This window comes from Brucella sp. GW823-FHT04E01 (assembly GCF_058796175.1).
This window is the reverse complement of sequence record NZ_JBXAIK010000004.1, coordinates 57,672-284,717: the sequence shown is the minus strand read 5'-3', so window position 1 is coordinate 284,717 and position 227,046 is coordinate 57,672. Positions and strand designations below refer to the sequence as shown.

The window sequence follows — 227,046 nt, the reverse complement described above, 5'->3', positions numbered from 1 at the left end:
TCCGAGGTGGATCACCCTAAATTGATCAATATGGTGTATATGACACTCTGTCCAAATTGGAAGTTCGGTAATTTATTTGCCGCAAATCCTCTCTAAAACGCTTAATGTCCGCAATTAAATCGATTTGATTCGGGAGTAGCATCATGGCAAGAGACGCGACGAAGCTTGAAGCAACGGTCGCAAAGCTTAAAAAGCACTGGGCAGATTCGGCCCCGCACGATATGCGCGCGGCGTTCAAATCAGACCCGGGCCGGTTCGAGCGGTATTCGCTATCCCTGGATGACCTTCTGTTCGACTGGTCAAAATGCCGGGTCAATGACGAGACGATCGGGCTCCTCAAGGAACTCGCTATTGCTGCCGATGTCGAAGGTCGTCGTGCGGCGATGTTTGCGGGTGAGCACATCAACAACACGGAGGACCGTGCCGTTCTCCATGTCGCGCTGCGCGACACGTCCTCGAAGGAAGTGCTTGTTGACGGACACAATGTGCTGCCGGATGTAAAGGAAGTGCTCGACCGTATGGCGGCATTTGCGGATGGCATTCGGTCGGGCGCGATCAAGGGAGCGACCGGAAAGAAGATCACCGATATCGTCAATATTGGCATTGGCGGGTCCGACCTCGGACCGGTCATGGCAACTCTGGCTCTTTCCCCATATCATGATGGCCCGCGTGCGCATTTCGTCTCCAATATCGACGGCGCTCATATTGCGGATACGCTTGGCATTCTCGATCCTGCGACGACGCTTGTCATCATCGCTTCCAAGACGTTCACGACCATCGAAACAATGACCAACGCGCAGACCGCGCGTAAATGGGTAGCAGATGCACTTGGAGAAGCGGCTGTGGGCGCCCATTTCGCTGCTGTCTCAACCGCATTGGACAAGGTTGCCGCCTTCGGCATTGCTGAAGACCGGGTCTTTGGTTTCTGGGACTGGGTCGGTGGACGTTATTCCGTATGGTCGGCCATCGGCCTGCCTGTGATGATTGCGATTGGACCGGAGGATTTCCGCAAGTTTCTGGCAGGTGCGCATTCAATGGATGTGCATTTCCGAGATGCGCCGCTGGAAAAGAACTTAGCCGTCTGGCTGGGTCTCATCGGTTACTGGCATCGTGCGATCTGTGGTTATGGCAGCCGTGCGATCATTCCATACGACCAGCGTCTCGCCCGTCTTCCAGCCTATCTGCAGCAGCTGGACATGGAGTCGAATGGCAAGAGCGTCACGGTCGATGGCAAGCCGGTTTCCGGTCCGACAGGCCCGGTTGTTTGGGGTGAACCTGGCACGAACGGCCAGCACGCTTTCTTCCAGCTTCTGCATCAGGGCACCGACACCATTCCGCTCGAGTTCATCGTTGCAGCAAAGGGCCATGAAAAGCACCTCGACCATCAACATGAAATGTTGCTGGCGAATTGCCTTGCACAGTCCGAGGCCTTGATGAAGGGGCGTACCCTTGATGAAGCGCGAGCGCAGTTGAAGGCGAAGAACCTGCCAGAGAGCGAAGTTGAACGCATTGCTCCGCATCGCGTTTTCTCAGGCAATCGCCCTTCGTTGACGCTGGTTCATGACAAGCTTGATCCGTTTGCTCTCGGACGTCTGGTAGCGCTGTATGAACACCGCGTGTTCGTCGAAGCACAGATTTTCGGCATCAATGCTTTCGATCAATGGGGCGTGGAGCTTGGCAAGGAACTTGCCACCGAACTTCTGCCGGTGGTTTCGGGTGAGGAGAGCAGCGACGGTCGCGACGCTTCCACACAAGGGCTTGTCGCGCATCTGCATGCGCGAAGGAAAGCTTGACGGTATTCTCTGCACAGCTAGAAATAAAGGAGAGCCGGGTTTGTAACCCGGCTCTCTTCATGAGAAATAAATGGGAAATGAAATGAAAACCGAGATCGTAAAATTTGCCGGCGATGTACCGGGAAATGCCATCGAGTTGCGCGTGCTGCGCTTTGCAGGCAAGGACAGCGATGCGCCTTCCGCCTATTTGCAATCTTCGCTTCACGGTGCGGAACTTCCGGGGCAGGCGGCTCTTCATTTCCTGGTTCCGATGTTGAAGAAGGCCGCCGATGAAGGGCGCATTCTTGGTAATATTACCGTTGTTCCGCAAGCCAATCCGATCGGCTCCAATCAGTGGCAGGCACATCAGCATCTCGGTCGTTTCGAGACGTTTTCGCTGACCAATTTCAATCGCGCTTTCCCGCTACTGCCGGATTTTGACACCTCTGAACTGCCGGAGCCGGATGCGCCGATCTCACTGGCTCAGCGCCTGAAGGCGACGCTTTTGAAGCTGGCCCTGCCGAACGACATCGTGCTCGACTTGCATTGCGACGACGAGAGCGAGAATTACGTTTATATCGCGGAGGAATTCGCCGAAGACATGAAGGATCTGGCCATCGCGCTCAATTCGACGGCAATCCTCGCATGGGACACGACGGCCGACGCAGCTTTTGAAGAAGCCTGTGCGCATCCGGTTCTGCAATTGCCGGCGGACAAGCGCAACATGAAGCGCCGGGCTGTTACAACGGTTGAATTCCGTGGCTTGAGCGATGTTTATGCCGATATGGGCAAAGGCGATGCCGAAGGTCTGTATAAATTCCTCGTGCATCGGGGCGTTGTTCGCGACGACAATGTGAAGCTAGAGACGGAATATAAGGGTCTTGTCACGCCGCTCTCACATGTTGAAATGTTGCGCGCGCCGGAAGGCGGTATGGTGCTCTTTCATGTAGCGCCGGGCGATGAAGTAAAGGCGGGAACGAAGCTGGTTACAGTGGTTACGAAGCCGGGTGAACCAGAGGGCGATATCACGCTGACCGCACCGCAGGATGGACGTATTCTGACGCGTCGCTCGCTGCGCTATGTGCGTCGTGGGGATGATCTTCTCAAGCTGCTTGGAGCACAGCCTTCAACCGTCAAGAAGCGTGCCGGTGCGCTGGAAGCATGAGCGACAAGCTTTCCGCAGAGCGTATGAAATCAATCCGTGCCGTCCTGTTCGACAAGGACGGCACCCTGATCGATTTCGACCGCACCTGGTTTTCAATCTCGTGGCAACTGGCGCAGCGTGCAGCAAAAGGCGACGAGGTGCGGGCTCGCGCGTTGCTCGATGCGGGAGGTTATGACTGGCTGACCGAGCGTTTCCGGGCCAATTCGGTCATCGCGGCAGGTACAGTCGAAGATATCGTTTCACTTTGGCATCCAGACGTCGCATCCGAGCAGGTGCGCAAACTGGTCGAAGAATATGACGCTTACTGCGTCACCGAAGGTGCGCGTTCGGCGGTTGCGATCGAAGCCGTTCGCGAAACGCTGGAAACGCTGCGGGAGATGGGGCTTCGCCTTGGTATCGCCACCAACGATTCCGAGGCTGGTGCCCACGCTACCGCCAAAGCTCTGGGTATCCACGGGCTCTTCGAAGTCGTGATTGGCTACAACACGGCGGCGCGCCCAAAACCTTATCCCGACCCGCTGCTCTATTTTGCAGAAAAGCTGGGATTGGCACCCCACGAGATCGCCATGGTCGGCGACAATCTGCATGATCTGGAAACAGCCCATGCTGCCGGGGCAGGGCTTGCGGTCGGTGTTCTATCGGGCAACTCTCCTCGTGAGGCGCTGGAGCCTCATGCCGATGTGGTGCTGGATAGCGTTGCTGGATTGCCTGAATTATTGAAGTGATGAGTGCTGGCTTCCATTCAATTCGTTGAATGGAAGCATCATGACAATTCATCCTCAATGCTCTTGCGGTGTGATCGGTGTGGAGTAGCATGACGGAACGTTCAACGTTCCCGAGCTATGTCCATGATCCTGATCGGCCAGTATGATTCCCCTTTTGTGCGGCGTGTCGCTATCGCCATGCGGCTTTACGGCCTGCCATTCGAGCATGAACCATGGTCGACATTCGGTGACCGGGACAGGATTGCGGAGTTCAATCCGCTGAGCCGCGTGCCGACGCTTGTCCTCGACGATGGCGACGTCGTGATCGAAAGCGCGGCGATACTCGATTATCTCGATGAGATCGCGGTCGGCAAGCCTCCGTTGGTGGCGCAAAAAGGTATCGAGCGCCGTCAGGCTTTGAAGATATGTGCGCTTTCTACCGGTCTTGCCGATAAGGCCGTGAGCCTTCTCTATGAAGGTTTGCTGCGAAGCGAAAAATCAAGCGTTTGGGTGGAACGCTGCGAGACACAGATCGCGCGGGTGCTGGATGTTCTGGAAAGTGATCTTGCGGAACGGAAATCATCATACTGGTTTGGAGATGATATCGGACATACCGATATCGCGGCGGCTTGTGCGCTTCGCTTTCTGCGCGAGGCGCATCCAAGCCTCTTTGATGAGCAGAAACATCCGGCATTGGCTGGTCTGGCAGCTCGATGCGAAGCGCTGGCACCTTTCCAGGAGATCGTTCAGCCTCTGGTGCCGCCCTCAGCATGATTCAGTCTGAAACAAATACGGCCGGATGAAATGTCCGGCCGTATTTGTTTGTAAACTTCAACGTTCTCAGTCGCGAAGTTCGCGACGCAAAATCTTACCGACATTGCTCTTTGGCAGGCTTTCGCGGAACTCGACTTCGCGCGGACGCTTGTAGTTGGTGAGACGTTCGGCACAATAGGCTTTGACTTCGTCTTCGGTCAGGTTGAGGTCGCTACGGACAACGAACAATTTGACGACTTCGCCCGAATGTTCGTTCGGTATGCCAACGGCAGCCGTTTCCACGATGCCGGGGTGACCGGCGGCAACTTCTTCAATTTCGTTTGGATAGACATTGAAGCCGGAAACCAGGATCATGTCCTTCTTGCGGTCGACGATCTTGGTGTAACCGCGTTCGTCCATGAAGCCCATGTCGCCCGTGCGGAAGAAACCATCCGGCATGATCGCGCGTTTGGTTTCATCGGGACGTTCCCAATAGCCCGACATCACCTGTGGTCCGCGCACGCAGATTTCCCCGACCTCTCCGAGTGCCAGGTCATTTCCGTCATCGTCACGGATTGCCACATCAGTCGATGGCATGGGCAGGCCGATAGTGCCGGAGAACTCGGTCGCATCAAGCGCGTTGGCGCAGGCGACGGGCGAGGTCTCCGAAAGGCCATACCCTTCAGTGACGTGGCAACCAGTCATTTTCTGCCAGCGTTCGGCAACAGGACGTTGCACAGCCATTCCGCCGCCGAGAGTGAGAATAAGAGGTTTGAAATCCAGCGTCTGGAAATCAGGGTTGTTCATGAGGCCGTTGAACAAGGTGTTGAGGCCCGGGAAGATATGGAACGGGTATTTCTTCAGCTCTTTGACGAAGCCGGAAATATCGCGTGGATTGGGAATGAGGATATTTCGTGCACCAAGCTTAATGCCGATCATCGCATTCACCGTGAGCGCGAAAATATGGTAAAGCGGCAGGGCGCATACGAAATTCAGGGCCTTGGGCTTGCCTTTGTTGCGGAAAGCAACCTCCATCCAGACATGCATCTGCTCCACATTCGCAAGAATATTGCTATGGGTGAGCATGGCGCCTTTCGAGACGCCCGTCGTACCGCCTGTATATTGCAGGAAAGCAAGGTCAGAACCTTGAACCGGAATGGGGTTGAAGGATTGGGCACGGCCTTGAGCCAATGCATCCTTGAAACGGATATGGCCCGGGATGTTCCACACAGGGACCATTTTCTTCACGCGGCGCACGACGAAATTGATGATGTGGCCCTTGAAGCCATGCATGTCGCCCATTGAAGCGACAATGATATTGGGAACATTGACGGAGTTAAGGGTCTTCTCCACCGTCGATGCGAAGTTCTCCAGAACAATCAATGCTTTGGCGCCGGAGTCGTTCAGCTGGTGTTCCAGCTCGCGCGGCGTATAAAGCGGATTGACGTTCACCACCACGAAACCGGCGCGGAGAATAGCCGTAAACGCAATTGGATAATGCAGGATGTTTGGCATCATCACTGCGACGCGATCACCTTTGACGAGGCCACGCGATTGGAGAAATGCTGCGAGGGCGCGAGAGTATTCGTCCAGCTTCTTGAAAGAGAGATCCTTACCCATGCAGGTAAAGGCGGGATTGTCGGGGAACTGCCGACAGGACGCCAGAATCATATCGCCAATAGACGAGGTATTGCTCAGATCGATTTCGTGCGGAACGCCGACCGGATACGATTTGAGCCAGATTTTTTCCTGCTTCAACGCGCCTTTCTTGGCTGTATCTGCTGCGACGGATTCAACTACGGATGCACTTTGCCCAGTCGTTTTTTTCGCCATGTCTTCTCCCCGGATTGCTCCGTCCTAAGTTGGGCAGCCTGTGCGCCCGCCGTCTCCCAAGCTGCCCGCCCGGACAGCCTCCTCACCATAAATGTGGTCGAGTTTTACTCTCTTCGCAAGAGTTACATTGACGTAAGCGTAAATTATAAAGGAGTCGAGCGTCTTCCCCAATTTTTAAGTTCAGCAATCACAATAGGTTGAAAGAAACCACGGGAGAAAATAGCAGGTCCGATGGGCGGGGCATATCGCAATTATGTGTAATCTTGCGTCTGATGAGCTTCGAATTCCTGATTTCGCAGAGATCGAATGAGTATCGAGATTGCCTTGCCGCCATAGGTGACGAGATCGTAGTTTCGGTCGCCGCGCAACCATTCATTGAGGAGCCCGCTCAACATGGAAAGCAGGATCAGTGCTGCCGTATCAGCAGTCCATTCCTTTGAAAGCTCCCCGCGTCTTGCCGCCACGTCGAGCAATCCTGCGAGCAATGAGAGGACATTAGATCGCGCTTCCCTGAGTCTGTCTTCCAGTGGGGCCATCTCGCCGACGAATTCGCATCGCTGGTTGATGATAATGAAAATGTTCTGCTGGCGTACATCGTTCGAAAAAAGATGCAGCGCCTGGATAATCGATTGTTCCAGAACATGCATTGGATTGGGGTGATTAACGGCCGCTGCCTGCAACATGATTTCTTCTTGCGGGAAGCGGACATTACCTATGATTGTGCGCGCGATTTCAAGCTTGTCGTGGAAGTGGAAATAAATCGCACCACGCGTTACTCCGGCATGACATGCGATTTCCATCAGTGTAGATTGGTTGACACCACGTTCGAGGAAAACCTGCTCGGCGGCCACCAGAATGGCTTCCCGGGTCTCGGCTGCCTCGGCTTTCGTTCTTCGCATGACTTCTCTCAGGTAGATGCAGGCTAGTGGCCCAGTTTGCCACTGAATCTGGATAACTCATTCGTGATCTGTAATATTAGGTGATTGACTATAACACGGTAGTCCGTATTTACAAACACTCGTGTATGTTAAATTGGCAGCACCGCGCGACAGCAAGGGCACTCCCATCATGACTTTGAACCGTTCCATTCGGCTTTTTGCGGCAGGGGCCGCATTTCTTGTCTTTGCGGGGCAACCCGTTCTGGCGCAGGCACCCGGGGGGGCTACACCGCCTCCGCCACAGGTATCCGTTACGGTGGTCAAGCCGCATGATGTACCTGTTACCTATGAATATGCGGCGCGTATCAGCGCCTATCGCGATGTTCAGGTCCGAGCGCGCGTGGGCGGAATATTGCTTCACCGCAATTTCATCGAAGGTACGGAAGTCAAAGCGGGCGACGTGTTGTTCGAAATAGACCCTGCACCGTATGAGGCCGAGCTTGAAAAGGCTCAGGCTCAGGTAGCGCAGGCCGAAGCGCAGTATCAGCAATCCATTCGGGATGCCGAGCGCGCAGAACAACTCGTCCAGCAGAAGGTGCAGAGCACGGCAGTTCGTGATTCCGCTTTTGCGACGCGCGACCTGAACAAGGCGGCGGTTGCTGCAGCCAAGGCACAGCTTCGCACCGCAGAACTCAATCTGAGCTATACGAAGGTCACCGCGCCCATCAGCGGCATTACCAGTCAGGAACAGGTCAATGAGGGCAGCCTCATCGGTACTGATGCATCCTCCAGTCTTCTGACTTCGATTACCCAGCTCGATCCGGTGTACGTGAATTTCTCCTTCACCGATACGGAAGCTGCCGAAATCGACCGTTTGCGCGCAGAACGCGGTGCAACGGGTGAAGATGCCGATCGCCTCAAGATCAAGGTCCTGTTTGGTGACGGACAGGCTTATGATCATGAAGGTACGATCGACTTCACCTCATCGTCGCTCGATACGGAAACAGGCACTCTTGGCGCCCGTGCAGTCGTTGAGAACCCTAATCGCCGCCTGATCCCTGGTCAGTTCGTCCGTGCGGTGATCCTCGGTATTCAGGTCAAGGATGCAATCACGATCCCGAAGGCCGCATTGCTCCAGGGTCCGCAAACGCAGTTTGTGTACGTGGTCAACAAGGACAATGTTGTCGAAGTGCGACCGATCACGGTGTCGCGTGAACTGAGTGACGCGTGGCTTGTTTCCGAAGGTCTCAATGCAGGCGAACGGGTTATAAGCGAAGGTCTCGTCAAGGCAGCCCCGGGTAAGCCCGTGAATCCGGTCGACGCAGCTACTGAAGCAAGCAATCAGACATCGCCTGACAAGGCGGGTGCTGAAGCTGGCAAAGAACAGGCGGCAGACAAGCAATGAATAGATTTTTCGTCGACCGCCCCGTTTTCGCGGCGGTCATTTCCATTGTGCTCGTGCTGGCTGGCCTGATCTGCATCCGGATCCTGCCGATTGCGCAGTACCCCGAACTGACGCCGCCACAGGTGGTCGTCAGTGCAACCTATCCCGGCGCAAGTGCCGAAACGGTGGCGCAGACTGTTGCTGCGCCATTGGAACAGCAGATCAATGGCGTCGAGAACATGCTCTATATGCAGTCCTCGAGCCTTGGTAGCGGTACGATGCAGTTGACCGTGACCTTCGCTCTGGGCACCGACCCCGATCAGGCCACCATCAACGTCAACAACCGCGTACAGCGTGCAACCTCGTCGCTTCCGCAGGAGGTTCAGCGTCTCGGCGTCACGGTGGACAAGCGTTCCACCACGATTCTGGGCATGGTCGCCATGTTCTCCGACAGCGATCGTTATGACCGCACCTACGTCGGTAACTACGCGCTGCTGAACGTGGTCGACGATCTCAAGCGTCTGTCGGGCGTGGGCGACGTGCAGCTGCTCGGCAATATTGACTATTCGATGCGTATCTGGCTGCGTCCAGACAAGCTGGCGCAGTATAATCTGACCCCTAGCGATGTCTCGACGGCTATCCAGGAACAGAACGCACAGTTCGCAGCCGGTCGTTTCGGCGATCAGCCCGATCCGCAGGCCGGGCCGTTCACCTATACGGCGACCACGCAGGGGCGTCTGCCGGATGCCGCTGCATTCGAGAACATTATCCTTCGTTCCAGCTCTAACGCCGCAACGCTGCGTCTGAAGGACGTTGCGCGCGTCGAGCTAGGCACGGAAAGTTATCTCGTCGACAGTAATCTTAATGGTACGTCTGCAGTTCCGATTGCAATCTATCTGCAGCCGGGCGCGAATGCGCTCAACACGATGGAACTCATTCAGAACCGTATGAACGAGTTGAAGGCGAGCTTCCCGGCGGGTATCGATTACTCGATCCCGTTCGATACGACGAAGTTCATCAAGGTCTCCATCGAGGAAGTGATACACACCTTCATCGAGGCGATCATTCTCGTCGTGCTGGTGGTGTTCATCTTCCTGCAGAACTGGCGCGCGACGCTCATTCCAATCATCGCAGTGCCGATCTCGATCATTGGCACTTTTGCGGGCATGTATGTGCTCGGCTTCTCCATCAACCTCCTGACGCTGTTCGGTCTGGTGCTGGCAATCGGTATCGTGGTCGACGACGCTATCGTGGTTCTGGAAAACGTCGAACGTATCATGACGACCGATAAGCTGTCGCCGCGCAAGGCCGCCATCAAGGCCATGGGTGAAGTGACGGGGCCGGTTGTTGCGATTGTTCTCGTGCTTTGCGCCGTGTTCATTCCGGTTGCCTTCATGGGCGGTCTTGTCGGTGAAATGTACAAGCAGTTCGCCGTCACTATCGCGATTTCGGTGACGTTGTCTGGTCTTGTGGCATTGACACTGACACCGGCGCTCTGCGCGTTGATCCTCAAGCCGGGTCATCACGAGCCGATGCTGCCGTTCCGCATCTTCAACCGCTTCTTCGAGCGGGTGACGGACGGTTACTCTCGTGGCGTTCGCTTCTTTTTGAAGCGCGCTGCAATCGGTCTGATCATTTTTGCAGGCCTTCTTGGTGCTACATACTATCTTTTTGAACGGGTTCCGGGATCGCTGTTACCTGACGAAGATCAGGGCTACCTGTTCAGCGTTGCTGTCCTGCCTCCTGCGGCCTCGTTGGAGCGCACAACGGCGGTTCTTGATCAGGCGAGCGCGAATATCCGGAAAAGCCCGGCTGTGGAAAGCGTCTTCGCGGTATCCGGCTTCGATCTTCTGTCGGGCGGTCTGAAAACCAGTGCGGGCACGATGTTCATCATGCTCAAGGACTGGAAGGAACGCACGACACCTGAAACCGATGCCCGCAATCTTCCCGGTGCCATCATGGCCATGAATTCGGGCATCAAGGACGGGCTTGTGCTGGCATTCAACCCGCCTCCGATCATGGGCCTCAGCACGACCGGTGGCTTTGAACTCTATGTTCAGGATCGTACCGGAGGTGGTGTCGAATCGCTGACGCGTGCGACCAAACTCATCACCGAGGCTGCGGCCAAGCGACCGGAACTGCAGGGCGTGCGCACGACGTTCGATCCGAACGTTCCGCAATATGACATCCAGCTTGATCGCGAAAAGGCGAAGGCTATGGGTGTGCCGATCAACTCTGTATTCACTGCAATGCAGGCAACGTTCGGCAGTCTCTACGTCAACGACTTTACGCTGTTTGGCCGCAACTATCAGGTCAACCTGCAGTCGGAGGCTGAGTTCCGTCGTGATCCAAGCGATCTCAAGCATGTCTTCGTGCGGGCCAATTCCGGCAGCATGATCCCGCTTGATGCTCTTGTGACCGTCAAACGTATTGTTGGCCCGGATCAGCTTGAACGCTTCAACGCCTTCAATGCAGCGAAGATCACCGGTAATCCGGCACCAGGTTTCACCTCTGGCGATTCCATCAAGGCAATGCAGGAAGTGGCTGCGGAGGTTCTTCCGCAGGGCTACCAGATTGCATGGACGGGCTCGGCCTATCAGGAAGTAACCACAAGCGGCACAGGCACGCAGGCGATGATCTTCGGTCTCGTCATGGTGTTCCTGATCCTTGCGGCGCAATACGAGCGCTGGAGCCTGCCGCTTGCCGTTATTACCGCAGTGCCGTTTGCTATCTTCGGTGCGCTGCTGGCGACCGATCTGCGCGGGTTGACCAATGACGTGTATTTCCAGATTGGTCTGGTGACACTCATAGGTCTGGCGGCGAAGAACGCGATTCTGATCGTGGAATTCGCGGTACTCGAGCGAGAGACAGGCAAGTCCGCGATAGAGGCGGCAGCGTCGGCGGCCCGCCTGCGCTTCCGTCCGATCGTGATGACTTCGCTGGCCTTCATTCTCGGTGTAGTGCCGCTCGCGATCAGTACGGGTGCCGGTTCGGCAAGCCGTCACTCGATCGGTACGGGTGTCATCGGCGGTATGCTGGCTGCAACGTTCATCGCAACGTTCTTCATTCCGATGTTCTATAGTCTGATAGCGCGCAAGCCGCCGAAGCGGCCAGAGGATGAAGATGTGAATGAAACGACTGGCCCGAATGGGCAGACAGATATCTAGTCCGTTTCGAACTTCACACAAAAGCCCCGCCGATAGGCGGGGCTTTTTTACATCAGTTAATGCTCATGCTTATCAGACTGTATTCGCATTTCGTTGCGACATATCCCTCGAACCAAAGGGTGTGCGTGTTCTAAAACAGCGATGCGATACTCTGAACGATTGCCCAGCCCAGAAAAGTCGCTGGTACGCTAAGCGCTGCAAGCATGATACCGAGAAACACATAGGCGGCCTCATTGGGCGAGCGCTTTGTTTGTTCCGGAGTCTTGTGCCATTGGGCAGGAACGCCATCGAACATTGTATAAATCCTCCTTCTCCCTCAACTTGATTATTGATGAGAGGGTGATTTGTTCAAGTCAAAATAAATGCATGTATTTATTGATCTTATTCTGCTATAAGCGGCGCAATTCGCGGTGCAAGTTGTATAGTTATCACGCTTCGGACGCGATTTTGTTGAGCTATATATTTGATATGAAATATTTTTACTTTTTTACTGTAAGTATCGTTATATCGGAAATTTCAAGAATATCTGAAAATTCGTTTAGTGACGGCCCTTCTCTGCGTCAAAATGGCACGCAAAGGGCATCCCAGTTTTATCGATTCCATCCGTCTTGAGTTAGGCTCAATAAAAGCTGTTGGGGAAATAGCGCAGATAAAGCTCCGTTAGCGTGCCTTTCTGCTGCAAGGCCTGAAGAGCATTGTTGAAGGCACTGGCAAGGGGAGCGTTCTTCTGTGCGACCGCAATGCTGAGACCGGAGCCAAGATATTGCGGTGCGAGGTAAGCGCCGGCTGTAAAGCTGCAGCAAGCATGGCCTTCAGGACTATTCAGCCACACTGAAAGTGACATGCCGTCGTGGAACACCGCGCTGACCTTACCGCTCTTGAGGTCAGCGAGCATGATGGATGCGTCAGGGTACGGTTTGGCGACCGCTTGAGGAAAATAGCTTTTTAGCAGTTGCTCGTGGGCCGATCCCGCAATAACGCCAACGCTTTTACCTTTTGTGGCCGTAATTGCATCGTCATTAAATGCGCCTGCGTTGGTCGTCGCAAATCGCGCAGGCAATCGCATATAGGACCGCGAGAAAGCAAATTGACCACGATTCTCATCGGTTGGTTTCCATCCGGCTATGATGGCTTCTGCTTGTCCGCTAAGCAGTCGTTCCTCAAGCTCATTCCACGGCACAGCTTCAATCTGACAGACGTCGTCAACACCCAATTGACGACAAAGGGCTTTGGCTAGGTCGACATTGTAGCCGGACAGCTGTCCCTGATCGCCAAGCATGTTGAACGGGGGAAAGTCAACGGTTGTGATGAACCTCAACCGATTGAGCGCCTGCAAGGACGGTAACGGCAGGCGTTCTTTCTGGTTGATGAAAGATGGAGCCTCTGGCTGTGCGTCTGAGGCCCAGGCACCATGGGCGCCACACGTGAATGCCAACGCGACGAGCAGTCTTGGAAGGTAGCGTTTCATGACCCGCTTTTGCCTTTTTCTCTATAATTTCGCGTTAACTGAGTTATCGAGTGACGAGCAATATTCAACGAAGGTTCAATAAAAATAAAGGTTGCAATTCATTTTCAGTATATTACCTTCCGATTGCAAATTTTACCGAAATAAATACCTAATGAAGTAAATGGTAAAATAGTAAAGAATTGAATTATTAAAGCATAAAATAAATAAATATAGGTATTCAGTAGTGCGGGGGTGCTATGAGTAATGGATCGATTGCGTTCGATCTGGAGATATGCAGTGCCATATCAGCCAGATTGGAACAATGTGGCGTGTCTAGATATGCGTTGTTGGGGGCGTATAGTACGGCTACTCACCATGGAACATCTTTTTGTGTGGAATTGATTCAGCGAGGAGATGTTGCGGAATCGGCCATTTATGCAGCTATCGCTGATCTTCTGGGATTGGAATTCACAAACGAGGCTTTACCGTCGCGCATTTTCGTATCGGGGGAGGAAAAGCCATCGGCTTTCATCGATGTCGGACAGGTTATGGTGCTCGGCGCAGACGGAAATAGTTATCTCTACATTGCTCCGTCCGAAAATCGTATCCGAAAACTTCGAGATCATATTCTTGCGACACCGCAATTGAAGAGCCGAATTCGGATCTGTACGCCGACACTTTTGAAACAGATCATGCGGCAACGACATCAGAAGGATCTGATTGCGCGGGCTCATGAAATGACGCCGCAGTCGTTTTCAGCAGCGCGCGTTCTGGATACGCCACAGGCATTTATCATTGCCATGGCAATCTATGCGTTCTTTGCCTGCGTGTTTAACTGGCCGACGATGACGCTTCTGGTGCTTCATGTGGCGTTGTCGGTATTCTTCTTCGGATGCGTGATGATCCGTTTGTTCGCGGCTGTTTCGGGACGCCGGTTGAAGTTTCTCGAAATCAGGAAATGCAATCCGCGTGACTTACCGAACTATTCAGTCCTGGTCCCGTTATATCGGGAGCAGGAAGTGATCGGTCAGCTCATTACGAGCTTGAAACGGCTGAATTGGCCCGCCAGCAAACTCGATATCAAGCTTGTTTGCGAGAAGGATGATTTCGATACAGTATCGGCGATACGCCGTGAACGGCTGCCGTTGAATTTCGAATTGGTTCTCGTGCCGTCTGGCGGACCCAAGACGAAGCCGAAGGCACTGAATTATGCATTGCAATTTGCGCGAGGCGAGATTGTAGCGGTCTTCGATGCTGAAGACCGTCCACACCCTGACCAGCTGCTGGAAGCATGGCAGACTTTTCAGGCTGAAGGCGACAAGCTGGCCTGTGTGCAGGCACCGCTGATTATCGGGAACTTCCGCCACAACCTGCTGACACGAATGTTTGCATTTGAATATGCAGCGCTTTTCCGCGGTTTGTTGCCTTGGCTCGCTTCGCGGGGGCTTGTCATTCCTCTCGGCGGTACTTCCAATCATTTTCGGCGATCTTGTCTGGAAGAAGTTGGCGGCTGGGATGCCTACAATGTCACGGAGGATGCCGATCTCGGGGTGAGGCTCGCCCGGTTCGGTTATCACATCGGCGTCATCACGCGCGGAACGATTGAGGGCGCACCCGTAAACTATGATATCTGGCGCAAACAGCGAACACGCTGGCTCAAAGGCTGGATGCAGACATGGCTCGTTCATGGACGCCAGCCGCACAACACATGGCGTGAACTTGGCTGGTTCCGGTTTTCTGTCAATCAGATCTACACGCTAGGTATAATCAGTTCAGCGCTTCTGCATCCGCTCATGTTGGCCATGTTCGCGATCTTGCTGACCAGCATGTTATTCGGGCCTTTGACAACCCATGGCGTCTGGCTGTTGGGGATTGATGTAACGAATATTCTGCTGGCCTATCTTAGCTTCTATCTTCTGGGTGCAAGAACAATGGAGCCAACGGAACTGGGAGGATATGCTTATCTGTTTTCAATCCCGGTATACTGGGTGTTGATTTCAATCTCCGCGTGGCGCGCCTTATGGCAGCTGATGCGTGTGCCTCATCTGTGGGAAAAGACACCGCACCAGCCAAGCCTGTTCTACATTTCCGCAGAAGACGAGGTGAGGAATGTAGAGCCGCGTCCGATGATCGATTGATCCTCGGCTCCAATTGCCTGAAGGTCTCTTCCTTCATAGGGCAGCGTCAAAAGGATGCGCCGGATTGCAGCTAATCTGGCGCGTCGCTTGTCATTCGACCGAATGATCGTCCAGGATGCGTAACCTGTATCGGTCCGTTCAAGCATGGTGTGTAGTGCGTCGGAGTAATCATTCCAGCGGGAGATTCCCGCCACATCCATCGGCGAGAACTTCCAGTTCTTGAGCGGACTATGGCGACGTTCATGAAAGCGCTTGAGCTGCATTTCCTGACCGATATCCAGCCAGAATTTGAAGAGATGAATACCGTCCGTAACGATCATGCGCTCGAAATCGGGTGTTTCAGTCAGGAAGGTTTCAAGCTGCGCCGGGGTACAAAAACCCATCACCCGTTCCACACCAGCCCGGTTGTACCATGATCGGTCAAACGTAACGAACTCGCCGGCAGTTGGAAAATGCGCGACATAACGCTGGAAATACCATTGACCCTGTTCGGTTTCGGTGGGCTTCGGCAAAGCAACGTTCCGCGCGGTTCTGGGGTTCATGAACTCACGGATAGTAAAGATTGTCCCGCCTTTACCAGCCGCGTCGCGGCCTTCGAAAACACTGATGACTCGACCGCCTGTATCCTGAAGCCAGTATTGAAGTTTGACGAGTTCGATCTGAAGCCGCTCCAGCGTTTCTTCATATTCGTCCGACTTCATCTTGGATGGGTAGGGATATCCACCTGACTGCAGCGCATTATCGTCGATCCATTTCGGCAGTTTCGGATCATTTATGTCAAACGAACGCCCTACACCGTCAATTTTCAGCTTGATTGGCTTGTCGATCGGCTTCGCTTCGTCTTTTTTGTCTTTCTTTTTGTTAGCTGTCTTCGAACTGTCACCCACGGCAATTCCCTTTCGTTTATATCAAAGCATGATATGGGCTGTTTGGAAGCCGCGTAAAGGACGTTCGAGCATTTCCGGATAAGTCTATGCCCCAACCGCAGAAGGAAGCAGCATGAGCGAGGCAGGCAACCGCACCGATCCAGAACCACAGGCGGAGAAGTCGATTTTCGAACCGCTTCTTCGGGTCAAGGGTGTCTTGATTGCCAGCATGGTTCTCGCGGTCTGCGTGCTGGCTCTTGATCTCCCCTTCTGGTTTCGAGCTGGCCTCCTGGCCGTTGTCGTACTCGGCGCTGTGTGGCTCGCAAGCGAAGTTGCGAGCAGCGAGCCAGACGAAGAGCCGGTGAAGACAGCGGCACCCAACGAAATGGCGGGAGTGTCCGGCGAGCGTCTGGCCGATCTTCTGACCGATCCGATGGTCGTCTTCGATCATAGCGGAACCGTTCTATTCAACAATTCTGCGGCTCTGGAGGCGTTCCAGTCGCTGGAAACCGGCACAGCGCTCTACTTGCGGTTTCGAGCGCCGGAAATGCATGCTCTCATTCAAGGCGTGATTGCAGACGGCGAAGCGCGAAGTATTGAATATTTCGAACGCGTCCCGATTGATCGCTGGTTCAAGGCGATGGTCAAGGCCTTGCCGGGTAAGGATGGCAGGCCTGAACTTTTCGTCCTGCTGTTCCGCGATCAGAGCGAAACGCGTCGCATTGATCGTATGCGTTCAGACTTCATTGCGAATGCAAGTCACGAACTGCGCACGCCGCTCGCCTCGCTTCGCGGGTTCATCGAGACGCTGCAAGGGCCAGCTCGAAACGACGCAGCTGCGCGCGACCGCTTTCTGGATATCATGCAGAAACAGGCCGAACGCATGTCGCGCCTGATCGACGATCTTTTGTCCCTGTCTCGCCTTGAAATGCGGGCACATCTGGCGGTCAATGAATGTGTGGACATGACGTCCATCCTCAATCACGTTGCCGACACACTGACGCCCTTGGCAGCCGGTCTCGATATCCGTATCGAGCGTCAACTGCCGGATCATCCCGTTACAGTCACTGGCGCGCGTGACGAGCTTATCCAGGTGTTCCAGAACCTCGTCGAAAATGCCTGCAAATACGGGCAGGCAGGCAAGCGCGTCATCGTAAAACTGGACGAAGATAACAGCGGCAGTTCTGCTGAGGTGGTGACATCAGTTCAGGATTTTGGTCCGGGCATTGCAGCTGAGCATTTGCCGCGCCTGACGGAACGTTTCTATCGGATTGACGTCGAAACAAGCCGGGCTCAAAAGGGGACGGGCCTTGGGCTTGCCATCGTCAAACATATCCTTGCGCGCCATCGCGGTCGTCTGGTTGTTCGCTCGCAATTGGGCGAAGGATCAACTTTCACGGTGCGGATGCCGAAACGTACTGTGTAGGCTTTCTAACCAAACTTGCGCAGCACCCGCCATTTCAACGGGCGCAGCTTTTTGTAAAGCAAGGTTGAACGTATCCATTCCAGTGAACGGGCAAGAATGAGTGAGGTGCGTCCCCGAAGAGTGGCGGGGCGAATATAGTCGCGCAGGGGTATTGTCCGGTCGCACAAGCCGATTTTCCACCCCTCGTCGCCAAAGCCAAGATCGAAGCAGGCGTAGCCATCTGCTTTCAGCCTGTGCAAAAGGCGTAGAATTATCACTTTGCCGGGTGAAAATTTGCTCCATGTTCCGGCCTCGAAGGTTGTGATCATCGCACAGTAATGGTCATTGCGAACGACGCTCCACATGGTGGCCAATATTGTTTCCCCAACGGCAAGCGCTGAAAGATGCAGGCCATTGTGTTGAGCTAGTTGCTCGGTTGCCTCTTCAAAGAAGCGGCGCTTTTCAGGATGCGCATCGAAGCCAGGGACTTTTGTTTCTTCAAAGCGGCGCTGTTTCTGGCGTAGCATGACCTGCAGAACAGATCGTCGTTCCGCTTGGGTTTGCGCTATAAGGAACCGACATCCTTCCATCTTCTGAAGCATCCGATCACGCTTCTTGATATTGCTGATACTCTGTATGGATCGCTCTATCTCATCCATCGGGCGCATCAGAGAAATCGCATGTGTCGATGCGTTAGAAAGTTTGTTTGTCAGTTGCCACAGTGGATTTGTGAGATCTTCCACTCGCTCCGGCATTTTGCAGAATGCAATCACATCATGGGAGGGAGCGGCCGCGATAACAGCTGCGAGAATGCGTGCGGTAGTGTCAGGGGAAAGTTTCGCCGCAGCTGGAAACACGATAGGCACGTTGTAGTCGCTCACACCGTCATCGATGAATCCCAGCACACGGGATCCGTAAATACGTGTGATTGAGAGCGGCAGAAAAAGAAGTGGGGTGCCGTCGTGCTGGCGAACCTCGGTCAAACATAGCTGCGTGCCGGGTCTGCGCCCGTAAGTTGCGTCCCATGCTCTTACGAAAGATTTGGTCTGGAACACAAAAAATGCGCTGCCGGTTTTGTCATCGGCATCTGGCCAGTCGCTGGATAGCTGTTCCGTGCTGCTATAGACCCGAATGTCAAAATCTTTGGTCAGCATAAATGTCTTTCAGGACTTCCTAAATTAGGAAACCTCAATTATTTGAGTAGGTCGAATCTCATTTTATAGTTGAAGTGTTTAGTGGATTTGAAACCAAAGGAAACTATGAAATGCTAGCTTGATTGGTTCTGCCAATAGATTGCTAGGCGCGTGCTTTCTCCCAACTAGGTCAACGATGTCTGTTTCGATTATCATCAAAACTTTGAACGAAGAAAAGCGCATCGCCGAGGCTGTAGAGAGCGCTCTGAAGGCTTTGCCTGGCGGAAAAGTGGAAGTAATCGTAGCAGATAGCGGGTCCACGGATCGCACAATAGAGATAGCACAGTCTTATCCGATCAAGATTGTGCAGATCGAGCCTCCCGCGCGGGCCTGCTGCGGTCTCGGTCCACAACTGGGCTTTCAGTATTCGACGCAGCCTTATATCTGCCTGATCGATGGCGACATGACAATCGAGCCAGATTTTCTGCCGGCAGCTCTTGATTATCTCGACAAGCACCCGGATGTCGGTGGCGTGACCGGCCATGTCGTGGACCAGATTCTGGAAAGCCTGGAGTTCCAGCGTCGTGCGAAGCGGCATTCGCCGGAAGCGCGAACAGGTGACATCGACCGTATGAATGGCGGTGGACTTTACAGGCGCAGCGCGATCGAGCAGGCGGGATATTTTTCCGATCGCAATCTTCATGGCCATGAAGAGTTTGATGCGGGTGTTCGGCTGCGTAGTAAAGGCTGGAAACTCTATCGTCTGGATCGCCCTTTTGTGCAGCATTTTGGCTATACCATGAATGCCTATAAGCTTCTGGTTCGCCGGTGGAAAAGCAAATATCTGCGTGGAACCGGCGAGGTTTTGCGTGCTGCAATGGGGCAGGCACACCAGAAGAATTTGTTCCGTGAACTGCCGGAATTACGGCTTTGGGGCGCGGTTTATCTATGGTGGCTGGTGATCTTGGCGGCTCTCGTTTTCGTGCCGGGATGGCCGCTGGCAATTCTGGCGGCAGCCGTGATTGCGGCGATCCCGTTCGCGGCAATGTCCATTCGTTCGCGTAGTATCGAGCTTGGCGTCTACGCGGTGGTAGCATGGATATTTCATGCAGCTGCACTACCGCTTGGCTTTTTTCAGCCGCGCCGCAAACCAACCGACTGGATCGAAAGTAAGGTTATAAGGGAGCCTTGATGAAAATCCTGCGACTGGCCATATCCGTTTCACTTATAGGCCTCGCGATGTCCAACGCTGGTGCTGAGGAATGGCTTCCGGTCACAGAAAACAATCTCGAAATTTCCGATGGAAGTCCGCTCGATTTTTCGGGGTTTCTGACAAACATCCCGATTGAAGAGAAAAATCGTTTGATCGCAAATGCCGCCGGGCGTTTCGCAAAAGCCGACGAGCCTGACCAAACGATGCGGCTGCAGTGTGCCGCGATTGCCTGGGGGCCACCCTCATCTGGCGTGGTAGATCATGCCTTCATTGATCGATATGTGCGACAGCTTCGCCTGCACGGCTACAATATAGCTCGACTTCATTTTGTTGATGCCGACTTGATGCTTGGACAGGAGCGCGATTTCGATTTTCGTCCGGAAGCTCTCGACCGGATGCGTTACCTGATGGCGGCGCTCAAACGCGAAGGCATTTACTGGATCATTGACGGACTTACCTCCGAAAGCGGCGCCTTGGGCGGGAAGGACACTGATCGTTGGGGACTTGAAGGCAATCTGAAACGCCGAACCTATGTGGACGATGCAGCATTCGATCACTGGCTGCGCTTCCAGAAAGAAGTCTACGCCACGATCAATCCTTATACAGGCCTCACACCTCTAGAAGACCCCGCACTCGCCCTGATCATTCCGTTCAATGAAAATGGTATCGAATTCACAAGCTTTGTGCACGAGCATGACGACGGGACCACATTTTGGCCCGGCTATCGTCCCGCGTTCAATGCATTTCTGAAAAAGCGCTATGCGAATACCGCTGCCTTGTCACGAGCATGGGGTGGTTTGGCTCCCAACGAAAATCTGGAGCAACAAACCATCCAATTGCCTGAAAGCCGTAGCGGCGGCGGGAGACGGCTTCGGGATTTTCAGGCTTTCCTCGTTGAAAGTGAACGTTTACTGGCGCAACGGATGGAACAGGGCCTACGCGGTCTTGGCTATCGCGGTCTTGTCGCCCCCTATAACAACTGGTTCACCGTCCAGACGGCTCTTTCAAGACAGAGCCAGAAAGCGTTGGTTGCCAATACCTATCATGACTGGATCGGAACCCTCAGCCCAGGAACGGAAATCAAGCATACGAGTTCGATTGCCGACGCTGCTTCCTATGTCAGTGAAATCGCTGTCGGGCGCTGGCTCGGGCGGCCTTTTCTTGTGACCGAGTACGAGCATCTGTTCTGGAACCGCTATCGATATGAAGCGGGTTTGGTGTTTCCGGCCTATGCCGCATTGCAGGGCTGGGACGGTATCTGTCGCCATGGGCAGGGGCCGCTAACGCTTGCATTTGATGAGGCAGCACCATTCCGCCAACGTATCGTTCCCTACACTTTTGCCGTCGATCCTGTCGCGCGTGCGGGCGAAACGCTGGCGTCACTCCTGTTTCGTCGAGGCGACATCGAAACTGCAGATTTCAATCTACCGTTCATGATGCAGGGTGAGGCGAGCCTTGGTGAATCGCTTGAGTTTCGAGAATCGGCGCGACTGAAACCGCTGGCACTTGTTGGCGGGATCGGTCTTGCCACGAAAGAACTGGCCTGGCCGCAAGGCCTACAAAAAAAAGTCGCGGTCGATTATCGAAATGTATCACTCGATAACGTGTTGCAGCGTCTGAAAACGGCGGGTCTCCTTGCAGATGACAACGCGACCAATCCCTCGCAAGGCCTGTTTGAAAGCGCCACTGGTCAAATCCGGCTCGACCGTAACAAGCTGCGGATGCAGGTTGTCACGCCTAAGACCGAGGCCATTGCCTTTGCTGAACTGAAAGACCGCCTGACTTTGCGTGAGCTATCCCTCGGCAATGCCGAGGAGAGGGGCTTGTTTGCTGTTTCGGCTATTGATGAGAAGCCATTGAAGGACAGTGAAAAGCTGCTGATAATTTTCGCCAGTGATGCCCGTAATACCGACATGCGCTTCCGCGACAAGGCGGAGAAAATCATAGAGGATTGGGGACGGTTGCCAGTCACTCTGCTGCGTAACCGGGTGGATGTGACACTGGCAGGAAATACTGTTTCATGGACACTCTCGCCAGTCGGTCTTGATGGGAAGATTCATGACAAGATAGCTGTCGGGTCTGGCCCCATTGCCTTCCGGCTGGACAATGGAGCTGGCAAAGCAGGGCCGACGACGTTCTTCTTGCTGGAACGGAAGCTTGCAGCTCAATAGAAATCCGTCGACAGCCTGCTCCAGCTTTCGCCAGCGAGCCCGCCAATAAAGATATCATTACGCTGAACGGCGTTCAGCATATCCGCGTTTGCTGTGGCTACACAAACGTTGGCTTTCAGACGAAAGAACATGATCGACTGTTGTGAGAGCGCATTGAGATAACGCGGATCGACCCGGCCTTGCGCTGCGACATGCCCTTCATCCTGCAGATGGAGCAGCATCGCATCGACGGCATGTTTTTCCATTCCGGCCTTGGCGAGGATGTTCAGAACTTCTGCAATGCCATTGGAGCGGACGTAGTAACAAAAAAAGCCGCTCGGACTGCCGGTGCGGTCGTTGATCGCACAAAAACGCAAGGTACCGGCAGCCTGATTGTCGGACGCCATCAGGAACAGCCAGTTGATGTCGCTTTCTGTCCAGGCTGGATGTGCCAAATAGCTTTGCAGGTAACCTGGAACAAGAGATATGGCTTCGTCTTGCGCAATTTCCTTCACATTCGCCCGGGGCTTGGCAGCTCTCATGATCGCAGGAATCGGAAAAAGCGGGTTGAGCATTCTGCCTACTGAGCTTGTTGCCCATCCGCCGAGGATTGGACGCCGTTCTGCAACGTAACTGGCCACATAGCTGGCAGCCCGGAATATGCGTGTCCATCCGAGTCCATGTGTGCCGAGTGTAATCCCCCCAATTGCTTCGGAATGTTTGAGGCTTACTGGCGCAGCACTGTCGGTGAAGTTGAGTATCTTTTCACTTGGACGCAAAGTGAGTGTCAATTCGGCGGCGCCGCGTGGCGACATTTCCGGTTTCATCATGAAAGCGCAAAGCAATCGCCCCATGATCGATTGACCATTGACCCTATAGGGAATGGGCAGAACCGAGATCGCGCTATCGATCTCACCGTGCTCGTCCTCATGGACCACGCTGCCAATTGCAGGGTCGTAGTAGGGGCTTTCAAAAAAGAACTTCTGAAAATACTGATCGAAAGTCTTGTTGCATGACTTTGAGTGTGGACGAAAAACTCGCTGGAACAGCGTGCGGACGGCAGGAATATCATCAATATGCATCGCGCGAACACGTCGCGACTTGATGTCATTTGCTGGTGTAGAGATGCGCGTCATCTAAGCCCCCGCCTGCTTGAAACCGCCTTTTTTCTCTTCTGCGTCACGACTCCGGCGAACGAGGTAGATAACGCATCCCCACGATGCCAACACAATACTGATTTCGATTACGTAAATAGCTGCGAAAGTTCCTGTGATTGGCGCATACCAGGTGGCCAGTGCCAGAAGCGGTGCACCAAGAATGTTGCCTGTGTTCAGGACCGCCGTGCGATAGCTGTGCTGGCTGGCTGCACCCAGAAGATCCACCGCTATCGACCATAGAGCAACAAACACCGTGATCCAGCAAAGCGTGCGGCAGAAGGAAACCAGCGTGTCGTATTCGCTGCCGAAGAGATAGGGCAGATAGGGCGCAATGATAAAGACGGCCAGCGATGTGAATATGCCGATTGCAATCGCGGCGCCGAGCAGGCGCATTGTAATCGGTAGCGCATGATGGATGCCGTTTGCGCTGGCGCGGGCCAGATGCGGGTAGACGAGACGGTTCATCGCCTCGACGGTCAATGTGCTGCTGTCGATGATGCGACGAGTGACGCCGTAGCTGCCTACAATGCTGGGAGTTACCAATGTTCCGAGAAGCAGAAGGTCGGCATTCTGGCGGACCGCCTTGAAGATGAACTGTGATGCGAACATCACTCCGAGCCGCAGTTCATCGCGCACGATTGTGTATTGCGGAAGACCGAGTCTGCGCAGGAACAAGGCATAAACCACGGCGACCAGCACATGAACCCCGAACTGCCAATAAGCCCATCCGACAACAGTGGATACGCCAAACACAAGGCAGGCGATTGTCGCGCCAATGGTGCGGGCAATGGCAAATCCGACGACGGAGAGATTGGCCGATACGAAGTCAGTATGCGCAATGTAAATTTGCTCGACCAGCAGGATAAGGCGCACCAACACAATATTGGTGACAAGTAGCAGAAAAAGCCCAAACAGGTTGTTTGTAAATTCTGGAGAGCCACTCAGCCAGAACGGCAATATCACCATTCCGGCGGCGACGAGGACAACGCCTGTAACTGCGATCAAAATGAGATTGTGGCCAAGCATTGCCGGATAGATCGCTCGATCCTGCGCCACGCGACGTACGAGGCATTCCGCTCCGCCCAGGCCGCAAATGAAGGTGGCGATGCTGGTAACGGCCATCACCGTCACGAACAAACCGAACTCGTGAGAGCCAAGATAGCGTGCCAGAATAGCGAATGTAAAAAGCTGTGCGATGTTTGCCGCAAAAAGGCTGCCGCTAGAAGCTGCGTAGGACAGTAATGTCGACCAATGGCGTTTCAAATTTTCATACCGAGTTTTCGGGCCGCTATGGCTCAGCGTGCTTCTGGAGGATCAAAGGCGCGCTTGGAACTTCAAGATAAGGTTATGACAGCGAAGAGGCTTCTTTTTCGTAAAGCTTCTGATGATGAGGCATATGCACTGTTTTCTCTTAGTCCCGAAGAACATGAGGTGCCAAGCATGTCGACCGAAATTTATCACAAACTGCAGGACTAAATGACCGTCATTTGCATTTTGGTGACACTCGTGCAGATGATTGCCTTTCATTAACCGAATTTTTTAATCTTTAAGTCTAAGGAAAATAGTAGCGCCATGTTTGCGCTATTGAGTGAACCTTAGGGACGACTAATGTACACCTTGCGCGACCTCGCTTCGAAAGCACGGGTAACAGAGACTGCCAGTGAAAATCTGGCATCCGTCGATGACCGGCTGCGTGCAGTCAGACGCGAGACGTATGTTGTCCGTGAAGAAGAAAAGGTTACTGAAACCATTGCGCCTGCAAACAAGGGACTGATGCTGCCGGAACTCGACCTGTTCGAGGCGCTCGCCTGGATGCGTGCCCGGTGGATTTTGATCGCAGCGCTCGCAATAATAGGTGGTTTGGCGGGTCTCGCCTACGGCATGACGGCAAAGCCTCGTTATACAGCCTATACGGATTTGCTGGTTCCGCCGTCTGGACTCCAGTTGTTGCCCAACGATGTTTATGCCCAGAGCCTGCAGGCTGACAGCCAGATTCTCGACATCGAAAGCAAAATGCGCATCTTGACTTCCGGCAACGTACTCCGGCGGGTCGTGACGGACTTGAAGCTGAATGAGGATGAGGAGTTTGTGCCTCCTCCGCCAGCGTTCGATGTTAGGGCTATGCTTGGCCTCAGCAAACCGGCGGGTCCGAAAGATGATACACTGACTGCTGTACGTGCACTGTCGCAGCGGATCAACGTTACGCGTCCTGAACGATCCTATCTGGTTACGATTGCGGTCTGGACGGAAAATCCCGAAAAATCGGTAAAGGTCGCAGATTCTCTGGCGAACGCCTTCCAGGAGGAAGTTGCGCAAGCAGATGCTGATGGCGCAGGACGTGCTGCCGCTGCCCTATCCGAACGTCTGTCCTCTCTGCAGAAGGCGGCAACTGAGGCGGAAGAAAAAGTCTCGGCGTTTCGCCGGGCGCACGGCCTGCAAACATCAGGTGGCGAACTCGTCAGCACCCAGTCGATGACGCAGATCAATTCTAAATTGGTCGATGCCAAAGCGCGCGTTGCCGACGCAAGCACGCGCTATCAGGAGCTGACAAAGGATACCGGCAGCGCCGTTAGTCCGGCAAGCACCTTGCAATCGCCCACGATGACGAACCTGCGTGGACAATATGCATCGCTGAAACAGCGCTACGATGCTCTCGCCATGACCTACGGTCCGCGATATCCGGAACTGATGAATACGGAACGCCAGCTTGCCGGTCTGGAACAGCAGCTGGCGCAGGAACGGGCGCGTATCCTGCAATCGGCCAAGGTTGACCTCGATCAGGCAAATGCCGTTGTAGCGGCTCTCAACGCACAGGCAGCTTCAGCACGTTCGGCTGTTGCGCTCGACAATGACGCGCAAGTCCAGCTGTCGGACCTCGAACGCGACATGGCCGCCAAGGTCTCTATCTACAACACGTTCCTGACCCGCTCATCGGAGACGAGCCAGCGCCAGCAACTCGATGCGACCAATATCCGGATCATTTCGACTGCCATTCCTCCGATTGGTCGCAGCTGGCCACCCAAGACCGTCGTGCTTGGTGCTGGGGGTGGCATTGCCGGGATGGGCCTTGGTGTGGTTCTCGCGCTCAGTTTGGGCTATCTTGGTGCATGGCGTCGAAACCGTGAGGGTCTGGTCTGACTTGGCTGAACTATCGGTTCATTACCGTGAGGAGATACAACCGCGAGTCTCGTCAGCTATCGGGGCCGCTCTCTTTCTCTGCATGTTCTTATTCATCTGGATAGGCACCAATCCCTATCCGGATCTTGGTGCCGTGACCGGCGTCACAGCCAAAGCTGCAGATTCCAGCTCGCTCAACCAGCTGGTCACCTTGTTTCTGACGGGCAGCTTTCTGGTTTGCGCGCTGAGCAGCTCCATGCGCAGTGCCATTCTGCAACCGCGCGTTCTGATTGGCCTGGTTTTCTTCTGGCTCTTTATGACGGCCCTTTTGTCGGCTCACCCGATGATCGCCAGCAAGAAAGTGGTCTTGTCTATCCTGACCGCGTTGAATGCGAGCATCTTTCTCATGTTGCCGCAATCCGAACGCCAGATGGCACGGTTGCTGGCAGCCGGTTCATTGATAACACTGGCGTTTGCCTATTTCGGCGTAATCTTTATGCCGCAACGGGCTATTCATCAGGGTACTGAAGTTATTGAACCTATGCTGGCCGGTGCATGGCGCGGCCACTATCCACACAAGAATGCCGCCGCCGCCTCTCTGGTGCTGATGAGCTTTTTCGGCCTCTATATCTGGAAAACCGGCTTGCCGAAGACGGGTATGCTTATCGTCGCCCTTTGCGTGTTCTTTGTTCTTAACACGGGCGGCAAGACATCGACGGCCATGTTGCCGTTTATCGTCGTGATGTCGCTGGTGTTTGTGCGACTGAAATGGACACGTGTTTTCATTGCTATCGGCGGGATCGCTGCTTTCAATATTATTGCTGTCGGGGCGGCCGTTTTCGATCCCTTGCGCGAGCTTGTTCAAAGCCTGGGCGTTGACGCCAGCTTTACAAATCGATCTGACATCTGGAAACTCGCATTCGCCGCAATCTCGGCAAAGCCGATTTTCGGCTACGGTCTGGACTCGTTCTGGAAAACGCCGGAAATGGTCTATGCAGGTGGCGGTGGCGCAAGCTGGGCGGTTGCAGCCTTCAATGCACATAATTCTTTTCTGGATATGATGATCAATGCTGGGATTATTGGTTTAATTCTGACGCTTATCTGGATAATGGTCTTACCGCTTCGGTATATTAAGGAAGCGGAAAGCACAGATAACGACCCTATATTAACGCTCCTCTATATTCGCCTTTGGCTTTACGGATTATATATGTCTTGTATGGAGAGCACGTTCTTTCAGAACGGTGGGGCGGTGTGGTTCTGCATTATGGTTGCTGTCTTCGGATTGCGCTTGCAGGCAAAGGCAAAGCTCGTCTGAAACAGCTTTTGGGGGCTGGGGCAATGATGGAAATGGATAGTCTCGACAAGGCGCGCAGCCGCCTGGAATGGTATGCTATACGGCTGAACGACAGCATCAGCCGTCGGTTTCCATTGCGCCCATTCTGCCTGCCGAAGAATGAACGGATCATCACTTTCACATTTGACGATGTGCCTGATACGGCCGAAAGCGCCGGGGCTGCCATTCTCGACAAGCATGGGGTTCATGGCACTTTCTATATTGCAGGCAACCTGGTTGGTACGAAAGAAGCCAAAAGGAACCTGATCACACAGGAAGGCTGCCGGAAACTGGTCGAGCGCGGACATGAATTGGGTTGCCATACCTATGATCATCTCAAGGTTCCTTATGTCGGGGCGCAGAACATAGTGGCCGATTTAGATCGCAACACCGCCTATCTCGATGTGTTCGAGCCTGATCGTGTCGAGGCGCGCAATTTCGCTTATCCCTACTGCGCATCTTCCATGATGTCGCGGCGGCTCTTTGCTGATCGTTTCTCTACATGCCGCGGAGGTGGCAACCGCATCAATCGCGGCATGATCGACCTTGCCTTTCTGCAGGCGGTGGAGATCAGGCAGCCTGACGATGACGCTGCGCGCCAGACTCGCTGGATCGATGATCTGAATGCAAATCCCGGCTGGCTTGTCTTCTATACGCATGATGTCAGCGATACGCCGACCGAGTTCGGGTGCAAGCCTGAAACCTTTGAGCGCCTCGTATCTCATGCGGTGAAAAGTGGGGCGGCTGTTCTTTCTGTCCGCGAAGCATTGGCGCGCCTTGGTGCTCAACGAGGTGCTGCTTGACGCATTTAAATGATAAAGAACATCGCCTGTTGGCGATCAACAATTACTTTTATCGGCGCGGTGGCGCCGAAACTGTTTTTCTCGACCACATCAAACTATTTTCTGAAATCGGCTGGCAAACGGCACCTTTTGCCATGCAGCATCCGGATAATTTCCCATCCGACTGGTCTTCCTATTTCGTCTCGGAAATTGAGTATGGCCGGGAAAGCAGCCCGCTCACAAAGTTCGTGCAAGCGGGCAAGATCATCTATTCATGGGAAGCGCGCGACCGGATCAAGGCGCTGATCGAACGTTTTCGTCCGAATGTCGCGCATGCACATAATATCTATCATCATTTGTCACCGTCGATTTTCCCGGTTCTGAAGGACGCGGGTATCCCGACGGTCATGACAGCCCACGACCTGAAGCTGGCCTGTCCGGCCTATAAAATGCTGTCACACAACCAGATTTGCGAGCGCTGCAAGGGCGGGCGCATTTATAATGTGGCGCTTCATAAATGCATCAAGGATTCCACGGCGCTGAGCGGGCTGGTTTTCGTTGAAACAGCCATTCATCGCATGCTTGGTCTTTACCGCAATACGCTTGACCGCATCGTTGTGCCGAGCCGCTTCTATATTGCCAAGCTTGCCGAATGGGGCTGGCCTGAAGAAAAGCTGGTCTATATTCCCAACTTCGCCCATACGGACGATCTGAAACCTTACGCAGATGAGAGCGATTACTTCGCCTATGTCGGAAGACTGGCGCCGGAAAAGGGGATCGGTACCCTCATTCGTGCAGCGGCGATTGCGAGGCAGAAACTTGTTATTGCAGGCACCGGGCCTGAAGAACAATCACTGAAAGCGATTGCCACTGAGGCGGGCGGCGATGTCACATTCGCAGGCTATGTCTCGGGTGAACGACTGCATAGGCTGATCGGAGAAGCAAAGGCGCTCGTTCTTCCGTCTGAATGGTATGAAAATGCCCCGATCAGTATTCTGGAAGCCTATGCGCTTGGGGTGCCGGTGATTGGCGCAGACATTGGTGGAATTCCCGAAATGATCATCGAAGGTGAGACCGGAATGGTTTCCCGTGCAGGCGATATAGATGATCTCGCCCGGGTTCTTGGCGAGTTTGCGGGATTATCTCCGCAGGCGCGGCGCAAGATGGGGAATGTAGGCCGGGTCTGGGCCGGTAATGAATTCTCGCCACAGGCATACAGAAACCGCACGCTGGAACTTTATGCCGAGTTAGGGGCGCTTTGATGGTCCGAAACGACAAACGACCTCGCGTCATGATGCTGGGTCTACGCGGTGTTCCAAACGTACAAGGCGGAGTGGAAAAACATGTCGAGGAGCTCGCCCGGCTCTATGTGACAAAGGACTGGGATGTCGAGGTCATCGGACGTCGCCCATACCTTGAAAAGAAACAGCCTTATGTATGGGAGGGTGTGCGGGTAACGCCGATCTGGGCACCGACTTCCATGAAATTCGAGGCGATTGTCCATACGGTTCTGGGCGTGCTGCGGGCAGGGTTCAAACGTCCGGATGTTCTGCACATTCACGCAATCGGTCCGGCTCTGGCTGTTCCGCTGGCGCGTCTGCTGGGGGTGCGCACGGTCGTGACGCACCACGGATTTGACTATAATCGTCAGAAGTGGGGGCGTCTTGCGCGCACGATGCTGAAGCTTGGCGAATGGTGCGGGATGCGTTTTGCAAATGCACGTATCGCTGTGTCCAACGACATCGCGCAAACCATGCAACAGCATTTCCATGTGCCGATCACATTTATCCCGAACGGCGTCACGCTGCGTCCTGCCTGCCGAGACAAGACGTGGTTGGAGAAGCACGGCCTGTTACCGGAGCGGTATATCGCTCTTGTGGCACGGATTGTTCCAGAGAAACGTCAACTCGATCTCATCGAGGCTTTTGCAAAACTTTCCGATTCTTCTTTGAAACTGGCTCTGATCGGTTCGGCGGAATATACCGCTGAATATGCCGGAGCCGTCCGCGCAAGGGCTGATGCTGTGCCAGGTGTCGTGCTGACGGGCGCACTTCAGGGAGAAGAGCTGTCAGCCTTGTTCAGTCAGGCGGCATTGTTCGTTCTGCCATCCAGCCACGAGGGCATGCCGATCGCTCTGCTGGAGGCGATGGGGTATGGCTTGAACGTACTCGCAAGCGATATTACTGCCAATGTCGAAGTGGGGCTTTCAGAGGAGAGTTACTTTCCGCTTGGCAATGTCGATGCATTGAAGGATGCGCTGCGGCAGAAGATCGATAGCCCGTTGACCAGCAAGCAGTCGCAAGAAATGATCGACTGGATCGCGCGGGATTACAGCTGGAGCGGGATCGCTGACCGCACGCTGGAAGTTTACAAGTCCACTTTGAAATAGAACGCGCCCCGAAAATTGTGGGGTGGCTTTCGGGACAAGGCGTGTGTGGACCAAAATAAAGGCCCCGGAAGCTTTCGCTTCGGGGCCCGATAATCTCATTCTCGTATTCGTCTTAACGAGCCCGACGGCGTTCCGCAGTCGGCTGGAAAGCCAGACGCGAATGATAGCTGCAATATGGGCTCGATTCACCGGATTCATGGCCGCAGAAATGAAAGTCTTCGTTCAGCGGGTCGCCAATCGGCCACTTGCAGGTACGTTCGCTCAGCTGCAGCAGTGAGAGACGGCGCGAAATAGGCACCACTACATCTGAAGCCGGCTTGACCACTCTTTCCGCAACGACGTCTACGGCGTAGTCCATCTGAAGTGCAGTAGCACCAACCGTCTTGGTGACCGTAGCCGTGCGCATCGTCGTCGTATGCACGCCGGTTGAATGTTGTGCTGCAGGACGTGGCGCTGCGGCAACCGTGTTGACCTTCTTGCTGCGTGGAGCAGCGGTCGTGGTTTTGCCACGGCCCGAAAGCTTCAAACGGTGCACTTTGCCGATCACTGCATTACGGCTCACGCCGCCAAGCTGTGCTGCGATCTGGCTTGCGCTCAAGCCTTCGCTCCACAGTTTCTTCAGTAGTTCGACGCGTTCGTCTGTCCAGTTCATCGCCCTGGGCTCCAATCATTTTCGTTATCCGGAATCCGCCAGTGTTCTCGGATTGCTCCAAGCGCAAACACCATATCTATCCGGGTGACTAGGTCCGCCGCACGAAATGTAGCTTTAATCTCTAAAAAGAAACTACAATATCCAACGACTCCATGACAAGGGATAGCCCTGTCAGGCAGATTCCATTTTTATGGTTTTCCCCAACTTGGGTGCCAAAGACGGTTTTTCTTTGATCCAGCGCCGAAATTTTGCACGCAATTGGTTCTGAACTGAAAACCCGGATTGTTTCAGGATGGAACATCGCGAACTTGCGAAGCGGATATGCCGTCTGGCAGCCTCAGCCGAGGAGAGGCCTTTCTCTATAGAGTGTGGATGCTCGCGTAAAGTCACCTTCGACCGGCGAATGTTACAAGAACGAGAAAATGCATGAACTCATGCCGAAAGATGGCCTGCAAACCTTGCTTGCTTTGATTGACATTTTTTTTGTGAACGCCAATATACGCGCGAGATAAATATGCCGCCCTGAGGGCGGTTTTTTATTTCTGCCGGAAGCTCAGGCGAGGAGCATGAGCTATCTGGGCCATTCCCTCATGTCTCATTATATTTTCGCGGCAGCTGGGATGGAATATTGGGCGCTTTTCGAAAGGTGGGAACCGTTTCGAGTGCCTGAGGACTGTTTATGGGAAACACAGCTTTGCCGGTGCGACCGTGCAAGCTGCAAAAAAGGCTTTGGAGGCCTGACGCTATGACCGACGCTACGACCGTGCAACCGCTTTACGACACCTATAATCGTGCGGCGCTGCGCTTCGAGCGAGGTGAGGGCATCTGGCTGATTACCGAAAGCGGCGAACGTTACCTCGACTTTGCTGCCGGCATTGCTGTGAACTCGCTTGGCCATTCGCATCCACATCTGGTGGAAACGCTGAAGACCCAGGCGGAAAAGCTGTGGCATCTGTCGAATGTCTACGAAATTCCGGCGCAGGAGAAGCTAGGACGGCGTCTTGTCGAGAGCACTTTCGCCGACAAGGTCTTCTTCACCAACTCCGGCGCTGAAGCCCTTGAATGCGCGATCAAGACCGCGCGCCGCTATCAATATGTAAGCGGTCACCCGGAACGCTACCGCATTGTGACCTTTGAAGGCGCCTTCCATGGCCGCACACTGGCCACGATTGCCGCTGGCGGTCAGGCCAAATATCTCGAAGGCTTTGGCCCGAAGGTCGACGGTTTTGATCAGGTTCCGTTCGGTGATGAAGCGGCATTGCGTGCCGCTATCACCGATGAGACTGCAGGGATCCTGCTTGAACCCGTGCAGGGCGAAGGCGGTTTGCGCGGTTTCCCTGAAGAATTCATGCGCATGCTGCGCCAGATCTGTGATGAAAAGGGTCTTCTGCTGATCCTCGACGAAGTGCAGACCGGCGTTGGCCGCACGGGCAAGCTGTTTGCGCATGAGTGGGCTGGTATCAAGCCGGACATCATGGCTGTGGCCAAGGGCATCGGCGGCGGTTTCCCGATGGGTGCTTGTCTCGCGACCGCAGAAGCGGCCAAGGGCATGACGGCTGGTGTTCACGGCACGACCTATGGCGGCAACCCGCTGGCCATGGCCGTCGGCAATGCCGTGCTCGATGTTGTTCTGGCTGACGGTTTCCTCGAAAATGTTCAGGCAACCGCTCTGGTCATGAAACAGGGGCTTGCTTCCATCGTTGACCGCTACCCAAGTGTTGTTTCCGAAATCCGTGGCCGCGGCCTGCTGATCGGCATCAAGTGCGTTGTGCCGAATACCAGTCTCATTCAGGCCCTTCGTGACGAGCATTTCCTGAGCGTCGGCGCTGGCGACAATGTCGTTCGTCTACTTCCGCCGCTGGTTACGACGCCGGAAGAAGCGCGTGAAGCGCTGAAGCGCATTGAAACGGCGGTCGAACGGCTCGCAACTGCAAATCCGATCAGCAAGACGGCGTGATATCATGGCTAGCGATAACGGGATCAAACACTTTATCGACCTCTCTGCTGTTCCGGCATCGGAACTTCGCGCTATCATGGAAGACGCCAAGGCGCGCAAGGCGCGCCTGAAGGCGGGAGAAATCGAACGACCGTTCGCAGGCAAGGTGCTTGCGATGATCTTCGAAAAGCCTTCCACGCGCACGCGTGTGTCGTTCGATGTCGGCATGCGCCAGCTTGGCGGCGAGACGATCATGCTGACCGGTTCGGAAATGCAGCTCGGGCGCAGTGAAACCATCGCCGATACGGCGAAAGTTCTGTCGCGCTATGTTGATGCGATCATGATCCGCACCACATCGCATGAACGCATGCTGGAACTTGCCGAATATGCAACTGTTCCGGTTATCAATGCACTGACGGACGATACGCACCCTTGTCAAATCATGGCTGACGTTCTTACATATGAGGAACATCGCGGCCCGATCAAAGGCAAGACTTTTGCCTGGATGGGGGACGGTAACAACGTCCTCCACTCGCTGGTTGAAGCTGCGGCGCGTTTTGATTTCAACGTCAATATCGCAACGCCGGAAGGCAGTGAACCCAAGTCGCAATATGTCGATTGGGCGAAAGCGAATGGCGCGAGCATCATGTCTACCATCGATCCGGAAAGAGCGGCGAACGGCGCAGATTGCATCGTGACCGATACGTGGGTTTCGATGGGGCAGGAAGATCATGCCCGCGGCCACAACGTTTTCATGCCCTATCAGGTCAATGCGCGACTGATGGCAAAAGCTGATCCGAAGGCGCTTTTCATGCACTGCCTGCCTGCACATCGCGGCGAGGAAGTGACGGATGAAGTGATCGATGGACCACAATCGGTCGTATTCGATGAAGCGGAAAACAGGCTCCATGCCCAGAAAGCCATTCTGGCCTGGTGTCTGCAAAGCCGCGATCTGGGAGCATAATTTGGCTGACAAGACCAGCAATGAGCATACCGAAGTCGAGAACATCCAGGTCAATCTGGGCGATTTCGACTTCGCAGGCGATGACGCCGTTGTGCCCTTTCAGGTGGAAGGACTCGACGTGCGTGGTCGCGCGGTTCAGCTTGGCGCGAGTATCGACGGCATTCTGAAACGCCATAACTATCCGGAAGAAGTGGCCCGCCTGCTGGCGGAAGCGACGGTGCTGACCGTATTGCTTGGCACGTCGCTCAAATTTGAAGGCAAGTTCATCTTCCAGACGCAGTCCGACGGTCCCGTCGACATGCTGGTGGTCGACTTCCGCACGCCGCGTTCGGTGCGCGCCTATGCACGTTTCGACGAGGAACGGTTAAAGGAGGCGGTTGCCGCCCACAAGACGAAGCCCGAGGAACTGCTTGGACGGGGCACACTCGCCTTCACGGTGGATCAGGGCGCTTATACTCAGCGCTATCAGGGCATTGTTGCGCTTGATGGTTCGACGCTGGAAGAAATCGCCACGACCTATTTCCGTCAGTCGGAACAGATTCCGACTGATCTGAAACTGAGCGTTGCCAAGCTTGTCGAACGCGGTGCTGATGGTAAGCCAGTGGAACAGTGGCGTGCTGGCGGGCTGATCATTCAGTTCCTGCCGGAATCCGAACTGCGTGCACGCATCCCCGACCTGCCAGGCGGTGATGAGGATGAAGCCGAAGTCGCCTTTCATCCCGAAGACGACGCATGGGACGAAGCCCGTTCGCTGGTTGGAACGATCGAAAGTTCTGAACTGACGGACCCGCAGGTCGGCTCCGAGCGGCTGCTTTATCGTCTGTTCCATGAACGCGGCGTGCGCGTCTTCGACTCTGTGCCTGTGCTGGACGAGTGTTCGTGCTCGCGGGACAAAATTTCCGGTGTGCTGTCAGGTTTTACAGCCGAGGAAATTGCAGAGAGTGCGGACAACGGCAAGATTTCCGTGACCTGTGAGTTCTGCTCGAAACGCTATGAGTTCGATCCGGCGGAATTCGCGCCAAAGTCCTAGGCTTTATTACAGCTGAGAAAATGGCTTGTTACCACTGGTGGCGAGCCATTTTTTATGACCAACCTAATTTAAAGTTCGCCTTTGTTCCGGAATATCCAGCGAGAAAGCGGGTATATCGACTTCGAACAAACTGCCGCCGTTGCCCTGCATCTGATAGCGCCCGACCATGACGCCCGATGTAGTGGTCAACGGGCAGCCCGATGAGTATTGAAAAGAGTCGCCTGGTTCGAGTGTTGGTTGTTCGCCGACCACGCCCGGCCCGCGCACTTCCTCGACATACCCGTTCGCATCGGTAATCTGCCAGTAACGCGAACGAAGCTGTACGGTTTCCGTGGAGTTGTTGGCAATCGTTATACGATAGCCCCAGACATAACGGTTTTCTTCGGGCTCGGACTGGTCTTCCAAATAGAAAGGTTCGACCGAAACTTCGATCCCCCGCGTTACCGCTCTGTACATGCGCACCCGCCCTACATTCACATCGGCCTTGGCACCTTGAGATCAGATAAAACCGGATCGCAATGATGCTTTGCATTGAACGGTTTGCCGATTCTGTTCATGGGCACCGTTGTTCGCCCCACCTATCGCTAAAGTTGCGGGGGAGGTCAACAATTCGGCACGTCAAATGAACGGCATTTGCCGAAATGTTCCGGCAAATGCTCAGTTTTAGCCTTTGTTTGCAGCCTAAATGCCACAATATAGCTATGTGTTTGCTTAGCGCGCGGCCTTCAGCGCTTCTTCTACATCCTCGACGAGATCATCCGTATCTTCGAGGCCAACCGAGATACGCAGGAGGCCGTCCGAGATAGCGAGTTCAGCTTTCGCCTCGTCGCTGAGGTTCTTGTGCGTCGTGGTTGCCGGGTGAGTAATCAGGCTTTTTGCGTCACCCAGATTGTTGGAGATGCTGAAAACCTGCAACGCGTTCTGGAACTTGAAGGCTGCTTCCTTGCCGCCGTCAAGTTCCAAAGCAATGAGGGTCGAGCCGCCGGTCATCTGCTTGGCGATGATGTCGGCCTGCGGATGGTCTGCCCGTCCCGGATAGATCACGCGCTTCACGCCCGGTTTGTTTGCGAGGAAGTCGGCAACCGCAGTCGCCGATAGCGTCTGCTGGCGCACGCGCACGGCCAGTGTTTCAAGACCCTTCAGCATGATCCACGCGTTGAATGGGCTGAGCCCCGGACCGGTGTGACGGAAATAATCCTGCAGGGTGTTTTCAATCCATTCGCGGTCGGAGAGGACTACACCACCAAGGCAGCGTCCCTGACCGTCGATATGCTTGGTCGCAGAGTAAACGACGATATGCGCGCCCAGCTCCAGAGGCTTCTGGAAAAGTGGTGTGGCAAAAACGTTGTCGACGATCAGTTTGGCGCCCGCTTCATTGGCGACCTGTGCAACGGCAGCAATGTCGATGATTTCGAGCGTCGGATTGGACGGGCTTTCAAGGAACATGACCTTGGTGTTCGGGCGAACAGCCGCTTTCCAGTTTTCAATATCGGAGCCGTCGATAATCGAGATTTCGACGCCATATTTCGGCAAGATAGTCTCTACGATGTAGCGACAGGAGCCGAAAACGGCGCGGGCAGAAATCACGTGATCGCCCGCCTGCACCTGACACAGGATCGCAGCTGCGACCGCCGCCATGCCGGATGCGGTTGCACGGGCTTCTTCGGCGCCTTCCAGCGCGCACATGCGTTTTTCGAACATGTCGGTGGTCGGGTTGGCATAACGCGAATAGATGAAACCCGGATCCTCGCCCTTGAAGCGCGCTTCGGCGGCTTCGGCATTCGGATAGAGGAAGCCCTGTGTCAGGAACATTGCTTCTGACATTTCGGCAAATCCGGAACGCAACGATCCGGCATGCACGAGCTCAGTTGCAGGGCGAAACTTGCGGGTATTCTCAGTCGTCATTTTTCCAACCTGTCGAAAGCTGGTCGGCCGGGGCAGGATAGTCGAGCCTCGGCGGCCAATAAAAAACCGGCCTTGCGAACACGCAAAAGGCCGGTAACGAACCGCGGCCTTTTTTAGCGAATTCTTTAACGTGGCTGCAAGCCGGCCGGCCAAATCACCACGGAACACATTTTCATTATGCCTGTTGAGTAGAGCCGTCAATGCCGAAACCGCCCCTTTTCGGGAAAAGCGCATCCCGCATGCCGTGATAATGCTTGGATTCCTGCGGAAAACCCGGTTTCTAGCTGCTGGAAGGGTTGGCATTGACGCCGCGAGCAGTCAATGGTCTTTGTCAAGCAATGCTTACAGCATGTCTCCCGAAAGTGGGAACCGGTTTCGGGATAAAGACATGCGTGAAAACAAGAGATTAAAGCATGTCGCTTGAACACGATAAAGCACGACGTGCTTTAGGCTACGGAGTATCGGGGTAATGATGCAGAAAGATGCTGGAATTCTGGCGGATGCGGATATTTCCGCGCTGTTTGAAAGCGGTTTGCTGGCGTCTCCACGCCCTCTTGATCCCGATCAGATACAGCCTGCAAGCCTCGATCTGAGGCTTGGCGCAAAGGCCTATCGTGTCCGCGCCTCCTTCATGCCGGGGCCAGGCACACCGGTCCTGGAAAAGCTGGAACGACTGAAACTGCACGAGATCGACCTGACCGCAGGGGCAGTTCTTGAGACCGGCTGCGTTTATATCGTTCCGCTCCTCGAAGGGCTGGCGCTGTCGGCGGACCTGTCGGCATCGGCAAACCCGAAAAGTTCAACGGGACGCCTCGATATCTTCACCCGCGTTATCGCGGACGGAGCGCAGGAATTCGACAAGGTGCCTGCGGGATATAATGGCCCGCTTTATCTGGAAGTCAGCCCACGCACATTCCCGATCGTCGTGCGCACGGGATCGCGCCTGTCGCAGATACGCTTCCGCAAGGGGCGGGCCCAGCTCGACGAAGCTGAACTCGCCGCACTGCATCATGCCGAAACACTGGTTGCTGCGGAAATGCCGAATATCTCCGGCGGCGGCATCGCCCTTTCGGTCGATCTTTCGGGCGGTCCTGACCGGCTGATCGGCTATCGCGGCAAGCACCATACGGCTGTGGTCGATGTGGACAAGCGCGCAGCGCACGACGTTCTCGACTTTTGGGAACCGATCTATGATCGCGGCGCGCGCGAACTCGTGTTGGATCCGGATGAATTCTATATTCTCGTCTCACGCGAGGCCGTGCATGTTCCCCCGCTTTATGCGGCGGAAATGACGCCGTTTGATCCGCTGGTTGGCGAATTCCGAGTTCACTATGCAGGCTTCTTCGATCCGGGTTTCGGGCACAGCGCTGCGGGTGGAACCGGCAGCCGCGCCGTTCTGGAAGTTCGCAGCCATGAGGTTCCGTTCATTCTGGAGCACGGGCAGATCGTCGGGCGTCTGGTTTACGAACACATGCTGCACCGCCCATCTGCGCTTTACGGTGTCGACCTCGGCTCCAACTATCAGGCGCAGCAGTTGAAGCTTTCCAAGCATTTTCGTTGACTGTATTAGCCTCCTCCGAGCAGATATAGTTCTGGGTGGAGGAGACCGACCTAAGTGACAACTGGAATCGAACGGGATCAGGACGGGAAGCTTCAAGCGACAACGGATGCCCCGCAGCGCAGGCTATCGGTCGGCATTGTTGCGCTACCGGGCTTTACGCTGAGTGCGCTCAGCCTTTTCCTCGATCCTTTTCGCCTTGCTGCCGATGATCGCGACAAGAGCCGTCAGATACGCTGCGCATGGAAAATCTGCGCGCTATCAGGAGACCCCGTAACCTCCAGCTCCGGCATGGTGATCGAGCCGACGGCCCCCATGGGAGAACTCGACGATTGTGATTATGTTGCCGTTGTCGGCGGGCTGCTTGCACAGTATCGGCCGAGGCAGCAGGCACTGATCGATATCATCAAGCGTGCGGACCGGCGCGGCAAGACCGTAGTCGGTCTTTGTACTGCCGCCTTTCTGCTGGCGGAGGCCGATCTTCTGCCGGACCGCAATTGCTGCGTCAGCTGGTTCCATCGTGACGATTTTCTGGAGCTTTTCGACGGTTATACAGCCGATACGACCAGCCTGTTTCACCGCAGCGGAAGACATTTCACCTGTGCTGGCGGGCTTGGTACGGCGTCGCTGGCGCTTTCAATCATACAGAACGAGATTTCCGAGGAATTGGCGCGCAAGAGCGCATCCATCCTCATGATCCCTTATGAGCTTGTACGTTCCGAACAACCCGCTCTGAGTTTCAACGGTGTACGCTCGCCGATGATCCGCAAGGCGATCCGTATTTTTGAGGAAACGCTGGAAGACCCGGTGCCGATGATCGATGTCGCGCGACGATTGGGAATTTCTGTCCGCCAGATGGAGCGTGGTTTCAAACTTGCCCTTGAGCGAACGGCATTCGAGGTTCGCGAAGAACTTCGGGTTAAAAAGGCCAAGGAACTTTTATCCGAAACAGGTCTGTCCCTGCTGGAAGTGGCCGTTGCAAGCGGTTTCACCGATACGCGCAGCATGAACCGTTCATTTTCGCGGCAAAAACAGAAAGCTCCGCGAGATTACCGCAAACAGCGATAAACGAGTGTGGAACTTGCGAAGGCTGCACGGACAGCCTATTTCTTGCGCGATGAATCTGTCGCTTTGACCAATAACCACTCAGGAGATTTGCATGTCGGATGGTGTGAACCGTTTTCTTGGCGATACCCCCGCCCGTGTCCTGATCAAGCTGGTGCTGATCTCGCTGGTCGTCGGCGTGGTCATGAGCGCGTTTCACTGGACGCCTTATGATATTTTCTATGGCATTCGCGATTTCTTCCTGCGCCTGTGGAATATGGGCTTTTCGGCAATCTCAGGTTTTGTCGATTATCTGATCCTTGGGGCGGCTGTCGTCATTCCTGCCTTTATTTTGCTCCGTATCCTCAGCTACCGGAAATGAACTCAATTCGGTAATTGGATAGCTCAGACAGGCAATGCAGCAAAAACAAGGATTAACACTTAACCGGCGCGGCTTTCTGGTCCTCGCCGGTGGGGCGCTGGCGGTGTCGGTCGTGCCATTGAACATGGCGCTGGCTGCCGGAGACAATGATCCCACCCCGATTTTCAACGCTATTCGCAAGGCAAATGGTCTGCCTTTGATGGCGACCGATTCCAAGCTCGAGCAAGCCGCGCTTTATCAAGCAAGGCGTATGGCGAGTTACGGAAAGATCGGCCACAGCGTCGGTTGGGGCAATGGCTTCGTCGCGCGACTGCGCCAGGCGGGTATCCGCGGACCAGCCGCCGAAAACGTGGCCTCGGGACAGCGTGATACCCAAGCCGTCTTCGACGCATGGATGAAATCGCCGGGCCATCGCAAGAACATGCTCGATCCGACATTCGAGCATTATGGCCTTGCCTGGGCTACGCCTGAAAACAAACCCACTTACATATATTGGGCCATGATGTTGGGTCTTTAACATTGCTGTTTCTCCTGACAGTTCGCTGTCAGGAACTGCGACAATGCGGTGGCCGAATTATCTGTAGTTTCGATTGATTCCAGAGTAGATGATCTTCATCAGAGGGAATGCATTCGGGACAAGCATTATGGATCAGTCGCTGCAACGTGTTGGTGGCGTAACAAGGCCGTTCGACGTAACGCACCGGATGGTGATGCTGATCGCCATTCCCATGACGCTTGCTGCAATCACGACGCCGCTTCTCGGACTTGTGGACATGGGCGTTGTCGGCCAGATGGGACAGGCCGAGCTGATCGGCGGTCTGGCGATCGGCGCGCTGGTATTTGACTTCCTGCTATCGATGTTCAACTTCCTCCGCTCCGGCACGACTGGACTTGTGGCGCAGGCCGTGGGTGCGGAAGATGCAGTGGAAGAACAGGCGATCTTCTGGCGCGCAATCATTATCGCGGTGGTAGCCGGCAGTCTGATGATCCTGTGCCTGCCGATCATCATCGCTGTCTCGTCCACTTTCATGCATCCAACTTCCGCCACGCAGGAAGCCATGGCGACCTATGTGTCGATCCGCATGTTGTCGGCACCGGTTGCGCTGATCAATTATTCGATCCTCGGGCTGGTTCTTGGCCGCGGACAGGGCCTTGTCGGTCTCGGTCTTCAAGTGCTGCTCAATGGCATCAATATAGTGCTCTGCATCATCCTCGGTCTTGAAATGGGCTGGGGCGTCACGGGGGTTGCCTGGGCGACAGTGACTGGTGAAACGGTTGCCGCTCTCGTCGGCATGTTCATCGTGCTGAGGCATTTCCGCAAGGATGCATCCCTGCGTCCGAACCGGGCACGCATCTTTCAGAAGCAAGGAATTTTGCGCATGTTCGCGGTCAATCGCGACATCATGATCCGTTCGTTCCTGCTTCTGACTGCCTTCGCGTTTTTTACGCGGGCGGGATCCGACCTTGGGACGGTCACGCTTGCGGCCAATGCCGTCTTGTTGAACTTCTTTCTCGTTGCCGGTTTCTTTCTGGACGGCATGGCGGCGGCTGCCGAACAGATTGTCGGCCGGTCGATCGGAGCGCGTTACAGCCCGGCCTTTGTGCGGGGTGCCAAGCTCACTTTCGTGTGGGGGCTGGTCATGGCGAGCATCATCGCCTTTTTCCTGCTGGTGTTCGGCGATGCCATCATTGGGCTTCTGTCCAAGGCGGAAGACGTTCATGCCGAGGCTTTGAAATATCTGCCATGGGCGGCGCTGACAGGCATTACGGGGCTGCTGGCCTTCCATATGGACGGGGTCTATATCGGCGCCACATGGTCGCGCGACATGCGCAACATGATGTTTCTGTCGCTCGCACTCTTTATGGTTGTTCTTTATGCGGCAAAGCCCGTGATGGGCAATCACGGGCTTTGGCTGGCTCTCAATCTGTTTCTGTCTATCCGCGGCGTTACGCTTCTGGCGATTCTTCCGCGACGCTATCGTACAGAATTCATCGCTTGATCATGCAGACAGTTCGCGCCGGGCCCAGTCTTTGGTGTCCCGGTCGCGCAGTGCGGCGATGTTGGTAACGCCCTCACGTTTTACAGCGGCGGACAGGCCGCGCACGATTTCAGCAGGCAGGTTCGGGCCGCGATAGATCAGGCCCGTATAAAGCTGGATGAGATCGGCGCCTGCCTTGATCTTCGTCAGCGCTGTCTCGGCGCTATCCACGCCGCCGACACCGATCAGCGGCATGTCAGGACCGACGCGCTCGCGCATCCGGGCAAGGACGATGGTGGAACGGTCGAAAAGTGGGGCACCGGAAAGCCCACCTGTTTCATCACGATTTTCTGCGCTTTTCAGTCCGGCGCGTGAAAGTGTCGTATTGGATATGATGATGCCGTCCAGCTTCTGTTCGGTTGCCTCGGCGGCTATATCGTCCAGTTCTTCATTGGTCAGATCGGGCGCGATCTTGAGGAAAACCGGACGCTTCAGCGTGCACATCTTGCCTTCTTCGTTTCGGGCTTCCAGTACCCGGCTCAACAATTCACGCAGGCTGTCGCGAGCCTGAAGATTGCGCAGACCCGGAGTGTTGGGCGAAGAGATGTTGACCGTGAAATAACGTGCCAGCTGATAGAAGCGGCGAATACCGGCAACATAATCGGCGATGCGGTCTTCGGCATCCTTGTTGGCGCCGATATTGACGCCCACGATACCGCTCTTGCCTGCACGTTGCGACAGGCGCTTAAACGCCGCATCATGGCCTTCATTGTTGAAGCCAAGACGATTGATAACCGCTCTATCTTCAACGAGGCGGAAAATGCGCGGGCGTGGATTGCCGCTTTGGGGGCGCGGTGTGATGGTGCCGATTTCGGTGAAGCCGAAGCCCAGTTTCAGCAATGCATCCGGGACTTCGGCGTTCTTGTCATAACCCGCCGCCATGCCGAGCGGATTTGGAAACTGCAGGCCGGCAACCTTGACGGAAAGAGCCGGATCGTTTGGCGCGCCGCAGGTGACAAGACCTGTCTTCAGGCCAGCGATGGAAAGGCCGTGTGCCTGTTCCGCATCAAAGGCAAAGAGGGCACGTCGCCCGAGAGTTTCAAAAAGCCCGCTCATTAATCTTCCAGCTCCGGAAAAATGTGAAGACCATCATCGCCCAGTGGCAAGGGTTCAACCTTCAAAACAGCTGCAAGCGGCAGCTCGCCGTAAAGATGAGGAAACAGGGCTCCGCCGCGTGAAACTTCAAATTTCAATGCTGCTCCAAGCGCGGAAGCGTTCACACTGATCAGAAGCAAATCCTGTTGGCCCGCAAAATGCTTGGCTGCCGTTTCCCGCACCTGTGTTGCAGTAGAGAAATGGATATAGCCGTCGGCAATATCAACCGGAGCCCCGGTAAAACTACCAGCCTGTTCTGCTTGTGCCCAAAGGTCGCGCGGAGCGATCTTATAGATGATCTCATTGGTCATAGCTGCTCTCTAGACCGAAATTCTTCGGAAATCAAAGTCCCGCATGTTCGATTTTCGTCGTAAACGTCCCATATGATGGGGACATTTCAAAGAGAAGCTGAAGGGAATTGCATTATGTTGAACAGAAAGACACTGATGGTTCGTAATCTGGCTGCTGTTGCTCTTCTCGGTTCAGCGCTTGCTCCAAGTGTTGCATTTGCGCAGGAAAACGGGCGTTATCGGCTGGAAGGCACGGAAACCGGTTATGTCCGCCTGGATACACGAACCGGGGCGCTCTCGACCTGCACGGAGCAGCAGGGACAACTCGTCTGCAAGATGGCGACCGAAGATCGCGAAGCTTATGAGAACGACATTGCCGACTTGCAGGATCGTCTAGAGAAGCTTGAAGACAAGGTGTCCGCTCTTGAGGGGAAGGGCGGAAGTGCCGCTTCTGGCCTGCCGACCGAGCAGGAATTCGAGCAGTCCATGAGCTATATGGAACGCTTCATGCGTCGCTTCATGGATATTGCGAAAAGTTTCGACAGCGAGCCGGAAAGCCCGAACAAAGAAACTGCGCCGGGCGGTCGGACCTGACGATAAAGAAAAAAGGCGCCATGCGGCGCCTTTTCATTAGAGCATTTCCAACAAAAGTACGAAGCGGTTTTGCGTAGGATAATGCGTAAAAACAAACAGATAGAGCGGAAGCGCGAACGAATGTGAATGCTTTCCGCTCTATTGAGCGAAACGCTTTGTCGCTTCGATCAGTTCATGGGTGATGCCGGGCTCTGTGACGGCGTGCCCTGCATCCTCGACGGTTCTGAGATCGGCTTCGGGCCACATCTTCTTCAACTGCCAGGCATTGATAAACGGCGTGCAGACATCATAGCGGCCATGCACGATCACACCAGGAATATGCCGGATGCGATCGACATTGCGCAGAAGCTGGTCATCGGAATCGAGGAAGCCGCGATTCTGGAAATAGTGGCATTCGATACGCGCAAAGGCGATCGCGTACTGATCTTCGCCAAAGGCGTCGACGCGGGCCGGGTCGGGCAGAAGCGAAATGACCGAGCCTTCCCAGCGCGCCCAACGTCGCGCTGCTTCAAGCTGCACCTGCGGGTCACGATCAGTCAGGCGCTTGTAATAAGCGGCGATCATATCGCTGCGCTCGGCTTCCGGGATATGCTCCTGATAAGCCTCGAAATGGTCCGGAAATAGAATGCTTGCGCCGTTGGAATACATCCAGTCGACTTCAAAACGACGGATCATGAAGATGCCGCGCAGAACAAGCTCGGCCACGCGATCCGGATGGGATTGCGCATAGGCAAGGCCAAGGGTCGATCCCCAGGAGCCGCCGAAGACCTGCCACTTCTCGATGCCGAGATGCGCGCGAATATGTTCCATATCCGCCACAAGGTCCCATGTCGTGTTTTCACGCAGTTCCGCATGCGGGGTCGAACGACCGCATCCGCGCTGGTCGAACAGGATGATGCGATAGCGCTCCGGGTCGTGCAGACGGCGCATGGTCGGTGTGATGCCGCCGCCGGGGCCGCCATGGATCATGATGACCGGCTTGCCGTCCGGGTTGCCGCATTGCTCGACATGGATTCGATGCAGCGGAGAAACCTGAAGCATCTCTTCCTTGAACGGTTGGATTTCTGGATAAAGCGTATTGCGCGTCATGAAATGCCTTTTTGGTTCCCTTCCATTAGGCTGGTCGGGCCGCTCTTATGTTATTTTCGACACCAGCCTAACATACAATGCGGCCAGATGGCGGCAATGCGTATTGTGAAAACGGGTTAGCAACGTGAATTTTGGTTGCCCAAGCCAAAAAACGGCATAAAACGGAGTGGTTGGCTGATTGGCCTGCACCGCGAGGGGAGGAGACCTGAAACAATGGCGCGCGAGGCACATGCATTTCATCATTGCTGACGATCACCCGCTTTTCCGGGGCGCACTCAGGCAGGTCCTTTCGGGACAGTCGCAGAGTGTTGAAATCATCGAAGTCGGCGATTTTGACGCCGTCAAGAAACTGGTCGGCGAACGAGAAGATATCGATCTTCTACTGTTGGATTTGACGATGCCGGGAGGAACCGGGCTTTCCGGTCTGGTGACGTTGAAGGCCTTGCAACCGGCGCTTCCGGTTATCATCGTCTCGGCGACTGACGATGCCGCCACAATCCGTCATGCTGTCGAGCTCGGCGCTTCCGGTTTCATCTCGAAATCCGCCAGCATGGAGACCATTGGCGAGGCCGTGCGTGCCGTTCTGGCTGGCGATATCTGGACACCTGCCGATATTGAGCTGGATCATCCGCACGACCCTGAAATTGAGGCTCTCATTGCGCGACTGCGTACATTGACGCCGCAGCAGACGCGTGTGTTGACCATGCTTGCCGAGGGTCTGCTGAACAAGCAGATTGCCTATGAGCTTGGCGTGTCGGAAGCCACGGTCAAGGCGCATGTTTCGGCGGTGCTGCAGAAACTTGGGGTCGACAGCCGCACGCAGGCGGTCATTCTTCTGTCACGCATCGGCAATGATGCCCTGAGCACGGATTGAATGACGGTCAACTACTGAGCGGCGTTCTGCGCTGACCTATTATCCTGCCTCGCATGATAAAAATGCGATAGAAGGGAACGCAATGCGGCGGGCCGAAGTGGCTTGTGCAAAACTGTGACGTTCTCGTCTTCAGCGCGCTGGCGGACTTCCTTGGAACGATCGGCTGTCAGCAGGACGGCGGGTATTTCCACCTGAAACGTCTCGCGTGCAAAGCCGATCATATCGAGGCCGTTTTCGTGTAGAAGATGATAATCTGCGACGATCACATCGGGCGGTGTGGAGTGGTCGGCACAATAGTTCTTCAACGCTGCTCCACTGCGCAACGTCGTTACATGGCATCCCCACCCGCGAAGCAGCGTTTCCATTCCGGACAGGATGCTGGCGTCATTATCGATGCAGAGAACATCGAGCCCGGTCAGTTCCAGCGCTTTCTGCAGGCCGCGGCGGCTCTTCACGTCATCGGCGGGCACTTTTTCCTGTGAAACAGGAATGCGCAGGGTGAACATGGTTCCCTTATCGGGCGTCGAAGTCAGGGACAGCGGCAGCGACAGCAGCCTTGCGATGCGGTCGACAATGGAAAGGCCGAGGCCAAGCCCTTCCGCTTCCCGCATCCCCTCATCCAGTCGCGTGAACTCCCGGAAGACAAGTTTCAGCTTTTGCGATGGAATGCCGATGCCGGTATCGAACACCTGCAACTCCACAAAGGAACCACGACGCCGAACGCCGAGCAGAATACCACCCTTGCGGCTATATTTGATCGAGTTGGAAACAAGGTTCTGGATCAGGCGGCGAAGCATATTGCGGTCCGTTTTGACAACGATGCTCGACGGCACAACGCGCAACTTCAGCCCTTTGGCGGCTGCAAGAGGCGTAAAATCGGTAGCAATCTGGCTCATCAGCTTGTCGAGGTGAAACACCGAGAGGTCAGGCTTGAGTGACCCGGTGTCCAGTCGGGAAATATCCAGCACCATACCCAGAATGGCTTCCACGGCCTCCAGCGAGGAATCGATATTACGTGCGAATTCGCTCGTTTCGGAGCGTCCGAGTTTTTCGGCAAGCGCCGTACTATACAATCGCGCTGCGTTGAGAGGTTGCAGAATGTCATGACCGGCTGCTGCCAGAAAGCGTGTCTTTCCCTGATTGGCCTCTTCTGCTGCCGTCTGGGCCTTGGCGAGCTGCTGGTTGACGCGGGTCAGTTCTGCCGTGCGATCCGCCACGCGCTGCTCCAGCATTTCCGCTGCCTTCTGGCGCGTGACGTCGGCTTCGACTGCTGCCGTGATATCGGTATATGTCGCGACAATTCCGCCATCCGGCATCGGGTTGGATTGAATTTCCAGCACCTTGCCCGTCGATTTCATGTCGATGCGCCATGGCTGGCGCACAGCTGCGAGCGAGCGGATGACCCCGTTCTGCGCGTTGAACGATATATCGCCGCGGCTGTGCAGCTGTTCCACGATTTCCGAAACGGGTATCCCGACCTGCATCACTTCATCTGGGAGATCGAAAAGCTTGCGGAACTGCCGGTTCCAGAAAGTCAGCCTCAGATCCTTGTCTAAAACGGTAATTCCCTGTTCCATCTGATCGAGGGCCGTTTGCAGCAGATTGCGGTTTTGCTGCAAGGCGGTCGAAGCATCGTCAAGGAGCTGTCGCGCGTCACGTCCTGATGCATCGCTCTTCTGCAAAAGCAGTGACAGTACAAGGCGCGCCGATGCCGAGCCGACGGCTGTGCCGAGCAGCTGCTCCGCATGACGGATGAGCGGTGTGTCGACAGTCATGCCCGGATCAAGCCGCCTCTGTTCCCTTCCTTCAAAGCGCAGAAAGGCGCGCTCGACACGTTCCGCACCGAGATAGCGCGCCATGGTGGCTTTCAGTTCGGCAACAGTGACGGTTGTGCGGAAGCGCTTGAGCGTCGGCGTGCCGATGAAATAACGCGGCAGGAAGATGCTTGCCTGAATGCGTTCGAGCGGTGTCGAGGTTCGTGAAAGGGAACCAAGGATGTAGAAGAGCGTATTGGCTGCAAGGCTCCACATCACGCCATTGGTCAGCGGGAGAGCGTTGGTTCCGAAAAGCGCTTCGGGACGTAGCGCCGTAAAGCCAAGGAAGCCGTCGCGCAGAATGGCAGCATTTTCCGGCGCCATCGTTGGCAGCAGCAATGTGTAGGCCCAGACTAGAAATCCCGCTGACAGACCCAGCATGGCACCGCGCCCATTCGCATTGCGCCAGAACAATCCGCCGATGAAAGCCGGAACAAACTGGGCAATTGCAGCAAAGGAAACGAAGCCGATCGAAGCAAGATGGATGTTGTTGGAGGTAAACCGATAATAGGCGAATGCGAATGCCAGAATGCCGATAATGGTGAGGCGACGTGTGTTCAGAATGACTTTGGTCAGGTCTCGCTGTTCGGCGGCATGTTGCTTCGCGAGACGCCGGATGAAGAGCGGCAACACCAGATGGTTTGAGATCATGATCGAAAGCGCAACGCAGGCGACGATGACCATCGCCGTTGCCGCTGACAATCCGCCGAGAAAAGCCACCAGTGCGAGCCAATGAGCGCCTGCCGCCAGCGGCAAAGCCAGAACGTACAAATCTCCGCTGACATTGCCTCCGAGCGTCATCACGCCAATCAGCGCGATGGGAAAGACGAAGATATTGATGAGGACCAGATAAAGCGGGAAGAGCCAGGAGGCTGTTCGCAGTTCCTTTTCACTCCGGCTTTCCACCACGGTCACATGGAATTGTCGCGGCAGCATGATGATGGCGGCGGCACTAAGTGCGCTTTGTACGATCCATGTGCCGATGGATGTCTGATAGTGGAACGCTTCCAGCGCTTCTGGTGATTGGGATATCTGATTGATCAGTTGCGATGGGGCGCCGAACAGAAAGAAGGTGCAGGCAAAGCCAACGGTCAGGAAGGCGCAAAGCTTGATGACGGATTCCAGAGCCACAGCCAAAATAAGGCCGTTCTGATGTTCCGTGGCGTCGGTATGGCGGGTGCCGAAGAGGATCGCAAAGACAGCGAGCACAGCGGCAACGGGGAGGGAGATGTCACCGAATATGAATACCGACGGATCGACGGCTGATCCGTAATGCTCCATGACAAGACCGACACTGCCAGAAACGGCTTTGAGCTGCAGCGCGATATAGGGGATCGAGCCGACGGCTGCGATGCAGGTCGCAAGAGAGGCTACACCGAAGCTCTTGCCGTAGCGGGCAGCGAGAAAATCAGCAATTGACGTGATGTGCTCGGATTTCGCCAGTCGCACGATATGCCGCAGCAGCCGGTTGCCGAGCGTAAAGACGAGAATGGGGCCGATATAGATTCCAAGGAACTCAAGACCGCGCTGAGCCGATAAGCCGACAGAGCCGAAGAAGGTCCAGGAGGTGCAGTAAACGGCCAGACTGAGCGCATAGATGTAGGGGCGCGGAGCACTGTTCCAGCGCGACGTGCGCCGGTCGCCGATGCTGGCAACTGCAAAAAGCAGCAGCAAATATAGAAAGGCGGCGCCAATAATACCCCAGCCCTGCATAGTCGGCCTGTTCCCTCACTCCTCGATCATGATTTGACGCAAGCACTTTCGGTGCATTCGTGCAAGATTATTGATGAAAAACAGTGTGTTTTAGCGGTTTCATCTTTTCTTTGGTAATTTTCGCCTACACACTAGGAGTGTGATCCCGAAGAAGTGCACGTCATTTTTCAGGATAGCATTTGAAATGGCAGGGCGCCTTTCAGTTTCGCTTCTGAGATGGGCCCTGCCATCCACTGCCAGTTTATCTGGTGCCCAGGTTGATTTGGCGAACGCCACCGCGGCAGGACGGCCCCAACGGTCCGCGTTCGTGAGGGAGACAGGTAATGCTAAAGGAATTCAAGGAATTCGCCCTGAAGGGCAATATGGTCGATCTGGCCATCGGTGTCATTATTGGCGGGGCGTTCGGCGGCCTCGTCAATTCCATCGTCAACGATATCATCATGCCGATCATCGGTCTGATCACTGGCGGTATCGATTTTTCGAATATGTTCATACAGCTGGCAGGTGAACCCAGGGCCACACTGGCAGCTGCCCGTGAAGCCGGTGCGACTATTGCCTACGGCAATTTCGTCACGCTTCTCATCAACTTCCTGATCATCGCATGGGTATTGTTCCTTGTGGTGAAGGGAATGAACCGCATGAAGAAGAAGGAAGAGGCAAAGCCGGAACCGGAAGCACCGCGCGAGGAGGTCCTGCTGACCGAAATTCGCGATCTTCTGGCAAAGCAGAAAGCCTGATTGATTCAGAACTGGCGAACGAATGCGGGGCCTTGTGGCCCCGTTTTCTTTTGATCCATAAATACGCTTGATCGGACCATCACAAAAAGCCGCGTGATTTCGCTAACGGGCCTTGATAAGCACGAAATCAAAATCGAAGTTCAACGCGGGGAAATCATGACGCTCATAGCCAATCTTCGTCGGGAAGCAGCTCAATCACCCGAAAGCGGGATTGTGGCGGTCGCCAATCACGGACGCGGGCGCGAGGGGCTCATCCCGCTTTGGGTAGGCGAGGGAGATCTTTCGACGCCCGATTTCATCCGCGCCGCGGCCCAAAAAGGTATCTCTGAAGGCGAGACCTTCTATACCTGGCAGGCTGGCATCCCGGAACTGCGGGAGGCGCTGGCTCGCTATCACGCGCGTCATTTCCCGCTGCCCCTGAAACCGGAGAACTTCTATGTCACCGGCTCCGGTATGCACGCCATCGAAATGGCGCTGACAGCAACTGTTGGGGCGGGCGAAGAGGCGATTTATCTTTCCCCGGCCTGGCCAAATTTTGTTGGCGCAGCTGGTCTGGCAGGCGCTGTTCCGGTTCCGGTCGAGCTGGAATTCGGTGCCAATGGCTGGATGCTCGATCCAGAAAAGATCGCAGCCGCCATCACGCCGCGCACGAAAGCACTCTTCATCAATACGCCATCCAATCCCACCGGCTGGACAGCGGACCGTGAGACATTGCAATTCATTCTCGATCTTGCCCGCAAGCATGGTCTCTGGATCATCGCCGACGAGATTTATACCCATTTCTATTATGGTGGCGGTCGCGCTCCATCCTTCATGGATATTATGGAGCCGGATGATCGCATCATCTTCGTCAACTCGTTCTCCAAGAACTGGGCGATGACGGGCTGGCGTGTCGGCTGGATGACGGTGCACCCGTCACTGGGGCCGATCATTGAAAATCTGATCCAATATTCGAATTCGGGTGTTGCCCAATTCATGCAACGTGGTGCCGTTACGGCTCTCGATGAAGGCGATGCCTTTATTTCGATGCAGGTTGAACGGGCGCGTTCGACGCGCGATAGCCTGTGCGCAGCGCTGTTATCGACCGGCAAAGTTCGCCTGACGCCGCCTCAAGGGGCATTTTATCTTTTCTTCGGCGTGGATGGTGTCGGGGATTCGGTCAAGGCGGCCATCGATATGGTGGACAATGCCAATGTCGGTCTGGCACCTGGCAGCGCTTTTGGCCTCGGCGGCGAAGGTTTTTTCCGTCTCTGTTTCTGCCGCGATCCGGAACAGGTGGACGAAGCCGCACGGCGGCTCGTGCGCTGGATCGAAAAGCTCTGACAAAAAAGGCCGCTCGAAGCGGCCTTTTTATTGGAGAATTCCAGAAATTGTCAGCCGCCAGCCTTGGAGACCATCAGCGGAATGATCCGCTCGGAACTGGCTGGCTGCGAAACAGTGGGCTCTGCATAAGGAATGCCGAGTGCATTCCAGACTTCCAGCAAGGCATCCTTGAGGCCGTCGATCAGGGCGTCGTCATGCAGAGGCGACGGCGTGATACGCAGTCTTTCGGTTCCGCGTGGCACGGTCGGATAGTTGATCGGCTGGATATAGATGCCGTGCACTTCCAGCAAACGGTCGCTGGCTTTCTTGCAAAGTTCAGGATCGCCGACCAGAATAGGCACGATATGCGTTTCGGACGGCATCACGGGGAAACCTGCGGCCGAAAGCACGTCCTTTGCGCGCTGCGCCTGACGTTGCTGACCGTTACGCTCCACCTGCGAATTCTTCAAATGCCGGATGGCGGCCGTCGCAGATGCGGCAACTGCTGGTGGCAAAGAGGTCGTAAAGATGAAGCCCGGTGCATAGGAGCGTACGGCGTCAACAATCGCGCGCGAACCGGTAATATAACCGCCGAGAGCGCCAAAAGCCTTGGCAAGCGTGCCCTCGATAATATCGATGCGATGTGCCAGACCGTCGCGTTCGGTAATGCCGCCGCCGCGCGCGCCGTACATGCCAACAGCATGAACTTCGTCGATATAGGTCATGGCATTATATTTGTCGGCGAGGTCGGCGATCTTCTCGATCGGCGCGATATCGCCATCCATCGAATAGACGGATTCGAACACGATCAGCTTGGCGCGCGCCGGATCGGCGGCCTTCAAAAGCTGTTCCAGATGCTCGACGTCATTGTGACGGAAAATCTTCTTTTCCGCGCCTGAACGACGCACGCCTTCGATCATCGAGGCATGGTTCAGTTCGTCGGAGAGGATGAGGCAGTTCGGCAGCAGCCGTGCAATCGTGGAAATCGAAGCTTCATTGGAAACGAAGCCCGACGTGAAAACGAGACCAGCTTCCTTGCCATGCAAATCGGCGAGTTCGGTTTCGAGTTCAACGAGCGGATGGTTATTGCCGGAAATATTGCGCGTGCCGCCGGAACCTGAGCCAGCATTGTCAGCTGTATCGCACATTGCCTTGATTACGTCGGCGTGGTGTCCCATGCCAAGATAATCATTGGAACACCAGACGGTGATTTCACGGGCAGTGCCATTGTTGCGCCAGATAGCTCGGGGGAAACGTCCGACAATACGTTCAAGATCGGCAAAAACGCGGTAACGCTTCTCGGCGTGCAACTGGTCGATCGCTTCTTCGAAAAAACGGCGATAGTCCATAATGCGCTCCTTAGTCTGTGCACTAACTAGCGCTTTTGGCACTTGCCGTCCATGGCGCATTGATGGGCAATTTGCCACGTTTGTGTGAAGCAGCATTGATTGAAATCAAGCAAATCGGCTCGACGATCAAAATACCGGCGACGAAGTTTTCATCACGAAGCGTGTCGGGGGCTGTTACAGAGTGATCGGCTTCAACAAAGAGTTGCTTGAATGAAGCGCAACAAAATACCAGCTTTTTGTGACCTTCATTGAAAACCTGGCACCTTTATGAAACCAACGCGAACGGTGATGAACTATCCAGCCTCGGCGACCGGCGACTGGACTGCCTATTGGCGCGCCTCACCGATGCGACATCTGCGCTTGCGTTGGAGGCACGTGCAGCTTTCGGTTCCGCATCGAAAAAAATCGGCAAATCTGATTGCTGCATCCGGAAGCTTCGAGGCTTTACGGCCAGGCGATCTGCCGCTTGTTTGCGTGGTTCGCAATGCTGCGCCCTATATGAAGTCGTTTCTGCGCTATTATCGCGAGATGGGTGTTACGCGTTTCATCGTTGTAGATGACCGATCGGACGACGGAACGACTGAAATCTTGTCCAGTGCTCCTGATGTGGATTTGTTCACCTCGGACGTTGGCTACGCACAGGCTGACCGCGGACGTGCCTGGCGCGATGCCCTGTTCAATCTCTACGGACGCGGGCGCTGGTATTTGTCGGTTGATGCTGACGAGTTCTTCGTATTTCCGAGAATGGAGCAACGGGATATCCGCTCTTTTATCGAGGAGCTGGAGGGGAATGGAATTCGTCGGTGTCTGGCACCGATGATCGACATGTATCCCGGCGGTCTGCTGCGTGAAGGAGTCTTCGTCGATGACGGGACGAAATATCCGTTCGAGGTTTCATCGCATTTCGACGGCGACGGCTACACGGCGACATGGGAGAAGTTCGGGGTAGCGGTGCGTGGTGGACCGCGTTTGCGCCTGTTCGGACGCAGCATGCGACTTTCAAAATTTCCGCTGATTTGGGTCGATGAAAAGACGGATTATCGCCGGGGCAGCATTCATGGGCCGGGTCCATGTTTCCGGAATTTTCTTCCGGCAACCGGTGCTCTTCTCCATTACCGCTTTTCTTCGCTTTCGGTCGGCGAGTTCAAACGTATTGCCTCCGAAAAGAGCCATGCCGGCGGAGCAGAGCACTACCGCGCAATCGTCGAGAACGAGCGTTTTTCAGACGATCTTTCGCTCGTCTATGAAGGTTCGGTCCAGTACACAGGCCCGGATTGTCTCGTGAGGCGCGGCTTCATGGCTGATTTGCACGACATAGAGCGTGGAGCCAAGCCGAGGAGCCGACTTAGCGCGTGAACGTTTTCCGCAGGAATTGCAGCAATATATCATTGCGCCTGATTGTAAGACGCGGAATGCCGAACGGATCATCATTTGACCGTGCGCGGCGTTTTTCCGTCGTCGTCGCGTTTGTATAGCCTGCCGCTTCGACGATCTTGCGTGTCACTGCGTTTTCTCCGCCGTAAGGATAGGCGAAAGACGTGACCTCACGACCGAGCAGGTCTTCAATCTTCATGCGTGATTGCTGGATTTGCGTGATGGCTTCCTGTTCGCTTATTTCCGGCAGGAGGACATGGTCGAGCGTATGGGAACCGACTTCATGACCAAGATCTGCCCATTCGCGCAATTCGGAAACGCTCATACAGTTGGCGCGCGCAACGCCAATCTTCTGGTCCCAGAGATTGAAGCCGCCGATCTGGTTGGCCACGAAATAGTTCGTGGCGGTGAAGCCAAACTCCTGCAGCACGGGCAGGGCATTACGGAACACATTCTCGAAACCGTCGTCAAACGTGATGACGGCGACTTTGCCCTGTTTCCCGCCGTAAATGTAAGGAATTGCGTCCCTCACCGACAGGCCGCGATAACCCAGCCGTTTCAGCCAGGCCATCTGCTGGCGAAAGCGATCCGGGTGCACGATCATACTGCGATAGGGCGTGCGGTGTTGCGGTGGCACGTCAATCTGATGATACAGGAAAATCGGAACAGGCACGGGAAACCTCAGATAGCTGCGCGCGAGCGCGATTTTATCTTCCAGCGATAAAGCGGGCGCAAGATTTCACGCTTCAGCTTGTCGGGCAAGGAACGCGATTTCTGGATCGTGCTGCCGCCAAGCTGTACCGAGATTTCCTTCACTCCGCCCGGAAGAACGGATAGCGGTTTGAGTCCCGTAACCCAGTTCATTTGTGCCGTGGTGTCGACCGGGCGGTCGAACACTTCGGTTGCAGAGAGCAAGCGCTGCGCGGCTTCCCGCCCGACAAGCTGCGCCACCATGCCAAGGCCGACCGGTACAGGTTCGATGATCCGCAGTGTTTCGGTGTTCAGCACTACGCGCCCGCTTTCACGCTCGCGAAACGGAAAGCGGATGAAGCTATCGGCCTTGAGAATCTGGCACGCAGCGGAATAGGCAGCGGCAAATTCCGGTGTCAGCTCCACATCGTCTTCCAGCACGAGACCTGCATCCAGTTCCTGATCGACAATCGCCTGCCAGGCCTTCCGGTGCGAAAGAAAGCACGCGATTTCGTTGGTGCTGAGCTGGAATGGATAGCGGGGCTTGTGCGCCGATCGCCGATAAACGCGGCTGATTGTTTGCGCATCGAGTGTGCGCCCGTCGACGGCGTTCACTACGTCCGTCTCTACAGGCAGCCTACGAACAAGTTCTTCGACTTGCGGCTGCCGGTCGGTGGCGCGCTCCAGATGGATGATGAAAGCCTTGACGGCCCTTTGGGGGCCATCATTCGCAGTGATGTCAGGACGCGTTTCGTTCATGGTCCTTATCTACCTTGTAGCATACAGAAAGCTCAAGGTATTTTGCAGATCAGACCGGCTTCCAGCCCGGCTCGACACTATCGGCTTCCGCTCGCCACAAATCGGCGTAGTCGACATTCTGCCAATCCTTGAACCACGGGCCGCCGCGTGTGTAATGCACCACTTTCGGCAGGCCGGTTTCCGGCTTCTCGTTCCAGCCTTCCAGCCAGTTGTAATCCGTCGGCAGAGCGCCAATTTCATCATCGGCAGCCCATTGCATGCGGTGCAGGTAGGCGCCGGTTTCGCTGTTGATCAGCTCCGGCGTCAACTGGCGTGTCGACGGATGCTCGCAGTTGAACAGCATACAGGACGACCAGTTCTTGCGTGGATAGCTGGTCTGCACCTTGCCATCCATCTTCACACTATCCTTGGGCTGATAATCGTGCTGAACGCAATAAACGGCTTTTGAAGGGTCATTGTAAGCTTGGAGGCCAGCAATATCGCCCAGAAAAAGAAAGTCACAATCGCAGAAAAGCGCCCACCCTTTGTAGCCCGCAAGCCATGGCGTGAAAAACCGCGAATAGGTAAACTCCGTCGATGCCAGTGGATCGACTTCCCGCGTGTAGACCCCTCGATCGACCAGGTCCTGCAACTTGATCGGCACGATCTCCAGCGGAATAGAGGAATGCTTCAATGCGGATGCTTTGGCGACTTCATATGCGATGGGCTCGCGAGAATCCCATCCGATGAAAATGCGTAACGGTTCACTCATTCATAGGCTCCTCTAAAGAGATTGTGTCGTGATCGTTCCCCACGTTTTCCGCCGGAAATTATAGTGATGGCGCTGGGTCACTGGATGAGGCTGATGCGTCCGGATTTGACCTTCTGCTCAACCCAACTGCGCTCATCTCCCCAGGTGTGGCGTTTCCAGCCTTCCCAGGTGAAGCCGCAGATTTTAACGTCCCAGCTTTCCTCCGGACATTTTCCGAGCATGTACCAGATGCCAAAAAAGCCGGTGCTTGGAAAGGCTTTGCTTATATTCTCGTCGGTTACACCCAGCTCTTTGCATCCGGCCAGATAGAATTGGGGCGGCATGATCCGGATTTCCTTGCCAGCAGAGCCGACAACTTCGATGGTCTGCATAGTCCAGTCGCCACGCCTTCCCTTGAGACGGGAGAGGAAATTCGGACCAGGGTGATATTTGCGGATGATGCTTGGATGATAGGCAAGCATCACTTCCTTGGCCGCCTTGAAAGTCGGTGTCTGCACGAAGCCCGGATCGCGTAGCCGCCGCTGCATCGGCTTGCTTGAGGTTGCCAGCATCAGGAGATCTGTCCGGGTGCCGCTCATGCCGATGGACTTTTTTGGCTCATTGAAACGGACCACAAAATCGGCAGCATCCACTTCGGCAGAAAGATCGCGCGGCAAAGGCGCATTGCCGACGATGATCAATGTCTTTTTCATGCACTCCAACTCTAATTAGAATGAACCGGTGCCTGTGTCGAAACAGTAGGTATATCTAAATTAGAATTACATAATGATTACAACAATAGGAGGCAATTTCCTTTGTTGTTGGGAAATCCGGGTGAAATGCTAGGATTTCGCTGCAATCACAGCAGCCATGCAGGATATGCACTTCTCAAAAGACAGAGAAAGGCGGAAGCTCACTATCGGGAGGAAGATAAAAAAAGGGGATACCACCATGAATCTTCGCACCCATTTCCATCGCTGGATGCAGTATCGCGAAAATATTCGCGAACTTAGTGGCTGCACGGACCGCGAGCTTTCCGATCTCGGCCTTTCACGCACCGATATTCATCGCGTCGCCCGCGAAGCCGCTTTTGCTTGAACCAGCGGACCAAGGCCGTTTCCCTGTTTCGGGAACCGGCCTGTTTCGATCCGCAAAATCTTCCAAAACCTACACGTCACCCGGCTTCTTGAAGCGAATGTGAATGTTGTCGCCTGCGAGGTCGAAGCCTGCATAATTGCGCTGAAAGGCAATGAGCGCGTCGTTGACGCCCTTTGAATAATCGTCTTCCTGCACATCGATATGGTGCCGGTAGAGAATCCTGTCGTCCTTATAGAATATAACCTGACCTTCCATCATAGCCTCCTTCTGATGAAGCGCTGAGCAGAAATCCGTTGGCGGTTTCAGGCGTCGCGCGCTTTGAAACGGGTGGGTAGAGCAATGTTCTACACACGGGCCTATGGCTGAAGAGGTGCCGGGGGCACTTATCCAGTCGGTATATCTATTTGAGATAGGCGATATGGCGGGCGTTTCAAGATGATGCGGTGCCGGTTCCGGCCTTGCTCAGCTCGAGCCAGGCACGAGCGGCATGAGACAGGAATGCGCCTTTTCGCCAGATCAGTGCCAGATTCCAGTTCACATCGGCACCTTTGATCCTGTGGATGCGCACGCCGGGATGATGCCGCTGTTCCGCGATCATTTTTGGTAGAAAGCCGATGCCCATGCCTGCCGCTACGAGCTCGACGATGAAGTCAATCTGACTGGAGCGGACCGCAACGTTTGGAGAGAATCCATGCGAACGACATGCATCAAGGATAATGTGGTTGAGGGCAAAGCCGCTCTCGAAAAGAATGAACGGCAGGCTGGCAATGTCCTGCAGCGAAACGCCGTCACCGCGTGCAAGCGCATGATCGGTCGGGAGAAGCGCCACAACCGGTTCGCACCGCACATCCTGCCACTCGAAGCTGTCTTCAACCGGCAGAAGCGAAGCCGCAAGTTCCACATCTCCGGCAAGCAGCAATTCCTCCAGCCTCCGGCTGCCGTGCTCGACCAGCTGAATGTCGATTTCCGGATAAAGCTTCGTATAAGCCGCAAAGACGGGAGCGAAAAGCACGCTGGACCCGATGGGCGGCAGGCCGAGTTTCAGCAGGCCGCGCTTGAGGCCGCGGAGCTCACCCAGCTCGGCCAGCATGTCGTCTTTTTCCGCCAGCATGGCGACCGCGCGACGAAAGACAATCTCACCTGCCGTTGTGAGGCGAGAGGGAGAGATTTCACGATCCAGCAGAACCAGCCCCAATTCGTCTTCAAGCTGTCTGACCGCCTTGCTGACGGTCGACTGGGTCGCGTTGATGGTTTTTGCGGCGGCGGAAAAACCGCCTTGCCGCACCACTTCGACAAAGGCCTGGAAGCTGCGCAAGTTCATGAGCCATTCTATTACGGAATAGCTGCAATGAAATCAATTCATTTCTAGAATAGCGCCAGAAGGCCTATATTCACCCATGAAAATGCATCAGTCCCCATTGGAAAAGCACATGAACGCCCACAGCCTTTTGATCCGGTTTCGTTACGCACTGCATCACAGCCGTCTGATGCAGATTGCGACGCTGGTCGGTTTCTGGCTGGCGGGTGAGCTTTTCGTCCGCCTCGTCGGTCTGCCTCTGCCGGGTGGCATTGTCGGTATGGCGCTGGTGCTGGCGCTGCTCCTGAGCGGTCGTGTTAGCTTGTTCAGCATGAAGCGCGGCGCAGAATGGTTTCTAGCAGAAATGTTGCTCTTCTTCGTTCCCGCAGTGCTTGCAATTCTCGAGCATAAGGAACTGCTCGGTCTGCTCGGTCTGAAAATCATGGCTGTGATTTTGCTCGGCACGTTGACGGTCATGAGTGTCACCGCACTGACGGTTGATCTCTGCTACCGCTGGAGCCTGCGTTATGTCGCTAAGTAATCCGCTTGTTGCGACGCTTTTCTGGTCTGCCGCGACGATCCTGCTTTATCTAGCTGCCAAGCGCGTCTATCGCCGCTTTCCGATGTGGTGGTTGACGCCGCTCGTTGTTACGCCATTGTTGCTGATAGCGCTGGTCATTGGGCTCAATCAGAACTATCGCGGCTATTTCGGTGCTACCCACTGGCTGGTTGCGCTGCTTGGACCTGCAACGGTTGCTTTTGCGGTCCCGATTTACCAGCAGCGCGCAACGATCCGCCGCTATTGGCCGGTGCTTCTGGCCGGTGTGGTCGTCGGAAGTTCGTCTGCCATGGCTTCCGCATGGGGTCTGGCGCATCTGCTGGGCCTCAACGAAGCAATCAGCCTCAGCCTGATGCCACGTTCAATGAGCACACCGTTTGCGATGACCGTCTCTGGCGACATTGGTGGAACGCCTGACCTGACAGCAATCTTCGTGGTGCTGACAGGTGTGTTCGGTGCAGCTCTCGGTGAAGTCATGCTCAACTGGCTGCCGATCCGCTCCGCGCTGGCACGCGGAGCCCTTTTCGGTATGGGTGCGCACGGAGCCGGTGTGGCCAAGGCCCACCAGATCGGTAGCGAAGAAGGTTCGATTGCCGGGCTGGTCATGGTGCTTGTTGGCCTCGTGAATGTGCTTGCTGCTCCCCTGATTGCCCACTTTTTGTGAGAGCCTAATTTTACAGGCCATTCTTTAAAAACGCCCGGTTTCCGGGCGTTTTCTGTATTAGCGAATCTGCCTTTTTCTTGAGCATCAACGTCTTTGCATAACTGATATGCATTAATGACCGTTGCTGCAGTGAAGGGGGGCGGGTAAATATCTCTTCATCGAGTTCACTCCTCCTCCCAGAACTCGATAAGGAATGCGGCACTCCTCCTCCCAAGCCGTATTCAAGATCAGGCCGCGCATCCTCCTCCCGCGCGGCCTTTTTCTTTTTTAGCTCCCCTGCATCCTGCTTCGCTTTCAACTCCGTGCGTTGACAATGCGTAACTGCATAGCCCCATAGGCAAGCTGCAGCATCTGCTCTATCTCTGATTCAAGTTTTGAATCGGGGAGACAGTGTCCATGACAAGCGGCATCCACCACATCACCCTCATCACCCGAAAAGTGCAGGCGAATGTCGATTTCTATGCCGGCTTTCTGGGGCTGCGTATCGTCAAGCAAACAGGCGGGTTCGAGGATGCCGAGCAGCTGCATCTGTTCTATGGCGACCGCTCGGGCACGCCCGGATCGTTGATTACGTTTCTGGTCTGGGAAGATGGTGCCAAGGGGCGTGTTGGCCACGGTCAGGTCAGCGAAATCGCGCTTGCCATCGATCGCACGGCCATCGGTTTCTGGCTCGAACGCGCCTTGCGTTATCATGTGCCTTCCGAAGGACCGGTTCAGGAGTTTGGCGAACCTGTTCTGCGCCTGCGCGATCCCGACGGTGTGATCGTCAAGCTTGTCGGCTGCGATCTTGCCGCCAATGATGCGTGGGAAAGCGAAGGCATTCCGCCAGCTTGCGCCGTCAGGCGTTTGCGTGCCGCGACTATTCTGTCCGAAGCGCCGGAACAGACGGCAGGTTTCATCGAACGTTATTTCGGTTTCAGGCCTTCGGCGAAAGAAGGCACGATAGATCGTCTTCTGTCGGATTCCGGCGACGCCATCGATGTGCGTGACGCCGGCGGCTTCTGGCCGGGCATCCCCGGCACGGGCATTGCCGATCATGTCGCTTTTCGTGCTGCAGATACTGGCGACGTGGAAATGGCGGAGAAGGAGCTTTCCAAGCTTAATTCCAGCGCCGTCAATGTGCACGACCGCAAATATTTCACGTCGCTCTATGTTCGCGAACCGGGCGGAACGCTGTTCGAATTTGCAACTGATGCACCGGGCTTTGCAATAGACGAGCCGGTCGAGAAACTGGGCCAGTTCCTGTTTGTGCCGCCCGGTAATGAAGAAAAGGCCGATGCCATTCGGGCACGAATGCCGCAATTCGCTCTGCCGGGCGAAGAGCGCGTCATCTATCGTGATCTGCCTTTCGTTCATCGGATACACCAGCCGGAAGACCCGGATGGCAGTACACTGGTGCTTTTGCATGGCACTGGTGGAAACGAAAACGACCTGATGCCGTTCGCCCGCAAGGCTGCGCCGCGCGCAACCCTTCTGGGGGTACGGGGACGCAGCACGGAAGAGGGTATCCAGCGCTGGTTCCGCCGCTTCGATCTGAAAAAATTCGATCAGGCCGATATTCAGTTTGAAGCGCAGGCATTCGAGGCTTTCGTTGAAGGTGCCGCCGCCGCTTATGGTATCGATTTGAATCGGACAGCCTTTATCGGGAACTCCAACGGCGCAAATTTGCTGGCGGCTTTCATACGCCTGCATCCGCATGTGGTTCGCACGGCGGTTCTTCTGCGCGGTCAGGAGGTTCTGGAGGAGCAGCCCGATGGTGCGGATTTGTCGGATGCTTCAGTGCTTTTGATGAATGGTGCTTCCGATCCGTTCGGCGATGAGACCGGAACGCTGGAAAAAGTCCTGAGAGACGACGGGGCGGCGCTTACCATCAGCACGGTCGAAGCAGGGCATGCACTCATCGATGAAGATATCCTCATTGTAAGCGACTGGCTTCGGGACAAGATATAAATAAAAGGGCCGCGGAGAATTCCGCAGCCCTTTTACTATATTAATCGAGGGGCTTCAGGTTACGCTCGATGGCTTCGCGCTTTCCTTCGAGGAAAGGTGGAAGCGACAGGCTCTCGCCAAGGCTTTCAAGTGGTTCATCAACAGCGAAACCCGGACCGTCGGTAGCGATTTCGAACAGGATACCGTTCGGCTCGCGGAAGTAGAGCGAGCGGAAGTAGTAACGTTCCACTTCGCCGCTTGACGGCATGCGCACGGACCGCAGACGGTCGACCCATTCCTGCATGCTTTCCTGATCCGGCGTGCGGAAGGCCACATGGTGCACGGCGCCCGCACCCTGCCATGCAGTCGGCAGGTTCGGCTGTACCGCGACATGCAGTTCGGCGGCGGCACCGCCCGGCCCCATGGAGAAGACATGGACATGGCCTTCGCCGTCAGGCGAAGCGTAATCGCCGGTCTGGCGCATGTTCATGACCTTTTCCAGAATGATCTGGGTCGGCGCCAGTTCGGGAACGCTAAGCGTAATCGGTCCGAGACCTCTGATCTGCCTTTCAGCAGGCACGGGACTCCGGTCCCAGCTATGTGCCTCACCCGCGCCGCCATCATCGGTCAGGCGCAAGCGCTGCCCTTCCGGGTCTTCGAAGTCGAGAGCAGCCCGTCCCGCGACCTCGAAAATATCGCCCGTCTGGACGCCTTTATCGTTAAGGTGCTTTCGCCACCAATCGAGACTTTCGACACCGTTCACACGCAAACCGGTGCGGGCGACGCTGTTGGTGCCGCGCTGTTCGCGCTGTACCGGCCAGTCGAAAAAGGTGATGTCCGTGCCGGGCGAAGCCAGCCCGTCTGCGTAGAACAGATGGTAGGCGCTGGTGTCGTCCTGATTAACGGTTTTCTTGACGAGCCGAAGCCCGAGCGTGTCGGTATAGAAGCGCCGGTTGCCGGGCGCATCGGCGGTAATGGCTGTCAGATGGTGCAGCCCTGTCAGTTCCAATGCCATAATGTGCCTCCTTCAGAAACGGAGTTGCTGTTGGGGGATATATCGGTCTGGGCTGATCGTGAGGAAAGTATCACCTGTTGAACAGTGTGTAACCCATAAGCCGCAATCGCCTTGCGTTCCGACAACGGTGGATAATTGGGGCTTGGCAGAAGGTTTCAGGTAAAGAATATATTAACCCTCAAAGTTCGGGTGTAATACCAAAACTAGATGAGTTTGACCCATCGAGTTTTGGTTAAGCCTGTGCGGCGATTGAGCATTTTCAGGGCGTGATGCGTCAGCATCTCAGCGCCCTCGTATAAGAGACCTGCTGGCGTAGCGTTGAGGGAGTTTGGTTTTGCGGCGCGTTTTTTCTCAGACTGCCCCTGCGTTGCTTGTTCTTTTGTCTGTGCTTGCCGGTTGCGCCAGCCGGCCTGAAGGCGTGCTTATCCCGGTCGGCGATGTCGCTTCGCCCGGTACGACGAAGGTGAATCTTGTCGTTGCCACCACGCGCCGTCCGTCTGATAATCCCGGCATTCTTTTCTCCGGCGAACGCGACAAGCTCGTGTCGCTCAACGAGATCGTTGTGTCCATTCCGCCGGAAAAGAACCGCAAGGCGGGTGAAGTGCAGTGGCCCAAGAAGCTGCCGCCAAATCCGCAGAAGGATTTCACCACCGTCAGCGTGACACCGGTCAAGACCGATGTGGAAATGGCAGGCTGGGTCCGCCCGCATCTGACTAAAAGCCGCCGCGTAATGGTGTTCGTGCACGGCTTCAACAATACGTTCGAGGATTCCGTCTATCGCTTTGCGCAGATCGTGCACGATTCCGGTGCCGATGTTGCACCGGTGATCTTTACCTGGCCATCGCGCGCCAGTGTTTTCGACTACAACTACGACAAGGAAAGTACCAATTATTCCCGCGATGCGCTGGAACAGATCTTGCGCGCCATCGCGCGTGAACCCGAGGTCAAGGATATCACTGTCATGGCCCATTCGATGGGCAGCTGGCTGACGGTTGAGGCTCTGCGGCAGATGGCGATCCGCGACGGTCGCGTCAATGCCAAGATAACGGATGTCATTCTGGCATCGCCCGATCTCGACGTCGATGTGTTCTCCAAGCAGTTCCTTGCCATGGGCAAGCAGCATCCGCGCTTCACGTTGTTCACGTCGCGGGATGACAAGGCGCTTGCATTGTCACGGCGCATTTCGGGCAATATCGACCGTCTCGGCCAGATCGATCCGTCAATCGAGCCTTATCGCTCCGAGCTGGAAAAAGCAGGCATCACCGTTATCGACCTGACACAGCTGAAGGCGGGTGACCGTCTCAACCATGGCAAGTTTGCTGCAAGTCCGGAAGTCGTGCAGCTGATCGGTCAGCGCCTTGTTGCAGGCCAGACCATCACGGATTCGCAGGTGGGCCTCGGTGATCGTCTGGGGGCGGTAGCGATGGGTACGGCACAGGGTGTCGGCACGGCTGCCTCGCTGGTGGTGACAGCGCCGATTGCCGTGTTCGATCCGAACACGCGCAAAACCTATGACGAGCAGATTGACCGTTTCGGTCGTGCTGTCGGCAATACGGTTGGCGCGGTAACTACCCCCACGCAGTAAAGTATGCTGACAGCGTTCTTTCCTCTGCAGTTGTCATATTTGAGCTGACGCTGTAGGACTCGCGGCCAACAAATTCGGGCCGCGAGGAGGACCTCATGCAGATCATCCGCACCATTGAGGAATTGCGTCAGGTTTTGGCACCAGCAAGGCGGGCTGGAAAACGCATCGGCTTCGTGCCGACCATGGGCTACCTCCATAAAGGCCATCTTGAACTGGTTCACCGCTCCAGAGCGGAAAATGACGTGACCGTCGTGTCCATCTTCGTCAATCCGTTGCAATTCGGCGCGAATGAAGACCTCGACAAATATCCGCGCGATCTGGAACGGGATGCCACTCTGTTGCGCGGAGCGGATGTCGATTATCTTTTCGCGCCAGCGGTCAGCGACATGTATCCGCAGCCGATGCAGACGGTGGTGGATGTGCCAACCCTCGGCAACCAGATGGAAGGCGAGGCGCGTCCCGGCCACTTCGCCGGTGTTGCGACGGTGGTGAGCAAGCTCTTCAATATCGTCGGCGCGGACACCGCCTATTTCGGCGAAAAGGATTTTCAGCAACTCGTCATCATCCGCCGCATGGTGGAGGACATGGCCATTCCGGTGCGAGTGGTCGGCGTCGAGACGGTGCGGGAGGATGACGGGCTCGCCTGTTCGTCCCGCAATGTCTATCTAACGCCCGAACAACGCGCCGCCGCCATCATCGTACCGAAGGCACTCGATGAGGCCGAGCGACTTTATCGGTCCGGCGTGGATGATCCCGATGCGCTGGAAGCGGCAATTCGCACTTTCATTGCCACGGAACCGCTGGCGACGCCGGAAGTGGTGGCACTCCGCGATCCGGTGACGCTTGAGCGCCTGACATCGGTTCAGGGGCGTCCGGTGCTCGTCGCGCTGTTCGTGCGGCTTGGCACGACGCGGCTTCTCGATAATCGCGTGATCGCGCATGTCGCGCAGGAACAGGCGGCCTGAGATGAGCGCATCCGTTAAACAGAAGCGACTGACGCCGAAGGCCATTTCGGCCCTCAAGGGCGAGCGCCCGATTGTCAGCCTCACCGCCTATACGACACCGATTGCGCGTCTGCTCGATCCGCATTGCGACCTGCTGCTGGTGGGGGATTCACTCGGCATGGTGCTTTACGGCATGGATTCCACCCTTGCTGTCACGCTCGACATGATGATCGCCCATGGGCAGGCGGTGATGCGCGGGGCCGAGAGGGCCTGCGTCATCGTCGACATGCCGTTCGGTTCCTATCAGGAATCAAAGGAACAGGCGTTCCGCAATGCGGCTCGTGTGATGCAGGAAACCGGCTGCGACGGCGTCAAGCTCGAAGGCGGCGAGGAAATGGCCGAAACGGTCGCATTCCTCGTCAAGCGGGGTATTCCGGTGTTCGGTCATGTCGGGCTGATGCCGCAGCAGGTCAATACGGTCGGCGGTTTCCGCTCACTTGGACGTGGCGACGAGGAAGCCGACCGGATTCGCCGCGATGCACAGGCCATTGCCGATGCCGGTGCTTTCGCGCTGGTCATTGAAGGTACGGTGGAGCCGCTGGCGCGAGAGATTACCGCAGCGCTTGCCATTCCGACGGTTGGCATTGGGGCTTCGGCTGCCTGTGATGGACAAATACTGGTTTCAGACGACATGCTGGGGCTGTTTCAGGATTTCACGCCGCGTTTCGTGAAGCGTTTTGCGCAATTGGCGCCGCAGATTTCCGATGCAGCCAAAGCCTATGCCGAAGAGGTGCAGGCGCGTGCATTTCCGGGGCCGGAGCATGTTTTCGGCGCGAAACCCAAGGGCTGAATAGCAAAACCTGTGCCGTATGGCGGTAGCGCCTTGTATTTATTCGTCAATCGCGTTCAATGTCGGAACTGTTTTCCGGAGTTGCCGTGACCGACGATATTGCCCATACCGAACTGATTGCCGTGCTGACGGCTGTGACCAGTGAACAGCCGCGCGTCATGACTGTGCGGCAGGGACAAGCTTTACCGTCGGGTCCGTTCGAAAGCGAGCATCGTTCTCTGCAATCGGGTCTGCGCGCCTGGGTGCAGTCGGAAACCGCACATCCGGTCGGTTATCTGGAGCAGCTTTATACCTTTGCCGACCGTGACCGCCATGCGCAGGGTGAGCGCATCATCTCGATCAGCTATCTGGGCCTCGTGCGCGAAAGCGATGCGGCGGCGGGGCAGGCGGGCTGGCGCGGCTGGTATGATTATCTGCCGTGGGAAGATCACCGTCAGGGCGAACCGGCGATCATGGAGCATCTCAACAATGCGCTGCTTGTCTGGGCCTATCGGGCCGAAACGCCGGAGCTGACAGCGCAGCGCATGCGGCGCATCGCTTTCACCTTCGGCTTTGAGAGCGGAGAGTGGAGCGGGCGCTGGAACGAAGACCTTGTACTGCAACGTTATGAGCTGCTGTTCGAGGCTGGTCTGGTGGCCGAGGCCGGAATGAAGGAAGACGAGAACGGCCGCTCCATGTTTGCCGATCATCGCCGTATCCTTGCCACGGCAATTGCGCGGCTGCGTGCCAAGATCAAATACCGCCCGGTGGTGTTCGAGTTGATGCCGGAAAGTTTCACCCTGCTGCAGTTGCAACGCACCGTCGAGGCGTTGGCCGGCTTGCGCCTGCACAAGCAGAATTTCCGCCGCCTGATCGAACAGCAGGATCTCGTCGAGGAAACCGGCGAAAGCGACAGCGAAACCGGCGGTCGCCCGGCAAAACTGTTCCGTTTCCGCTACTCGATTGTCGAGGAACGCGCCCTTTCCGAGCGCCATCTGGCTGGTGCCAAGCTGCCAATCTCTCGCGATTGACAATATACTCGAATCGAGTATAACTTCGCAAAAATGAAATACTCAAGTTGAGTATAATGGATGCACTCGGGAGATCACCCATGAACGATCATGTTTCCGTCTCGCAACTCTATGATCGCGTGGCCAAAGTCCTGCCGAAGGCGGAGTGGCTGGGCTTCGAGGACGACGTTGCGGCGATCCTCGAACTGAAGAAAAAGCGCAATGCGGTTATCCTTGCGCATAATTACCAGACACCGGAAATCTTCCATTGCGTGGCCGATATTGTCGGCGACAGTCTGGCGCTGGCGCGCAAGGCTGCGGAGGTCGATGCCGATGTGATCGTGCTGGCGGGCGTGCATTTCATGGCCGAAACGGCCAAGCTGCTCAATCCAGGCAAGACAGTGCTGATCCCGGATATGGGGGCGGGCTGTTCGCTGGCCGACAGCATCACGCCGGAAGATGTGGCGTTGCTGCGTGAAGCGCATCCCGGCGTGCCGATCATTACTTATGTCAACACATCCGCTGCCGTGAAGGCGGCATCCGATATTTGCTGCACCTCCGGCAATGCCAAAAAGGTGGTGGAATCGCTCGGCGTGCCGCGCGTGCTGATGATCCCCGACGAGTTTCTGGCGCAGAATGTGGCGCGCGAAACCGATGTCGAAATTCTCGCCTGGCATGGCCATTGCGAGGTGCATGAACGCTTCACCCCCGACGATATTCGCGAATTGCGCGAGAGCCACCCCGGTGTGGTGGTTCTGGCCCATCCTGAATGCCCGCCGGACGTGGTGGAAGCTGCCGATTTCGCCGGGTCCACGGCGGTCATGTCGGATTATGTCGGCGAGAAAAAGCCGCAGCGTGTCGTGCTTTTGACCGAATGCTCGATGAGCGACAATGTCGCTGTCGATCACCCCGATGTCGAGTTCATCCGCCCGTGCAATCTCTGCCCGCATATGAAGCGGATCACGCTTGCCAACATTCGCGATGCGCTGGAAAACAATCGCCATGAAGTGACCGTCGAGGCAGCACTGATGGAGCCTGCCCGGCGCGCCGTCGAACGGATGCTGGCGGTATGAACACGGCCCCGCTCCCGGTTCTCGTCATCGGCAGCGGTCTTGCCGGTCTGATGACGGCGCTGACACTATCTCCGCAGCCGGTGTTGCTGGTGACAGCGGGAAGCCTCGGCCTGTCCGGTTCCAGCATGCTGGCGCAAGGCGGCATTGCCGCAAGTGTTGGCGCGGATGACAGCGCGGCGCTGCATCTGGCCGATACGATTGCGGCTGGCGACGGCCTGTGTGACCGGGGCGTGGCTGCGGAGATTGTGGCGGCAGGCGCGGAAGTCATTGCCGCGCTGGAAGCGCATGGCGTGCACTTCGACCGCAAGGCGGACGGTTCGTTTTCGCTCGGTCTGGAAGCCGCCCATAGTCGCCATCGCATTGTGCATGTGGATGGCGACGCGACGGGGGCGGGCATCATACGAGCTTTAACCGCAAAGGTTCTGGCAACGCCTTCGATCACAGTTCTGGAAAACACCCGCGCCCTGCGTTTGATCAAGCAGGATGGCCGTGTGGTCGGTGCCTGTCTTGAAAATCTCGGACCGGTTGCAGCAACCGCCGTGGTGCTGGCGACGGGCGGGATCGGCGGACTTTATAAGGCAACAACCACGCCGCTTGGCAATCTCGGCCAAGGTGCCGCTCTGGCAGGCCGCGCTGGCGCTGTGCTTGCCGATATGGAATTCGTGCAGTTCCACCCGACCGCGCTTGCCGTTTCTGCGCCGCGTCTGCCGCTGGTTAGCGAAGCGGTGCGCGGGGAGGGCGCTAAGCTCGTCAATGATCGTGGCGAGCAGTTCATGGCTGATATTCCGGGCCGTGAGCTTGCGCCCCGTGATGTGGTGGCGCGTGCCATTGGCAACGAGATTGCACAAGGGCGCAAGGTCTATCTGGATGCGCGCGCGGCTCTGGGTGCGCGTTTTGCAACCCGGTTTCCCGGTATCGACGCGCTTTGCAAACAGCATGGCATTGATCCGTCCAGTGATATGATCCCGGTCAGACCGGCCACGCATTACCATATGGGCGGCATCAGGACCGACGCCGACGGGCGCAGCAGTCTGCCGGGGCTGTGGGCTGTGGGCGAAGCGGCCTGCACCGGCCTGCACGGCGCCAACCGGCTGGCCAGCAATTCGCTGCTTGAAGCTGCCGCCATGGGGCTACGCGTCGCCCGCGCGCTTGGCTGTGAAGAGGCGGCCGCCGTGCGGCATCCCGTGCCGGTCAGCCTGCCGCAGAGCGCCGATCCCGAACCGGCGCGGCGCGTCGTTTCCAGCCATCTTGGCCTGCTGCGTGATGAAGAAGGTTTGCGCTCTGCAATCACCACCCTTCTCCCCCTCGCGGAGACCGACGATGCCGCAGCCGTGGCGCTGGTTGCTGCGGTTGCGGCATATGAACGGCGCGAGTCGCGTGGCAGTCATGCCCGCACCGACTATCCCGCCAAAATTGCGGCTCCAGTCCGCAGTTTTTTCACCTTTCCGGCAGCTTTCGCACTGGCACGCGACATTGCCGCGCCTCACCCTGTTACAAGGACTGCATGATGAACCTGCCGCGCTTGTCTCCGCTTGTCGTCGAACCGCTGGTGCGCGCTGCGCTTCTGGAAGATCTGGGGCTTGCTGGTGATATTACCAGCAATGCGGTGGTGCCGGAAGAACACTGCTCGGCCATGCTGTTCAGCCTGCGCCAGCCGGGCGTTATCGCCGGGCTGGACGTGGCTGAAATGGCATTTCGTCTGGTCGATCCGGATGTCACATTCGAACGTCTGGCGCGGGACGGTCAGTCTCTTGAAAAAGGGGAGGATGTCGCCCGGGTTTCCGGCTCGTCCCGCTCTATACTCGCAGGAGAACGGACGGCGCTGAATTTCCTTGGCCATCTGTCCGGCATCGCCACGGCGACGACTAATCTGGTCAAGGCTGTGGCTGGCACAAAGGCCTCCATCGTCTGCACCCGCAAGACGACGCCCGGTCTGCGCGCCTTGCAGAAATATGCAGTCCGGGCAGGCGGCGGCATGAACCACCGTTTCGCGCTCTATGATGCGGTGCTCATCAAGGACAATCATATCGCCGTTGCGGCCGGTGTGCGCGAGGCTATCGAACGCGCCAAGGCCGGTGCTGGTCACATGGTCAAGATCGAGGTCGAGGTCGATACGCTGCAACAGCTCGAGGAGGCGATGGCCATTGGTGTGGACGCTGTATTGCTCGACAATATGACGCCTGCGCAATTGCGCGAGGCGGTCTCGATTATCGACGGCCGCGCCATTTCCGAAGCCTCGGGCGGCATTACGCCGGAAACGGTGGCGGCGGTTGCAGCCAGCGGCGTTGATTTGATCTCGGTTGGCTGGACCACGCACAGCGCGCCGAACCTCGATATCGGGCTCGATTTTGAACTGAATAGCTGAGGCTTTACGTCTTGTGTGGACAGGCGCAATATCTCCCACATAGACAATGTCCAAACGTGCTTCGCTGTAAAACCTAGTCCGTCGCTAAGGGTTAGGTCTCGCACATTCATGGCGATAACTGCCTCCATACTCGTGCAAGAATCCTACATGCAAAAACATGATTGAATAATTCATGTTTTCGTGTCACACAGTGACTGACTGATAGTCAGTCATGAGTCGTGCGGTGGTTCTGCAACTTGCTTGTGTGCGTGCCGGTTGCCGGATCGCCGTCACGGCTCAAAGCGGCATTGCCACAGAGAGTTTGATGGATATCGAGCAGGAGGGAAGCGTGATGCTTCACCATACGGAAAATTGGCCTTACGTGGTCACCTTGTCGAAGGGCGCATCGACCTTGGACGAAACGCGTGAATTCTTTGATGTCTGGAATCGATGGCTTGATGAGGGAAAGCCCTTCATCACGATTCGCCGTTTTCTGGACGAGGATGCACTTGCGCATCCCGAAGGTTCGGCACGGGAAGTGAAACAATGGTTGCAGCAGAATGCGCAGCGTATTCGCGAACAGGTGCTGGGCATGGTGAACATCGTTCCGGAATCTGTTTATGAACAGGCAAGCCGCATGGATGCAGAAAAGCTGTTTCGCGTCCCCGCGGGCACATTCTCCAATGTCGATGCGGCGCTGCATTGGCTGGAAGATAGGGTCATTCGACCAAATCAGCTTGATTTTGACAGGGCGGCGATCCGGGATAAATTGGCAGCGACCTGAAGTTTTGGAGATTGATTTGCCTTCCACTGCCATCAAGCCCAAGCCCCGCACCAAACCAGCGGAAATACGTCGCGACGAGCTGATGGCTGCAGCCGAAGCCCTCTTCCTCGAAAAGGGCTTCGCGGCGACAAGCGTGGATGAAATCGTGCGTCTGGCGGACGTCGCCAAAGGTACGTTCTACCTGCATTTTCGCAGCAAGGACGACATCCTGCTTGCCTTGCGGGAGCGATTTGTCGATGGGTTTTGCGAGCGATTGGAGCGTCAACTCGGTCTACTTCCCGCCGACGACTGGCAGGGAAAACTGGCTGCATGGGCCGAGACCGGAATTGCCGGCTATCTCGACAACTACAAACTCCACGACATGGTGTTCCATGATTTTCACCCGCCCATGCGTCGCATGAAGCAGGAAAATCCGGCAATCGTCCGGCTCGATGCGTTGTTAACCGACGGTAATGCTGCAGGCGCATGGAAAATCGCCGATACGCGTTTGACGGCTGTACTTCTGTTCAATGCGCTGCACGGTGCGGTCGATGAGATCATCTCCAACCCGGATATGATGGATCGTGCCGAGATGATCGCCGGTGTGAAGACGTTTTTCCTGCAGGCGGTACGATCTCAATAAGTACAGTTAAAGAAAAAGGGAGGCCGACGCCTCCCTCTATTCATTTTCCAGCGCTTGTGGCAGGGCTTACTTTTCAACAAAAGCCTTTTCGATGACGTAATGTCCGGCTTCGCTCTGGCTGCCTTCCTTGAAGCCGCGTTCTTCCAGAATCTGCTTGGTTTCGGCCAGCATTTCCGGGCTGCCGCAGAGCATCATGCGGTCGTCATCGTGGTTGAATTCCGGCAGACCAATATCGGCAAAGAGCTGACCCGAACGAATGAGGTCGGTCAGGCGGCCACGATTCTTGTAAGGCTCACGTGTGACGGTCGGATAGTAGATGAGCTGGTTCTTGACCATTTCGCCGAGGAATTCATCCTGCGGTAATTCATTGGCGATGAAGTCCGTATAGGCAAGCTCTGCCACCTGACGTACGCCATGAACGAGAATAATCTTCTCGAAACGTTCATAGGCTTCCAGATCACGGATGATCGACAGGAATGGGGCGAGACCGGTGCCGGTCGAAAGCAACCAGAGATTTTTTCCGGGCTTCAGATTGTCATAGAGCAGCGTGCCGACCGGCTTCTTGGACAGGATGATCTGGTCACCAACCTTCAGGTGCTGAAGCTTTGAGGTCAATGGACCGTTCGGCACCTTGATCGAGAAGAATTCCAGACCGTCTTCGTAAAGGCTCGAGGCAATCGAATAGGCGCGTGTGAGCGGCTTGCCGTTCACTTCCAGGCCCATCATGATGAACTGGCCGCTCTGGAAGCGAAAACCGGGGTCGCGCGTCGTGCGGAAGGAAAACAGCGTGTCGGTCCAGTGATGGATGTCGGTGACGGTTTCCTGATTGAAGTTGCTGCTCATTTTCGGAACTGTCTCTGTCTTGCTCCAGCACCGCTTGGGAGGACGGCGCCTATGGAATGGATTGGTCGGTTCGGTTTCTATCGGTCATTGCTGCATTTTGCCCGCAGTCGTGCAGCTCCGTGGAGACTGCATCCGCTGCGGGCAAAACGCCTTGATCACAATCAATGTAAGCGCGTCATGCTGCCTTCAGGGTGGCTTCCGCGAATTCGTAGTTGGCCAGCTTGTCGAGGAAATTCGTTACATAGTCAGGCCGACGATTACGGAAATCGAGATAATAGCTATGCTCCCAGACATCAAGCCCTAATAGTGCCTTGCCTTCGCCTGTTGCCAGCGGGTTGGAGCCATTTGGCGTCTTGGTGACCTTCAGCTTGCCGTCATTGGCCAGAACCAGCCATGCCCAGCCCGAGCCGAACTGGCCGACGGCCGCAGCCTTGAAGGCTTCCTTGAACTGGTCGACGCTACCGAAATCCTCGACGATCTTCTTTTCCAGAGCGCCAGGCAGGCGGCCGCCGGTTGCCGACAGGTTCTGCCAGAACAGATCGTGGTTCCAATGCTGGCCGGCATTGTTGAACACGGGAGCTAGATCAGCCTTATCCTTGGCGAAGAGGATGATTTCTTCGAGCGACTTGCCCTTGAGCGCGTCATTTTTTTCCACGAAACCGTTGAGTGCCGTCACATAGGCCTGATGGTGCTTGCCGTGGTGCAGCTCAAGCGTTTCCGTGCCCATTCCGGCGCCTTCGAGCGCGTTGGTTGCAAAGGGAAGTGGTGGCAAAGTGAAGCTCATTTTAAAACTCCTGATCGCTTGAGCATAATCACCGTTCAGCATCCTGAGGATCTATCCCGGTGTGGACTCTGGCTTTGACGAAAGCCGGTTTGAATATTGAAAATTCAGAATTATCTTGCTTCGACAGGCCTGATCACCTATTTAACAAGATAATCCTTCTTTAAATAGAGAATGGCACATATGTCAAGGAATGACTTTCTAAATACCGATGAATTGGGAGCACGTTCTCCCGCGGAGAGGATCATGCTCTCGCTCAAGATGCGGGGAGCGCAGACCGCCGCGACCATCGGGGAACATTTGGGAACCACAGGTGAGGCCGTTCGCCAACAGCTCGTGCGTCTGGTAGAGGAAGGGCTTGTTTCCTCACATTCCGTATCCCAAGGCGTTGGTCGCCCTTCGTTGTTCTGGGATCTTACCGAAGCCGGTAACAAACGTTTCCCCGATACGCATGCCGATCTGACGGTTCAGCTTCTTCATTCGGTGCGTACCATTCTTGGTGACGATGCGCTGGACACGCTGATCGCCCATCGCGAGACCGAGACGCGCCGTCAATATCAGACACGGCTGAAGGATTTGTCGCTCGACCAGCGAGTGAAGGAACTTGCCGACATTCGTTCCGCCGAAGGCTACATGGCTGATGCCGAAAAGCGGGACGATGGTTCCTGGCTGCTCATCGAAAATCATTGTCCTATCTGCGCCGCTGCAGATGCCTGTCAGGGCTTCTGCAGATCAGAGCTTCAGGTATTCAGGGCCGTGCTTGGCCCTGATGTTTCTGTAAATCGCACCGAGCATATTCTGGCCGGTGCGCGGCGCTGTGCTTACGTTATTGCGCCGACCGCCTAACCATCCTTTTAGCACTATGCCGGTTGCGGCTGTCTCGCGCTGCGGACCAGAGCGAGTGCCGACACGAATGCCAGTGCAGACAGAATGGCAAAGCCGGAGAAGAGCCAAAGTGCGGCATGTGCAGTGCCGGTAAATCCGCCGGGATTGGTGAGGCCAGCCATATTGGCAACCATTCCTGCAAGTGCTGCGCCAAGGGCGGTCGTGAAAAGCTGCACCATGGTCACGGATGCGGAAGCCAGATTCTGATCCTCTGCGTCGGCACGCTTGAAAATGCGGGTCAGCAGGTGCGGCCATGTCAGGCCAACGCCAAAGCCGATGACGGCCAGCGCGATACAGATCGGCAGCAGATCGTACCAATGTCCTTCGCTGCCAGCCGGAATGAGAACGGCCAGCGTAACCATGCCCGCCACGCCCATGACGGGGGCGGCCAGAATGACACGGTCGGTACGCCCGGCGGCAATCCCTGACGATCCGATGGAACCAAGTGTCCAGCTGCCGCCCATGATGGCTGCCAGATAACCCGCAACAAGCGGCGACTGGTTGTGCAGCACCTGAAAGAACAGCGGCACGAAGACTTCGGAACTGGTGACGGATGCGCTGAGGAAGGCGAGGGTCAGATAAAGCGCGCCGAGTTTCTGGATGCTGAACGAGCCTTTCGGCAGAATGCGCCTGCTGGCTTTCTTTTCCACGGCTGCGAGGAGAAGCAGCAGAATAATGGCAAGCGCGACGCCTCCGGCATTGAACGCCAGTTCGGATGAAATACTTCCAGCAGAAACGGCGAGGACTGCAGCGGTCAAAAGGATGAGCTGTGGCCAGGCAAGCCGGTCATTGCTGGCGGCGGAGCCGGATTCACGTGGCAGCACCGTCATAGCCATGATGGTGAACACAGCAATCACCGGCGCGAGCGACCAGAAGGCGGCACGCCAGATGCCAAGCTCCGCAAAAACACCGCCGATGGCAGGGCCGACAAGTGTGGCCACGCCCCACATGCCGGAAACGAGGCCAATGGCGCGTGGCCACAATGCTTCGTCGAAAACGATGCGGATCATGGAATAGGAAAGGGCGAGCATCATGCCGCCGCCAAGACCCTGTATGGCGCGCCCCGCCAGCATGACAGGCATAGATGGAGCCAGACCACAGGTCAGGGTTCCGGCAGCGAAGATTATCGCCGCGATCAGATAGGCGCTGCGCGGGCCTGCCTGGGAAAGCAGGCGCGGCACGAGAGCCGAGCCGAGAATGGATGCAGTCACGAACAGCGCCGTGTTCCACGCATAATAGTCCATGCCGCCAATGTCGGCGACGACTGTTGGCAGAATGGTTGTAGCGATGAACACGTTGATGGCATGAAGCGCGACACCGCCGACAAGCGTCAGCGAGACGATAGCGTTTCTGCCTGCGAACAGGTCTCCCCAACCGGCGGTCGGCTTCTGATCCTGCATTTCATTTTCCTTTGACTGTCATCGTGCGGGCGAAAGTCTGAATGAGGTCGCCCCGAACATGGAGAAAATGGCTACGCCCGGGGCTGTAATTTGTCAAGCAAATGCTTGTTTAATTAATTTGATGATACTTCTGGGATTGTAGCGAGCCCTATCGGCCGGCAGAAGCCATTTGTCCGGGCAAAGACTTTCAATGAAAACGGCAGGGCAAGGGGTAGCGCATGTCTCCCGAAAGCGGGAACCAGTTTCGGGATAAAGACATGCGTAAAAACAAACAGATAGAGCGGTTCCAACGACTTCTTATCAACCGGAACCGCTCTAGAAGAGGGAAGGGGTTCAAATTCCTGCAGAAAGCTCTATATGAAGCTCACCTGCTGAAGGTCGGGAAGTAATCCGCGATAGCTTGTGGGGAAATTTTTTCCCGATAATGCTGTGGCGGATTTGTGTTTCTGTCACAAGCTTCCTATAAGCCTTCGAATAATTTGGGAAACCACCTGTGTGTTTCCTCAACTTGGCAAACCAGCCTTGCTGGCGAGGCCAGATTTCCCCTTTGGACGACCCGGAACTCTCATGATCCAGACGCCTTACTACCTGATCGACAAGACCAAGCTGAAGCGCAACATGGAAAAGGTTGCCTATGTGCGCGAAAAGTCCGGCGCCAAGGCTCTGCTGGCGCTGAAATGCTTTGCCACGTGGTCGGTGTTTGATCTGATGAGCGAATATATGGACGGCACCACGTCGTCATCGCTCAATGAAGTGCGTCTCGGCCATGAAAGATTTGGCGGCGAAACCCATGCCTATAGCGTGGCCTATGCTGATAACGAGATCGACGAAGTTATCAGCCACGCCGACAAGATCATCTTCAATTCGATCGGTCAGCTGGAGCGTTTTGCCGACAAGGCAGCGCATATCAAGCGCGGCTTGCGTCTGAACCCAGGCGTTTCGTCTTCGACCTTTGATCTGGCTGACCCGGCGCGTCCGTTCAGCCGTCTTGGCGAATGGGATGTTGCGAAGGTCGAAAAGGTCATGGACCGCGTGACCGGCTTTATGATCCATAACAATTGCGAAAATTCCGATTTCGGTCTTTTCGACAAGATGCTGACCGATATCGAAGAAAAGTTCGGCTCGCTTCTGCATCGTGTCGAATGGGTCAGCCTTGGCGGCGGCATTCATTTCACCGGTGAGAATTATCCCGTCGATGAATTCTGCGCGCGCCTGAAGGCGTTTTCGGAAAAGTTCGGCGTGCAGGTCTATCTGGAGCCGGGCGAAGCCTCGATCACCAAGACCACGACGCTGGAAGTGACGGTTCTTGACACGCTTTATAACGGCAAGAACCTCGCCATCGTCGATAGCTCGATCGAAGCACATATGCTCGATCTGCTCATCTATCGCGAAAAGGCGAAGATGGCGCCCAACAATGGCGGGCACAGCTATATGGTTTGCGGCAAATCCTGCCTTGCTGGCGATATTTTCGGCGAGTTCACTTTCGACAAGGAGCTCTCCATTGGGGACCGCCTCTCATTTGAAGATGCAGCCGGTTATACCATGGTCAAGAAGAACTGGTTTAATGGCGTGAAGATGCCAGCCATTGCCGTGCGTGAACTCGATGGCAGGGTCAAATTAGTCCGCGAATTTGATTATGCGGATTTTGAAGGGTCGCTTTCTTAAAGATCCTTTTGCAGCCCTCAAACTGCAATGAATTCATGTGTTCCGGGTGAGAAGGCAATCGGGACGGTTAACAGATGGCGGGTAACCGCTGGAAGAGGAAGCATCGACAGAAAATGAAGAAGAACGTTCTCATTATCGGCGCCGGGGGCGTGGCACAGGTTGTTGCACATAAATGTGCGCAAAACTCTGACATATTGGGCGATATCCATATTGCGTCCCGCACGGTTGAGAAATGCCGCAAGATTATCGATAGCGTGCATGAAAAGAAGAGCCTCAAGACCGAGGTGAAGCTGGAAGCGCATGCTTTGGACGCGCTGGATATTGAAGCCACCAAGGCTCTGATCCAGAAGACGGGCGTTCAGATCGTCATCAATGTCGGCTCGGCCTTCCTCAATATGTCGGTCCTTCGCGCCTGTATCGATACGGGCGTGGCTTACATGGACACCGCGATCCATGAAGATCCGAAGAAGATCTGCGAAACCCCGCCATGGTATGGCAACTACGAATGGAAGCATCTCAAGGAATGCGAAGAGAAGGGTATCACCGCCATTCTCGGCATTGGCTTTGATCCGGGCGTGGTTAATGCCTATGCACGTCTGGCTGCTGACGACTATCTCGATGAAGTCAAATCCATCGATATCGTCGATATCAATGCCGGTTCGCATGGCCGCTGGTTCTCGACCAACTTCGACCCGGAAATCAACTTCCGCGAATTCACCGGCACGGTCTATTCATGGCAGGGCGGTCAGTGGCAGTCGAACAAGATGTTCGAAGTCGGCCACACCTTTGACCTGCCTGTCGTCGGCCCGAGCAAGGCTTATATGACTGGTCATGATGAAGTGCATTCGCTGTCTAAGAACTACCCGAACGCAGATGTGCGTTTCTGGATGGGCTTTGGCGATCACTATATCAACGTCTTTACGGTGCTGAACAATCTGGGCCTCCTGTCCGAACAGCCGGTCAAGACTGCCGAAGGTCTGGAAGTCGTGCCGCTCAAGGTGGTCAAGGCCGTTCTGCCTGATCCATCGTCGCTGGCACCAGACTATACCGGCAAGACCTGCATTGGTGATTTCGTCAAGGGCACCAAGGACGGCAAGGAGAAGGAAGTCTTCATCTATAACGTTGCCGACCATAAGGACGCTTACAACGAAGTGGGTTCGCAGGGCATTTCCTATACCGCTGGCGTTCCGCCGGTTGCGGCCGCAATCCTGATCGCCTCGGGTGAATGGGATGTGAAGAAGATGGTGAATGTGGAAGAGCTTAATCCAAAGCCGTTCCTCCACATCCTCAACCAGATCGGCCTGCCATCGCGCATCAAGGATGAAGACGGCGACCGCGCACTCGACTTCGCGTAAGCCTCATCTGAATGAGTAAAGAAAACCCCGCCCAATGCCATGCTTTGTGCGGGGTTTTTTATTGGCGCTTTGCTCTGGCTTACTCTGGCATATTTGGCCAGGTATCCGAGAGACGATACCCACTCGGAAACGGATCGCTCGGATCGAGCATGAGCTGCGAAGTTCCCGTCACCCAAGCGCGACCGGAAATGATGGGGCTGATGGCCGGTTTGCCACCAAGCTCCAGAGCCTTGTCCAATCGACAATGAAACTCCGTGCCCAGCACGGACTTCCCGATAAATTTCTCTCCGACCTTCATCTGGCCTTTCGCGTGCAGAACTGCCATGCGCGCCGAGCAGCCAGTGCCGGTCGGGGAACGGTCGAGTTTGGCCGGGCGAATGGCAACGGTGTTCACGCCAGTCAGCACATCGCCGTCGCGCGTAACCGGCTCGGTGATCTGGCAGAAGGAAATGTGGTTCCAGTCTTTTTCAGGATGGCGGAAACCAAGCTGCTCGTTGGCGGCTTTGGTAATCTTCACGCCAATTTCGGCAAGTTCCCGCGCCTGGCCCGGCTCGATCTTCATTCCGATAGAAGCTGCATCGACAATGACGAAACTGTCACCGCCATAAGCCGTGTCGACAATGATCGTGCCAAGGCCTTCAACTTCCAATGAGACATCCAGACGGTCAGCGAAAGATGGAACGTTGCGCACACTGATGCGCTCGGCCTTGCCGTTGCGACATTCGGCTTCCACTTCAATGATTCCGCCCGGCGCCTCCAGCACCATGCGCGTCACGGGTTCCTGCATCGGGATAATGCCGCTATCCAGCAAAACGGTGGAGACGCAGATTGAATTGGACCCGGACATGGGCGGCGTATCGGCTGGCTCCATGATGATGAAACCCATCTGCGCCCGCGGGTCTTTTGGTGGCACCAGCAGATTGACATGGCGAAACACACCGCCGCGCGGCTCGTTCAGCACGAAATTGCGCAGGGTCTCGTCGCTGGCGATGAAGCGCGACTGCTCCCACACAGTCTTGCCGGGAGGAGGGGCCACGCCACCGACAATGACATCACCGACTTCGCCTTCTGCGTGACAGCCGACAATATGGATGACTTTGGTGCTGCGCATGACGCCTCCTGCAATTAATGCAATCATTCCTATCGGTTAGGGCGTTAGCGTCAATCCTTTATCGGACGGGCAATTGCGCTTTCGCGTCAGAATGAGGATTCCATTCCCCTCAGTGTCAGGAGATGAAAAATCCATTCCGAGATGTGTTGCTTCTTTAAGCAAGTCTGATATCCATTGTGCTCTTATTTTGTGCAAATCGATGCGCAGCCCGCTTGGCTCCGGATCAGTTTCTGGAACATACACAACGTTCCCGTTAGAAATTGAGCAACCCGAAAAGTTGGGGTGTGATCGCTCTCTTGGCGATGGACACCCTTAGCCGGCATGGGACGGTCGATGATCGTATTTCCGCGCCTCTTCTCAGATTGACATGGTCTCTGATGTTCCGGGGCGTGGCCTCATTCAAATGGAACATCCGGCGGATTGACGGCCCCGGATGCTTCGGGGAGCGGACAATGGACAGGACAATCGATGCGGGCTTTCGGGGGCCGCATGAATCCGGCACGCAACGCTGGGGCAGGGAGATGGCGGCAGCGTTGAAGCTTGGCTGGCCGCTGATCTTCACCAATCTTTCGCAGGCAGCGCTGACTGCAACCGACGTCATCTTCATCGGCCGTCTTGGAGCGGATACGCTCGCTTCGGCACTGCTGGCGACCAGCTTCTATCATACGCTCATGATCTTCTCGATGGGGCTCGTTTCGGCCGTCATGCCGATGATCGCCATCGCGCTTGGCAAGAACCGTCATTCGGTTCGCGATGTGCGCCGCACGGTGCGACAGGGACTATGGACGGTCATAATGATCTCGATCCCGGTCTGGATCGTGCTCTGGCATTGCGAGGAGATATTCCTGTTTCTCGGCCAGCGCCCGGATATAGCTGCCCGATCGACGGATTTCATGCACACGCTGCAATGGGCATTGCTGCCTTATCTCGGATATATTGTTCTACGCTCGTTCTTTGCGGCGATGGAAAAGCCGATGTGGACGCTTCTTATTGCGGCCCTTGCCATCGGCTTCAACGCGCTTGCCGGCTGGACGCTGATATTCGGTCACTTCGGTTTCCCGCGCATGGAACTGCACGGCGCCGGTATCGCCACAACAGCGTCAAGCACGATGATGTTCCTCGGGCTTGCATTCATCACGGTGCGTCACCACCGCTTCCGCCGCTATCACCTGTTTGGCCGCTTCTGGCGTCCCGACTGGGCGCGCCTGCGTGAACTATGGCGCATTGGTATTCCAATGGCGCTGACATTCGTGTTCGAGACTTCGATCTTCTATGCTGCAGTGGTGATGATGGGCCGCATCGGGCCGACGGCCATGGCGGCTCATGCCGTGGCGATCCAGATTGCATCGCTCAGCTTCATGGTGCCACTCGGTTTCGGTCAGGTTGCAACCGTGCGCGTGGGCCGTGCCTATGGCCGCGGCGACCCTCAGGCTGTCGCCTATGCAGGCTGGAGCGCCTATGCGCTCGGCGTCGGTTTCATGGCCGTGATGGGGCTTCTCATGGTTCTCATCCCGCGCGTGTTCATTGGTGTTTTTCTCGATCTGCACGATCCGCAGAACCTGCCAGTGATGGAACTGGCTGTCACATTTCTTGCGCTGGCGGCTCTCTTCCAGATCGTTGACGGTGCACAGGCCGTTGCCGCGGGCATGTTGCGCGGATTGCGCGATACACGCATTCCGATGTTCCTGGCGCTATTCGGCTATTGGGGTGTGGGTTTGCCGTTGGGTGCCTTGCTTGCATTCCAGTTTGAACTGGGTGGGGTCGGTATCTGGCTCGGCCTTGCCGCCGGTCTCGGTATTGTCTCGGTATTGATGACGCTGCGATGGCGCAGGCATCTCGCGCATATCTCGGCGCATCCGGCCTGACAAAAGAAAAAGCCATACGCCCGTCGGGCGTATGGCTTTTTCATCAAAGTTTTGAAGCTTACTTCGTCAGTGCGGTGATGCGGTCAAGCGCTGCGCCGAAGCCCTTCAGCGAAACCTTGAAGGCGACCGGCTGGCTTGGGCTCAGGGCTGTTGTGGTGACGTTGATATTGGTGCCAGCCTTGAGAGCTGCAACCTGCTTTGCTTCGAAGCTGACCGGCGCCAGGCAACCCTGCGGCAGGCAGGTAGAGAAAGCGAGGTTCGGTCCGGCAACTTCGTCGATCTTGAGAGCTGCGCCCTTGGCAAGATCAAGGCCAAATGGCATCAGCAGAACACCTTCGACCTTACCTTCCACATTGCGCAATTCCGCGGTCAGAACGCGCTGGCCGGTCTGCGTGCTGCTCTGGTCCTGACGCATCACACAGATGCTTGTTTCCTTCTGGCTCTGACAGGAAACGGTCCAGTCTTGGTAAGTCTCCTGAAGGGTGCTAGCTCCACCTGGAAGTGGAGCCGCAAAGGCCGAAGCGCCGGAAATGGTTGCAAGCGTGAATGCAAGACCGATTACGCGATAGCTTTTCATAAAAAGATTCTCTCTGAAATTAATGAGCCCCAGAACCGTATACTCGGACGCACTGTCCAAGAAAACATTATTGAACATAAAATATTCGTGTCTTCAACTATGAATTATTATTTATATTTCAGTTATATAAGAAAAGAATAATATATTATTGGTTGTGCAAGCGTCTTTTTCTTGGGGCAAGGTTTTGCTGATTGTCCCCTTTTCCTCATCAAGCCGGAACTCTAAAGTCGCCTGGGAAAAGTCGGCTCGTTGTGCCGGGAGGAGAAGTCGTGACGCTACGCTATCAGATCGTTGCACTGGCGATTGTGCCCCTTATCGTGGCTATTCTGACGGTCACGGCCTTCATTACCTGGCAGTCGGCAAATCTTGTGCAGAGCAGTATCGCGACCTTCGAGAAGAATATGCTGAAGGCCAAGGAGACTGAGCTTCTCAATCTTACCAACCTGGCGCTTTCTTCCATCCAGCAGATTTACGACGATGCAGGCCCCGACGATACCGCTGCCATGGAAAAGGTGCGGAAGATTCTGACCTCGCTCGATTATGGTCGCGACGGCTACTTCTTTGTCTATGACTATGACGGCAACAATGTCGTCCATCCTCGCCAGACATTTCGGCCCGGCCATAACTGGCTCGATCTTGTTGATCCTGATGGAGATCGCGTTATTGCCAATCTGATTGACAAGGCGAAGGAAGGTGGAGGACTGCACCAGTATAAATGGGAAAAGCCGTCAAGCGGCGAAATGGCGGACAAGCTCTCCTTCGCTGTCGGACTGAGCAAATGGAAATGGATGCTCGGAACTGGCGTCTATCTTGACGATGTCTATGTGCAGACTGCTGCCGCCAACGCCGATTTCCGGGCCAATATCCGAACGACATTCCTGATCGTCAGTCTGATCGCCGTGCCAGCTGTGATGCTCGTCTTCGCGACCTGTATGCTGCTCAATCTGCGCGAGCGACGTATGGCTGATAACAAGCTGAAGGAGCTGGCGCAGCGCATCATCGATACGCAGGAGGAGGAACGGGCACGTCTGGCGCGTGAACTGCATGACGGCATTTCCCAAAATCTCGTCGGCGTTCGCTATGCCATCGATTTAGCAAGCCGTCAGGTGCGCATGGACAGCGGAGGCGCGCCGCTTGCGATCGAGAAGGCATCGGATGCGCTCAATGGTGCAATCAAGGAGGTGCGGCGGCTTTCGCATGATCTGCGTCCGCGCATTCTGGACGATCTTGGCCTGACCGTTGCGCTCAAGGCTTTGTGCGAACATTTTTCGGAGCGGACCGGCATTGAAACGCAGCTCGAAGCAAGCGGACTAAACGAGACGCTGAAGCCGGAGGCAAGCACGGCGCTTTATCGCGTCGTGCAGGAAGCGCTCACCAATGTCGAGCGCCATTCCGGGGCAAGCCAGGTGAGCATCCGCCTCTGGGGTTCCGGCGGCAAGGTGACGATGACAGTCGCCGATGACGGCAATGGTTTTACCGCGCGTGATCTGAAAGATCAGCTTTCAGGGCTTGGCTTGCGAAATATGCAGGAGCGGATGGCGCATTTCGGCGGTGTGCTCTTGGTTGAAACCGGCGCAGATGGTACGCAGCTCACCGCGCGCTTGCCGAAATCGGCAACAGAGAGAAAGCGGGAACCGGAAGTCGCATGACGAATGAATGCAAGATTCGCGTATTGCTCGTGGATAATCATCCGCTGGTTCTGGATGGTTTGCGGGCTGTACTCGAAACCTATGACGATATCGATATTGCAGGCGCGGCTTCCAACGCGCGTGCTGCACTGGAGCTGGCGCTGACCGTTAATCCCGATGTGGTTTTGATGGATATCAACATGCCACTTCTCAACGGTATCGACGCTATCGAACTGTTCAAGAAACAATTGCCGGGCATTCGCATCCTCATGCTGTCCATGCACGACAGCCGCGAATATATCTCGACCTCCATCATGCGCGGAGCTTCCGGCTATGTGTTGAAGGATGTGTCCACCACTGAAATCGTCGCCGCCATTCATGCGGTCGCTTCGGGTGGAACTTATTTCTCTTCCGGTGTTTCGGAGGCGCTGCTCGACAGCGGCGACAGGAAATCGGAAGGGCTGTCGGTCCGCGAAAACGATGTTCTGGTGCTGGTGGCCGAAGGTGGAAGCAACCGCGAAATTGCAATCAGGCTCGGCATTTCGGAGGCGACGGTCGAAACTCATCGCAAGAATATCAAGAAGAAGCTCGGAATAGCCAGCACTGCCGGGCTTACGCGCTACGTCATCGAGAACCGGTTGCGCCTGTCTTCGCAATAGCTGTCGTCGCAATAGCGGATATTCCGTTCGTCTCCCGATATTGCCTTACCCACTAATGGGTAGGTCTCCGTTTCTTAGAACTTTCGTCAACTTGCGGCATGGATTCGCCGGTCCTATCATTCGCTCCAAAACCGCTTGAGGAGGCGGAACAGGAGGGGAGGAGCGATGTCAGTCTTGCTGGCGTTGTCGCGTGCTATCGACGCGGCCAATAATTTCATCGGAAAATCCGTATCGTGGCTGATCCTGGTGGCAGTGCTCATCAGTGCTATCAATGCCGTCTCGCGCAAGCTGTTCAATGTCAGCTCGAATGCGTGGCTGGAAGCGCAATGGTATCTGTTCTCGGCGGTCTTTCTGATCGCCGCCGGATATACGCTTCTGCATAGCGAGCATGTGAAGGTTGATCTTCTCTACAGCCGTTATTCGCGGCGAACCCAGCTACTGGTCGAGATTTTCGGCACGCTCTTTTTCCTCCTGCCTTTCTGCCTCATCACCATTTACCTCTCCTGGCCCATCGTGGAAGCCAAGATCGCCAGCGGTGAAACCTCCAACAATACGGGTGGGCTGGTTCTCTGGCCGGTCTGGGTGTTGATCCCCATCGGTTTCGGGCTGCTCGCATTGCAAGGCATTTCCGAACTCATCAAGCGCATAGCCATCCTTCAAGGGCGCATACCGGACACGGTCGCCCTTGAAGATGCGGAAGCCCAGACGCTCTGAGGGGAATGGATATGATTGCTTTTATTGCGGAAAATCTCGCTCCGTTGATGTTTCTGTCGCTGGTGGTCGTGCTGTTGCTCGGCTACCCGGTGGCTTTCGCACTGGCCTTCGTCGGTTTTGCCTTCGGCTTCGTCGGCATCGAAATGGGGCTTCTGCCTGTCAACCTGTTCGGCGCGATACCGGATCGCATCTTCGGGCAGATGTCGAATGAAACGCTGCTCGCTATTCCGTTCTTCACCTTCATGGGGCTGATACTGGAGCGAAGCGGCATGGCGGAAGAACTGCTCGATACGATCGGGCAGCTTTTCGGTCCTGTGCGTGGCGGGCTGGCTTTTGCGGTGATCATCGTCGGCGCGCTTCTTGCGGCCACGACCGGCGTTGTCGCTGCCTCGGTGATTTCGATGGGACTGATTTCGCTCCCGATCATGTTGCGCTACGGCTATGATCGCAAAGTGGCGAGCGGCACGATTGCAGCATCCGGCACGCTGGCACAGATCATTCCACCAAGCCTCGTCCTGATCGTGCTTGCCGATCAGCTGGGCCGTTCGGTTGGCGATATGTACAAGGGCGCGCTGGTTCCCGGTCTTCTGCTGGTTGGCTTCTACTGTGCCTTTATCATCGGCATGTCGATTTTCCGGCCTGATACGGTCCCGGCTCTGCCGCCGCATGCCCGTACATTGAAGGGCTGGAAACTGGCGCAGAAAGTGGTGATTTCGCTCGTGCCGCCGCTTGTGCTGATCTTCCTTGTTCTCGGAACGATCTTCATCGGCGTTGCAACGCCTACGGAAGGTGGCGCGATGGGGGCGGTCGGCGCTCTGCTTCTCGCTATCATCAATCGCCGCCTCAACATGACGATGCTGACGTCAGCGCTTTATGCCACGGCAAAACTGTCGTCCTTCGTCATTTTCATTCTGCTGGGCGCGCGCGTGTTTTCTCTCACCTTCTATGGCGTCAACGGTCACATCTGGGTCGAACACCTGATGACGTCCATCCCCGGCGGTGAAGTCGGCTTCCTGATTGTCGCCAATCTTCTGGTGTTCTTTCTGGCCTTCTTCCTCGATTATTTCGAGCTGGCCTTCATCATCATCCCGCTTCTGGCGCCGGTGGCCGACAGCCTTGGCATTGATCTGGTCTGGTTCGGCGTCATGCTGGCGGTCAATATGCAGACATCGTTCATGCATCCGCCTTTCGGCTTCTCGCTCTTCTATCTGCGTTCGGTCGCTCCATCCCGACCCTATAAGGACAAGGTCACAGGCGCGACTATCCAGCCGGTGACGTCGGGGCAAATCTACATGGGATCGATCCCGTTCCTTTTGATCCAGCTTGTCATGGTTGGCATCATCATCAGCTTCCCGGGCATCGTCACCCACTACAAGAGCGGCCATCCGCAGGCCGATCCGGCATCGATCCAGATCAATGTGCCAATGCCAGATGCTGGCGGCGGCAATCCGTTCGGCGCAGCACCCGCACCTTTCGGAGCGCCTTCGCCGTCAACTGAGCCTCTGCCCGCGCCGTCTTTCGGTTCTCCGCAGCCGAGCTTCGGACAGGACAAAGACCAACAGCAAAAACCTGCGCTATGAGGGGAAAACGAGCATTGCGTAGATTCTGATAAACCAGAACAATCTTAGGAGGAGACACATGAAACAGGATTTGAGCCGCCGCACATTTCTGACGAAGGGTGCCGCAATTGGCGCTGCCGCTGCCACAAGTGGAGCGGCACTCGCAACACCGGCAATTGCGCAGGAGTTGCCGACGCTGCGCTGGCGTCTGACTTCGGGCTTCCCGAACAATCTGGATACGATCTATGGCGGTGCGGTCTATATGGCCAATGCCGTTTCAAAGATGACCGAAGGCAAGTTCCAGATTCAGGTATTCCAGGCTGGTGAAATCGTGCCTGGCCCGCAGGCCATCGATGCGGTTCAGGCCAACACGGTCGAAATGGCGCATACGTGCGGCTATTATTTCACCGGCAAGAACCCGGCCTTCGCCATCGGGACGGCTATTCCCTTCGGCATGAACACACGCCTGCAGAATGCCTGGCTCTATCATGGCGGTGGCAACGAGCTTTATAATGCGTTCCTTGCCGATTATGGCATTGTCGGTATCGTCGGCGGCAACACGGCGGCCCAGATGGGCGGCTGGTATCGCAAGGAAATCAAAAGCCTTGCGGATCTGAAGGGCCTGAAGATGCGTATCGCGGGCGTGGCTGGCGAGGTCATGTCGCGCCTCGGCGTCGTTCCGCAACAGCTTCCGGGCGGTGACATTTATCCGTCGCTGGAGCGCGGCACGATCGATGCGGCCGAATGGGTCGGTCCTTATGATGACGAGAAGCTCGGCTTCTACCAGATCGCGCCATATTATTATTACCCGGCCTTCTGGGAAGGCGGCGCTTCGGTACACTTCTTCATCAACAAGCAGCAATATGAAAGCTTGCCGGAGCCATACAAGGTTGCGCTGAATACGGCTGCCGAAGCTGCGACCCAGAACATGATTTCGCTTTATGACGTGAAAAACACCGCTGCGATTCGTTCGCTGGTGTCGAAGGGCGTGAAGCTTCAACCGCTTCCGCGAGACGTTCTGGATGCCGCCTACAAGGTCGCGTTCGAACTCTACGCCGAATACAATGAGAAAAATCCGGCATGGGCGAAAATCTACCCGAGCTGGAAAAAATTCCGTGACGAGGGCTTCGAATGGTTCCGCGTCGCTGAATATACCTATGACAGCTACGTCTATGCGCAGCAGGCTGCAGGCAGGTAGCCATCGACTGACATAGTCGCGAAACGCTTGTGAAACGGGGCCTTCGGGCCCCGTTTTCGTTTATTGTATTTAAGGCGAAAGTGGTTTTGTAGTTAGAAATTGCTAGTGTTAATATACTTGAAATTTTATTTGATTTATATTTTATGAATTATTTATTGTTATAAAGTAAAGATGTTTATAATTAGTGTCATAATGGACACATTTTCCTTTTCAACTTCATATAGTTCTTAAAATTGGAATTGATGTATTTGTAGAGTTCATTCTATCAGGCCTCGTCTGAAAAATTTCTGGAGGCAATGAAATGAAGATCAAGAGCTTGTTGTTCGGTTCGGCTGCAGCACTGGTTGCAACCACTGGAGCATATGCTGCGGATACCGTTGTGGCACCGGAGCCTGAATCTGTTGAGTATGTTCGCGTTTGCGACGCCTATGGTGCGGGATATTTCTATATTCCGGGCACCGAAACCTGCCTTCGCGTATCCGGCTATGTCCGTTACGACGCTGCTGGCGGTGACAATGTCTACGGTCGCGGTTTCGTTGATCGTGACGGTAGCGTCGATACGCGCCGCAATTCCTGGGATAACAAGGCTCGCTTCACACTGCGCCTCTCCACGGCGTCGGAAACCGATCTTGGCACTCTGAAGACCTTTGCCGAAACCCGTTATGATTGGGGCAATGGTGTTGAAGGTGCCTCCGGTTCGCTGCGTTTTGCCTATATCCAGCTTGGCGGTCTCCGCGTCGGTCTCGATGAATCGGCCTTCGTTACCTTCCCGGGCTATCTCGGCGATGTCATCAACGATGACGTGATTCTCGCTGGCGGCTATCGCACCGGCTTGATCAGCTACACCTTCACCGGTGGCAACGGCTTCTCCGCCATTCTGTCGCTCGAACAGGGCAACAATGATGATACGGATAGCGCATACGGCTATGATGGCGTCATCAAGGACTACACGCCGCACGTTGTCGGTGGCCTGAAGTATGAAGGCGGCTGGGGCAAGATCGCAGGCGTCGCTGCTTATGACGCCCGCAACGAAGAGTGGGCCGGTAAGGTTCGCGCTGACGTGAACATTACGGACCGCTTCTCGGTCTGGGCGATGGGTGGTTACAAGTCCAATAAGGACCAGTACATCATGCAGACCGATGGCAATGGCCATGATATCGGTCAGGTTCGTGCGATCAGCAGCTTCTACGGCACCTGGGGCGGCGATTGGGCTGTCTGGGGCGGCGCAGCATTCAAGGCTACCGACAAGGCAGTCTTCAATGCGCAGCTTGCTTATGACGGCACGAACACTTTCGCAGCTACTGCCAACGTAGCGTATGAAATGGTTCCGGGCTTCACGGTCACGCCGGAAGTTTCCTACACCAAATGGAGCGACAGCAAGTCCTATCTCAACGGCAAGGATGCCGTTCAGGGTATGATCCGCTTCCAGCGCTCGTTCTAATGCTTAACCGGGAGGCCGACATCGGCCTCCCGGTCTGCATTCAAAAGTATATTGAACCGTTCATCTTGGTGTAACGGTCATGAGTTCAATAAAATTTCTAATACTTTGATATTTAATTGAAGAAATATTCTTGAATTTTCGAATGAAATAACAAGTAACCAAGTGCTGATATAACAAAAATGTAATTTGCATTCTGGTGTGCTTGTACTATTTTAAAAGAACCATTCGATAGCGTAGAAGGACTGCGCTGTTTACAAATCTGATCTCCAGTCGGAAGAGTGGTACGGCGAGCTTCGGCTCGCCGTTTTTGTTTCCGTCCTATCGTTCTGCACATATGAAAAAGGCCGGATTGATCCGGCCTTTTCGTTGCGTGAATGCATCGCAGAATATGAACTGCTCTCCTTTATCGGGAAAACTTCATATGCCGGTTGACGTCCTTGTAGAGCAGATAGCGGAACTTGCCGGGGCCGCCTGCGTAACAGGCCTGCGGGCAGAAGGCGCGCAGCCACATGAAGTCGCCGGCTTCCACTTCCACCCAGTCCTGATTGAGCCGATAGACGGCCTTGCCTTCCAACACATAGAGGCCGTGTTCCATGACGTGGGTCTCGGCAAAAGGAATGACGCCGCCGGGCTCCAGGGTCACGATGGTGACGTGCATGTCGTGGCGCAGGTCATTCGGATCAACGAAGCGGGTCGTCGCCCAGGCGCCGTTGGTGTCCGGCATCGGATTGGGCGCGATATCCTTTTCGTTGAGGAATAGCGGTTCGGGAACATCGAGGCCGTCGACATATTCATAAGCCTTGCGCACCCAATGGAAGCGGGCCGTCGTCGCGCCGTTGTTGCGAAGTGTCCAGCCGCTTTTCGGCGGCAGATAAGCGTAGCCGCCTTCGGTCAGCGTGTGCGTTTTACCAGCTACGGTGACGGCGATTTCGCCCTCGACCACGAACAGCACGCCTTCCGCGCTTTCATCCAGTTCGGCACGGTCGCTGCCGCCGCCCGGCTGCACTTCCATGATGTATTGCGAGAAGGTCTCGGCGAAGCCGGAGAGGGGGCGGGCAATCACCCAAAGCCGTGTCTTGTCCCAGAAGGGCAGGAAGCTCGTCACGATATCGCTGAACGTGCCCTTGGGGATCACCGCATAGGCTTCGGTGAACATGGCGCGATCGGTGAGGAGCTGGGTCTGCGGCGGCAATCCGCCAGTCGGTGCATAATAGCTGCGATTGTTCTTGTCGTTGCCCATGTGGGGAATTCCTTATGTGAGAAGCTGGCACTCACGGCGAGTTCTGGAAAACCTGTCGTGAGATCATGGAATGAATGCGCCCGGAAGTCGACCTTCCGGGCTGCAAGGATCAGTAGAGCGCTTCCGGCAGAATATCCTTGAGGCGCAGGAGGGCGATGCGCTCCACCTGAGCGCAAGCCGTTTCAAATTCTGTATCGCGGTCATTGGAAACGCGGCGCTGGAAAGCGTCGAGGATTTCCTTTTTGTTGCGTCCCTTCACGGCGATGATGAACGGAAAGCCGAACTTCGCCGTATAGGCGTCGTTCAATTCGGTGAATGTCCGCTTTTCCGCATCAGTCAGCGCATCGAGACCCGCACCAGCCTGTTCGGCGGTCGATTCCGCTGTCAGCCGTTTGGCCTGTGCGAGCTTGCCAGCAAGATCCGGGTGCGCCTTCAACACGGCAAGCCGCTCATCTGCCGAGGCGGCGCGGAATGCCTTCGTCATCGCGGTCGCAAGACCGGATGCGGTATCTTCCTCCAGGCTGAAACCCGCATCGTATGCACGTTCGGCAATCCATGGCGAATGCTCGAAAATGCTGCCATAACGTGCGACGAACGCATCCCTGCTGGCTTTCGAAGGCACGACGTCGGCGGTGACGGGCTTGTAGTTTTCGTGCCAGTGGCGGGCAATATCGACACGCTTGGCGACCCATACCTTGTCATGGCTTTGCACATAGTCGAGGAACCGTTCGAGCGCGGCCACACGGCCGGGGCGACCGACAAGGCGGCAATGCAGGCCAATGGACATCATCTTCGGTGCGCCTTCCGCGCCTTCGCGATAGAGCACGTCGAACGTGTCCTTCAGATAGGTGTAGAACTGATCGCCGGAATTGAAACCCTGCGGCGTCGCAAAACGCATATCATTGGCGTCGAGTGTGTAGGGCACGATCAGGTGCGGTCCCTTCGGACCTTCAACCCAATAAGGCAACTCGTCGGCATAGGAATCGGCGGAATAGAGAAAGCCACCTTCTTCCATCACCAGTTTCAGCGTGTTGTCGGACGGCTTGCCCTGATAGATGCCGAGCGGTCGCGAGCCGGTAAGTTCCGTATGAAGGCGTACCGCATCGCGGATATGCTCGCGTTCGATCTCTTCGGGAACGTCCTTATATTCCCACCAGCGCAATCCGTGGCTGGCGATTTCCCAGTCAGCCTCTTTCATGGCGGCAACGGCTTCGGGATTGCGTGCCATGGCGAGTGTCACGCCATAGACGGTGACTGGCATGTTGCGGCGGGTGAAGGCGCGCCACAAGCGCCAGAAGCCGGATCGCGCGCCATATTCGTAGATGGATTCCATATTCAGGTTGCGCTGGCCCTGCCAGGGCTGCGCACCGACAATCTCGGACAGAAGGCATTCGGAGGCCGCGTCACCGTCGAGAATGCTGCATTCGCCGCCTTCCTCATAGTTGACGACGAATTGAACTGCGATATTGGCTCCTCCCGGCCAGCGCGGATCTGGCGTGTTGCGTCCATAGCCGACGAGATTGCGCGGATATTTCATTGCGGGTCTTCCCTCGTTTTCGTTCGTTTTATCCATGATAATAAAGATTTATCGCTATTATTCCCCTCCAAAAATTTGAAAGACATCCAACGATAACCATCTTTCAGAATGAGGAGGATCGCGAAATACTAAATGCTGGGAACATGGTGTGGTTTGCGGCCCCCACAGCCGATGGCGACGTTGGGCTCAAATAAACCACCGGAAATCAAAAGCTTGTAACATTTTCCAATCTATTTGATGAGAGAATCAGCAAGCTGCAGGAGTGTAAATGGGTCAGGAAAACAGCGGTAATGGCCGGTTGACGACGCATGTCCTCGACACGGTAAGCGGCAAGCCGGCGGCAAATCTGCGCATCGAATTGCGTCGCGTCGAGAATCAGCAGGCCGAACCAATCCGGGAAATTCGCACCAACGACGATGGCCGCTGCAGCGAGCCGCTGCTGGCGGGCGAGAATTTGCGGGCCGGTTCCTACGAGCTTCTGTTCCATGTCGGCGAATATTTCGGCAAGACAGATGATGTCGTACCGTTCCTCGATGTCGTCCCTCTGCGCTTTGGCATTTCCGATGAAAAAGCGCATTATCATGTACCGCTTCTCGTTTCGCCGTTTTCCTATTCCACCTATCGCGGGAGCTAAGCGCCATGAACCAGTCTGTGCACCAGTCTGTGCGACACACGATCCGCTTTCTTCTGAACGGTGAAAAGGTTGAACTCGACCGCGTTTCCCCGACCGAAACGTTGCTCGACTATCTGCGGCTGTCCGCCAAGCTGCGCGGCACCAAGGAAGGTTGCGGCGAAGGCGATTGCGGTGCGTGCACGGTGCTGGTCGGCAAGATTTCCGACGGCAAGCTCGTTTACGAAAGCGTCAATGCCTGCATCCGCTTCATGGGTTCGCTGGATGGCTGCCATGTCGTGACGATCGAGCATCTGCGCGGCGCCGATGGCGATCTGCATCCGGTGCAGAAGGCAATGATCGAGTTTCATGGCTCGCAATGCGGCTTCTGCACGCCGGGCTTCGTCATGTCACTCTACGCTCTGTGGATGCGCGAACCGAAGCCCGCCGATGCACAGATCGAAAAGGCATTACAAGGTAATCTTTGCCGCTGCACGGGCTATGAGGCGATCATGCGCGCTGCCCGCATCATTTCCGACTACGGTACGGTCATGGAAGACCCGCTTGCTGCTGAGCGCGCCCATGTTCTCGAACAGCTGACGGCCATGCGCGATAGCGTTCGGGTGGAAGTGGGTGAAGGCAAGGACCGGTTGATTGTGCCCGGTGATCTCGATGATTTCGCCACCATCCTGGCGGCAGAGCCGAAGGCGACCATCGTTGCCGGTTCTACCGATGTGGGCTTGTGGGTCACCAAGATGATGCGTGACATTTCCCCGGTCGTCTTCATCGGTCATCTGGAGGAACTGCGCTCCGTCCGTGAGGAAAATGGTGTCGTTACCATCGGCGCAGGTGTCACCTACACGGAAGCATTCGGATTTCTTGCCAAGCGCATTCCGCAGCTCGGCCAGCTCATCAACCGCATTGGCGGTGAGCAGGTGCGCAATATGGGAACCATCGGCGGCAATATCGCCAATGGTTCGCCGATTGGTGACACGCCGCCGCCGCTGATCGCGCTCGATGCAAAACTGACGCTGCGCAAAGGGGCGGAACGCCGCACTATACCGCTGGAAGAGTTCTTCATCGCTTATGGCAAGCAGGATCGCCAGCCCGGCGAGTTTGTCGAAGCCGTGCATGTACCGGTCCCGGCAGAAGGCAGCCATTTTGCCATTTACAAAGTGTCGAAGCGTTACGAGGAAGACATTACGGCGACGCTCGGCGCTTTCCATCTGACGCTCGACGCGGCAGGCAATGTGGAAACGGTCCGCATCGCTTATGGCGGTATGGCCGCAACGCCGAAGCGCGCCAGCACGGTGGAAGCCGCACTGACGGCCAAGCCCTGGACCGAGGCTACGGTTGAAGCGGCATTGGAAGCCTATGCACAAGACTATACGCCCTTGAGCGATATGCGTGCGACAGCGGATTACCGGCTGCTCGCGGCGCGCAATCTGTTGCGGCGTTTCTTCGCCGAAACGGAAGGCAGTTACGTGCCGCTGCGTGCGGCTGAAATCGCGGCGGCGTGAGGAGGCAATCATGAACAAGCATCCTGCAAATGCATTGAAAGCTGCCCGCATTGTGGGTGGCGTCGCGACCGACCAGAAACACGATTCCGCGCACAAGCATGTGACGGGAACGGCTGTCTACATCGACGATATACCGGAGCCCGAAGGCACGTTGCATATCGGGGTCGGCTATTCGTCCGTTGCACATGGTTCATTCAAGTCGATTGATTTGTCGGCAGTGCGCGCCGCTCCCGGCGTGATCGACGTGTTGACCTACAAGGACGTGCCCGGCGAAAACGATGTTTCGCCATCGGGCATGCATGACGACCCGATCTTTGCCGTCGACAAGGTTGAGTTTCACGGTCAGCCGATCTTTGCGGTTATCGCGAAAAGCCGCGATCAGGCGCGCCGCGCTGCGCGTTTGGCAAAGATCGAATATGAAGAAACGACAGGTATCTATTCCATCGATGCGCTGGACGGTCTGAAGGACCGGCTTGTCACCACGCCGCTGACGCTGAAGCGCGGTGATGCACGTGCGGCCATCGATACCGCGCCGCACCGTATCAAGAACCGCATGTATCTTGGTGGGCAGGATCATTTCTATCTTGAGGGTCAGGTTTCGCTGGCTATCCCCGGCGAGGATGAGGACGTCACCGTCTATTGCTCCACGCAGGGGCCGAGCGAAACCCAGCATCTGGTTGCCCATGCGCTGGGCGTGCCGAGCCATTCCGTGACGGTGGAAGTGCGCCGCATGGGCGGTGGCTTCGGCGGCAAGGAAACGCAGGCCAACCAGTGGGCGGCCATTGCAGCCATTGCTGCCAAGAAGCACAAGCGCGCCATGAAGATCAGGCTCGACCGCGACGAGGACATGACCTCGACCGGCAAGCGCCATGGCTTCGTCATCGACTATGAAGTCGGCTTCGACGATGACGGCAATATTCTGGGCATCGATTATCTGTTTGCCCTCAATGCCGGGTTCTCGGCAGACCTTTCCGGACCTGTCGGCGACCGCGCACTGTTTCACTGCGACAATGCCTATTTCTTCCCGGCAGTTCATGCACAGTCGGCACCGCTTTACACAAACACCGTGTCGAATACGGCGTTTCGCGGCTTCGGTGGCCCGCAGGGCATGGTTGGTGCAGAACGCGTGATCGATGAGGTGGCTTTCGCCGTCGGCAAGGACCCGCTCGAAATCCGCAAGCGCAATTTCTACGACGAGATGGGTAAGGACGGTACACGCAACGTCACCCCTTACCATCAGAAGGTCGAAGATTGCATTATCCAGCGCATCGTTTCGGAACTTGAGGAAAGTTCAGATTACGCGAAGCGCCGCGAAGCGATCCGCGAGTTCAACGCGAAAAGCCGTTATGTAAAGCGCGGCATGGCGCTGACGCCGGTGAAATTCGGCATCTCCTTTACCAAGACGGAGTCCAATCAGGCTGGCGCTCTGGTGCATGTATACAATGACGGCTCGGTGCATATGAACCATGGCGGCACGGAAATGGGGCAGGGGCTCCATTTGAAAGTGGCGCAAGTCGTGGCCGAGGAATTCCAGATCGACATCGACCGGGTGAAGATCACCGCGACGACCACCGCCAAGGTGCCAAATACGGCGCCGACGGCGGCTTCTTCCGGTGCCGATCTCAACGGCATGGCTGCACAGGACGCAGCCCGCCAGATCAAGAAACGTCTCATCCATTTTGCGGCACAGCAATATCAGGTGCCGGAAGATCAGGTTGTCTTCCTTCCCAACCGGGTTCGCGTCGGCAATCAGGAAATCAGCTTCAACGATCTCGTGAAGCAGGCCTTTATCGGTCGTGTGCAGCTGTCGGCGGCAGGTCACTACAAGACGCCGAAAATCCACTGGGACCGTGCCAAGGGCCGGGGCCATGCCTTCTATTACTATGCTTACGGAGCAGCCTGTTCCGAAGTTTCCGTCGACACTCTGACTGGTGAATATGTGGTGGAGCGCACCGATATTCTGCATGATACCGGGCGTTCCCTGAACCGCGCCATCGATATCGGTCAGGTTGAAGGCGGCTTCGTGCAGGGCATGGGCTGGCTGACGACAGAGGAGCTTGTGTGGGACGACAAGGGGCGGCTTCGCACCCATGCGCCATCCACCTACAAGATCCCGCTGGCTTCTGACCGGCCCAAGATCTTCAATGTCGCGCTGACCGACTGGTCGGAGGCTTATGAGCCGACGATCCATCGTTCCAAGGCTGTCGGCGAACCGCCGTTACCGCTTGGGTTGTCGGTGCTGCATGCTCTGGCCGACGCCATTGCCACCGTGGCGGATCACAAGGTCTGCCCACGTCTCGATGCGCCAGCAACGCCGGAACGTGTGCTGATGGCCATCGAACGGCTCCGCAAGCAAAAGGGCTAGAGAGATGCCAGGCGCGCGCGACGATATCCGGGCTTTTCTCAACCGGCGTCCCGATAGTGTGCTGGTTGAAGTCACCGATGTGAAAGGTTCCGCACCCCGCGATGCCGGGGCGTGGATGCTGGTTGCCCGCGATATGATCTTCCGGACGATCGGTGGCGGTCAGCTTGAATATATGGCTATCGACCATGCCCGGAAGGTGCTGCTCGGCGGCAGGGACTCACCCAAGGACGTTCCCCCCATGAACGTGCCACTGGGGCCCGAAATCGGCCAGTGCTGCGGCGGACGGGTAGGCCTGAGCTTCAGGCGTGTCAGCCGCGGGCTCACCGACGAGCTTGTCAGCAAGGTCGATGCGGAAATAGCCACGCGCCCGCATGTCTATGTCTTCGGCGCGGGCCATGTTGGCGATGCGCTGGCGAGTGCTCTCTCGCTCACGCCCGTCCGGGTCATTCTGGTGGATACGCGGGAAGCGGAGCTGATGGCGTGCGATGTGCCGGGTGTCGAAACCTGTCTGTCGGCCATGCCCGAACAGGTGGTGCGTTCCGCCCCGCCGGGTAGCGCGTTTATCGTTCTCACCCATGACCACGCGCTGGATTTTCTGATTGTTGCTGAGGCATTGCAGCGACGCGATGCCGTTTATGTCGGCATGATCGGCTCGAAGACCAAAAAAGCTACTTTCAAAAATTGGTTGAAACGCGAAATCGGTAGCGACAATCTTTTTGAAAATCTTGTCTGTCCCGTCGGCGGAGCCGTTGTGAAAGACAAGAGGCCGGAAGTCATTGCGGCATTGGCCGCAGCCGAAGTTCTGACGGCGGTGCTGACTTCCGTACGTGTATCGCAACCCGCCTGATCAGGCGGGTTTTTCTTTTCGCATTTCCGGTAAAGCGCGAGAAGGTTTCGCACGATATAATATTTGAAAAACAAAGGTATAGAGCGGTTTGAGCCGCTCTATACCAAAGCCTCGCGGATCAATCGCTGGCACCGCTCCGTCATGAAATCGATGATCAGACGTACCTTTGGGTCCTGAAAGCGCTTGTGCGGGTAGATCGCAGCAAGCTGGATCGGCGCCGGTGGTGTGCTTTCGAGGATTGGAACCAGCCGTCCGTCACGGATATATTCCTTCACTTCGAACAGCGGCTTGTTGATGATGCCGCGCCCGCCAAGCGCCCATTGCGTCAATACGTCGCCATCATCCGAGTCAAATGGCCCGGTGACTTCGAATTTGCGCAGACCTTCCGCCGTTTGCAGGGACCAGAAATATTCCTTTGAGCCTGGAAAACGCAGCAGAAGACAGTCATGCTTGTCGCCAAGCAACTCGTCAGGAGACTGCGGAACCCCATGTTTCTCGAGATATGCAGGCGCTGCACAGATCACGCGCTCGCAATTCATGATCCCGCGCATACGCAGGTTCGAATTCTCCAGAACACCGAGCTTGAAAGCCACATCGACGCCTTCGCTCATAATATCGACTTCATGATCGGACAGGCGAAGCCGTACTTCGATATCCGGATATTTGTCGTGAAACTCCGGAATTCCCGATGCAATCAGCCGTCTCCCGAAGCCAAGCGGAGCGGTAATGCGAATCGATCCCTTGGGATTTTTCGCCAGTTCAGCCACGGCAGCTTCCGCCTCATCCACAGCTTCGAGGATTTTCAACGCACCGTCATAGAATACGCGACCGTGTTCGGTCGGCGTAAGCTTGCGTGTCGTCCGGTTGAAGAGCCTGACCCCCAGGTGCTTCTCCAACTCTTTGATTCGATTGCTTGCAACTGCTGGCGAAGCGCGCTGGTCGCGACCCGCTGCAGATAGATTTCCCAATTCGACAACGCGCACAAAAACGCGCAGATTATCAAGATATGACATACGTCCCCTCCACGATTGTCTAGATTTTTTTGAAAGTGCTGGTCGTGATGTGACGTTCCCTGAACCTGATTCCTTTGGCACATAATGCAACAACGAACAATGGGGCTCAAAAATGGGTCAAGAAATGGGAGTGCCTGATGTATGATTTCGCCGTAGCCTGGGACTGGCTGGGCTTCGCAGCGCGGTGGCTGCATGTGATTACCGCGATTGCGTGGATCGGCTCGTCTTTCTACTTCATCGCGCTTGATCTCGGTCTGCGCCAGCGTCCCGGCTTGCCGGTAGGCGCGCATGGCGAGGAATGGCAGGTCCATGGCGGTGGCTTCTATCACATCCAGAAATATCTGGTTGCGCCCGCCGAAATGCCGGAACACCTTACCTGGTTCAAATGGGAATCCTACGCCACGTGGCTGTCGGGTTTCACGCTGCTCTGCATCGTCTACTATGCCGGCGCCGATCTCTACCTGATCGATCCGAATGTGCTCGATGTTTCCGTACCGGTCGCCATTGCGATCTCGATCGGTTCGCTGGCCTTCGGCTGGATCGCCTATAACACCATCTGCAAGTTCATGCTCGGCAAGAGCGATACGCTGCTGATGGTCATTCTCTACTGTATTCTGGTGGTGGTGGCCTGGGGTTATACGCACCTGTTTACAGGACGTGCGGCCTTCCTGCATCTCGGTGCTTTCACGGCAACGATCATGTCTGCCAACGTGTTCATGATCATCATCCCGAACCAGAAGATCGTGGTGGCGGATCTGATCGCAGGCCGCAAGCCCGATCCGAAATACGGCAAGATCGCCAAGCAGCGTTCGACGCATAACAACTATCTGACGCTGCCTGTTCTGTTCCTGATGCTGTCGAACCACTATCCGCTGGCTTTCGGGACGCAGTTCAACTGGATCATCGCCTCGCTGGTGTTCCTGATGGGCGTCACCATCCGCCACTGGTTCAACACACAGCATGCCCGCAAGGGCAGCCCGACCTGGACCTGGCTGGTAACGGTGATCCTGTTCATCATCATCATCTGGCTCTCGACAGTGCCGAAAGTTCTGACCGGTGAGCCGGAAGAACAGAAGGTTTCGGCATTGCAGCAGTCTTTCATCTCGGACCCGCACTTTGAAAAAGTGCGGGATACCGTTCTGGGGCGCTGCGCCATGTGCCACGCCAAGGAGCCGGGCTGGGAAGGCATCATTGCGCCACCGAAGGGCGTCGTGCTGGATACCGACCGGGATATTGCCGCGCATGCGCGTGAAATCTATTTGCAGGCAGGTCGATCCCATGCCATGCCGCCCGCCAATGTCACCGGCGTGAGCGAGGAAGAGCGCCAGCTTCTTGCCTCCTGGTACCAGTCCGCCACGCAAGGCACGAAATAAGGACCACGACTAAAATGACCAAGCTTCTTATCCGCGGCCGCGTGCTGACCTTTCGTGACGAACCGCAGAGCCTCGATGACAATGCCGCTTACCGCTATATCGAAGACGGCGCTGTTCTTGTCGAAGATGGCCGCATCCAGCACGTCGGGGACTATGCTGAAGTAAGCAGCATGGCAGGCAACGACGTCAACGTCGCCGACCATCGCCCGCACCTGATCCTGCCCGGTTTCATCGATACGCATATCCATTATCCGCAGACGCAGGTGGTCGCTTCTTATGCAGCCAATCTGCTGGAGTGGCTCAATACCTATACGTTCGTCGCTGAACAGAAATTTGCCGATGAGCAGCATGCCGAATTCATTGCGGAGCGCTTTCTTGACGAGCTGATCCGCCACGGCACCACCACGGCGGTTGCTTACTGCTCGGTACATCCGCAGAGCGTCGATGCCTATTTCCGCGCCTCGCAACATCGCAACATGCGCATGCTCGGCGGCAAGGTCATGATGGATCGCAATGCGCCGCCAGCACTCTGCGACACGGCAAAGTCCGGCTATGACGATACGAAGGCGCTGATCGCACGCTGGCAGGGCAAAGGCCGCCTCGATTATGTGATCACCCCGCGCTTTGCCATTACGTCCACACCGGAGCAGCTTGAGGCAAGCCAGGCGCTTGTTCGTGAGCATCCCGGCAGCTACATCCAGACGCATCTTTCGGAAAATCACGACGAAATCTCTTTCACCAAGTCGCTTTATCCCGATGCACCGGATTATCTCGGCATATACGAGCATTACGGTCTATTGGGTGACAAGACCCTGCTTGGCCATTCGATCCATCTGGAGCCGCGCGAAGTGCGCGTCATGGCGGAAACCGGTTCGATTGCCGTGTTCTGCCCGACTTCAAATATGTTCCTCGGCTCGGGTCTTTTCGATCGCGACCGCTTAAAAGAATCGGGCGTGCGCATGGCGGTGGCGACCGATGTTGGTGGTGGCACCAGTTTCTCCATGCTGCGCACTATGGACGAGGGTTACAAAGTCCTGCAGCTGCGCGAACAGCGTCTGAACCCGTTCCAGTCATTCTACATGATGACGCTGGGCAATGCCCGTGCGCTGTCGATGGAAGACAAGATCGGTACGCTCGACGAGGGCACGGAAGCCGATATCGTGGTGCTGGATTCATCAGCCACATCGCCGATGCGGCTTCGCATGGCGGCTGGCGCGACGCTGGAGCAGGAACTGTTCCTGTTGCAGACGCTGGGCGATGACCGCGCCATCGTCGAAACCTATGTGGCTGGCAAGCCGCTCAAGGCAGAACTGGCCTGATTACTCCAATCCTTGGAGGAGGATGACCCGTGGCGGAGCGATCCGCTGCGGGTCTTTTTATTAAAACTCTTCCGGGCGTTTGCCGCCCATGGCACGGGTCAGCTCGTCGGCGGTGGAGCGGATCAGCGGCCCGAACTCCTCGAGCCTCTTTTTCGGCAGGCGCACCGCAGGGCCGGAAACGGAAATACCAGCAATCGCCTCGCCATATTCATTGAAGATGGGAGCGGCGATGCAGCACATGCCGAGCGTATGTTCTTCATCATCAATCGACCAGCCACGGGTGCGGGTTGCCTGAATGTCTTTCAAGAGCGCTGGCAGGCTGTCGAGCGTGCGCTGCGTGAAATGTTCAAGCGTGCGCCCCGAAAGAGCGTGCGCGATTTCCTTGTCCGACCAGGTGGACAATATGGCCTTGCCAATGCCGGATGCATGGATGGGCCCGCGCCGCCCGGGCCGGAAAAAGGCGCGCATCGGCGCATGGCTTTCGATCTGCGAGATGAACACGACATCGCCGCCGTCCTCGACGCCGATATTGGCGGTTTCGCCGCTCGTTTCCATCAATGTCTTGAGATAAGGCCGCGCCAGAATGCCGAGCTTGCGGAACCGGCGAAAGGCATTGCCGATTTCGAAAGCCTTGACGCCGATGGTCCAGTCTCCGCTTTCCAGATCGTGGGAAACCATACCATGATTTGCCAACGACGATAGAAGGCGGTGCACGGTGGAGGGCGCCATACCGCTTTCATCGGCAAGGTCGGTCAGTGTCGAACCGTCATTTTCGGCGATTAATGCCAGCAGCTTCAGGCTTCGGTCCAGAACCTGCACAGACGAGGGCGCGGCGTTTTCCGCCGCCTTGCGGCCCCGCTTTACCTTTGCCTGTTCCATCATCGTCTCCGAATCCCGCCTTAGAGCGCATCCCGAAAAGTGTGAAACGGTTTTCGGACAAGATGCGCGTCAAAACAAACAGTTAGAGCGTGATCTGATTCAATCAGATCGAACCACGCTCTAAACTCACGAATTACCACTATCGCATCCATTGCTACTCGGAAAGGCATCGGCGGATTATCTCCATTCCGTTGAAAATCTTTATTTCCGTATAATGGTATGCATTTCCATTTTTTGATATTAGCTTTTGTAAATGGAGATTAATTCCACGGAGCATTTCCAGCAAAAGTGCGTAAGCCGTTTGCGTCTGGAAATGCGTGAGAAAAAGAAACAAAGCGGCAATAGCCGTTCCACAGGAACGGACGCCGCTTGAGGAGGGAGCCGTCATGGCCAGAATGCGTGCAGTCGATGCAGCCGTGCTTGTGCTGGAAAGAGAAGGGATCAATTGTGCTTTCGGTGTACCGGGCGCAGCGATCAATCCATTTTATTCGGCGATGAAAGCGCGCGGCTCGATCCGCCACATACTGGCGCGTCATGTCGAAGGTGCTTCGCATATGGCCGAGGGCTATACCCGCGCAAAGCATGGCAATCTTGGCGTCTGCATCGGCACCTCCGGCCCCGCCGGAACGGATATGATCACGGGTCTCTATTCGGCTTCCGCCGACTCGATCCCGATCCTCTGCATTACGGGTCAGGCGCCACGTGCGCGTCTGGACAAGGAAGACTTTCAGGCGGTCGATATCGCCAAGATCGCAGCCCCTGTCACCAAGTGGGCGGTCACGGTTATGGAGCCCGCATTGGTGCCTTTTGTTTTCCAGAAGGCGTTTCACATCATGAAGTCGGGCCGTCCCGGCCCGGTTCTGATCGACCTGCCGATTGACGTCCAGCTTGCCGAAATCGAATTCGACATCGACACTTACCAGCCGATGGAAGCCTACAAGCCTGCTGCTACGCGGGCGCAGGCGGAAAAGGCGCTCGCCATGCTGAACGAGGCGGAACGTCCGCTGATCGTTGCTGGTGGCGGCATCATCAATGCCGATGCGTCCGATCTTCTGGTTGAGTTCGCCGAAATCACAGGCATTCCGGTCATCCCGACCCTGATGGGCTGGGGCGTCATTCCCGACGACCATCGCCTGATGGCAGGCATGTGCGGTCTGCAGACCTCGCACCGCTATGGCAATGCCAATCTGCTGGCCTCCGATGTCGTCATCGGCATCGGCAACCGCTGGGCAAACCGTCATACGGGTAATGTCGACACCTATAAGAAAGATCGCAAGTTCATCCATATCGACATTGAGCCGACGCAGATCGGCCGTGTCTTTGCACCGGACTTCGGTATCGTTTCCGACGCAGGCAAGGCGCTGAAGCTGCTGCTGGACGTTGCGACCGAATGGAAGTCTGCCGGCAAGCTGCGCGACTGGTCGGACTGGGCCAAGGAATGTGGCGAACGCAAGCGCACCATGCTGCGCAAGACACATTTCGACCAGACGCCGCTCAAGCCGCAGCGCGTTTATGAGGAGATGAACAAGGCGTTCGGTCGCGATACCTGCTATGTCACGACCATTGGCCTCAGCCAGATTGCGGGTGCGCAGTTCCTGCATGTCTATCGCCCACGCAACTGGATCAATTGCGGTCAGGCCGGTCCGCTCGGCTGGACGCTGCCAGCAGCGCTCGGCGTGCGTGCTGCCGATCCTGACCGTCCGATTGTTGCGCTTTCCGGCGACTATGATTTCCAGTTCATGATCGAGGAACTGGCGGTCGGCGCACAGCACAAGCTGCCCTACATTCATGTGGTCGTGAACAATTCCTATCTCGGCCTCATCCGCCAGGCGCAGCGCGGCTTCAACATGGATTTCGAGGTGAGCCTCGCCTTCGACAACATCAATGCCAATGGCGACGCGGAAAAGGGCTATGGCGTCGATCACGTAGCTGTCGCCGAAGGCCTCGGCTGCAAGGCGATCCGGGTTCGCAGCCCCAACCAGTTTGCCGAAAGTTTTGAACAGGCAAAAGCGCTTATGGCGGAGCATCAGGTGCCGGTGGTTCTGGAATTCATCCTGGAACGCGTTACCAATATTTCCATGGGTGTCGACATCGATCAGGTTGTCGAATTCGAGGAACTGGCCGAACGTGGCGAAGATGCGCCGACCGCTATCGCAGCGCTTTTGGATTAAGAGCAATTCCCGGTTTTGTCCGCAATTGCGCAAATAGAGAATTACAAGGAGGCGAAAATGCCGAGATTTGCAGCCAATCTCACAATGCTCTTCAATGAAGTGCCTTTCATGGACCGCTTCGCACTGGCCGCAAAGGCCGGTTTCACCGGGGTGGAATATCTCTTCCCTTACGAGTTCAACCGGCATGAGCTGAAGGCGGCGCTGACCAAGCATAATCTGGCGCAGGTCCTGCACAATCTGCCTGCGGGCAATTGGGCTGGCGGCGAGCGTGGCATTGCGGTTCTGCCGGATCGCGTCGATGATTTCCGGCGCGGTGTGGCCGATGCCATCGATTATGCCACGACGCTCAACTGTTCGCAGGTCAACTGCCTTTCCGGCATTGCCCCGCAAGGTGTCGATCCGGACGTTTTGCGCGCCACTTTTGTCAGCAATCTGCGTCTGGCGGCAAAGGAACTGGGCAAGCATGGCATTCGCCTGCTGATCGAGCCGATCAACCACTATGATATTCCGGGCTTCTATCTCAACACGGTGGAGCAGGCGGTCTCGATCATCGACGAAGTGGGCAGCAACAACCTGTTCATCCAGTACGATCTCTACCATCAGCAGCGGACACGCGGCGAGCTGGTTGCAACGTATGAACGTTACAAGCCGCTGATTGCCCATGTTCAGCTCGCCGACAATCCGGGCCGCAATGAGCCGGGCACCGGTGAGATCAATTATCCGAACGTGTTCGAAGCACTGAAAAACGCCGGATACAAGGGCTGGATCGGCTGCGAATACAAGCCGAAGACCACCACTGAAGAAGGCCTCGGCTGGTTCAAGAACCATGAAGCCGAACGGCTGACCGCATAAAGAACGGCTGACCGCATAAATTTGATTAGGGAGTAAGCGACATGGCCAAGATAGGCTTCATCGGACTGGGGATCATGGGCACGCCGATGGCGCGTCATTTGCAGGATGCGGGACATCAGCTCTTCACCTCCCGGTTCAATCCTCCACCGCGCCAGGAGCTGATCGACAACGGTCTGCAAATTCTGGAAACGCCGAAGGCTGTTGCCGAAGAGTGCGACACCATTATCCTCATGCTGCCGGACACGCCGCAGGTAGCCGAAGTTATCTTCGGCGAGGGCGGCGCGATCGGTGGCCTTGGCAAAGGCAAGTTGCTCATCGACATGAGCTCGATTTCCCCCATCGAGACGAAGGAATTTGCGAAGAAGGTCCGTGCGACAGGTGGCGAATATGTCGATGCACCGGTTTCGGGCGGTGAGGTCGGCGCGAAGAATGCCAGCCTCTCCATCATGGCTGGCGGCTCGCAGGAATCGTTCGACCGCGCTCTGCCGCTCCTGAAGCTCATGGGCAAGAACATCACGCTCGTCGGCGATTGCGGTGATGGCCAGACCACCAAGGTTGCAAACCAGATCATCGTCGCACTCAATATCGAGGCTGTCGCCGAAGCATTGGTTTTCGCTTCCAAGGCAGGCGCAGACCCGGCAAAGGTGCGCGAAGCTCTGATGGGTGGCTTTGCATCGTCCCGCATTCTCGAAGTGCATGGCGAACGCATGATCAAGCGTACTTTCGATCCGGGCTTCCGCATTTCGCTGCACCAGAAGGACTTGAACCTTGCGCTGCAAGGCGCAAAGGCGCTCGGTGTTTCGCTGCCGAACACTGCCACGGCACAGGAACTGTTCAATTCCTGCGCGGCGCATGGCGATGATGGTCTCGACCATTCGGGTCTGGTGCGTGCTCTGGAGAGAATGGCGAACCACGACGTCGCCTGACACTACAGCTGCATTCCTCGTGATGCCGGACTGCAAAGAGCAATTTTTTGCGCTCCGGTGCTCACGTACCCTTAAGTACGCTCCGCTCCGTTGCTCGAAAATCACTCTTTTCGCCACGGCCTGACGAGTTTGCAACTGTGGTGCTAAAACAGACCTGACTTCTCTGGAGGGAGAGGGGTGGAGCTGGCTGCTTGGAGGAAGTGGCCGGCTCCATTGATTTTATACGTGTAGCGCGGAATAGTGCCGTCAAACGATAATCAAGACCGGGAAACTCATGACCACGATTGCCGATCCAAAGAAATTTCTGACCAGCCTTTTCGATGCCGCTGTTGCGGCTGCCGATCCCGAACTGGTGATCCGCGCCAATCTTCCGGCCAAGCCGAAGGGACGCACGATTGTCATCGGTGCGGGTAAGGGCTCGGCGCAGATGGCGGCGGCTTTCGAGTGTGCCTGGGCTGAGCGGCATGAGGGCGAGGACGCGCCAATCGAGGGTATTGTGGTCACGCGCTATGGTTATGGCGCGCCCTGCGCGCGTATCGAAATCATCGAAGCCGCGCATCCGGTTCCCGATGCTGCAGGGCTTCAAGCCTCGAAGCGACTGTTCGATGCTGTGTCCAACCTCACCGAAGATGACCTCGTGGTGGCGCTTGTTTCCGGTGGTGGGTCTGCCTTGTTGCCCTCGCCGCCGGACGGGCTGACGCTTGAGGACGAAATCGCGGTCAACAAGATCCTGCTTGCGTCGGGTGCGCCGATTTCGGCGATGAATGCGGTCCGCAAACATCTGTCGACGATCAAGGGTGGCAGGCTCGCCGCAGCCGCCCATCCGGCAAAGGTGTTCTCGCTCGTTGTCTCGGATATTCCGGGCGATAATCCGGCCTTCGTGGCTTCCGGCCCAACTGTGCCGGACGAGACAAACCGCGATGAGGCTTTGAAGATCATCGAACGCTATAGACTGGAACTGCCCGATGCTGTGCTTGCGCACATCAAGAGCGAGAAGGCTCACGCGCCAAAGCCGGATGACAAGGTTTTTGCGAGGAACGAAGTGCGCGTCATTGCTTCCGCTGCTGTTTCGCTGGAAGCGGCAGTGAAGGAAGCCGCGCGTCATGGCGTCGAAGCGGTGATTCTCTCCGATGCGATGGAAGGCGAGGCGCGGGAAGTGGCGCATGTTCATGCGGCGATTGCCCGCGAGGTGGCCGACCGTGACCGCCCATTCAGGAAGCCAGTGGTCATTCTGTCAGGCGGTGAGACGACCGTCACCATTCGCGGCAAGGGCGGCAAGGGTGGACGCAACAGCGAGTTCCTGCTGTCTTTTGCCCTCGATATTGATGGTTATGACAATATCCATGCGCTGGCCGCCGACACGGATGGTATCGACGGATCGGAGGACAATGCAGGAGCCTTTGCTGATGGTTCCACTGTTTTGCGTCTGCAAAAAGCGGGCGAGGATGGCGCGGCGCGGCTCAACGCCAATGATGCATGGACGGCATTCGACGCCATCGGCGATCTGTTCGTACCGGGGCCAACCGGCACGAATGTCAATGATCTCAGAGCTATTTTGATAGTGGCTTAGACTCGTCGTCCAACAGGATGCGACTGGCTGCTCCATCCAGATCGTCGTACTGGCCGTTCTTCAACGACCAGAGAAAGGCGACAAGGCCAAGCAGGCCCAGAAACAGCGCGATGGGAATGAGAAAGAGAAGTCCGCTCATTTGTGCGCTTCCTTGATGATAGCAACAGGCGCGATAGTCTTCTGCGTCTGTTGCTTTTGTTTTCCGGCCCGCAACCGCAATGCGTTGCTGACGACTACGATGGACGACAGCGACATCGAAAGTGCAGCCACCAGCGGGGTGACATAGCCGAAAATCGCAATCGGCACGGCTATGATATTATAGCCGATGGAAAGCGCAAAATTCTGGCTGATCAACCGGCCCGCTTCCTTCGAGACGGCAAAGGCAAGCGGTACTGCCGACAAGCTTTCGCGCAGAAAGACGAAATCCGCTGCATTGCGGCCAATGTCGGCTGCCGTCGCCGGGGCCATGGAAACATGGGCGGCGACAAGGGCCGGAGCATCGTTCAATCCGTCGCCGACCATCAAAACCTTGTTGCCTTCGCTCGACAGCTTCTGCACCAGCTCCGACTTATCGGCAGGCAGTACCTGAGCCTGAAAATTGTCGACGCCGAGATAGCCTGCAAGCCTCTCGACGGCAGGCAGCCTGTCGCCGGAAATGATGCCAAGCTTCAGGCCGTTGCGCTTCAGTGTGGCGATGGCTCCGGCAGCGTCTTCGCGCGGCTGATCTTCAAAGCGGAAGGTTTCAACCAGCTTGCCATCAATGGAAAGACAGGTTTCGGGGCCATCTGCATGAGGCATGACAGCGGTACCATCCGCCCAGTCCCGCTTGCCAAGCCGATAGATGGAGCCGTTGAGCTCTGCTTCGATGCCTGCGCCCGGCACTTCCTCGATACGGGTAAATGCGGTCATCGGTTTTGCGCCCGAGAACAGCGCAAGTGCGCGCGACAAAGGATGGCGCGAATAAAGCGACAGCTCGGCTGCGATTTCGAGATTGTGGGGATCAATCGCATCGGCATCAATCAGTCTCGGCTGACCGAGGGTCAATGTGCCGGTCTTGTCGAAAATGGCAGTGTCGATCTCGGCCATCCGCTCCATGGCGGAGCCGTCCTTGATCATGATGCCGTTTTCAAACAGGCGACGGGCCGCAACCACCTGCACAATCGGCACTGCAAGGGCGAGCGCGCAAGGGCAGGTGATGATGAGGGTGCAGATCGCGATATAGATGGAGCGATACCAGTCGCCACCGGTGTAGATCATCCAACCGACAAAGGCCGCAAAGGCAATCGTATGGACCATCGGCACGTAGAGTTCAGAAGCGCGGTCGGCGAGACGGCGATAGTAAGCGCGGCCACCTTCGGCGACATCCATCAGCCGCACCATTTCAGCGAGGAAGGAATCCTTGGCTTCCGCTGTCGCGCGGATGATAAGAGGCGTGGAAAGATTAAGTGTGCCTGCGCGGATATCCGAGCCGGGCCCGACAGGCACGGCATCGCTTTCACCCGATGCAATGGCGCAATCAAGTTCTGAACGGCCTTCTTCCACCTTGGCATCGACAGGTACGCGCTCACCTGCTGCAAGGATGATGCGCATTCCGGGGCGGATTTCGTTGACCGGCAGGTAATTGCGTTCGTCATTCTCGCCGATCACCACCGCGCCGCGGCTGCCGAGCTGCGCCAGACCGCGCACGGCGGAACGGGCACGGGCGCGCATCATGTAATCGAGCGTGCGGCCGATCAGCAGGAAGAACAGCAGTGTCACCGATGCGTCGAAATAGGCGTGCTGGCCATGGTTCATCGTCTCATAAACGCTCATGCCGAAGGCAAGCGTGATTGCGAGTGCAATCGGCACATCCATGTTCACGCGTCGTGCGCGCAGTGCATTCCAAGCTGAAACATAGAAAATGCGGCCTGAATAGATCAGCGTCGGCAGGGCGATAAGGCTGGAAATCCAGTGAAACATGTCGCGCGTCGCGGCATCCGCGCCCGACCAGACCGCGACCGATAAAAGCATCACATTGCTCGAAGCAAAGGCCGCGACGCCAAGTGCGATCAGGAGCCGCGTGAAGGTCGGATCCTTGTCCTGCGCCATGTCGAAGATATGCGCTTCATAACCGAGCCTGCGCAGCGGATTGACCACATCTGGCGGCGTCTCGCCATCTTTCCAGCGCACGGTGACGCGGCGCGCCGTCAGGTTGACGCGGACATAGGCAACGCCCGCGATCTTGCCGAGTGTCTCCTCGATGTTCTTGATGCACAGGCCACAATGAACACCGGGAACCGACAGGTCGAGCTGGCGAAAGCCGTCTCCAAGCGCACGGCTTGCGACCTGCATTTCATCTACAGAGACGGCCTGAACGACGGTCGCTATCTGTGCATTCTCGACGCAGCAGCTCATAGTATCCTCCCGTCCTTCACAAGAACGCGGATGATGTGGCGATAGGGGTCTTCAAGACCGGCATCGGCATTCACTTCCATGATCCAGGCGCCTTCGCCAAGTTCCAGCGGAGCGGTCAGTATGCCGGGTTCGCGGACTGTCAGCGTGACCTTGGTGTCGTTCACATCGCCAACCGGGCGCTTGAACTCAACCGTGCCACCGGTCAGGCCAACGGCCTTGCCGTCACGATCGGCCAGCTGCCAGGTGAAGACGCCGCTTTCAAAAGCAGGCTTCGACTGCCATTGCAGCGCGGCCTGCTCCTTGCCGGTCTGTGCCTTGTCGTTGAACTCCTGACTGGCGACATAGGTGTTCTTCACCACCAGCCCGCTCCAGCTATGGATGGCATTATAGGCCATGGTCAGATTGACGGCGATAATGACACCGAAGAAAGCGAGCATGATGCCCAGCATATGCCAGCCGGTAAACGTGCCTGGAGTTTTCGACTTGATCGACATTATCTGCCCTCCGGTGCCATGAAAGTTGCCTTGTAACGTGCATGTTCCGCACCGTTTGCGTCACGCACTTCGATTTCATAGTCCTTGCGATGATCGGTAATCGCATCATGCGGCATGGTGACGAAGACACGCAATGTCTTCAGACGGTCCGGCTCCACCGGAACATCGTAATTACCGTTTGTATCCGCTGTTTCGTCTTGCACCGTCAGTGTTGCCCCCGGCAGGCCCTCAATGGAAAGGCGGAAGGTGCGCGGCGTCGGGATCATGTTGAGCAGCTTGACCGTGTAGCCATTGCGGATCGATCCGTCCGACAAAAGCACATATTGCGGCGTGCGATCATGCAACACGTTGATGCCGATGCGCTGGCGCGTCGAAAGCGAGATGACGAGTGTAAGGCCGATCAGCGCCCATACGGCGAAGTAGAACATGCTGCGCGGACGCAACACCTTCTTCCACGACAGGTTCTGCACCTTGTCCGAGAAGCTGTTCGGCGCCTTGTAGACGCGTGCCGGATCGATAGGAGCCGTGCCATTATTGGTCGCCAGCGCCATGTTGAAGTCGTAATCGGCAAGCGTTGCATAGGAGATGAGACCGCGCGGCTTGTCGATCTTGTCCATCACCGAATTGCAGGCATCGATGCACAGCGCACAGGTGATGCATTCCAGCTGCTGGCCGTCGCGAATGTCGATACCCATCGGGCAGGCAGCGACACAGGCATTGCAATCCACGCAGTCGCCCACGGTTTCGCCTGCGGCAATCGCCTTCTTGGAATGGCGTGAGCGTGGCTCGCCGCGCCAGTCATTATAGGTGACGGTGAGCGAATTTTCGTCCAGCATCGCAGCCTGAATGCGTGGCCACGGGCACATATAGGTGCAGACCTGCTCGCGCATCAGCCCGCCGAAAATATAGGTGGTGGCGGTGAGGATGGCGACGGTGAAATAGGCGACGGGTGCGGCCTGACCTGTCACGAAATCCATGAGCAGCTTCGGCGCATCGGCGAAATAGAAAATCCATGCGCCGCCGGTCAGAACACCGATGACGATCCAGACGGAGTGTTTGGCAACCCGCTTCCAGACCTTGTCGAAGGTCCAAGGTGCCTTGTCGAGTTTCATGCGCGCATTGCGGTCGCCTTCGATGGCGCGCTCGACGACCAGATAGAGATCGACCCAGACGGTCTGCGGACATGTATATCCACACCAGGCGCGGCCCGCGACGGAGGTTACAAGAAACAGGCCGAGACCCGCCATGATAAGCAGTCCTGCGACGTAGTAGAATTCCTGCGGCCAGATTTCGACAAAGAAGAAATAGAAGCGGCGATTGGCAAGATCGATCAGCACCGCCTGATCGGGCGCATAGGGACCGCGATCCCAGCGCAGCCAGGGCGTCAGATAGTAGATGCCCAGTGTAATGAGCATGACAATCCATTTGAAGCGCCGGAACTCGCCCTGCACACGCTTCGGAAAAATCTTCACCCGCGCCGCATAAAGCGACTGCCGGGTCTTGGGGGAATTGACTGCCTGAACGTCAATGCGTTCGACATCGTCTGACATTTGCCTTGCTCCTGAAGCGTGATCCCGGAAAGACAGAAGCTGGTTTCCCGGAATGATCGCACTTGCAACAATTGAGAGCGGGGTGGTTATTCGCCGTCCGTTCCAATGCAGTGGTTTGAAGTGTATCCCGACCTGCCGTTTAAGCCGGGAGCATCTGGCCCCCGCATCGGTTCCGATGCGGGGGGCAGTTATTGTTACTCACCACCGCCCAGCGAATGGACGAAGATGGCAAGCTGCTTGACGGTCGCATCGCCGAGGCGTGTTTCCCATGCAGGCATGACGCCATGCTTGGGATGCGATACCTGACGCACGATGGCGTCCTCGCCGGAACCATAGAACCAGATGGCGTCTGTCAGGTTCGGCGCACCGAACTCACGCAGGCCCTTGGCATCCGCGCCATGGCAGACAGCACAGTTTTCGGCAAACACCTTCTTGCCTTCCGGCACCATTTCCGGATTGTGCGGCGTGCCGGAGAGGCTCACCACATAGGCAGCGACATCGCGAATCTGCTGTGGTTCCAGCACGTCGACAAAAGCCGGCATTTCGGAAACGCGGGTGTCGGCATCGTCCTTCGAGCGCACACCATGACGAATGGTCGTCAGAACGTCGTCGATGGAACCGCCCCACAGCCAGTCGTCATCGTTGAGGTTCGGATAGCCGGGTGCGCCCTGTGCGCCAGAACCGTGGCACTGCACGCAGTTGACGCGGAAGGCAGCAGCGCCACCGGCAATCGCATATTGGCGCAGGTTTTCATCAGCCAGAATCTCGTGCACGTCCTTGGCCTTGATCTGGTCGATAATGCCCTGGCGCTCGCTGTCGATCTTGGCGGTTTCTTCCCAGAAGGCGCCACGACTCGACCAGCCGAGCACGCCGCCGGTGGAGCTGGAAATCAGCGGCCAGGCGGGATAGGCGATGACATAGGCGATCGCCCAGAAAATGGTGGCGTAGAATGTCCACAGCCACCAGCGGGGCATTGGATTGTCGAGTTCCTTGATGCCGTCCCATTCGTGGCCGGTCGTCGCTACGCCGGTGACATCGTCAATTTGCTTGTCAGTCATTTGCGTCATCCTTGAAAGGAATGTCCTTCGCGTGGTCGGCTATCTGCTTGCTGCCTGGCCGGAAGGCGTAGAAGACGACGAAGAGGAAAAAGAGCGCCATGCCGAGCAAACCCCAGCTATCGGCGAACGTGCGCATGGTATTGTAATCCATCGCTAAATCTCCGCTTTATCTCGCTTTGGGGGACTGGTCGTAGGTCGAGAAGTCGACCAGCGTGCCGAGCATCTGGAGATAGGCGATGAGTGCGTCCATCTCCGAGATCATCTGCGGATTGCCGTCGAAATCACCGAGCTTGGCCTTGGGATAGCGGGCCTCTACACCGGAAGTATCGGCATCGGGCGTAGCCTGTGCCTTAAGATCGTCCAGCGCGCTGTCGATCATTTCCTGGCTGTAGGGCACGCCGACCGCCACATTAGCCTTCAGATTGCCAGCAATGTTGGAGGCGTCCAGCGGACGGTTCTTCAGGAAGGCGTAGCTTGGCATGACCGATTCCGGCACCACGTCACGCGGACGGACAAGGTGCTGCACGTGCCATTCGTTCGAATAGCGGCCACCGACGCGCGCAAGGTCAGGCCCCGTGCGCTTGGAACCCCACTGGAACGAATGATCGTACATGGATTCCGCAGCAAGGCTGTAATGACCGTAGCGTTCCACCTCGTCGCGGAACGGACGGATCATCTGGCTGTGGCAAAGGTAGCAGCCTTCACGCACATAGACGTCACGGCCCGCGAGTTCCAGCGGCGAGTAGGGGCGCATGCCCTCCACCTTCTCGATTGTGTTCTCGAGATAGAAGAGCGGCGCGATTTCAACGATGCCACCGACCGTGACCACGGCGAGCGATGCGATCAGCAGCAGCGTTGCGTTTTTCTCCAGCTTGGAGTGGTTCTTTAGTATCGACATAAATCACACGCTCCTTATTCGGCAGGCTGCATGGTGGTGCCAGTTGCAGGCTTCGCACCGCCCATTGGGGCTTCGTTGCGCAGATTGCCGCGAATGGTCTGATAGACGTTCCAGGCCATCACGAAGCCACCGGCGAGGTAGAGCACGCCGCCAAGCGTACGGATGACGTAATATGGGAACATGGCGAGCACGGTTTCCGCGAAGGAATAGACGAGGAAGCCCTGATCGTCGTATTCGCGCCACATCAAGCCCTGCTGGATACCGGCAACCCACATGGCCGCCGCATAGAGAACGATGCCGAGCGTCGCCAGCCAGAAGTGCCAGTTGACCATGCGGATCGAATAGAGCCGCTGGCGGTTCCACAGCTTTGGTGCGAGATAATAGACGGCGGCAAAGGTGATCATGCCGTTCCAGCCGAGCGCACCCGCATGAACGTGACCGATGGTCCAGTCCGTATAGTGCGACAACGAATTGACGGCCTTGATCGAAAGCATCGGGCCTTCAAAGGTCGCCATGCCGTAGAAGGCGATAGCTGCAACCATCAGGCGGATGATCGGATCGGTACGGACCTTGTCCCATGCGCCGGAAAGCGTCATCAGACCGTTGATCATGCCACCCCAGGACGGCATCCACAGCATGATGGAGAACACCATGCCCAGCGTCTGCGCCCAATCGGGAACGGCGGTGTAATGCAGATGGTGCGGACCAGCCCAGATATAGAGGAAGATGATCGACCAGAAGTGCACGATCGACAGGCGGTAGGAGTAGATCGGACGCTCTGCCTGCTTGGGCACGAAATAGTACATCATGGCCAGGAATGGCACGGTCAGGAAGAAGGCAACGGCGTTATGGCCATACCACCACTGCGTCACAGCATCCTGAACGCCGGAGAAAGCCGAATAGCTTTTCACGCCGAGGAAGGAGACCGGGATCGCCAGATTGTTGATGATGTGCAGCATGGCGATGGTGATGATGAAGGACAGGTAGAACCAGTTCGCCACATAGATATGCGGCTCTTTGCGCTTCAGGATCGTGCCGAGGAACACGACCAGATAGGCGACCCAGACGATGGTGAGCCAGATGTCGACATACCATTCCGGTTCTGCATATTCACGGCTCTGCGTGATGCCGAGCAGATAGCCGGTCGCAGCCATGACGATGAAGAGCTGATAGCCCCAGAATACGAACCATGCGAGATCACCGCCGATGAGGCGGGCGCGGCAAGTGCGCTGCACGACATAGAACGATGACGCGATCAGGATGTTTCCGCCAAACGCAAAAACAACCGCAGAGGTATGCAGCGGACGCAGGCGGCCAAAGTTCAGGTAAGGTTCCAGATTGAGATCTGGAAAGGCGAGCTGCGCGGCGATAACCACACCGACCAGAAAACCGGTCACTCCCCAGAAAACCGTCGCGATGACACCGTATCGGATCGGGCCGTCCATATAGGTGGACTGGTCGACCTTTTTCGGCGTCAGGCCGTAATCGGCATTTCGCATCAGAAGAATGGTGAAGATGGCCAGTGTAGCGAACAGAATCCACATATGGGTTCTGAACAGCTCATCATGGGAAAATCCGGCCAGAAGCACGGCAAAAAGTGCTCCCAGACCGGAAAGGACTGTTCCAGCGGCGTAGTTCATGAAATCCCCTCGCAGCGCATGACAAGAGCCATCTCGGATGAGACAGCAATAGCGATAGGTTTCCTATCAGCGCTTAGAGAGCAGCTGTCATTGATCTAAATCAAAGACAGCTGCCAGAAGGCCCGAAAAATAGGGAAGAGAGCCTTGCTCAGGATTCGTCAATATTCCGCTTCAGCCGGATCATGATGCGGGACGCAGTATTATGTCATTCGACAATCGTGCCCGGCACGATGATTGATGCGCTTAACCCGCCTTGTGAGCGGTTTTGCAGCTGCAATTCGCCACCCATCCGTTCTGCCGCCATTTTCACAATTGCGAGGCCAAGGCCGCTGCCGGTTTCGTTGCGATGCGCGCCGCGGAAGAAACGCTCGGTTACATGCGGCATTTCGCTGTCGGGAATGCCAGGTCCATTATCCTCGACAGTGAGCCTGACTTTGCCCGCTTCAGCTTCGATCCGGCAGCGCACGGCGCCATCCCTGGGCGAGTGATTGACGGCATTTTCGATCAGGTTGCGGGCAGCAAGCGTGAAGAGATGCGGGGAGGGCAACTGCACCAGCGGCATGTTGTCTGGCAATTCGATGGAAATGCCGCGCTGGACTGCGAGCATCCGCATGTCGGTGGAAACCGCAACCAGAAGCTGGCACACAGGTTCGCATGCTGGTGCTTCAGTCTCATCGCTGGTTTCAAGCGCTGCCAGATCCAGAAGCTGGTTGGTGAGGCGGCTGGTGCGGTCGACGCCCGCCGCGATCTGGCGCACTGCATTGGCGCGCATTTTTTCATCCTTCGCACCTTCGGCAATCTGTGCCTGCGTCTTCAGTCCGGCGAGCGGCGTCTTCAGCTCATGCGCGGCAAAGATCGCAAAGTTGCGCTCGCGCTCGCGAGCCTCTTCAACGCGATGGAAAAGCCCGTTCAGCGCGGTGACGGCGGGTGCGATCTCCTTGGGCAGGTTCTGTTCGGGCAGCGGTCGCAGATCCTGCGCCTGCCGTTTGGAAAGCACGGACGCAAGGCGGCTCAGCGGGTCGAGACCGCGTCGCACGCACAGCCAGATCATGAGCGCCAGAACAGGTAGCATCAGCAGGGCTGGCAGCACGAGGCCCGCCACGACGTTCTGCACCAGCCTTTCACGAACGCTCAGGCTGTCGCCGACCATGACACGCAGGCCGAGCTGGGTATTTTCGACAGCGAATACACGCCAGCGATCACCCGCAACTTCCGTATCGGAAAAGCCGTTTGCGACATTGGTGAGCCGCACGCCGGGCGCACTTTCGGAACGTCCCACCAGCTTGCCGTCAAGCGCCCATATCTGACAGAACAGCTGCCGGTCATAAAGCGGAAAATCCGGCATTGGCTTCAGCGACAATTGCCCGCCATCACCTTCCGGGCCAACCTCCACACGGTGCTCGGTCAAAAGCGAATTGACCATGCGTGCGGCCTCCATCAGGCGCGCATCGAGTACTTTTTCAAGCTGTGACTGGGTGCTGATATGGATCCATACCACCGCGAAAAGCCAGACGAGGCAGGTAACGCCGATCAGGATGCCGGTCAGGCGGCTGCGGATGGAATTCATGCGCCTGCCCCTGCCAGACGGTAGCCGACCCCACGCACCGTTTCGATATAATCCGAACCGAGTTTCGAGCGCAGATGATGGATATGGACTTCCACCGCGTTGCTCTCCACTTCCTCCTGCCAGCCATAAAGCGCTTCTTCCAGTGAGGATTTGGAGAAGGTGGCGGTCGGCCGTTCCATCAAGGCGCGCAGGATCGAGAATTCGCGTCGGGTCAGCCTGACGGGTTCACCATGGAGAAGCACCGACATCTCCGCCGGGTCCAGTTCCACGCCGCGCCATTCAAGCAGGGCATTGGCGCGTCCGGCACCGCGTCGGGCGACAGCGCGCACGCGGGCTGCAAGCTCATGCAGGTCGAAGGGCTTGCCGACATAATCGTCGGCACCTGCATCAAGGCCGGCAACGCGCTCGGGCACCTGATCGCGGGCAGTCAGCAACAGCACCGGTGTCTCGTCGCGGCCGCGCCGCATCGTTCTGAGGATGTCGAGGCCCGAGCCATCGGGCAGCATCAGGTCGAGCACCACGGCATGATAGTTCTGGGCGGCAAGGGCTGCTTCCGCATCGCCGCAATTGGAAACGGCATCCACGGTGAAACCGGCAAGCCCCAACCCTACGGTCAGTCCGTCGAGGAGGATCGCGTCGTCTTCTACCACGAGTATGCGCATGAGTTCCTGTTTCCGCCTTCATTGACAATTAGAAGCACACGGGCTTTTCACCGCGCCAGCTTAAGGCTGTCTTAAGGTGGCCGGAGCATTCGCCTTTTGCAACATGATCAATTTGTCCGAATCGAATTTATGCGGAAAATCGTAATGCGTTTCTTTACGGGCCTCGCTGGCTTATTCATCAGTTTGTTTCTCGCGCTTGGCCCGGCATCGGCAGCGAACCCGTTGCCGGTCGATCAGGCTTTCCGCCTGAGTGTGCTGAAGGATACGGATGGCCGTCTCGTGCTGAACTGGCAGATCGCGGACGGTTACTATCTTTATCGCGATCATATCGAGGCGAAGGACGGGCAGGGAAACGCGCTTGCCGTCGATACGCAGCCCGGCCAGCCCAAGGACGATCCGAATTTCGGACGGCTTGAAGTCTATTACACCCATGCCACAGCAAGTGTGAAAGCAGATGCACAGCCGGTGGAACTGACCTATCAGGGCTGTCAGGAAGACGGCATCTGCTACCGTCCGGAAACCAGAACAGTCGATCCGGTCACGCTCGCCATATCCAGCGAAATGGGGCAGAAGGCCAAAGCGCTGACGCAGGCATCGGTATTTGCTCCAGCTGCTATGCCAACCGTTGAGCAGAATACGGCGTTTGCCCTTGCACCCGAAAAAGGCATGGTCGAAGGGCTGCTCGATCAGGGCGGCACCGGGCTGGTGATCGCGGCGTTTCTGGCTTTCGGTGTTCTGCTTGCTTTCACGCCCTGCGTTTTCCCCATTTATCCGATCCTTGCCGGAACGCTGGCCCGCGAAGGTGAAAAGCTGACGGCAAAGCGTGGTTTTGTGCTTTCCGCCGTCTACGTCGTCAGTCTCGCACTGGGCTTTGCCGTGGTGGGTGCAATTGCAGGCTGGTCGGGGCAGAACCTGCAGATGGTGCTACAGTCGAAATGGACCGCGCTTGCACTGGCCGGACTATTCACGCTTCTGGCGCTTTCCATGTTCGGCTTGTTCCAGATACAGCTTCCAAATTCATGGGTCAGCGCAATTTCGTCGCGCACTGGACAGAGTGGGGGCCGACGGACAGGTTCCAAACGTTCCGCTGCCATTCTCGGTTTCTCGTCCGTGCTGATTGTCGGCCCTTGCGTGACGGCACCGCTTGCAGGCGCGCTGCTCTATATTGCGCAGACGGCCAATGTGGCTCTGGGCGCTTCCGCGCTCTTTGCGCTCGGTATTGGCAAGGGACTGCCGCTCATTGCTTTCGCCACGCTTGGCGCTGGCACGCTTCCGCGCGCAGGCGCATGGATGGAAACGGTGAAGCAGATTTTCGGCTTCGGTTTTCTGGCAACCGCAATCTTCATGGCCGTCCCGCTTCTACCGCCCGGCGTGGACATGGTGCTGTGGGCGCTCCTGCTTTTCGGGGCTGCAAGTTTCGCGTTTCTGAGGATTCCGGGGCGCAGCGTTGTGGCGCGCACAATAGGCACCGCAGCCTTCGTTTACGGCGTCATTTTGATGCTCGGCGTGGCTTCGGGCGGAAAAGACCCGTTGCAACCGCTGGCCGCATTCGGTAACCGTGGCGGCAACCAGAATCTGGCCGCGCTGCAATTTGCGCCGGTCGAGACTGTTTCTTCCCTTCAGGAGAAACTTGTTGAAGCGCGCGGCGACAAGCCGACGCTTGTCTATTTCACGGCGGACTGGTGCGTAAGCTGCTCCACCGTGGAGCGCCGGGTTTTGCCCGACGCGAGCGTGAAGAAGGCGCTGGGCGACTATCAGCTCATCAAGGCGGATATTTCGCAGCTTACCAGCGGCAATGCCGATCTTATGGCAAAGCTTGGTGTCGCCGGCCCGCCGACGATGATCTTCTTCGATCGCATCAGCAAGGAACCGGAGGGGACCAGACTGGTGGGCGATGTCACGACCGCCTCTATCGAACGTTCGGTAGGCCTTGTGAGCGCTGACTAGAGCATTTCCAGCAAAACTGCGAAGCGGTTTTGCGTCGGATAATGCGAAAAAACAAAGAGATAGAGCATTTCCGATGGCTCAGGAAAAACAGGAAATGCTCTAGAAATAAAGGATTTCGAGATGGCCCGGGGGCAAGGAAATTGATGGTACTGAATGAAAAGCCGGATGCACGGAGATCGCTGCTACGGATGGCTGTGGTTGCCTGTCTGCCTTTTGCTGCCGCAGCATGTACGACCGCATCCGCAGATCGACCGATTGCCGTTACCATGCCGCAGACTGTTGCTTTCACGCCGGAGCCTGTTGCCGTTGAACCGGTCAGCGAACCGGCGCCGGAAGTACAAACGGCCAAGAGCGAATATGAGACCATGTATGGCGCGGTGAACGACCGCGGCAATCTCATTCCGGCACTTGATCTCAGCAAGATTGCGGATCGCAATCTGCGCCGGGAAGTCGATTATGCCACGACGGAGCCGGTTGGCACCATCGTGGTCGATCCCTATGCGCGCTATCTCTATCTCGTGCAGCCGGGCGGCAAGGCGATCCGTTATTCTGTGGGTGTCGGTCGCGCTGGTCTGACTTTCAAGGGCGATGCCAAGCTTGCATACAAGTCGCAGTGGCCGCGCTGGACGCCGACAGCCAATATGATCAAGCGCAATCCGGAGCATTACGCAAAATATGCGAATGGCCTTGAGGGTGGCATCCGCAACCCGCTCGGTGCCCGTGCGCTTTATCTTTATCGTGATGGCAAGGACACGCTGTACCGCATTCACGGCACCAACGAGCCCTGGTCCGTCGGCAAGGCTGCGTCGTCCGGCTGCATCCGTCTCTACAATCAGGACATTCTCGATCTCTACAAGCGCGCCACCGCCGGTGCGCGTGTCGTCGTGTTGGATAAATCCCAATCGGGCAAAGGAGCAAGCTCATGATGAACCGTCGTCAGATATTGGCCGCAACGGCAGCCGGTGCCGCAACGATTGCGATTTCAGGCGGCAAAAGCCTTGCGCAGCGCGTGCCGACAGTTGCGGAAGTGCTCTATGACACGGAAATTCCGGTTCTAGGCAATCCGAACGGCAACGTGACCATCGTGGAATATTTCGACTACCAATGCCCCTATTGCAAGAAGGGGCATGGCGAGCTGATGCGCGTGATCAAGAATGACGGCAATGTACGCCTTGTCATGAAGGACTGGATCATCTTCGGCGACACGTCGGCTTATGCCGCACGTCTCGTTCTGGCTGCGGAAAAGTCGGGCAACTATGTAAAGGCCATGGAAGCCTTGATGGCAACGCCCGGTCGTCTTACGCCGGAACAGGTGAATGCTGCACTGAAGAAGGGTGGGCTTGATCCGGCAAAGCTCAATGCAGCCTATAAAGCCGATTCCAAGCGCATCAACGCCATTCTTGAGCGCAACATGGATCAGGGCGAAGCCTTCAATTTCGGCGGTACGCCTTCCTTCGTTATTGGCACCAAGCTTTATGGCGGGGTCATGAAAGAGCCGGAACTGATCGAAGCGATCAAGGAAGCGCGGAAGCCTTGAGCTGATACGATTGACAAAGGGCGGAGTTAAAAAGCTCCACCCTTTCTGGTTCAAAACGGATAATGCTGCGGACCTTCTATGGTGATCCAGCGCAGATCGGTAAACTCGTTGATGACGGCCTTTCCGCCGAAACGGCCATAACCGGAAGACTTTACACCGCCGAAAGGCATTTGCGCTTCGTCGGCAACCGTTGGGCCGTTGATGTGACAGATGCCGGTTTCAAGCTTTTTCGATAGCGCCATTGCGCGCTTCACATCCTGACTGAAGATGGCCGATGACAGACCATATTCGGTGTCGTTTGCCACGCGGATCGCCTCTTCGGCATCCTTGACGCGAATAATGGGTTTTACCGGCCCGAAGGATTCCTGCACATAGATGTTCATATCCGGCGTCACGTAATCGATGATCGTCGCCTCGACAATCGAACCTTCGCGCTTGCCGCCTGCCAGAACCTTGCCACCTTTCGCCACAGCATCCTTGATGAGCGCATCCATTCGCTCAGCCGATTTGAGGTCGACCAGCGAACCGAGAACAACGTTGCCGCGCGGATCACCGGCAGGCAGGGATTTTGCCTTGGCTGCAAGCTTCTCCGCGAAGGCATCAGCCACCTTCTCATGCACGATGAAACGTTCCGTGGACATGCAGATTTGACCCTGATTCATGAAAGCACCAAAAGCCGCGGCATCGACTGCCTGGTCAAGATCGGCATCCTCCAGCACGATGAAGGGGGCCTTGCCACCCAGTTCCAGCAGCACCGGCTTCAGATGTTCTGCGGCCTGTCTGGCGATGATCTTGCCGACATGGGTGGAGCCGGTGAAATTGATACGGCGGATGGAAGGATGGGCAACAAGGGCTGCGACGATTTCCGGTGCATCCTCGGGTGCATTGGAAATGACATTGACCACACCGGCAGGGAAGCCCGCATCGTTGAGTGTCTTGACGATCAGGTGATGAACGCCGGGGCAGGATTCGGACGAACGCAGAATAACCGTGTTGCCGCAGGCAAGTGCCGCTGCTATTGCGCGCACGCCCAGAATGATCGGTGCATTCCACGGCGCCATGCCAAGCACCACGCCAACAGGCTGGCGCACGGCCATGGAAACGATGCCGGGTTTGTCAGAAGGGATGATTTCGCCGGTAATCTGTGTTGTGAGCGCGGCAGCCTCGCGCAGCACACTGGCTCCAAGATGGACATTAAAACCTGACCAAGTGGCAGTTGCCCCGGTTTCTTCAAGCATGAGACGGGTGAACTCATGGGCCCGGCTTTCCATCAGGTCTGCCGCCTTGTTCAGAAACGAACGACGCTCGTTCGGGCCGGTTTCAGACCAGCTTTCAAAGGCTTTCGCGGCAGATTTTGCAACCGCATCGACATCGGCTAGGTTGGCCGCCGGTGCGGTCGTGGCGATTTTTCCGGTGACCGGATCGTTGCGGTCGAATGTCTTGCCCGATGCGGATACAGTTTCCTTACCATCGATGATGAAGCCGATTGTCGTCATGGTCTTCTCCCTGTTTACCTTTCATATCATGGTATAAAAGCCGGGAGCTTGCATGGTCCTTATTTGTGAACAGACTGTGCAACGGCACTGTTTCGAATTTGAAAGCAAGCAGCGGAGTGTAGCTTCGACGCGGTGGCATTAGCCTTCCTTCATGCTCATATTGAAGGAACACGAACATGAACCTTATGACCATGAAGACCCACGACCCTGATGAAAATCGCTGGCAGAAAGTGCTCGACCGTGACAAGGCGTCGGACGGTGCATTTGTCTATGCCGTGCGCACTACGGGCGTCTATTGTCGTCCGTCATGCCCGTCGCGGCGTGGAAAACGCGAGAATGTGCAGTTCTTCGACGGTTGCGAGGATGCAGAACGCGCCGGTTTCCGGCCATGCATGCGCTGCAAGCCGCATCTCTCCGAAACCTTGGCGACGCAAAACAGCACGCGTTACGCCGATATGGTAGCTGCCGCCTGCCGCTTCATCGAGATGGCGGAAGAGGTGCCTTCTCTTGAAGGAATAGCGGCTTCCGTGAAGGCGAGTCCTGCCCATTTTCATCGTGTTTTCAAGGAGTTCACGGGGCTGACCCCGAAAGCCTATGCGGATGCGCATCGTGCAAAGAAGATGCGGGCGGCGCTCGATGCGCCGGAAATCCGTGTAACCGACGCCATCTATGATGCCGGTTACAATTCCAGCAGCCGATTTTATGAGGCTTCGGATGGGATTTTGGGAATGACTCCAAAGGCTTACAAGCAAGGTGGCAAGAATGCGGATATTCGTTTCGCCATCGGTCAGTCGTCACTCGGCGCGGTGCTGGTGGCTGCAAGCGGCAAGGGCGTCTGTGCCATTTTGATGGGGGACGACGCGGAAGAATTGATCCGCGATCTGGAAAAGCGTTTTCCGCAGGCCAATCTCATCGGCGCGGACCGTGATTTCGAGAACATGGTTGCCGAGGTGGTCGGCTTCGTTGAAGCGCCACGCATCGGCCTCGACCTGCCACTCGACCTGCAGGGAACCGCTTTCCAGCAGCGCGTCTGGCAGGCATTGCGCGAAATTCCCGCGGGAAAAACAGTGAGTTACACTGAGATTGCCGAGCGCATCGGCGCGCCGAAATCGATGCGGGCGGTGGCACAGGCCTGCGCGGCCAACAAGATTGCTGTCGCGGTTCCGTGCCACCGGGTCGTGCGCAACGATGGCGGCCTCTCCGGCTATCGCTGGGGCGTCGAGCGCAAGCGCGATCTCCTGAAGCGGGAGAGCCAGGCATGAACAGAAATGAACTCATGCAGGCGGATAATATCTCCGCCTATGACTGGCAAAAAATTGGCGCCGAACTGGATGAGTTCGGCGCCACAATCCTCAGGAACATAATTTCGCCACAGAATTGCCGTGAATTAGTCGCCGGCTACCACAATATAGCCGCATTTCGAACCGTTATTTCGATGCGAAAACACGGTTTTGGGCGCGGGGAATACAAATATTACGCAAATCCCATTCCTGCCTTAATTTGGAATCTGCGCCAGACGCTCTATCCGCAGCTTGCGCCCATCGCCAATCGATGGAGTGAGAGACTGGGATCGGATGTCCGTTTTCCTCCAACCCATGACGAATTTCTGGACCGGTGCCACGCGGCAGGACAGACCCGTCCGACACCGCTCATCCTGCAATATGTAGAGGGTGACTATAATTGCCTGCATCAGGATATTTACGGCGATATCGCATTTCCGTTGCAGGTTGCGATTTTGCTTTCCGAACCGGAGAAGGATTTTACGGGCGGGGAATTCGTGCTGACCGAACAGCGCCCCCGGATGCAGAGCCGTGCGGAGGTCGTGCCGCTCCGTCAGGGGGATGGTGTGGTTTTCGCGGTCAATGACCGTCCGATGCAGGGCACACGCGGTGATTATCGCGTCAAGATGCGACATGGTGTCAGCCGTATTCGATCCGGCCAGCGGCATACGCTGGGCATAATTTTTCACGACTCCAGATAAAGCATGTTTCCCAAAAGTGGGAACCGCCTTCGCGGGGAAATCAGTCCACTGGACTGATTTCTGGTTCCGCTAAGATGGGATAAATACATGCACGAAAACAAAAGCTTAAAGCGTGTTGTGTGAGTATGATAGAATGCGATACGCTTTAGAGGTTGAAACCGGCGTTTCGATAGCCTTTGATCGCGGCCAGAGCATAATTCCGAAAAGTGGGAACCGGTTTTCGGATAAAATCATGCTCAAACGAAAGTTTAGAGCGGGATAATGGTTCAACTTGAAAACATCCCGCTCTAGTCGATCAAAGGAGTCGGATATGAGCGTGACCATCTACGGTATCAAGAACTGCGACACCATGAAGAAGGCGCGCACCTGGCTTGAGGACCATGGCATCGACTACGGATTTCACGACTACAAGAAGGAAGGGCTCGACGGCGAAACGCTCGACCGCTTTCTGAAAAGCGTTCCGTGGGAACAATTGCTCAACCGGGCCGGAACGACGTTTCGCAAACTGCCCGAGGAAGAACGCCAGAACGTCGATGCCGCCAAGGCGCGGGCGCTGATGCTGGCACAGCCATCCATGGTCAAGCGTCCGGTTCTCGACAAGGGCGGAAAGCTGACGGTCGGTTTCAAGCCGGACCAGTACGAAAACTTCTTCAAGTCTTGAGGTGGAGGAGCGTTGCCATAAATAGCTGCCGATAAGCAGGTGGAGAAATCGATGCGGCAGCGCGCGAATAAGGTCGTTCAGCAATGGTCGGTAAGTTGGCGTGATTCCCTGATCGCGTCCTTTGCGGGTGGTGTCGCCTGGCTGATCTGCCAGTTGGCGCTGGGGCAGCCGAAACCCGTCTTTGCCATGGTCACGGCCGTGATCTGTCTGGCGCCCAACCTGCCCAACCACGGCAAGCAGGCGATAGGGGTGATGGTCGGCGTCACGACTGGCGTGCTGGTGGGCGAGCTTTCTCTGCTCCTGCCGGAAACGGTTCCGGTCTTCCACACAAGCATAGTGACCTTTGTTGCCATGGTTCTTGCGACCTCTTTCGGCATGGCACCGGCAATTGCCATCCAGTCGGGCGTGTCGGCTATCTTGGTTCTCGCCATGGGTCCGCAGGTTGCAGGTGTCACACGGTTGATCGATGTTCTGGTCGGCGCCGGTGTGGGCTTGCTGTTCAGCCAGATATTGATGACGCCAAGCCCGGTGCTGCTGATCGACAAGGCCGTTCGTGGCTTGCTCGATCGACTGGCGAACGGGCTCAAGCAATCGGCTGTCGCGCTCGAAAAACAGGATCTCGTGCGCGCCCAGAGTGCGATCAACCAGTTTACATCGGCGCATCGGGCGGTGATCGCCCTCGGCGACGGCATTGCACTTGCGCGCAGCAATGCACGCTGGTCGCTGCGCGGACGGCTGGTGGCGCGCGAGGTTACGGAAATGGCGGGCCGCTACGACAGGCGCGGCATTCGTCTTTATGCCTCGGCGCTACTGTTCGGTGAAGCGCTTGGCAATGCGCTGCGAAAGAAGGAGGCGCCGCCACCGCCTTGGCTTGCCGAAGCCTTGCAGATTGTCATCGCCAATTGTGAACTGGAGGAAGGGCGGGAGCCGCGCCGGATTCCGCCCATGCCAAAGGACATTCCTTTCGGCTGGCGCGATAGCGCACACCGGCTGTCATCGGTTCAAGACACGCTTCTGCATTTCCTGCATTCCGATATTCCAGACAGTATTCCCTTGCCCAAACGGTAGCCAAAGCAGGACGAAGTCACAGCTTGAAGATTTTTCAGAGAAGCGACCGCACATGATGCGCCAGCTCATCCGCCGCTTGTCGTGCGAGCTTGGGGCGGTTCCGCCAGTCGTCGAAGGCAACCCCGCGATAGGCTGCCTGCCCAAGCGCAAGGGCAGAGGCGGTTTCGGACGAAACCAGCGGCAGTGCCCATTCGGCAGCCGCATCTTTCGGGGTAAATTTTCCAGTTTCGAGTGTGTACCACATGCGCGCAAGCGTCAGCAGCACATTGCGCTCGTCACCCTGAAGATTGTCGGTCAGATCGGGCAACGCATCGGTAATCGCCTTGCGCACATCTTCACGCGGTATTGCTGGTAGAAAATGTTCCCGTGTGGGGCCGATGAGACTCGCCGCTTCCTGACCGGCTTGCGCGAGCACCAATGTGTATTCGGGATCTGGATGCGGCTGCCGCACTGTTCCCGCCTCGAATTCGTCGCGCAACCATTCTCCATAGATGAATGCGCAACGCGCAGGATAGCTGAGTGCGGCGAGATCCTGCTGCAGAAAAACCATCACTTCCAGACATCTGGGTGTTCCGGGTCTGACCGGATACCGACCCGATATCTGCATGAGCTTGTCGACGAGACGCGCGCTGGCTTCCAGCGTGAGAGGCTGGTTGCTGACCACCAGCAGATCGACATCGCTATTGGGGCGAAGTCCGCCATTTACGGCAGAGCCATGCAGATACACGGCCTGCAACGATTGCCCCAGACAATCCCGCAAAATGGTCAGAGCCTTTGTAGCCTCGTCCGGTATTGTTACGTGATTCCCGTTCATCATTCGTTGATACTGTCCTTGGTGGACATTCACAACAATGGCTGAAGGTAGAATGTCCTGTCGTTCTCACACCGTTGAAACTTCTCGCCGTTCCAGAATGCGATCGATCAATCCCCATTCGAGACCCTCTTCCGCAGTCATGAAATTATCGCGGTCGAGGGCGCGCTCCACCTCTTCATAGGTGCGCCCGCAATGCTCGGCATAAAGACGCGTCATCAGCCTCTTGGTTCGTTGCGCTTCCTCGGCATGGATGAAGATGTCCGATGCCTGTCCCTGAAAGCCACCGGAGGGCTGGTGGACAAGCAGGTTTGCGTTGGGAAGTGCTGCCCTATGACCGGGTTCCCCTGCCATCAGCAGGAAGGAGCCCATCGAGCGGGCCGTCCCCATGCAAAGCGTGTGCACAGGCGCACGGACATAACGCATCGTATCGTAGATCGCGAGGCCACTGGTCACAACGCCGCCCGGCGAGTTGATATAGAGATTGATTGGCTGTTTGGAGTTTTCCGCTTCCAGAAACAGCAATTGCGCGCAGATGAGTGCGGATACGGTGTCATTCACTTCGCCGTTAAGAAAGATGATCCGTTCGCGCAGCAGGCGCGAATAGATATCGAATGACCGTTCGCCACGGCTCGACTGTTCCACGACCATAGGGACGAGTTGCATCGTTTCGCGCATCGGCGAACTCCTCTCTGCCATAAATTCCGGGATAGATGGTTTAGGCGGCGCGCATCATGGTGGCCCAGTTGCTGTTGGCGGCAACTGCCACGGTGCGCTTCAGCCGTGCGTCGTTTAGTTCATGGATGACGCGCAGATAGGTGCCACCGGAAACGCCCGGCACAATGCGGAACGTGACCATGCTTTCCAGAAAAGGCGGTTCGCTTTCCCGCATCCGGTAGCTAATCTCCTTGCCGGGCTTGCAGGATGCTGGCTCCGGATCGGCCAACGCCTCGGATGGAAGCCAGTTTTCGCGAAACTCCGGAATGCTGATCGCACGCCACACTTTCTGCGGCGCAGCATCCAGCTCATATTCAAGCTCGATGCCTTTCTCGCGTGGTTCTTCCTGCCGGTCGGTCATTGGTCCATATCCTTCAGCAAGGTTTTGAGAGCGTCGATACGTTTCGGCCAGTAGGCGCGATACTTTGCAAGCCAGTTGGCGATGAGCGTCAGTCCATTCGGATCGACTTGGTAATTGACGAAGCGCCCCTCGCGTTCCTCCCGCACTAGTCCAGCACCGCGCAACACGGCCAGATGCTGCGATATGGCGGGCTGGCTGATCTCCATGCCCTCCCGCAGCGCACTGGCATTCATGCTGCCCGATGCCAGCTTTTCGAAAATCATCCGGCGGGTCGGGTCGGCAAGCGCCCTGAATATGTCGTTGAATGTATCGTTCTCAGTCATGCAATCACATAAGCGCACACTTATGTGATTCGCAAGACCTTATTTGATAACGGACGTCTTGATTAATCAGACGAATGAAACTGCATGGTGAAGACATTTCCGCCGATACCTTGCGCGAGTGATGGCGCAAGTTCCAGCGGCGTGCATTTTTCAACCGCCTCAATCGCAGCGTCCACGAATGCCTTTTTCGCCTTGTCATCACCTTGAACGTTGATCGCGCTGGCGCGGGGAGGTCCTATCAGGCTTCCGTCACGCTTGAAGCTGAAGCTGAGGGTAACGGCGGAGTTTTTGCTGTCTGAAGGCGGCGACCAGCAGGCGTTCAGAGCGCCGCCGACATCGTCCATCGTCTTCAGTTCCTGCGCCTGAACGGTACCCGTGGCGGTGATTGTAACGGCGGCCAACAGGCAAACGGATAGTCCCGATCTTTTCATCCTGATCCTCCATCAAGAGTGTATTCAGTCTATTGTAGGTCTGCTTCGATAGAGTTCAAATCCAACTCTGTGGTTGCAGCCTCAATCCCCGTGATCGATGCGATCAGAAAAATTCAATTGTCCTTGGATGATTGAGGTTTATTTTCCCGCCAATGACCGAGACCTCCCTAGAGATGACCAAGCCCGCATTCCCACAACATTGCACTGCCGTCCGCTATGCTTTCGGCGGCTTTCTGGCTATGGCCGCAGCCATGGGGATCGGGCGTTTCATCTATACGCCGATCCTGCCGGGAATGATGGCCGATATTGGCTTCACTGCCGCCGATGCAGGCTTTATCGCATCGGCAAATTATATCGGTTATCTGCTGGGGGCAGTCGTTGCCGGTTACGGATGGTCTGCGGGCATCGAGCGGAAAAGCGTGATTGCGGGTCTGACCATCAGCGGATTGCTGTGCGCCGCCATGGCGCTTTTTGACGGTGTCTGGCTGTTCTCCATCATCCGCTTTGCGGCGGGTTTCATCAGTGCGGTGACGATGATCCTCTGCACGGCAATCGTGCTGAGCCATGTCACGGCGGCGGAAAGAGCGGGGCTTGGAGCCTTGCATTTCGGCGGTGTCGGCAGTGGTATTGCACTCTCTGCCGTTCTTGTAGCGCTGATCCGTTTTGCCGGGCTTGACTGGCGTGCCGACTGGATCGGCGCTGCGGTTCTGACCATCGTCATGGTTGTTCTGGTTGGCGCTTTCGTCAGGGAAGGGCCGGTTGGCGGAAACAGTGGCACGCGTGAACCGCCGCTCCCCAAGAGCTTCGCCTTCAACGCACTGGCGCTGGCCTATGGCATTTTCGGCTTTGGCTACGTGATCACGGCAACGTTCCTGATTGCAATCGTGCGCGCGACCGATGGCGGCCCGCTGATGGAAGCGGCTGTGTGGGTTGTGACCGGCCTGACGGCTGCGCCCTCGATCTGGCTGTGGGCACCGGCTGCCAGGAAATTCGGCCTTTTCAATGCATTTGCCCTGACAGCCATTCTGGAAGCTGTCGGCGTTGCCGCAAGCGTCGTTCTGGCTCCTCCGCTCGGGCCCCTGGTGGGCGGCGCGCTTCTGGGCATCACTTTCATGGCATTGACGGCGTTCGGATTGCAGATCGCCCGCACTCTCGCACCGGCTTCGCCAAAACGCGCTTTGGCGCGGATGACGGTCTGCTTCAGCATTGGCCAGATCATCGGCCCGCTGGTGGCTGGCTTCATGGCGCAGCGTTCCGGTTCGTTTACTTCGGCAAGTCTGGCCGCAGCGTTCTCGCTGGTGGTCGTCGCGGTGCTTGGCATCATGGCAGGACGCGGCGCCAGAACATCGGGCTGAAACCTTACAGGAATTTAACTGGTAAAGGCGCGAGAACGGGCTTCATATGCGGAAAATTCCTCACGAAGTTGGACTGAAATTCAGTGTTTGTGTCGTTCTTTCCCCGCCCGAAGTTGTTCTTCTGGTCCGCGCTCGTCTGGAGCCTGCTTGCGGTGCTTGGCTGGTATGAAGGAGGGGAGAGGTTGGGTGCCATATTCGGCCTGCCACCCCTGGCGCAAGACGCAGCGCCGATTATCGGTGCGAGCCTGTTCTGGTCGGCACCGTTTCTCTGGTTCTATATATATTTCGCGGTGGCGACATTCGCCTTCTATCTTTTCTGGGCTTGGTTTTCACCGCACCCGTGGCAACGCTGGTCCATACTTGGATCGGCACTGATCCTGTTCACTACCTATTTCGGTGTGCAGGTCAGCGTTGCGGTCAATGCCTGGTATGGGCCGTTCTACGATCTTGTTCAAAAGGCGCTGACAACGCCCGGAGCCGTCAGCGCCTCCGACTTTTACTGGGGTATGGTGACATTTGCCGAAATAGCCTTTATCGGTGTGACTGTCGGTGTTCTGAGCCTGTTTTTCGTCAGCCACTATATCTTCCGCTGGCGTTCGGCGATGAATGAATACTACGTCAGTCATTGGCCGAAACTGCGTTCCATCGAAGGTGCGGCACAGCGCGTGCAAGAAGACACAATGCGCTTTTCCACGACGCTTGAACAGCTTGGTGTGAGCCTCGTCAAATCGGTGATGACGCTGATCGCCTTTCTGCCGGTCCTGTTCAGTTTTTCGGAAAAGGTCAGTGAGCTGCCGGTGATTGGCATGGTGCCGCATGCGCTGGTCGTGGCAGCGATTTTCTGGGCTGCTTTCGGCACCGGTTTTCTGGCGCTGGTTGGCATCAAGCTGCCGGGGCTGGAGTTCAACAATCAGCGTGTCGAGGCGGCCTACCGCAAGGAACTGGTCTATGGTGAAGACCATGCGGATCGTGCCGAGCCGATCACGCTCGGCGAACTGTTCCGCAATGTCCGGCACAATTATTTCCGGCTCTATTTTCACTATGTCTATTTCAACGTCGCCCGCATTTTCTATATTCAGGCCGATAATATTTTCCCGACCCTGATCCTTGTTCCGTCGATTGTGGCTGGCAAGCTGACGCTTGGCCTGATGAACCAGATCACGAATGTCTTTTCGCAGGTGCAGGGATCGTTCCAGTATCTCGTCAACTCATGGACGACGATCATCGAATTGCTGTCGATCTACAAGCGTCTGAGAGCTTTCGAGGCGGTTATCCGCGACGAGCCGCTGCCGTCGCTCGATCAGGCAAATCTTGATGCAACGCCTTCAGCTTAAGGGGACGATTACGACCTGTTCTGGCTTGCATGGACGGCATCCTTGTCGAGACTGTCCAGATAATCGCTGTAGGTTGTGCATTTGACGTCGGGCTTGGTGCAGACTTCCGTTACGAGCCGCTCCATGGCGCGCCAATAGGCGCCATCATTCATCAGCACGAAATGGAAGCCGAGCTGGAGCGGAATGCGCTCGCCGGTATATTGCTTGTCGAATGCCGTGCGGAAAGCCTTGTATGCCCGTTCTTCGAAAGCTGCCGATTGCTGTGGCGCTTCCTTGCCCTTCGAGTGACGGACATAAAGATTATAGTCCATTGCCACGATAGGGCGTTGCGACGGGCCTTCCGGAACAAGCGGCAATCCAAATGAAGCAAACTGACCGGCAAGGGTTGGCTCTTCTGGGCCACGCGTGATGGACGATGCCTGATAGCGAAAACCGTTTGCCTTGAGCGCATCCTGCACCGGCTTCGATGCGGCGAGATAGGGCGCGCGAAACCCGTCGATGCCCTTCAGCGCAAGATCACGCCAGCCTTCCGGCTCGCCACTGATGCCATTATTCTTGTAGGCGTCAGCGGTAATGCGGCGGAACTCTTTGATTTCCTTGTCCCAGTCGGCGGTCGACCAGTCAGTGCCGTCAAAATGACCGCAGCCATGGCTGGCGATCTCGTTGCCTTCCAGATGGGCCTGCCAGATATTGCCAAGGCGGGCGACAACTTCGTCGCGGCTAAGCGCAAAGCCGACATTGGACGAACCGGCCCGCTTATGGGGCGGCTTGTAATCGCGCCGGTCCTGTTTGGTCATCAGGAAGACGCAGGAAAGGAAATAGGTGAAATGAGCGTTGTTTTTCTTCGCCAGCTCGCGCGAGCGGGTCCATAGTACATTGTCATGTGCGCCATCGAAGGAAATCAGCACATATTGCGGCTTTGTGGATACCGGTTCCGCCTGTGCGGCACAGGTAGCCAGAACCAGGGCGGACAAAAGAACAGGGCGGGGGGACAGGATGCGCATGGACCACGAAACGAGGGGGGAAGAGGAATAGTTCCAGTAATTCCGTTGCTAGTTCTTGAATAAGGCTATTATCGGACCGAAATGCACTTTGTGACACGTGTTTCGGCTTATTTCGCTGACGGGTCTTACATATGGCGCGAAATGCGACTAAAAGCGCCAGAACGAACAAATACGAACATCAATTTGGCTTTAGTGGCAGGTCCATGGCAGACGACAGTTTCATTCGCGAGGTAAACGAGGAAATCCGTTCGGAACGGGCAAAGCAGATCTGGCGGAATTTCGGTCCGCTGTTGATCGGCGGCGCTGTGGCCATTGTTCTGGGAACAGCTGGCTGGGTCGGCTATCAGCACTGGGTCGACAGCAAGGCTTCCGCTTCCGGTGACAAGTTCCTCGCCGCACTGGACCTCGCCTCGGAAGGCAAAAACGACGAAGCGCTGACTGCGCTCGACGATCTGGAAAAGACCGGCTACGGCTCCTATCCGGTGCTGGCGCGTCTTCGCGCCGCGTCGGTTATCGCTGACAAGGGCGATGCAGCCGGTGCCGTGAAGGCGTTCGATGAGGTTGCTGCCGATAACGCCGTGCCTGCACCGCTTCGCGATGTCGCGCGCCTGCGTGCCGGTTATCTGCTGGTCGACAGCGGTTCCTACGACGACGTCGCCAAGCACGTCGAGACGCTTTCCGCAGACGGCAATCCTATGCGTTCAAGCGCACGGGAAGCGTTGGGTCTGGCTGCCTGGAAGGCTGAACGTTTCGATGATGCGGTCAAACTGTTCCAGCAAATTGCCAATGACAGCCTTGCTCCGGCCAATATCCGCCAGCGTTCCAATACGATGCTCGATCTGATGCGCAGCGCTGGTGTCAACGTGCCTGACGCGCAAAGCACATAATAAAACAAGCGCATCCCGAAAAGTGCGAAGCGGTTTTCGGACAAGATGCGCGTCAAGATAAATAAATAGAGCGGTTCCACGTTTCGGTTGAAAGCGGAACCGCTCTGGTTTCTGGAGTTATCTTCTCCCATGGGTTTCACAGTCGCCATCGTCGGGCGTCCCAATGTCGGCAAGTCCACGCTGTTCAATCGCCTCGTCGGCCGCAAGCTGGCGCTGGTCGATGACCTGCCGGGCGTCACGCGCGACCGGCGCATCCACGATGCCAAGCTCTACGATCTGAAGTTTCAGGTCATCGATACGGCAGGTCTTGAAGAAGCTGCCAATGACAGCCTGGAAGCACGCATGCGCGCCCAGACCGAGGCTGCCATCCAGGAAGCCGACGTGATCCTGTTTGTCGTCGACGCCAAGAACGGCCTGACGCCGACCGACAGCACCTTTGCCGAAGTGGTGCGCCGTTCCGGCAAACCGGTCGTGCTGGTCGCCAACAAGGCGGAAGCGCGCGGCGCGCAATCCGGCATGTATGACGCTTTCCAGCTTGGCCTTGGCGAACCGTGCCCGATCTCTGCCGAACACGGTCAGGGCATGCCAGACCTGCGTGACGCCATTGTCGAGCTTCTGGGCGAAGAGCGCGTCTTCGCCGACGAGAAGGAAGAGGAAACCGCAGACGAGGTTTTCACGCCGAAGGCTGTCGGTGAACTGATCGGCGATGACATCGAAGACCCGGATGAAGAAGAAATCCCGGCCTATGATGCGACCAAGCCGCTGCGGATCGCCATTGTCGGCCGACCCAACGCTGGCAAGTCGACGCTCATCAATACGATGCTCGGTGAAGACCGCCTGCTGACCGGACCGGAAGCAGGCATCACCCGTGACTCGATCTCGGTAGATTGGGAATGGCGGGGCCGCAAGATCAAGCTGTTTGACACGGCCGGTTTGCGCCGCAAGTCGCGCGTGCAGGAAAAGCTCGAAAAGCTTTCGGTTGCTGACGGCCTGCGTGCGATCCGTTTTGCGGAAGTCGTCATCATCGTGCTCGATGCGACGATCCCGTTTGAAAAGCAGGATCTGCAGATTGCCGATCTCATCATCCGTGAAGGCCGGGCACCGATCATCGCATTCAACAAATGGGATCTGATCGAGGACCGCCAGATGGTTCTGGCCGATCTTTACGAAAAGACGGCCCGCCTGCTGCCGCAGGTGCGCGGGCTTCGCGCCGTGCCGATTTCCGGCGAGCGCGGACAGGGTATCGACAAGCTCATGGAGAATGTCGTCAAGACCCACGAAATCTGGAACCGCCGCGTTTCGACCGGACGTCTCAACCGCTGGCTGGCTGGCGTCATCGCGCACCAGCCGCCACCGGCAGTTTCTGGCCGCCGCCTGAAGGTAAAATATATGACGCAGGTGAAAACCCGTCCGCCGGGCTTCGTCGTGTCCTGCTCGCGTCCCGATGCGATGCCGCAATCCTATGTGCGCTATCTCATCAACGGCCTGCGTGAGACTTTCGATATGCCGGGTGTGCCGATAAGGCTTTCATTGCGCACCTCGGACAATCCGTTCGCTGGCCGCGCGAAGAAAAAGAAATAAGCTGACACACAAAAAGCCCGGAGCGATCCGGGCTTTTTGCTTTTCGATTCTCACGAGACACTGTTTGCGGCCTCGGCGATCAATCCGGCGACCTCGTCGGGTCTTGATGCAAGCGAGGCATGACTTGCATCCAGTGTGATGGTCTTGCGCGGGTTCATGCGTTCGGCCATTCGCTTCTGGTTTTCCGGCGCGATCATGTGGTCCTGACTCGATATCTGATACCAGGTTGGCTTCTTCTTCCAGGCCGGTGCTGTGATCGTGTCACCAAATGTATTGGCGATGGGCGCCTTCTGCGTGATTGCCATGACCAGAGCTTCGTCGGCGCTCAAATCCTGGCAGAAGCTTTCGTGAAACTTATCGTACTTGATCCAGAGATATCCATCGCTGTCGGGAGCCAGATTGGGGAATGCCGCAGGTGGATGTTCCTGACTGATGCCGCCGGGGCTTTCGCCTGCATCTGGTGCAAAGGCAGCAATGTAAACCAGCCCCACCACATTCGGCAGATCACCTGCCTGTGTGATGACCGCACCACCATAGGAATGCCCGACCAGAAGTACCGGCCCCTCCTGCTGTACGGTCATCTTGCGCAAACGCTCGGCATCGTCGGCAAGCGACGTCAGAGGCATCTCCACGGCTCTTATCTTGTCATGTCCCATTCGGGAAAGTGCGAGGATGGCCTTGCTCCAATGGGCTGCCCCTCCCCAGAAACCATGCGCAAGTACGATAGTTGGTTTTGTGCTCATGAGACGGTTTCCTAATTGACGTTGATGCCAAGTCCGGCAATCGAGAATTAGGGCGTCCGTCCCGCATGAAAATAAGCTACTACTAATATATCTGGAGGCAGAGATTGCAGACTTCCGGCATGATGCCGGAAGTCGCGTTTGGTCTGGTCTTGCCCTTAGGTTTTCGGCAGCACAAATTCGACACGCCGGTTCTGTGCCCGTCCGTCGGGATTGTCCTTGCCCTTGATTTCATTGGGTGCGACAGGTTCGCTTTCGCCATGCCCTTCCGGTTTCAGTCGTGCCGATTGAACGCCATTATTGACGAGAAATTTGGTGACCGCATCGGCGCGGCTTTTCGACAGTTTATCGTTGTAGCTGTCGGCCCCTTTGGAATCCGTATGGCCCACCACACGGACTGCGGAATCCGGCATGCTTTCCAATATTTTGGCAATATCGGTCAGCGTCGCCTTGGCCTTGCCCGTTAGTTTGGCGCTGTCGAAATCGAACAGAATATCGCTCGTCACGGAAAGGACGATGCTATCCTCCGTTTCCCGCATGGTGATATTGCCGCTCTTCTCGACAATCTCCTGTGCCGCACCGGACAGGCCACGGGCCTTGCCATCGGTGCTGCCCGATGCCGAAACCAGATCGCGGATTTCGGGCACAAGATCACGGATATAAGCGCTGTTATCTGCACTTGTATTTTGCGCGGTCGCGACGGATGGCAGGCAAAGCACGGCGAGGCCGAGAGCGATGCAGCCTTTGATCTGATTGGTCATGGCCAGCCCCTATTCGGCGGGAACAGCGAAAGGCCCGAGCGGCTCGACCCCCTTGATATAGAGCGTCACCTTCTGGCCCTTCGGTGGTGCGGGAAAGACACCATGCCAGACGCCCACAACATGGCCATTGCCGAAAAGAGAAACCGATGCCGGAGCCAGCGGTTTGCCTTCGGAATCTTTCAGCAGAAGATATTTCTTGTCGCCTGCGAGAAGATAATAGTCATTCTCGTAATCCTTGTCCGACAGCGCGGTATAAAGCGTTGTCGAAACGCTTCCGCCTTCCTTAGCATTGATGAAACGGACCTTGACGGTCAGCTTGTCGCCATCTGCCACGACGCCGCTCACCTCTGCGGTGGCCTGACCGCTGCTGTGATAGCCACTTGCTATCGGCTGATTGGCTGGCTCCTGAGCATTTGCAGCGTGGGAAAGCGCACTGGCCGAAAGGAGGACAGTGGCAAGAACCGTACGTGAGAGAAACGCCATGAGTATCGCTTTCATTTGTTGGGTAACCTTGAGCATAGCGAAGCCGGATCGAAAACATCCGGGCATTGCGAAGGCGGTGAAAACAAATAAGCGGAGCAGTTCAGGGGATATGAATGAAAGACGAACCACTCCAGATGCGGCGGTGAAACCTAACAGGCAGAAGAAGGAGGTCATGTAAACTTTGGAAACACGCATTAACATTTGTGCGACCGGAAATTTTTCTCATCTGGACCGCGATGATCGCGATCGTGATCATAACCAGCATTTAATTTGGTAATTTCAGGTTGAGCTTGGCTTGCGCGGCTGCTAATTCGCCCGCTCTCCGGTTTTCTCCAAAGAAGGTGTAGTGATGACGAAGGCTGATCAGAGCCGTTTTGACGGCGTGACATTGGGCATCGACTTCGGCACGACGAACACCGTTCTGTCCGTGGCTGCACCCGATGGAACCACGGTCGTCCTGAGCGTGCCGAAGGATGGCGTGGATATTACCGGCTATCGCTCGATTCTTTGCTTCTGGCAAGATCGCGAAACCGGCGAGCGCACCGTTGAAAGCGGACCTTGGGCGATGGACGCGTTCGTCAACGCGCCGCATTCAACGCGTATGCTGCAGTCGTTCAAGACATTCGCGGCATCGAAATCCTTCACCGATACGCCGGTTTTCGGCAAGCGGTTCAAGTTCGAGGATATTCTGGCGAGCTTCCTCGAAACGGTCGCCGCGCGGCTGGGCGACCGCCTGCCCCCAAAGGGCAATCGCGTGGTTATCGGCAGGCCGGTGATCTTTGCGGGCGCTTCGCCGGATGAAGCGCTGGCCATGCAGCGCTATGAGAAGGCGTTCAGGGCGTTCGGCTTCACCGATATTCACTACGTTTATGAGCCGGTTGCCGCGGCTTATTTCTATGCGCAGGAACTGAACGCAGCATCCACCGTTCTGGTGGCCGACTTCGGCGGCGGTACGAGCGACTTTTCCATCGTGCGCTTCGAAGTGGGCAAGAACGGCCTCAGCTTCACGCCGCTCAGCCAGACAGGTCTGGGCATTGCAGGCGATACATTCGACTATCGCATCATCGATAATGCCGTTTCGCCGCTGCTTGGAAAGGGTACGGAGTACCAGTCCTTCGGCAAAAGGCTGACCATACCGAACCATTATTATGCAAATTTTGCGCGCTGGAACACGCTGTTCCTGATGAACTCTCCAGCGACCATTCGCGATCTGGACGAACTGGCCCGGCAAGCGGTCGATCCAAAGCCCCTCGAACATTTCATCAACCTGATCGAGAACGATTACGGTTATGAGATATACCGCGCCGTTTCAGACCTGAAGGTAAGGCTTTCATCGCAGCGCATGTCGGAACTGCACTTTAAAGCCGATGATTTCGAAATCCGCTCCGACATCACGCGCAACGATTTCGAAAACTGGATCGCTGACGATGTGCGCCAGATTGAACAGTCGGTGCAGCAGGCGGTGGATAAAGCGGAGCTGGAAACGGCGTCTATCGACCGTGTTTTCCTGACCGGCGGCACGTCTTTCGTGCCGGTCATCCGTACGGTGTTTGAAAACCGCTTTCCCGACGCTGTGGTGACGAGCTCGAACCAGTTCGATTCCATCGCCAACGGCCTCGCATTGATCGGGCAGAGCGTGGATATCGACCGCTGGTCTGTGAAGCACGATTAAGTGTGGTCGGAGGATGGTTCACTCCAGGCCTGGAAAACCTTCCAATCGCCACTGCCGGTCTGGCTTGCGGACTGACGCAGACACCATACGAATCTTGCCCTTGATCCGGTCTTTCGATACGAGGCCAACATACTTTCCTCGGCTATCGTTGGCGTTATCGCGATTGTCTCCCATGATATAATATTGGCCGCGAGCGAGTGCCTTCTCCTTGACGTTGTCGATAAAGCCATGATCGACCGTATTCAGAAGAACATAGCTCTTACCTTCCGGTATTGTCTCACGCACGAAACGGCACTGATAATAAGAGTTCGACACGGTTTCTTCAGGGCAACCATCATCAATTGTTGATGTGATCTTCGTTGTTTCGAGTGCTTTTCCGTTGATAAGCGGTATGCCGTTCTCGATTTTGACCGATTCACCGGGCAGCCCGATCACTCGCCCGAGGAATTCAGCTTTGACCGGTACATCGCCCGACAATTCCTTCGAAACGTAGTCAACAGTATAGACGACGAGATCGCCGCGCTCGATCTTTTCCTGTGGTCTATAGCTGGTTGCAGCGACGACATCGCCTGGCCCAAAGACGGGCATCATGGATGTGCTGCTCACGCGCAGATTCATGAGTTCTGCTGTGGCGGTATTGCATGTAAGGAGGCTGCTGATGGCACCGGCAAGGCCAGCTATAAATGCCTTGGTAAACTGCATTATAATTATACCTTGGATTCAAAAATTGCGTGATGAGTAGGTGGCAAGTTTGCGTTGCTCCGTCAATCATCTTACGGGCACTGGCGTCAATTGGGTCAGTGAAAGTTGAGTGTAGGTTTCTCGAACTTACGAAGCGGTTGCCGTATCGGCAAAGCAGGCGGCAATTTCCTTGTTGGCGCCGAGCTTTTCCGCCCATTTGACAAGATCGGGTATCTCGCTTCTTTCAGCCATCCCGCCCCAGACGTCTTTCAGTGTCGGCAGCTTGCCGGAAAGGTCAAAAAAGAAATAACCGGGATCGGCCACCGGAACATCCGCATAGACGACGGACCAGTTACCATATTGCATGAAGCTCTCGATGCTGACGGAAGCCGGTTTGACTTTCTTGCCGAGACTTTGCGCGATGAAAGACCTGTAATCCGTTTTCTGCTGTTTGGTGAGCGTTGTCGTCACACCATCGCAAGCGGATTTGGCGAATGCGCTTCCTGCCGGAAGAGCCATCGCAACAGCAAGCAGAAGTGCCGCACGGGCAGGCGAAAAGTACGTGTTCATCATTCCCCTCAGAAAAATGTCCACTTCATTTCAGCAGCATAACCAATCTGCGGGCGATGCATAGGGAATTTTGACATGCTCATTGCTGATACTGGATGGCACCGATAAGGTCCGACCGTGAAAATAGCAAGGAGTCGGTCTTTCCATGCCAAGTGATGCCAAAGCCGGTCGTTTTACCGACAATCTTCGTCAGGTCGCCGAACCATTCTGGTCGCAAGCCGTCGGCCATCGCCTCGTCGGTGAAATCTATACGGGCACGGTCGCACCTGATGTCATGACGCGCTATCTGGTGCAGGATCATCGCTTTATCGACTGCTTTCTGTCACTGTTGGGTGGAACGCTGGTCAATTGCGACAGGATGGAAGCCAAGCTGACATTGGGCCGTTTCATCGGCATGATCAGCAGCGATGAGAACTCCTATTTCGAACGCTCCTTTGCGAAACTCGCAGTCGCTGACGCCGAGCGTTTCGATACACCTGATGCGACGCCAACCGCTGCATTCAAGGAACTGATGCTGGAAGCTGCGCGTTCAGGCTCCTATGCGGTCTGCCTGTCGGTGCTGACCGTTGCCGAATGGCTTTATCTCGACTGGGCTGAAAAAGCGCCAAAGCCTCTGCCCGACGATTTTATTTTCGCGGAATGGATCGTGCTGCATGACAATCCATACTTCGTGGAATTTGTCGGTTTCCTGCGCTCGGAACTCGATAGGGTCGGCCCGGCAGCGGCGGAACAATGCCAGCAGTTCTTCCGGCAAGCGGTCGAACTGGAAAAGACATTCTTCGATGCCGCCTATGAGAGCCGGAACTGATCAGTTGCTGGCGGCGGGGAAGGGGCAGTTGCTGTCGCCTTCCTCGCATTTGAGATATTTCTTGAGGTCGCTGACGCGCTCCGCCGTCAGGTCAGACAGGCAGATCGAATAGGCCATGCCGGAAATACTGCCGCCACCAACTGTCTGCATGTCGCATTCGGCGTCGCGAAAGGCGATCCATGTCCGTTGCGACTGAACCAGCTTTTTCTTCAGGTCCGCATCGTCGGCGCGGTGCTGCAAGGTCTTGAAGATCTTGTTCAACTCGCCATCCGATTTCTTGTAGGCTTTGCCATAGCATTCATTGAGTGCGGACTGCGAACTGGCGTTCTGGCAGTCGTCGGCTTGCGCTGTGGCAATGATTGCAAAAGCACTGAACGCCACCCCGATAACCCCGATTTTTAAAACCTGCATAAATTTCCTCCCCGAAACTTTGACGATACTATCTTCATCACAAATAGAACGTTTGTCATTAAAGAAAAGATGGCGCCAGGAGCATTTCCACTTTAAATAAAATGGAAGTGTCGGGAGTGCTATATTGTATTTGTTTTTCCACGCATCTTGGTCCGGTCGAAGCAGGATCAGAAATCAATCCACTGGACTGATTTCCCTGTGCAGCCAGGCGTTTCACATTTTTCGGGATGCACTCTAATCCTCGAAGCGGCTCGACCCATCGCGGTCGCGTTCATAACCCTTCATGTCCGGGAATGGCGGCAGCCAGGATTCGCGGCGAATGATCCAGAGTTCATAGGTCGGCTTGAACTGGTCCGGTGCGTCGAGTGAGCCAAGATTGATTTCGACTTCATCCGCGCTGCGCCCGAAAACAGGGGACCCGCAACGCGGACAGAAAAATCGTCCCGCATAGTCACGGGTCTCTCCCTCGACCGTAACCGCAGCTTCGGGAAATATCGCTGAAGCGTGAAACAGGGCTCCATGGTGCTTGCGACAGTCGAGGCAGTGGCAGATACCGACCCGATATGGTTGTCCCGTTGCTTCAAAGCGAACATTGCCGCACAGGCAGCCACCCGTAACCTTGTCCATGATGCACCTCCTCACTACAGCAATTCGGTTTTCGCAAAGCTGAAACTGCTTAAACCCCGCATTAACCATATTCGTTCATGGTTAATGCGCTGCTGATAATGACTGTATTCGCCAGAGCTGCAAGCGTGTCCTCCACCCAGTGGGCAAGGTTAATACTTCGTTATCACCGCATCAGTTTAGTCAGTGTGAGTGGAGTGTGCGGTGCGTCTTGTATCTTTACGAGCGCTGTTTGGTCGAAGGAAGGCCGTTGCCGAGCCGGTGTGGCATTACCCTGTCACGGGCTATTGCCCGGAAGAGGGACGCTATTACGCCGTAAGGGCAAAGCCACGCCAGATAGTTCATAAACCGCACCGTCTGGTGCCGCTGGTTCTGGCGGCCATGACTTATCTTTTCAATTCCAATGCGATTGCCTTTCAGGATATGGCGAGCCTGGTGCCGTCGGCTGATCTGGGATCGCATCGCTGGACTGCCTTTGTTGCCAAGGCGCCGGTCGGTTCCGTCCATCAGGCCGAAATGCCGTTCGTGGATGCAACGACGGTAACGGGCAGCATCGCAACCAACGGCATCGAAGTGCCGGGCATTGGTCGTGTTGCGCTGTCCGGGGGTAAAAAGACGGCCAAGCTCGGCCCGGACGATCCGAACCCGGACGAAAACCGCATCAATCGCTCCGACAAGACGGGCCGCCTCGTCTCGGTGAAACCCAAGGCGCCCGCCAAGGCCTTCACTGCCGGGAGCATGTTCGACAAGATCAGCATGATCACGCGTCCGCCGGAAAAGACGGACGCGAAAATGGTCTTCTCTAACAAATTGGAGGGCAAGGAAGTCGCCATCACCATGGCGTTCCATGCGGTCAAACCGCCGAAGCCGCGCTCCGAAATGCCGACCCAGCTCGCCAAGCTCATTACCAATGACCAGCCGGATGCGCTGGCCCTTGGTTATGCGCCTGCGACGCCGGACTATGGCAAGACCTCGCCCTTTGAAAGCATTTTGAAGCCCCAGCCGGGCGAAGGCCGCTTCGTGCCACCGATCGGTGAGAAGGACCACGAATGGGCGGCTACGCCACTGCCGCCTTCCGCTTTCAGCAAGAGCGAACAGAAGTGCCTTGCCGAGGCTGTCTATTATGAAGCGCGCGGCGAAACGGTTAAGGGACAGGTTGCCGTCGCCCAGGTCGTCCTCAACCGCGTGCGCAACCCGGCCTATCCGGGATCGATCTGCGGTGTGGTCTACCAGAATCGCGACTGGCTCAATGCCTGCCAGTTTTCCTTTGCTTGCGACGGCCAGAAGCACCGCGTGACCGAAATGCCGCAATGGCGCATGGCGCAGCAGGTGGCAAAGACCGTCTCTGCCGGTCAGATATGGCTGCCGGAAGTTGGCTCCGCCACCCATTATCATGCGACCTATGTTCGTCCGTTCTGGGCCCCGACGATGAAGAAGGTCGCCAAGATCGGTCTCCACATCTTCTATCGCACCTATGGCGGCGGATGGAGCTGATTGCTCCTTCTCGCGGCAATAGAGGGATCGGCCGATTTCAAGTCACGTTTTTGTTAGCGGACTAAAAGGTCGAACAGGCGCATAAGGCCGACTTTCCTCCTGCCTTGAATGCGGCATGACCATCCGAAATCGATTCCGTTTTTTTAGCCAATAATGTGGCCAATCTGATCCTTTGGTCGGAAAATGAGTCGCACTAATATCTAAGTAATTGAGATTGCTTGATAAAAAACCTTTTGGAGCAATGCCTGCACCGCCTTGACTAGCGGGCGGCGTGTCAATATGTTGCGCGCAACTTGGAAATGGGATTGAAATCCTCGTATTTCTTGAAAAAAGGAGCTGCCAATGGCGCGCGGGACTGAACCCGGAAAGCCATCCGGTGCGATCAAGAATGCGAAGAACGAACCCGGTTCCGGGGAGCTGGATCAGCGTTTGAACCGCCTGGAGGCCGAACTGGCCAAGAAGGGTGTGCTCAAGCAACCGGCTTCCGAGGATGAGCGATCGGCGACTGCAAGCTCGGTCGCGCAGGCCATGAAGATTTCCAGCGAGTTTATCGCAGGGGTTCTGGTCGGTGCGCTGATTGGCTGGTTCATCGATCGTGTCGCTGGCACGTCGCCCTGGGGATTGATCGTATTTCTCCTTCTGGGCTTCGGTGCGGGCGTCCTCAACGTGCTTCGTTCCGCTGGATATGTTGCCGAACAGGCTAACATTAAATCTAGCGCGGAAAAGAACGACAAGAAATAGGACTTGACGGGCTTCACGGTAAAGTTCGTTCAAGTGTAAGTGAACAAGTGGGCCTTCTGGTCCGAGACTGAAACGCCTTCGGGCAGACCAAAGACAGACGAGGTTAAGGTGGCGAACGATCCGATCCATCAGTTTCAGGTTTCCCGGTGGATTCCCATCGATGTAGGCGGTGTGGACCTTTCGTTCACGAACGTTTCGGCCTTCATGGTCGCAACCGTCGTGGTCGCTTCGGGCTTCCTTTATCTGACGTCTTCGGGCCGCGGCCTGATCCCGACCCGTCTGCAGTCGGTGTCGGAAATGGCTTACGAATTCGTGGCCACCAGCCTGCGGGATTCGGCAGGGTCGAAGGGCATGAAGTTCTTCCCCTTCGTCTTCTCGCTCTTCATGTTCGTTCTGGTCGCAAATTTCCTCGGTCTCTTCCCGTATTTCTATACGGTTACGAGCCAGATCATCGTGACCTTCGCGCTTGCGGTTCTGGTCATCGGTACGGTCATTGTCTACGGTTTCTTCAAGCACGGTCTTGGCTTCCTCAAGCTGTTCGTGCCGAGCGGTGTTCCCGGCATCATCGTGCCGCTGGTTGTCGCCATCGAAATCATCTCGTTCCTGTCGCGTCCGATCAGCCTCTCGGTTCGTCTCTTTGCGAACATGCTTGCTGGCCATATCACGCTCAAGGTTTTTGCGGGCTTCGTCGTCTCGTTGGCCGCACTTGGGCCCATTGGCATCGGCGGCGCTGTCCTGCCGCTGATCATGACGGTGGCGATCACCGCACTCGAATTCCTCGTAGCCTTCCTGCAGGCCTACGTGTTTACCGTTCTCACCTGCATGTACATCAACGACGCAGTACATCCGGGACACTGAGTTCAAGCCGGCGGGCGACCGCCAGAACTGAAATCCGCGCTTATATTCAATCCAGAAGGAGCTTAACATGGAAGCGGAAGCAGCAAAGTACATCGGCGCCGGTCTCGCCTGTTTCGGTATGGCCGGTACGGCTCTCGGCCTCGGCAATATCTTTGGCCAATACCTCTCCGGCGCTCTGCGCAACCCGTCCGCTGCTGACAGCCAGTTCGGCCGTCTGGTGTTCGGTTTCGCCGTTACGGAAGCTCTGGGCATCTTCTCGCTGCTCATCGCGCTTCTGCTCCTCTTCGCCGTCTAATCAACGGTTGCAAGGAACTGGCTGGCCGCGATCTGTATCTTGAAATGCAGCGCGGCTGGCCTTTGCATATGACGTCTGAGTAAGGCACGATCCCTCTCCATCTGGATCAGATCGTGCTGGATTAAAGGGGAAATCTGGATGTTCGTGTCCACGGCGTTTGCCCAAACCGCCACCGAATCGCAACCGGCACCTGCTGCTGGCGAGCACGGCGCAGCCGATGCTGTACACACCGAAACCGGGGTCGCCAACGATGCCGGACACGGCAGCGGCGTATTCCCGCCGTTTGATTCCACCCATTACGCATCGCAGATCCTTTGGCTCGCGATCACCTTCGGGCTTTTCTATCTGTTCATGTCGCGCGTGGTTCTGCCGCGCATCGGCGGCGTGATCGAAACGCGTCGCGACCGTATCGCTCAGGATCTCGAGCAGGCAGCCCGCCTCAAGCAGGACGCCGACAATGCTATTGCTGCTTACGAGCAGGAACTGACCCAGGCCCGCACCAAGGCTGCTTCGATCGCCGAAGCTGCTCGTGAAAAGGGCAAGGGCGAAGCCGACGCAGAACGCGCTACGGCCGAAGCAGCACTTGAAGGCAAGCTCAAGGAAGCTGAAGAACGTATCGCCGCGATCAAGGCCAAGGCCATGAACGACGTCGGCAACATTGCCGAGGAAACCACGGCAGAGATCGTCGAACAGCTTCTGGGCACCAAGGCCGACAAGGCTTCGGTAACAGCAGCCGTCAAGGCTTCGAACGCCTGAGGAGAGGACAATGGACGCTACATTTTGGGCACTGATTGGCCTCATTATCTTTCTGGCAATCCTGGCTTACCTGAAGGTTCCGGGCATGGTCGGTCGTTCGCTCGATGAGCGCGCTGACCGCATCAAGAACGAACTGGAAGAAGCCCGCACGCTTCGTGAAGAGGCCCAGCAGCTGCTGGCCGAATATCATCGCAAGCGCAAGGAAGCCGAAAAGGAAGCAGGCGACATCGTTGCTTCCGCCGAGCGTGAAGCCAAGGCACTTCTCGAAGACGCCAAGCGCGCGACGGAAGAGTATGTTGCACGCCGCAACAAGCTCGCCGAGCAGAAGATCGCAACGGCTGAAGTCGATGCCATCAACGCAGTTCGCGCTTCGGCGGTCGATCTGGCAGTTGCTGCAGCTGGCAAGATCGTTGCCGACAAGGTCGACACGAAGGTCGCAGGCAACCTGTTCAAGGATGCTCTGTCGCAGGTCAAGTCGAACCTGAACTAATCCCGGCTTATACAGTTTTCTAGAAAACGCCGCCTCAAAAGGGCGGCGTTTTTTGTTTTCCGGATTGAGAAATCGATTTCGCTACAGTCCGATCAGCGGCTGGCTGCCATGCCACCCAATTTATGAAACAACGGTCGATATTCCTCCAAAACAAGATCATCCAGTACGCAGGCTTCCTCTGGCATGAACCACCGCAGTTCCGTATGTTCCCGGTCGCGAATGGCAGGGTGGCCGCTCCAGGCGGTGACGGTAAAGAGGTGGAATGACGCTGCCGGACTTGCGACCTCTATAGTGGTGAGGAACGAAAACGAGTGAAGCGTTAGTTCGAGCTCCTCTTGGATTTCCCGTTGGAGTGCGCGCTCAAAACTCTCTCCTGCTTCAACATGACCGCCCGGAAAGCTCCAACGGTTTGGATAGGCACGGCGATCCGGACTGCGACGGCCCAGAAGAATGCCTTTGGGGCCGACAAGAACTGCATTGACAATATCCGGCATGATGGTCTTTCGATGGTGTAACGTGAGGTCAGTCCTTGAGGCCCGTGAGATGGGCGAGCGGCAGCTCTCCCTGTGACTTGACCGTCTGGATGGCGAAGTTACTCCGAATGTCGATCACGCCGGGAAGCCGCAGCAGCGTGCCGGTTAGAAAGCGCTCATAGGCTGCGAGATCAGGCACCACCACCTGCAGTAGAAAGTCGGATTCTCCCGATACGAGATGGCATGAAAAGACCTCCGGCAGATTCTGCACGGAGGTGCGAAACGCCGTCGCGGTTTCCTCGTGATGGCGCTCCACCCGGATGCCCACGAAAACAGTCAGCCCAAGCCCGACCGCGTTTCGATCCAGCGCTGCATGATAGCCTTGAATGACGCCTGCCTTTTCGAGCATCTTGACGCGCCGCAGGCACGGAGAGGGCGACAGACCAATTTTCTCCGCCAATTGCACATTGGAGAGCCGCGCATCGTCCTGGAGTGCGGTCAGTATTTTGCGGTCGATAGCGTCCAGTTTCAGTGTTGGCATAATCCGACAATCATAGTTGTTATGTTGGCAGAATGTACCACAAATCCGTAACATTGCGCCACAAATCGCAAGGACATGCGCATCTATCTCCGCATAGTTTCGACCATGCAGCTGCTTCGCATAGCGGACCGGCTAGCACTCTCTTTTTTCGCATTAGCCTACGCAAAACTGCTTCGCGCTTTTGCTGGAAATGCTCTGGTGGACGATATCGATGAGCGAGATGTGGTTATATGCAGGCGCACTGGCTGCTGCATTTCTTATTCCTGGACCGGATATGCTTCTGCTCCTCCAGACTGGTGCAGCACAGGGCAGGACACATGCGCTTGCAGCGGCAGCAGGGCTTGCAATCGCGCGCGCTTGTCACGTCGCCCTTGCCGCACTTGGTCTGGCTGCACTTCTTCATGCTTTTCCTGTCGCGTTTCAGTTCGTTCGGATCATCGGTGCCTGCTATCTGGTCTGGATTGCCATCGGCATTCTGCGCCACCCCTTGCCGACAGTGGATGCAGCTGGCGGCGTGCGCGAACGCCGGTCCTATCTGGCTTCGGCTCGCAAGGGTCTCCTCACCAATCTGCTCAACCCGAAAGCGTTGCTTTTCTGTTCGGTCCTGCTGCCGCAGTTCATTCATCCCGAAAATGGCAGCATTACGCTCCAGTTCGCGTTGCTGGGGACCGTGATGACGATCGTGGGATTGTCGTTCGACACAATCTACGCCTTCACAGGTTCGTCGCTTGGAAGCCTGTTCAAACGTTATCCTGCCATACAGTCGGTACAGCGCTGGGGCTTTGCAGCGCTGCTTTTCGGCTTCGCGGCCAAGCTTGCAACTGTTTAAACGCTGTAACGGCCTTTGATGGGCGCGAAAGTATAGCGGTGGATGCCGGGAACGGGACCAGCCGTTTCTATGGCGGCGCGATGTTTCACGGTCGCGTAGCCGGCATGGATTTCCAGTCCGTAAGGTGGATGCGCCGCTCCGGCACGCATCATCATACGGTCGCGCGTTACCTTGGCGACGATGGAGGCCGCGGCGATGGAGACGGAACGCTGATCGCCTTTGACCAGAGCTGATCCGGGGCAGCGAAGTCCGGGCGGAACATCACGTCCGTCAATCAGCGCATGGCATGGCTGCAAGGTCAGGCAGACAGAAGCGCGACGCATGGCTTCAAGCGCGGCTTTCCTGATATCGCTTGCATCGATGCTGCGCGCGCTGAGGCTTGCCACCGAAACGGTGATGGCTTTTTCCAGAATGGTTTCGTAGAGCGCTTCACGCTTTACAGCCGTGAGACGCTTGGAATCGTCCAGACCGTTTGGAAGGTTGTCGATATCGAGCACCACGGCAGCAGCCACGACAGGACCGGCCAAAGGTCCACGTCCTGCTTCATCTATGCCGACGATGTGTTTCAGTCCGCGCGCAAGCAATCTTTTCTCTTCAGAAAAGTCAGGCGCGAGTGGGATATCAAAGAGAAGCGGAGAATCAGAAGCCGAGCGTTTCATTTGGCGGCGATGCTCGCATTGCTTCCGATTCTCCGCAAGGGCCCTGCTCGAGGATGGTGGCGTGAAAGCAGGTAGCCCCTCCGTCCGAAAAGAAATCAGACGGGAATTGAACTGACGACTGATAGGATATGCAGTTTGAAAAGCGGCACCAGCCCAAGGTGAAGTTCGCCTTTTGGAGCCCCTTTGTGTGCCTCGCCTAAAACAGTGAAAGCTGTTTGCCTCCCTTTTCGACCGGTTCGAACAGATCGGTGCGCAACTGAAGGCGACGCGCATTGAAACCGAGCTTGCGTGCTGTGATCTCGAAACGGCGTCCGATCTGCCATGCATAGGGACCTGTGCCGCGCATGCGCTTGCCCCATTCGGCATCGTAATCCTTGCCGTCGCGCATGGAGCGCACCAGCGACATGACATGACGATAGCGATCCGGGTAATTGCGCAGCAGCCAATCCTTGAACAATGGGGCTACTTCGAGCGGCAGGCGCAGCAGAACATAACCCGCCTCGCGCGCGCCCTGCGCATAGGCTGCATCCAGAATGCGCTCAATCTCGTGATCGTTGATACCCGGAATGACCGGCCCCATCATGACGGACGCTGGAATACCCGCATCGGCCAGCTTACGGATGGCCTGAAGCCGCAGTGTCGGCGTCGAGGCGCGCGGCTCCATCGTGCGAGACAGATGAGCATCGAGCGTCGTGACTGACAAGGCGACCTTGGCCAGCCCTTTCTCGGCCATGCGGCTTAGAATATCGACGTCACGCACCACCAGGGCGGATTTCGTCACGATGCCGACCGGATGATTGGCAGCCTCCAGCACTTCGAGAATTTCGCGCATGATGCGCCATTTCTTCTCGACCGGCTGATAGGGATCTGTATTGGTGCCGATGGCGATGGTCCTCGGCTGATAATTGGGCTTGGCGAGCTCGCGCTCCAGAAGGCGCGCTGCATCCGGCTTCGCGAACAGGCGGGATTCGAAATCGAGACCGGCAGAAAGCCCCATGTAACTATGGGTCGGACGGGCAAAGCAATAGATGCAACCGTGCTCGCAACCGCGATAGGGATTGATCGAGCGGTCGAAATTGATGTCGGGTGAATCATTGCGGGTGATGATCGTGCGCGGCTTTTCGATCTGCACGTCGGTCTTGAACGGCGGCAGTTCCTCAAGCGTGGTCCAGCCGTCATCGAAATCATGCCGCGTCGTCGGCTCGAAGCGTCCGGTCGGGTTGATGCCCGCGCCGCGTCCGCGCCTGCGAGCATGATCGATGCGCAGGCCTGCCTCACCGATCATCGCATTGGCGTGATCCGCGCGTCCACTACCGAAGGCAGCCATGTCGGCCTGCTTGATGATATCTGCCTGCTGGATCACTTCCATTTTCGTCTCCCTGAATGGAAACATCTGGCGTTGTGCAGCCACGGCGAAAGCAAACCGGGGAACAGGAGCCCCCTTCAGGGCTGAAAACTGTTCTGTTGCGCGTGCCGTGTTGCCATGCGATTCTGTTCTGATGAATCTATTCCTATCGCAAGATTTAGAACAAAGCAAGAACATATGTGCAGCAGCTTTCCGTTCACGCGTTCTTGATATATGAAACGCGCATGTTGTCCGTGGTCATCGAAACCCTGAATTCAGAAAGAGCACTGGCCCACACGCTTTCGGCTTTGGTGCCGGCTGTTGTGGAGGGGTTGCTGCGCCGTGTTACGGTCGTCGACCGGGGGTCATCGGACGAAACCGCTCTCGTCGCGCTCGGTGCCGGCTGTAGCTTTTATGCCGAAATGGATATTGAGGCGGCGCTCGCAGAAATCCGCACGCCGTGGGTACTGTTGCTGAAACCGGGCGCTATTCCGCAGGAAGGATGGGAGGAAGTCCTCCGCCGCCACATGGATAATGATGGGAGTACTGCGCGCTTTTCACTGCCGGAAGATAGCGGCTTCGGCACGGTCCGTAAAATCTTCGGCCACAAGGCGACGCTCGATGCCGGGCTTCTGGTTCGGTTGGATCTTTTGAAGCCGCTGTTGCTCGACGGCGTGGCGTTTGATCTGCTTCCACAGCACTTGCGGCCGGTCCGTCTCAAACACCCCATTCTGCCGCCCGACGAAGACTGAACAAAACAAAAAGGCGAAGCTGGAAGCTTCGCCCTTTTCGTCAGACATGCTGACCGGATTAGTTCTGGCCGGATTAGTTCTGGCCGGATTAGTTCTGGTAAGAGGAAGGCGAAGCATCGCCAAAGCGATGAGCCGAACCGTCCTGATAGACCGGAGCCTTGATCGAAGCAGGAGCCGTGTAGTCGAGCTTCTGGCTCTGCGTTGCAACCGGCGTACGGTCGTTTGCATAGAGATCGGCAGGTTCGCCGACATGCGGGTTTTCAGCGAAAGCAGCACCGGCGCTAAGGGCAACGGCAACAGCAGCAAGAGCAAACTTTTTCATTTTCGTAATCCTTAAAATCGCCCCTTCGGATGGCATAGAAGCCTTTCCGGGGCTCCCGGGTGGCACTATGCCATCCATCGGGGAGATAACTGGGGAAGCTGAATGATTGGGAGGAATATCCAGCTTGGGAATTCATCGGGGCGTCATCCGCTGGGAGGCTTTTGACGACGTCCTGCGCCTAAGTTTTCGGAAAACTTAGTTCTGGTAGCTCGAAGGCGATGCGTCACCGAAGCGATGAGCCGAACCGTCCTGGAATGAGGACTGGCTGATCGAAGCGGGAGCGGTGTAGTCGACCTTCTGGGAAGCAACCGGGGTGCGGTCGTTTGCATAAAGATCGGCAGGTTCGCCAACGCGGGGGTTTTCAGCAAAGGCAGCACCGGCGCTAAGAGCGAGGGCAGCGGCAGCAAGAACAATCTTTTTCATTTTCCTATCTCCTTGGAAAGTGGAGCGGCGTTTTGTTCGTCGTTCCGATGCAGCTGAAATGGGTGACAGTGGGTAAAAGTTCCAGTCACGAAAATGTTTTCTTAATCACACATTCGTGCAGCCAATTTTATGGAATGTAGATAATTTATGAGAAATAACTAAATATAATCAATAAGTTATATTATATATCAGTATTCACGAAACTGTTGTAAAAGGCATTTTGTTCAAAAAGAGCGAACAGTCTGTCCCAATATATTGTCCAATGAGAGTGAACAATAGGGCGATTTTTCAGACTCTCGGTTGGGAGGCCGTTCAGAAACTACTTTTGGGAGGGAGCCGTTTGGGTTGCGATGACGAACCAGTCGGGTCGTTCGGCCAAGAGAAGTGCTGCTGCCCGCTCTGTGGCGGCCATATCCTCGTAGATCGCATAACAGGTTGCACCTGAGCCTGACATCTGCGCGTAAAGCGATCCGCTTGCGCGAAGCAGGTCAAGTTTGTCACCGATCTGGGGGGCAAGTTTTAGGGCCGGAGGCAGAAGATCGTTGCGGGTTGTCTGCAGATAGGCGCAAAGGGGGGCGATATCTGCATGGGAGCCAAGGTTCAGCGCTGGATGGTCGCGTTTGTCGAGTGCGCGAAAGACATCCGGCGTTGCAACAGCGGTTCCATCATTGACGAGGAGCATCGGCAAGGCTGGAAATCCGACAACCGGGTTCAGGTCTTCACCGATGCCGCGCGCGGCAAGCGGCGTGCCCTTGGATGCGCCATGCAGGCACATGGGCAGATCGGCGCCAAGGGTAAGCCCCATCGCGGCGAGTTGCTCTAAACCGAGATCGAGCCCCCACAATTCATCGAGTGCGAGCAGCGTTGCTGCAGCATCGCTCGATCCGCCGCCTATACCCGACGCAATCGGAAGGTTCTTTTCCAAATGAACGGCGACGGGCGGCAATGCCCTTTGCGCATGATCACGCAAGGCCTCGCGTGCCTTGAGAACCAGATTGCCACCATCGAGCGGCATGCCTTTTGCGAAAGGGCCGCTGACCGTGAAGCTATCCTTTTCGGCGTGCTCGATGCGGATGATGTCGCCATAGCGCGCAAAGACCACCAGCATATCGAGCAGATGATAGCCATCGTCACGACGCCCTGTAACATGCAGTGCGAGATTGATCTTGGCCGGGGCCAGACGCGTCACCGCATGTGCGGACCCGGCATTCGCGGGCGTTTCGGTTGTCGGAAAAAGGGTCATTTCTGGCTACGGACCGGGAATAGCGCATTTCCAGCAAAAGTGTGAAACGGTTTTGCGTGAGGCAAATGCTATGAAACAAATAGTTGGAGCGGCTCCGACGATATTGTTAAAATTGGAACCGCTCTTCAGAAAACATGGCATCCGGTTGCGGCGAGCAACCGCACCACTTCGTTGGCAACCTCTCTTACAAGACAGGTCAGTCCTTCTTGACGTAATATTCGCCGGTTTTAGGGTCCTGCACCAACGTGCCTTGAGCCCGGTTCTGCGCTTCCTTTTCTGCCTGACGCACACGCTGGGACACGCGCGAAGCTTCACGCTTGAACGAGCGATAGCCGTACCAGGCGGCGGCGATGATCAGCAGCAGAAAGATGAGCTGGGGCATGGCCTCAAGTCCTTAAGGGTCGCATTTCGGATCGCCGGATCGCAACGCCGAAATGCCGAATGTTCATGAAGGGGCGGGAAGCAGCCCACCCCGCTTTCTGACACCATATCATGGTGAAACGAGGGAATTCAAAGCTTTGGTTCGAAAATCGACGCTGATTTTCGACTTAGCTTTGTTTTTACAGGCCATAACGGCCCCAAAGTGCCTTTTCTTCGGCTACTGAAAGCAGCCCGTCGCCGAGATGCGCGGCAATGGCAGCCGGTTCAAGATTACCGAGTGCCATATCAACGGCCATATCCACACCGGGCATCTTGCGCCCCAGAAGGCCGCGTTTCTGTTCCACGAGTTTGAGCTTGACCTTGTCGCCGTAGGTTTTGCGCAGGAAGCTGCGCATATCGCCAAGCCCGTCAATCAGGCCAAGCTCATGCCCCTTGATGCCGGTCCAGAACAGCCCGGTAAACAGGTCCTTGTCTTCTGCAAGTTTCGTACCGCGCCGTTCCTTCACCATGTCGATGAAGGTCTCGTGGATTTCGAGCTGCAGTGATTTCAGCCGCTCTATGTCGGCCTTCTTCTCCGGCTGGAACGGGTCGAGCGTCACCTTGTTGGAGCCTGCCGTATAGACGCGGCGCTCCACACCGATCTTTTTCAGAAGTTCGGGGAAGCCGAACGAGGCCGACACCACGCCGATAGAACCCACGATGGATGACGGATCGGCGATGATTTCGTCACCAGCCAGCGCGATCATGTAGCCACCCGAGGCGGCAACATCTTCGACGAAGATAAAAACCTTCTTCTGGTGTTCGGCGGCAAGGTCGCGGATACGCCGGTAGATCAGTCGGGACTGAACCGGTGATCCGCCGGGTGAGTTGAGCGAAATGGCGACGGCGGGCGTCTCCTTGTCGGTGAACGCCTTTTCAAGGACTGCTGCTGTCGACGCCAGTGAAAGCATCGGACGGAATGCAGATCCACCGGACATGATGGCACCATGCAGCCGCACGACAGGTATCTCGATGGAAACCGGGCGGAAGCGGCGTGGAACAAGGCGCGTCAATAAACCGGGCAAGGCAAACTCCTGCTAACTGAAATCATTCAGGCTCTCAGCCGGAATGTAGGAAGCCATTTGGGAAACACAAAGAAAACCGCCCGGAAATTTTGTTTTCCGGGCGGTGATGTCGTTTCTGTCAGGTGTTTTTCGGCTTTGTGACCAGCCGCAGCAGGATATAGCCGCAAACGGCCGACAGGCCCGAACCGGCCAGAACGCCGATCTTCGTTTCCGCCTGCATGAGATCGGACGGGAAGGAGAGAAGGCCGATGAAGATGCTCATTGTAAAGCCGATCCCGCACAGGACCGCCACGCCGTAAAGCTGGATCCACGTGGCCCCGAGCGGCTTTTGTGCGAGGCCTGTCTTGATCGCGAGCCAGGCTGCACCGAAAACGCCGAGCTGTTTGCCGATGAAGAGGCCAAGCATAATGCCAAGCGTGAGTGTATCCCGCATCACCGAGGCATCGAGACCGGCAAACGATATGCCCGCATTGGCGAAGCCGAAAATCGGCACGATGATGAAGGCAACAGGCTTGGCCAGCGCGTGTTCCAGCACATGCAGCGGCGAGGTCATGTCGTCAGGCCTGCCGGGCGCGGCCTTCAGCGGAATCATAAGTGCTGTCACCACGCCTGCAACCGTTGCATGAACACCGGAATTCAACACGAAGAACCAGAGCGCTGCTCCGCCGATCAGGTAGGGCAGGAGCTTCATCACGCCCATCCGGTTCATGACGAACAGAACGATAGCGGCGGCGAAAGCTCCGCCAAGATATGGCATGGAGATTTCAGCCGTATAGAAAATGGCGATGATGACGACGGCTGCGAGATCGTCCAGGATAGCAAGTGTCGCCAGAAACACCTTGAGGCTGGAAGGAACCCGTGAACCCAGAAGCGACAGAACGCCGAGCGCGAAGGCGATGTCGGTGGCAGATGGCACAGCCCAGCCGCGTACCTTGGCAGGGTCGTGCCAGTTCAACGCGGTGAAGATGATGGCTGGCAGGATGACGCCGCCCGCAGCGGCGATACCGGGCAGCATTCGGTTTGGCCAGCTTGCCAGTTGACCGTCGAGAAATTCGCGTTTGATCTCCAGCCCCACAAGCAGGAAGAACACCGCCATCAAGGCATCGTTGATCCAGTCCGTCAGACTCAGCGGACCGATATGAGTGTGCAGTATATCGAAATAGGCCTGCGAGAACGGAGAATTCGCCACGATCAGCGCAAGCGCTGCCGCCACCATGAGGCTTACACCCCCTGCAGATTCGCTATCCAGAAAGCGCCGCATGATGGATACGGGGCGGCTTTGATTTGGGCTATGGTTCATTGGTTCCCGTTGCCTGTTCTTGTCGTTTTGCTGTTTGCGCTTTTTCGGAAAAGGGCGGCGGGGAGCCGCAGAACGAAAATTGCGGTTTTAGGAATATTGGCTCGAATATAGGGTTTCAACCAAAATCACCCGCTCGGACCGAAATCGGCAGGTCTGGACCATCGGAACTTCCGGAATGCTACCGTGTTATCCGATCCGGGAGGACACCACGATGGTGCTCACTGCTATTTTCGCCCAGCTCAATTGCTCCGACCTCGAACGCAGCATGGAATGGTTTGCCACGATCTTCGATCGCAATCCCGATGCGCGACCGATGCAGGGACTGGCTGAATGGCATCACGGTTTGAGCGCGGGCTTCCAGCTTTACCAGAACCCGGCGGAAGCAGGGCACGGCACACTGACACTCATCGTCCGCGATGTACGAGCCGAACATGCGCGTCTTTCATTCGACGGGATTCACCCCGGAAATGTCGAGATAACTGACTATACGACGATTCTGAGATTGCACGACCCGGACCGTAATCTGGTCGTGCTGGCACAACCGCGTTTCTAGATCAGAGCGTCGAGCCCGTTATTGATGCCGTTGGCGCGTGGGGTGAAGCCGTGGCCGTCGCTGCCGTGGAGAACAAGCGCCGGCATCAGCGAAAGACCGGCGCGGCTCCCGCGTGTGCCTGTCACGACAATACGGATCGCCGCCGCTTCGGGACGGGGCTGAACGGGAATGATTCTCAGCCCGCCAAATCGTCCCGACAGTGCTTCGAGGATGGAAGAAATCGAACCGGGTCGGGCAATAATGGCAATGCCTCCACCAGGCTTCACAATGGCCGCCGCAGTGCGCACCCATTGCTCGAACATACCTTCGGGCATGACATGCGCTTCCGCCTTCAGCGGATCGGGTGTGCTGCGATCGCGCGCTTCGTTGAAGGGCGGATTCATGATGACGAAGTCGAAACTGTTGTCGACAAGCCCTGCGGCGATGCGCGCCTTGCCTCTCAGGCCGACGTCGGCTTCGATCACACTGATACGGCCTGCAAGAGCGGCGTTCAGCGGATGCGCAACACTTCTGCGGGCAAAGCCCGCCATGAAAGCGGAACGTTCGACGAGGGTGATATTGGCGTCAGGGCAGCGCGACGCAACAGCAAGCCCTGCAGCGCCCGCACCGCTGCCAAGATCGGCAACGCGCCCGGCAAAGCCGTTTGGAACGGAGCTTGCCAGAATCATCGCATCCACACCGGAACGATGGCCTTTCAATGCGGGCTGGATGAGGTGAAACGCCCCACGATGAAACACATCGAGCGTTTCTCCAGCCTCATCTTCAGTTTCAAAACTTGCTTCCGAAGTCATCGATCGCGCAGTTCGTGTTCAATCTCGGCATCGATCAGAATCTGCCTTGCTTCTTCAAGCTGCTCTTCGCTGACCAGAAGGCGGCGCGGCAATACGCCCAAAGAGCCTTCGATGATGCTCATATTCGTGTCGGCAATGAAATAGGCGATCCCGGCCTCTTTCATCAAGGCCTCGGCAAAGGACAGCAGAACGGAATCATTCGTACGGATAAGTTCGATCATTTGAACAGTTTGTAGCGAATGCACCGCATTGACAACAGCTTCCTTCAATGGTGAACAGGCGCTGGAATAGTATCGCTTTGAGGGCGCTTTGGGGGCAGTTGCGTCTTGAGCAATCCGGTCCGTTTCAATAATGTGACCGGGCAGCTAGGAGAAATGGCATTGGGTGTGGTTCTAAATCTGGACGGTAAAAAGAAACAGGAAGGATCGGTTCAACCGCTTGTCGATCTGACAAAGGCCGATATGGCGCGGGTGAACGAGATGATCCTTTCCCGGGCCGGGTCCGATGTTGAAATGATACCGGAAGTCGCCAATCATCTGATTTCCTCAGGCGGCAAGCGCCTGCGTCCCATGATGACGCTCGCGGCAGCTCGCATGTTCGGCTACGAAGGCGACGGTCATGTGCGTCTCGCGACTGCTGTGGAATTCATGCACACTGCGACGCTTCTGCACGACGATGTGGTTGATGAAAGCGATCTGCGGCGCGGAAAAAGCACGGCGCGCATGATCTGGGGCAACCAGGCCAGCGTTCTCGTTGGCGATTTCCTTCTGGGGCAGGCCTTCAAGATGATGGTTGATGTCGGTTCGCTCGACGCGCTCGACGTTCTGGCGACCTCGGCTTCGGTGATCGCCGAAGGCGAAGTAATGCAGCTTGCCGCTGCCAAGAACATGGAAACCACCGAAGACGAATATCTGGCGGTCATCAAGGCCAAGACTGCGGCGCTGTTCTCGGCTGCCGGTGAAGTCGGCCCGATCATCGCCGGCGCGCAGCGTTCGGATCGTGCGGCGCTGCGCGATTATGGCCTCAATCTCGGTCTTGCCTTCCAGCTGGTCGATGACGCGCTCGATTATGGCGGCTCGGCAGCCGATCTCGGCAAGAATACCGGTGACGATTTCCGCGAAGGCAAGATCACGCTCCCGGTGATTCTGAGCTATCGCCGCGGCACCGACGATGAGCGCGCTTTCTGGAAACACGCAATCGAAGACGGTGCGAGCGATGACGCCTCGCTTGAAAAGGCCATCGGCCTGATGACGAAGCACGGCGCGATTGCCGACACGGTTCAGCGCGCGCGGCATTTCGGCGAAATTGCCCGCGATGCTCTGGCACCTCTGAAAACGACGCCTCAAAAGGACGCGCTGATCGAAGTCATTGATTTCTGCATCAGCCGCGTGAACTGACAGGCAACAGCTGCAAGCTACCGCCAGCATTTCTTGCGGGTGAAGAATACCCAGGAAAAGCGTCCCATCACGGATGCTTTTCTTGCCCCGCCATCCCAAAAAGGCCATGCTTGGGGTGCCTTTTCCGGCAAAGAGACAGCGTGCCCCGGCTTTTGAGCCACTTGAGGGTTTGCTTGCCGGTATCTGTCACAGGGATTTGAGAAGAGGATAGGGCTTTATGCGGCAAGGATCGAAATACCGCCCGCTTTATGGTTTGCTGCTCTCGCTTCTGGCGGGAATCGCGATCCCGACAAGCGGTGCTTTGGCCAAGGCGACAAATGATCCTGCACCGCCTCCAGTCCGCGCCGGTTCGTTTGCCGGGGCCTATCTTGCCGGACGTACCGCCGAATCCGACAATAATCTCGCGACCGCCGTCGATTTCTATCGTCAGGCTATGGCCTTCGATCCGGGCAATGCGCAGATCAAGCAGGATCTGCTACTGGTTTTGCTGACGGAAGGCCGTTTCAAGGATGCGCTGCCTCTGGCGGAAGAACTGAAGAACGTCCCGGACATCGAGCGTTTTTCGCGCGTGGCGCTGGCCATCGACGCCATTGACCGCAAGCAATATCGCAAGGTCGGGCCGCTTCTGATGCTGTCGCTGCAATCCGATATGGATCGTCTTGCGACTGGCTTCATGAGCGCGTGGGTGAAGGTCGGGCAGGGCAACCCCAAACAGGCGCTCGCCGATATCCAGAAAATGCAGGGACCGGAATGGTATGGTCTATTCCGCACCTATAATTCCGCACTGATAGCCGATCTCGCCGGCCAGAAGCAGGAAGCGCGTGATTTCTACCAGCAGGCCATCGACGACCGGCCCGGCGGGAGCGCTGCCCCTGACACTTACGAACGCATCGTGATGGCCTATGCCTCCTTCAAGCTTCGTCAGGGTGACAAGGAAGGTGCTATCAAGACGTTGAATGATGCAGCCGAGCTTTTGAACGGTCGCATGACGATCACCGAAATGCGTGAAAAGATCGAGGCTGGCGAGAAATATGGCCGCCTGATCAAAACCGCTCAGGAAGGGACTGCCGAAGCGCTCTATACGCTTGGTACTGCGATCAACCGCAGCGGCGCGGAAGCCTTTGCAAAGCTTTATCTGCAGATGTCGTTGCCGCTGCGTCCGGACAACGACGCAACGCTTTATCAGCTGGGCGATATTTCCGCCAAGTTGCGCCAGCCGGAAAAGGCCATCGACTACTATGGTCGCGTGCCGGAGAAGTCGCCTTATCGTCGTGATGCGGAAATGCAGCGCGCACTCAATCTGGCGGAAAACGACCAGTCTGCCGACGCCGTCAAGCAGCTGAGAGTTCTGCTCGACCGTGACAAGACCGACATGCGCACTTATCTGGCGCTCGGTGGTGTCTATGCACAGGACAAGAATTTCGCCGATGCGGCGAAGATTTATGATGCTGCGGTGGAACAGATCAAGACGCCGGAACGCAAGGACTGGCCGGTCTTTTACCAGCGCGGCATCGCCTATGAACGCCTGAAGCAATGGGACAAGGCGGAGCCCAATTTCCGCAAGGCGCTGGAGCTTTATCCCGACCAGCCACAGGTGCTGAACTATCTTGGTTATTCCTGGGTTGACCGGGGTGAAAATCTCGATGAAGCGCTGGGCATGATCAAGAAGGCGGTCGAGCTGCGTCCGCAGGACGGCTATATCGTCGACTCGCTGGGCTGGGCCTATTACATGCTGGGCCGGTATGACGAGGCGGTGGTCGAACTGGAAAAGGCGGTCAAGCTTCGTCCGGAAGACCCGACGATCAACGATCATATGGGCGATGCCTACTGGCGTGTCGGGCGTCTTCTGGAAGCGACATTTCAGTGGAACCATGCCATTGCAGGCAAGCCCGAGCCGGAAGATCTGGTCAAGATCGAGGCGAAGCTGAAGAAGGGTTTGCCGGATATCCCGGGGCAATCTTCTGCCGATGCTGCAAAGCCCGACGAGAAAAAACCTGTCGAGCAGAAGCCGGAAGCTCCTGCACAATCGCCTGCGCCTGCCGCACCGTCCGACAAGGCTCCAGAAAAACCGGCAACTGACTAAGAGCTTCAGGCTGCCGGTTTCAAGATGGTGTGACACCGAAACTGGCAGCCTGTGCTTGACCCTGCGTTACGGACAAATTAGACCGGGCCATCATTTCAATTACAAGGCCCGACCCCGTGTCCAGTACGTTGCCAGCACATATGCATCCCACCCGTTCCTTTCAGGGTCTGATCCTGACGCTCCATAACTATTGGGCGGAGCACGGTTGCGCTATCTTGCAGCCCTATGACATGGAAGTGGGTGCGGGTACGTTCCACCCGGCAACGACGCTGCGTTCGCTGGGGCCGAAGCCGTGGAAGGCTGCCTATGTGCAGCCATCGCGTCGTCCGAAGGATGGCCGTTACGGTGAAAACCCGAACCGTCTCCAGCACTATTACCAGTATCAGGTGATCATCAAGCCATCGCCGCCGAACCTTCAGGATCTCTATCTCGGGTCGCTGCGCGCCATCGGTCTCGATCCGACGCTGCATGACGTGCGCTTCGTGGAAGATGACTGGGAAAGCCCGACGCTCGGCGCATGGGGTCTCGGCTGGGAATGCTGGTGCGACGGCATGGAAGTGTCGCAGTTCACCTATTTCCAGCAGGTCTGTGGCATCGAATGCTCACCGGTTTCCGGTGAGCTGACCTATGGTCTCGAACGCCTCGCCATGTATGTGCAGGGTGTGGACAATGTTTACGACCTCAACTTCAACGGTCTCGAAGGCGATGAAAAGGTCACCTATGGCGAGGTGTTCCTGCAGGCTGAGCAGGAATATTCCCGCTACAACTTTGAAATGGCCAATACCGAGGCTTTGCATCAGCATTTCATCGATGCCGAGCGCGAGTGCGAGGCCATTCTGAAGGCTGGTGCGCCTGGTCCGAACGCCAATCATCAAATGCATAAGAGTGTCTTCCCGGCCTATGACCAGTGCATCAAGGCATCCCACGTGTTCAATCTGATGGATGCGCGCGGCGTGATCTCGGTTACCGAGCGTCAGAGCTATATTCTGCGCGTGCGCAATCTTGCGCGTCAGTGCGGCGAGGCATTCCTTTTGACGGATGCCGGTGGTTTCAATTTCAAGCGTGAGGGCGAGTAAAGAACATGCCTGATTTGTTGCTCGAACTCTTTTCCGAAGAAATCCCCGCTCGCATGCAGCGCAAGGCTGCCGGTGATCTGAAAAAGATGATTACCGATGGTCTGGTGGAAGCCGGTCTTACCTATGAAGCTGCGACCCCTTATTGGACGCCACGTCGTCTGACGCTCGATATTCGCGGCCTCACCGTGCGTTCCAAGGACGTGCACGAAGACATTAAGGGCCCGTCGGTCACAGCACCGGAACAGGCCATTCAGGGGTTTCTGCGCAAGGCTGGTCTCACTGATGTTTCTCAGGCCCATGTCCACTCCGACCCGAAGAAGGGCGATTTCTACGTCGCTCATCTGACGAAGCCGGGCCGCGCAGCGGAAGAAATCGTCGCCGAACTGGTGCCGCAGACGATCCGCAATTTCCCATGGCCGAAATCCATGCGCTGGGGTGCGGCTTCGGCCAGGCCGGGTTCGCTTCGTTGGGTGCGTCCGCTGCAGTCGATCCTCTGCACCTTCGGTCCCGAAACCGAGGAAACCGTGGTCATCGATTTCGATGTTGATGGCATCAAGTCGGGTAATGTCACCTATGGCCATCGTTTCCTGAGCGACGGTCAGGCAATCAAGGTACGTCGCTTCGAGGATTATGTCGAAAAACTCGAAAAGGCTTTCGTGGTTCTCGACGCCGAGCGCCGCAAGGAAATCATTTCGCAGGACGCGCATAATCTCGCCTTCGCTTCCGGCCTCGAACTGGTGGAAGACGATGGGCTTCTGGAAGAAGTGTCCGGTCTGGTCGAATGGCCGGTCGTGCTGATGGGCGAATTCGAGGAAGAGTTTCTGGCCATCCCGCCGGAAGTCATTCGCCTCACCATCCGCGCCAACCAGAAGTGCTTTGTCACCCGCAAGCAGGGCGAAGCCGAAGCGCTTTCCAACCGGTTCATTCTGGTGTCGAACATTGCAGCCCGGGACGGCGGCACGGAAATCGCTTACGGTAACGGCAAGGTCGTGCGCGCACGCCTGTCGGATGCACTCTATTTCTGGCACACAGATCAGCATGATCTGCCCGACCTCGACAAGCTCGTCGCTTCGGCGGAAAAGTTCGGTCTTGATCTGAAGAAGCCACTCGATCAGCGCATGGCGCGTCTGGATGCATTGAATGTGACCTTCCATGCCAAGCTTGGCACGCAAGGCGCACGCGTTGAACGCATTCGCGAACTGGCTGCGCAGATTGCGCCGCTGGTGGGTGCCGATCCGAAGCTTGCTGCGCGCGCGGCAGTTCTGGCAAAGGCTGACCTCACCACGGAAGTTGTCGGCGAATTCCCTGAACTTCAGGGCGCAATGGGTCGCAAATATGCGTTGCTTCAGGGCGAAGATGAAGCCGTCGCTGCTGCGATTGAAGAACACTACAAGCCGCAAGGCCCGTCCGATGTTGTGCCGAAGAACCCGGTTTCGGTTGCCGTCGCGCTTGCCGACAAGCTCGACACGTTGGTCGGATTCTGGGCGATCGATGAAAAGCCGACCGGCTCGAAGGACCCGTTTGCTCTGCGTCGTGCGGCATTGGGTGTGATCCGTCTCCTGCTGTCGCAGGAATGGAAGTTCCCGCTGCTGCCGCTCTTCCGCTCGGCGTTTGCCGCGCTGAAAGAAGGTCAGGTCCAGCGCAAGTTGCGCGAGTTTGAAACCAAGCTTGCTGGGGAAAACTCCGGTGATGTCGACGGCGAACAGGACGTTGACAACGCATTGGCCAGCTATGAAAAGCAGGTTCGCGCCGAGGCGGAAGCATCGTCCGAGCCGGTGCTGGCTGATCTCTTGTCGTTCCTCCATGACCGTTTCAAGGTGCATCTGAAAGACGAAGGCGCACGCTATGACGCCATCGACGCCGTACTGTCGCCGGAAGCCGACAATCTGCTGCTGGTCGCGCGTCGATTGGAAGCGCTGATCGTTTTCATCAACGAAGAAGACGGCAAGAACCTTCTGGCTGGCACCAAGCGCGCCGCCAACATTCTTGCTGCCGAAGAGAAGAAGGGTACGAAGGTTGCAGACAGCGTGAGCGCGTCTCTTCTTCGCGAAGCGGAAGAAAAGGCGCTGTTTGAAGCCGTCACTCTGGCTTCGCAAGATGCCGAGGCTGCCATTGCCCGTGAAGATTTCAACGGTGCGATGCTGGCGCTCGCCAAGCTGCGTGGTCCGGTCGATACGTTCTTCGAAAAGGTGCTGGTGAACGACGAGGACGAGAATGTCCGCGCCAATCGTCTGGCCTTGCTCGATCAGATTCGTGCTGCAACCGGAAAAGTGGCGGATTTCTCGAAAATCGCGGGCTGACTATTGGCAGTACGATAAAAAATATGGCGCTTTCGGGCGCCATTTTTGTTTATTTCAGGCTGGGTCTGAGTTCGAGCGAACTGAGATCGATTTCGTCGGATGCCCCGGCCCAGGGATCGCCAACGACGCGCACCGGCTTGGCGGGGTCAAAGTCTTCTGCTGGTGCGGCGGCTGGCTCAAGCAGATCGTCCGGAACGGGCTGGCCCTGCATGCGCGCCATATAGGCACGGGCGCGCTTGCGGCGGGCCTCGATTTCCTTCTGTGCGTCCAGTTCGGCTGCCTGCTTTTGCGCACAGGTGCCGCAAACCGGCAGGCCGTTGGCACCGATCTTGTCATAGCCGATATAATCGATGGAGCCGACCTGATAGGTTAATGCCGCGCGCTCACCTCCGTTTGCGGAAGCAATCGCAGGCAGTCCGATGGCCGTCAGCGAAATAGCGATAAATCGCGATAACATTATTCACCTCACGCATGAATAATATCATCATACCCTGAAAAACCTAACAAAACGCAATTTTTCATGCGCAATCATGATCGTCTTGCCGTGATTGTGCCCGGATAGAGTCCGAGCTTGCTTGTACATCGCTTGTACATCACTTGCACAGGAGCCTGTGCTTGTGTAGGCAGAACGGGCTTAGAGCGCATTTCGATCTGATAGAGTCAGATCGGCGCTCTAACTGTCTGTTTTGACGCGCATCTTATCCGAAAACCGTTTCACACTTTTCGGGATGCGCTCCAACTTGGGACGCTCGAGAGGCGGAAAACCAGTGTCCGATGTAGCCAAATTCGATGATGAGGCAGTCCAGCGCGCGGTGGAAGTGCTGCGGCGCGGCGGTCTCGTCGCCATTCCGACCGAAACCGTTTATGGCCTTGCCGCCGACGCTGCGAACGGCGAGGGTGTGGCCGGTATTTTCGCGGCCAAGGGGCGGCCTCAGTTCAATCCGCTGATCGCGCATGTGAGCGGCATCGCGATGGCTGAACGCTATGTCACTTTCGACGCTCTTTCGCGCAAGCTTGCCGAGCTGTTCTGGCCCGGCCCATTGACCATCGTGCTGCCGCTGAAGGACAGGCAGGATACGGATCGCCCGATCCATCCGCTTGTAACCGCCGGGCTTTCGACCCTTGCCATCCGCATGCCGCTTGGCCGTGTGCGCGATATCATCGAGGAGCTTGATAGTCCGGTTGCAGCGCCAAGCGCCAACACGTCAGGCCGCATCAGCCCGACAAGCGCTCGTGCCGTTGCCGACGACCTCGGCAACAAGCTTGATCTGATCCTCGATGCCGGTCCCTGCGGCGTTGGGGTTGAATCCACCATCGTCAAGGTAGACGGCAATAAAGTGCATCTGCTCCGGCCGGGCGGACTAGCTGCGGAAGAAATCGAAGCCGTGATTGGTGAGAAGCTCGTGCGCGCCGACCAAACATCGGCAATTCAGGCACCGGGCATGATGGCCTCGCATTATGCGCCTGATGCTGCGATGCGGCTTGGTGTCGGCTCGGTGCAGCCGGGCGAAGCCCTGCTTGCCTTTGGCCCGCAGCGCGTGGCCGGGGCCGATACAGCAAAGGCGATCATGAACTTGAGCGCTGATGGCAATTTGCGCGAAGCAGCGGCCAATCTGTTCGATTTCATGCGCAGGCTGGATGCGACAGGTGCCACCACCATTGCCGTAGAGCCCATCCCCTTTGAAGGTCTCGGCGAGGCCATCAACGACCGTTTGAAACGCGCGGCGGCCCCGCGTTAACATCCTCCTATGTAAGAGACAGACTATGCTGGATACCGCTCTGATCGAACGTTTCTCCGCCATCGTGGGCGAAAAGAATGCGCTCACCGCGCCGGAAGATCTCGCCGCTTATCTCGTCGAGCAACGCGATCTCTATCACGGTCGCACACCTCTCGTCCTTCGTCCGGGGTCGACGGAAGAAGTCGCGGCTATCATGAAGCTTGCCAGCGAGACGAAAACACCGGTGGTGCCGCAGGGTGGCAATACGGGCCTCGTTGGCGGCCAGCAGCCCGATGAAAGCGGCGCAGCCATCATTCTGTCGCTCGGTCGTATGAACCGTATCCGTAACCTTGATACGGTCGGCAATCTGGTAACGCTTGAAGCCGGTGTCATCCTGAAGAACCTTCAGGAAGCTGCTGAAAAAGCCGGTCGCCTGTTTCCGCTGTCGCTGGGTGCCGAAGGTTCATGCCAGATCGGTGGCAATCTTGGTTCCAACGCTGGCGGCACGGCAGTGCTTGCCTATGGCAACATGCGCGAGCTTTGCCTCGGCCTTGAGGTTGTGCTGCCGACCGGCGAGATTCTCAACGATCTTCGCTATGTAAAGAAGGACAATACCGGTTACGACCTGAAAGACCTTTTCATCGGTTCGGAAGGCACGCTTGGTGTCATCACGGCTGCGGTGCTGAAAATCTTCCCGCAGCCGAAGGGCAAGGGCGTGGCTTATGCAGGACTGCGCAATCCGGAAGACGTGCTGCGCCTGTTCCAGCTTGCAACGGAACATGCAGGCCCGTCGCTGACCGGCTTCGAATTGATGCCGCGCGTGGGCGTGGAATTTACGGTGCGCCATGTCGATGGCGTGCGCGATCCGCTCGAAAGCCCGCATGACTGGTATGTGCTGATCGATATTTCTTCTACTCGCTCAGAAGAAGATGCGCGCACGACGCTGGAAACGATCCTGACCGAAGCCTTCGAGAGCGATATTATTCAGGATGCGGCCATCGGCGAAAGCGTGGCGCAGGCGCAGTCCTTCTGGAAAATGCGCGAGGAAATGTCCTGGGCGCAGAAGCCGGAAGGTGGCTCGATCAAGCACGATATATCGGTGCCGGTCGCATCCATCCCCGCCTTCATCCACGAAGCCAATGCCGCGACGCTGGAAATGATTCCCGGTGCGCGCATCGTTTGCTTCGGCCATATCGGCGACGGTAACCTGCATTACAACGTTTCGCAGCCGGTAGGCGCTGACAAGGAAGCCTTTCTTGCGCGATGGCACGAGCTGAACCACCGTATCCACACGATCGTCGCGAGCTATACGGGTTCGATTTCGGCAGAACACGGCATTGGTCAGCTCAAGCGCGAAGAACTGGCTTTCTTCAAGCAGGATGTCGCGCTTGACCTGATGCGCCGCATCAAGTCGGCTTTCGATCCGGCGGGCATCATGAACCCCGGCAAGGTTCTGTAAAAATAGTACAATTCCAGGAAGTAAGACGGGCGGTATTAACCGCCCGTTTGTTTTAGTAAACACTTCTTCAGAAGAATTTCCGAATTCTTACACCTGGTTGCAATCTGCTAACCAAAGGAAAAGGCAGGAAAAAGTTAACTTAACTCATTAAGCCCGTCGGTAATAAACCGCGCCTATTCTCCATCTCAACGAAGAGCAAAAAGCTCGACAAAGGGAAGTCGGAATAACCGGCTCTCAAAAATAAAAAACAGAGAGACAGAGGCGTCGAAAATGATGAGCAAGGGACTGAAGCCCGACTGGGCAGGACGGGAATTGCGGCTTGATCCGTTTCACTTTCCGCAGGTTGTGAGCTATGCGACCCATGACGGGAGCAGCGACGTTACCTTCACCATCAACGAGCGCGGCGCAGTGATCCGGCAGGTTCTGCCTTCAAGTGGTCTGCCGATGTCGATCGCTCTCCCGGCCAACGCATTTGTCGGCGTTGCCGCCCGTGCGGTGGAAGACGAGTTCGGCGAAATCACGGTGACGCTGGAGCTGATGCATGAAGACCCGCAGCTTTCCGTTCCCTTGCTTGTCGCACATGATCTGACTGACGTTGCCGCCGACTGGCGCGCCTGGGCGGCAAGCTTCAATCTGCCGATGATGCTGGTCGAGGAAGACGGCGTCGCCCGCCCGCTTTATGAAAGCACCGGTGCGGTCCGCACCAGCCAGCCGCAGGCTCGCCGTCAGGGACAGGAGCCGCGCCGTCGCCGTCCGCGTTTTCTTGCTCGCCGCAAGACAGGTACGCTTGGCGTCCGTCTGGTGATCTCCGGCAAGGAAATCATTGCTCGAAATTGAATTGGAGCGCATCCCGAAAAGTGTGAAACGGTTTTCGGACGAGATGCGCTCTAGAAAGGGTAAAGGGTCGCCTGAGATAAGGCGACCCCTTCAAAAAATCTTGGCTGACCTCCAAAAAGCCCTCGAACGTTCACAACGTTCGGGTTTATTTTTTTCGGCTGAGAAATGCCATGACGGCCTCGCGGGCTTCATCTGAGGTAAGCCGTTCAGCAAAATGTTTGGCCTCACGTGCAATACGTTCGGAAACTTTTTCAGCTGGCATGCGCATCAGCGCACGGGCGATCTGTATGGCCTGCGGAGGCTTGGCAGCGATTTCTTCTGCGGCCTTCATTACTTCCGTTTCCAGCGCATCTTCGGCAACGATCTGATAGACGATCCCGGCTTCCTGTGCGGCTTCCGCGGTAAATCCATGACCGAGCGCCAGCAGGGCAAATGCCTTCTGATGTCCCATCAGCGGTGGTGCCAGCAGGCTGGAAGCTGCTTCCGGCACAAGGCCGAGATCGACGAAAGGCGTGCGGAACAAGGCGCGCGACGTTGCAAATGTCAGGTCGCAATGCAGGTGGATGGTCGTGCCGATGCCGATGGCAAGGCCATCGACACCGGAAACGATCGGCTTCTTTGCGCTGGAAAGAGCACCCAGAAAATCCAGAATGTCGTTGCCGAGATCGCCGCCCGATGCCGCGACCATGAAATCCTGCATGTCGTTGCCGGATGAGAATGCACCCGGAACCCCGAGAAACACGTGCACACGCACCGCGTCATCGGCATCGCCGTCCTTGAGCGCCTTTGCCATGGTGGCATACATGGCGCGGGTAATGGCGTTTTTCTTGTCGGCCCGGTTAAGACGGATGATCTGGATCGCGCCTTTGCGCTCAATCAGGATGTGTTCGCTCATGCCTATGCCTCCAGCGCGGATTTGGCGGCGGCTAGGCTGGCAGCGCCGGTGATGACGGTGTCTTTCAGGGACGATACTTCGGCAAGCATATTTTCCGCAAAGAAGCGGCTCAGCACTGCGCGGCCGCTATCGTCATCCGCGAGCGCCGCACGCGCGAGATAGGCGCCGCCGGAAACGAGCGACAAAAGCCGCTGATAAGGCGTGGCTCCGGCAAGTGCTGCCTCAAGCTGCCCTTCGGCAACTGCCTTTTGCAGCCAGTCCGTGGCTTCGCGGGCCTCATTGATGGCCTTGGAAAGGCGAGCGCCGGTTTCGCCGAGTTCCGGACGATTGGATGCGGCGGCCTTGTCGGCGTCGTCCTGCAATTCTGCAAGGAAGCCCTTGATATGCTCGCTATGCCCAAGCGGCAGCTTGCGCGCCACGAGGTCGATGGCCTGAATGCCGTTGGTGCCTTCGTAGATCGGGGTAATCCGGGCATCACGCAGCAATTGCGCAGCACCTGTCTCTTCGATGAAGCCCATGCCGCCGTGAATCTGGATGCCCAGCGAAGCAACATCCACGCCTGCATCGGTCGCAAAGCTCTTGGCGAGCGGCGTCAGCAGACCGGCGCGATCCGACCAGAACTGCTGGTCTGCGCCCTCCGTTGCATGGCTCATGTCGATGGCATGTGCGCAGGAATAGGTGATCGAACGGGCAACCTGCGTTAGCGCCTTCATGGTCAGCAACATGCGCTGTACATCGGGATGCTCGATAATCGGGCTCATGCCTTGCTTAGGATCAGCACCGATGGCGCGGCCCTGCTTGCGCTCCTTGGCATAGGCAAGGGCCTGTTGATAAGCGGCCTCGGCAACGCCGACACCCTGAATGCCGACCAGAAGACGCGCATTGTTCATCATGGTGAACATGCAGGCCAGCCCACGATTTTCCTCGCCGATCAGGTAGCCAACCGCGCCCTGTTCTTCACCCTTCACGAAACCATCACCATAGATCATGGTGCAGGTTGGCGAGGCATGGATGCCCATCTTGTGCTCAAGGCCGGAGCAGAACAGATCGTTCCTGCGGCCAAGCGAGCCATCATCGTTGACGAGGAATTTGGGTACGAGGAAAAGCGAAATGCCCTTCGTCCCGGCCGGGGCATCGGGCAGGCGCGCCAGCACCAGATGCACGATATTGTCGGTCAGGTCATGCTCGCCATAGGTGATGAAAATCTTCTGGCCGAAGATGCGGTAGCTGCCGTCACCGGCACGTTCCGCACGGGTACGCAGTACACCAAGATCGGAACCGGCGTGCGGTTCAGTCAGATTCATCGTGCCCATCCACTCGCCGCTGATGAGCTTTTCGAGATAGATGTCCTTCAACTCCTTGGAGGCGTGCTTTTCGACCGCTTCGACTGCGCCCATGGTCAGTGTCGGCGCGATGGCGAAGGCAAGCGTCCCGGAGTTCCACATTTCGCTCACTGCCACCGACATCATCGTGGGCAGGCCCTGACCGCCATATTCCGGCGTGCCGGTCAGCGAGTTCCAGCCGCCTTCGATCCAGTCGCGATATAGCTCTTTCCAGCCCGGCGCGGTGGTGACAACGCCGTCCTTGACGGTCGCGCCATGCTTGTCGCCGGTGATGCGCAGCGGCTCGACGCGCTCTGAGGCAAACTTGCCGGCTTCTTCCAGAATGGCAGCGGCAAGATCGGCGGAGAATTCGGGGAAGCGGTTGTCGTCGAGGGCTTTCTCCAGCCCTGCAACCTTCATCAGCGTATGGGAAATTTCAGAAACCGGCGCGCGATACATCTTTCCTCCGAGTATGTTTCGCGGACTTCTCCTCGGAAGCCCGCCCTGCGCCGGTGCTTCATGCAATCCGGCAGGAGCCATTTTGGCTGTTCAATACAAGAGCTATCGGCTTATTACGTAAACGTCAATATTGTGCTGCGGCTTCACAGCCATTTGTACGGAGGTGAACAATCTCGTGGATTTTTCGAATTTGACGTTTGAAACGGGATTAATATCGGACGGATATCAAACGTCAAATGCAATCCACTAGGCATTGTCCGCCTGTGAGGCCGAAACTCGGCGGTTACAGATAATGCTGTCGAGGCTATTTCTTGTCGGCTTGGGTTTCCCGCTCGACAGCGCGCCAGCCGATATCGGAGCGATAGAAGCCTTCCGGCCAGTCGATGAGCTTTACGGCTTCATAGGCGCGCGCCTGTGCTTCGGCGACCGTGTCGGCAATGGCAGTGATGTTGAGCACGCGGCCTCCGCTGGCAACGATGCTGCCGTCCTTCTCCGCCGTTCCCGCGTGGAAGAGTTTGACGCCATCAATGCCTTCGAGCTTGTCGAGATCGCGGATGACGCTGCCCTTCTTCACATTGGACGGATAGCCCTCCGCAGCCATCACAACCGTCAGCGCAGGCTGGTTTTTCCAGTCGAGCGAGACTTCATCAAGTTTGCCGTCCACGGCAGCATTGATGAGCGCGAGCAGGTCGCTGTTGAGGCGCATCATAAGCACCTGGCATTCCGGGTCACCGAAACGGGTGTTGTATTCGATGAGCTTCGGGCCGTCCTTGCCGATCATCAGGCCGAGGAACAAAATGCCGGAGAAGGGCGCGCCGATTTCCGCCATGCCGCGCATGGTCGGTTCGATCAGTTCGCGCATGGTGCGTTCGACGATTTCCGGCGTCATGACCGGAGCTGGAGCATAGGCACCCATGCCGCCTGTATTCGGGCCGGTGTCGCCGTCGCCGACACGCTTGTGATCTTGCGCCGAGCCGAGCGGCAAGGCGGTCTTGCCATCGCATATGCAGAAGAAGCTTGCTTCTTCGCCGTCCAGAAATTCCTCAACCACCACTTCGGCACCGGCGGAACCGAATGCGCCCTCGAAACAGGCATCCACGGCGTCGAGCGCTTCATCGAGCGTCATCGCAACGATCACGCCCTTGCCTGCGGCGAGCCCGTCGGCCTTGACGACGATGGGCGCACCCTGCTGGCGGATATAGGCCTTGGCCTTGGGCGCATTGTTGAAGCGGCCATAAGCGCCTGTCGGAATATCGAAGCGCGCGCAGAGATCCTTGGTGAAACCCTTCGAGCCTTCAAGCTGTGCCGCAGCCTTGGACGGGCCGAACACACGGATACCCTCGGCACGCATTTCATCGGAAAGGCCAGCCACCAGTGGCGCTTCAGGCCCGACCACCACGAGATCGATCTTCTTGTCCTTGGCGAAGGCAATCAGAGCCTGATGGTCATCGACACCGATGTCGACGAGTTCTGCGATCGTCGCAATGCCGGGATTGCCGGGAGCGCAATAGAGTTTTGTCAGTGACGGAGAAGCGGACAGTTTCCAGGCCAGAGCATGTTCACGACCGCCAGAACCGATTAAAAGAACTCTCATTGCTTGCTCCGTCTTCGTCGGGGTTATAGTGATGGCTGCATATATCAAGGATTTCGCCATGTCACAGCCCGAACTACACGGATCGATTCAGTCACGCAATGCGCAAGGGCGTGTAAAGGATGCTCCATCGGGCCATTGGGTCTATAAGCTGCTGCCGCACTGGCTCTGGCCCTATGCGCAGCTCGCCCGCTGGGATCGTCCCATCGGATGGCAGCTCCTGCTCTGGCCATGCTGGTGGTCGGCAGCGTTGGTGGCAGGTGCGGGCGCCAAGCCGGGCGATGGCGCCTGGGCCGTCATGCCTTCGATCTGGCATCTCGTTCTGTTCCTGATCGGCGCCATTGCCATGCGTGGCTCCGGCTGCACCTATAACGATCTTGTCGATCAGGATATTGACGACAAGGTGGATCGCACGCGTTCAAGGCCACTGCCGTCGGGGCAGGTGACACGTGGTCAGGCCAAGATTTTTCTGGTTCTGCAGGCGCTGGTTGGTCTTGTGGTGGTGCTGCAGTTCAACTGGTTCTCCATCGGGCTTGGCATTTTCTCGCTTCTGATCGTCGCCGCTTATCCTTTCATGAAGCGCATTACCAACTGGCCGCAATTCGTGCTTGGTCTTGCGTTCTCATGGGGCGCACTCATGGGCTGGGCTGCAGTGGAGGGTTCACTCAGCCTTGCGCCGGTGCTTCTCTATATCGGCGCGATCCTGTGGACGATCGGCTATGACACGATCTACGCGCATCAGGACAAGGAAGACGACGCGCTGGTGGGCGTGCGCTCCACGGCGCGTCTGTTCGGCAAGCACACCAAGACGGCGCTGATGATCCTGTATGGTGGTGCTATCGGCTTCTTTGCCGCCGCTTTTGCCGTGGCACAGGTGCCGATGCCAGCACTGGCTGGGTTGCTCGCAGCGGGCGTACATCTTTATCGTCAGATCATCGTGCTCGATATCGACAATCCCGACCAGTGCCTGAAACTGTTCAAATCCAACAATATTGTTGGCTGGCTGATTTTCCTCGGGCTTGTTCTCGGAAGTCTCTGGGTGGCGGTCAAGCCGCTGGTATAAATAAGAAGGCCACCGTGTCCGGTGGCCTTCTTATTATGGGATCATGGATAAAGCCGTTCCTTGTTCCAGTCGCCCTCAGGTGCGGGACGTGTGAACAGAACGCGGTCATGCAGGCGGAAGGCCCTGTCATGCCAGAATTCAATCGAGACCGGACGAATACGGAAACCCGACCAGTAGGACGGGCGTGGAATGTCGCCGATGGCATATTTTGCGGTATATTCCGCAACGGCCTTTTCCAGCGCGAAACGGCTTTCCAGCGGGCGTGACTGCTTGGATGCCCAGGCGCCGATGCGGCTGCCGCGCGGGCGTGAAGCGTAATAGGCATCGGCCTCGGCATCGCTGACTTTCTCCACCGCGCCGCGCACGCGCACCTGACGGCGCAGCGTCTTCCAATGGAAGCACATCGCGGCCTTTTCCGCTGACAGGATTTCCTTGCCCTTGGTGCTTTCATAATTGGTGTAAAAGACGAACCCCTGTTCGTCGAAATCCTTCAACAGCACCATGCGCACATTGGGCAGGCCGTCGGGATCGACTGTTGCCAGCGCGACCGCATTCGGATCGTTCGGTTCGCTCGCTTTGGCGTCGGTCAGCCAGTCTGCAAAAAGTTTGAACGGCTGGGAGGATTCGGTGAAGTCGTCGCTTGCGTTTGTCATTTTGGATATTTCAAAAGCCTGTCGGAATTTGCGGATCATCCTGCAAGGGAATCCCCGCCAAAGAAACCCCAATGGGGCGGGTCGGGAGGGAGCTTCTTCCATAACCGGCATTTTGTCCATGGTCTTGCCGGGATGTGTCGTCGCAGGGTTCGACATGGCTTTACTTAGCGGGCAACTTTTTGTAGGGCGCCGGTCAAGGTGGGGGCTATGCCAAAACTCGACTTTTTGACGCTTTATATTGTAATTCTCTTAAATTCGCTGACGGTCTGCATCATCTGGACCGCTATCGCCTTCTCTTATCGCAAATTCCGGCCTGCCAGAATCTGGCTTCTTTCGACGACGCTTCTGTTGGTCGGAGGCTTCGTGCTTTCGCTGCAGGGTAATGAGGGCGCGTTCTGGCCTGCGGTCACCGGTAATACCATCATCATTTACGGTTTCTGCCTTGCCTGGGTTGGTGCGCGTTATTTCTATGGCCACAAAGGCGGCTGGCGGCTGGCAATGGGAATATCGCTCGCAAGTTTCGCCGTCATGGCGGCATTTCATTCGAGCTGGCAGGGGCGCAACATTGCTTATGCCGTGGGGCAGTCAGTACCCATGGGGATGACGGTTTTCTATCTGGCCCGGCAGAAGGGCATTGGTCTCGGCGGTCAGATTGCTATCATGGCCTTTTTGCTCGGTATCATTGGGCACGCCATTGAGACCTCGCTGAACATCGCCGGATGGGTGGGTGAGTTCGATCAGTCGCTCTATTTTACCATCGAAAGCTATGCGCTTGTCTGTGTGATCTATAGCGGCATGATCTGGAATTTCGGCTTTATCGTCATGGCGATGAACCGCTTGCATGGCGATATGGCAAAGGTAGCAGAAACCGACGAGCTGACCGGGCTTCCGAACCGCCGTCATTTCATGAAAAGACTCGCAAGGGCGGAGTTGGCGTTCAGCGAGGACGGTACAGCCTATAGCGTCATGCTGATCGATATCGACAATTTCAAACAATGGAACGACACCTATGGTCATGCGCTGGGCGATCAGGCGCTCGTGCATTTTGCCGATGTGGCGGTCGACGTCCTTAATCGGCGCGGTGTGCTGGCACGTCTCGGCGGTGATGAGTTTTCCATTCTGCTGACAAAGATGGACGAGCAGGAAGCGACGGAAATCGCACGCGACATCGTCAGGGCGATCAACGATGCCCCGCTTGCCTTCAATGGACAGAAACTCGCCATGACTGTCAGTATCGGCATTGCCAGTGAGGAACGCGACAACGAAACGAGTGACCTTGACGTTTTTGCCCGGGCCGATCTCGCGCTTTACAAGGTAAAGCAGGCTGGCCGGAACGGCTACGCAACACGCACGGCAACGGTGAACGCGCCGCACTCTTCATTTTCGGACTGGCAACGAGCTGCCGGTTGATTGGTCTTTCTCGAACCGGATGCAGAAAACCGGGCACATCGTTTGATGGCTGAATAAAGTGCGGAGTTGGGCGTTGTGCTCTGATTCCGATTTGTTTACCTTTCCGGCACACTGCTTGTTAACTCAAGTTCACTCATAATCCCTGCATCTTTAGCGTGTAAAAATAAGGGAATAGCGTTGGCTGTCGAGACGCTTCGCCACAAGGACAATCTCTGGAGCCTGAGCTGCCGCGCAAATGCGCTGCGCAAGGCCGTGATTGGCATATGCATCCTCTCGCTTGCCGGTTGCGCCATGGGTGGCGTGAGCATTGAAAAGGCCGTTCCCGATTCTTCCACGATCACCGGATCGGTGAAACAGCCGCAGCCGGTTGAGACCGATACTGGCAAGCTTTCCGACCAATCCGCGATCAGGAACGTTGTTTCAGCGCTCAATTTCACGGAATGGGGCAAGAAGCCCGTACCGTGGGCCAATCCCGATACGGGCAGCCAGGGCACGATCACCACCATTGCCGAGAACAGCAAGAACAACCAGCTTTGCCGCGAATTCGAAACCTCGCGTGAAGCTTTTGACGGTGTTTCCATCTATCGCGGCGAAACCTGCATGCAGCGTGGGGGTCAATGGACGGTGACTTCGTTCGCGCCCATTTGAAAAGAAAAGCCCGGCCTGACTGGAACTTTTCCGGCCATATGCGCATATTATGGGCAACGAGTCTTACTCATCTCATAGTTATTTTCCTGAAAGAGGAACTATATGCGCGATCCCTATAGCGTGCTGGGCGTCGCCAAAACGGCGAAGCCCGAGGAAATAAAATCGGCTTTTCGCAAACTGGCCAAAAAGCACCATCCGGATCAGAACAAGGATGATCCGAAAGCGCAGGAGCGCTTTGCAGAACTGAACCAGGCCTATGAAATTGTGGGCGACAAGGACAAGCGTGGTCAGTTTGACCGGGGCGAGATAGATGCCGAAGGCAAGCCTGCCTTTCAGGGTTTCACCGGCGGACAGGGCTTCGGCGGCGCTCATGGCGACCCGTTTGCCGGTTTCCGGCAAGGTGGCGACGGCAACAGTCACTTTGAATTCCGTTCTGGTCCCGGCGGCTTTCAGCAAGGCGGCGGTTTCGGCGGCGCGGATGATATTCTGAACGACCTTTTCGGCGGCGCTTTCGGTGGAGGCGCCCGTGCTGGTGGTGGTGCGCGTCAGCGCGGCCCGGCCAAGGGAGCTGACCTTTCCGCGTCTATTAATATTACGCTGGAGCAGGCGGCCGGTGCGGAGAAGGTCGAGGCGATCTTCCCGAATGGCAAGCACCTGAAGATCAAGTTGCCGAGATTCGTTGAAGACGGTCAGACCATTCGCCTGAAAGGGCAGGGCGAGCCGTTGATGGGCGGAACGGCAGGCGATGCGCTGGTCACGATACACTTCAAGGCACATCCGCGGTTTCGCCTCGAAGGACGTGATGTCCATGTAGATATGCCGGTCGAGCTTGCCGATGCGGTTCTGGGCGGCAAGCAGGAAGTCGAAACGCTGGATGGGCGTATCGCAGTCAAAATTCCGGCCTGGTCGAGTTCCGATCGCGTGCTGCGCCTGAAAGAAAAAGGCCTCCCGTTGAAAGCTGATGGGCGCGGCGATCTCTACGTTCATGTGCGGATCATGCTGCCGGAAGGCGGTGACAAGGAACTGGAAGAGTTCCTGCAAAAGCGCAGAGTCGCCTGATACCAGGGCGCTGAGACGCTAGCGCATCACGCCCTGAAAATGCTCAATCGTTGCACAGGCTTAACCAAAACTCGACTTCAATCGTTTAAAGCCGGGTGTTGTCTCTTTGCGGCAGTAAAGTGACAATGCCCGGCTTTTTCACTGCAATTGCTTGAAGGAGAGCCGAGCCTGTGCGATAGGGCAACAAGTTAATTGTTTTCAATGAGGACCCCTAATGACCGCACAGTCAGGTTTGTTGCAGGGCAAGCGTGGATTGATTCTGGGCGTCGCCAACAACCGCTCCATCGCATGGGGTATTGCCAAGGCCGCTCGTGATGCAGGCGCAGAGCTCGCATTCACCTATCAGGGCGATGCATTGAAGAAGCGTGTCGAACCGCTGGCTGAAGAGCTCGGCGCATTCGTGGCAGGACATTGCGATGTGGCTGATGCTGCCAGCATGGATGCTGTTTTCGAGACGCTTGAAAAGAAGTGGGGCAAGCTCGATTTCGTGGTGCATGCCATCGGCTTTTCCGACAAGGATGAGCTGACGGGTCGTTATGTCGATACGTCGGAAGCCAACTTCACCAACACGATGCTGATCTCGGTCTATTCGCTGACGGCTATTTCGCGTCGCGCGGAAAAGCTGATGGCGGACGGCGGATCTATCCTGACGCTGACCTATTACGGCGCCGAAAAGGTCATGCCGAACTATAACGTCATGGGTGTTGCCAAGGCTGCTCTCGAAGCAAGCGTGAAGTATCTGGCCGTCGATCTCGGCCCCCAGAACATCCGCGTCAATGCAATCTCGGCTGGCCCGATCAAGACGCTTGCCGCTTCGGGCATCGGTGACTTCCGCTATATCCTCAAGTGGAACGAATACAATGCGCCGCTGCGCCGTACCGTCACCATCGAGGAAGTGGGCGATGTCGGCCTCTATTTCCTTTCCGACCTGTCCCGTTCGGTGACTGGCGAAGTTCACCACGCGGATAGCGGCTATCATGTCATCGGCATGAAAGCGGTTGACGCTCCGGATATTTCGGTCGTGAAAGACTGAAGCAGCGAATACAAAATCCCGAAAGGCTGACCGGCTTTTCGGGATTTTTCTTTGTCTTTCCCGCTGCGGGGAAGTTATCCAGATTATTCATTGGCGGCAGATAGGGGTAGGGCTGTGGCTCGGGAGATCATCTACTTTTCGCGTCACGGCGAGACAGACTGGAATGTTTCGCAGCGTATTCAGGGGCAGCTTGATATCGATATCAACGATAATGGGCGCAGCCAGGCCGACCGCAACGGCGATATGCTGAAATCGCTGATTGGCGAGGGTGCAGGCTTCGACTTCGTTGCAAGCCCGCTGCGACGCACGCGCGAGACGATGGAACGTATCCGTTTGCGCATGGGTCTTGATCCGTATGAATACCGCACCGATCCACAACTGATGGAAGTCAATTTCGGCGACTGGCAGGGCTTCATGATGGAAGACATTGCCAGGGAGCGTGAAGACCTTCTGGAAGCGCGCGCCCGCGACAAGTGGAATTTCGTGCCGCCGGGCACAACCGCCGAGAGCTACATGGGCCTGTCGCGCCGCATCGGGCGCTGGGTGGAAGCCGTGGAATGGCCGACTATCTGCGTGACGCATGGTGGCTGCATCCGCACGCTGTTTTACCTCTACGGGGACATGGACGGCCACGCCGCTGCCAATCTCTCCATCCCGCAGGACAAGATTCTGAAGTTTGCAAACGGCAAGCTGGAGTGGGTTTGATCCCGCAAATCAGTCTATAGTGACCGTAAACATAATTTTGCCAGCGGTGGAGGCGTTTTATGCCTTTCGAACGTTTCGCGGTCATATCGGATATTCACGGTAACAGTGACGCCTTGGCTGCAGTGCTGGCCGATATCGATGCTTTGCAAATCCAGACGATTATCAATCTCGGCGATCATCTAAGTGGTCCTTTGGCCGCGCGTGAGACAGCAGATATGCTGATGGCGCGAGAAATGATCTGCATTCGTGGCAATCATGATCGCTGGCTTGTCGAAAAGCCGCTCGCAGATATGGGGCCGTCGGATCGGGTCGCGCGCGAGCAGCTTGATGACCGACACATCGAATGGCTGCTTGCAATGCCCGCATCGCAGTCTCTGGTCGATGGACGGATATTCATCTGCCACGGGACACCGTCAAGCGATACCACCTACTGGATGGAGAAAGTGACCGCGAACGGCGAAGTCGTTCTGCGAACCCGAGATGAGATCGAGGCCGAAGCTGAAGATATAGCTGCATCGCTGATCTTTTGCGGGCATACGCACACGCCGAGGATCGTTCGCCTGGGAGATGGGCGAATGCTGGTCAATCCGGGAAGCGTGGGTTGCCCCGGTTACGACGACGATCATCCGGTTCCGCACGTCGTCCAGACCGGCAATCCCAATGCATCCTACGCTGTCATCGAACAGACCGGGTCTGGCTGGCAGATAACCCTGCGCAATATTCCCTACGATACGGCGCGGATGGTCCGGATGGCGGAGAACAACGGTCGCGCCGATTGGGCGCGTGTTGTCAGAAGTGGCTGGTTTCAGCCCACATGAAAAGAGCGGCTTATGAGCCGCTCATTCTCTTTCTGGGGGCGTGCTTACGGCGCTTCCTGAATGTCGGTGATGAAGCGCGTGCTGTCGACCATGTCATAAATGATAAGGACCTTCATGCCCTTGTTGATCGCGCTGTAATCGAACTCACCGGGCAGCTTGTATGTCTGGCCGTCATCGAGTGTTATGGTTTCGCTGTCCTTGTTGATACCGGTGATCTTGCCTTCGGCATCGTCTGCCATCGCTACCGTCGAGAAAAGCGACGCCACGATGAGAATTAATCCGACCAGATAATGCATGACTTTCCGTTCCTTTGGTTGTGCCTCGGGTTGGGTTGTCGCCTGACCGATTCGACACGATTGTCGTGATTGCGATTTTCAGCGCGTTGCGCCGGATATCCCACAGTGTAGCGTGCGGAATGTGTCAAAAAAAATGCCGGATATCGAACTTCAGAAGGAAATTTTACGTCCTCAAGGAGCTTGATTTGACCGGCGTCAAAAAGCTCAATAAAACCGGGCCGTAAAGTAGCTGCTCTCTCCTTGACCCGCTCCGGACAAGGACAATTTATTCAGGCGTCGCGCATGTCTCACAATAGTTTCGGTCATCTGTTCCGCGTAACCACCTGGGGCGAAAGCCACGGTCTGGCGCTCGGTTGCGTTGTTGACGGCTGCCCGCCCGGCATTACGTTCACGGAAGCCGAAATTCAGGCCTATCTCGACAAGCGCAAGCCCGGCCAGTCCAAATATACGACGCAGCGCCGCGAACCGGATCAGGTTCGCGTGCTTTCCGGTGTTCTTCTGGGCGACGACGGCGTGACCATGACGACGACTGGCACACCGATCTCGATGATGATCGAGAACACCGATCAGCGCTCGAAGGATTATGGCGAGATTGCCCGTCAGTATCGTCCCGGTCATGCCGATTATACCTATGACGTCAAATACGGCATTCGCGACTATCGCGGCGGCGGACGTTCGTCGGCGCGCGAAACGGCAGCTCGTGTGGCAGCAGGCGCCATAGCGCGCAAGGTCGTGCCGGGGCTTGAGGTCAAGGGCGCGCTGGTGGCCATGGGCGTGCACGGTATCGACCGCCGTCGCTGGAACTGGTCGGAAGTGGACAACAACCCTTTCTTCTCGCCGGATGCCGGTTCGGTCGAGTTGTTCGCAGACTATCTTGATGGCATTCGCAAGAGCGGATCGTCGGTCGGCGCAGTCATCGAGATTATCGCTGAAGGTGTGCCTGCTGGTATCGGGGCGCCGATCTACGGCAAGCTCGATCAGGATATTGCCAGCCTGCTGATGTCGATCAATGCGGTCAAGGGTGTGGAAATCGGCAACGGTTTCGAGGCTGCCCGTCTTACCGGCGAAGAGAACGCCGACGAAATGCGCATGGGCAATGACGGCAAGCCGCTGTTCCTGTCCAATCATGCTGGCGGGATTCTCGGTGGCATTGCGACTGGTGCGCCGGTTGTGGCGCGTTTCGCCGTCAAGCCGACCTCGTCGATCCTGACCCCGCGCCGCTCCATCGACAAGGACGGCAAGGAAGTGGATGTGAAGACCAAGGGTCGTCACGATCCGTGTGTGGGTATTCGTGCCGTACCGATCGGCGAGGCGATGGTGGCCTGTGCGATTGCAGATCATTATCTGCGTCACCGCGGCCAGACTGGCCGCGTCTGACTAACTTGGGGCCACACTGGCCGCGTCTAAACAATTTGGGGCCAGACTGGCCGCATCTGATTGAATTCGGCCATATTGGCCATATCTGACCGACGATAGGGCCCGTTGGTTGCCTGACACATAGAGGTCGAAATGAGCTATAACCAGAAACAGGTCGTGGATGCGCTTCGCGCTTTCGAACGCGGCGAAATCGTTGTGGTCATGGATGATGACGGGCGCGAGAACGAAGGCGACCTGATTGTTGCCGCCGTGCATTGCACGCCGGAAAAGATGGCCTTCATCGTCCGCCATACGTCCGGCATCGTCTGTACGCCGATGACTCGCGACGAAGCCAAGCGTCTCAACCTCGCGCCGATGGTTGCCGAAAACGAATCCGCTCACACAACAGCGTTCACTGTGACGGTCGATTACCGCCATGGCACGACGACCGGCATTTCGGCAGAAGACCGCACGCTGACCGTGCGCAATCTGGCGAACCCGAATGCCGGTGCTTCGGATTTTGTGCGTCCCGGACATATTTTCCCGCTGGTTGCCCGCGAAGGCGGCGTCTTGATGCGCTCCGGCCATACGGAAGCCGCTGTCGACCTCTGCAAGCTCGCAAACCTGCCGCCCATCGGCGTTATCTGCGAACTGGTCAACGATGACGGTTCCGTCATGCGTGGTCCGGACGTGAAGGCCTTTGCTGAAAAGCACACGCTGCATCGGGTTACGGTCGCCGACCTCATCGCCTATCGCCAGCGCAAGGAAACGCTGGTCAAGCGCGTTGGTGATGCACCGGTCAAGACCTGTGCAGGTGCGGCCCATGCCTACACCTACGAACTGCCATGGGAACCCATGCAGCACGTAGCCGTCGTGTTCGGCGATATTCGTGACGGCGAGGAAGTGCCGGTCCGCCTGCATCGCGAAGATGTGCTGAACGATGTTTTTGGCAAAGGCGGCAGCAATCTCGATGCCATCATGGAAAAGATGGGCAAGGAAGGTCGCGGCGTACTGGTCTATCTGCGCGAAGGTTCTGTTGGCGTGCGTTCCGATCACCACGACACCCGCGCCCGTGACGCGATCCAGAGCGAGCATGAAAGCCATGCCGAAGCGGTTGCCCGCGAGGAGGAATGGCGTCAGATCGGCCTTGGTGCGCAGATATTGAAGGATCTCGGAATCACGTCGATTGTGCTTTTGGCATCGCGTGAGCGTCACTATGTTGGCCTTGAAGGTTTCGGCATCCACATCGCCCGTACGGAAATCATCTAGTCTCCTTCAGACAAAGCTGGCGCATGGCCGTCATGGTCATGTGCCGGTGAGATGCTATAGTGAATCGATGACGACACGGCTTTACTGGCATCCGATCTATCTCGAACATCTGACCCCGCCCGGCCATCCCGAGCGCCCGGATCGTATCCGGGCCTTGATGAGCGAATTGGAGGGGCCGGATTTCTATCGGCTCGACCGGGTGGAAGCGCCGCGCGGCGACGAGGCGTCAGTGTTGCTTGCCCATCCGGAAAAGCATCTGGAAGCCATACGCGCCGGAATACCGGAGCCTGCTTCGGACGAGGCAGCGCCAGCGCCCGTGGTGAAGCTTGACGGCGACACCTATGTCAGCCCGAAAAGTCTGGATGCAGCGCTGACGGCGATTGGTGCGGCGACAGCGGCGGTCGATGATGTCTTTTCCGGTGCTGCAAACAACGTGTTCGTTGCAGCCCGCCCGCCGGGACATCATGCCGAGCGTTCCACTGCGATGGGCTTTTGCCTTTTCAACAATATTGCGATTGCCGCCCGTCATGCACAGCAGCGTCACGGCGCGGAACGTGTCGCTATCGTCGATTGGGATGTCCATCACGGCAACGGAACGCAGGATATTTTCAAGGACGATCCAAGCGTCCTGTTCTGTTCGACGCATCAGTTTCCCTTGTATCCCGGAACGGGGTCGAAGGACGAAACCGGCGTCGGCAACATCTTCAATGCACCACTTTCCCCCGATACGGGAAGCCGCGAATTCCGCGAGGCATTTAATAGTCGTGTATTGCCCGCTTTGGACAATTTCCGGCCAGATTTGATCCTTATTTCGGCGGGCTTCGATGCTCATTTTCGCGATCCGCTGGCCGAGCTTAATCTTGACGAAGCGGATTTTGACTGGGCGACGGGCAAACTCATGGAGCGGGCAGAAAGGTTCTGCGATCACCGGCTAGTGAGTGTGCTTGAAGGTGGATATGATCTAGAGGGCTTGTCGCAGTCCGCGTCTACGCATATTACGCGGCTGTTGAAAGGATGAATCATGGTAACCGAACCGTCCAACGCCGACATTGCAGTAATGAGCTTCGAGGATGCGTTGAAGCAGCTTGAGAAGATCGTCGACGATCTGGAGCGGGGCGACGTGCCGCTGGAAGAGTCCATTCGCATCTATGAGCGTGGCGAGGCTCTGAAAAAGCATTGCGATACGCTTCTGAAGTCTGCCGAGGACAAGGTGGAGAAGATTCGCATTGGCCGCGACGGCCAGCCGGTCGGAACCGAACCGCTCGATCCGGAATAAACTGGTCCAATAATTCTGCTCAGAACAGCGTTTTGAGCTGGGTGACATAAGGCGCGAGAATCCCGCTCAGCATGTAGGGACCTAGGCCCCAGACCAGTGTCCATCCTGCAGCTCCGACGATATTGGCCGCCAGAAAATGCAGCGGGTTCATTTTCATCGAACCCGCAACGATGCCGTTGAGCTGTCGCAGGAGCACGACGAAACGAGCCGTCGCGACCACGTAAATTCCCTTGCTGTCGAACAGTTTCTCGAACTGTTCCAGCCGTTCAGGCGTCAGCTTGACGAGGTGCCCGTATCGCAGGATCAGGCGGCGGCCACCGAAACGACCGATCAGGTATCCGGTGCAATCGCCAAGTACGGCGCCGATGAATACGGCAATCAGTACGGCTTCGATATTGAGCGTTCCATGCAAGGCAAGCAGCGAGCTTGCTATAAGGGCGCTTTCACCGGGCAAGGGTGCGCCGAAAGATTCAAAATATACGATTACGAAAAGCGCGAGCGCGCCATAGGCTGCAATATATGGTTCCAGAAAGCTCATGGATTGGCAGGTCTTTCGGCCGACAGAACTAAAAAGGCTCCGGACGAGCCGGAGCCTGAAATCTGTAACTATCACATCAGCCGATGGAACGCTTGCCGGTAATTGCGTGGTATACCCACAACACGATTATTGAGCCGATGATCGCGATAACAAGGCTGATCGGATCGAATGCGCCAGTGACGCCACGTCCAAAAAGCTGAGACGAGATCACACCGCCGACAATGGCGCCGACAATGCCGAGAGCAATATCCAGGAACAGGCCCTGGCCACTTTTATTAACGATCTTGCTGCCGATGAAGCCGGCAATCAAGCCTAGTATTATCCAGCTTATAACAGACATCTAATATCTCCCGATGCGTAAATACACTTTTGCATCACGCACTTAGGAAATTTTCACACTGCTATAAAATTTGCAAGGTATAATGCTTGTCAAATCGGGAAACCCATTTAACTTTAACTTACCGAATGCACAGTTGGCATCGGATAACAGGGAGTATCGTGTGATGGGAAGTTATGACGACAACTCAGGCAATTCGCCCATTCCCGGCGGAAGCCTCGCGAAACCGGTTCTGATTGCGCTCGGCGCCCTGCTGATCGGCAAGATGCTGAAGGGTAATAGCGAAGAGACGGAGGCCACTCAGGCGCAGCCCATACCAGTACCGGATCAGTCGCAAGCGGGCGGCGGCCTGCTCGGCGGTATCCTTGGCGGGCTTGGCGGCCTGCTTGGCGGTGCGGCTGCCGGAAATGCCTCAGCAGCTCCCTCGGCTCCGGGTTCACTGGGCGGCGGTCTTGGCGGCCTCCTTGATCAGTTGAAACAGGCTGGCCTCGGTGAAAAGGTGGATTCCTGGGTCGGCCAGGGAACCAATCATTCAATCGAGCCGGGCCAGCTTGGCGACGCAATCGGCCAGAAAACACTGAGCGAAATTGCTCAGCACGCCGGTATCGACCAGCAGGAACTTCTGGATCAGCTGTCGCAGGTTCTGCCGGGATTGGTGGACAAGCTGACGACCAACGGACAGGTACCTGACGCCAGCTCGCTTTCCAAGCTGTTGCAGGGACGCTGACAGAATTTGCATCCTGATCGAACCGCACCGCTTGTCGGTGCGGTTTTGTTTTGGGGCTACATTCGATAAAATGACGGCGCCGCTTATATATGCGTTGTAGAGCAATAGCTGGAGTTGCGTTGCATGAGTTTCTTTCCGTGTCCTGATCCGGTTCTTGGCGACAAGACGTCGGTAGACAGCATTGAAACGCTGGTCATTCCACGCACAAGCGACATCGGTGGACTGGAAGTGCGGCGAGCCTTGCCGACCGTGCGCCGCCGTCTGGTCGGGCCGTTCATTTTCTTTGATCGCATGGGACCCGCCGTTCTGAGGGATGGTGATGCGCTGGATGTGCGCCCGCACCCGCATATCGGACTTTCGACCGTGACCTATCTGTTTGACGGACATATCCGCCACAGAGACAGTCTCGGCACCGAAATGGTTATTCGTCCCGGTGACGTGAACCTCATGACCGCCGGTCGTGGCATCGTGCATTCCGAACGATCGCCAGAAGAGGAGCGCAACGGGCCACTGTCCATTTCCGGCATTCAGACCTGGCTCGCGCTGCCCGATGCGCTGGAAGAAATCAGCCCGGAATTCTTTCACACTAATGCGCCAGAACTGCCGGTGATGGAGGATCGCGATTTCTCTGGTCGGCTGATCATGGGCTCCATGCTGGGGCTGGAGTCTCCGGTGATCCAGCACGCCGATACGCTTTATGCGGATATTCGTATAGAACCGAACGGGCGCTTTCCGATCCCGCCCGTGGCCGAAGAACGCGCCATCTATACGCTGCAGGGCAATGTCGGCATTGGCGGTGAGGTCTTCCCACCGGACCGCTTGCTGGCATTCCGCCCTGGCGACGATATTGTCGTGCAGGCCGGGCCGGAAGGTGCTCATATTATGCTTTTTGGCGGTGCAACCCTCGGCTCGAAGCGCTATGTATGGTGGAACTTCGTATCCTCATCGCGAGAGAGGATAGAGCAGGCCAAGGAAGAATGGCGCAGCGGGCGTTTCGACATCGTGCCCGGTGACGAGAAGGATTTCATACCTCTGCCTGAATAATGTGGATTGCCTCCCGCTGTAGGACACGATGTCCCGCCCTGCTTGATCCTGTCGCGTTGCTACTATACCGACAACAAAACCGAACCAGAAACAGGTTGTTTTAATGTCCCGACCCACGACCCCATTGCTTGACAAGGCACCGATCCCGGAAGCCCTGCGCGCATTGCCGGAATCTGATCTGCCGCAGCTCGCGCAGGAATTGCGTGCAGAGCTGATCGACGTGGTTTCAACCACCGGCGGGCATCTGGGAGCGGGACTGGGAGTGGTGGAGCTGACAGTGGCATTGCACCATGTTTTCGACACGCCGCACGACCGTATCATCTGGGACGTTGGTCATCAGGCTTATCCGCACAAGATTTTGACCGGGCGCCGCGACCGTATCCGCACGTTGCGCCAGACCGGCGGCCTTTCGGGTTTCACCAAGCGTACTGAAAGTGAATATGATCCTTTCGGTGCTGCACATTCATCGACATCGATTTCCGCTGGCCTCGGCATGGCGGTCGCATCCGATCTTTCGGGCGAAAAGCGCAATGTTATTGCCGTCATTGGCGATGGCTCCATGTCGGCAGGCATGGCCTATGAGGCTATGAATAATGCTGGTGCGCTCGACGCGCGCCTCATTGTCATCCTCAACGATAATGATATGTCGATTGCGCCGCCGACCGGTGCGATGAGCGCCTATCTGGCGCGTCTTGTCTCCGGCAAGACCTATCGCAGCGTTCGCGAGGCCGCCAAGCAGGTCGCCAAGAAACTGCCGAAGTTTTTGCAGGACAAGGCTCGCAAATCGGAAGAATATGCGCGTGCCTTCTTTACAGGCGGCACCCTGTTCGAGGAACTTGGCTTCTACTATGTCGGTCCTATCGACGGCCATAATCTGGATCATCTGCTGCCGATCCTGAAAAACGTACGCGATACGCAGGAAGGCCCGGTGCTCATTCATGTGGTGACACAGAAGGGCAAGGGCTATGCGCCCGCAGAAGCTGCCGCCGACAAATATCACGGCGTCAACAAGTTCGACGTCATCACCGGCAAGCAGTCGAAGCCGCCTGCAAATGCACCGAGCTACACCAAGATTTTCGGCACGAGCCTGATCGAAGAAGCCCGTCACGACGACAGAATAGTGGCGATCACCGCTGCCATGCCATCGGGCACCGGGCTTGATCTCTTCGGCGAAGTGTTTCCGCAGCGCACATTCGATGTCGGTATTGCCGAGCAACATGCGGTAACCTTCGCCGCCGGTCTGGCCAGCGAGGGCTATAAGCCCTTCTGCGCGATCTATTCCACCTTCCTGCAGCGTGGTTACGACCAGGTCGTGCATGACGTGTCGATCCAGAATCTGCCGGTGCGCTTCCCCATTGATCGCGCCGGACTGGTTGGTGCCGATGGCCCGACCCATGCAGGCTCCTTCGATACGGGCTTTCTCGCAGCTCTTCCCGGTTTTGTAGTGATGGCTGCATCGGATGAAGCCGAACTGCGCCATATGGTGCGCACGGCTGCCGAATATGATGAAGGCCCGATCTCTTTCCGCTATCCGCGCGGCGATGGTGTCGGTGTTGACCTGCCAGAGCGTGGACAACTGCTCGAAATCGGCAAGGGCCGCATCGTGCGCGAAGGCACGAAGGTTGCTCTGCTGTCCTTCGGAACGCGCTTGCAGGAATGTCTTGCCGCCGCCGATGAGCTGGGTGCTGCCGGTCTTTCCACCACAGTTGCCGATGCGCGCTTTGCCAAGCCACTCGACCACGATCTGATCCGTCTTCTGGCACGCGAACATGAAGTGCTGGTTATGGTGGAAGAGGGCGCTGTCGGTGGCTTTGCTTCCCACGTGCTGCAATTCCTTGCGACTGACGGCCTTCTGGATCGTGGCCTCAAGGTGCGGGCTTTGACCTTGCCGGATACATATCAGGACCACGGCAAGCCGGATGCCATGTATGCCGAGGCCGGTCTTGACCGGACAGGCATCGTGCATGCGGTGTTTGCAGCTCTTGGCCGCGAGGCCGTTGCAGCGCCGTTTAGCGCCTGACCGATGAGCGGAGAAACGAGCGACAAGAACCTGCGGCTCGATCAGCTGCTGGTGGAGCTTGGACTGTTTGCAACGCGTTCGCGGGCGCGTGATGCAATCCAGCGCGGCACGGTCAAGGTGGACGGCAAGCCCGTCACCAAGCCGGGCCAGACGGTTTTGCGCACCGCAAAGATCGCCGTGGATGATCCGGCGAGTGCTTATGTTTCTCGCGCTGCCTTGAAGCTTATCGCGGCGCTTGACCATTTCGAGCTTGATGTGAAGGGGCGCACGGCACTCGACATCGGTGCCTCGACAGGCGGTTTCACGCAAGTTTTGCTGGAGCGCGGCGCAAGTCATGTTCTTGCCATCGATGTCGGCCACGACCAGTTGCACGAGACCCTGCGCGCCGATCCACGCGTCACCAACAAGGAAGGGCTCAACGCTCGTGCTCTGGAACTTTCCCATCTCGATGGACGCGAAATCGATTGCGTGGTTTCGGACGTGAGTTTCATTTCGCTGAAACTCGCCTTGCCTCCGGCATTGGCCTTTGCGCAAAAAGGTGCTATCTGCGCGCTTCTCGTAAAGCCGCAATTTGAAGCGGGCCGCGAGGCTATCGGCAAGGGCGGCATTTTGCGCGATCCGAAAGATGGCGAACGCATAGCAGAAGAACTGAAATCATGGCTTGAGACGCTGCCCGGCTGGCGCGCGCTCGGCCTCTGCCCGTCGCCCATCGAAGGCGGCGATGGCAATCGTGAATATCTCCTGGCAGGAAAGAAGGACCGATGACAACGCAGACAATGGGGCAAATAACAATCCGCTCGATTGGTGCGGGCGGCGATGGCGTCGCCAACCTTCCTGATGGCCAGATTTATGTGCCTTTCACACTGCCGGGTGAAGTGGCCAATGTTGCGCGCGACAAGAACCGCGCGACGGTTATGGCGCTTCTCGAAACATCGCCTGAACGGCAGGCGCCTGCCTGCCAGCATTTCGAGGATTGCGGCGGCTGCGCGCTGCAGCATTGGCAGGATGAACCCTATCGCCTGTGGAAGCGAGAACTGGTTGTCTCCGCGCTGAAGGGCAGGGGGATCGACGCGGAGGTTGCACCGCTGGTGGCTTGCCAGCCGCGGACACGCCGCCGTGCTGTTTTTGCGGCGCGCAAGACGGAGAAGGGCGTGTTGCTCGGCTTCAACCGTCACCTCAGCCATGAAATCATCGATATCGCCGAATGTGCGGTCACGGTGCCGGAAATCATTGCGCGGCTTGACGATCTGCGTGAAGTTGGGGCCTTGATTGCACCCGGCTCCAAACCGTTCAAGCTGGCAGCGACGCAGACGGAATCCGGCCTCGATCTTGCGGCAAGCGGTTGCGGCAAGCTGAGCGATGAGCAACGGCGCGCGCTAACTGCGCTTGTCATGGAAAAGGGCTTCGCGCGCCTTTCGCATGAAGGCGAGATCATCGTGGAGCCGAAGAAGCCGCTCATCCATTTCGGCAAGGTTCCGGTTCCGGTTCCGCCGGGTTGCTTCCTGCAGGCAACGGCAGATGCCGAGGAAGCAATGGTTTCGCTCGTCCTTTCGCATCTTGGCAAAGCAAAACGCGTTGCAGATCTCTTCTGCGGTGTCGGCACATTTGCGCTGCGGATTGCAGAAAAAAGTGCAGTTCATGCCGTTGAAAACGACGCGCTGGCCCTTGCGGCTCTCGACCGTGGCGTGCGCCATGTGCAGGGCTTGAAGCCCGTTTCAGTCGAACGTCGCGACCTGTTCCGCCGTCCGCTGATGCCGAAGGAATTATTGCCCTATAATGCTGTGGTTTTCGATCCTCCGCGCGCAGGTGCGGAAGAACAGGCGCTTGAACTGGCAAAATCCAAGGTGGAGAAGGTTGTCGCGGTTTCGTGCAATCCGGTGACGCTCGCCCGCGACCTCGCCATTCTGGTGAAGGGCGGCTATCGCGTCACGCGTGTCACGCCGATTGATCAGTTCCTCTGGTCGCCACATGTTGAAGCTGTGGCGACGCTGGTGAAGAAGTGAGTGTTTAAATCAACGCCCAATCCACTGCCGCTTCTGCATGCAGTTGCGTTGTGTCGAACACCGGCACCGGACTATCCTGCTGACCGATGAGCAGCATGATTTCGGTGCAGCCGAGAATGATGGCTTCGGCCCCGCGCTCAACCAGACGATTGATGACAGTGCGGTATTTTTCGCGTGATGCACTGCGTACTTCGCCGACGACCAGTTCCTGATAGATGATGTCATGCACGATTTTGCGGTCGGCATTGTCGGGCGTCACAACCTCAAGCCCGTGTTTGGCTGCGAGGCGGCCTTTGTAGAAATCCTGCTCCATCGTGAAGGCGGTGCCTAACAACCCGACTTTGGACAAGCCTGCGGCCTTGATCTTCTCCGCCGTCGGGTCAGCAATATGCACAAGGGGGATCGATGTGGCGTTTTCAACGTCAGCGGCCATTTTATGCATGGTGTTGGTGCAGATCAGGATGAAATCCGCGCCACCCTTTTCAAGGTTCTGCGCGGCCTCGATCATGTGTCTGGTCAGCTCGTCCCATTTGCCTTGATGCTGAAGCTGCTCGATTTCACCAAAATCCATCGACCACATCAGGCTCTTGGCGGAGTGCGTGCCGCCGAGCCGTGCGCGGATCTCCTGATTGATGATACGATAATATTCCTGTGAGCTTTCCCAGCTCATCCCGCCTATAAGCCCGATCGTCTTCATCAACCCCTCCCGGATAAAATTAAGGGCGGATCACTCCGCCCTTGTTACTTGATTTTGTGTTTTGGGCGAAAGCCGCAATCACATCTTTTCGATGATCTTCTGGTCACCTTCATGCGACTTGCCGTTGGCAGCGATAATGGCGGGAACGATGTCCTCCGCCTTGTCGATGACCAATGGCTTCACCTGATGTGCGGTGTGCAGGAAGCCTTCGGTCGTCATGTGCTCAAGAAGCGAAAGCATAGGCTGCCAGAAATTGTTGATGTTAGCGAACACCATCGGCTTGCGATGCTTGCCGAGCTGCGCCCAGGTCATCATCTCCACGATTTCCTCGACCGTGCCGATGCCACCGGGAAGGGTGACGAACGCATCCGACTTCTGGAACATGAGGTGTTTGCGCTCATGCATGTCACCCACGACGATAAGTTCGGTTAGCTGTTCGGCCTTTTCAAGGCTCGCTTCCTTGTCGAGCAGGAAGGTCGGAATGATGCCGGTGACTTCGCCGCCGGCCTCCATCACGCCTTGCGCAACCGCGCCCATGATGCCGCGCGTGCCACCGCCATAAACAAGGCGCAGACCGTGTTCGGCGATGGACCGGCCGAGTGTGACGCCCGCTTCGCGATAGATGGGATTCAGGCCCGTAGACGAGCCGCAATAAACACAGATGGATCGAATCTCAGACATGATTTTCTTGTGCGCTTTTGACCTTTCAGCGTCAAGCGTCTGCGATTTCATTTTGCAGTGAAGATTGGGTGGACATTCACGGTGATTGTTATATCTCAATCTGTATGTACTCCAGATTGAGAAGTGGATTGGATATGAAGAACTGGGTTGTGTTTCTCGGGCTCACCTTTGCGGCATCATCCGCATCGGCTGGCGAGATCAACATCAAACTGCCGGACGATACCGAAGTAACGACCAACTCCGTTCTGTATAAATGTGGCGAGAAGAATGTCTCAGTAACCTACTACAATGCCGGTGATATTTCGCTTGCTGAGCTGGAGCTTGAAGACGAGACTATCGTTGCTTCCAACGTCATTTCAGGGTCTGGAGCCAAATATGCCGGTGGCGTCTACATCTGGTGGACCAAGGGTGAAACGGCCGATCTCTATAACCTTATGGACGATCCGGACCAATCAAAGCCGACAAACTGTGTAGAACAGTAACCTAGCTAATAAAAAGCCTCGTACCTTTTGCTGTTTCGGTGCAGATTCCTTGTAGGGGGAAGCCAAAAGCTATAAACCCGCTATTATAGTCTCTGGCGTGGATTTCGAAGCGAAATGCAAAAGAACAGTTTAGGATTGCTCGGTATCGGGCTCGTCGCAATCGTCGCCGGGCTCGGCCTCTATTGGAATGCAACACGATCCCGCGTTGAAGCCCCGCAACCTAATGCCACTGCACCAGCTTCGAGCAATGCGCCAGCGCAGCCAGAAGCAACGCCATCCGAGACGAAGACGCCAGACGCTGCCAAGCCTGCGGGCGATGCTGCGGCAAACGATGCGAAGCCGCAAGGCGTGCAATCCGAAGAGCCAGCCAAGCAGACTGATGCCGCTCCCGCAGAGCAGGCCAGCAAAACGCCGGTTTTCGATCTCCTTCGTGTCGAGCCTGACGGTTCGGTCGTGATCGCAGGTAAGTCCCTTCCCAACGCTGATATCGAGGTTGTCGCAGGTGCCACCGTTGTGGGCAAAGCCAAGGCCGGAGCCAATGGGGATTTTGCCATTGTTCTGGATAATCCTTTGAAGGCAGGTGATCATCAGCTGGTCTTGCGTTCAACTGGTGCTGACAACAATGTCGCCACTTCCGCGCAGACCGCCATCGTGTCGGTGCCTGAAACCAAGTCGGGGCAGGTGTTGGCGCTGGTTGAGGAGCCGGGGCAGGCGAGCCGCCTGATTACCAAGCCAGAAACGGCAGAGAAGCCACAGGACAATGCGGAAGCTAACCCTGCAGCTGCGACCAAGGCAGACAAGCCGGAAGCCAAACCTGCACAGGATTTGCCGATTGCAATCGAGGCTGTGGAGATTGAAGGTCAGGCTGTTTTCGTGGCGGGTAAAGCCAAGGGCGGCAATCGCGTGATCGTCCACGCCAATGATACATTGCTTGGCGCAAGCCTCATTTCGCCTGATGGCCGTTTCCTCGTGCAGAGCAAACAACCGCTCAGCGTTGGTGATTACATCATTCGCGCCGACCTGCTCGACAATGCCAATCAGGTTCTGGCCACAGCCCGGGTCCCGTTCCATCGCGAAGCTGGCGAGAATGTCTCGGCTGTTGCTTCCGACACGGACGGTCAGACGGCGGCTGCATCGGAAGCGATTGGTGATGCGGCCGCTTCGTCGGCAACTCCACTGCAGAAAGTCGATGGCTCCGTCATCATTCGGCGTGGGGATAATCTCTGGACGATATCCAAGCGCGCCTATGGCAAGGGTACGCGATATACGACGATCTATCTCGCCAACCGCGACCAAATCCGCAATCCAGATCTCATCTGGCCGGGTCAGGTATTCAACATGCCGAAGGAACCCTTGGGCGATGGCGAGGCCAAACGCCAGTTGGAAGATAGAGCTAACTGACGGAGAGTTCATGGAACTGAAGCGCGGCTCCCAACGCAGGGAGGTGCGCTTCAGCAATAAGCGTCAGTCACGATAGTGTGTTTCCGTTTTGGCGGTCGTTTCTGGAATGAACGTCTCCAAATCTTGAACTTCAGAGCATAATCGTATATCGTCGATATACGATGAAGATAGTTCTGGACAAAAGCTCGACCGAAACTGTCGCCGATCTGGCGCAGCTTGGCATTGACGATGAAGCGGCAGCGCGCATTTGCGCCGCGCTGGGCCATCCTGTCCGCATTCGCATTATCCGCCAGTTGATGATGGAGGACGCTTGCTGCTGCAAGGATATTGTCGGCAAGCTCGACCTTGCGCAATCGACGGTTTCCCAACACCTCAAGGTGCTCGTGCAGGCCGGTCTTATCGATTATCGGCCTGAGCGCCAGTCCTCGCGTTACAGCGTCAACTGGCAGCAACTAAACGCTGTCCGCACGCATTTTGCTTCCTTCAAGAGCAGATGCTGCGGCTAGAGCATGTCTCCCGAAAGTGTGAACCGGTTTCGGGATAAAGACATGCGTGAAAACAAAGAGATAGAGCGATGACGGAGTTTCATCTCGTACGAAATCGCTTGAGCCCACCGACTTGAAAGAACGCACCATGAGTTCCCCCAAAACGGTTTCCGCCGACTCCGGCGAAACGTTCAAGACACTGCGAAATCTCTGGCCCTATATGTGGCCGTCCGACAGGCCCGATCTGCGTATGCGCGTCGTCTGGGCCACGTTCTATCTGGTGATTTCCAAGATCGTGCTCATCCTCGTGCCCTATTTCTTCAAATGGGTGACGAATGCCTTGACCGGTCAATTGAACCCGCCGGATTATATCCCGCTGTTTCTGGTCGGCGCAGTGATGCTTGTGCTGGCTTATAACGGCGCCAAGATCGTACAGGCTGGCCTCAACCAGCTTCGCGATGCATTGTTTGCAAGCGTCGGGCAATATGCGGTACGCCAGCTGGCCTACCGAACCTTCGTGCACATGCACCAGCTGTCGCTCAGGTTCCATCTTGAACGGCGCACGGGCGGACTTTCGCGGGTCATTGAGCGCGGCACCAAGGGCATTGAAACGATTGTTCGTTTCACGATCCTCAACACCCTGCCCACCATTCTTGAGTTTGCGCTGACGGCGGTGATTTTCGCCTTCGCGTACGGCATTTCCTATCTGCTCGTGGTTGCGGCGACGGTTTGGCTCTATACGTGGTTTACGATCAAGGCGAGCGACTGGCGCATCAATATTCGCCGCGAAATGAACGACTCCGATACGGATGCCAATACCAAGGCAATCGACTCGCTGCTCAACTTTGAAACCGTCAAATATTTCGGCAACGAGAACATGGAAGCAAAGCGCTTCGATGCTTCGATGGCTCGCTATGAAAAGGCTGCAACCCAGACATGGACGTCGCTTGGCTGGCTGAACTTCGGTCAGGCCGTAATCTTTGGTGTCGGCATGGCGGTGGTCATGGTCATGTCAGCGTTGGAAGTCCGGGCCGGAACGCAATCCATCGGCGACTTCGTTTTCATTAATGCCATGCTGATGCAGCTATCCATCCCGCTCAATTTCATCGGTTTCATCTATCGCGAAATTCGTCAGGGTTTGACCGATATCGAGCAGATGTTCGATCTCCTTGATGTGAAGCAGGAAGTCGTCGACAAGCCCAATGCACCAGCATTGAAAATCAATCACGGCGCAATCCGTTTCGATGATGTGAATTTTGCCTATGATGCGAACCGCCCGATCCTCAAGGGCATCAGTTTTGAAGTTCCGGCAGGAAAGACGGTGGCGATAGTCGGACCGTCGGGTGCGGGTAAATCCACGATCTCGCGACTGCTGTTTCGCTTCTATGATGTCCAGTCGGGATCGGTTTCCATCGACGGGCAGGACGTCCGCGACGTCACGCAGGAAAGCCTGCGCAAGGTCATTGGCATGGTGCCGCAGGACACTGTGCTGTTCAACGATACGATCGCTTACAACATTCGCTATGGCCGTCCTGATGCCACGACCGAAGAAGTGGAAAAGGCGGCTGAGCTGGCGCAGATTTCTGGCTTCATCAAGCATCTGCCGGAAGGCTATCAGGCCATGGTTGGCGAACGCGGCCTCAAGCTTTCGGGCGGTGAGAAACAGCGTGTAGCCATTGCGCGCACGATCCTGAAAGCGCCTCCAATCCTGATCCTCGATGAGGCGACCTCCGCGCTCGATACCGCGACCGAGCAGGAAATCCAGTCTGCACTCGACATCGTTAGCCGTGGGCGTACCACGCTAGTCATCGCGCACCGTCTGTCGACCGTCATCAGTGCGGATGAGATCATCGTTCTGAAGGACGGTCTGATTGCCGAGCGCGGCACCCACCGCATGCTCCTCAAGCATAAGGGGCTTTACGCGTCCATGTGGGCTCGTCAGCGCGAGGCGGATGAGGCGGAAGAGCGTCTGCGTCAGGTTCGCGAAAGTGACGAATTGGGTATCGTCACACGTGGTGTTCCGGCGGCGGAATAGGCAGTTTATCGGCAGCTAGTTATATTAGGGCGCGATCACGTGCCCTAACAGCCGTGAATAATTTGCGAAATGGATTTCGATTCTGAACAGGATGAGGTAAATAACGGCCAAACTCAAAGGAAGAGCGATGAGCCTTACTGACACCATCCGCAATACTTTCGTGCCGATCCATCGGGAAGGCTATCCGTTTATCGCGGGCTTTTTCGTGGTTTCGCTAATTCTGGGCTGGCTTTGGGACCCGTTGTTCTGGATCGGCATGGTGCTGACCGTCTGGTGCATCTACTTCTATCGTGATCCGGAGCGCGTGACGCCGATGGACGATGATTTGGTCATCAGTCCTGCTGACGGCAAGGTTTCCTTCGTCGGTCCGGCTGTGCCACCAGCCGAGCTGGATCTCGGCGCTGAACCACGTATGCGCGTGTCGGTTTTCATGAATGTGTTCTCGGTTCACATCAACCGGTCTCCGGTGCGTGGCAAGATCGAGAAGGTCGTGCATCGTCCGGGCAAGTTCCTCAACGCGGAACTGGACAAGGCCAGCACGGAAAACGAACGCAACAGCGTCCTGATCGAAAGCCCGCATGGCAAGATCGGTGTTGTCCAGATTGCCGGTCTGGTCGCGCGGCGCATCGTTTGCTGGTCGAACGAGGATGATGATTTGTCCGTGGGCGAGCGGTTCGGCCTGATCCGTTTCGGATCGCGCGTCGATGTCTATCTTCCTGCCGATGCGATCGTTCGTGTTGCAGTTGGCCAGACGGCAGTCGCCGGTGAAACCGTGCTGGCCGATTACGGCAGCGTGCGCGGCGAACCTGTGGTGCGGATCGGCTGAGCCGATGGAGACGCCCTTTCCGCCTTTTGAGCCCAATGGCCGCGTGGATTCATCGCGCGGCCCCAAGCTGTCGCAGATACCGCTACGTATCGTCATTCCCAATGTCATAACGGTTCTCGCCATCTGTGCTGGTCTTACCGGCATCCGTCTGGCTTTCGAGAACCGCTTCGAGCTTGCTGTCGTGATGGTCCTCGTCGCAGCCTTTCTCGATGGCATAGATGGGCGCGTTGCTCGCATGATGAAGGGATCATCGAAGTTCGGCGCGCAGATGGATTCGCTCGCCGATATCGTCAATTTCGGTGTCGCGCCCGCTCTGGTGCTCTATGCCTTTATGCTCGATCAGGCGCGCTCGTTCGGCTGGATTGCTGCACTTCTTTATGCCATCGCCTGCTGCCTGCGGCTTGCGCGTTTCAATGTCATGCTCGAAGACCCGAACCGTCCGGCATGGCAGAGCAATTATTTCATCGGTGTGCCTGCACCGGCAGGCGCCATGCTTGTCCTGTTGCCGGTCTACCTCGGCTTTCTTGGTCTGACACCAACGCGGGCGCTCGCTTTCGGCGTGGCGATCTATACCGTCGCAATCGCGTTTCTGCTTGTAAGCCGCCTGCCGGTCTATAATGGTAAGTCCGCCGGAAGCCTTGTCCGGCGCGATATCGTCATGCCGCTCATCCTGTTCGTGGTAGTTTACGTCGCGTTCCTGATGAGTTTTACCTGGCAGACATTGAGCCTCACGGCGCTCGCCTATCTCGTATTTCTTCCGTTCAGTCTGGCTGCCTGGAACAAGCGCGAAGCCGCTGACCGAAAAGCGGAGGAAGAAGCCGGGACCGAAGAGGATACACCGTCAGAGGAAAACTGATGGCAATGCCTGTTTGATGAAACCAACGCGCTCCTCGACCGATGATTTTGGCAGGAGCGCGATTTCATATCCAAGCCGTCTGTAGGTTTTATCCATCGCCTCGAATGTGCGTGCGGCTTCCTCGAAATCCTGCTTCCGCTCAGCATCATGACCAAAGATTTCCGCCCATGGCGGAGCGAGAAACACTGTTCTGTTGTACTGAAACTGCCGTGCGGCTTCTTCCATATGCTGCGGAACGGGCAGGTTACACAGCATCAGATAGCCGATTACGTCAGGAACACCGCGGTCGAAGAGGACCGTCCCGGGCTGTTGTTTCGCCATCGCGTGCGAGCGCATTTCCCATGAAAGCATTAGCTCCGCAAAAAGCGCGCGGTCACTCCAGGGCAGGGCATTGCCGCCGATAGCGACCTGATCCTGAATGATGGCACGTCCAGCCTCCACAGTGCGGGGAAAGCCCTGCCTTTCGAGTGCATCGATCAGTGTGCTTTTGCCTGATCCGGGCCCGCCGCTGATGATAATGAAACGCTGGTGATCATTGGTCATAAGTCCTCCAATAGCAAAGGGAACGCGCGCCAAATTTGGCAGCACGTGAAAAAGGGGTCTAAGGGGGGAGAAATGCCCGCTGAAAAAAGAGCCAACAGATGGCCAGGCGGGAAACATTAATAAGTAAATACATAGAACCGGCCTTGCATATAGGCAAGGCCGGAGGACCGAAATCAGCTCGGCAGATGATAGTCGAGGAAGCGGTCCTGACGTACGTCGAAAAGCTTGCCCGTGACGTCAAGTGCCGGATCGGCGAGCTTGACGATCTTTTCTGCGACCGACTGTGGTGTTGGCAGCGTCTCTGGATCTTCGCCCGGCATCGCCTGCGCGCGCATTGCCGTGCGGGTGGCGCCCGGATTGACCGAGTTGATCTTGAGCTTCATCTGCTTCGTTTCTTCGGCCCAGCTGCGCGCCATGACTTCGACAGCAGCTTTCGAGGCAGCATACGGCCCCCAGAAGGCGCGGCAGGTATGTGCCACACCGGAGGAGAGCAGAATGGCACGTCCCGCGTCGGAAGCCCGAAGCAGCGGATCGGTGGACCGAATAAGACGCCATACGCTGGTGACATTGACGTTCATGAGCTTCTCGAACGTCTTGGCCTCGACATGGCCGATCGGCGAGATCGTGCCGAGGACACCCGCATTGGCAACCATGATATCTAGCTTACCCCAGCGCTCATGAATGGAGCCGCCGAGGCGATCAATAGCTTCCATATCGGTAATATCGAGAGGCACCAGCGTCGCATTGCCACCCAGTTTGCGGATATCGTCGTCCAGCTCTTCAAGTCCGCCGACGGTGCGAGCGACTGCGATTACATGTGCGCCGCGTTTTGCCAGTTCAAGTGAAAGAAAATAGCCAATACCGCGCGATGCGCCTGTTACCAGTGCGATGCGGCCCGTAAGGTCGATGCTCATCTAGTCCCCATATGATGCAAAAACATGAAACAGGCGGCCTTTTGGGCCGCCTGCGTGAAGAATCGGGCGATCAGCCGTTGCTTGCGAGCAGCGACAGCGTATGCACATTGCTCTCGCCTTCCTGATCGAGGAGGCGGGTCGGATATTCGCCCGTGAAGTAATGATCGGTGAAAGCCGGTGCTTTCGGATCTCGTGGCTTCCCGCCAACGGCCTTGTAGAGCCCGTCGATGGAAAGAAATGCCAGAGAATCCGCGCCGATGTAGCGGCACATGGATTCCAGGTCTTTGTGCTGGTTGGCCAGCAGCTTATCGGCATGGGGGGTGTCGATACCGTAGAAATCCGGATGGTAAATCATTGGACTTGCCACGCGGATATGCACTTCCTTTGCGCCCGCATCGCGGATCATCTGAACGATCTTGACCGATGTGGTGCCGCGCACAATGGAATCATCCACCAGCACGACGCGCTTGCCTTCGATCATGGCGCGATTGGCTGAATGCTTCAGCTTGACGCCCAGTGCACGAATTTGCTGAGTCGGCTCGATAAAGGTACGGCCCACATAATGGTTGCGGATGATGCCATATTCGAACGGAATGCCGCTTGCCTGCGCGAAGCCGAGAGCGGCAGGCGTGCCGCCATCAGGCACCGGCACGACAACATCAGCTTCGATACCGGCTTCCTTGGCAAGCTCCATGCCCATATTCTTGCGCGCGACATACACGCTGCGACCGCCGACGACGGAGTCGGGGCGGGCGAAATAGACATATTCGAACAGGCAGAGCCGTTCCGGCTGTGGATTTTCGGCCTTGATGGATTCGATGGTGATGGAGCCGTCCTTCTGGATCTCGCAGATGATCACTTCGCCATTTTCGACGTCGCGAACATATTTCGCGCCGATAATGTCGAGGGCACAGGTTTCCGAGCAGAAGATAGGCTTGCCGTCGAGCTCACCCATGACAAGCGGGCGGATGCCGATTACGTCACGCGCGGCAATCAGCTTGGTGCGGGTCAGCGCCAGCATGGCGTAACCGCCTTCGACCTGACGAATGGCATCGACGAAACGGTCGGACGAGGATGCATGGCGCGAACGGGCGATCATATGCAGCACGACTTCGGTATCGGACGTCGCCTGGAAGATCGCGCCGGAAGCAATCAGTTGTTTGCGCAGCGTTATGCCGTTGGTGAAATTGCCGTTATGGGCAATGGCAATGCCGCCGACTTCCAGTTCCGCGAACAATGGCTGCACATTGCGCAGGATCGTCTCGCCGGTGGTGGAGTAGCGCACATGACCGATGGCACGGTCGCCGGGCAGGCGGTTCAGCGTTGCTGCATCGGTGAAATGATCGCCGACGAGGCCCATATGGCGTTCGGAATGAAAACGGCGATTGTGATAGGAAACGATACCGGCGGCTTCCTGCCCGCGATGCTGGAGGGCATGCAGGCCCAATGCGGTCAGCGCGGCTGCGTCTTCATGGCCAAGTATGCCAAATACGCCGCATTCTTCATGCAGGGTGTCTTCGTCCAGCATAAAGGAGGCATTTTCAGAAGAATGGCTGGTCATTGCCGCAAGGCCTTTCGATTGCAGAGGCAACTAAAGCATGTCGCGGAAAAGTGGAGACCGGTTTTCCGATAACGACATGCGTAAAGACTTCAAGCGCCTCTCTATCACAAGATAGCTTTTTGTTAAAAGCGAAGAGTTCACCGCTGCGTCGATATAGTCTCATGAACATTAGTATCGCACGATGCCGGCGAATAATCTCGCAAATTCCCGCCTGAAATATGATCGCGAAACCGAAATGACAATGTGTGAACGTCATTTTGGCATTTCACATCAGTCGGCTTTTGTCTCCAGAATTGAAAAAGCCGCCAGCGGGGCCGACGGCTTCTCGATATCTCGGAACAGCTTATTGCTGTGCAGGCGTATCGTCGGGAACCGGCGCTTCTTCCTGCTCGCCGGACGCTGGAGCGTTCTGCTGCGGCTTGAACTTGTCGATCATCTGGTCGGGATTAGCTGGCAGAAGGTCGATCAGCTGCTGGCCGAACGAATCGAGCATTGGCTTCGATTTCGCGTTCGTCACCCAGGTTGGCTGGTTCGTCGGGACGAGCCAGTTGAAGAACAGCATAGCAACGACAACGAGAAGCACACCGCGCACTCCGCCGAACAGGAAGCCGAGCGTGCGGTCAAGCGCGCCGATACGGCTGTCGATGATGAAATCGGCGATCTTCATGGTGATCAGCGAAACGACGATCAGCACGACGAGGAAGACGGCGCCAGCGGCGGCAATCTTCGCGATGGTTTCGTTGTTAATATAGGGCTGCACGAAAGGCAGAACCGGCTGGTAGAAAAGGTAGGCCGCAGCGGCCGCTGCCGCCCACGATACCAGCGACAGCACCTCGCGGGAAAAACCGCGCACCATCGCCAAAACGGCTGAAACCAGCGTTATCCCGAGTAGAATTCCATCAAGCATGGTTATCGGCATTCTGCCTGTCCTCAGTTATTATGCGCAATCACTTTAATACGCAGGGCAGTCAAAGATGCTGGAGCTTATCACCGGAAGGTTGACAGATTCTTCCAGTCATAAAATTCCAGATTTATTGCTTCTTTCCGGAGCCCGAAGCCGCGATGCGCGCAACAAGGTCGGGCAGAGCCGAAGTTTCCATAAGCCGGAAGTTGCGATCTTTCCAAAGTTCGCCACTGCCGCCGGGCACTTCTGCCTGCCGGAAACCGAGTTTCTCGGCTTCCTTGAGCCTCTGTACTGCATGCGTCACCGCGCGAACAGCACCGGAAAGGCTGATTTCGCCGAAATAAACACAATCTGGCGGAAGGGCAATACCGGCCATGGATGAAACCAGTGCAGCAGCCACAGCTATATCGGCGGCAGGCTCGCTGATACGATAACCGCCCGCGACATTCAGGTAGACATCGTGCTGGCCGAAACGAACGCCGCAATGCGATTCGAGCACGGCGAGGATCATGGCAAGTCGTCCGCCGTCCCAGCCGACGACCGCACGACGCGGGGTGCCGAGCGAGGAGGGGGCGACAAGCGCCTGTATCTCCACCAGCACCGGGCGCGTGCCTTCCATGCCGGCGAAGACAGCTGCACCTGGAGCCTTGGCGTTACGCTCTCCAAGGAAAAGCTCGGACGGGTTGGAAACCTCACGCAGCCCACCATCGGACATCTCGAAGACACCGATCTCGTCGGTGGGGCCGAAACGGTTCTTCACCGTGCGCAGGATGCGATAGTGATGTCCGCCTTCACCTTCGAAATAGAGGACACCATCGACCATATGTTCGACCACGCGAGGGCCTGCAATCTGGCCGTCTTTGGTAACATGTCCCACCAGCACGACTGCGGAACCAGTCTGCTTGGCATAGCGGATCATGGCTTGTGCCGACGAACGCACCTGCGTGACCGTGCCGGGAGCAGAATCTGCCATATCGGTCCAGAGCGTCTGGATCGAATCGATGATGACGAGATCGGGTCGCTTGGTATCAGAAATGGTAGCGATGATGTCTTCGACGTTGGTTTCGGCAGCAAGTTCCACCGCTGACGATGCCACACCGAGACGCTGCGCACGCAGACGTATCTGCGCGACGGCTTCTTCGCCTGAAACATAAACAATGCGATGGCCACGATTGGAAAGGGCGGCTGCAGCCTGCGTCAACAGCGTGGATTTGCCGATCCCGGGATCGCCACCGATCAGAAGGGCTGAACCGCGCACAAAACCGCCGCCGGTAACCCGGTCAAGCTCGCTAATACCAGAAATGATGCGTGGCGCATCTTCGATGTCGCCAGACAGGGAGGTGAGGGCAACGGCGCGACCTTTGCGCTTGGACAATATGGCGCCGGGACCAGACCCGATGCCGCTATTGGTGCCTTCCTCGACAAGCGTGTTCCACTCACCGCAGGAATCGCACTTACCCGCCCAGCGCGAATGAACCGCGCCGCAATTCTGGCAGATGAATTGAACGCGCGCTTTCGCCATCAGACGCGCTCCATCTTGATCGTGATCTTACTATTCATACTGATCCGGCAGATAGGAACCCTCGGCCAGATCTGCAAATCGCGTAAACTCAGACTGGAAGGCGAGCTTGACGGTGCCGGTCGGTCCGTGACGCTGCTTGGCGATGATGACGTCAGCAGTGCCGCGCACTTTTTCAAAGTGCTGCTTCCATTCTTCATATTTCGGATCGAATTCATCACGCGGTTCGAGGTTCTTGACGTAATATTCCTCGCGGAACACGAAAAGCACCACGTCGGCGTCCTGCTCGATGGAGCCCGATTCACGAAGGTCGGAGAGTTGTGGGCGCTTATCGTCGCGGCTTTCAACCTGACGGGAGAGCTGTGAAAGCGCAATGATCGGAACGTTGAGTTCCTTGCCGAGTGCCTTGAGGCCGGTAGTGATTTCGGTGATTTCCTGCACGCGGTTCTGCGCTGAGGCCTTCGACGAACCGGTCATCAACTGTACGTAGTCGATCACCAGAACGTCAAGGCCACGCTGGCGCTTCAGGCGGCGTGCACGCGCTGCAAGCTGCGCAATCGAGATGCCACCGGTCTGGTCGATATAGAGCGGGATTTTCTGCATTACCTGCGAGCAGGCGACGAGCTTTTCGAAATCGGTTTCGGTGATGTCACCACGACGGATCTTCGAGGAAGACACTTCTGTCTGCTCGGAAATAATACGGGTTGCGAGCTGTTCGGCCGACATTTCGAGCGAGAAGAAGCCAACGACGCCACCATTTATGGCTTTTATGCTACCATCGGCCTGCTGTTCGCTTTCATAGGCATTCGCGATGTTGAACGCGATGTTGGTGGCAAGCGAGGTCTTGCCCATACCCGGACGACCGGCGAGGATAATCAAGTCGGAAGGCTGCAAGCCGCCCATCTTGCCATCAAGCGTATGGATGCCGGTGGAAACACCGGAAAGATGCCCGTCACGCATGAAGGCGGCATTGGCCATGTCGACAGCGGTTGTAACCGCGTCCTTGAATGCCTGAAAGCCGCCGTCATAGCGACCGGTTTCGGCAAGTTCGAACAAGCGGCGTTCGGCGTCTTCAATCTGCTCCTGCGGTGCCATGTCGACAGGCGCATCATAGGCAACGTTCACCATGTCCTCGCCAATGCCAATCAGCGCGCGACGCGTCGCCAGATCGTAAATCGCGCGGCCGTAATCCTCCGCATTGATAATGGTGACGGCTTCGGTTGCGAGACGGGTCACATATTGGAAGATCGTGAGATCGCCCACCTTGCCTTCGGTCGGCAGGAAGGTCTTCATCGTTACGGGATTGGCCATCTTGCCGACGCGAATGAGGTCAGTCGTGATCTCATAGATGCGACGGTGCAGAGGCTCGAAGAAATGGGTTGACTTGAGGAAGTCCGATACCCGGTAAAAGGCATCGTTATTGATCAGGATCGCGCCCAGCAGCGCCTGTTCCGCTTCAATATTATGGGGTGCTTCCCGATAAAGCGCGTCTTTCTGATCCCGCGCATCGTCGAGTTTGCGTACCGCCGCTTCCGCCATGATTCTTATTCCTGTCCCTGATGCACCCAGCTAGCCCTCAAGCGATGCCAAACGCAACGCAGCTTCGGATGATTCCTGCTGGAAGAAAAAACCTATACCATGATTCACACTGATCCACAGTTCAGGCGTTGCCTTTATGCACTTCCTATTGACGGAGATTGCGGGGAGCAATCGGCGATATTAATCTTCTCCCAACCCAAAGCTCCCTGATCTGTGCGGGCATTCAAAGCAAAGCCCGGCTTACATTCACGAGGAATATTCATGCGACACCGCACCATTGCAGCCTGGCTTCTGACAGCATTGGCTCTCTTTTCTTCATCAACGGCTTCGTCGGCAGCCTCGGAACCGATCAAGGTCAAAGTGTTTATCGCCGCCATGTTCGAGATCGGTCAGAACAGGGGCGACCGGGCCGGTGAGTTTCAACGGTGGTATGAGCATTACTGGAAGGATGCGAAGCCCATCGAAGTTAAAGGAGCGCTGAAACCCGTTTATTGCAACGATGACGGTGTGTGCGGCTCAGTTCTCGGCATGGGCAAGGTGAACTCCTCGGCCAGCATGCAGGCAATCATGCTCGACCCAGCCTTCGACTTCTCCAAAGCTTATTATATCCTGTCCGGTGTGGCAGGCACGCCACCTTCACGCGGTACAATAGGTGATGTCAGCTGGGCGACGTGGCTCGTCGATTACGATCTGGGCCATCGCTGGGCACCGGAAGAAGGCAAGCCGGGCGAACCGGTCTTCATCCCACGAAAGGGATATGAAGAGTATCGTGTTTTCAGGCTTAATCCTGATTTGGTCGCGGCGGCAATGCGTTTGGGCTCCAATGTGGAGCTTCGCGATTCGCCCGAGGCCCAGGCGTATCGCATGCGTTATCCCGACAAGGCTGCGCAGGCGAAACCGGCATTGAAGACGGGCACGCATATGACCGGGGATACATTCTTCCACGGTCCCGGATTGTCGAAAGAGGCTCAGTATATCGCCAAGCTTTATGGTGCCGACGACTATCTCGCCACCGAAATGGAAGCCGCAGCGCTTGCGCTCGTTATCAAGCGGCAGCACGGTACAGACCGCATCCTCAGCCTACGCGGTTCGGTGAACTTCGATCAGGGGAATCCGAAAGAAACCACGCTGCAGCATCTGGATCCAGCGCCGGGCGAAACGGCAGGTGGTTTTGCGGAAACGGTCGAAAACATCTACCTCGTCGGCGCTCCGGTCGTGAACGACATCGTCACCCATTGGGACAAATGGGAAGCAGGCGTGCCAAAGCCGGAATAAGATCAGAGAAAGCGGGCTGCTCCAACGGAACAGCCCGCCTTATTTATAGCAGATCGGCTTCACCTCAGGCGTTCATGCTTTTCTTGACCGCTCGACCCTCGCTGTTGGCACCTTTGGGGGCGCTGTCGAGGCGCTTGAGACGCTTTTCCTCGGCCTCAATATAGTTGCGGGTCAGCGGAACGGATTCCTGTTTGTGGGCGATCTGAATGTGGAACACCATCATGTTCTGCCAGCGGAAAGCGCTTTCAGACGCCGCCAGATAAAACTCCCACATGCGGCAGAAACGCTCGTCATAAAGCGCCTTGGCCTTGTCGCGATTGGCCATGAATGCTTCCCGCCAAGCCTTCAGCGTTTCCGCATAATGAAGCCGCAGGATTTCTACGTCGGTGACATAGAGCCCGGCCTTTTCGATATGCGGCAGAACCTCAGAAAGTGCCGGAATATACCCGCCCGGAAAGATGTACTTGCGGATGAACGGATTGGTCGCTCCCGGCCCATCGGCGCGTCCGATGGCATGCAGAAGGAAAACGCCATCCTGTTTCATCAGGCGAGCGACGTGCTGGAAATACTCGGCGAAATGCCCGACACCAACATGCTCGAACATACCAACCGATACCAGCCGGTCAAACTTGTCGTCGATGTTGCGATAGTCGGTCAATTCGAACTTCGCACGGTCGGCCAGTCCTTCATCCTGCGCTCGCTGATTGGCAATGGCATGCTGCTCTTCGGATAAGGTTACGCCGGTGACATTGGCCTTGAGATAACGAGCCAAATAGAGCCCCATACCACCCCAGCCGCAGCCGATATCGAGCACCTTGTCGCCTTCCTTCACCAGCAATTTTGCCGCGATATGGCGCTTTTTGGCAAGCTGCGCCTCGGCGAGTGTAGCGTTTGGCGGATCGAAATAGGCGCAGGAATATTGCTTGTCGGGATCGAGAAACAGATCGTAGAGCTCACCGGAAAGGTCATAATGACTTTTGATATTGTTTGAAGACCGCGAAATCGTGTTCATCTGCTGGAAGCGACGGAAAAAAATGCGCAGCTTCGCCAGAACTTTCATCCACGGTTCGGTCGCCGCAGTCGGCCCGGTATTTTCGAATACCACCTGAAGGAGCGTGTAGATGCCGCCCTTCAAAAAATCGATCTCGCCATCCATGAAACACTCGGCGAGTTTCAACTCCGGGTCGAGGGCTACGGCCCGCTCGGCGTGCTTCGTCTTGAAGTGTATATGAACTGGTTCGCCAGTCCTGTCGCCGTACCGGGTAAGCGCACCACTAGAATCGGTGACCGTCAGGTCGCCGGTTTTAATCATATGCGAAAGAACAGTACGCATCATTCCATACATCGGCCCCATCTCCTCTTGGGGATCGAAGCAGGCTTACGTCCATGCGTTTGCATGGCAGGCGGCGGTGCATAAGTATCAGAGCCGCTCTGTCATCAGATTTTCAGGCAATATCCCCTCGGTCAATCGGCCTCGGGAGTAATGCCCAAGCAACGCGGACGTTTCCGTCAGCACCTCTCCAATCCAATACTAATATGTAGAATAAGGAGTTTTGCCGATCTGAAAAGAGAAAATGCCCGGCGGAGGCCGCCGGGCACGATCATATAAAGTTTACCACGATGGGAATGCGTGCTGTCTGGCTTTGCATTCCCATAGATAATAGGTGGCTAAATTAAGCCTGATCTTCAGCTTCGTCCTCTTCATCGAAAACTTCTTCCGACAGAGGCTGTTCTTCGATGCCGTAGATGGCTTCGATCGAGGTCAGGTCTTCACCCTTTGCCTGACGTTCGGCTTCTTCGGTCGAACGTGCGATGTTGACCGTAACCTGAACCTGAACTTCCGGATGCAGCGAAATCGAGACTTCGTGCAGGCCGATCGTCTTGATCGGATGGTTCAGTTCAACCTGGTTGCGGTGCAGGGTGAAGCCATTGGCCGAGATGATGTCGGCGATGTCACGGGTCGAAACGGAACCGTAGAGCTGGCCGGTTTCACCAGCCGAACGTACAACGATGAAGCTTTCGCCATTGAGCTTTTCAGCAACGGCCTGAGCTTCGTTCTTGCGCTCCAGGTTCTGGGCTTCGAGCTGAGCGCGCTGGCCTTCGAACTTCTTCTTGTTGGCTTCGTTGGCACGAAGAGCCTTGCCCTGCGGGAGCAGGAAGTTACGGGCATAGCCGTCCTTGACCTTGACGGTTTCGCCCATCTGGCCGAGGCGGCCAATGCGTTCCAGAAGAATGACTTCCATTGGAGTTTCCTTTCGAGTTTCTGATTCGGTTACTGACTGTCAGCGCCCGGCATTTTCGAGACCGGCGCGCCGCGCGAAGTGTCGAAAAGTCCGAGAACCATGAAGATGAAAAGCAGGAATGCGAAGAGTATGATCGCAAAGTAAGCGAGCCATAGCGCTACCGGACGCCATACCTTGCCGCGTGTGCGGAAATGCATGATGGCAAGACCTGACATCATGAAACCAGCGCTAAGCGCGCCGGCAACGACGGTTGCGATCAATCCGGCGCCGCCGGGAAGAAATGCAACCGCAAGAGCGACCGCGAAGACGAGCAGGGCCGGGCGCGGCATACGCAGCGTTGCGGGCCAGTCATCACGCGGACGGCGCAGGCGACCCGACATGGAGATCAGGCGCTGTGCCAGATAAAGATTGCCAACGAGAATCGCGAGGCAGGTTGCCGGCTGGATTGCAGGCAAGGCGACCATCAGCAGCGACGTTACATTGTTGCGAATGTCATCGCTGGCCGTGAACTGCGGATCGGCTTCAGCAACCCGGTCGATAAGCGTATTTGCGAGTTCGCGCGCCATGTCCGGGCCAAAGCCCAGGATCGCACCGATGACGATGAAGCTGAGCGCCACCATCATGGCAAGCCGGAACACAATGTCTGAAAGCGGATACCAGACCAGAACATCCTTCGGTCCGCCGAGTTCTTCGGCTGGCCGCGCGAGGCCGGACAGATAGGCGCCGGTTGCTGCGGGAATGAAGCTCGTCAATGCCATCAGAAGTGCTGCAAGCGGGACGGCGACAACGCCGACGGCAACCGTAGCTGTGGCGGCGGCAACGATACCGGCGCTCGAACCCCAGCCAAGGGCAACAACGAAGATGGGAAGTGGTGTCAGGAAGTAGAGAACCATGGCCATAGCAGCCATCGCGCCACCCTGGGCGATGACGCCGGACGACATCAAGGCCGAGGCAAGCCCCGCCAATATGCCGATACCGATAATGGTTCCATTGAATTTCATCAGTTTCGCTGTCCTGCTCCGGTCTTGCCGGTTCGTGCAGTTAGAGGCCGCTGCCCCAACTTGGGTTTTTATTACGCTTCGTTGCGCCCATCGCAATGAAGGAAAGGGGGGGTGGGAGGCAATCTCTGCGAGAACGCCTCCCAGAATCTTGTTCTTACTTCACAACGTAAGGCAGCAGGCCGAGGAAACGAGCGCGCTTGATCGCCTTGGCGAGTTCACGCTGCTTCTTCTGGCTGACAGCCGTAATACGGGAAGGAACGATCTTGCCGCGTTCGGAAATGTAACGCTGCAGAAGCTTGATGTCCTTGTAGTCGATCTTCGGTGCGTTTGCGCCGGAGAACGGGCACGTCTTGCGACGGCGATGGAAAGGACGACGGGTCGGGATCTGATTGATATCAACCATGATTATGCTCCTTCACCAGCTTCGTTGTCGCGTGGGCGACGTGGGCCGCGATCACCACGGTCACCGCGATCACCACGGTCGAAACCGCCTTCACGACGACGCGGACGATCATCACCATCGCGTTCGCGACGGTCGTCACGGCGGGTGAGCATGGCCGACTGGCCTTCTTCGTGTTCTTCAACGCGAACGGTGAGGAAACGAAGAACGTCTTCGTTGATGCGCATCTGGCGTTCCATTTCGGCAACGGCTGCAGCCGGAGCGTCAATGTTTACGAGCGTGTAATACGCCTTGCGATTCTTCTTGATACGGTAGGTGAGGGGACGCAGACCCCAGCTTTCGACCTTACCGACCTTGCCGCCATTAGCTTCGAGGACACCCTTGTACTGTTCGACGAGAGCGTCGACCTGCTGCTGGGAAATGTCCTGGCGGGCAAGAAGCACATGTTCATAAAGAGCCATTGGCTTTGCCTTTCTTCTGTTACAACATGCCGACACCAACGGCTAAGCCTCTGCGACTTCTCTTTTGCCGGAAAACCGGTGAAGAAAGGACGCTCACTGAGACGATCGAGAGCGGAGACACGGGAGGCAGAAGCGCTTGTGACTTCTACGGATGTTCGTGAATTTAACTGCACAAACAACCGGCCCTCCGTTCAGCCCCCAGCTGGTGCCGAGCAATGAACGGGCGGCTATTACGTGTTTTTCCCCGGCTTTGCAAGGCGCAAACCGCACAAAAACCGGGAAATACTTGACTTTGCTGCCCTCACTGAGGCACATCCCGCCAAATTGTGCATTTAGTTGCAGGGCATGTTGGCGAAAACGGATATCGGTTTCGACGTTATCATATGCTTAAAACCAGAACGAGGCATCAATGGCGGTAGCATTTACTTTCCCCGGACAAGGCAGCCAGGCTGTGGGTATGGGCAAGGCTCTGGCCGAACAGTTCGCTGAAGCGCGCGCCGTTTTCGATGAAGTCGACGCTGCACTGGGCGAAAAGCTTTCCGCTACCATGTTCGAAGGGCCGGAAGACGTGCTGACGCTGACCGCCAATGCCCAGCCTGCGCTGATGTCCGTCTCGATGGCCGTGCTGCGCGTTATGGAAGCGCGCGGCTTTTCGTTGAAAGACAAGGTTTCCTACGTTGCCGGACATTCGCTTGGTGAATATTCAGCACTTTGCGCAGCCGGAACATTCTCGCTTGCCGATACGGCGCGCCTCCTGCGCATTCGCGGCAATGCGATGCAGAAGGCTGTTCCCGTTGGCGAAGGCGCGATGGCTGCGATCATCGGCCTGGAGCATGGCGACGTAGAAGCTGTCTGCGCTGAAGCCAAGGCATCCGGCTCGGTCCAGATCGCCAATGATAATGGTGGTGGACAGCTCGTTATTTCCGGTTCCAAGGCTGCGGTCGAACTGGCTGCAAAGCTTGCATCCGAAAAGGGCGCCAAGCGGGCCATCATGCTGCCCGTATCCGCTCCCTTCCATTCAACTTTGATGAGCCCCGCTGCTGACGCAATGCGTGAAGCGCTTGCTTCGGTTGAAAAGCACAATCCGATCGTGCCGCTCATCGCCAATGTGCGCGCAGCGCCGGTTACCGATGCCAACGAGATTGCCGATCTGCTGGTTGAGCAGGTTACAGGTCAGGTGCGCTGGCGCGAAACGGTCGAATGGTTTGCGGCCAATGGCGTCACCACGCTTTATGAAGTAGGTTCAGGCAAGGTTCTGACTGGTCTGGCGCGCCGCATCTCGAAGGATGTGACTGGCGCCGCCGTTGGTTCGGCTGAAGAAATCGAAGCAGCGCTTGCTGTTCTCGGCGCTTGATCCCGAAAAGTTGCAGACTTTTCGGATAAGATCATGCGATGGAAATTGAGAAGCTAAAAGGGATTTCGCATGTTTGATCTGACGGGCCGCAAGGCTCTGGTAACCGGCGCAACCGGCGGTCTTGGCGAAGCGATTGCCCGCGCTCTTCATGCGCAGGGCGCAATCGTCGGCCTGCACGGCACACGCGAAGAAAAGCTGAAAGAGCTTGCCGCTGAACTTGGTGACCGCACCTTCATCTTTCCGGCCAATCTTTCTGACCGTGAAGCCGTCAAGGCTCTCGGCCAAAAGGCGGAAGAGGAAATGGGCGGCGTCGACATTCTCGTCAACAATGCCGGCATTACCCGCGACGGCCTGTTCGTGCGCATGAGCGACGAAGACTGGGATGCGGTTCTCAACGTCAACCTGACGTCGGTATTCAATCTGACGCGTGAGCTGACCCATCCGATGATGCGTCGCCGCAATGGTCGTATCATTAACATCACGTCGATTGTTGGCGTGACCGGCAATCCGGGTCAGGCAAACTATTGCGCGTCGAAGGCAGGCCTCATTGGTTTCTCCAAGTCGTTGGCGCAGGAAATCGCCAGCCGCAATGTAACGGTTAACTGCATCGCTCCGGGCTTCATCGAATCGGCCATGACCGACAAGCTGAACGAAAAGCAGAAGGAAGCGATTATGAGCAATATCCCCATGAAGCGCATGGGCGTTGGTGGTGATATTGCAGCGGCAGTTGTCTATCTGGCAAGCGACCAGGCTGCCTATGTGACGGGCCAGACCCTGCACATCAATGGCGGCATGGCCATGATCTAACCCTCCTTCTTCTCCCTATTATGGTATAAAATGCCTTAATACGGGGGCTGAAGAAGGAAAAGGCGCTTTGCCTTGCTCAAGAAGCATGGTAATGCGCCCATCGAGAATTGCGGCATTCTGAGTAGAAGTGCCGCGATCCTGTTCCGAAAGGAATATCCACAGGATGACTGTCCGGGCGGCTTCGCTCGAAACTTGGCAGACATCTTATAACTTGATTACAATCCTGCATGCCGCTAACCAAGGCAGAGCAACAAACACACAGGTCGAGGTTCCGACATGAGCGATACCGCAGAGCGCGTCAAGAAAATCGTTGTTGAACATCTGGGCGTAGATGCCGACAAGGTCACGGAAGGCGCAAGCTTCATCGATGACCTCGGCGCAGACAGCCTCGACACGGTCGAGCTGGTCATGGCTTTCGAAGAAGAATTCGGCGTTGAAATTCCTGACGACGCTGCCGAAACGATCCTTACGGTCGGCGACGCTGTGAAGTTCATCGACAAGGCTTCCGCCTAATCTGAACTTGGGCATTGGGCTGGGGTTCTCGCGAATCCCAGCCCTGCTTATTTTAAGTCGTTTCTTTCGTCTTCACGATCGGGACGCACATGCAAAATGGCCGTTCAGCGGCCTGTTTGTGAATCTGCTGGAACGCTGATCGAAGATCGTGTTCGCAATGGCAGGCTCCGGTTTCAACAATTGGAGCACCATCCCTTCCAATCAGGCCCGGACATATGTTCTGCCGGTTAAAGCCTGCGGGGCGGTGTTCGTGACATAACAAAGTTTTAAGGGGTGGATATGAGGCGTGTCGTCATCACCGGTCTTGGTCTGGTGTCGCCGCTTGCCAGCGGTGTTGAAGAGACCTGGAAGCGTCTTATTGCCGGTGAAAGCGGTGCTCGCCGCATCACGGAATTTGAAGTTGACGATCTGGCCTGCCAGATAGCCTGCCGCATTCCGGTTGGCGATGGCACCAATGGCACCTTCAACGCCGACCTCCATATGGAGCCCAAGGAACAGCGTAAAGTTGATCCTTTCATCGTTTATGCTGTCGGCGCTGCCGATCAGGCGTTGGACGATGCCGACTGGCATCCTGAAAGCGACGAAGATCAGGTCCGTACCGGTGTTCTTATCGGTTCCGGCATTGGCGGCATCGAAGGTATTGTCGAGGCCGGCTACACGCTGCGCGACAAGGGCCCGCGCCGCATTTCTCCGTTCTTTATTCCTGGCCGCCTGATCAATCTGGCTTCCGGCCATGTTTCCATCAAGCACGGGCTGCGCGGTCCAAACCATTCGGTTGTGACGGCTTGTGCAACCGGCACACATGCTATCGGCGACGCTGCCCGTCTGATCGCTTTCGGCGATGCAGATGTCATGGTTGCCGGTGGAACGGAATCGCCGGTAAGTCGCATTTCGCTGGCCGGTTTTGCCGCGTGCAAGGCGCTGTCCACCAAGCGTAACGACGATCCGACCGCAGCTTCCCGTCCCTATGACGAAGACCGTGACGGTTTCGTGATGGGCGAAGGTGCGGGCGTTGTGGTTCTCGAAGAGCTGGAACACGCACTGGCGCGCGGCGCGAAAATCTATGCGGAAGTTATCGGCTACGGTCTTTCGGGCGATGCTTACCACATCACTGCTCCGACCGAGAGCGGCGAAGGTGCCGAACGTTGCATGGTCGCTGCCCTGAAGCGCGCTGAAATCACGCCGGACCAGATCGACTACATCAACGCCCATGGCACGTCGACCATGGCTGACACCATCGAACTCGGCGCTGTCGAGCGGGTGGTCGGCGATGCTGCGTCGAAGATTTCGATGTCCTCGACCAAGTCGGCTATCGGCCATCTGCTTGGTGCTGCCGGAGCAGCCGAAGCGATTTTCTCGACGCTTGCCATCCGCGACAATATCGCGCCGGCGACGCTCAATCTCGATAATCCGGCTGTCTCGACGAAGATCGATCTGGTTCCGCACAAGGCGCGTGAACGCAAGATCGATGTGGCTCTGTCGAACTCCTTCGGATTTGGCGGAACCAACGCTTCGCTGGTCCTGCGCCGATACTCCTGATCGGTATCGCTGAAAATAGAATATCGAATTTAAAAAAACGCGGGGATTTCTCCGCGTTTTTGCCAAAATAAAACCGGATGCGATGTTTAAAATCGCGAACAGCGGTTAGTGTGGTCACGACTCCGAAGAGTTTTATCCACTCTGACGAAATAAGTGCAAAAAGCCGTTCTGGGCGGGCATTCGGCACAATGTGTCGGGTGGTTCGCCAAAATAGATAGACAGAGCCGTTCTCGTGGTTTGGTTTGAACCAACGAAATACTCTGGACCGAGGTGATTGAGTGAATTCAGAGGCGCCATCCGGAACACCCCCTGCAGACGAGCAGCCCAAGGGCGCGACGCAGGAAACGAACGCGACTTCAAAGCCGTTCGTGCCGAAATCCGCGTCTGAAGCACTGCGTCCCGAGCCGGGAACGCCGCCGCCGCGCAAGCGTTCGCGCCATGCGCGCAGCCAGATCGTGGTTTTCATGAATTTCATGCTGTCGCTGGTCGTGCTTGTTCTGCTCGGCGCGTCGGCATTGTTCTATTTCGGCAAGATGCAGTTTGACGGGCAAGGTCCTCTCACTGCCGAAACGACGTTTCTCGTCAAGCGCGGCGCTGGTATCGCCGAAGTTTCCAACAGCCTGGAAAATCGTGAAATCGTCAGTGACGCGCGTATTTTCCGCTATGGGATGCGGACGCTCGGTCATGAAAATGATCTGAAGGCGGGCGAATACGCCATCCCGGCGGGCGCTTCGATGCGCGATGTGATGAATATCCTCATCAGCGGCAAATCCATCATGTATCCGCTGACCATTCCGGAAGGTCTGACGGTCAAGCAGATTTTCGATCGTATCTCGGCTGATCCGACACTGGTTGGTGACATGCCGAAGGACATGCCGCCGGAAGGTTCGCTCTTCACCGATACGCTGAATTTCACGCGTGGCACGACGCGTTCGGAAATCATCGATCGTATGGTCGCCTCCCAGAAGAAGCTCGTGGACGACGCCTGGGCAAAGCGTGGTTCCGACCTGCCGATCAAGGACAAGAACGAATTTGTGACGCTGGCTTCCATCGTTGAAAAGGAAACCGGTATCGCGTCGGAACGCCCGCATGTGGCGTCGGTCTTCGTCAATCGCTTGAAGAAGGGCATGCGCATCCAGTCCGATCCGACCATTATTTATGGCCTGTTCGGCGGAGCTGGCAAACCTTCTGATCGGCCGATCTTCAAGTCGGACATCGAAAAGCCGACACCTTACAATACCTATGTGATCAACGGTCTTCCGCCGACGCCGATTGCCAATCCGGGCAAGGCTGCGCTGGAAGCTGTCGCTAATCCGCTGGATACGGAAGACCTCTATTTCGTTGCCGATGGCACGGGTGGCCATGTGTTCTCGAAGACGCTGCAGGAACACAACGCCAACGTCCGTAAATGGCGCTCCGTGGAGCAGCAAAAGAATATCGAGCAACAGAACAATAGTGGCAGCAATACAAACCAAAGCGCGGGGCAGTAGCTTTTCGCTACGGCTTTGGTGAGTTTGAGAATGAGTAACCGAAGCCGGTGTTTGTCACCGGCTTCGGATTGGTTTTTAGAGTAAGTCCGCACTGTCGCGGGCGTGAGTTGAGGGGATGGAACGCATGGCGCTCCAAAGCATGACCGGTTTTGCACGCCATGCCGTGCAACATGCCATGGAAGGCGGAGAAGCGCGCATCGTCTGGGAAGTGCGTTCCGTCAATGGTAAGGGGCTCGACCTTCGGCTGCGTTTGCCGCAAGGCCTTGAAGCCGCCGAACATCCCGTACGCTCCATGCTGGCGCGTCATTTTTCGCGTGGCAATTTTCAGGCAAGCCTCAGCGTGGAACGCAGCGAGGCACAGGCCGGTTTCAGTATCAATCAGGCCATGCTCGCCGAGATCCTGAAACTCGGTGCGGATTTGCAGGCAAAGCACGGACTGGCCCCCGCCAGCGTAGACGGCATTCTTTCGTTGCGCGGTATCATCGATCAGGCACAGATGGCTGATGACGAAGACGAACGCGGCGGACTGGAAGCTGCCGTCGTCTCAGGTTTTGAGGAAACGCTGAAAGCAATCGCCGATGCCCGCAAGCAGGAGGGCAAGGCTCTTTTCACTATTCTGTCCGCGCATGTCGACAGTATCGAGCGCCTGACCGTGAATGCCCGTCGCGACCCGTCGCGGAGCACAGATGCGATCAAGGCCCGTCTCGCTGGGCAGGTAGCGCTGCTGATGGATTCCGCACGCGAGCTTGATGAGACGCGGCTCTATCAGGAAGCGGCGTTTCTGGCGACCAAGGCCGATATTCAGGAAGAGCTTGACCGGTTGGAGACCCATGTGGCATCCGCCCGCAAGCTTCTGGCGGATGGTGGCCCCGTCGGGCGCAAGCTCGATTTTCTTTCACAGGAATTTAATCGTGAAGCTAATACACTGTGTTCCAAATCGAATGCAGCGTCGATCACAGCCATCGGTCTGGAACTGAAGGCAGTCGTGGACCAGTTTCGCGAACAAGTACAAAATCTGGAGTAACAGGTATCATGGCCATCTCTTCGGTTGAAAATGGCGTCGCACGTAGAGGCTTGATGGTGGTGATCTCGTCGCCATCCGGAGCCGGTAAGTCCACCATTGCCCGGCTGTTGCTGGAAGACAAGAAGATGAACCTCTCGCTGTCGATCAGCGTGACGACGCGCCAGCGCCGCCCGAGCGAGATCGAAGGGGTTCACTACCATTTCAAGACGATCCGCGAGTTTGAACGCCTTCGTGACAATGATGAGCTGATTGAATGGGCCGAGGTCCATGGCAATTTCTATGGCACGCTGCGCGAAACGGCTGAGATCGCGCTGGCCGACGGTCAGGATATGCTGTTTGACATTGACTGGCAGGGTGCAGACCAGTTGCAAGCAAAGATGCCAGCCGATGTGGTGTCGATCTTTATTCTTCCGCCCACAATGCGCGAATTGCAGCAGCGCCTGAACCGCCGCGCGGAAGATACGGCGGATGTCATTGAGACCCGTTTGCAGAATGCGCGTTTTGAAATCCAGAAATGGGTAAAGTACGATTATATCGTCATCAATGAGGATCTTGATCGCTCCTTTGCGGCTATCAAGTCGATCATTGAAGCTGAACGTCTTCGCCGTGACCGCCGCCCGGGTCTGTTCGATTTCGTGACCGGTTTGCTGGAAGAAAATCCGGGCATATAAATATAGACCCGGCTTTTACGCGAATCTAACGACTATCCGATCTGTTTCGCTCACGAGGCGTTTGAACGCTTCTAGAAACGGCTTGCCGCCGCGTGTTTTCAATTTGCCCAGAGCTTCGGAGTTCCTGAAAACGAGTTCGCATTCACCGGGCCAGCCTGGACCTTGCCATTGCACAGCGTCTCAGAATGAGTCGAGTGTGTAACCGAATGATTCCGAGTCTTGGGCTGGAACAGCAGAAAGATACCGCCGCCAAAGATCGTCAGGGTTTTCTATCCCGGCACAATCGATTTCGTAAATCGGCAGCATATCAGTCCAGCAGGATCAGCAGGCCGTCCACCATGCCGAGGACAAGAATGAGTGCGCCCATCGTGATGGCTGTCACGACCAGCATACGCTTTTGCCGGTCACGTTTTTCCGTTCGCTTGCCCGTCCAGTCGTAAGGCGATTCAGGCATTCCTCTCTCCAGATCGGCCTGACATCGAATATCGCTATGCAGGCTGTTACCCTGACAGCCTGCACTTTACCGGTGATATCTGCAAGTTAGATGACACAAAAAGCAGGCATCTGAGCGAAAGCGCGGAAGACGGCAGGGCTCTTATACAGCCGTGCCTCCCACCGTTACCTGATCCATGCGCAGATGCGGCTGGCCGACGCCGACAGGTACCCACTGACCACCCTTGCCGCAATTGCCGCTACCCGTATCAAGCTTCATATCGTTGCCGATCATCGAAATCCGCTGCATCGCATCCGGACCATTGCCAATCAGCATCGCTCCCTTGATCGGCGCGCCGACCTTGCCGTCCTCGATCATGTAGGCTTCCGTACAGCCGAATACGAACTTGCCGGAGGTGATGTCGACCTGACCACCGCCAAAGGAAACGGCATAGATGCCCTTTTTCATGGAGGCGATGATCTCTTCCGGCGTCTTGTCGCCGGAAAGCATGTAGGTGTTCGTCATGCGCGGCATAGGTGCGTGAGCATAGGATTCGCGGCGTCCATTGCCGGTAGCTTCCATGCCCATCAGGCGGGCGTTCTGGCGATCCTGCATATAATTGACGAGTTTACCGTCTTCGATCAGCACGGTGCGATTAGTCGGGGTGCCTTCGTCATCGATGGTCAGCGAACCCCGGCGCTCGGCAATCGTGCCGTCATCGATGACCGTGACACCCTTGGAGGCAACCTGCTGTCCAAGCAGACCGGCAAAGGCAGAGGTCTTCTTTCGATTGAAGTCACCTTCCAACCCGTGCCCGACGGCTTCATGCAGCATGACGCCTGGCCAACCATTGGCAAGAACGATGTCGAATGTGCCTGCCGGGGCGGGGATAGCTTCCAGATTGACGAGTGCCTGCCGCAATGCCTCATCGGCGGCATGCTGCCAGCTTTCAGTGGTGATGAACTCGCCAAACCCCTTGCGTCCGCCAACCGTATGCGAACCTGATTCCTGACGGTCGCCATCGCCTGCAACTACCGCAACGCTCAGGCGCACCATGGGCCGTATATCGCGTACGAAATGACCGTCGGCGCGCAGAATTTCGACCTGCTGCCACGAGCCTGCGAGCGAAACGGAAACCTGACGTACTTTCGGGTCCTTGGCACGCAGATAGGCGTCTATTTGCTGCAAAAGCTGCACCTTGGAATCGAATGTCGGCGAACCGATGGGGTTTTCATCCGTGTAAAGGTGACGGTTCGTGCCGGCAGGTGCCGCCGAATAGCTTCCGCCATAGCCCTTAAGGGTTGCAGAAACCGCATCGGAAGCGCGCTTCAAGGCCGCAAGCGAAAGATCGCCCGCATGGGCATAGCCGATGGCTTCGCCTGCGACCGAGCGCAGGCCGAATCCCTGATCCTGATTGAAGGAGCCGGTCTTGAGACGACCATTGTCGAAAACAAGCGCCTCCGCCTCGCGATATTCCACGAAGAGCTCTCCGTCGTCGCTGCCCTTCAGGCTTTGGGCGACAAGACGCTCGATATCGTCGCGGCTGGCGTCGAAACTGTCGATCAGGCTTTTCATAAAATACATCCTGCAGCATGTGTTTGCTGCAGGATGTAAGCCTTAAATCGGTTGAGAACAACCGGTCATCTCAGTTGTGATCAAGGCAAAGCGTCGAAGCCTTCACCGAACCCCTTGAGATCGACAGGAATGCCCACGCCTTCTTCCGGCGTCTGGAAGACGATGAAGGTCGCAGCCTTGCCGGAACGCAATGTCTTGAGAAGTTCATCCTCAAGGATCACTTCGGCGTAGCAGCCGTCTTCGAAGCAGCGGACGAAATAGGCGCGACCGATATCCTTGCCGTCGACATTGAGGCCGAGACCGTTGGGCAACAGAACGCCTAGTGGCGCCAGAACACGAAGAATGCGCGCCTTGTTGTCTGCGGTCTTGAGAACGACGACCGAAAGCCCCAGTTCGGGGCGCTTTGCGGCGACCACATTCTGGATCAGCGCGCATTGCTCAGTCTTGGCGCCCGCGGGCGTATCACACAGAACGGACCATGCGCCATGCTGCGACTTGAGCTTGCCGCTCTGCTGCGGGCTGCTCGGAGCCGCCTGCGACTGGGCAGCGGGGGCCTCTTGTGGGGTTTGTAACTGCGCCGGTGTTTCCTGAGCAACCGAAGGAAGCGCTGCAACGGCAAGCGCCAAGCTGACGCCTGTTGCAAGTGTTGCGAGGCGCTGGCTGATCGTGCGGCGGGCAAGCATGCGAAAAGTCATGAAATCTCCAGATCGAATCACCGGGACGTTAACGCGCTGCATTGGCCATGAAAAGCGCCGTGATTGGCGATTATCAGTCCTGGCCATCATAGCAACGGTGATACCGTCTGTTGCGTCGATTGTCACGCGGCACGTTAAAGGAAACGTCTTGTCAAATCATGGCTTCATTATGGGTTTCGTACGGTTTTCCCAAGTTTTCACGGTGAAAACGAGCAGCTCCGGCGCATTGATTAAACTCGGACATCGGCTCTTTCCCACATGGACTGCGCGCAAAAATGCCGCACAGGAACATATTCGCCTTCCTTGCGGTGTGCGCTAAGGTGTGGTTTGAACGCCGACGGGGGATGCGGCCGTCTTTAGCGTCCGGCGTCCAGCTCGAAAGGGCGAAAAGGGAGAGAGTTCTGGTGGATAAGATTGTTGCCACAACGAAGGGCGCCTTCGGCGGCGCTCTTGCAGTGCTGTGGACGACTGGTGCCGCTTTTGCGGACCAGCCCCGTCCCTGGGAATGGAGATTTCAGGACGCAGCGACTGGAATTGCCGAACAGATTCATTGGTTTGAGCGCTATACGCTCTGGTTCATCATTCCAATTACCTTGCTGGTTCTGTTTTTGTTGCTTTGGGTGGTGTTTCGCTTTCGTGCGAGCGCGAATCCGGAGCCGTCCAAAACCAGTCACAATACCGCTATTGAAGTGGTCTGGACCATCGGGCCTGTGATCATTCTTCTGTTTTTGGCGGTTCCGTCTTTCCAGCTTCTGACGGCGCAGTATTCGCCGGAAGATCCGACGCTGACGGTCAAGGCAACGGGTTATCAGTGGTATTGGGGTTACGAATATCAGGTCGATAATCCGGTCAGCTTTGATGCCCTTCTTCTGAAGGATGGCGATCGCGCCGCTGCCGGCAAGGAAGATCGCGCGCGTTATCCGCGTCTTCTGGCCGTCGACAATGAAGTCGTGGTTCCGGTCGGCGAAACGGTTCGCCTTCTCGTCACTGCTGCCGATGTGATTCATTCGTGGACCATTCCGGCTTTCGGCGTGAAGATGGACGCTGTTCCGGGTCGTATCAACGAAGCCTGGTTCAAAGCAGACAAGGAAGGCCTCTACTACGGTCAGTGCTCTGAGCTTTGCGGCAAGGATCATGGCTTCATGCCGATCGCCGTGCGCGTTGTCTCGAAAGAGCAGTATCAGACCTGGATCGCCGCTGCGGGATCGGATTTGAACGGCGCGAACAAGGCGCTTCAGGCCGCTGTTGAAGGTGGCGCAAACGATAAAGTGGCTGCGGCGGGTCTCTGATCCCGAACGCCAAGACTGTTGAAAAACGGGAGCGAATTCCATGGCTGGCACAGCAGCTCACGAGCATGGTGCTCACGACGACCACAAGCCGCACGGCTGGGTTCGTTGGGTATACTCGACCAATCATAAAGACATCGGTACCCTGTACCTGATTTTTGCAATCATCGCCGGTATTATCGGCGGCGCCCTGTCAATCGCGATGCGCGCCGAACTCCAGGAACCGGGCATCCAGATTTTCCATGGCTTGGCGTCCATGGTTTACGGTGTTGAGGGCGATGCCGCGCTTGATGCCGGCAAGCAGATGTTCAATGTGTTCACCTCCGCGCATGCTCTGGTCATGATCTTCTTCATGGTCATGCCCGCGCTGATCGGTGGTTTTGCCAACTGGATGGTGCCGCTGATGATCGGCGCGCCGGACATGGCTTTCCCGCGCATGAACAACATCTCGTTCTGGCTTCTGCCGCCTGCGCTGTTGCTGCTGATGATTTCGCTGTTCATGCCTTCGGCACCCGGTGGTTGGGGCCCTGGTGGCGGCTGGACACTGTATCCGCCGCTATCGACGACCGGCCAGCCTGGTCCGGCAATCGATTTCGCCATTCTGGCGCTGCACATTTCCGGTGCTTCGTCGATTCTCGGCGCGATCAATTTCATCACCACGATCCTGAATATGCGCGCTCCGGGCATGACGCTGCACAAGATGCCGCTCTTCGCCTGGGCTGTTCTGGTGACGGCATTCCTGCTGCTGCTTTCGCTGCCGGTTCTGGCAGGCGGCATCACCATGCTGCTGACCGATCGCAATTTCGGAACGACCTTCTTCACGCCGGACGGTGGTGGTGATCCGATCCTTTACCAGCATCTGTTCTGGTTCTTCGGGCATCCGGAAGTGTACATTCTGATCCTGCCGGGCTTCGGCATTGTCAGCCACATCGTGTCGACCTTCTCGCGCAAGCCGATCTTCGGTTACCTCGGCATGGCTTACGCCATGGTGGCAATCGGTGTCGTGGGCTTCGTCGTCTGGGCTCACCACATGTATACGGTTGGCCTGTCACTCGACACGCAGCGTTACTTCGTGTTCGCCACGATGGTCATCGCTGTTCCGACGGGTATCAAGATCTTCTCGTGGATCGCGACGATGTGGGGCGGTTCGATCACGTTCCGCGCACCGATGCTGTGGGCAATCGGCTTTATCTTCCTGTTCACGGTCGGTGGTGTGACGGGCGTTCAGCTCGCCAATGCCGGTCTCGACCGCGCACTGCACGACACCTACTACGTTGTGGCGCACTTCCACTACGTTCTGTCGCTGGGTGCGGTGTTTGCGATCTTCGCGGGCTGGTACTACTGGTTCCCGAAGATGAGCGGCTACATGTACAATGAGTTTACGGCCAAGCTGCATTTCTGGGTCACCTTCGTTGGCGTGAACCTGGTCTTCTTCCCGCAGCACTTCCTCGGTCTTGCTGGCATGCCGCGCCGTTACATCGACTATCCGGATGCCTATGCAGGCTGGAACATGGTGTCGTCCTACGGCTCCTATATTTCGGGCTTCGCAGTCCTGATCTTCCTCTACAATGTCTTCGAGGCATTTGCGAAGAAGCGTGAAGCCGGTGCAAACCCATGGGGTGAAGGCGCAACCACGCTGGAATGGCAGCTCTCGTCGCCACCGCCGTTCCACCAGTGGGAACAGCTGCCGCGCATCAAGTAATCGTGCGATGGGCGGAGTCCGGAAAAGACTTCGCCCTTCTTTACAAAATGTGCTATGGGCAGGCGGCATTCTGTTCCGCCCGTCGCCGGTAGACGAAAAAGTCGGCCACGGCATTTCCGGCGGGAACAGAACGGTTTCCGGGAGGACATTGTTGTGATTGTGCCGATCCGTGCTGTAGGGGCGCGGTGTTCGGACCGGTGAATTTGAGGTTTTTAAAGTCAAAATGTCTCTGGTGGAAAAAAACGCAGGTACCGACGACGCGCTCGCTCTCTCCGAAGCGACTGCGCGGGATTACCTTGTTCTTTTGAAGCCCCGGGTGATGTCCCTTGTGGTCTTCACCGGGCTGGTCGGTCTCGTGGTCGCACCGGGACATATGAATCCTGTGCTCGCTGCCATCAGCATCTTGTGCGTAGCGGTCGGCGCTGGCGCGTCTGGCGCGCTGAACATGTGGTATGATGCTGATATTGACGCAGTGATGAAGCGCACGCGCAACCGGCCTATTCCAGCTGGCATCATTGCGCCCAATCAGGTTCTGGCCTTCGGCCTGACGCTTTCAGCCTTTTCAGTCGTCACGCTTGGCCTGATGGTCAATTGGCTGTCGGCCGCACTGCTTGCCTTTACGATTTTCTTCTATGCCGTCGTTTATACGATGTGGCTGAAGCGCTCGACGCCACAGAACATCGTCATCGGCGGTGCGGCGGGCGCATTCCCTCCGATGATTGGCTGGGCGGCTGCGACAGGCGAAATCACCTGGGACAGTGTCGTTCTGTTCATGATTATCTTCCTGTGGACCCCTCCGCATTTCTGGGCGTTGTCGCTCTTTTCAGCCAATGATTATGAAGCGGCGCGTATTCCGATGATGCCGAACGTCAAGGGCGAGCTTTCGACCCGGCGTCAGGCACTCTTCTACTCGATCATCATGGCGCCGGTTGGCGTTCTGCCGTGGGTGCTTGGCTTTGCGGGTCCGGTCTATGGCGCGATTGCCACGCTGCTTGGACTGGCCTTCGTTTACTATGCATGGCGCATGTGGGTTGCCGGATCACAGCCTGAAATGCTGGCCGCCGCCCGCAAGTTGTTCCGTTTCTCGCTGCTATACCTGTCGGGATTGTTTGCGGTGCTGCTTGTCGAGGCGCTGGTAATGAAGGCGTTGGTCGCCTTTGGAGGGTTCTAATGGATAAAACCGTACAGAAGCCGACGGACAACGAGCTGGAGCTGATTGTTCCGACGGAACAGCAGAAGCGAGCCCAGCGCAATCGCTCTTGGGGATTGGCAATCGCTCTGGCGCTGTTCGTGCTGCTTGTTTACATCGGCACAATTGCGAAACTGGGTGTGAACGTTTTGGTGCGGCCGATCTAGCTTGTCTCCCAAACACGCGAGCCGATCTTGGGATAAAGACTGCATACATACAACGGTTTGAAGCCTGTCGTATGAAGTAGATAATACGCGATACGCTTTAAACTTAATCTGGGAGGAGAAAATGGCGGATCAGCAGGAAAAGGATCAAAAGCTGAAGAAGCAACAGCGCTCCAATGCGACGATTGCTTTTGCGTGCCTGTCTTTCTTTGTCTGCATGATCGGTGCAGCCTACGCTTCCGTTCCGCTCTACCGCATTTTCTGTCAGGTGACGGGCTATGGCGGCACGACGCAGCGGGTGGAGCAATATTCGGATACTATCCTCGACAAGACCATCAAGGTGCGTTTCGACGCGAATACGGCCAATGGACTGGCATGGGATTTCAAGCCTGTACAGCGCGAGGTCACGGTTCGCATCGGCGAAACGACGATGATCAAGTATGAAGCGCGTAACCTGTTCGATCAGCCGACCTATGGTCGCGCAAGCTTCAACGTCGCGCCAGGTCGGGCAGGAGCTTACTTCAACAAGGTTGAATGCTTCTGTTTCACGGATACGACCCTACAGCCGGGCGAAGACATGGAAATGCCGGTGGTGTTCTTTGTTGATCCGGAGATCGTCAACGATCCCGATCTGAAAGACGTCAAGACGATCACGCTGTCCTATACATTCTTTCCGATTGAAAAGCCGAAGCCGGTCGCAAATGCCAAGGCCGAGACGCCAACCAACGGAAGCTGATGCCTAGCGCATGCCTCCCAAAACGGGAACCGGTTTCAGGAGACATGCGCATAAAACAAGAAGATTGAGCATTTCCAATGATCCAGGGAATCACGAAATGTTCTAGCGGCGCATAATGCCGCAAAGACAAAACAATGAAGCGGTTTTATTCTGACAAGAAATACCGCTTGTTACAGACAGACTTGCTTGGCACCGCGTTAGGGGTTTAAGCAGGAAGGTACGAGAGAGGAGCCCCTAAGGGGATTTACGGGGAGAGACATGGCCGACGTTCATCAGAAAAATCACGACTATCATATTATCGCGCCCAGTCCTTGGCCGTTCCTGAGCTCGGTGGGTGCATTCGTGCTTGCCGTCGGCGGTATTGCCTGGATGCGTTACATCAATGCCGGTGAGCTGCCGTTCTTCGGCCTCAACATTGTGACGCCGTGGATATTCTTCATCGGCCTCGCGATTGTGCTTTACTGCATGTATGGC

218 protein-coding genes and 1 riboswitch (1 of these 219 cut by a window edge) are annotated in these 227,046 nt (G+C 56.5%); of the genes, 126 read left to right on the top strand and 92 right to left on the bottom strand.

The features are described 5' to 3' along the window. Positions 1–143: 143 nt before the first annotated feature. The 4 genes from pgi to AC1RHM_RS16495 all read left to right on the top strand — a co-directional run bounded on the left by pgi (position 144) and on the right by AC1RHM_RS16495 (position 4,415). On the top strand, positions 144–1,793 hold the full coding sequence (gene pgi, locus AC1RHM_RS16510) for a glucose-6-phosphate isomerase (RefSeq protein ID WP_029925762.1): 1,650 nt from the start codon (positions 144–146) through the stop codon (positions 1,791–1,793). An 82-nt stretch (positions 1,794–1,875) separates the two neighbouring features. Beyond that, entirely contained in the window at positions 1,876–2,937 is a 1,062-nt protein-coding gene (locus AC1RHM_RS16505) for a succinylglutamate desuccinylase/aspartoacylase family protein (RefSeq protein WP_010658193.1), read from the top strand. Continuing rightward, positions 2,934–3,662, top strand: a complete 729-nt coding sequence (locus AC1RHM_RS16500) for an HAD family hydrolase (protein WP_010658194.1) — start codon at positions 2,934–2,936, stop codon at positions 3,660–3,662. Before AC1RHM_RS16505 ends, AC1RHM_RS16500 begins: the two co-directional genes overlap by 4 nt. 123 nt (positions 3,663–3,785) lie before the next feature. Beyond that, positions 3,786–4,415 carry a glutathione S-transferase family protein gene (locus tag AC1RHM_RS16495; protein WP_029375880.1) on the top strand — a complete coding sequence of 210 codons (630 nt, stop codon included), beginning with the start codon at positions 3,786–3,788 and terminating at the stop codon, positions 4,413–4,415. A 66-nt stretch (positions 4,416–4,481) separates the two neighbouring features. Here AC1RHM_RS16495 and AC1RHM_RS16490 read toward each other — a convergent pair whose 3' ends face one another. After that, positions 4,482–6,227 (bottom strand): long-chain fatty acid--CoA ligase, encoded by a 1,746-nt coding sequence (locus AC1RHM_RS16490; RefSeq protein ID WP_010658196.1) that lies wholly within the window; start codon positions 6,225–6,227, stop codon positions 4,482–4,484. 251 nt (positions 6,228–6,478) lie between these two features. Beyond that, entirely contained in the window at positions 6,479–7,126 is a 648-nt protein-coding gene (locus tag AC1RHM_RS16485; RefSeq protein WP_010658197.1) for a TetR family transcriptional regulator, read from the bottom strand. A 169-nt stretch (positions 7,127–7,295) separates the two neighbouring features. Between AC1RHM_RS16485 and AC1RHM_RS16480 the strand changes: the two genes are divergently transcribed. Further along, a complete protein-coding gene (locus AC1RHM_RS16480) occupies positions 7,296–8,510 on the top strand; it encodes an efflux RND transporter periplasmic adaptor subunit (RefSeq protein ID WP_010658198.1) in 1,215 nt (404 codons plus the stop codon). Next, entirely contained in the window at positions 8,507–11,656 is a 3,150-nt protein-coding gene (gene bepE / locus AC1RHM_RS16475) for a multidrug efflux RND transporter permease subunit BepE (protein WP_010658199.1), read from the top strand. The genes AC1RHM_RS16480 and bepE overlap by 4 nt, the downstream gene beginning before the upstream one ends. 130 nt (positions 11,657–11,786) lie before the next feature. Here the strand turns inward: bepE and AC1RHM_RS16470 are convergent, their stop codons facing one another. After that, on the bottom strand, positions 11,787–11,951 hold the full coding sequence (locus AC1RHM_RS16470) for a hypothetical protein (RefSeq protein WP_006466025.1): 165 nt from the start codon (positions 11,949–11,951) through the stop codon (positions 11,787–11,789). Positions 11,952–12,275: 324 nt separating this feature from the next. After that, positions 12,276–13,124 carry a transporter substrate-binding domain-containing protein gene (locus tag AC1RHM_RS16465; protein WP_010658200.1) on the bottom strand — a complete coding sequence of 283 codons (849 nt, stop codon included), beginning with the start codon at positions 13,122–13,124 and terminating at the stop codon, positions 12,276–12,278. 236 nt (positions 13,125–13,360) lie between these two features. Between AC1RHM_RS16465 and AC1RHM_RS16460 the strand changes: the two genes are divergently transcribed. Next, positions 13,361–15,241 carry a glycosyltransferase family 2 protein gene (locus AC1RHM_RS16460; RefSeq protein ID WP_192798583.1) on the top strand — a complete coding sequence of 627 codons (1,881 nt, stop codon included), beginning with the start codon at positions 13,361–13,363 and terminating at the stop codon, positions 15,239–15,241. Here AC1RHM_RS16460 and ppk2 read toward each other — a convergent pair. Then, on the bottom strand, positions 15,184–16,128 hold the full coding sequence (ppk2, locus tag AC1RHM_RS16455; protein ID WP_492332602.1) for a polyphosphate kinase 2: 945 nt from the start codon (positions 16,126–16,128) through the stop codon (positions 15,184–15,186). The two genes, AC1RHM_RS16460 and ppk2, sit on opposite strands and share 58 nt — an antisense overlap. Positions 16,129–16,240: 112 nt before the next feature. Between ppk2 and AC1RHM_RS16450 the strand changes: the two genes are divergently transcribed. After that, complete coding sequence (locus AC1RHM_RS16450) at positions 16,241–17,533, top strand: ATP-binding protein (RefSeq protein ID WP_010658203.1); 1,293 nt, start codon at positions 16,241–16,243, stop codon at positions 17,531–17,533. A gap of 5 nt (positions 17,534–17,538) precedes the next feature. Here AC1RHM_RS16450 and AC1RHM_RS16445 read toward each other — a convergent pair whose 3' ends face one another. Beyond that, positions 17,539–18,666, bottom strand: coding sequence for a GNAT family N-acetyltransferase (locus tag AC1RHM_RS16445; protein WP_010658204.1), 1,128 nt, complete (start codon positions 18,664–18,666; stop codon positions 17,539–17,541). Between the two features lie 175 nt (positions 18,667–18,841). Between AC1RHM_RS16445 and AC1RHM_RS16440 the strand changes: the two genes are divergently transcribed. Continuing rightward, a complete protein-coding gene (locus AC1RHM_RS16440; protein WP_010658205.1) occupies positions 18,842–19,837 on the top strand; it encodes a glycosyltransferase family 2 protein in 996 nt (331 codons plus the stop codon). Further along, positions 19,837–22,029 (top strand): hypothetical protein, encoded by a 2,193-nt coding sequence (locus tag AC1RHM_RS16435; protein WP_010658206.1) that lies wholly within the window; start codon positions 19,837–19,839, stop codon positions 22,027–22,029. The genes AC1RHM_RS16440 and AC1RHM_RS16435 overlap by 1 nt, the downstream gene beginning before the upstream one ends. On the opposite strand, the gene AC1RHM_RS16430 is transcribed toward AC1RHM_RS16435, so the two are convergent. Further along, positions 22,023–23,144, bottom strand: a complete 1,122-nt coding sequence (locus AC1RHM_RS16430) for a hypothetical protein (RefSeq protein ID WP_010658207.1) — start codon at positions 23,142–23,144, stop codon at positions 22,023–22,025. The two genes, AC1RHM_RS16435 and AC1RHM_RS16430, sit on opposite strands and share 7 nt — an antisense overlap. Then, positions 23,145–24,428: a lipopolysaccharide biosynthesis protein gene (locus AC1RHM_RS16425; protein ID WP_010658208.1), complete on the bottom strand. Its 1,284-nt coding sequence runs from the start codon at positions 24,426–24,428 to the stop codon at positions 23,145–23,147. It lies immediately after the preceding gene. Between the two features lie 345 nt (positions 24,429–24,773). Here AC1RHM_RS16425 and AC1RHM_RS16420 point away from each other — a divergent pair, with 345 nt between their 5' ends. The 5 genes from AC1RHM_RS16420 to AC1RHM_RS16400 all read left to right on the top strand — a co-directional run bounded on the left by AC1RHM_RS16420 (position 24,774) and on the right by AC1RHM_RS16400 (position 30,786). Then, positions 24,774–26,303 carry a GumC family protein gene (locus AC1RHM_RS16420; RefSeq protein ID WP_010658209.1) on the top strand — a complete coding sequence of 510 codons (1,530 nt, stop codon included), beginning with the start codon at positions 24,774–24,776 and terminating at the stop codon, positions 26,301–26,303. Positions 26,304–26,385: 82 nt separating this feature from the next. Further along, complete coding sequence (locus AC1RHM_RS16415) at positions 26,386–27,597, top strand: O-antigen ligase family protein (RefSeq protein WP_010658210.1); 1,212 nt, start codon at positions 26,386–26,388, stop codon at positions 27,595–27,597. A 23-nt stretch (positions 27,598–27,620) separates the two neighbouring features. After that, positions 27,621–28,418 carry a polysaccharide deacetylase family protein gene (locus AC1RHM_RS16410; RefSeq protein ID WP_010658211.1) on the top strand — a complete coding sequence of 266 codons (798 nt, stop codon included), beginning with the start codon at positions 27,621–27,623 and terminating at the stop codon, positions 28,416–28,418. After that, the gene (locus AC1RHM_RS16405; protein WP_012090701.1) at positions 28,415–29,659 is read left to right on the top strand and encodes a glycosyltransferase family 4 protein; all 1,245 of its coding nucleotides are present in this window, start codon (positions 28,415–28,417) and stop codon (positions 29,657–29,659) included. Before AC1RHM_RS16410 ends, AC1RHM_RS16405 begins: the two co-directional genes overlap by 4 nt. Next, positions 29,659–30,786, top strand: coding sequence for a glycosyltransferase family 4 protein (locus AC1RHM_RS16400; RefSeq protein ID WP_010658213.1), 1,128 nt, complete (start codon positions 29,659–29,661; stop codon positions 30,784–30,786). Before AC1RHM_RS16405 ends, AC1RHM_RS16400 begins: the two co-directional genes overlap by 1 nt. A gap of 112 nt (positions 30,787–30,898) precedes the next feature. Here the strand turns inward: AC1RHM_RS16400 and AC1RHM_RS16395 are convergent, their stop codons facing one another. Further along, on the bottom strand, positions 30,899–31,438 hold the full coding sequence (locus AC1RHM_RS16395; RefSeq protein ID WP_010658214.1) for a GcrA family cell cycle regulator: 540 nt from the start codon (positions 31,436–31,438) through the stop codon (positions 30,899–30,901). 745 nt (positions 31,439–32,183) lie between these two features. On the opposite strand from AC1RHM_RS16395, the gene AC1RHM_RS16390 reads away from it, so the two are divergent. From AC1RHM_RS16390 to AC1RHM_RS16380, 3 genes are read left to right on the top strand one after another with little or no spacing between them, the layout of a single operon-like run. Beyond that, on the top strand, positions 32,184–33,395 hold the full coding sequence (locus tag AC1RHM_RS16390) for an aspartate aminotransferase family protein (protein ID WP_010658215.1): 1,212 nt from the start codon (positions 32,184–32,186) through the stop codon (positions 33,393–33,395). Positions 33,396–33,399: 4 nt separating this feature from the next. Next, entirely contained in the window at positions 33,400–34,338 is a 939-nt protein-coding gene (argF, locus tag AC1RHM_RS16385; protein WP_010658216.1) for an ornithine carbamoyltransferase, read from the top strand. A gap of 1 nt (position 34,339) precedes the next feature. Next, on the top strand, positions 34,340–35,368 hold the full coding sequence (locus AC1RHM_RS16380; protein ID WP_010658217.1) for an Hsp33 family molecular chaperone: 1,029 nt from the start codon (positions 34,340–34,342) through the stop codon (positions 35,366–35,368). 63 nt (positions 35,369–35,431) lie between these two features. Here the strand turns inward: AC1RHM_RS16380 and apaG are convergent, their stop codons facing one another. Together apaG and AC1RHM_RS16370 are read right to left on the bottom strand one after the other, a co-directional pair. Further along, positions 35,432–35,824: a Co2+/Mg2+ efflux protein ApaG gene (apaG, locus tag AC1RHM_RS16375; RefSeq protein WP_010658218.1), complete on the bottom strand. Its 393-nt coding sequence runs from the start codon at positions 35,822–35,824 to the stop codon at positions 35,432–35,434. Positions 35,825–36,079: 255 nt separating this feature from the next. Beyond that, entirely contained in the window at positions 36,080–37,273 is a 1,194-nt protein-coding gene (locus AC1RHM_RS16370; RefSeq protein WP_010658219.1) for an O-succinylhomoserine sulfhydrylase, read from the bottom strand. Positions 37,274–37,364: 91 nt separating this feature from the next. Then, a riboswitch (SAM riboswitch) is annotated at positions 37,365–37,444 on the bottom strand. A 298-nt stretch (positions 37,445–37,742) separates the two neighbouring features. Here AC1RHM_RS16370 and AC1RHM_RS16365 point away from each other — a divergent pair. The 5 genes from AC1RHM_RS16365 (at position 37,743) to AC1RHM_RS16345 (ending at position 42,257) form a co-directional block, all read left to right on the top strand. After that, positions 37,743–38,834 carry a 2'-deoxycytidine 5'-triphosphate deaminase gene (locus AC1RHM_RS16365; protein WP_010658220.1) on the top strand — a complete coding sequence of 364 codons (1,092 nt, stop codon included), beginning with the start codon at positions 37,743–37,745 and terminating at the stop codon, positions 38,832–38,834. Positions 38,835–38,888: 54 nt separating this feature from the next. Beyond that, complete coding sequence (locus AC1RHM_RS16360; protein WP_010658221.1) at positions 38,889–39,899, top strand: GlxA family transcriptional regulator; 1,011 nt, start codon at positions 38,889–38,891, stop codon at positions 39,897–39,899. A gap of 91 nt (positions 39,900–39,990) precedes the next feature. Then, a complete protein-coding gene (locus tag AC1RHM_RS16355; RefSeq protein ID WP_010658222.1) occupies positions 39,991–40,257 on the top strand; it encodes a DUF6460 domain-containing protein in 267 nt (88 codons plus the stop codon). A gap of 34 nt (positions 40,258–40,291) precedes the next feature. After that, a complete protein-coding gene (locus tag AC1RHM_RS16350; RefSeq protein WP_010658223.1) occupies positions 40,292–40,774 on the top strand; it encodes a CAP domain-containing protein in 483 nt (160 codons plus the stop codon). A gap of 127 nt (positions 40,775–40,901) precedes the next feature. Continuing rightward, complete coding sequence (locus AC1RHM_RS16345) at positions 40,902–42,257, top strand: MATE family efflux transporter (protein ID WP_010658224.1); 1,356 nt, start codon at positions 40,902–40,904, stop codon at positions 42,255–42,257. On the opposite strand, the gene AC1RHM_RS16340 is transcribed toward AC1RHM_RS16345, so the two are convergent. Beyond that, on the bottom strand, positions 42,258–43,352 hold the full coding sequence (locus AC1RHM_RS16340) for a quinone-dependent dihydroorotate dehydrogenase (protein ID WP_151576475.1): 1,095 nt from the start codon (positions 43,350–43,352) through the stop codon (positions 42,258–42,260). Further along, positions 43,352–43,702, bottom strand: a complete 351-nt coding sequence (locus AC1RHM_RS16335) for a DUF952 domain-containing protein (RefSeq protein WP_010658226.1) — start codon at positions 43,700–43,702, stop codon at positions 43,352–43,354. Before AC1RHM_RS16335 ends, AC1RHM_RS16340 begins: the two co-directional genes overlap by 1 nt. A 114-nt stretch (positions 43,703–43,816) precedes the next feature. Between AC1RHM_RS16335 and AC1RHM_RS16330 the strand changes: the two genes are divergently transcribed. Continuing rightward, a complete protein-coding gene (locus tag AC1RHM_RS16330) occupies positions 43,817–44,275 on the top strand; it encodes a hypothetical protein (RefSeq protein WP_012090705.1) in 459 nt (152 codons plus the stop codon). 138 nt (positions 44,276–44,413) lie between these two features. Here the strand turns inward: AC1RHM_RS16330 and pip are convergent, their stop codons facing one another. Then, entirely contained in the window at positions 44,414–45,364 is a 951-nt protein-coding gene (gene pip / locus AC1RHM_RS16325; RefSeq protein WP_010658228.1) for a prolyl aminopeptidase, read from the bottom strand. A gap of 229 nt (positions 45,365–45,593) precedes the next feature. On the opposite strand from pip, the gene AC1RHM_RS16320 reads away from it, so the two are divergent. Further along, positions 45,594–46,238 (top strand): response regulator transcription factor, encoded by a 645-nt coding sequence (locus tag AC1RHM_RS16320; RefSeq protein WP_010658229.1) that lies wholly within the window; start codon positions 45,594–45,596, stop codon positions 46,236–46,238. Between the two features lie 11 nt (positions 46,239–46,249). Here the strand turns inward: AC1RHM_RS16320 and AC1RHM_RS16315 are convergent, their stop codons facing one another. Continuing rightward, a complete protein-coding gene (locus AC1RHM_RS16315) occupies positions 46,250–49,765 on the bottom strand; it encodes a PAS domain-containing hybrid sensor histidine kinase/response regulator (RefSeq protein ID WP_010658230.1) in 3,516 nt (1,171 codons plus the stop codon). A gap of 323 nt (positions 49,766–50,088) precedes the next feature. Between AC1RHM_RS16315 and mscL the strand changes: the two genes are divergently transcribed. Next, on the top strand, positions 50,089–50,502 hold the full coding sequence (gene mscL / locus AC1RHM_RS16310; RefSeq protein WP_010658231.1) for a large conductance mechanosensitive channel protein MscL: 414 nt from the start codon (positions 50,089–50,091) through the stop codon (positions 50,500–50,502). A 156-nt stretch (positions 50,503–50,658) separates the two neighbouring features. Further along, positions 50,659–51,825: a pyridoxal phosphate-dependent aminotransferase gene (locus tag AC1RHM_RS16305; protein ID WP_010658232.1), complete on the top strand. Its 1,167-nt coding sequence runs from the start codon at positions 50,659–50,661 to the stop codon at positions 51,823–51,825. A gap of 50 nt (positions 51,826–51,875) precedes the next feature. Here AC1RHM_RS16305 and hemA read toward each other — a convergent pair whose 3' ends face one another. Then, entirely contained in the window at positions 51,876–53,153 is a 1,278-nt protein-coding gene (hemA, locus tag AC1RHM_RS16300) for a 5-aminolevulinate synthase (protein WP_010658233.1), read from the bottom strand. Between the two features lie 288 nt (positions 53,154–53,441). On the opposite strand from hemA, the gene AC1RHM_RS16295 reads away from it, so the two are divergent. Next, positions 53,442–54,509, top strand: coding sequence for a glycosyltransferase family 2 protein (locus tag AC1RHM_RS16295; protein ID WP_235691735.1), 1,068 nt, complete (start codon positions 53,442–53,444; stop codon positions 54,507–54,509). Here the strand turns inward: AC1RHM_RS16295 and AC1RHM_RS16290 are convergent. The 4 genes from AC1RHM_RS16290 to AC1RHM_RS16275 form a co-directional block, all read right to left on the bottom strand. Beyond that, positions 54,499–55,200 carry a polysaccharide deacetylase family protein gene (locus tag AC1RHM_RS16290; RefSeq protein WP_010658235.1) on the bottom strand — a complete coding sequence of 234 codons (702 nt, stop codon included), beginning with the start codon at positions 55,198–55,200 and terminating at the stop codon, positions 54,499–54,501. The two genes, AC1RHM_RS16295 and AC1RHM_RS16290, sit on opposite strands and share 11 nt — an antisense overlap. 8 nt (positions 55,201–55,208) lie before the next feature. Next, positions 55,209–55,976, bottom strand: a complete 768-nt coding sequence (locus AC1RHM_RS16285; RefSeq protein ID WP_010658236.1) for a glycosyltransferase family 25 protein — start codon at positions 55,974–55,976, stop codon at positions 55,209–55,211. A gap of 49 nt (positions 55,977–56,025) precedes the next feature. Beyond that, positions 56,026–56,727, bottom strand: coding sequence for a hypothetical protein (locus AC1RHM_RS16280; protein ID WP_010658237.1), 702 nt, complete (start codon positions 56,725–56,727; stop codon positions 56,026–56,028). Between the two features lie 77 nt (positions 56,728–56,804). Beyond that, entirely contained in the window at positions 56,805–57,419 is a 615-nt protein-coding gene (locus AC1RHM_RS16275) for a glycosyltransferase family 29 protein (protein WP_010658238.1), read from the bottom strand. A gap of 238 nt (positions 57,420–57,657) precedes the next feature. Between AC1RHM_RS16275 and AC1RHM_RS16270 the strand changes: the two genes are divergently transcribed. Continuing rightward, positions 57,658–57,804, top strand: coding sequence for a DUF1127 domain-containing protein (locus AC1RHM_RS16270; protein ID WP_010658239.1), 147 nt, complete (start codon positions 57,658–57,660; stop codon positions 57,802–57,804). A 69-nt stretch (positions 57,805–57,873) separates the two neighbouring features. Here AC1RHM_RS16270 and AC1RHM_RS16265 read toward each other — a convergent pair whose 3' ends face one another. Together AC1RHM_RS16265 and AC1RHM_RS16260 are read right to left on the bottom strand one after the other, a co-directional pair. Further along, on the bottom strand, positions 57,874–58,059 hold the full coding sequence (locus AC1RHM_RS16265; protein ID WP_010658240.1) for a hypothetical protein: 186 nt from the start codon (positions 58,057–58,059) through the stop codon (positions 57,874–57,876). A gap of 175 nt (positions 58,060–58,234) precedes the next feature. Further along, positions 58,235–59,125 carry a LysR family transcriptional regulator gene (locus AC1RHM_RS16260; protein ID WP_010658241.1) on the bottom strand — a complete coding sequence of 297 codons (891 nt, stop codon included), beginning with the start codon at positions 59,123–59,125 and terminating at the stop codon, positions 58,235–58,237. Positions 59,126–59,234: 109 nt separating this feature from the next. Between AC1RHM_RS16260 and AC1RHM_RS16255 the strand changes: the two genes are divergently transcribed. From AC1RHM_RS16255 to AC1RHM_RS16245, 3 genes are all read left to right on the top strand, one after another. Further along, on the top strand, positions 59,235–59,642 hold the full coding sequence (locus tag AC1RHM_RS16255; RefSeq protein WP_010658242.1) for a CidA/LrgA family protein: 408 nt from the start codon (positions 59,235–59,237) through the stop codon (positions 59,640–59,642). Next, a complete protein-coding gene (locus tag AC1RHM_RS16250) occupies positions 59,629–60,324 on the top strand; it encodes an LrgB family protein (protein ID WP_010658243.1) in 696 nt (231 codons plus the stop codon). Before AC1RHM_RS16255 ends, AC1RHM_RS16250 begins: the two co-directional genes overlap by 14 nt. Before the next feature lie 396 nt (positions 60,325–60,720). After that, the gene (locus tag AC1RHM_RS16245; RefSeq protein WP_010658245.1) at positions 60,721–62,274 is read left to right on the top strand and encodes a VOC family protein; all 1,554 of its coding nucleotides are present in this window, start codon (positions 60,721–60,723) and stop codon (positions 62,272–62,274) included. 40 nt (positions 62,275–62,314) lie between these two features. Here the strand turns inward: AC1RHM_RS16245 and AC1RHM_RS16240 are convergent, their stop codons facing one another. Next, positions 62,315–63,268 (bottom strand): ring-cleaving dioxygenase, encoded by a 954-nt coding sequence (locus AC1RHM_RS16240; RefSeq protein WP_010658246.1) that lies wholly within the window; start codon positions 63,266–63,268, stop codon positions 62,315–62,317. Positions 63,269–63,602: 334 nt separating this feature from the next. Between AC1RHM_RS16240 and AC1RHM_RS16235 the strand changes: the two genes are divergently transcribed. The 9 genes from AC1RHM_RS16235 (at position 63,603) to AC1RHM_RS16195 (ending at position 72,459) form a co-directional block, all read left to right on the top strand. Then, positions 63,603–64,853 (top strand): alpha/beta hydrolase, encoded by a 1,251-nt coding sequence (locus tag AC1RHM_RS16235; RefSeq protein ID WP_010658247.1) that lies wholly within the window; start codon positions 63,603–63,605, stop codon positions 64,851–64,853. Positions 64,854–64,948: 95 nt separating this feature from the next. Continuing rightward, a complete protein-coding gene (panC, locus tag AC1RHM_RS16230; RefSeq protein ID WP_010658248.1) occupies positions 64,949–65,818 on the top strand; it encodes a pantoate--beta-alanine ligase in 870 nt (289 codons plus the stop codon). A gap of 1 nt (position 65,819) precedes the next feature. After that, a complete protein-coding gene (gene panB / locus AC1RHM_RS16225) occupies positions 65,820–66,647 on the top strand; it encodes a 3-methyl-2-oxobutanoate hydroxymethyltransferase (protein ID WP_010658249.1) in 828 nt (275 codons plus the stop codon). Between the two features lie 59 nt (positions 66,648–66,706). Next, the gene (locus AC1RHM_RS16220) at positions 66,707–67,657 is read left to right on the top strand and encodes an NUDIX hydrolase (RefSeq protein WP_010658250.1); all 951 of its coding nucleotides are present in this window, start codon (positions 66,707–66,709) and stop codon (positions 67,655–67,657) included. A gap of 80 nt (positions 67,658–67,737) precedes the next feature. Continuing rightward, complete coding sequence (nadA, locus tag AC1RHM_RS16215; RefSeq protein WP_010658251.1) at positions 67,738–68,709, top strand: quinolinate synthase NadA; 972 nt, start codon at positions 67,738–67,740, stop codon at positions 68,707–68,709. After that, positions 68,706–70,217, top strand: coding sequence for an L-aspartate oxidase (locus AC1RHM_RS16210; RefSeq protein ID WP_040129900.1), 1,512 nt, complete (start codon positions 68,706–68,708; stop codon positions 70,215–70,217). The genes nadA and AC1RHM_RS16210 overlap by 4 nt, the downstream gene beginning before the upstream one ends. Continuing rightward, positions 70,217–71,074 (top strand): carboxylating nicotinate-nucleotide diphosphorylase, encoded by an 858-nt coding sequence (gene nadC / locus AC1RHM_RS16205; RefSeq protein ID WP_010658253.1) that lies wholly within the window; start codon positions 70,217–70,219, stop codon positions 71,072–71,074. The genes AC1RHM_RS16210 and nadC overlap by 1 nt, the downstream gene beginning before the upstream one ends. Positions 71,075–71,285: 211 nt before the next feature. Continuing rightward, entirely contained in the window at positions 71,286–71,837 is a 552-nt protein-coding gene (locus tag AC1RHM_RS16200; protein ID WP_010658254.1) for a hypothetical protein, read from the top strand. Between the two features lie 16 nt (positions 71,838–71,853). Next, positions 71,854–72,459 (top strand): TetR/AcrR family transcriptional regulator, encoded by a 606-nt coding sequence (locus AC1RHM_RS16195; RefSeq protein ID WP_029375887.1) that lies wholly within the window; start codon positions 71,854–71,856, stop codon positions 72,457–72,459. 66 nt (positions 72,460–72,525) lie between these two features. Here AC1RHM_RS16195 and AC1RHM_RS16190 read toward each other — a convergent pair whose 3' ends face one another. Continuing rightward, a complete protein-coding gene (locus AC1RHM_RS16190) occupies positions 72,526–73,302 on the bottom strand; it encodes a ferredoxin--NADP reductase (RefSeq protein WP_010658256.1) in 777 nt (258 codons plus the stop codon). A 175-nt stretch (positions 73,303–73,477) separates the two neighbouring features. Continuing rightward, positions 73,478–74,086, bottom strand: a complete 609-nt coding sequence (locus tag AC1RHM_RS16185) for a superoxide dismutase (protein ID WP_010658257.1) — start codon at positions 74,084–74,086, stop codon at positions 73,478–73,480. A 243-nt stretch (positions 74,087–74,329) separates the two neighbouring features. On the opposite strand from AC1RHM_RS16185, the gene AC1RHM_RS16180 reads away from it, so the two are divergent. Beyond that, a complete protein-coding gene (locus AC1RHM_RS16180) occupies positions 74,330–74,929 on the top strand; it encodes a helix-turn-helix transcriptional regulator (RefSeq protein WP_010658258.1) in 600 nt (199 codons plus the stop codon). A gap of 14 nt (positions 74,930–74,943) precedes the next feature. Here the strand turns inward: AC1RHM_RS16180 and AC1RHM_RS16175 are convergent, their stop codons facing one another. Continuing rightward, positions 74,944–76,368, bottom strand: coding sequence for an MFS transporter (locus AC1RHM_RS16175; protein WP_010658259.1), 1,425 nt, complete (start codon positions 76,366–76,368; stop codon positions 74,944–74,946). 567 nt (positions 76,369–76,935) lie between these two features. On the opposite strand from AC1RHM_RS16175, the gene nspC reads away from it, so the two are divergent. After that, positions 76,936–78,033, top strand: coding sequence for a carboxynorspermidine decarboxylase (nspC, locus tag AC1RHM_RS16170; RefSeq protein ID WP_151576877.1), 1,098 nt, complete (start codon positions 76,936–76,938; stop codon positions 78,031–78,033). Positions 78,034–78,146: 113 nt separating this feature from the next. After that, a complete protein-coding gene (locus AC1RHM_RS16165) occupies positions 78,147–79,388 on the top strand; it encodes a saccharopine dehydrogenase family protein (RefSeq protein ID WP_010658261.1) in 1,242 nt (413 codons plus the stop codon). Positions 79,389–79,467: 79 nt separating this feature from the next. Here AC1RHM_RS16165 and AC1RHM_RS16160 read toward each other — a convergent pair whose 3' ends face one another. Beyond that, entirely contained in the window at positions 79,468–80,499 is a 1,032-nt protein-coding gene (locus AC1RHM_RS16160) for a trans-3-hydroxy-L-proline dehydratase (RefSeq protein ID WP_010658262.1), read from the bottom strand. A 452-nt stretch (positions 80,500–80,951) separates the two neighbouring features. Here AC1RHM_RS16160 and AC1RHM_RS16155 point away from each other — a divergent pair, with 452 nt between their 5' ends. Further along, positions 80,952–82,364 (top strand): MATE family efflux transporter, encoded by a 1,413-nt coding sequence (locus tag AC1RHM_RS16155; protein ID WP_010658263.1) that lies wholly within the window; start codon positions 80,952–80,954, stop codon positions 82,362–82,364. A gap of 58 nt (positions 82,365–82,422) precedes the next feature. Here AC1RHM_RS16155 and AC1RHM_RS16150 read toward each other — a convergent pair whose 3' ends face one another. Beyond that, positions 82,423–82,941, bottom strand: a complete 519-nt coding sequence (locus AC1RHM_RS16150) for an invasion associated locus B family protein (RefSeq protein ID WP_010658264.1) — start codon at positions 82,939–82,941, stop codon at positions 82,423–82,425. Between the two features lie 269 nt (positions 82,942–83,210). Here AC1RHM_RS16150 and mctS point away from each other — a divergent pair, with 269 nt between their 5' ends. The 6 genes from mctS to AC1RHM_RS16120 all read left to right on the top strand — a co-directional run bounded on the left by mctS (position 83,211) and on the right by AC1RHM_RS16120 (position 90,140). Beyond that, a complete protein-coding gene (gene mctS, locus AC1RHM_RS16145) occupies positions 83,211–84,590 on the top strand; it encodes a two-component system sensor histidine kinase MctS (protein ID WP_010658265.1) in 1,380 nt (459 codons plus the stop codon). After that, positions 84,587–85,228 (top strand): two-component system response regulator MctR, encoded by a 642-nt coding sequence (gene mctR, locus AC1RHM_RS16140; protein ID WP_010658266.1) that lies wholly within the window; start codon positions 84,587–84,589, stop codon positions 85,226–85,228. Before mctS ends, mctR begins: the two co-directional genes overlap by 4 nt. A 165-nt stretch (positions 85,229–85,393) precedes the next feature. After that, entirely contained in the window at positions 85,394–85,942 is a 549-nt protein-coding gene (locus tag AC1RHM_RS16135) for a TRAP transporter small permease subunit (RefSeq protein ID WP_010658267.1), read from the top strand. An 11-nt stretch (positions 85,943–85,953) separates the two neighbouring features. Continuing rightward, positions 85,954–87,522, top strand: a complete 1,569-nt coding sequence (locus AC1RHM_RS16130; RefSeq protein ID WP_492332601.1) for a TRAP transporter large permease — start codon at positions 85,954–85,956, stop codon at positions 87,520–87,522. Positions 87,523–87,580: 58 nt separating this feature from the next. Further along, positions 87,581–88,699, top strand: a complete 1,119-nt coding sequence (locus AC1RHM_RS16125) for a TRAP transporter substrate-binding protein (RefSeq protein ID WP_010658269.1) — start codon at positions 87,581–87,583, stop codon at positions 88,697–88,699. 301 nt (positions 88,700–89,000) lie between these two features. Beyond that, positions 89,001–90,140 (top strand): porin, encoded by a 1,140-nt coding sequence (locus AC1RHM_RS16120; RefSeq protein WP_010658270.1) that lies wholly within the window; start codon positions 89,001–89,003, stop codon positions 90,138–90,140. Positions 90,141–90,543: 403 nt separating this feature from the next. On the opposite strand, the gene AC1RHM_RS16115 is transcribed toward AC1RHM_RS16120, so the two are convergent. Together AC1RHM_RS16115 and puuE are read right to left on the bottom strand one after the other, a co-directional pair. Continuing rightward, a complete protein-coding gene (locus AC1RHM_RS16115; RefSeq protein WP_010658271.1) occupies positions 90,544–91,380 on the bottom strand; it encodes a bifunctional allantoicase/(S)-ureidoglycine aminohydrolase in 837 nt (278 codons plus the stop codon). A gap of 109 nt (positions 91,381–91,489) precedes the next feature. Beyond that, positions 91,490–92,917 carry an allantoinase PuuE gene (gene puuE, locus AC1RHM_RS16110; RefSeq protein ID WP_010658272.1) on the bottom strand — a complete coding sequence of 476 codons (1,428 nt, stop codon included), beginning with the start codon at positions 92,915–92,917 and terminating at the stop codon, positions 91,490–91,492. A gap of 268 nt (positions 92,918–93,185) precedes the next feature. Between puuE and uraH the strand changes: the two genes are divergently transcribed. Genes uraH through xdhC form a run of 4 tightly spaced genes read left to right on the top strand, consistent with a single transcriptional unit; the run spans position 93,186 to position 98,259 of the window. Continuing rightward, the gene (uraH, locus tag AC1RHM_RS16105; RefSeq protein WP_010658273.1) at positions 93,186–93,551 is read left to right on the top strand and encodes a hydroxyisourate hydrolase; all 366 of its coding nucleotides are present in this window, start codon (positions 93,186–93,188) and stop codon (positions 93,549–93,551) included. Positions 93,552–93,568: 17 nt separating this feature from the next. Further along, positions 93,569–95,047, top strand: a complete 1,479-nt coding sequence (gene xdhA, locus AC1RHM_RS16100) for a xanthine dehydrogenase small subunit (RefSeq protein ID WP_181152391.1) — start codon at positions 93,569–93,571, stop codon at positions 95,045–95,047. Between the two features lie 10 nt (positions 95,048–95,057). After that, positions 95,058–97,412 (top strand): xanthine dehydrogenase molybdopterin binding subunit, encoded by a 2,355-nt coding sequence (gene xdhB, locus AC1RHM_RS16095; protein WP_010658275.1) that lies wholly within the window; start codon positions 95,058–95,060, stop codon positions 97,410–97,412. 4 nt (positions 97,413–97,416) lie between these two features. Next, complete coding sequence (gene xdhC / locus AC1RHM_RS16090; RefSeq protein ID WP_010658276.1) at positions 97,417–98,259, top strand: xanthine dehydrogenase accessory protein XdhC; 843 nt, start codon at positions 97,417–97,419, stop codon at positions 98,257–98,259. A gap of 98 nt (positions 98,260–98,357) precedes the next feature. On the opposite strand, the gene AC1RHM_RS16085 is transcribed toward xdhC, so the two are convergent. Continuing rightward, complete coding sequence (locus AC1RHM_RS16085) at positions 98,358–99,272, bottom strand: LysR family transcriptional regulator (RefSeq protein WP_010658277.1); 915 nt, start codon at positions 99,270–99,272, stop codon at positions 98,358–98,360. A 137-nt stretch (positions 99,273–99,409) separates the two neighbouring features. Here AC1RHM_RS16085 and AC1RHM_RS16080 point away from each other — a divergent pair, with 137 nt between their 5' ends. Together AC1RHM_RS16080 and guaD are read left to right on the top strand one after the other, a co-directional pair. Next, entirely contained in the window at positions 99,410–100,645 is a 1,236-nt protein-coding gene (locus tag AC1RHM_RS16080) for a urate hydroxylase PuuD (RefSeq protein WP_010658278.1), read from the top strand. Between the two features lie 14 nt (positions 100,646–100,659). After that, the gene (guaD, locus tag AC1RHM_RS16075) at positions 100,660–101,964 is read left to right on the top strand and encodes a guanine deaminase (RefSeq protein ID WP_151895674.1); all 1,305 of its coding nucleotides are present in this window, start codon (positions 100,660–100,662) and stop codon (positions 101,962–101,964) included. 60 nt (positions 101,965–102,024) lie between these two features. On the opposite strand, the gene AC1RHM_RS16070 is transcribed toward guaD, so the two are convergent. After that, complete coding sequence (locus AC1RHM_RS16070) at positions 102,025–102,843, bottom strand: IclR family transcriptional regulator (protein ID WP_010658280.1); 819 nt, start codon at positions 102,841–102,843, stop codon at positions 102,025–102,027. 386 nt (positions 102,844–103,229) lie between these two features. Here AC1RHM_RS16070 and gcl point away from each other — a divergent pair, with 386 nt between their 5' ends. From gcl to AC1RHM_RS16050, 4 genes are all read left to right on the top strand, one after another. Next, entirely contained in the window at positions 103,230–105,014 is a 1,785-nt protein-coding gene (gene gcl, locus AC1RHM_RS16065) for a glyoxylate carboligase (RefSeq protein ID WP_029925678.1), read from the top strand. A gap of 57 nt (positions 105,015–105,071) precedes the next feature. After that, a complete protein-coding gene (gene hyi, locus AC1RHM_RS16060; protein WP_010658282.1) occupies positions 105,072–105,866 on the top strand; it encodes a hydroxypyruvate isomerase in 795 nt (264 codons plus the stop codon). 41 nt (positions 105,867–105,907) lie between these two features. After that, positions 105,908–106,792 carry a 2-hydroxy-3-oxopropionate reductase gene (locus AC1RHM_RS16055; protein WP_029925676.1) on the top strand — a complete coding sequence of 295 codons (885 nt, stop codon included), beginning with the start codon at positions 105,908–105,910 and terminating at the stop codon, positions 106,790–106,792. 274 nt (positions 106,793–107,066) lie between these two features. Beyond that, a complete protein-coding gene (locus tag AC1RHM_RS16050) occupies positions 107,067–108,362 on the top strand; it encodes a glycerate kinase type-2 family protein (RefSeq protein WP_010658284.1) in 1,296 nt (431 codons plus the stop codon). On the opposite strand, the gene ccoS is transcribed toward AC1RHM_RS16050, so the two are convergent. The 10 genes from ccoS to AC1RHM_RS16000 form a co-directional block, all read right to left on the bottom strand. After that, positions 108,343–108,501, bottom strand: coding sequence for a cbb3-type cytochrome oxidase assembly protein CcoS (gene ccoS / locus AC1RHM_RS16045; protein WP_010658285.1), 159 nt, complete (start codon positions 108,499–108,501; stop codon positions 108,343–108,345). The two genes, AC1RHM_RS16050 and ccoS, sit on opposite strands and share 20 nt — an antisense overlap. Further along, positions 108,498–110,756: a cation-translocating P-type ATPase gene (locus tag AC1RHM_RS16040; RefSeq protein ID WP_492332600.1), complete on the bottom strand. Its 2,259-nt coding sequence runs from the start codon at positions 110,754–110,756 to the stop codon at positions 108,498–108,500. Before AC1RHM_RS16040 ends, ccoS begins: the two co-directional genes overlap by 4 nt. Next, positions 110,753–111,250, bottom strand: a complete 498-nt coding sequence (locus tag AC1RHM_RS16035; protein WP_010658287.1) for a FixH family protein — start codon at positions 111,248–111,250, stop codon at positions 110,753–110,755. Before AC1RHM_RS16035 ends, AC1RHM_RS16040 begins: the two co-directional genes overlap by 4 nt. Continuing rightward, on the bottom strand, positions 111,250–112,800 hold the full coding sequence (ccoG, locus tag AC1RHM_RS16030) for a cytochrome c oxidase accessory protein CcoG (protein WP_010658288.1): 1,551 nt from the start codon (positions 112,798–112,800) through the stop codon (positions 111,250–111,252). The genes AC1RHM_RS16035 and ccoG overlap by 1 nt, the downstream gene beginning before the upstream one ends. A 194-nt stretch (positions 112,801–112,994) precedes the next feature. After that, the gene (gene ccoP, locus AC1RHM_RS16025) at positions 112,995–113,858 is read right to left on the bottom strand and encodes a cytochrome-c oxidase, cbb3-type subunit III (protein WP_010658289.1); all 864 of its coding nucleotides are present in this window, start codon (positions 113,856–113,858) and stop codon (positions 112,995–112,997) included. After that, positions 113,851–114,009, bottom strand: coding sequence for a CcoQ/FixQ family Cbb3-type cytochrome c oxidase assembly chaperone (locus AC1RHM_RS16020; protein ID WP_010658290.1), 159 nt, complete (start codon positions 114,007–114,009; stop codon positions 113,851–113,853). The genes ccoP and AC1RHM_RS16020 overlap by 8 nt, the downstream gene beginning before the upstream one ends. Positions 114,010–114,024: 15 nt before the next feature. Beyond that, positions 114,025–114,756 (bottom strand): cytochrome-c oxidase, cbb3-type subunit II, encoded by a 732-nt coding sequence (gene ccoO, locus AC1RHM_RS16015; RefSeq protein WP_010658291.1) that lies wholly within the window; start codon positions 114,754–114,756, stop codon positions 114,025–114,027. A 14-nt stretch (positions 114,757–114,770) separates the two neighbouring features. Next, complete coding sequence (gene ccoN / locus AC1RHM_RS16010; RefSeq protein ID WP_010658292.1) at positions 114,771–116,396, bottom strand: cytochrome-c oxidase, cbb3-type subunit I; 1,626 nt, start codon at positions 116,394–116,396, stop codon at positions 114,771–114,773. A gap of 205 nt (positions 116,397–116,601) precedes the next feature. Further along, complete coding sequence (locus AC1RHM_RS16005) at positions 116,602–117,963, bottom strand: ATP-binding protein (RefSeq protein WP_010658293.1); 1,362 nt, start codon at positions 117,961–117,963, stop codon at positions 116,602–116,604. Further along, on the bottom strand, positions 117,960–118,625 hold the full coding sequence (locus AC1RHM_RS16000; protein WP_151576875.1) for a response regulator: 666 nt from the start codon (positions 118,623–118,625) through the stop codon (positions 117,960–117,962). Before AC1RHM_RS16000 ends, AC1RHM_RS16005 begins: the two co-directional genes overlap by 4 nt. Before the next feature lie 144 nt (positions 118,626–118,769). Between AC1RHM_RS16000 and dsbD the strand changes: the two genes are divergently transcribed. The 3 genes from dsbD (at position 118,770) to AC1RHM_RS15985 (ending at position 122,109) form a co-directional block, all read left to right on the top strand. Continuing rightward, positions 118,770–120,572, top strand: a complete 1,803-nt coding sequence (gene dsbD, locus AC1RHM_RS15995; RefSeq protein WP_492332599.1) for a protein-disulfide reductase DsbD — start codon at positions 118,770–118,772, stop codon at positions 120,570–120,572. Between the two features lie 143 nt (positions 120,573–120,715). Further along, complete coding sequence (locus AC1RHM_RS15990) at positions 120,716–121,498, top strand: L,D-transpeptidase (RefSeq protein ID WP_226622396.1); 783 nt, start codon at positions 120,716–120,718, stop codon at positions 121,496–121,498. After that, positions 121,495–122,109 carry a DsbA family protein gene (locus AC1RHM_RS15985; protein WP_492332598.1) on the top strand — a complete coding sequence of 205 codons (615 nt, stop codon included), beginning with the start codon at positions 121,495–121,497 and terminating at the stop codon, positions 122,107–122,109. Before AC1RHM_RS15990 ends, AC1RHM_RS15985 begins: the two co-directional genes overlap by 4 nt. Before the next feature lie 50 nt (positions 122,110–122,159). Here the strand turns inward: AC1RHM_RS15985 and AC1RHM_RS15980 are convergent, their stop codons facing one another. Continuing rightward, positions 122,160–123,605, bottom strand: a complete 1,446-nt coding sequence (locus AC1RHM_RS15980) for an aldehyde dehydrogenase (RefSeq protein WP_492332597.1) — start codon at positions 123,603–123,605, stop codon at positions 122,160–122,162. Between the two features lie 176 nt (positions 123,606–123,781). Here AC1RHM_RS15980 and ada point away from each other — a divergent pair, with 176 nt between their 5' ends. The 4 genes from ada to AC1RHM_RS15960 all read left to right on the top strand — a co-directional run bounded on the left by ada (position 123,782) and on the right by AC1RHM_RS15960 (position 127,315). After that, on the top strand, positions 123,782–124,867 hold the full coding sequence (gene ada / locus AC1RHM_RS15975) for a bifunctional DNA-binding transcriptional regulator/O6-methylguanine-DNA methyltransferase Ada (RefSeq protein WP_492332596.1): 1,086 nt from the start codon (positions 123,782–123,784) through the stop codon (positions 124,865–124,867). Next, a complete protein-coding gene (locus AC1RHM_RS15970) occupies positions 124,864–125,586 on the top strand; it encodes a 2OG-Fe(II) oxygenase (RefSeq protein WP_492332595.1) in 723 nt (240 codons plus the stop codon). Before ada ends, AC1RHM_RS15970 begins: the two co-directional genes overlap by 4 nt. Positions 125,587–125,896: 310 nt before the next feature. Continuing rightward, positions 125,897–126,247 (top strand): ArsC family reductase, encoded by a 351-nt coding sequence (locus tag AC1RHM_RS15965; RefSeq protein WP_029925661.1) that lies wholly within the window; start codon positions 125,897–125,899, stop codon positions 126,245–126,247. A 51-nt stretch (positions 126,248–126,298) separates the two neighbouring features. Next, positions 126,299–127,315: an FUSC family protein gene (locus AC1RHM_RS15960; RefSeq protein WP_029925659.1), complete on the top strand. Its 1,017-nt coding sequence runs from the start codon at positions 126,299–126,301 to the stop codon at positions 127,313–127,315. Between the two features lie 34 nt (positions 127,316–127,349). Here AC1RHM_RS15960 and ant(9)-Ic read toward each other — a convergent pair whose 3' ends face one another. The 5 genes from ant(9)-Ic to AC1RHM_RS15935 form a co-directional block, all read right to left on the bottom strand. Next, entirely contained in the window at positions 127,350–128,129 is a 780-nt protein-coding gene (gene ant(9)-Ic, locus AC1RHM_RS15955) for an aminoglycoside nucleotidyltransferase ANT(9)-Ic (RefSeq protein WP_029925657.1), read from the bottom strand. A 66-nt stretch (positions 128,130–128,195) separates the two neighbouring features. Then, on the bottom strand, positions 128,196–128,804 hold the full coding sequence (locus tag AC1RHM_RS15950) for an ATP-dependent Clp protease proteolytic subunit (RefSeq protein ID WP_029925654.1): 609 nt from the start codon (positions 128,802–128,804) through the stop codon (positions 128,196–128,198). A gap of 40 nt (positions 128,805–128,844) precedes the next feature. Then, positions 128,845–129,204, bottom strand: coding sequence for an SRPBCC family protein (locus AC1RHM_RS15945; protein WP_151576872.1), 360 nt, complete (start codon positions 129,202–129,204; stop codon positions 128,845–128,847). Then, a complete protein-coding gene (locus AC1RHM_RS15940) occupies positions 129,201–129,527 on the bottom strand; it encodes an ArsR/SmtB family transcription factor (RefSeq protein WP_029925650.1) in 327 nt (108 codons plus the stop codon). The genes AC1RHM_RS15945 and AC1RHM_RS15940 overlap by 4 nt, the downstream gene beginning before the upstream one ends. Positions 129,528–129,589: 62 nt before the next feature. Further along, a complete protein-coding gene (locus AC1RHM_RS15935) occupies positions 129,590–129,958 on the bottom strand; it encodes a UCP034077 family protein (protein WP_151576871.1) in 369 nt (122 codons plus the stop codon). A gap of 173 nt (positions 129,959–130,131) precedes the next feature. Between AC1RHM_RS15935 and AC1RHM_RS15930 the strand changes: the two genes are divergently transcribed. Both AC1RHM_RS15930 and sbmA read left to right on the top strand, forming a co-directional pair. Continuing rightward, positions 130,132–131,313, top strand: a complete 1,182-nt coding sequence (locus tag AC1RHM_RS15930) for a YbfB/YjiJ family MFS transporter (RefSeq protein WP_278526587.1) — start codon at positions 130,132–130,134, stop codon at positions 131,311–131,313. Between the two features lie 83 nt (positions 131,314–131,396). After that, entirely contained in the window at positions 131,397–132,647 is a 1,251-nt protein-coding gene (sbmA, locus tag AC1RHM_RS15925) for a peptide antibiotic transporter SbmA (RefSeq protein WP_151576869.1), read from the top strand. 8 nt (positions 132,648–132,655) lie between these two features. Here sbmA and AC1RHM_RS15920 read toward each other — a convergent pair whose 3' ends face one another. Continuing rightward, positions 132,656–133,651: a polysaccharide deacetylase family protein gene (locus AC1RHM_RS15920; RefSeq protein WP_492332594.1), complete on the bottom strand. Its 996-nt coding sequence runs from the start codon at positions 133,649–133,651 to the stop codon at positions 132,656–132,658. A 203-nt stretch (positions 133,652–133,854) separates the two neighbouring features. Between AC1RHM_RS15920 and AC1RHM_RS15915 the strand changes: the two genes are divergently transcribed. Further along, positions 133,855–134,538 carry a tetratricopeptide repeat protein gene (locus AC1RHM_RS15915; protein WP_010658310.1) on the top strand — a complete coding sequence of 228 codons (684 nt, stop codon included), beginning with the start codon at positions 133,855–133,857 and terminating at the stop codon, positions 134,536–134,538. 129 nt (positions 134,539–134,667) lie between these two features. Continuing rightward, positions 134,668–136,119, top strand: a complete 1,452-nt coding sequence (gene der / locus AC1RHM_RS15910; protein WP_012090772.1) for a ribosome biogenesis GTPase Der — start codon at positions 134,668–134,670, stop codon at positions 136,117–136,119. A gap of 50 nt (positions 136,120–136,169) precedes the next feature. On the opposite strand, the gene AC1RHM_RS15905 is transcribed toward der, so the two are convergent. From AC1RHM_RS15905 to AC1RHM_RS15895, 3 genes are all read right to left on the bottom strand, one after another. Further along, on the bottom strand, positions 136,170–136,862 hold the full coding sequence (locus AC1RHM_RS15905; RefSeq protein WP_010658312.1) for an alpha/beta hydrolase: 693 nt from the start codon (positions 136,860–136,862) through the stop codon (positions 136,170–136,172). A 155-nt stretch (positions 136,863–137,017) separates the two neighbouring features. Next, positions 137,018–137,620 carry an OmpA family protein gene (locus tag AC1RHM_RS15900; RefSeq protein ID WP_029925639.1) on the bottom strand — a complete coding sequence of 201 codons (603 nt, stop codon included), beginning with the start codon at positions 137,618–137,620 and terminating at the stop codon, positions 137,018–137,020. Positions 137,621–137,629: 9 nt separating this feature from the next. Next, entirely contained in the window at positions 137,630–138,118 is a 489-nt protein-coding gene (locus AC1RHM_RS15895; protein ID WP_051686625.1) for a hypothetical protein, read from the bottom strand. 334 nt (positions 138,119–138,452) lie between these two features. Here AC1RHM_RS15895 and AC1RHM_RS15890 point away from each other — a divergent pair, with 334 nt between their 5' ends. Beyond that, complete coding sequence (locus AC1RHM_RS15890) at positions 138,453–139,775, top strand: Hsp70 family protein (protein WP_094514839.1); 1,323 nt, start codon at positions 138,453–138,455, stop codon at positions 139,773–139,775. Between the two features lie 18 nt (positions 139,776–139,793). Here the strand turns inward: AC1RHM_RS15890 and lepB are convergent, their stop codons facing one another. Both lepB and AC1RHM_RS15880 read right to left on the bottom strand, forming a co-directional pair. Next, positions 139,794–140,477, bottom strand: a complete 684-nt coding sequence (gene lepB, locus AC1RHM_RS15885; RefSeq protein WP_029925634.1) for a signal peptidase I — start codon at positions 140,475–140,477, stop codon at positions 139,794–139,796. A gap of 126 nt (positions 140,478–140,603) precedes the next feature. After that, entirely contained in the window at positions 140,604–141,026 is a 423-nt protein-coding gene (locus AC1RHM_RS15880; RefSeq protein WP_029925631.1) for a hypothetical protein, read from the bottom strand. 145 nt (positions 141,027–141,171) lie between these two features. Between AC1RHM_RS15880 and AC1RHM_RS15875 the strand changes: the two genes are divergently transcribed. Then, a complete protein-coding gene (locus tag AC1RHM_RS15875) occupies positions 141,172–141,834 on the top strand; it encodes a TenA family protein (protein WP_492332593.1) in 663 nt (220 codons plus the stop codon). Here AC1RHM_RS15875 and AC1RHM_RS15870 read toward each other — a convergent pair whose 3' ends face one another. Both AC1RHM_RS15870 and AC1RHM_RS15865 read right to left on the bottom strand, forming a co-directional pair. Beyond that, the gene (locus AC1RHM_RS15870; protein WP_029925627.1) at positions 141,835–142,245 is read right to left on the bottom strand and encodes a lysozyme inhibitor LprI family protein; all 411 of its coding nucleotides are present in this window, start codon (positions 142,243–142,245) and stop codon (positions 141,835–141,837) included. It abuts the gene before it with no gap. Between the two features lie 234 nt (positions 142,246–142,479). Then, a complete protein-coding gene (locus tag AC1RHM_RS15865; RefSeq protein WP_029925625.1) occupies positions 142,480–142,872 on the bottom strand; it encodes a GFA family protein in 393 nt (130 codons plus the stop codon). Positions 142,873–143,073: 201 nt separating this feature from the next. Between AC1RHM_RS15865 and AC1RHM_RS15860 the strand changes: the two genes are divergently transcribed. The 6 genes from AC1RHM_RS15860 (at position 143,074) to AC1RHM_RS15835 (ending at position 147,503) form a co-directional block, all read left to right on the top strand. Further along, positions 143,074–144,363 (top strand): cell wall hydrolase, encoded by a 1,290-nt coding sequence (locus AC1RHM_RS15860; protein ID WP_029925623.1) that lies wholly within the window; start codon positions 143,074–143,076, stop codon positions 144,361–144,363. Positions 144,364–144,705: 342 nt separating this feature from the next. Next, positions 144,706–145,104, top strand: coding sequence for an AtpZ/AtpI family protein (locus AC1RHM_RS15855; protein WP_010658320.1), 399 nt, complete (start codon positions 144,706–144,708; stop codon positions 145,102–145,104). 108 nt (positions 145,105–145,212) lie between these two features. Further along, positions 145,213–145,962, top strand: a complete 750-nt coding sequence (locus AC1RHM_RS15850) for a F0F1 ATP synthase subunit A (protein WP_010658321.1) — start codon at positions 145,213–145,215, stop codon at positions 145,960–145,962. 67 nt (positions 145,963–146,029) lie between these two features. Next, the gene (locus tag AC1RHM_RS15845; protein ID WP_002963544.1) at positions 146,030–146,257 is read left to right on the top strand and encodes a F0F1 ATP synthase subunit C; all 228 of its coding nucleotides are present in this window, start codon (positions 146,030–146,032) and stop codon (positions 146,255–146,257) included. Between the two features lie 138 nt (positions 146,258–146,395). Then, positions 146,396–147,013 carry a F0F1 ATP synthase subunit B gene (locus AC1RHM_RS15840; RefSeq protein WP_010658322.1) on the top strand — a complete coding sequence of 206 codons (618 nt, stop codon included), beginning with the start codon at positions 146,396–146,398 and terminating at the stop codon, positions 147,011–147,013. A gap of 10 nt (positions 147,014–147,023) precedes the next feature. Then, the gene (locus AC1RHM_RS15835) at positions 147,024–147,503 is read left to right on the top strand and encodes a F0F1 ATP synthase subunit B (RefSeq protein WP_010658323.1); all 480 of its coding nucleotides are present in this window, start codon (positions 147,024–147,026) and stop codon (positions 147,501–147,503) included. 92 nt (positions 147,504–147,595) lie between these two features. Here AC1RHM_RS15835 and AC1RHM_RS15830 read toward each other — a convergent pair whose 3' ends face one another. Then, on the bottom strand, positions 147,596–147,997 hold the full coding sequence (locus tag AC1RHM_RS15830; protein ID WP_029925620.1) for an NUDIX domain-containing protein: 402 nt from the start codon (positions 147,995–147,997) through the stop codon (positions 147,596–147,598). A 28-nt stretch (positions 147,998–148,025) separates the two neighbouring features. Next, the gene (locus AC1RHM_RS15825) at positions 148,026–148,517 is read right to left on the bottom strand and encodes an Lrp/AsnC family transcriptional regulator (protein WP_029925618.1); all 492 of its coding nucleotides are present in this window, start codon (positions 148,515–148,517) and stop codon (positions 148,026–148,028) included. Positions 148,518–148,728: 211 nt separating this feature from the next. Here AC1RHM_RS15825 and AC1RHM_RS15820 point away from each other — a divergent pair, with 211 nt between their 5' ends. Further along, positions 148,729–149,346 (top strand): LysE family translocator, encoded by a 618-nt coding sequence (locus AC1RHM_RS15820; RefSeq protein WP_029925616.1) that lies wholly within the window; start codon positions 148,729–148,731, stop codon positions 149,344–149,346. Here the strand turns inward: AC1RHM_RS15820 and rnhB are convergent. Beyond that, the gene (rnhB, locus tag AC1RHM_RS15815) at positions 149,343–150,005 is read right to left on the bottom strand and encodes a ribonuclease HII (RefSeq protein WP_036595825.1); all 663 of its coding nucleotides are present in this window, start codon (positions 150,003–150,005) and stop codon (positions 149,343–149,345) included. The two genes, AC1RHM_RS15820 and rnhB, sit on opposite strands and share 4 nt — an antisense overlap. A gap of 196 nt (positions 150,006–150,201) precedes the next feature. Beyond that, complete coding sequence (locus AC1RHM_RS15810) at positions 150,202–151,374, bottom strand: PA0069 family radical SAM protein (protein ID WP_029925611.1); 1,173 nt, start codon at positions 151,372–151,374, stop codon at positions 150,202–150,204. A 221-nt stretch (positions 151,375–151,595) separates the two neighbouring features. Between AC1RHM_RS15810 and AC1RHM_RS15805 the strand changes: the two genes are divergently transcribed. Continuing rightward, a complete protein-coding gene (locus AC1RHM_RS15805) occupies positions 151,596–152,102 on the top strand; it encodes a glycosyltransferase family protein (protein WP_492332592.1) in 507 nt (168 codons plus the stop codon). Between the two features lie 88 nt (positions 152,103–152,190). Here AC1RHM_RS15805 and AC1RHM_RS15800 read toward each other — a convergent pair whose 3' ends face one another. The 6 genes from AC1RHM_RS15800 to nhaA form a co-directional block, all read right to left on the bottom strand. Then, positions 152,191–152,424, bottom strand: coding sequence for a hypothetical protein (locus tag AC1RHM_RS15800; protein WP_010658330.1), 234 nt, complete (start codon positions 152,422–152,424; stop codon positions 152,191–152,193). 195 nt (positions 152,425–152,619) lie between these two features. After that, complete coding sequence (locus AC1RHM_RS15795; RefSeq protein WP_012090790.1) at positions 152,620–152,847, bottom strand: hypothetical protein; 228 nt, start codon at positions 152,845–152,847, stop codon at positions 152,620–152,622. A gap of 319 nt (positions 152,848–153,166) precedes the next feature. After that, complete coding sequence (locus AC1RHM_RS15790) at positions 153,167–154,090, bottom strand: 4-(cytidine 5'-diphospho)-2-C-methyl-D-erythritol kinase (RefSeq protein WP_029925607.1); 924 nt, start codon at positions 154,088–154,090, stop codon at positions 153,167–153,169. 196 nt (positions 154,091–154,286) lie between these two features. Further along, positions 154,287–154,472, bottom strand: coding sequence for a membrane protein (locus tag AC1RHM_RS15785; RefSeq protein WP_010658334.1), 186 nt, complete (start codon positions 154,470–154,472; stop codon positions 154,287–154,289). A 178-nt stretch (positions 154,473–154,650) separates the two neighbouring features. Then, positions 154,651–155,535 carry a S49 family peptidase gene (locus AC1RHM_RS15780; protein WP_492332591.1) on the bottom strand — a complete coding sequence of 295 codons (885 nt, stop codon included), beginning with the start codon at positions 155,533–155,535 and terminating at the stop codon, positions 154,651–154,653. A 118-nt stretch (positions 155,536–155,653) separates the two neighbouring features. Continuing rightward, on the bottom strand, positions 155,654–156,835 hold the full coding sequence (gene nhaA / locus AC1RHM_RS15775) for a Na+/H+ antiporter NhaA (RefSeq protein ID WP_105528852.1): 1,182 nt from the start codon (positions 156,833–156,835) through the stop codon (positions 155,654–155,656). Positions 156,836–157,046: 211 nt separating this feature from the next. Between nhaA and AC1RHM_RS15770 the strand changes: the two genes are divergently transcribed. Then, the gene (locus tag AC1RHM_RS15770; protein WP_492332590.1) at positions 157,047–157,388 is read left to right on the top strand and encodes a VOC family protein; all 342 of its coding nucleotides are present in this window, start codon (positions 157,047–157,049) and stop codon (positions 157,386–157,388) included. Here AC1RHM_RS15770 and AC1RHM_RS15765 read toward each other — a convergent pair. Together AC1RHM_RS15765 and AC1RHM_RS15760 are read right to left on the bottom strand one after the other, a co-directional pair. Further along, entirely contained in the window at positions 157,385–158,179 is a 795-nt protein-coding gene (locus AC1RHM_RS15765; RefSeq protein WP_012090795.1) for a tRNA1(Val) (adenine(37)-N6)-methyltransferase, read from the bottom strand. The two genes, AC1RHM_RS15770 and AC1RHM_RS15765, sit on opposite strands and share 4 nt — an antisense overlap. Beyond that, the gene (locus AC1RHM_RS15760; RefSeq protein ID WP_010658339.1) at positions 158,176–158,400 is read right to left on the bottom strand and encodes a putative signal transducing protein; all 225 of its coding nucleotides are present in this window, start codon (positions 158,398–158,400) and stop codon (positions 158,176–158,178) included. Before AC1RHM_RS15760 ends, AC1RHM_RS15765 begins: the two co-directional genes overlap by 4 nt. 159 nt (positions 158,401–158,559) lie before the next feature. Here AC1RHM_RS15760 and AC1RHM_RS15755 point away from each other — a divergent pair, with 159 nt between their 5' ends. The 4 genes from AC1RHM_RS15755 to glyS all read left to right on the top strand — a co-directional run bounded on the left by AC1RHM_RS15755 (position 158,560) and on the right by glyS (position 165,035). Then, positions 158,560–159,576, top strand: coding sequence for a polyprenyl synthetase family protein (locus tag AC1RHM_RS15755; RefSeq protein ID WP_029925599.1), 1,017 nt, complete (start codon positions 158,560–158,562; stop codon positions 159,574–159,576). Positions 159,577–159,793: 217 nt separating this feature from the next. Continuing rightward, a complete protein-coding gene (locus AC1RHM_RS15750; RefSeq protein WP_010658341.1) occupies positions 159,794–161,659 on the top strand; it encodes a tetratricopeptide repeat protein in 1,866 nt (621 codons plus the stop codon). Positions 161,660–161,799: 140 nt separating this feature from the next. After that, positions 161,800–162,735 (top strand): glycine--tRNA ligase subunit alpha, encoded by a 936-nt coding sequence (locus AC1RHM_RS15745; protein WP_010658342.1) that lies wholly within the window; start codon positions 161,800–161,802, stop codon positions 162,733–162,735. A 5-nt stretch (positions 162,736–162,740) separates the two neighbouring features. Further along, positions 162,741–165,035, top strand: coding sequence for a glycine--tRNA ligase subunit beta (glyS, locus tag AC1RHM_RS15740; RefSeq protein ID WP_492332589.1), 2,295 nt, complete (start codon positions 162,741–162,743; stop codon positions 165,033–165,035). A gap of 49 nt (positions 165,036–165,084) precedes the next feature. On the opposite strand, the gene AC1RHM_RS15735 is transcribed toward glyS, so the two are convergent. After that, positions 165,085–165,492, bottom strand: coding sequence for a hypothetical protein (locus AC1RHM_RS15735; protein ID WP_029925596.1), 408 nt, complete (start codon positions 165,490–165,492; stop codon positions 165,085–165,087). A 271-nt stretch (positions 165,493–165,763) separates the two neighbouring features. Between AC1RHM_RS15735 and AC1RHM_RS15730 the strand changes: the two genes are divergently transcribed. The 3 genes from AC1RHM_RS15730 (at position 165,764) to AC1RHM_RS15720 (ending at position 169,049) form a co-directional block, all read left to right on the top strand. Then, positions 165,764–166,774, top strand: coding sequence for an L-threonylcarbamoyladenylate synthase (locus tag AC1RHM_RS15730; RefSeq protein WP_492332610.1), 1,011 nt, complete (start codon positions 165,764–165,766; stop codon positions 166,772–166,774). A 25-nt stretch (positions 166,775–166,799) separates the two neighbouring features. Continuing rightward, a complete protein-coding gene (locus AC1RHM_RS15725) occupies positions 166,800–168,212 on the top strand; it encodes an FAD-binding oxidoreductase (protein ID WP_029925591.1) in 1,413 nt (470 codons plus the stop codon). A 270-nt stretch (positions 168,213–168,482) separates the two neighbouring features. Continuing rightward, positions 168,483–169,049 (top strand): DUF6101 family protein, encoded by a 567-nt coding sequence (locus tag AC1RHM_RS15720; RefSeq protein ID WP_010658347.1) that lies wholly within the window; start codon positions 168,483–168,485, stop codon positions 169,047–169,049. A 145-nt stretch (positions 169,050–169,194) separates the two neighbouring features. Here AC1RHM_RS15720 and AC1RHM_RS15715 read toward each other — a convergent pair whose 3' ends face one another. The 3 genes from AC1RHM_RS15715 to purD all read right to left on the bottom strand — a co-directional run bounded on the left by AC1RHM_RS15715 (position 169,195) and on the right by purD (position 173,319). Further along, on the bottom strand, positions 169,195–169,944 hold the full coding sequence (locus AC1RHM_RS15715; RefSeq protein ID WP_151576859.1) for a crotonase/enoyl-CoA hydratase family protein: 750 nt from the start codon (positions 169,942–169,944) through the stop codon (positions 169,195–169,197). A gap of 2 nt (positions 169,945–169,946) precedes the next feature. Further along, complete coding sequence (locus AC1RHM_RS15710) at positions 169,947–171,725, bottom strand: acyl-CoA dehydrogenase family protein (protein ID WP_492332588.1); 1,779 nt, start codon at positions 171,723–171,725, stop codon at positions 169,947–169,949. A 304-nt stretch (positions 171,726–172,029) separates the two neighbouring features. Next, positions 172,030–173,319 carry a phosphoribosylamine--glycine ligase gene (gene purD / locus AC1RHM_RS15705; protein WP_012090805.1) on the bottom strand — a complete coding sequence of 430 codons (1,290 nt, stop codon included), beginning with the start codon at positions 173,317–173,319 and terminating at the stop codon, positions 172,030–172,032. Positions 173,320–173,377: 58 nt separating this feature from the next. Between purD and ubiA the strand changes: the two genes are divergently transcribed. Next, positions 173,378–174,379, top strand: coding sequence for a 4-hydroxybenzoate octaprenyltransferase (gene ubiA, locus AC1RHM_RS15700; protein ID WP_029925587.1), 1,002 nt, complete (start codon positions 173,378–173,380; stop codon positions 174,377–174,379). Between the two features lie 41 nt (positions 174,380–174,420). On the opposite strand, the gene pdxH is transcribed toward ubiA, so the two are convergent. Then, a complete protein-coding gene (gene pdxH / locus AC1RHM_RS15695; protein WP_029375899.1) occupies positions 174,421–175,032 on the bottom strand; it encodes a pyridoxamine 5'-phosphate oxidase in 612 nt (203 codons plus the stop codon). A gap of 207 nt (positions 175,033–175,239) precedes the next feature. Here pdxH and AC1RHM_RS15690 point away from each other — a divergent pair, with 207 nt between their 5' ends. The 6 genes from AC1RHM_RS15690 (at position 175,240) to AC1RHM_RS15665 (ending at position 180,705) form a co-directional block, all read left to right on the top strand. Beyond that, positions 175,240–176,442 (top strand): GGDEF domain-containing protein, encoded by a 1,203-nt coding sequence (locus AC1RHM_RS15690; protein WP_492332587.1) that lies wholly within the window; start codon positions 175,240–175,242, stop codon positions 176,440–176,442. 219 nt (positions 176,443–176,661) lie between these two features. After that, positions 176,662–177,090 (top strand): RT0821/Lpp0805 family surface protein, encoded by a 429-nt coding sequence (locus tag AC1RHM_RS15685; protein WP_236020272.1) that lies wholly within the window; start codon positions 176,662–176,664, stop codon positions 177,088–177,090. A 102-nt stretch (positions 177,091–177,192) separates the two neighbouring features. Beyond that, positions 177,193–178,149, top strand: coding sequence for a DnaJ C-terminal domain-containing protein (locus AC1RHM_RS15680; protein WP_036581419.1), 957 nt, complete (start codon positions 177,193–177,195; stop codon positions 178,147–178,149). Positions 178,150–178,363: 214 nt separating this feature from the next. Then, positions 178,364–179,182 carry an enoyl-ACP reductase FabI gene (fabI, locus tag AC1RHM_RS15675; protein WP_010658356.1) on the top strand — a complete coding sequence of 273 codons (819 nt, stop codon included), beginning with the start codon at positions 178,364–178,366 and terminating at the stop codon, positions 179,180–179,182. A gap of 114 nt (positions 179,183–179,296) precedes the next feature. Beyond that, on the top strand, positions 179,297–179,887 hold the full coding sequence (locus AC1RHM_RS15670; protein ID WP_036581416.1) for a histidine phosphatase family protein: 591 nt from the start codon (positions 179,297–179,299) through the stop codon (positions 179,885–179,887). A gap of 59 nt (positions 179,888–179,946) precedes the next feature. Then, the gene (locus AC1RHM_RS15665) at positions 179,947–180,705 is read left to right on the top strand and encodes a metallophosphoesterase family protein (protein WP_036581409.1); all 759 of its coding nucleotides are present in this window, start codon (positions 179,947–179,949) and stop codon (positions 180,703–180,705) included. Positions 180,706–180,749: 44 nt separating this feature from the next. Here AC1RHM_RS15665 and AC1RHM_RS15660 read toward each other — a convergent pair whose 3' ends face one another. Beyond that, entirely contained in the window at positions 180,750–181,001 is a 252-nt protein-coding gene (locus tag AC1RHM_RS15660; protein WP_010658359.1) for a DUF1344 domain-containing protein, read from the bottom strand. Between the two features lie 282 nt (positions 181,002–181,283). On the opposite strand from AC1RHM_RS15660, the gene aroC reads away from it, so the two are divergent. From aroC to AC1RHM_RS15640, 4 genes are all read left to right on the top strand, one after another. Then, positions 181,284–182,378, top strand: coding sequence for a chorismate synthase (gene aroC, locus AC1RHM_RS15655; protein ID WP_036581406.1), 1,095 nt, complete (start codon positions 181,284–181,286; stop codon positions 182,376–182,378). Positions 182,379–182,510: 132 nt separating this feature from the next. Next, positions 182,511–183,626 (top strand): 3,4-dihydroxy-2-butanone-4-phosphate synthase, encoded by a 1,116-nt coding sequence (ribB, locus tag AC1RHM_RS15650; protein WP_012090813.1) that lies wholly within the window; start codon positions 182,511–182,513, stop codon positions 183,624–183,626. A gap of 67 nt (positions 183,627–183,693) precedes the next feature. Then, a complete protein-coding gene (locus tag AC1RHM_RS15645; RefSeq protein WP_036585965.1) occupies positions 183,694–184,644 on the top strand; it encodes a histone deacetylase family protein in 951 nt (316 codons plus the stop codon). Positions 184,645–184,647: 3 nt separating this feature from the next. Further along, complete coding sequence (locus tag AC1RHM_RS15640) at positions 184,648–184,902, top strand: exodeoxyribonuclease VII small subunit (protein ID WP_002963588.1); 255 nt, start codon at positions 184,648–184,650, stop codon at positions 184,900–184,902. A 19-nt stretch (positions 184,903–184,921) separates the two neighbouring features. On the opposite strand, the gene AC1RHM_RS15635 is transcribed toward AC1RHM_RS15640, so the two are convergent. Beyond that, the gene (locus AC1RHM_RS15635) at positions 184,922–185,440 is read right to left on the bottom strand and encodes a DedA family protein (protein ID WP_010658363.1); all 519 of its coding nucleotides are present in this window, start codon (positions 185,438–185,440) and stop codon (positions 184,922–184,924) included. Between the two features lie 76 nt (positions 185,441–185,516). Continuing rightward, a complete protein-coding gene (locus tag AC1RHM_RS15630) occupies positions 185,517–185,780 on the bottom strand; it encodes a GlsB/YeaQ/YmgE family stress response membrane protein (RefSeq protein WP_006466196.1) in 264 nt (87 codons plus the stop codon). Positions 185,781–185,943: 163 nt separating this feature from the next. Between AC1RHM_RS15630 and AC1RHM_RS15625 the strand changes: the two genes are divergently transcribed. The 5 genes from AC1RHM_RS15625 (at position 185,944) to AC1RHM_RS15605 (ending at position 191,571) form a co-directional block, all read left to right on the top strand. Further along, the gene (locus AC1RHM_RS15625; protein WP_029925573.1) at positions 185,944–186,504 is read left to right on the top strand and encodes a YidB family protein; all 561 of its coding nucleotides are present in this window, start codon (positions 185,944–185,946) and stop codon (positions 186,502–186,504) included. A 123-nt stretch (positions 186,505–186,627) separates the two neighbouring features. Further along, entirely contained in the window at positions 186,628–187,548 is a 921-nt protein-coding gene (locus AC1RHM_RS15620) for a pirin family protein (RefSeq protein WP_036585963.1), read from the top strand. 103 nt (positions 187,549–187,651) lie between these two features. Continuing rightward, positions 187,652–189,568: a 1-deoxy-D-xylulose-5-phosphate synthase gene (gene dxs, locus AC1RHM_RS15615; RefSeq protein ID WP_036585960.1), complete on the top strand. Its 1,917-nt coding sequence runs from the start codon at positions 187,652–187,654 to the stop codon at positions 189,566–189,568. Positions 189,569–189,571: 3 nt separating this feature from the next. Then, the gene (locus tag AC1RHM_RS15610; RefSeq protein ID WP_010658367.1) at positions 189,572–190,333 is read left to right on the top strand and encodes a TlyA family RNA methyltransferase; all 762 of its coding nucleotides are present in this window, start codon (positions 189,572–189,574) and stop codon (positions 190,331–190,333) included. After that, a complete protein-coding gene (locus tag AC1RHM_RS15605) occupies positions 190,330–191,571 on the top strand; it encodes a class I SAM-dependent RNA methyltransferase (RefSeq protein ID WP_036581366.1) in 1,242 nt (413 codons plus the stop codon). The genes AC1RHM_RS15610 and AC1RHM_RS15605 overlap by 4 nt, the downstream gene beginning before the upstream one ends. Positions 191,572–191,575: 4 nt before the next feature. Here the strand turns inward: AC1RHM_RS15605 and AC1RHM_RS15600 are convergent, their stop codons facing one another. Both AC1RHM_RS15600 and AC1RHM_RS15595 read right to left on the bottom strand, forming a co-directional pair. Further along, positions 191,576–192,268 carry an aspartate/glutamate racemase family protein gene (locus AC1RHM_RS15600; protein ID WP_492332586.1) on the bottom strand — a complete coding sequence of 231 codons (693 nt, stop codon included), beginning with the start codon at positions 192,266–192,268 and terminating at the stop codon, positions 191,576–191,578. A gap of 78 nt (positions 192,269–192,346) precedes the next feature. Then, positions 192,347–192,949 carry an LOG family protein gene (locus AC1RHM_RS15595; RefSeq protein ID WP_036581371.1) on the bottom strand — a complete coding sequence of 201 codons (603 nt, stop codon included), beginning with the start codon at positions 192,947–192,949 and terminating at the stop codon, positions 192,347–192,349. Between the two features lie 134 nt (positions 192,950–193,083). Here AC1RHM_RS15595 and AC1RHM_RS15590 point away from each other — a divergent pair, with 134 nt between their 5' ends. The 6 genes from AC1RHM_RS15590 (at position 193,084) to pssA (ending at position 199,034) form a co-directional block, all read left to right on the top strand. Beyond that, the gene (locus AC1RHM_RS15590) at positions 193,084–193,431 is read left to right on the top strand and encodes an MliC family protein (RefSeq protein WP_029925558.1); all 348 of its coding nucleotides are present in this window, start codon (positions 193,084–193,086) and stop codon (positions 193,429–193,431) included. 114 nt (positions 193,432–193,545) lie between these two features. Then, a complete protein-coding gene (locus AC1RHM_RS15585; RefSeq protein ID WP_036581359.1) occupies positions 193,546–194,832 on the top strand; it encodes an Ig-like domain-containing protein in 1,287 nt (428 codons plus the stop codon). Positions 194,833–194,993: 161 nt separating this feature from the next. Then, positions 194,994–195,338 (top strand): ArsR/SmtB family transcription factor, encoded by a 345-nt coding sequence (locus AC1RHM_RS15580; protein ID WP_010658373.1) that lies wholly within the window; start codon positions 194,994–194,996, stop codon positions 195,336–195,338. Positions 195,339–195,465: 127 nt separating this feature from the next. Beyond that, positions 195,466–197,352: an ABCB family ABC transporter ATP-binding protein/permease gene (locus AC1RHM_RS15575; protein WP_492332585.1), complete on the top strand. Its 1,887-nt coding sequence runs from the start codon at positions 195,466–195,468 to the stop codon at positions 197,350–197,352. 127 nt (positions 197,353–197,479) lie between these two features. Further along, positions 197,480–198,178, top strand: a complete 699-nt coding sequence (locus AC1RHM_RS15570; RefSeq protein WP_036581352.1) for a phosphatidylserine decarboxylase — start codon at positions 197,480–197,482, stop codon at positions 198,176–198,178. Between the two features lie 4 nt (positions 198,179–198,182). Then, the gene (gene pssA / locus AC1RHM_RS15565) at positions 198,183–199,034 is read left to right on the top strand and encodes a CDP-diacylglycerol--serine O-phosphatidyltransferase (RefSeq protein ID WP_029925549.1); all 852 of its coding nucleotides are present in this window, start codon (positions 198,183–198,185) and stop codon (positions 199,032–199,034) included. Here pssA and AC1RHM_RS15560 read toward each other — a convergent pair. From AC1RHM_RS15560 to AC1RHM_RS15535, 6 genes are all read right to left on the bottom strand, one after another. Next, on the bottom strand, positions 199,020–199,577 hold the full coding sequence (locus tag AC1RHM_RS15560; protein WP_036581348.1) for an AAA family ATPase: 558 nt from the start codon (positions 199,575–199,577) through the stop codon (positions 199,020–199,022). The genes pssA and AC1RHM_RS15560 overlap by 15 nt on opposite strands. 173 nt (positions 199,578–199,750) lie before the next feature. Beyond that, complete coding sequence (locus AC1RHM_RS15555) at positions 199,751–200,491, bottom strand: SDR family NAD(P)-dependent oxidoreductase (protein WP_029925545.1); 741 nt, start codon at positions 200,489–200,491, stop codon at positions 199,751–199,753. A 70-nt stretch (positions 200,492–200,561) separates the two neighbouring features. Next, the gene (gene purF / locus AC1RHM_RS15550) at positions 200,562–202,052 is read right to left on the bottom strand and encodes an amidophosphoribosyltransferase (RefSeq protein WP_036586138.1); all 1,491 of its coding nucleotides are present in this window, start codon (positions 202,050–202,052) and stop codon (positions 200,562–200,564) included. A gap of 343 nt (positions 202,053–202,395) precedes the next feature. Next, on the bottom strand, positions 202,396–202,971 hold the full coding sequence (locus AC1RHM_RS15545; RefSeq protein ID WP_010658380.1) for a CvpA family protein: 576 nt from the start codon (positions 202,969–202,971) through the stop codon (positions 202,396–202,398). Positions 202,972–203,083: 112 nt separating this feature from the next. Then, positions 203,084–204,478: a DNA repair protein RadA gene (gene radA / locus AC1RHM_RS15540; RefSeq protein WP_010658381.1), complete on the bottom strand. Its 1,395-nt coding sequence runs from the start codon at positions 204,476–204,478 to the stop codon at positions 203,084–203,086. A gap of 30 nt (positions 204,479–204,508) precedes the next feature. Then, positions 204,509–206,014: a replicative DNA helicase gene (locus AC1RHM_RS15535; protein ID WP_036581331.1), complete on the bottom strand. Its 1,506-nt coding sequence runs from the start codon at positions 206,012–206,014 to the stop codon at positions 204,509–204,511. 261 nt (positions 206,015–206,275) lie between these two features. Here AC1RHM_RS15535 and AC1RHM_RS15530 point away from each other — a divergent pair, with 261 nt between their 5' ends. After that, the gene (locus AC1RHM_RS15530) at positions 206,276–207,289 is read left to right on the top strand and encodes a purine-nucleoside phosphorylase (RefSeq protein ID WP_122242050.1); all 1,014 of its coding nucleotides are present in this window, start codon (positions 206,276–206,278) and stop codon (positions 207,287–207,289) included. Between the two features lie 64 nt (positions 207,290–207,353). Here AC1RHM_RS15530 and AC1RHM_RS15525 read toward each other — a convergent pair whose 3' ends face one another. From AC1RHM_RS15525 to rpsF, 5 genes are all read right to left on the bottom strand, one after another. Continuing rightward, positions 207,354–208,634 carry a cyclopropane fatty acid synthase gene (locus tag AC1RHM_RS15525; protein WP_029925534.1) on the bottom strand — a complete coding sequence of 427 codons (1,281 nt, stop codon included), beginning with the start codon at positions 208,632–208,634 and terminating at the stop codon, positions 207,354–207,356. Positions 208,635–208,962: 328 nt separating this feature from the next. Beyond that, the gene (gene rplI / locus AC1RHM_RS15520) at positions 208,963–209,532 is read right to left on the bottom strand and encodes a 50S ribosomal protein L9 (protein ID WP_010658385.1); all 570 of its coding nucleotides are present in this window, start codon (positions 209,530–209,532) and stop codon (positions 208,963–208,965) included. A 29-nt stretch (positions 209,533–209,561) separates the two neighbouring features. Beyond that, on the bottom strand, positions 209,562–210,533 hold the full coding sequence (locus AC1RHM_RS15515; protein ID WP_029925529.1) for a DUF2232 domain-containing protein: 972 nt from the start codon (positions 210,531–210,533) through the stop codon (positions 209,562–209,564). A gap of 154 nt (positions 210,534–210,687) precedes the next feature. After that, entirely contained in the window at positions 210,688–210,936 is a 249-nt protein-coding gene (rpsR, locus tag AC1RHM_RS15510) for a 30S ribosomal protein S18 (RefSeq protein WP_006466219.1), read from the bottom strand. Positions 210,937–210,938: 2 nt separating this feature from the next. Beyond that, positions 210,939–211,394 carry a 30S ribosomal protein S6 gene (gene rpsF / locus AC1RHM_RS15505; RefSeq protein ID WP_010658387.1) on the bottom strand — a complete coding sequence of 152 codons (456 nt, stop codon included), beginning with the start codon at positions 211,392–211,394 and terminating at the stop codon, positions 210,939–210,941. Between the two features lie 409 nt (positions 211,395–211,803). Between rpsF and fabD the strand changes: the two genes are divergently transcribed. From fabD to gmk, 7 genes are all read left to right on the top strand, one after another. Further along, complete coding sequence (gene fabD, locus AC1RHM_RS15500; protein ID WP_492332584.1) at positions 211,804–212,748, top strand: ACP S-malonyltransferase; 945 nt, start codon at positions 211,804–211,806, stop codon at positions 212,746–212,748. 69 nt (positions 212,749–212,817) lie between these two features. Beyond that, positions 212,818–213,555, top strand: a complete 738-nt coding sequence (gene fabG, locus AC1RHM_RS15495; protein ID WP_264812598.1) for a 3-oxoacyl-[acyl-carrier-protein] reductase — start codon at positions 212,818–212,820, stop codon at positions 213,553–213,555. A 276-nt stretch (positions 213,556–213,831) separates the two neighbouring features. Then, positions 213,832–214,068 carry an acyl carrier protein gene (locus AC1RHM_RS15490; RefSeq protein ID WP_002963616.1) on the top strand — a complete coding sequence of 79 codons (237 nt, stop codon included), beginning with the start codon at positions 213,832–213,834 and terminating at the stop codon, positions 214,066–214,068. Positions 214,069–214,347: 279 nt separating this feature from the next. Then, the gene (fabF, locus tag AC1RHM_RS15485) at positions 214,348–215,607 is read left to right on the top strand and encodes a beta-ketoacyl-ACP synthase II (RefSeq protein WP_010658390.1); all 1,260 of its coding nucleotides are present in this window, start codon (positions 214,348–214,350) and stop codon (positions 215,605–215,607) included. 278 nt (positions 215,608–215,885) lie between these two features. After that, positions 215,886–217,097, top strand: a complete 1,212-nt coding sequence (gene mltG, locus AC1RHM_RS15480; protein WP_010658391.1) for an endolytic transglycosylase MltG — start codon at positions 215,886–215,888, stop codon at positions 217,095–217,097. A gap of 124 nt (positions 217,098–217,221) precedes the next feature. Continuing rightward, complete coding sequence (locus AC1RHM_RS15475; RefSeq protein ID WP_036581296.1) at positions 217,222–218,121, top strand: YicC/YloC family endoribonuclease; 900 nt, start codon at positions 217,222–217,224, stop codon at positions 218,119–218,121. A gap of 8 nt (positions 218,122–218,129) precedes the next feature. Further along, positions 218,130–218,792, top strand: coding sequence for a guanylate kinase (gmk, locus tag AC1RHM_RS15470; protein WP_010658393.1), 663 nt, complete (start codon positions 218,130–218,132; stop codon positions 218,790–218,792). Positions 218,793–219,099: 307 nt separating this feature from the next. On the opposite strand, the gene AC1RHM_RS15465 is transcribed toward gmk, so the two are convergent. The 3 genes from AC1RHM_RS15465 to AC1RHM_RS15455 form a co-directional block, all read right to left on the bottom strand. Beyond that, entirely contained in the window at positions 219,100–219,246 is a 147-nt protein-coding gene (locus AC1RHM_RS15465; RefSeq protein WP_155243295.1) for a hypothetical protein, read from the bottom strand. A gap of 141 nt (positions 219,247–219,387) precedes the next feature. Continuing rightward, positions 219,388–220,800 (bottom strand): metalloprotease TldD, encoded by a 1,413-nt coding sequence (gene tldD / locus AC1RHM_RS15460; RefSeq protein WP_036581290.1) that lies wholly within the window; start codon positions 220,798–220,800, stop codon positions 219,388–219,390. Positions 220,801–220,880: 80 nt separating this feature from the next. After that, the gene (locus AC1RHM_RS15455; RefSeq protein WP_010658396.1) at positions 220,881–221,495 is read right to left on the bottom strand and encodes an invasion associated locus B family protein; all 615 of its coding nucleotides are present in this window, start codon (positions 221,493–221,495) and stop codon (positions 220,881–220,883) included. A gap of 404 nt (positions 221,496–221,899) precedes the next feature. Between AC1RHM_RS15455 and coxB the strand changes: the two genes are divergently transcribed. The 6 genes from coxB to AC1RHM_RS15425 form a co-directional block, all read left to right on the top strand. After that, positions 221,900–222,784 (top strand): cytochrome c oxidase subunit II, encoded by an 885-nt coding sequence (gene coxB / locus AC1RHM_RS15450; protein WP_010658397.1) that lies wholly within the window; start codon positions 221,900–221,902, stop codon positions 222,782–222,784. Positions 222,785–222,824: 40 nt separating this feature from the next. Next, positions 222,825–224,483, top strand: coding sequence for a cytochrome c oxidase subunit I (ctaD, locus tag AC1RHM_RS15445; RefSeq protein WP_010658398.1), 1,659 nt, complete (start codon positions 222,825–222,827; stop codon positions 224,481–224,483). A gap of 223 nt (positions 224,484–224,706) precedes the next feature. Beyond that, positions 224,707–225,654 carry a heme o synthase gene (locus AC1RHM_RS15440; RefSeq protein ID WP_010658399.1) on the top strand — a complete coding sequence of 316 codons (948 nt, stop codon included), beginning with the start codon at positions 224,707–224,709 and terminating at the stop codon, positions 225,652–225,654. Then, on the top strand, positions 225,654–225,839 hold the full coding sequence (locus AC1RHM_RS15435) for a cytochrome c oxidase system small membrane protein (protein ID WP_010658400.1): 186 nt from the start codon (positions 225,654–225,656) through the stop codon (positions 225,837–225,839). Before AC1RHM_RS15440 ends, AC1RHM_RS15435 begins: the two co-directional genes overlap by 1 nt. 121 nt (positions 225,840–225,960) lie before the next feature. Next, positions 225,961–226,572: a cytochrome c oxidase assembly protein gene (locus AC1RHM_RS15430; protein WP_036585944.1), complete on the top strand. Its 612-nt coding sequence runs from the start codon at positions 225,961–225,963 to the stop codon at positions 226,570–226,572. Between the two features lie 258 nt (positions 226,573–226,830). Next, on the top strand, positions 226,831–227,046 hold the start of the coding sequence (locus AC1RHM_RS15425) for a cytochrome c oxidase subunit 3 (protein WP_012090850.1). It continues 663 nt past the right edge of the window; 216 of the gene's 879 nt are visible here — the first part of the coding sequence; its start codon is at positions 226,831–226,833; the stop codon falls past the right edge of the window.

Excerpts from the sequence above, each read along its gene's own strand:
- pgi (WP_029925762.1), top strand. The coding sequence starts at position 144 with ATGGCAAGAGACGCGACGAAGCTTGAAGCAACGGTCGCAAAGCTTAAA.
- AC1RHM_RS16505 (WP_010658193.1), top strand. The coding sequence starts at position 1,876 with ATGAAAACCGAGATCGTAAAATTTGCCGGCGATGTACCGGGAAATGCC.
- AC1RHM_RS16500 (WP_010658194.1), top strand. The coding sequence starts at position 2,934 with ATGAGCGACAAGCTTTCCGCAGAGCGTATGAAATCAATCCGTGCCGTC.
- AC1RHM_RS16495 (WP_029375880.1), top strand. The coding sequence starts at position 3,786 with ATGATCCTGATCGGCCAGTATGATTCCCCTTTTGTGCGGCGTGTCGCT.
- AC1RHM_RS16490 (WP_010658196.1), bottom strand. The coding sequence starts at position 6,227 with ATGGCGAAAAAAACGACTGGGCAAAGTGCATCCGTAGTTGAATCCGTC.
- AC1RHM_RS16485 (WP_010658197.1), bottom strand. The coding sequence starts at position 7,126 with ATGCGAAGAACGAAAGCCGAGGCAGCCGAGACCCGGGAAGCCATTCTG.
- AC1RHM_RS16480 (WP_010658198.1), top strand. The coding sequence starts at position 7,296 with ATGACTTTGAACCGTTCCATTCGGCTTTTTGCGGCAGGGGCCGCATTT.
- bepE (WP_010658199.1), top strand. The coding sequence starts at position 8,507 with ATGAATAGATTTTTCGTCGACCGCCCCGTTTTCGCGGCGGTCATTTCC.
- AC1RHM_RS16470 (WP_006466025.1), bottom strand. The coding sequence starts at position 11,951 with ATGTTCGATGGCGTTCCTGCCCAATGGCACAAGACTCCGGAACAAACA.
- AC1RHM_RS16465 (WP_010658200.1), bottom strand. The coding sequence starts at position 13,124 with ATGAAACGCTACCTTCCAAGACTGCTCGTCGCGTTGGCATTCACGTGT.
- AC1RHM_RS16460 (WP_192798583.1), top strand. The coding sequence starts at position 13,361 with ATGAGTAATGGATCGATTGCGTTCGATCTGGAGATATGCAGTGCCATA.
- AC1RHM_RS16450 (WP_010658203.1), top strand. The coding sequence starts at position 16,241 with ATGAGCGAGGCAGGCAACCGCACCGATCCAGAACCACAGGCGGAGAAG.
- AC1RHM_RS16445 (WP_010658204.1), bottom strand. The coding sequence starts at position 18,666 with ATGCTGACCAAAGATTTTGACATTCGGGTCTATAGCAGCACGGAACAG.
- AC1RHM_RS16440 (WP_010658205.1), top strand. The coding sequence starts at position 18,842 with ATGTCTGTTTCGATTATCATCAAAACTTTGAACGAAGAAAAGCGCATC.
- AC1RHM_RS16435 (WP_010658206.1), top strand. The coding sequence starts at position 19,837 with ATGAAAATCCTGCGACTGGCCATATCCGTTTCACTTATAGGCCTCGCG.
- AC1RHM_RS16430 (WP_010658207.1), bottom strand. The coding sequence starts at position 23,144 with ATGACGCGCATCTCTACACCAGCAAATGACATCAAGTCGCGACGTGTT.
- AC1RHM_RS16420 (WP_010658209.1), top strand. The coding sequence starts at position 24,774 with ATGTACACCTTGCGCGACCTCGCTTCGAAAGCACGGGTAACAGAGACT.
- AC1RHM_RS16415 (WP_010658210.1), top strand. The coding sequence starts at position 26,386 with ATGTTCTTATTCATCTGGATAGGCACCAATCCCTATCCGGATCTTGGT.
- AC1RHM_RS16410 (WP_010658211.1), top strand. The coding sequence starts at position 27,621 with ATGATGGAAATGGATAGTCTCGACAAGGCGCGCAGCCGCCTGGAATGG.
- AC1RHM_RS16400 (WP_010658213.1), top strand. The coding sequence starts at position 29,659 with ATGGTCCGAAACGACAAACGACCTCGCGTCATGATGCTGGGTCTACGC.
- AC1RHM_RS16395 (WP_010658214.1), bottom strand. The coding sequence starts at position 31,438 with ATGAACTGGACAGACGAACGCGTCGAACTACTGAAGAAACTGTGGAGC.
- AC1RHM_RS16390 (WP_010658215.1), top strand. The coding sequence starts at position 32,184 with ATGACCGACGCTACGACCGTGCAACCGCTTTACGACACCTATAATCGT.
- argF (WP_010658216.1), top strand. The coding sequence starts at position 33,400 with ATGGCTAGCGATAACGGGATCAAACACTTTATCGACCTCTCTGCTGTT.
- apaG (WP_010658218.1), bottom strand. The coding sequence starts at position 35,824 with ATGTACAGAGCGGTAACGCGGGGGATCGAAGTTTCGGTCGAACCTTTC.
- AC1RHM_RS16370 (WP_010658219.1), bottom strand. The coding sequence starts at position 37,273 with ATGACGACTGAGAATACCCGCAAGTTTCGCCCTGCAACTGAGCTCGTG.
- AC1RHM_RS16365 (WP_010658220.1), top strand. The coding sequence starts at position 37,743 with ATGATGCAGAAAGATGCTGGAATTCTGGCGGATGCGGATATTTCCGCG.
- AC1RHM_RS16355 (WP_010658222.1), top strand. The coding sequence starts at position 39,991 with ATGTCGGATGGTGTGAACCGTTTTCTTGGCGATACCCCCGCCCGTGTC.
- AC1RHM_RS16350 (WP_010658223.1), top strand. The coding sequence starts at position 40,292 with ATGCAGCAAAAACAAGGATTAACACTTAACCGGCGCGGCTTTCTGGTC.
- AC1RHM_RS16345 (WP_010658224.1), top strand. The coding sequence starts at position 40,902 with ATGGATCAGTCGCTGCAACGTGTTGGTGGCGTAACAAGGCCGTTCGAC.
- AC1RHM_RS16340 (WP_151576475.1), bottom strand. The coding sequence starts at position 43,352 with ATGAGCGGGCTTTTTGAAACTCTCGGGCGACGTGCCCTCTTTGCCTTT.
- AC1RHM_RS16335 (WP_010658226.1), bottom strand. The coding sequence starts at position 43,702 with ATGACCAATGAGATCATCTATAAGATCGCTCCGCGCGACCTTTGGGCA.
- AC1RHM_RS16330 (WP_012090705.1), top strand. The coding sequence starts at position 43,817 with ATGTTGAACAGAAAGACACTGATGGTTCGTAATCTGGCTGCTGTTGCT.
- pip (WP_010658228.1), bottom strand. The coding sequence starts at position 45,364 with ATGACGCGCAATACGCTTTATCCAGAAATCCAACCGTTCAAGGAAGAG.
- AC1RHM_RS16320 (WP_010658229.1), top strand. The coding sequence starts at position 45,594 with ATGCATTTCATCATTGCTGACGATCACCCGCTTTTCCGGGGCGCACTC.
- AC1RHM_RS16315 (WP_010658230.1), bottom strand. The coding sequence starts at position 49,765 with ATGCAGGGCTGGGGTATTATTGGCGCCGCCTTTCTATATTTGCTGCTG.
- mscL (WP_010658231.1), top strand. The coding sequence starts at position 50,089 with ATGCTAAAGGAATTCAAGGAATTCGCCCTGAAGGGCAATATGGTCGAT.
- AC1RHM_RS16305 (WP_010658232.1), top strand. The coding sequence starts at position 50,659 with ATGACGCTCATAGCCAATCTTCGTCGGGAAGCAGCTCAATCACCCGAA.
- hemA (WP_010658233.1), bottom strand. The coding sequence starts at position 53,153 with ATGGACTATCGCCGTTTTTTCGAAGAAGCGATCGACCAGTTGCACGCC.
- AC1RHM_RS16295 (WP_235691735.1), top strand. The coding sequence starts at position 53,442 with ATGAACTATCCAGCCTCGGCGACCGGCGACTGGACTGCCTATTGGCGC.
- AC1RHM_RS16285 (WP_010658236.1), bottom strand. The coding sequence starts at position 55,976 with ATGAACGAAACGCGTCCTGACATCACTGCGAATGATGGCCCCCAAAGG.
- AC1RHM_RS16280 (WP_010658237.1), bottom strand. The coding sequence starts at position 56,727 with ATGAGTGAACCGTTACGCATTTTCATCGGATGGGATTCTCGCGAGCCC.
- AC1RHM_RS16275 (WP_010658238.1), bottom strand. The coding sequence starts at position 57,419 with ATGAAAAAGACATTGATCATCGTCGGCAATGCGCCTTTGCCGCGCGAT.
- AC1RHM_RS16270 (WP_010658239.1), top strand. The coding sequence starts at position 57,658 with ATGAATCTTCGCACCCATTTCCATCGCTGGATGCAGTATCGCGAAAAT.
- AC1RHM_RS16265 (WP_010658240.1), bottom strand. The coding sequence starts at position 58,059 with ATGGAAGGTCAGGTTATATTCTATAAGGACGACAGGATTCTCTACCGG.
- AC1RHM_RS16260 (WP_010658241.1), bottom strand. The coding sequence starts at position 59,125 with ATGAACTTGCGCAGCTTCCAGGCCTTTGTCGAAGTGGTGCGGCAAGGC.
- AC1RHM_RS16255 (WP_010658242.1), top strand. The coding sequence starts at position 59,235 with ATGAACGCCCACAGCCTTTTGATCCGGTTTCGTTACGCACTGCATCAC.
- AC1RHM_RS16250 (WP_010658243.1), top strand. The coding sequence starts at position 59,629 with ATGTCGCTAAGTAATCCGCTTGTTGCGACGCTTTTCTGGTCTGCCGCG.
- AC1RHM_RS16245 (WP_010658245.1), top strand. The coding sequence starts at position 60,721 with ATGACAAGCGGCATCCACCACATCACCCTCATCACCCGAAAAGTGCAG.
- AC1RHM_RS16240 (WP_010658246.1), bottom strand. The coding sequence starts at position 63,268 with ATGGCATTGGAACTGACAGGGCTGCACCATCTGACAGCCATTACCGCC.
- panC (WP_010658248.1), top strand. The coding sequence starts at position 64,949 with ATGCAGATCATCCGCACCATTGAGGAATTGCGTCAGGTTTTGGCACCA.
- panB (WP_010658249.1), top strand. The coding sequence starts at position 65,820 with ATGAGCGCATCCGTTAAACAGAAGCGACTGACGCCGAAGGCCATTTCG.
- AC1RHM_RS16220 (WP_010658250.1), top strand. The coding sequence starts at position 66,707 with ATGTCGGAACTGTTTTCCGGAGTTGCCGTGACCGACGATATTGCCCAT.
- nadA (WP_010658251.1), top strand. The coding sequence starts at position 67,738 with ATGAACGATCATGTTTCCGTCTCGCAACTCTATGATCGCGTGGCCAAA.
- AC1RHM_RS16210 (WP_040129900.1), top strand. The coding sequence starts at position 68,706 with ATGAACACGGCCCCGCTCCCGGTTCTCGTCATCGGCAGCGGTCTTGCC.
- nadC (WP_010658253.1), top strand. The coding sequence starts at position 70,217 with ATGAACCTGCCGCGCTTGTCTCCGCTTGTCGTCGAACCGCTGGTGCGC.
- AC1RHM_RS16200 (WP_010658254.1), top strand. The coding sequence starts at position 71,286 with ATGAGTCGTGCGGTGGTTCTGCAACTTGCTTGTGTGCGTGCCGGTTGC.
- AC1RHM_RS16190 (WP_010658256.1), bottom strand. The coding sequence starts at position 73,302 with ATGAGCAGCAACTTCAATCAGGAAACCGTCACCGACATCCATCACTGG.
- AC1RHM_RS16185 (WP_010658257.1), bottom strand. The coding sequence starts at position 74,086 with ATGAGCTTCACTTTGCCACCACTTCCCTTTGCAACCAACGCGCTCGAA.
- AC1RHM_RS16180 (WP_010658258.1), top strand. The coding sequence starts at position 74,330 with ATGCTCTCGCTCAAGATGCGGGGAGCGCAGACCGCCGCGACCATCGGG.
- AC1RHM_RS16175 (WP_010658259.1), bottom strand. The coding sequence starts at position 76,368 with ATGCAGGATCAGAAGCCGACCGCCGGTTGGGGAGACCTGTTCGCAGGC.
- nspC (WP_151576877.1), top strand. The coding sequence starts at position 76,936 with ATGATCCAGACGCCTTACTACCTGATCGACAAGACCAAGCTGAAGCGC.
- AC1RHM_RS16165 (WP_010658261.1), top strand. The coding sequence starts at position 78,147 with ATGAAGAAGAACGTTCTCATTATCGGCGCCGGGGGCGTGGCACAGGTT.
- AC1RHM_RS16160 (WP_010658262.1), bottom strand. The coding sequence starts at position 80,499 with ATGCGCAGCACCAAAGTCATCCATATTGTCGGCTGTCACGCAGAAGGC.
- AC1RHM_RS16155 (WP_010658263.1), top strand. The coding sequence starts at position 80,952 with ATGGACAGGACAATCGATGCGGGCTTTCGGGGGCCGCATGAATCCGGC.
- AC1RHM_RS16150 (WP_010658264.1), bottom strand. The coding sequence starts at position 82,941 with ATGAAAAGCTATCGCGTAATCGGTCTTGCATTCACGCTTGCAACCATT.
- mctR (WP_010658266.1), top strand. The coding sequence starts at position 84,587 with ATGACGAATGAATGCAAGATTCGCGTATTGCTCGTGGATAATCATCCG.
- AC1RHM_RS16135 (WP_010658267.1), top strand. The coding sequence starts at position 85,394 with ATGTCAGTCTTGCTGGCGTTGTCGCGTGCTATCGACGCGGCCAATAAT.
- AC1RHM_RS16130 (WP_492332601.1), top strand. The coding sequence starts at position 85,954 with ATGATTGCTTTTATTGCGGAAAATCTCGCTCCGTTGATGTTTCTGTCG.
- AC1RHM_RS16125 (WP_010658269.1), top strand. The coding sequence starts at position 87,581 with ATGAAACAGGATTTGAGCCGCCGCACATTTCTGACGAAGGGTGCCGCA.
- AC1RHM_RS16120 (WP_010658270.1), top strand. The coding sequence starts at position 89,001 with ATGAAGATCAAGAGCTTGTTGTTCGGTTCGGCTGCAGCACTGGTTGCA.
- AC1RHM_RS16115 (WP_010658271.1), bottom strand. The coding sequence starts at position 91,380 with ATGGGCAACGACAAGAACAATCGCAGCTATTATGCACCGACTGGCGGA.
- puuE (WP_010658272.1), bottom strand. The coding sequence starts at position 92,917 with ATGAAATATCCGCGCAATCTCGTCGGCTATGGACGCAACACGCCAGAT.
- uraH (WP_010658273.1), top strand. The coding sequence starts at position 93,186 with ATGGGTCAGGAAAACAGCGGTAATGGCCGGTTGACGACGCATGTCCTC.
- xdhB (WP_010658275.1), top strand. The coding sequence starts at position 95,058 with ATGAACAAGCATCCTGCAAATGCATTGAAAGCTGCCCGCATTGTGGGT.
- xdhC (WP_010658276.1), top strand. The coding sequence starts at position 97,417 with ATGCCAGGCGCGCGCGACGATATCCGGGCTTTTCTCAACCGGCGTCCC.
- AC1RHM_RS16085 (WP_010658277.1), bottom strand. The coding sequence starts at position 99,272 with ATGTCATATCTTGATAATCTGCGCGTTTTTGTGCGCGTTGTCGAATTG.
- AC1RHM_RS16080 (WP_010658278.1), top strand. The coding sequence starts at position 99,410 with ATGTATGATTTCGCCGTAGCCTGGGACTGGCTGGGCTTCGCAGCGCGG.
- guaD (WP_151895674.1), top strand. The coding sequence starts at position 100,660 with ATGACCAAGCTTCTTATCCGCGGCCGCGTGCTGACCTTTCGTGACGAA.
- AC1RHM_RS16070 (WP_010658280.1), bottom strand. The coding sequence starts at position 102,843 with ATGGAACAGGCAAAGGTAAAGCGGGGCCGCAAGGCGGCGGAAAACGCC.
- gcl (WP_029925678.1), top strand. The coding sequence starts at position 103,230 with ATGGCCAGAATGCGTGCAGTCGATGCAGCCGTGCTTGTGCTGGAAAGA.
- hyi (WP_010658282.1), top strand. The coding sequence starts at position 105,072 with ATGCCGAGATTTGCAGCCAATCTCACAATGCTCTTCAATGAAGTGCCT.
- AC1RHM_RS16055 (WP_029925676.1), top strand. The coding sequence starts at position 105,908 with ATGGCCAAGATAGGCTTCATCGGACTGGGGATCATGGGCACGCCGATG.
- AC1RHM_RS16050 (WP_010658284.1), top strand. The coding sequence starts at position 107,067 with ATGACCACGATTGCCGATCCAAAGAAATTTCTGACCAGCCTTTTCGAT.
- ccoS (WP_010658285.1), bottom strand. The coding sequence starts at position 108,501 with ATGAGCGGACTTCTCTTTCTCATTCCCATCGCGCTGTTTCTGGGCCTG.
- AC1RHM_RS16040 (WP_492332600.1), bottom strand. The coding sequence starts at position 110,756 with ATGAGCTGCTGCGTCGAGAATGCACAGATAGCGACCGTCGTTCAGGCC.
- AC1RHM_RS16035 (WP_010658287.1), bottom strand. The coding sequence starts at position 111,250 with ATGTCGATCAAGTCGAAAACTCCAGGCACGTTTACCGGCTGGCATATG.
- ccoG (WP_010658288.1), bottom strand. The coding sequence starts at position 112,800 with ATGTCAGACGATGTCGAACGCATTGACGTTCAGGCAGTCAATTCCCCC.
- ccoP (WP_010658289.1), bottom strand. The coding sequence starts at position 113,858 with ATGACTGACAAGCAAATTGACGATGTCACCGGCGTAGCGACGACCGGC.
- AC1RHM_RS16020 (WP_010658290.1), bottom strand. The coding sequence starts at position 114,009 with ATGGATTACAATACCATGCGCACGTTCGCCGATAGCTGGGGTTTGCTC.
- ccoO (WP_010658291.1), bottom strand. The coding sequence starts at position 114,756 with ATGTCGATACTAAAGAACCACTCCAAGCTGGAGAAAAACGCAACGCTG.
- ccoN (WP_010658292.1), bottom strand. The coding sequence starts at position 116,396 with ATGAACTACGCCGCTGGAACAGTCCTTTCCGGTCTGGGAGCACTTTTT.
- AC1RHM_RS16005 (WP_010658293.1), bottom strand. The coding sequence starts at position 117,963 with ATGAATTCCATCCGCAGCCGCCTGACCGGCATCCTGATCGGCGTTACC.
- AC1RHM_RS16000 (WP_151576875.1), bottom strand. The coding sequence starts at position 118,625 with ATGCGCATACTCGTGGTAGAAGACGACGCGATCCTCCTCGACGGACTG.
- dsbD (WP_492332599.1), top strand. The coding sequence starts at position 118,770 with ATGCGTTTCTTTACGGGCCTCGCTGGCTTATTCATCAGTTTGTTTCTC.
- AC1RHM_RS15990 (WP_226622396.1), top strand. The coding sequence starts at position 120,716 with ATGGTACTGAATGAAAAGCCGGATGCACGGAGATCGCTGCTACGGATG.
- AC1RHM_RS15985 (WP_492332598.1), top strand. The coding sequence starts at position 121,495 with ATGATGAACCGTCGTCAGATATTGGCCGCAACGGCAGCCGGTGCCGCA.
- AC1RHM_RS15980 (WP_492332597.1), bottom strand. The coding sequence starts at position 123,605 with ATGACGACAATCGGCTTCATCATCGATGGTAAGGAAACTGTATCCGCA.
- ada (WP_492332596.1), top strand. The coding sequence starts at position 123,782 with ATGAACCTTATGACCATGAAGACCCACGACCCTGATGAAAATCGCTGG.
- AC1RHM_RS15970 (WP_492332595.1), top strand. The coding sequence starts at position 124,864 with ATGAACAGAAATGAACTCATGCAGGCGGATAATATCTCCGCCTATGAC.
- AC1RHM_RS15965 (WP_029925661.1), top strand. The coding sequence starts at position 125,897 with ATGAGCGTGACCATCTACGGTATCAAGAACTGCGACACCATGAAGAAG.
- AC1RHM_RS15960 (WP_029925659.1), top strand. The coding sequence starts at position 126,299 with ATGCGGCAGCGCGCGAATAAGGTCGTTCAGCAATGGTCGGTAAGTTGG.
- AC1RHM_RS15950 (WP_029925654.1), bottom strand. The coding sequence starts at position 128,804 with ATGCGCGAAACGATGCAACTCGTCCCTATGGTCGTGGAACAGTCGAGC.
- AC1RHM_RS15945 (WP_151576872.1), bottom strand. The coding sequence starts at position 129,204 with ATGACCGACCGGCAGGAAGAACCACGCGAGAAAGGCATCGAGCTTGAA.
- AC1RHM_RS15940 (WP_029925650.1), bottom strand. The coding sequence starts at position 129,527 with ATGACTGAGAACGATACATTCAACGACATATTCAGGGCGCTTGCCGAC.
- AC1RHM_RS15935 (WP_151576871.1), bottom strand. The coding sequence starts at position 129,958 with ATGAAAAGATCGGGACTATCCGTTTGCCTGTTGGCCGCCGTTACAATC.
- AC1RHM_RS15930 (WP_278526587.1), top strand. The coding sequence starts at position 130,132 with ATGACCAAGCCCGCATTCCCACAACATTGCACTGCCGTCCGCTATGCT.
- AC1RHM_RS15920 (WP_492332594.1), bottom strand. The coding sequence starts at position 133,651 with ATGCGCATCCTGTCCCCCCGCCCTGTTCTTTTGTCCGCCCTGGTTCTG.
- AC1RHM_RS15915 (WP_010658310.1), top strand. The coding sequence starts at position 133,855 with ATGGCAGACGACAGTTTCATTCGCGAGGTAAACGAGGAAATCCGTTCG.
- der (WP_012090772.1), top strand. The coding sequence starts at position 134,668 with ATGGGTTTCACAGTCGCCATCGTCGGGCGTCCCAATGTCGGCAAGTCC.
- AC1RHM_RS15905 (WP_010658312.1), bottom strand. The coding sequence starts at position 136,862 with ATGAGCACAAAACCAACTATCGTACTTGCGCATGGTTTCTGGGGAGGG.
- AC1RHM_RS15900 (WP_029925639.1), bottom strand. The coding sequence starts at position 137,620 with ATGACCAATCAGATCAAAGGCTGCATCGCTCTCGGCCTCGCCGTGCTT.
- AC1RHM_RS15895 (WP_051686625.1), bottom strand. The coding sequence starts at position 138,118 with ATGAAAGCGATACTCATGGCGTTTCTCTCACGTACGGTTCTTGCCACT.
- AC1RHM_RS15890 (WP_094514839.1), top strand. The coding sequence starts at position 138,453 with ATGACGAAGGCTGATCAGAGCCGTTTTGACGGCGTGACATTGGGCATC.
- lepB (WP_029925634.1), bottom strand. The coding sequence starts at position 140,477 with ATGCAGTTTACCAAGGCATTTATAGCTGGCCTTGCCGGTGCCATCAGC.
- AC1RHM_RS15880 (WP_029925631.1), bottom strand. The coding sequence starts at position 141,026 with ATGAACACGTACTTTTCGCCTGCCCGTGCGGCACTTCTGCTTGCTGTT.
- AC1RHM_RS15875 (WP_492332593.1), top strand. The coding sequence starts at position 141,172 with ATGCCAAGTGATGCCAAAGCCGGTCGTTTTACCGACAATCTTCGTCAG.
- AC1RHM_RS15870 (WP_029925627.1), bottom strand. The coding sequence starts at position 142,245 with ATGCAGGTTTTAAAAATCGGGGTTATCGGGGTGGCGTTCAGTGCTTTT.
- AC1RHM_RS15865 (WP_029925625.1), bottom strand. The coding sequence starts at position 142,872 with ATGGACAAGGTTACGGGTGGCTGCCTGTGCGGCAATGTTCGCTTTGAA.
- AC1RHM_RS15855 (WP_010658320.1), top strand. The coding sequence starts at position 144,706 with ATGGCGCGCGGGACTGAACCCGGAAAGCCATCCGGTGCGATCAAGAAT.
- AC1RHM_RS15845 (WP_002963544.1), top strand. The coding sequence starts at position 146,030 with ATGGAAGCGGAAGCAGCAAAGTACATCGGCGCCGGTCTCGCCTGTTTC.
- AC1RHM_RS15840 (WP_010658322.1), top strand. The coding sequence starts at position 146,396 with ATGTTCGTGTCCACGGCGTTTGCCCAAACCGCCACCGAATCGCAACCG.
- AC1RHM_RS15835 (WP_010658323.1), top strand. The coding sequence starts at position 147,024 with ATGGACGCTACATTTTGGGCACTGATTGGCCTCATTATCTTTCTGGCA.
- AC1RHM_RS15830 (WP_029925620.1), bottom strand. The coding sequence starts at position 147,997 with ATGCCGGATATTGTCAATGCAGTTCTTGTCGGCCCCAAAGGCATTCTT.
- AC1RHM_RS15825 (WP_029925618.1), bottom strand. The coding sequence starts at position 148,517 with ATGCCAACACTGAAACTGGACGCTATCGACCGCAAAATACTGACCGCA.
- AC1RHM_RS15820 (WP_029925616.1), top strand. The coding sequence starts at position 148,729 with ATGAGCGAGATGTGGTTATATGCAGGCGCACTGGCTGCTGCATTTCTT.
- rnhB (WP_036595825.1), bottom strand. The coding sequence starts at position 150,005 with ATGAAACGCTCGGCTTCTGATTCTCCGCTTCTCTTTGATATCCCACTC.
- AC1RHM_RS15810 (WP_029925611.1), bottom strand. The coding sequence starts at position 151,374 with ATGGAAGTGATCCAGCAGGCAGATATCATCAAGCAGGCCGACATGGCT.
- AC1RHM_RS15805 (WP_492332592.1), top strand. The coding sequence starts at position 151,596 with ATGTTGTCCGTGGTCATCGAAACCCTGAATTCAGAAAGAGCACTGGCC.
- AC1RHM_RS15800 (WP_010658330.1), bottom strand. The coding sequence starts at position 152,424 with ATGAAAAAGTTTGCTCTTGCTGCTGTTGCCGTTGCCCTTAGCGCCGGT.
- AC1RHM_RS15795 (WP_012090790.1), bottom strand. The coding sequence starts at position 152,847 with ATGAAAAAGATTGTTCTTGCTGCCGCTGCCCTCGCTCTTAGCGCCGGT.
- AC1RHM_RS15790 (WP_029925607.1), bottom strand. The coding sequence starts at position 154,090 with ATGACCCTTTTTCCGACAACCGAAACGCCCGCGAATGCCGGGTCCGCA.
- AC1RHM_RS15785 (WP_010658334.1), bottom strand. The coding sequence starts at position 154,472 with ATGCCCCAGCTCATCTTTCTGCTGCTGATCATCGCCGCCGCCTGGTAC.
- nhaA (WP_105528852.1), bottom strand. The coding sequence starts at position 156,835 with ATGAACCATAGCCCAAATCAAAGCCGCCCCGTATCCATCATGCGGCGC.
- AC1RHM_RS15770 (WP_492332590.1), top strand. The coding sequence starts at position 157,047 with ATGGTGCTCACTGCTATTTTCGCCCAGCTCAATTGCTCCGACCTCGAA.
- AC1RHM_RS15765 (WP_012090795.1), bottom strand. The coding sequence starts at position 158,179 with ATGACTTCGGAAGCAAGTTTTGAAACTGAAGATGAGGCTGGAGAAACG.
- AC1RHM_RS15760 (WP_010658339.1), bottom strand. The coding sequence starts at position 158,400 with ATGATCGAACTTATCCGTACGAATGATTCCGTTCTGCTGTCCTTTGCC.
- AC1RHM_RS15750 (WP_010658341.1), top strand. The coding sequence starts at position 159,794 with ATGCGGCAAGGATCGAAATACCGCCCGCTTTATGGTTTGCTGCTCTCG.
- AC1RHM_RS15745 (WP_010658342.1), top strand. The coding sequence starts at position 161,800 with ATGCATCCCACCCGTTCCTTTCAGGGTCTGATCCTGACGCTCCATAAC.
- glyS (WP_492332589.1), top strand. The coding sequence starts at position 162,741 with ATGCCTGATTTGTTGCTCGAACTCTTTTCCGAAGAAATCCCCGCTCGC.
- AC1RHM_RS15735 (WP_029925596.1), bottom strand. The coding sequence starts at position 165,492 with ATGTTATCGCGATTTATCGCTATTTCGCTGACGGCCATCGGACTGCCT.
- AC1RHM_RS15730 (WP_492332610.1), top strand. The coding sequence starts at position 165,764 with ATGCGCTCCAACTTGGGACGCTCGAGAGGCGGAAAACCAGTGTCCGAT.
- AC1RHM_RS15725 (WP_029925591.1), top strand. The coding sequence starts at position 166,800 with ATGCTGGATACCGCTCTGATCGAACGTTTCTCCGCCATCGTGGGCGAA.
- AC1RHM_RS15720 (WP_010658347.1), top strand. The coding sequence starts at position 168,483 with ATGATGAGCAAGGGACTGAAGCCCGACTGGGCAGGACGGGAATTGCGG.
- AC1RHM_RS15715 (WP_151576859.1), bottom strand. The coding sequence starts at position 169,944 with ATGAGCGAACACATCCTGATTGAGCGCAAAGGCGCGATCCAGATCATC.
- AC1RHM_RS15710 (WP_492332588.1), bottom strand. The coding sequence starts at position 171,725 with ATGTATCGCGCGCCGGTTTCTGAAATTTCCCATACGCTGATGAAGGTT.
- purD (WP_012090805.1), bottom strand. The coding sequence starts at position 173,319 with ATGAGAGTTCTTTTAATCGGTTCTGGCGGTCGTGAACATGCTCTGGCC.
- ubiA (WP_029925587.1), top strand. The coding sequence starts at position 173,378 with ATGTCACAGCCCGAACTACACGGATCGATTCAGTCACGCAATGCGCAA.
- pdxH (WP_029375899.1), bottom strand. The coding sequence starts at position 175,032 with ATGACAAACGCAAGCGACGACTTCACCGAATCCTCCCAGCCGTTCAAA.
- AC1RHM_RS15690 (WP_492332587.1), top strand. The coding sequence starts at position 175,240 with ATGCCAAAACTCGACTTTTTGACGCTTTATATTGTAATTCTCTTAAAT.
- AC1RHM_RS15680 (WP_036581419.1), top strand. The coding sequence starts at position 177,193 with ATGCGCGATCCCTATAGCGTGCTGGGCGTCGCCAAAACGGCGAAGCCC.
- fabI (WP_010658356.1), top strand. The coding sequence starts at position 178,364 with ATGACCGCACAGTCAGGTTTGTTGCAGGGCAAGCGTGGATTGATTCTG.
- AC1RHM_RS15665 (WP_036581409.1), top strand. The coding sequence starts at position 179,947 with ATGCCTTTCGAACGTTTCGCGGTCATATCGGATATTCACGGTAACAGT.
- AC1RHM_RS15660 (WP_010658359.1), bottom strand. The coding sequence starts at position 181,001 with ATGCATTATCTGGTCGGATTAATTCTCATCGTGGCGTCGCTTTTCTCG.
- aroC (WP_036581406.1), top strand. The coding sequence starts at position 181,284 with ATGTCTCACAATAGTTTCGGTCATCTGTTCCGCGTAACCACCTGGGGC.
- ribB (WP_012090813.1), top strand. The coding sequence starts at position 182,511 with ATGAGCTATAACCAGAAACAGGTCGTGGATGCGCTTCGCGCTTTCGAA.
- AC1RHM_RS15645 (WP_036585965.1), top strand. The coding sequence starts at position 183,694 with ATGACGACACGGCTTTACTGGCATCCGATCTATCTCGAACATCTGACC.
- AC1RHM_RS15640 (WP_002963588.1), top strand. The coding sequence starts at position 184,648 with ATGGTAACCGAACCGTCCAACGCCGACATTGCAGTAATGAGCTTCGAG.
- AC1RHM_RS15635 (WP_010658363.1), bottom strand. The coding sequence starts at position 185,440 with ATGAGCTTTCTGGAACCATATATTGCAGCCTATGGCGCGCTCGCGCTT.
- AC1RHM_RS15630 (WP_006466196.1), bottom strand. The coding sequence starts at position 185,780 with ATGTCTGTTATAAGCTGGATAATACTAGGCTTGATTGCCGGCTTCATC.
- AC1RHM_RS15625 (WP_029925573.1), top strand. The coding sequence starts at position 185,944 with ATGGGAAGTTATGACGACAACTCAGGCAATTCGCCCATTCCCGGCGGA.
- AC1RHM_RS15620 (WP_036585963.1), top strand. The coding sequence starts at position 186,628 with ATGAGTTTCTTTCCGTGTCCTGATCCGGTTCTTGGCGACAAGACGTCG.
- dxs (WP_036585960.1), top strand. The coding sequence starts at position 187,652 with ATGTCCCGACCCACGACCCCATTGCTTGACAAGGCACCGATCCCGGAA.
- AC1RHM_RS15610 (WP_010658367.1), top strand. The coding sequence starts at position 189,572 with ATGAGCGGAGAAACGAGCGACAAGAACCTGCGGCTCGATCAGCTGCTG.
- AC1RHM_RS15605 (WP_036581366.1), top strand. The coding sequence starts at position 190,330 with ATGACAACGCAGACAATGGGGCAAATAACAATCCGCTCGATTGGTGCG.
- AC1RHM_RS15600 (WP_492332586.1), bottom strand. The coding sequence starts at position 192,268 with ATGAAGACGATCGGGCTTATAGGCGGGATGAGCTGGGAAAGCTCACAG.
- AC1RHM_RS15595 (WP_036581371.1), bottom strand. The coding sequence starts at position 192,949 with ATGTCTGAGATTCGATCCATCTGTGTTTATTGCGGCTCGTCTACGGGC.
- AC1RHM_RS15590 (WP_029925558.1), top strand. The coding sequence starts at position 193,084 with ATGAAGAACTGGGTTGTGTTTCTCGGGCTCACCTTTGCGGCATCATCC.
- AC1RHM_RS15585 (WP_036581359.1), top strand. The coding sequence starts at position 193,546 with ATGCAAAAGAACAGTTTAGGATTGCTCGGTATCGGGCTCGTCGCAATC.
- AC1RHM_RS15580 (WP_010658373.1), top strand. The coding sequence starts at position 194,994 with ATGAAGATAGTTCTGGACAAAAGCTCGACCGAAACTGTCGCCGATCTG.
- AC1RHM_RS15575 (WP_492332585.1), top strand. The coding sequence starts at position 195,466 with ATGAGTTCCCCCAAAACGGTTTCCGCCGACTCCGGCGAAACGTTCAAG.
- AC1RHM_RS15570 (WP_036581352.1), top strand. The coding sequence starts at position 197,480 with ATGAGCCTTACTGACACCATCCGCAATACTTTCGTGCCGATCCATCGG.
- pssA (WP_029925549.1), top strand. The coding sequence starts at position 198,183 with ATGGAGACGCCCTTTCCGCCTTTTGAGCCCAATGGCCGCGTGGATTCA.
- AC1RHM_RS15560 (WP_036581348.1), bottom strand. The coding sequence starts at position 199,577 with ATGACCAATGATCACCAGCGTTTCATTATCATCAGCGGCGGGCCCGGA.
- AC1RHM_RS15555 (WP_029925545.1), bottom strand. The coding sequence starts at position 200,491 with ATGAGCATCGACCTTACGGGCCGCATCGCACTGGTAACAGGCGCATCG.
- purF (WP_036586138.1), bottom strand. The coding sequence starts at position 202,052 with ATGACCAGCCATTCTTCTGAAAATGCCTCCTTTATGCTGGACGAAGAC.
- AC1RHM_RS15545 (WP_010658380.1), bottom strand. The coding sequence starts at position 202,971 with ATGCCGATAACCATGCTTGATGGAATTCTACTCGGGATAACGCTGGTT.
- radA (WP_010658381.1), bottom strand. The coding sequence starts at position 204,478 with ATGGCGAAAGCGCGCGTTCAATTCATCTGCCAGAATTGCGGCGCGGTT.
- AC1RHM_RS15535 (WP_036581331.1), bottom strand. The coding sequence starts at position 206,014 with ATGGCGGAAGCGGCGGTACGCAAACTCGACGATGCGCGGGATCAGAAA.
- AC1RHM_RS15530 (WP_122242050.1), top strand. The coding sequence starts at position 206,276 with ATGCGACACCGCACCATTGCAGCCTGGCTTCTGACAGCATTGGCTCTC.
- AC1RHM_RS15525 (WP_029925534.1), bottom strand. The coding sequence starts at position 208,634 with ATGTATGGAATGATGCGTACTGTTCTTTCGCATATGATTAAAACCGGC.
- rplI (WP_010658385.1), bottom strand. The coding sequence starts at position 209,532 with ATGGAAGTCATTCTTCTGGAACGCATTGGCCGCCTCGGCCAGATGGGC.
- AC1RHM_RS15515 (WP_029925529.1), bottom strand. The coding sequence starts at position 210,533 with ATGAAATTCAATGGAACCATTATCGGTATCGGCATATTGGCGGGGCTT.
- rpsR (WP_006466219.1), bottom strand. The coding sequence starts at position 210,936 with ATGGTTGATATCAATCAGATCCCGACCCGTCGTCCTTTCCATCGCCGT.
- rpsF (WP_010658387.1), bottom strand. The coding sequence starts at position 211,394 with ATGGCTCTTTATGAACATGTGCTTCTTGCCCGCCAGGACATTTCCCAG.
- fabD (WP_492332584.1), top strand. The coding sequence starts at position 211,804 with ATGGCGGTAGCATTTACTTTCCCCGGACAAGGCAGCCAGGCTGTGGGT.
- fabG (WP_264812598.1), top strand. The coding sequence starts at position 212,818 with ATGTTTGATCTGACGGGCCGCAAGGCTCTGGTAACCGGCGCAACCGGC.
- AC1RHM_RS15490 (WP_002963616.1), top strand. The coding sequence starts at position 213,832 with ATGAGCGATACCGCAGAGCGCGTCAAGAAAATCGTTGTTGAACATCTG.
- fabF (WP_010658390.1), top strand. The coding sequence starts at position 214,348 with ATGAGGCGTGTCGTCATCACCGGTCTTGGTCTGGTGTCGCCGCTTGCC.
- AC1RHM_RS15475 (WP_036581296.1), top strand. The coding sequence starts at position 217,222 with ATGGCGCTCCAAAGCATGACCGGTTTTGCACGCCATGCCGTGCAACAT.
- gmk (WP_010658393.1), top strand. The coding sequence starts at position 218,130 with ATGGCCATCTCTTCGGTTGAAAATGGCGTCGCACGTAGAGGCTTGATG.
- AC1RHM_RS15465 (WP_155243295.1), bottom strand. The coding sequence starts at position 219,246 with ATGCCTGAATCGCCTTACGACTGGACGGGCAAGCGAACGGAAAAACGT.
- tldD (WP_036581290.1), bottom strand. The coding sequence starts at position 220,800 with ATGAAAAGCCTGATCGACAGTTTCGACGCCAGCCGCGACGATATCGAG.
- AC1RHM_RS15455 (WP_010658396.1), bottom strand. The coding sequence starts at position 221,495 with ATGACTTTTCGCATGCTTGCCCGCCGCACGATCAGCCAGCGCCTCGCA.
- ctaD (WP_010658398.1), top strand. The coding sequence starts at position 222,825 with ATGGCTGGCACAGCAGCTCACGAGCATGGTGCTCACGACGACCACAAG.
- AC1RHM_RS15440 (WP_010658399.1), top strand. The coding sequence starts at position 224,707 with ATGTCTCTGGTGGAAAAAAACGCAGGTACCGACGACGCGCTCGCTCTC.
- AC1RHM_RS15435 (WP_010658400.1), top strand. The coding sequence starts at position 225,654 with ATGGATAAAACCGTACAGAAGCCGACGGACAACGAGCTGGAGCTGATT.
- AC1RHM_RS15430 (WP_036585944.1), top strand. The coding sequence starts at position 225,961 with ATGGCGGATCAGCAGGAAAAGGATCAAAAGCTGAAGAAGCAACAGCGC.